216 protein-coding genes and 6 tRNA genes (2 of these 222 only partly in view) are annotated in these 223,356 nt (G+C 71.2%); 97 read left to right on the top strand and 125 right to left on the bottom strand.

Annotated features, from left to right (window positions below; genetic code table 11):
• Positions 1–447 carry the final stretch of a sensor histidine kinase gene (locus ACZBH1_RS16725; protein ID WP_463646975.1) on the top strand. Its footprint begins 1,224 nt before the window's first position, so the window shows 447 of its 1,671 coding nt (coding positions 1,225–1,671); its start codon lies off the left edge, out of view; it ends in the stop codon at positions 445–447.
• The gene (locus tag ACZBH1_RS16720; RefSeq protein ID WP_463646974.1) at positions 444–1,610 is read left to right on the top strand and encodes a hypothetical protein; all 1,167 of its coding nucleotides are present in this window, start codon (positions 444–446) and stop codon (positions 1,608–1,610) included. Before ACZBH1_RS16725 ends, ACZBH1_RS16720 begins: the two co-directional genes overlap by 4 nt.
• Positions 1,611–1,631: 21 nt before the next feature.
• Here the strand turns inward: ACZBH1_RS16720 and ACZBH1_RS16715 are convergent, their stop codons facing one another.
• Positions 1,632–2,375 (bottom strand): response regulator transcription factor, encoded by a 744-nt coding sequence (locus ACZBH1_RS16715; RefSeq protein WP_463646973.1) that lies wholly within the window; start codon positions 2,373–2,375, stop codon positions 1,632–1,634.
• Positions 2,376–2,900: 525 nt separating this feature from the next.
• Here ACZBH1_RS16715 and coaE point away from each other — a divergent pair.
• Positions 2,901–3,524, top strand: coding sequence for a dephospho-CoA kinase (gene coaE, locus ACZBH1_RS16710; RefSeq protein ID WP_463646972.1), 624 nt, complete (start codon positions 2,901–2,903; stop codon positions 3,522–3,524).
• On the opposite strand, the gene ACZBH1_RS16705 is transcribed toward coaE, so the two are convergent.
• On the bottom strand, positions 3,521–4,156 hold the full coding sequence (locus tag ACZBH1_RS16705) for a DUF4126 domain-containing protein (RefSeq protein ID WP_463646971.1): 636 nt from the start codon (positions 4,154–4,156) through the stop codon (positions 3,521–3,523). The genes coaE and ACZBH1_RS16705 overlap by 4 nt on opposite strands.
• 102 nt (positions 4,157–4,258) lie before the next feature.
• On the opposite strand from ACZBH1_RS16705, the gene ACZBH1_RS16700 reads away from it, so the two are divergent.
• Both ACZBH1_RS16700 and uvrB read left to right on the top strand, forming a co-directional pair.
• Positions 4,259–4,930 carry a hypothetical protein gene (locus ACZBH1_RS16700; protein ID WP_452324304.1) on the top strand — a complete coding sequence of 224 codons (672 nt, stop codon included), beginning with the start codon at positions 4,259–4,261 and terminating at the stop codon, positions 4,928–4,930.
• Between the two features lie 89 nt (positions 4,931–5,019).
• Entirely contained in the window at positions 5,020–7,101 is a 2,082-nt protein-coding gene (gene uvrB, locus ACZBH1_RS16695) for an excinuclease ABC subunit UvrB (protein ID WP_336397846.1), read from the top strand.
• A 66-nt stretch (positions 7,102–7,167) separates the two neighbouring features.
• Here the strand turns inward: uvrB and ACZBH1_RS16690 are convergent, their stop codons facing one another.
• The gene (locus tag ACZBH1_RS16690; protein WP_452324305.1) at positions 7,168–7,428 is read right to left on the bottom strand and encodes a hypothetical protein; all 261 of its coding nucleotides are present in this window, start codon (positions 7,426–7,428) and stop codon (positions 7,168–7,170) included.
• 38 nt (positions 7,429–7,466) lie between these two features.
• On the opposite strand from ACZBH1_RS16690, the gene ACZBH1_RS16685 reads away from it, so the two are divergent.
• The 12 genes from ACZBH1_RS16685 (at position 7,467) to ACZBH1_RS16630 (ending at position 22,084) form a co-directional block, all read left to right on the top strand.
• Positions 7,467–7,940 carry a MarR family winged helix-turn-helix transcriptional regulator gene (locus ACZBH1_RS16685; RefSeq protein ID WP_452324306.1) on the top strand — a complete coding sequence of 158 codons (474 nt, stop codon included), beginning with the start codon at positions 7,467–7,469 and terminating at the stop codon, positions 7,938–7,940.
• A gap of 129 nt (positions 7,941–8,069) precedes the next feature.
• Entirely contained in the window at positions 8,070–10,448 is a 2,379-nt protein-coding gene (locus ACZBH1_RS16680; RefSeq protein ID WP_463646970.1) for a 5'-nucleotidase C-terminal domain-containing protein, read from the top strand.
• Positions 10,449–10,564: 116 nt separating this feature from the next.
• Entirely contained in the window at positions 10,565–13,528 is a 2,964-nt protein-coding gene (uvrA, locus tag ACZBH1_RS16675) for an excinuclease ABC subunit UvrA (protein WP_378880594.1), read from the top strand.
• A 20-nt stretch (positions 13,529–13,548) separates the two neighbouring features.
• A complete protein-coding gene (gene uvrC / locus ACZBH1_RS16670; RefSeq protein WP_463646969.1) occupies positions 13,549–15,531 on the top strand; it encodes an excinuclease ABC subunit UvrC in 1,983 nt (660 codons plus the stop codon).
• A 22-nt stretch (positions 15,532–15,553) separates the two neighbouring features.
• Entirely contained in the window at positions 15,554–16,435 is an 882-nt protein-coding gene (gene rapZ, locus ACZBH1_RS16665; protein ID WP_336398054.1) for an RNase adapter RapZ, read from the top strand.
• A gap of 73 nt (positions 16,436–16,508) precedes the next feature.
• Positions 16,509–17,486: a DNA-binding protein WhiA gene (gene whiA / locus ACZBH1_RS16660; protein WP_336397851.1), complete on the top strand. Its 978-nt coding sequence runs from the start codon at positions 16,509–16,511 to the stop codon at positions 17,484–17,486.
• Positions 17,487–17,626: 140 nt separating this feature from the next.
• Complete coding sequence (locus ACZBH1_RS16655; RefSeq protein WP_336397852.1) at positions 17,627–18,253, top strand: superoxide dismutase; 627 nt, start codon at positions 17,627–17,629, stop codon at positions 18,251–18,253.
• A 104-nt stretch (positions 18,254–18,357) separates the two neighbouring features.
• Positions 18,358–19,368: a type I glyceraldehyde-3-phosphate dehydrogenase gene (gap, locus tag ACZBH1_RS16650; protein ID WP_378880601.1), complete on the top strand. Its 1,011-nt coding sequence runs from the start codon at positions 18,358–18,360 to the stop codon at positions 19,366–19,368.
• Between the two features lie 9 nt (positions 19,369–19,377).
• Positions 19,378–20,592 carry a phosphoglycerate kinase gene (locus tag ACZBH1_RS16645; RefSeq protein WP_463646968.1) on the top strand — a complete coding sequence of 405 codons (1,215 nt, stop codon included), beginning with the start codon at positions 19,378–19,380 and terminating at the stop codon, positions 20,590–20,592.
• Entirely contained in the window at positions 20,583–21,374 is a 792-nt protein-coding gene (gene tpiA, locus ACZBH1_RS16640) for a triose-phosphate isomerase (RefSeq protein ID WP_463646967.1), read from the top strand. Before ACZBH1_RS16645 ends, tpiA begins: the two co-directional genes overlap by 10 nt.
• A 105-nt stretch (positions 21,375–21,479) precedes the next feature.
• Positions 21,480–21,728 carry a preprotein translocase subunit SecG gene (gene secG, locus ACZBH1_RS16635; protein ID WP_336397856.1) on the top strand — a complete coding sequence of 83 codons (249 nt, stop codon included), beginning with the start codon at positions 21,480–21,482 and terminating at the stop codon, positions 21,726–21,728.
• Positions 21,728–22,084, top strand: coding sequence for an RNA polymerase-binding protein RbpA (locus ACZBH1_RS16630; protein ID WP_378880608.1), 357 nt, complete (start codon positions 21,728–21,730; stop codon positions 22,082–22,084). The genes secG and ACZBH1_RS16630 overlap by 1 nt, the downstream gene beginning before the upstream one ends.
• 80 nt (positions 22,085–22,164) lie before the next feature.
• Here ACZBH1_RS16630 and pgl read toward each other — a convergent pair whose 3' ends face one another.
• The 6 genes from pgl to tkt are packed head-to-tail and all read right to left on the bottom strand — an operon-like array spanning position 22,165 to position 30,357.
• Positions 22,165–22,944 carry a 6-phosphogluconolactonase gene (gene pgl, locus ACZBH1_RS16625; RefSeq protein ID WP_463646966.1) on the bottom strand — a complete coding sequence of 260 codons (780 nt, stop codon included), beginning with the start codon at positions 22,942–22,944 and terminating at the stop codon, positions 22,165–22,167.
• 30 nt (positions 22,945–22,974) lie between these two features.
• Positions 22,975–23,934: a glucose-6-phosphate dehydrogenase assembly protein OpcA gene (locus tag ACZBH1_RS16620; protein WP_463646965.1), complete on the bottom strand. Its 960-nt coding sequence runs from the start codon at positions 23,932–23,934 to the stop codon at positions 22,975–22,977.
• Positions 23,931–25,481, bottom strand: a complete 1,551-nt coding sequence (zwf, locus tag ACZBH1_RS16615; RefSeq protein WP_336397860.1) for a glucose-6-phosphate dehydrogenase — start codon at positions 25,479–25,481, stop codon at positions 23,931–23,933. The genes ACZBH1_RS16620 and zwf overlap by 4 nt, the downstream gene beginning before the upstream one ends.
• A 14-nt stretch (positions 25,482–25,495) precedes the next feature.
• Entirely contained in the window at positions 25,496–27,118 is a 1,623-nt protein-coding gene (locus ACZBH1_RS16610) for a phosphoglucose isomerase-related protein (protein ID WP_463646964.1), read from the bottom strand.
• On the bottom strand, positions 27,115–28,236 hold the full coding sequence (gene tal, locus ACZBH1_RS16605; protein ID WP_463646963.1) for a transaldolase: 1,122 nt from the start codon (positions 28,234–28,236) through the stop codon (positions 27,115–27,117). The genes ACZBH1_RS16610 and tal overlap by 4 nt, the downstream gene beginning before the upstream one ends.
• 18 nt (positions 28,237–28,254) lie before the next feature.
• Positions 28,255–30,357: a transketolase gene (gene tkt, locus ACZBH1_RS16600; protein ID WP_463646962.1), complete on the bottom strand. Its 2,103-nt coding sequence runs from the start codon at positions 30,355–30,357 to the stop codon at positions 28,255–28,257.
• A 336-nt stretch (positions 30,358–30,693) separates the two neighbouring features.
• Here tkt and ACZBH1_RS16595 point away from each other — a divergent pair, with 336 nt between their 5' ends.
• Positions 30,694–31,635 (top strand): heme o synthase, encoded by a 942-nt coding sequence (locus ACZBH1_RS16595; RefSeq protein ID WP_336397864.1) that lies wholly within the window; start codon positions 30,694–30,696, stop codon positions 31,633–31,635.
• Positions 31,636–31,690: 55 nt separating this feature from the next.
• Here the strand turns inward: ACZBH1_RS16595 and ACZBH1_RS16590 are convergent, their stop codons facing one another.
• Together ACZBH1_RS16590 and ACZBH1_RS16585 are read right to left on the bottom strand one after the other, a co-directional pair.
• Positions 31,691–32,062 carry a dinucleotide-utilizing enzyme gene (locus ACZBH1_RS16590; RefSeq protein WP_463646961.1) on the bottom strand — a complete coding sequence of 124 codons (372 nt, stop codon included), beginning with the start codon at positions 32,060–32,062 and terminating at the stop codon, positions 31,691–31,693.
• Between the two features lie 94 nt (positions 32,063–32,156).
• Positions 32,157–33,131 carry a COX15/CtaA family protein gene (locus tag ACZBH1_RS16585; RefSeq protein ID WP_336397866.1) on the bottom strand — a complete coding sequence of 325 codons (975 nt, stop codon included), beginning with the start codon at positions 33,129–33,131 and terminating at the stop codon, positions 32,157–32,159.
• Between the two features lie 255 nt (positions 33,132–33,386).
• Between ACZBH1_RS16585 and sufB the strand changes: the two genes are divergently transcribed.
• The 12 genes from sufB (at position 33,387) to ACZBH1_RS16525 (ending at position 44,978) form a co-directional block, all read left to right on the top strand.
• The gene (gene sufB, locus ACZBH1_RS16580) at positions 33,387–34,805 is read left to right on the top strand and encodes a Fe-S cluster assembly protein SufB (protein ID WP_336397867.1); all 1,419 of its coding nucleotides are present in this window, start codon (positions 33,387–33,389) and stop codon (positions 34,803–34,805) included.
• The gene (sufD, locus tag ACZBH1_RS16575) at positions 34,806–35,993 is read left to right on the top strand and encodes a Fe-S cluster assembly protein SufD (RefSeq protein ID WP_336397868.1); all 1,188 of its coding nucleotides are present in this window, start codon (positions 34,806–34,808) and stop codon (positions 35,991–35,993) included.
• Positions 35,990–36,319 carry a non-heme iron oxygenase ferredoxin subunit gene (locus tag ACZBH1_RS16570; RefSeq protein ID WP_336397869.1) on the top strand — a complete coding sequence of 110 codons (330 nt, stop codon included), beginning with the start codon at positions 35,990–35,992 and terminating at the stop codon, positions 36,317–36,319. The genes sufD and ACZBH1_RS16570 overlap by 4 nt, the downstream gene beginning before the upstream one ends.
• 15 nt (positions 36,320–36,334) lie before the next feature.
• Positions 36,335–37,135 carry a Fe-S cluster assembly ATPase SufC gene (sufC, locus tag ACZBH1_RS16565; RefSeq protein WP_336397870.1) on the top strand — a complete coding sequence of 267 codons (801 nt, stop codon included), beginning with the start codon at positions 36,335–36,337 and terminating at the stop codon, positions 37,133–37,135.
• A gap of 9 nt (positions 37,136–37,144) precedes the next feature.
• Entirely contained in the window at positions 37,145–37,474 is a 330-nt protein-coding gene (locus tag ACZBH1_RS16560) for a metal-sulfur cluster assembly factor (RefSeq protein WP_318352910.1), read from the top strand.
• 86 nt (positions 37,475–37,560) lie between these two features.
• On the top strand, positions 37,561–38,724 hold the full coding sequence (locus tag ACZBH1_RS16555) for a MalY/PatB family protein (protein WP_442928186.1): 1,164 nt from the start codon (positions 37,561–37,563) through the stop codon (positions 38,722–38,724).
• A complete protein-coding gene (locus tag ACZBH1_RS16550) occupies positions 38,721–40,082 on the top strand; it encodes an MFS transporter (RefSeq protein ID WP_463646960.1) in 1,362 nt (453 codons plus the stop codon). Before ACZBH1_RS16555 ends, ACZBH1_RS16550 begins: the two co-directional genes overlap by 4 nt.
• A gap of 57 nt (positions 40,083–40,139) precedes the next feature.
• Positions 40,140–41,084 carry a siderophore-interacting protein gene (locus ACZBH1_RS16545; RefSeq protein ID WP_463646959.1) on the top strand — a complete coding sequence of 315 codons (945 nt, stop codon included), beginning with the start codon at positions 40,140–40,142 and terminating at the stop codon, positions 41,082–41,084.
• Entirely contained in the window at positions 41,081–42,091 is a 1,011-nt protein-coding gene (locus ACZBH1_RS16540; protein ID WP_463646958.1) for a FecCD family ABC transporter permease, read from the top strand. The genes ACZBH1_RS16545 and ACZBH1_RS16540 overlap by 4 nt, the downstream gene beginning before the upstream one ends.
• The gene (locus ACZBH1_RS16535; RefSeq protein ID WP_463646957.1) at positions 42,088–43,104 is read left to right on the top strand and encodes a FecCD family ABC transporter permease; all 1,017 of its coding nucleotides are present in this window, start codon (positions 42,088–42,090) and stop codon (positions 43,102–43,104) included. Before ACZBH1_RS16540 ends, ACZBH1_RS16535 begins: the two co-directional genes overlap by 4 nt.
• Complete coding sequence (locus ACZBH1_RS16530) at positions 43,101–43,925, top strand: ABC transporter ATP-binding protein (protein WP_336397875.1); 825 nt, start codon at positions 43,101–43,103, stop codon at positions 43,923–43,925. Before ACZBH1_RS16535 ends, ACZBH1_RS16530 begins: the two co-directional genes overlap by 4 nt.
• Positions 43,926–43,946: 21 nt before the next feature.
• Positions 43,947–44,978, top strand: a complete 1,032-nt coding sequence (locus tag ACZBH1_RS16525) for an ABC transporter substrate-binding protein (protein WP_463646956.1) — start codon at positions 43,947–43,949, stop codon at positions 44,976–44,978.
• A gap of 62 nt (positions 44,979–45,040) precedes the next feature.
• On the opposite strand, the gene ACZBH1_RS16520 is transcribed toward ACZBH1_RS16525, so the two are convergent.
• A complete protein-coding gene (locus ACZBH1_RS16520; RefSeq protein WP_336397877.1) occupies positions 45,041–45,688 on the bottom strand; it encodes a biotin transporter BioY in 648 nt (215 codons plus the stop codon).
• Positions 45,689–45,890: 202 nt separating this feature from the next.
• On the opposite strand from ACZBH1_RS16520, the gene ACZBH1_RS16515 reads away from it, so the two are divergent.
• The gene (locus tag ACZBH1_RS16515) at positions 45,891–47,489 is read left to right on the top strand and encodes an ABC-F family ATP-binding cassette domain-containing protein (RefSeq protein ID WP_378880642.1); all 1,599 of its coding nucleotides are present in this window, start codon (positions 45,891–45,893) and stop codon (positions 47,487–47,489) included.
• Positions 47,490–47,516: 27 nt separating this feature from the next.
• Here the strand turns inward: ACZBH1_RS16515 and ACZBH1_RS16510 are convergent, their stop codons facing one another.
• The 4 genes from ACZBH1_RS16510 to ACZBH1_RS16495 form a co-directional block, all read right to left on the bottom strand.
• On the bottom strand, positions 47,517–48,395 hold the full coding sequence (locus tag ACZBH1_RS16510; RefSeq protein WP_463647069.1) for an SURF1 family cytochrome oxidase biogenesis protein: 879 nt from the start codon (positions 48,393–48,395) through the stop codon (positions 47,517–47,519).
• Positions 48,396–48,412: 17 nt separating this feature from the next.
• Positions 48,413–48,643, bottom strand: a complete 231-nt coding sequence (locus ACZBH1_RS16505; RefSeq protein WP_463646955.1) for a hypothetical protein — start codon at positions 48,641–48,643, stop codon at positions 48,413–48,415.
• Positions 48,640–49,008, bottom strand: coding sequence for a DUF3099 domain-containing protein (locus ACZBH1_RS16500; RefSeq protein ID WP_336397881.1), 369 nt, complete (start codon positions 49,006–49,008; stop codon positions 48,640–48,642). The genes ACZBH1_RS16505 and ACZBH1_RS16500 overlap by 4 nt, the downstream gene beginning before the upstream one ends.
• A 66-nt stretch (positions 49,009–49,074) precedes the next feature.
• Positions 49,075–49,578: a DUF4190 domain-containing protein gene (locus ACZBH1_RS16495; RefSeq protein ID WP_336397882.1), complete on the bottom strand. Its 504-nt coding sequence runs from the start codon at positions 49,576–49,578 to the stop codon at positions 49,075–49,077.
• A 130-nt stretch (positions 49,579–49,708) separates the two neighbouring features.
• Between ACZBH1_RS16495 and fabG the strand changes: the two genes are divergently transcribed.
• Positions 49,709–50,419, top strand: a complete 711-nt coding sequence (gene fabG, locus ACZBH1_RS16490; protein ID WP_336397883.1) for a 3-oxoacyl-ACP reductase FabG — start codon at positions 49,709–49,711, stop codon at positions 50,417–50,419.
• Between the two features lie 22 nt (positions 50,420–50,441).
• Here fabG and ACZBH1_RS16485 read toward each other — a convergent pair whose 3' ends face one another.
• Genes ACZBH1_RS16485 through ACZBH1_RS16475 form a run of 3 tightly spaced genes read right to left on the bottom strand, consistent with a single transcriptional unit; the run spans position 50,442 to position 53,122 of the window.
• A complete protein-coding gene (locus ACZBH1_RS16485) occupies positions 50,442–51,149 on the bottom strand; it encodes an alpha/beta fold hydrolase (protein WP_463646954.1) in 708 nt (235 codons plus the stop codon).
• 43 nt (positions 51,150–51,192) lie between these two features.
• Complete coding sequence (gene serB, locus ACZBH1_RS16480; RefSeq protein ID WP_463646953.1) at positions 51,193–51,834, bottom strand: phosphoserine phosphatase SerB; 642 nt, start codon at positions 51,832–51,834, stop codon at positions 51,193–51,195.
• A 43-nt stretch (positions 51,835–51,877) separates the two neighbouring features.
• Positions 51,878–53,122 carry a glucose-1-phosphate adenylyltransferase gene (locus ACZBH1_RS16475; protein WP_336397886.1) on the bottom strand — a complete coding sequence of 415 codons (1,245 nt, stop codon included), beginning with the start codon at positions 53,120–53,122 and terminating at the stop codon, positions 51,878–51,880.
• A 77-nt stretch (positions 53,123–53,199) separates the two neighbouring features.
• Here ACZBH1_RS16475 and glgA point away from each other — a divergent pair, with 77 nt between their 5' ends.
• The 3 genes from glgA (at position 53,200) to ACZBH1_RS16460 (ending at position 55,576) form a co-directional block, all read left to right on the top strand.
• On the top strand, positions 53,200–54,393 hold the full coding sequence (glgA, locus tag ACZBH1_RS16470; RefSeq protein WP_336397887.1) for a glycogen synthase: 1,194 nt from the start codon (positions 53,200–53,202) through the stop codon (positions 54,391–54,393).
• A gap of 9 nt (positions 54,394–54,402) precedes the next feature.
• Positions 54,403–55,188, top strand: coding sequence for an ABC transporter ATP-binding protein (locus ACZBH1_RS16465; protein ID WP_336397888.1), 786 nt, complete (start codon positions 54,403–54,405; stop codon positions 55,186–55,188).
• 136 nt (positions 55,189–55,324) lie between these two features.
• Positions 55,325–55,576, top strand: coding sequence for a type B 50S ribosomal protein L31 (locus ACZBH1_RS16460; RefSeq protein WP_336397889.1), 252 nt, complete (start codon positions 55,325–55,327; stop codon positions 55,574–55,576).
• A 78-nt stretch (positions 55,577–55,654) separates the two neighbouring features.
• Here ACZBH1_RS16460 and ACZBH1_RS16455 read toward each other — a convergent pair whose 3' ends face one another.
• Positions 55,655–56,386, bottom strand: a complete 732-nt coding sequence (locus ACZBH1_RS16455; RefSeq protein ID WP_463646952.1) for a 3'-5' exonuclease — start codon at positions 56,384–56,386, stop codon at positions 55,655–55,657.
• A gap of 86 nt (positions 56,387–56,472) precedes the next feature.
• Between ACZBH1_RS16455 and ACZBH1_RS16450 the strand changes: the two genes are divergently transcribed.
• The gene (locus ACZBH1_RS16450; RefSeq protein WP_463646951.1) at positions 56,473–57,372 is read left to right on the top strand and encodes an alpha/beta fold hydrolase; all 900 of its coding nucleotides are present in this window, start codon (positions 56,473–56,475) and stop codon (positions 57,370–57,372) included.
• Here the strand turns inward: ACZBH1_RS16450 and ACZBH1_RS16445 are convergent.
• The gene (locus ACZBH1_RS16445; RefSeq protein ID WP_463646950.1) at positions 57,332–57,886 is read right to left on the bottom strand and encodes a CGNR zinc finger domain-containing protein; all 555 of its coding nucleotides are present in this window, start codon (positions 57,884–57,886) and stop codon (positions 57,332–57,334) included. The two genes, ACZBH1_RS16450 and ACZBH1_RS16445, sit on opposite strands and share 41 nt — an antisense overlap.
• A gap of 75 nt (positions 57,887–57,961) precedes the next feature.
• On the opposite strand from ACZBH1_RS16445, the gene ACZBH1_RS16440 reads away from it, so the two are divergent.
• On the top strand, positions 57,962–58,957 hold the full coding sequence (locus ACZBH1_RS16440; RefSeq protein ID WP_463646949.1) for an EamA family transporter: 996 nt from the start codon (positions 57,962–57,964) through the stop codon (positions 58,955–58,957).
• Positions 58,958–58,975: 18 nt separating this feature from the next.
• Here ACZBH1_RS16440 and ACZBH1_RS16435 read toward each other — a convergent pair whose 3' ends face one another.
• A complete protein-coding gene (locus ACZBH1_RS16435) occupies positions 58,976–59,446 on the bottom strand; it encodes an Lrp/AsnC family transcriptional regulator (protein WP_463646948.1) in 471 nt (156 codons plus the stop codon).
• 165 nt (positions 59,447–59,611) lie between these two features.
• Here ACZBH1_RS16435 and pdhA point away from each other — a divergent pair, with 165 nt between their 5' ends.
• The 3 genes from pdhA to ACZBH1_RS16420 are packed head-to-tail and all read left to right on the top strand — an operon-like array spanning position 59,612 to position 63,179.
• Positions 59,612–60,742 carry a pyruvate dehydrogenase (acetyl-transferring) E1 component subunit alpha gene (pdhA, locus tag ACZBH1_RS16430; protein WP_378880661.1) on the top strand — a complete coding sequence of 377 codons (1,131 nt, stop codon included), beginning with the start codon at positions 59,612–59,614 and terminating at the stop codon, positions 60,740–60,742.
• 2 nt (positions 60,743–60,744) lie between these two features.
• Positions 60,745–61,758: an alpha-ketoacid dehydrogenase subunit beta gene (locus tag ACZBH1_RS16425; protein WP_336397896.1), complete on the top strand. Its 1,014-nt coding sequence runs from the start codon at positions 60,745–60,747 to the stop codon at positions 61,756–61,758.
• Positions 61,755–63,179 carry a dihydrolipoamide acetyltransferase family protein gene (locus ACZBH1_RS16420; protein ID WP_463646947.1) on the top strand — a complete coding sequence of 475 codons (1,425 nt, stop codon included), beginning with the start codon at positions 61,755–61,757 and terminating at the stop codon, positions 63,177–63,179. Before ACZBH1_RS16425 ends, ACZBH1_RS16420 begins: the two co-directional genes overlap by 4 nt.
• A gap of 58 nt (positions 63,180–63,237) precedes the next feature.
• Here the strand turns inward: ACZBH1_RS16420 and ACZBH1_RS16415 are convergent, their stop codons facing one another.
• Complete coding sequence (locus ACZBH1_RS16415) at positions 63,238–65,055, bottom strand: alkaline phosphatase family protein (protein WP_463646946.1); 1,818 nt, start codon at positions 65,053–65,055, stop codon at positions 63,238–63,240.
• Positions 65,056–65,084: 29 nt separating this feature from the next.
• The gene (locus tag ACZBH1_RS16410; RefSeq protein WP_452324328.1) at positions 65,085–65,681 is read right to left on the bottom strand and encodes an SACE_7040 family transcriptional regulator; all 597 of its coding nucleotides are present in this window, start codon (positions 65,679–65,681) and stop codon (positions 65,085–65,087) included.
• Between the two features lie 136 nt (positions 65,682–65,817).
• Here ACZBH1_RS16410 and ACZBH1_RS16405 point away from each other — a divergent pair, with 136 nt between their 5' ends.
• The 5 genes from ACZBH1_RS16405 to ACZBH1_RS16385 are packed head-to-tail and all read left to right on the top strand — an operon-like array spanning position 65,818 to position 72,070.
• Entirely contained in the window at positions 65,818–67,422 is a 1,605-nt protein-coding gene (locus ACZBH1_RS16405) for a carboxyl transferase domain-containing protein (RefSeq protein ID WP_463646945.1), read from the top strand.
• A 5-nt stretch (positions 67,423–67,427) separates the two neighbouring features.
• Positions 67,428–69,524 (top strand): acetyl/propionyl/methylcrotonyl-CoA carboxylase subunit alpha, encoded by a 2,097-nt coding sequence (locus tag ACZBH1_RS16400; protein ID WP_463646944.1) that lies wholly within the window; start codon positions 67,428–67,430, stop codon positions 69,522–69,524.
• A gap of 17 nt (positions 69,525–69,541) precedes the next feature.
• The gene (locus tag ACZBH1_RS16395) at positions 69,542–70,702 is read left to right on the top strand and encodes an acyl-CoA dehydrogenase family protein (RefSeq protein ID WP_463646943.1); all 1,161 of its coding nucleotides are present in this window, start codon (positions 69,542–69,544) and stop codon (positions 70,700–70,702) included.
• A 16-nt stretch (positions 70,703–70,718) separates the two neighbouring features.
• Positions 70,719–71,264, top strand: coding sequence for a MaoC family dehydratase (locus ACZBH1_RS16390; protein ID WP_336397903.1), 546 nt, complete (start codon positions 70,719–70,721; stop codon positions 71,262–71,264).
• On the top strand, positions 71,261–72,070 hold the full coding sequence (locus ACZBH1_RS16385; RefSeq protein ID WP_378880681.1) for an HpcH/HpaI aldolase/citrate lyase family protein: 810 nt from the start codon (positions 71,261–71,263) through the stop codon (positions 72,068–72,070). Before ACZBH1_RS16390 ends, ACZBH1_RS16385 begins: the two co-directional genes overlap by 4 nt.
• Positions 72,071–72,084: 14 nt before the next feature.
• Here ACZBH1_RS16385 and ACZBH1_RS16380 read toward each other — a convergent pair whose 3' ends face one another.
• Together ACZBH1_RS16380 and ACZBH1_RS16375 are read right to left on the bottom strand one after the other, a co-directional pair.
• The gene (locus tag ACZBH1_RS16380) at positions 72,085–72,690 is read right to left on the bottom strand and encodes a histidine phosphatase family protein (protein WP_378880683.1); all 606 of its coding nucleotides are present in this window, start codon (positions 72,688–72,690) and stop codon (positions 72,085–72,087) included.
• A 23-nt stretch (positions 72,691–72,713) separates the two neighbouring features.
• Positions 72,714–73,559, bottom strand: coding sequence for a Sir2 family NAD-dependent protein deacetylase (locus ACZBH1_RS16375; RefSeq protein ID WP_378881292.1), 846 nt, complete (start codon positions 73,557–73,559; stop codon positions 72,714–72,716).
• 91 nt (positions 73,560–73,650) lie between these two features.
• On the opposite strand from ACZBH1_RS16375, the gene ACZBH1_RS16370 reads away from it, so the two are divergent.
• Both ACZBH1_RS16370 and ACZBH1_RS16365 read left to right on the top strand, forming a co-directional pair.
• A complete protein-coding gene (locus ACZBH1_RS16370) occupies positions 73,651–74,424 on the top strand; it encodes a class I SAM-dependent methyltransferase (protein WP_463646942.1) in 774 nt (257 codons plus the stop codon).
• 30 nt (positions 74,425–74,454) lie between these two features.
• Positions 74,455–75,258: a TrmH family RNA methyltransferase gene (locus ACZBH1_RS16365; RefSeq protein WP_452324334.1), complete on the top strand. Its 804-nt coding sequence runs from the start codon at positions 74,455–74,457 to the stop codon at positions 75,256–75,258.
• 27 nt (positions 75,259–75,285) lie between these two features.
• Here ACZBH1_RS16365 and ACZBH1_RS16360 read toward each other — a convergent pair whose 3' ends face one another.
• Together ACZBH1_RS16360 and ACZBH1_RS16355 are read right to left on the bottom strand one after the other, a co-directional pair.
• Positions 75,286–75,975 carry an SDR family oxidoreductase gene (locus tag ACZBH1_RS16360; protein WP_463646941.1) on the bottom strand — a complete coding sequence of 230 codons (690 nt, stop codon included), beginning with the start codon at positions 75,973–75,975 and terminating at the stop codon, positions 75,286–75,288.
• 1 nt (position 75,976) lies between these two features.
• Positions 75,977–76,867: an SGNH/GDSL hydrolase family protein gene (locus ACZBH1_RS16355; protein ID WP_336397910.1), complete on the bottom strand. Its 891-nt coding sequence runs from the start codon at positions 76,865–76,867 to the stop codon at positions 75,977–75,979.
• Positions 76,868–77,104: 237 nt separating this feature from the next.
• Here ACZBH1_RS16355 and ACZBH1_RS16350 point away from each other — a divergent pair, with 237 nt between their 5' ends.
• The 5 genes from ACZBH1_RS16350 (at position 77,105) to ACZBH1_RS16330 (ending at position 82,694) form a co-directional block, all read left to right on the top strand.
• On the top strand, positions 77,105–78,922 hold the full coding sequence (locus tag ACZBH1_RS16350; RefSeq protein WP_336398056.1) for a DEAD/DEAH box helicase: 1,818 nt from the start codon (positions 77,105–77,107) through the stop codon (positions 78,920–78,922).
• 196 nt (positions 78,923–79,118) lie between these two features.
• Complete coding sequence (locus tag ACZBH1_RS16345; RefSeq protein WP_336397911.1) at positions 79,119–80,207, top strand: VIT1/CCC1 transporter family protein; 1,089 nt, start codon at positions 79,119–79,121, stop codon at positions 80,205–80,207.
• Between the two features lie 83 nt (positions 80,208–80,290).
• A tRNA-Leu gene (locus tag ACZBH1_RS16340) sits at positions 80,291–80,375 on the top strand.
• 139 nt (positions 80,376–80,514) lie between these two features.
• Positions 80,515–81,816 (top strand): M20/M25/M40 family metallo-hydrolase, encoded by a 1,302-nt coding sequence (locus ACZBH1_RS16335; protein ID WP_336397912.1) that lies wholly within the window; start codon positions 80,515–80,517, stop codon positions 81,814–81,816.
• A gap of 56 nt (positions 81,817–81,872) precedes the next feature.
• A complete protein-coding gene (locus tag ACZBH1_RS16330) occupies positions 81,873–82,694 on the top strand; it encodes an undecaprenyl-diphosphate phosphatase (RefSeq protein ID WP_336397913.1) in 822 nt (273 codons plus the stop codon).
• Positions 82,695–82,731: 37 nt separating this feature from the next.
• Here ACZBH1_RS16330 and ACZBH1_RS16325 read toward each other — a convergent pair whose 3' ends face one another.
• Complete coding sequence (locus ACZBH1_RS16325) at positions 82,732–83,607, bottom strand: PAC2 family protein (protein ID WP_336397914.1); 876 nt, start codon at positions 83,605–83,607, stop codon at positions 82,732–82,734.
• 130 nt (positions 83,608–83,737) lie between these two features.
• Between ACZBH1_RS16325 and ACZBH1_RS16320 the strand changes: the two genes are divergently transcribed.
• The 9 genes from ACZBH1_RS16320 to lnt all read left to right on the top strand — a co-directional run bounded on the left by ACZBH1_RS16320 (position 83,738) and on the right by lnt (position 93,699).
• A complete protein-coding gene (locus ACZBH1_RS16320) occupies positions 83,738–84,415 on the top strand; it encodes an HAD family hydrolase (RefSeq protein WP_463647068.1) in 678 nt (225 codons plus the stop codon).
• Positions 84,412–85,425 carry a tRNA (adenine-N1)-methyltransferase gene (locus tag ACZBH1_RS16315; RefSeq protein WP_463646940.1) on the top strand — a complete coding sequence of 338 codons (1,014 nt, stop codon included), beginning with the start codon at positions 84,412–84,414 and terminating at the stop codon, positions 85,423–85,425. The genes ACZBH1_RS16320 and ACZBH1_RS16315 overlap by 4 nt, the downstream gene beginning before the upstream one ends.
• Positions 85,426–85,469: 44 nt before the next feature.
• Positions 85,470–86,435, top strand: a complete 966-nt coding sequence (locus ACZBH1_RS16310; protein WP_336397916.1) for an FKBP-type peptidyl-prolyl cis-trans isomerase — start codon at positions 85,470–85,472, stop codon at positions 86,433–86,435.
• Positions 86,436–86,479: 44 nt separating this feature from the next.
• Complete coding sequence (locus tag ACZBH1_RS16305) at positions 86,480–87,472, top strand: helix-turn-helix transcriptional regulator (protein WP_336397917.1); 993 nt, start codon at positions 86,480–86,482, stop codon at positions 87,470–87,472.
• Entirely contained in the window at positions 87,469–88,431 is a 963-nt protein-coding gene (locus tag ACZBH1_RS16300; protein WP_452324339.1) for a helix-turn-helix transcriptional regulator, read from the top strand. The genes ACZBH1_RS16305 and ACZBH1_RS16300 overlap by 4 nt, the downstream gene beginning before the upstream one ends.
• Before the next feature lie 72 nt (positions 88,432–88,503).
• A complete protein-coding gene (tatA, locus tag ACZBH1_RS16295; RefSeq protein ID WP_336397919.1) occupies positions 88,504–88,764 on the top strand; it encodes a Sec-independent protein translocase subunit TatA in 261 nt (86 codons plus the stop codon).
• Between the two features lie 66 nt (positions 88,765–88,830).
• Positions 88,831–89,589 carry a twin-arginine translocase subunit TatC gene (tatC, locus tag ACZBH1_RS16290; protein WP_336398058.1) on the top strand — a complete coding sequence of 253 codons (759 nt, stop codon included), beginning with the start codon at positions 88,831–88,833 and terminating at the stop codon, positions 89,587–89,589.
• Positions 89,586–92,084 carry a DEAD/DEAH box helicase gene (locus tag ACZBH1_RS16285; RefSeq protein WP_336397920.1) on the top strand — a complete coding sequence of 833 codons (2,499 nt, stop codon included), beginning with the start codon at positions 89,586–89,588 and terminating at the stop codon, positions 92,082–92,084. The genes tatC and ACZBH1_RS16285 overlap by 4 nt, the downstream gene beginning before the upstream one ends.
• A gap of 58 nt (positions 92,085–92,142) precedes the next feature.
• Positions 92,143–93,699, top strand: a complete 1,557-nt coding sequence (gene lnt / locus ACZBH1_RS16280; RefSeq protein WP_452324340.1) for an apolipoprotein N-acyltransferase — start codon at positions 92,143–92,145, stop codon at positions 93,697–93,699.
• Positions 93,700–93,722: 23 nt separating this feature from the next.
• Here lnt and ACZBH1_RS16275 read toward each other — a convergent pair whose 3' ends face one another.
• The 4 genes from ACZBH1_RS16275 to ACZBH1_RS16260 all read right to left on the bottom strand — a co-directional run bounded on the left by ACZBH1_RS16275 (position 93,723) and on the right by ACZBH1_RS16260 (position 96,477).
• Positions 93,723–94,103: an RNA polymerase-binding protein RbpA gene (locus ACZBH1_RS16275; RefSeq protein WP_336397922.1), complete on the bottom strand. Its 381-nt coding sequence runs from the start codon at positions 94,101–94,103 to the stop codon at positions 93,723–93,725.
• Positions 94,104–94,229: 126 nt separating this feature from the next.
• Positions 94,230–95,006 carry a glycerophosphodiester phosphodiesterase family protein gene (locus tag ACZBH1_RS16270; protein ID WP_463646939.1) on the bottom strand — a complete coding sequence of 259 codons (777 nt, stop codon included), beginning with the start codon at positions 95,004–95,006 and terminating at the stop codon, positions 94,230–94,232.
• On the bottom strand, positions 95,003–95,986 hold the full coding sequence (locus ACZBH1_RS16265) for an SPFH domain-containing protein (protein ID WP_463646938.1): 984 nt from the start codon (positions 95,984–95,986) through the stop codon (positions 95,003–95,005). The genes ACZBH1_RS16270 and ACZBH1_RS16265 overlap by 4 nt, the downstream gene beginning before the upstream one ends.
• The gene (locus ACZBH1_RS16260) at positions 95,983–96,477 is read right to left on the bottom strand and encodes an NfeD family protein (RefSeq protein WP_378880713.1); all 495 of its coding nucleotides are present in this window, start codon (positions 96,475–96,477) and stop codon (positions 95,983–95,985) included. The genes ACZBH1_RS16265 and ACZBH1_RS16260 overlap by 4 nt, the downstream gene beginning before the upstream one ends.
• Before the next feature lie 44 nt (positions 96,478–96,521).
• On the opposite strand from ACZBH1_RS16260, the gene ACZBH1_RS16255 reads away from it, so the two are divergent.
• The gene (locus ACZBH1_RS16255) at positions 96,522–97,295 is read left to right on the top strand and encodes an SDR family oxidoreductase (protein ID WP_336397926.1); all 774 of its coding nucleotides are present in this window, start codon (positions 96,522–96,524) and stop codon (positions 97,293–97,295) included.
• A 3-nt stretch (positions 97,296–97,298) separates the two neighbouring features.
• Entirely contained in the window at positions 97,299–99,275 is a 1,977-nt protein-coding gene (locus ACZBH1_RS16250; protein WP_463646937.1) for a prolyl oligopeptidase family serine peptidase, read from the top strand.
• A 57-nt stretch (positions 99,276–99,332) separates the two neighbouring features.
• Here the strand turns inward: ACZBH1_RS16250 and ACZBH1_RS16245 are convergent, their stop codons facing one another.
• Entirely contained in the window at positions 99,333–99,890 is a 558-nt protein-coding gene (locus ACZBH1_RS16245) for an HdeD family acid-resistance protein (RefSeq protein ID WP_336397928.1), read from the bottom strand.
• 184 nt (positions 99,891–100,074) lie between these two features.
• Between ACZBH1_RS16245 and ACZBH1_RS16240 the strand changes: the two genes are divergently transcribed.
• The 3 genes from ACZBH1_RS16240 to ACZBH1_RS16230 are packed head-to-tail and all read left to right on the top strand — an operon-like array spanning position 100,075 to position 101,659.
• Positions 100,075–100,668, top strand: coding sequence for a sulfite oxidase-like oxidoreductase (locus tag ACZBH1_RS16240; protein ID WP_336397929.1), 594 nt, complete (start codon positions 100,075–100,077; stop codon positions 100,666–100,668).
• On the top strand, positions 100,665–101,390 hold the full coding sequence (locus ACZBH1_RS16235; protein ID WP_463647067.1) for a ferredoxin reductase: 726 nt from the start codon (positions 100,665–100,667) through the stop codon (positions 101,388–101,390). Before ACZBH1_RS16240 ends, ACZBH1_RS16235 begins: the two co-directional genes overlap by 4 nt.
• A complete protein-coding gene (locus ACZBH1_RS16230; protein ID WP_336397930.1) occupies positions 101,387–101,659 on the top strand; it encodes a DUF6510 family protein in 273 nt (90 codons plus the stop codon). Before ACZBH1_RS16235 ends, ACZBH1_RS16230 begins: the two co-directional genes overlap by 4 nt.
• Positions 101,660–101,670: 11 nt before the next feature.
• Here the strand turns inward: ACZBH1_RS16230 and ACZBH1_RS16225 are convergent, their stop codons facing one another.
• On the bottom strand, positions 101,671–102,591 hold the full coding sequence (locus tag ACZBH1_RS16225; protein ID WP_336397931.1) for an AEC family transporter: 921 nt from the start codon (positions 102,589–102,591) through the stop codon (positions 101,671–101,673).
• An 88-nt stretch (positions 102,592–102,679) separates the two neighbouring features.
• On the opposite strand from ACZBH1_RS16225, the gene ACZBH1_RS16220 reads away from it, so the two are divergent.
• The gene (locus tag ACZBH1_RS16220; protein WP_378880721.1) at positions 102,680–103,129 is read left to right on the top strand and encodes a pyridoxamine 5'-phosphate oxidase family protein; all 450 of its coding nucleotides are present in this window, start codon (positions 102,680–102,682) and stop codon (positions 103,127–103,129) included.
• 285 nt (positions 103,130–103,414) lie between these two features.
• On the opposite strand, the gene ACZBH1_RS16215 is transcribed toward ACZBH1_RS16220, so the two are convergent.
• The 3 genes from ACZBH1_RS16215 to ACZBH1_RS16205 form a co-directional block, all read right to left on the bottom strand.
• Positions 103,415–103,825 carry a nitroreductase family deazaflavin-dependent oxidoreductase gene (locus ACZBH1_RS16215; RefSeq protein ID WP_336397933.1) on the bottom strand — a complete coding sequence of 137 codons (411 nt, stop codon included), beginning with the start codon at positions 103,823–103,825 and terminating at the stop codon, positions 103,415–103,417.
• A gap of 85 nt (positions 103,826–103,910) precedes the next feature.
• Complete coding sequence (locus ACZBH1_RS16210) at positions 103,911–104,240, bottom strand: hypothetical protein (protein ID WP_336397934.1); 330 nt, start codon at positions 104,238–104,240, stop codon at positions 103,911–103,913.
• Between the two features lie 623 nt (positions 104,241–104,863).
• A complete protein-coding gene (locus tag ACZBH1_RS16205; RefSeq protein WP_463646936.1) occupies positions 104,864–105,091 on the bottom strand; it encodes a hypothetical protein in 228 nt (75 codons plus the stop codon).
• Between the two features lie 207 nt (positions 105,092–105,298).
• On the opposite strand from ACZBH1_RS16205, the gene ACZBH1_RS16200 reads away from it, so the two are divergent.
• Positions 105,299–105,817, top strand: coding sequence for a hypothetical protein (locus ACZBH1_RS16200; RefSeq protein WP_463646935.1), 519 nt, complete (start codon positions 105,299–105,301; stop codon positions 105,815–105,817).
• Between the two features lie 108 nt (positions 105,818–105,925).
• Here the strand turns inward: ACZBH1_RS16200 and ACZBH1_RS16195 are convergent, their stop codons facing one another.
• Positions 105,926–106,189 (bottom strand): DUF6458 family protein, encoded by a 264-nt coding sequence (locus ACZBH1_RS16195; RefSeq protein ID WP_336397938.1) that lies wholly within the window; start codon positions 106,187–106,189, stop codon positions 105,926–105,928.
• A 211-nt stretch (positions 106,190–106,400) separates the two neighbouring features.
• On the opposite strand from ACZBH1_RS16195, the gene ACZBH1_RS16190 reads away from it, so the two are divergent.
• Positions 106,401–107,690 (top strand): MFS transporter, encoded by a 1,290-nt coding sequence (locus tag ACZBH1_RS16190; RefSeq protein ID WP_463647066.1) that lies wholly within the window; start codon positions 106,401–106,403, stop codon positions 107,688–107,690.
• Between the two features lie 30 nt (positions 107,691–107,720).
• Here the strand turns inward: ACZBH1_RS16190 and ACZBH1_RS16185 are convergent, their stop codons facing one another.
• Together ACZBH1_RS16185 and ACZBH1_RS16180 are read right to left on the bottom strand one after the other, a co-directional pair.
• On the bottom strand, positions 107,721–108,167 hold the full coding sequence (locus ACZBH1_RS16185; RefSeq protein ID WP_336397939.1) for an SRPBCC family protein: 447 nt from the start codon (positions 108,165–108,167) through the stop codon (positions 107,721–107,723).
• Positions 108,160–108,537: an ArsR/SmtB family transcription factor gene (locus ACZBH1_RS16180; protein WP_336397940.1), complete on the bottom strand. Its 378-nt coding sequence runs from the start codon at positions 108,535–108,537 to the stop codon at positions 108,160–108,162. Before ACZBH1_RS16180 ends, ACZBH1_RS16185 begins: the two co-directional genes overlap by 8 nt.
• A gap of 93 nt (positions 108,538–108,630) precedes the next feature.
• Here ACZBH1_RS16180 and ACZBH1_RS16175 point away from each other — a divergent pair, with 93 nt between their 5' ends.
• Positions 108,631–109,200, top strand: a complete 570-nt coding sequence (locus ACZBH1_RS16175) for a dihydrofolate reductase family protein (protein ID WP_336397941.1) — start codon at positions 108,631–108,633, stop codon at positions 109,198–109,200.
• A 30-nt stretch (positions 109,201–109,230) separates the two neighbouring features.
• On the opposite strand, the gene ACZBH1_RS16170 is transcribed toward ACZBH1_RS16175, so the two are convergent.
• From ACZBH1_RS16170 to ACZBH1_RS16160, 3 genes are read right to left on the bottom strand one after another with little or no spacing between them, the layout of a single operon-like run.
• Positions 109,231–109,992: an SGNH/GDSL hydrolase family protein gene (locus tag ACZBH1_RS16170; protein WP_336397942.1), complete on the bottom strand. Its 762-nt coding sequence runs from the start codon at positions 109,990–109,992 to the stop codon at positions 109,231–109,233.
• Between the two features lie 25 nt (positions 109,993–110,017).
• On the bottom strand, positions 110,018–111,370 hold the full coding sequence (locus ACZBH1_RS16165; RefSeq protein WP_463646934.1) for an MFS transporter: 1,353 nt from the start codon (positions 111,368–111,370) through the stop codon (positions 110,018–110,020).
• A gap of 36 nt (positions 111,371–111,406) precedes the next feature.
• Positions 111,407–112,450 carry an LLM class flavin-dependent oxidoreductase gene (locus ACZBH1_RS16160; protein WP_463646933.1) on the bottom strand — a complete coding sequence of 348 codons (1,044 nt, stop codon included), beginning with the start codon at positions 112,448–112,450 and terminating at the stop codon, positions 111,407–111,409.
• Positions 112,451–112,539: 89 nt separating this feature from the next.
• Here ACZBH1_RS16160 and ACZBH1_RS16155 point away from each other — a divergent pair, with 89 nt between their 5' ends.
• The gene (locus ACZBH1_RS16155; protein ID WP_463646932.1) at positions 112,540–113,196 is read left to right on the top strand and encodes a phosphoribosyltransferase; all 657 of its coding nucleotides are present in this window, start codon (positions 112,540–112,542) and stop codon (positions 113,194–113,196) included.
• Positions 113,197–113,209: 13 nt separating this feature from the next.
• Here ACZBH1_RS16155 and ACZBH1_RS16150 read toward each other — a convergent pair whose 3' ends face one another.
• Together ACZBH1_RS16150 and polA are read right to left on the bottom strand one after the other, a co-directional pair.
• On the bottom strand, positions 113,210–114,883 hold the full coding sequence (locus ACZBH1_RS16150) for a DUF885 domain-containing protein (RefSeq protein WP_463646931.1): 1,674 nt from the start codon (positions 114,881–114,883) through the stop codon (positions 113,210–113,212).
• A 74-nt stretch (positions 114,884–114,957) separates the two neighbouring features.
• Entirely contained in the window at positions 114,958–117,615 is a 2,658-nt protein-coding gene (gene polA, locus ACZBH1_RS16145) for a DNA polymerase I (RefSeq protein ID WP_463646930.1), read from the bottom strand.
• 79 nt (positions 117,616–117,694) lie between these two features.
• Here polA and ACZBH1_RS16140 point away from each other — a divergent pair, with 79 nt between their 5' ends.
• Positions 117,695–118,126: a hotdog fold thioesterase gene (locus tag ACZBH1_RS16140; RefSeq protein WP_452324355.1), complete on the top strand. Its 432-nt coding sequence runs from the start codon at positions 117,695–117,697 to the stop codon at positions 118,124–118,126.
• Between the two features lie 59 nt (positions 118,127–118,185).
• Here ACZBH1_RS16140 and ACZBH1_RS16135 read toward each other — a convergent pair whose 3' ends face one another.
• Positions 118,186–118,809 carry an ANTAR domain-containing response regulator gene (locus ACZBH1_RS16135; RefSeq protein ID WP_336397949.1) on the bottom strand — a complete coding sequence of 208 codons (624 nt, stop codon included), beginning with the start codon at positions 118,807–118,809 and terminating at the stop codon, positions 118,186–118,188.
• A gap of 46 nt (positions 118,810–118,855) precedes the next feature.
• Here ACZBH1_RS16135 and ACZBH1_RS16130 point away from each other — a divergent pair.
• The 5 genes from ACZBH1_RS16130 to ACZBH1_RS16110 all read left to right on the top strand — a co-directional run bounded on the left by ACZBH1_RS16130 (position 118,856) and on the right by ACZBH1_RS16110 (position 121,400).
• Positions 118,856–118,938: transfer RNA gene (locus tag ACZBH1_RS16130), tRNA-Leu, on the top strand.
• 161 nt (positions 118,939–119,099) lie between these two features.
• Positions 119,100–119,453, top strand: a complete 354-nt coding sequence (locus tag ACZBH1_RS16125) for a PadR family transcriptional regulator (protein WP_336397950.1) — start codon at positions 119,100–119,102, stop codon at positions 119,451–119,453.
• A gap of 2 nt (positions 119,454–119,455) precedes the next feature.
• Entirely contained in the window at positions 119,456–119,824 is a 369-nt protein-coding gene (locus ACZBH1_RS16120) for a DUF1048 domain-containing protein (RefSeq protein WP_336397951.1), read from the top strand.
• On the top strand, positions 119,821–120,636 hold the full coding sequence (locus ACZBH1_RS16115; protein ID WP_452324357.1) for an ABC transporter ATP-binding protein: 816 nt from the start codon (positions 119,821–119,823) through the stop codon (positions 120,634–120,636). The genes ACZBH1_RS16120 and ACZBH1_RS16115 overlap by 4 nt, the downstream gene beginning before the upstream one ends.
• On the top strand, positions 120,633–121,400 hold the full coding sequence (locus ACZBH1_RS16110; RefSeq protein WP_463646929.1) for an ABC transporter permease: 768 nt from the start codon (positions 120,633–120,635) through the stop codon (positions 121,398–121,400). Before ACZBH1_RS16115 ends, ACZBH1_RS16110 begins: the two co-directional genes overlap by 4 nt.
• A 73-nt stretch (positions 121,401–121,473) precedes the next feature.
• Here the strand turns inward: ACZBH1_RS16110 and ACZBH1_RS16105 are convergent, their stop codons facing one another.
• A complete protein-coding gene (locus ACZBH1_RS16105) occupies positions 121,474–121,863 on the bottom strand; it encodes an SHOCT domain-containing protein (protein ID WP_336397954.1) in 390 nt (129 codons plus the stop codon).
• A gap of 146 nt (positions 121,864–122,009) precedes the next feature.
• Here ACZBH1_RS16105 and ACZBH1_RS16100 point away from each other — a divergent pair, with 146 nt between their 5' ends.
• Entirely contained in the window at positions 122,010–123,635 is a 1,626-nt protein-coding gene (locus tag ACZBH1_RS16100; protein ID WP_463646928.1) for a RecQ family ATP-dependent DNA helicase, read from the top strand.
• Positions 123,636–123,641: 6 nt separating this feature from the next.
• On the opposite strand, the gene pyk is transcribed toward ACZBH1_RS16100, so the two are convergent.
• From pyk to rpe, 15 genes are all read right to left on the bottom strand, one after another.
• Positions 123,642–125,090 (bottom strand): pyruvate kinase, encoded by a 1,449-nt coding sequence (gene pyk / locus ACZBH1_RS16095; RefSeq protein WP_336397956.1) that lies wholly within the window; start codon positions 125,088–125,090, stop codon positions 123,642–123,644.
• A 47-nt stretch (positions 125,091–125,137) separates the two neighbouring features.
• Positions 125,138–126,604: a glutamate synthase subunit beta gene (locus ACZBH1_RS16090; RefSeq protein WP_336397957.1), complete on the bottom strand. Its 1,467-nt coding sequence runs from the start codon at positions 126,602–126,604 to the stop codon at positions 125,138–125,140.
• The gene (gltB, locus tag ACZBH1_RS16085) at positions 126,597–131,204 is read right to left on the bottom strand and encodes a glutamate synthase large subunit (protein WP_378880759.1); all 4,608 of its coding nucleotides are present in this window, start codon (positions 131,202–131,204) and stop codon (positions 126,597–126,599) included. The genes ACZBH1_RS16090 and gltB overlap by 8 nt, the downstream gene beginning before the upstream one ends.
• Positions 131,205–131,281: 77 nt before the next feature.
• Entirely contained in the window at positions 131,282–132,253 is a 972-nt protein-coding gene (gene lgt, locus ACZBH1_RS16080) for a prolipoprotein diacylglyceryl transferase (protein ID WP_336397958.1), read from the bottom strand.
• Positions 132,254–132,307: 54 nt separating this feature from the next.
• Complete coding sequence (gene trpA, locus ACZBH1_RS16075) at positions 132,308–133,102, bottom strand: tryptophan synthase subunit alpha (protein ID WP_463646927.1); 795 nt, start codon at positions 133,100–133,102, stop codon at positions 132,308–132,310.
• Positions 133,099–134,364, bottom strand: coding sequence for a tryptophan synthase subunit beta (gene trpB, locus ACZBH1_RS16070; protein WP_336397960.1), 1,266 nt, complete (start codon positions 134,362–134,364; stop codon positions 133,099–133,101). The genes trpA and trpB overlap by 4 nt, the downstream gene beginning before the upstream one ends.
• A complete protein-coding gene (trpC, locus tag ACZBH1_RS16065; protein WP_463646926.1) occupies positions 134,361–135,137 on the bottom strand; it encodes an indole-3-glycerol phosphate synthase TrpC in 777 nt (258 codons plus the stop codon). The genes trpB and trpC overlap by 4 nt, the downstream gene beginning before the upstream one ends.
• Positions 135,138–135,139: 2 nt before the next feature.
• Entirely contained in the window at positions 135,140–135,370 is a 231-nt protein-coding gene (locus ACZBH1_RS16060; RefSeq protein WP_336397962.1) for a DUF6704 family protein, read from the bottom strand.
• A 55-nt stretch (positions 135,371–135,425) separates the two neighbouring features.
• Positions 135,426–136,037, bottom strand: a complete 612-nt coding sequence (locus ACZBH1_RS16055) for a Trp biosynthesis-associated membrane protein (protein WP_378880771.1) — start codon at positions 136,035–136,037, stop codon at positions 135,426–135,428.
• A 13-nt stretch (positions 136,038–136,050) separates the two neighbouring features.
• Complete coding sequence (locus ACZBH1_RS16050) at positions 136,051–136,269, bottom strand: hypothetical protein (protein ID WP_463646925.1); 219 nt, start codon at positions 136,267–136,269, stop codon at positions 136,051–136,053.
• A 1-nt stretch (position 136,270) separates the two neighbouring features.
• Positions 136,271–136,624 (bottom strand): phosphoribosyl-AMP cyclohydrolase, encoded by a 354-nt coding sequence (gene hisI, locus ACZBH1_RS16045; protein ID WP_336397965.1) that lies wholly within the window; start codon positions 136,622–136,624, stop codon positions 136,271–136,273.
• Complete coding sequence (hisF, locus tag ACZBH1_RS16040; protein ID WP_336398062.1) at positions 136,621–137,397, bottom strand: imidazole glycerol phosphate synthase subunit HisF; 777 nt, start codon at positions 137,395–137,397, stop codon at positions 136,621–136,623. Before hisF ends, hisI begins: the two co-directional genes overlap by 4 nt.
• Positions 137,397–138,239 (bottom strand): ATP phosphoribosyltransferase, encoded by an 843-nt coding sequence (gene hisG, locus ACZBH1_RS16035; RefSeq protein ID WP_336397966.1) that lies wholly within the window; start codon positions 138,237–138,239, stop codon positions 137,397–137,399. The genes hisF and hisG overlap by 1 nt, the downstream gene beginning before the upstream one ends.
• Positions 138,240–138,282: 43 nt before the next feature.
• Positions 138,283–138,546, bottom strand: coding sequence for a phosphoribosyl-ATP diphosphatase (locus ACZBH1_RS16030; protein ID WP_045302883.1), 264 nt, complete (start codon positions 138,544–138,546; stop codon positions 138,283–138,285).
• A gap of 53 nt (positions 138,547–138,599) precedes the next feature.
• Positions 138,600–139,298 carry a ribulose-phosphate 3-epimerase gene (gene rpe, locus ACZBH1_RS16025; protein ID WP_336397967.1) on the bottom strand — a complete coding sequence of 233 codons (699 nt, stop codon included), beginning with the start codon at positions 139,296–139,298 and terminating at the stop codon, positions 138,600–138,602.
• Positions 139,299–139,318: 20 nt separating this feature from the next.
• On the opposite strand from rpe, the gene glsA reads away from it, so the two are divergent.
• Positions 139,319–140,491 carry a glutaminase A gene (glsA, locus tag ACZBH1_RS16020; protein WP_463646924.1) on the top strand — a complete coding sequence of 391 codons (1,173 nt, stop codon included), beginning with the start codon at positions 139,319–139,321 and terminating at the stop codon, positions 140,489–140,491.
• 48 nt (positions 140,492–140,539) lie between these two features.
• Here the strand turns inward: glsA and ACZBH1_RS16015 are convergent, their stop codons facing one another.
• The 33 genes from ACZBH1_RS16015 to ACZBH1_RS15855 all read right to left on the bottom strand — a co-directional run bounded on the left by ACZBH1_RS16015 (position 140,540) and on the right by ACZBH1_RS15855 (position 176,421).
• A complete protein-coding gene (locus ACZBH1_RS16015) occupies positions 140,540–141,910 on the bottom strand; it encodes an RsmB/NOP family class I SAM-dependent RNA methyltransferase (RefSeq protein ID WP_463646923.1) in 1,371 nt (456 codons plus the stop codon).
• Positions 141,907–142,830, bottom strand: a complete 924-nt coding sequence (gene fmt, locus ACZBH1_RS16010) for a methionyl-tRNA formyltransferase (RefSeq protein ID WP_336397970.1) — start codon at positions 142,828–142,830, stop codon at positions 141,907–141,909. The genes ACZBH1_RS16015 and fmt overlap by 4 nt, the downstream gene beginning before the upstream one ends.
• 16 nt (positions 142,831–142,846) lie before the next feature.
• Positions 142,847–144,868 (bottom strand): primosomal protein N' family DNA-binding protein, encoded by a 2,022-nt coding sequence (locus ACZBH1_RS16005; RefSeq protein WP_463646922.1) that lies wholly within the window; start codon positions 144,866–144,868, stop codon positions 142,847–142,849.
• Between the two features lie 10 nt (positions 144,869–144,878).
• The gene (metK, locus tag ACZBH1_RS16000) at positions 144,879–146,072 is read right to left on the bottom strand and encodes a methionine adenosyltransferase (RefSeq protein WP_336397972.1); all 1,194 of its coding nucleotides are present in this window, start codon (positions 146,070–146,072) and stop codon (positions 144,879–144,881) included.
• A gap of 112 nt (positions 146,073–146,184) precedes the next feature.
• The gene (gene rpoZ / locus ACZBH1_RS15995; RefSeq protein WP_194398411.1) at positions 146,185–146,439 is read right to left on the bottom strand and encodes a DNA-directed RNA polymerase subunit omega; all 255 of its coding nucleotides are present in this window, start codon (positions 146,437–146,439) and stop codon (positions 146,185–146,187) included.
• 89 nt (positions 146,440–146,528) lie between these two features.
• Entirely contained in the window at positions 146,529–147,470 is a 942-nt protein-coding gene (gene gmk, locus ACZBH1_RS15990; protein ID WP_452324363.1) for a guanylate kinase, read from the bottom strand.
• 1 nt (position 147,471) lies between these two features.
• Positions 147,472–148,305 (bottom strand): orotidine-5'-phosphate decarboxylase, encoded by an 834-nt coding sequence (gene pyrF / locus ACZBH1_RS15985; RefSeq protein ID WP_336397974.1) that lies wholly within the window; start codon positions 148,303–148,305, stop codon positions 147,472–147,474.
• Entirely contained in the window at positions 148,302–151,589 is a 3,288-nt protein-coding gene (carB, locus tag ACZBH1_RS15980) for a carbamoyl-phosphate synthase large subunit (RefSeq protein WP_378880799.1), read from the bottom strand. Before carB ends, pyrF begins: the two co-directional genes overlap by 4 nt.
• Positions 151,582–152,739, bottom strand: a complete 1,158-nt coding sequence (gene carA / locus ACZBH1_RS15975) for a glutamine-hydrolyzing carbamoyl-phosphate synthase small subunit (RefSeq protein ID WP_336397976.1) — start codon at positions 152,737–152,739, stop codon at positions 151,582–151,584. The genes carB and carA overlap by 8 nt, the downstream gene beginning before the upstream one ends.
• The gene (locus ACZBH1_RS15970) at positions 152,736–153,245 is read right to left on the bottom strand and encodes a PH-like domain-containing protein (RefSeq protein WP_463646921.1); all 510 of its coding nucleotides are present in this window, start codon (positions 153,243–153,245) and stop codon (positions 152,736–152,738) included. Before ACZBH1_RS15970 ends, carA begins: the two co-directional genes overlap by 4 nt.
• Complete coding sequence (locus ACZBH1_RS15965; RefSeq protein WP_463646920.1) at positions 153,242–154,552, bottom strand: dihydroorotase; 1,311 nt, start codon at positions 154,550–154,552, stop codon at positions 153,242–153,244. The genes ACZBH1_RS15970 and ACZBH1_RS15965 overlap by 4 nt, the downstream gene beginning before the upstream one ends.
• Positions 154,549–155,562, bottom strand: a complete 1,014-nt coding sequence (locus ACZBH1_RS15960; RefSeq protein ID WP_378880806.1) for an aspartate carbamoyltransferase catalytic subunit — start codon at positions 155,560–155,562, stop codon at positions 154,549–154,551. Before ACZBH1_RS15960 ends, ACZBH1_RS15965 begins: the two co-directional genes overlap by 4 nt.
• Entirely contained in the window at positions 155,559–156,089 is a 531-nt protein-coding gene (pyrR, locus tag ACZBH1_RS15955) for a bifunctional pyr operon transcriptional regulator/uracil phosphoribosyltransferase PyrR (protein WP_336397980.1), read from the bottom strand. Before pyrR ends, ACZBH1_RS15960 begins: the two co-directional genes overlap by 4 nt.
• Positions 156,090–156,207: 118 nt before the next feature.
• Positions 156,208–156,744 carry a DoxX family protein gene (locus tag ACZBH1_RS15950; RefSeq protein ID WP_336397981.1) on the bottom strand — a complete coding sequence of 179 codons (537 nt, stop codon included), beginning with the start codon at positions 156,742–156,744 and terminating at the stop codon, positions 156,208–156,210.
• Between the two features lie 171 nt (positions 156,745–156,915).
• Positions 156,916–158,484 carry a Rieske 2Fe-2S domain-containing protein gene (locus ACZBH1_RS15945; protein WP_378880809.1) on the bottom strand — a complete coding sequence of 523 codons (1,569 nt, stop codon included), beginning with the start codon at positions 158,482–158,484 and terminating at the stop codon, positions 156,916–156,918.
• 101 nt (positions 158,485–158,585) lie between these two features.
• Positions 158,586–161,837 carry a DEAD/DEAH box helicase gene (locus ACZBH1_RS15940; RefSeq protein ID WP_463646919.1) on the bottom strand — a complete coding sequence of 1,084 codons (3,252 nt, stop codon included), beginning with the start codon at positions 161,835–161,837 and terminating at the stop codon, positions 158,586–158,588.
• A gap of 58 nt (positions 161,838–161,895) precedes the next feature.
• Positions 161,896–162,306, bottom strand: a complete 411-nt coding sequence (gene nusB, locus ACZBH1_RS15935) for a transcription antitermination factor NusB (protein WP_378880815.1) — start codon at positions 162,304–162,306, stop codon at positions 161,896–161,898.
• Between the two features lie 18 nt (positions 162,307–162,324).
• Positions 162,325–162,885, bottom strand: coding sequence for an elongation factor P (gene efp, locus ACZBH1_RS15930; RefSeq protein ID WP_336397984.1), 561 nt, complete (start codon positions 162,883–162,885; stop codon positions 162,325–162,327).
• 115 nt (positions 162,886–163,000) lie between these two features.
• Positions 163,001–163,459 (bottom strand): type II 3-dehydroquinate dehydratase, encoded by a 459-nt coding sequence (locus tag ACZBH1_RS15925; RefSeq protein ID WP_378880819.1) that lies wholly within the window; start codon positions 163,457–163,459, stop codon positions 163,001–163,003.
• A 53-nt stretch (positions 163,460–163,512) separates the two neighbouring features.
• A complete protein-coding gene (locus tag ACZBH1_RS15920) occupies positions 163,513–164,043 on the bottom strand; it encodes a GNAT family N-acetyltransferase (RefSeq protein ID WP_378880821.1) in 531 nt (176 codons plus the stop codon).
• A complete protein-coding gene (gene aroB / locus ACZBH1_RS15915; RefSeq protein WP_463646918.1) occupies positions 164,040–165,116 on the bottom strand; it encodes a 3-dehydroquinate synthase in 1,077 nt (358 codons plus the stop codon). Before aroB ends, ACZBH1_RS15920 begins: the two co-directional genes overlap by 4 nt.
• Positions 165,113–165,700, bottom strand: a complete 588-nt coding sequence (locus tag ACZBH1_RS15910) for a shikimate kinase (RefSeq protein ID WP_378880826.1) — start codon at positions 165,698–165,700, stop codon at positions 165,113–165,115. The genes aroB and ACZBH1_RS15910 overlap by 4 nt, the downstream gene beginning before the upstream one ends.
• Positions 165,684–166,913, bottom strand: a complete 1,230-nt coding sequence (gene aroC, locus ACZBH1_RS15905) for a chorismate synthase (RefSeq protein ID WP_463646917.1) — start codon at positions 166,911–166,913, stop codon at positions 165,684–165,686. The genes ACZBH1_RS15910 and aroC overlap by 17 nt, the downstream gene beginning before the upstream one ends.
• A gap of 30 nt (positions 166,914–166,943) precedes the next feature.
• Positions 166,944–167,831, bottom strand: a complete 888-nt coding sequence (locus tag ACZBH1_RS15900; protein WP_463646916.1) for a shikimate dehydrogenase family protein — start codon at positions 167,829–167,831, stop codon at positions 166,944–166,946.
• The gene (gene mltG / locus ACZBH1_RS15895; protein WP_463646915.1) at positions 167,798–169,414 is read right to left on the bottom strand and encodes an endolytic transglycosylase MltG; all 1,617 of its coding nucleotides are present in this window, start codon (positions 169,412–169,414) and stop codon (positions 167,798–167,800) included. The genes ACZBH1_RS15900 and mltG overlap by 34 nt, the downstream gene beginning before the upstream one ends.
• Positions 169,414–169,881: a Holliday junction resolvase RuvX gene (ruvX, locus tag ACZBH1_RS15890; protein WP_378880838.1), complete on the bottom strand. Its 468-nt coding sequence runs from the start codon at positions 169,879–169,881 to the stop codon at positions 169,414–169,416. The genes mltG and ruvX overlap by 1 nt, the downstream gene beginning before the upstream one ends.
• Before the next feature lie 13 nt (positions 169,882–169,894).
• Entirely contained in the window at positions 169,895–172,552 is a 2,658-nt protein-coding gene (alaS, locus tag ACZBH1_RS15885; protein ID WP_378880840.1) for an alanine--tRNA ligase, read from the bottom strand.
• A 92-nt stretch (positions 172,553–172,644) separates the two neighbouring features.
• Positions 172,645–172,926, bottom strand: coding sequence for an ATPase (locus ACZBH1_RS15880; protein ID WP_336397994.1), 282 nt, complete (start codon positions 172,924–172,926; stop codon positions 172,645–172,647).
• Positions 172,927–173,028: 102 nt separating this feature from the next.
• Complete coding sequence (gene rpsD, locus ACZBH1_RS15875; protein ID WP_336397995.1) at positions 173,029–173,658, bottom strand: 30S ribosomal protein S4; 630 nt, start codon at positions 173,656–173,658, stop codon at positions 173,029–173,031.
• Between the two features lie 176 nt (positions 173,659–173,834).
• Positions 173,835–174,224, bottom strand: coding sequence for a hypothetical protein (locus ACZBH1_RS15870; RefSeq protein ID WP_463646914.1), 390 nt, complete (start codon positions 174,222–174,224; stop codon positions 173,835–173,837).
• 2 nt (positions 174,225–174,226) lie between these two features.
• Complete coding sequence (locus ACZBH1_RS15865; protein ID WP_463646913.1) at positions 174,227–174,520, bottom strand: hypothetical protein; 294 nt, start codon at positions 174,518–174,520, stop codon at positions 174,227–174,229.
• The gene (locus ACZBH1_RS15860; RefSeq protein WP_378880845.1) at positions 174,517–175,056 is read right to left on the bottom strand and encodes a PadR family transcriptional regulator; all 540 of its coding nucleotides are present in this window, start codon (positions 175,054–175,056) and stop codon (positions 174,517–174,519) included. Before ACZBH1_RS15860 ends, ACZBH1_RS15865 begins: the two co-directional genes overlap by 4 nt.
• Positions 175,057–175,125: 69 nt before the next feature.
• Positions 175,126–176,421, bottom strand: coding sequence for a replication-associated recombination protein A (locus ACZBH1_RS15855; RefSeq protein ID WP_463647065.1), 1,296 nt, complete (start codon positions 176,419–176,421; stop codon positions 175,126–175,128).
• 238 nt (positions 176,422–176,659) lie between these two features.
• Here ACZBH1_RS15855 and ACZBH1_RS15850 point away from each other — a divergent pair, with 238 nt between their 5' ends.
• The 3 genes from ACZBH1_RS15850 (at position 176,660) to ACZBH1_RS15840 (ending at position 179,260) form a co-directional block, all read left to right on the top strand.
• Positions 176,660–176,980 (top strand): dioxygenase, encoded by a 321-nt coding sequence (locus ACZBH1_RS15850; protein ID WP_336398000.1) that lies wholly within the window; start codon positions 176,660–176,662, stop codon positions 176,978–176,980.
• A 109-nt stretch (positions 176,981–177,089) separates the two neighbouring features.
• Positions 177,090–178,592 (top strand): DUF349 domain-containing protein, encoded by a 1,503-nt coding sequence (locus ACZBH1_RS15845; RefSeq protein WP_463646912.1) that lies wholly within the window; start codon positions 177,090–177,092, stop codon positions 178,590–178,592.
• A 101-nt stretch (positions 178,593–178,693) separates the two neighbouring features.
• The gene (locus ACZBH1_RS15840) at positions 178,694–179,260 is read left to right on the top strand and encodes a type IV toxin-antitoxin system AbiEi family antitoxin (RefSeq protein ID WP_378880850.1); all 567 of its coding nucleotides are present in this window, start codon (positions 178,694–178,696) and stop codon (positions 179,258–179,260) included.
• Here ACZBH1_RS15840 and ACZBH1_RS15835 read toward each other — a convergent pair.
• The 11 genes from ACZBH1_RS15835 to pdxS form a co-directional block, all read right to left on the bottom strand.
• Positions 179,230–181,479 carry a RelA/SpoT family protein gene (locus ACZBH1_RS15835; RefSeq protein WP_336398003.1) on the bottom strand — a complete coding sequence of 750 codons (2,250 nt, stop codon included), beginning with the start codon at positions 181,477–181,479 and terminating at the stop codon, positions 179,230–179,232. The genes ACZBH1_RS15840 and ACZBH1_RS15835 overlap by 31 nt on opposite strands.
• A gap of 53 nt (positions 181,480–181,532) precedes the next feature.
• A complete protein-coding gene (gene secF, locus ACZBH1_RS15830; protein ID WP_336398004.1) occupies positions 181,533–182,525 on the bottom strand; it encodes a protein translocase subunit SecF in 993 nt (330 codons plus the stop codon).
• On the bottom strand, positions 182,525–184,246 hold the full coding sequence (gene secD, locus ACZBH1_RS15825; RefSeq protein ID WP_336398005.1) for a protein translocase subunit SecD: 1,722 nt from the start codon (positions 184,244–184,246) through the stop codon (positions 182,525–182,527). The genes secF and secD overlap by 1 nt, the downstream gene beginning before the upstream one ends.
• Before the next feature lie 43 nt (positions 184,247–184,289).
• Positions 184,290–184,748, bottom strand: a complete 459-nt coding sequence (locus ACZBH1_RS15820) for a preprotein translocase subunit YajC (RefSeq protein WP_336398006.1) — start codon at positions 184,746–184,748, stop codon at positions 184,290–184,292.
• Positions 184,749–184,833: 85 nt separating this feature from the next.
• Positions 184,834–185,862 (bottom strand): Holliday junction branch migration DNA helicase RuvB, encoded by a 1,029-nt coding sequence (gene ruvB / locus ACZBH1_RS15815; RefSeq protein WP_336398007.1) that lies wholly within the window; start codon positions 185,860–185,862, stop codon positions 184,834–184,836.
• On the bottom strand, positions 185,855–186,478 hold the full coding sequence (gene ruvA / locus ACZBH1_RS15810) for a Holliday junction branch migration protein RuvA (RefSeq protein ID WP_378880855.1): 624 nt from the start codon (positions 186,476–186,478) through the stop codon (positions 185,855–185,857). The genes ruvB and ruvA overlap by 8 nt, the downstream gene beginning before the upstream one ends.
• Positions 186,479–186,539: 61 nt before the next feature.
• The gene (gene ruvC / locus ACZBH1_RS15805) at positions 186,540–187,112 is read right to left on the bottom strand and encodes a crossover junction endodeoxyribonuclease RuvC (protein ID WP_336398009.1); all 573 of its coding nucleotides are present in this window, start codon (positions 187,110–187,112) and stop codon (positions 186,540–186,542) included.
• 70 nt (positions 187,113–187,182) lie between these two features.
• Positions 187,183–187,944 carry a YebC/PmpR family DNA-binding transcriptional regulator gene (locus ACZBH1_RS15800; RefSeq protein WP_463646911.1) on the bottom strand — a complete coding sequence of 254 codons (762 nt, stop codon included), beginning with the start codon at positions 187,942–187,944 and terminating at the stop codon, positions 187,183–187,185.
• A gap of 74 nt (positions 187,945–188,018) precedes the next feature.
• A complete protein-coding gene (locus ACZBH1_RS15795; protein WP_336398011.1) occupies positions 188,019–188,540 on the bottom strand; it encodes a hypothetical protein in 522 nt (173 codons plus the stop codon).
• A 36-nt stretch (positions 188,541–188,576) separates the two neighbouring features.
• Entirely contained in the window at positions 188,577–189,182 is a 606-nt protein-coding gene (gene pdxT / locus ACZBH1_RS15790) for a pyridoxal 5'-phosphate synthase glutaminase subunit PdxT (protein ID WP_336398063.1), read from the bottom strand.
• Positions 189,176–190,066 (bottom strand): pyridoxal 5'-phosphate synthase lyase subunit PdxS, encoded by an 891-nt coding sequence (gene pdxS, locus ACZBH1_RS15785; protein WP_336398012.1) that lies wholly within the window; start codon positions 190,064–190,066, stop codon positions 189,176–189,178. Before pdxS ends, pdxT begins: the two co-directional genes overlap by 7 nt.
• A gap of 128 nt (positions 190,067–190,194) precedes the next feature.
• Here pdxS and ACZBH1_RS15780 point away from each other — a divergent pair, with 128 nt between their 5' ends.
• Both ACZBH1_RS15780 and pdxY read left to right on the top strand, forming a co-directional pair.
• Entirely contained in the window at positions 190,195–191,538 is a 1,344-nt protein-coding gene (locus tag ACZBH1_RS15780) for an aminotransferase class I/II-fold pyridoxal phosphate-dependent enzyme (protein WP_463646910.1), read from the top strand.
• Positions 191,539–191,545: 7 nt separating this feature from the next.
• Complete coding sequence (gene pdxY / locus ACZBH1_RS15775; protein ID WP_336398014.1) at positions 191,546–192,397, top strand: pyridoxal kinase PdxY; 852 nt, start codon at positions 191,546–191,548, stop codon at positions 192,395–192,397.
• Between the two features lie 49 nt (positions 192,398–192,446).
• Here pdxY and ACZBH1_RS15770 read toward each other — a convergent pair whose 3' ends face one another.
• Together ACZBH1_RS15770 and thrS are read right to left on the bottom strand one after the other, a co-directional pair.
• Positions 192,447–192,974: an HIT family protein gene (locus ACZBH1_RS15770; protein WP_336398064.1), complete on the bottom strand. Its 528-nt coding sequence runs from the start codon at positions 192,972–192,974 to the stop codon at positions 192,447–192,449.
• Positions 192,975–193,027: 53 nt separating this feature from the next.
• Positions 193,028–195,025, bottom strand: a complete 1,998-nt coding sequence (gene thrS, locus ACZBH1_RS15765) for a threonine--tRNA ligase (RefSeq protein WP_452324378.1) — start codon at positions 195,023–195,025, stop codon at positions 193,028–193,030.
• A gap of 306 nt (positions 195,026–195,331) precedes the next feature.
• Here thrS and ACZBH1_RS15760 point away from each other — a divergent pair, with 306 nt between their 5' ends.
• Together ACZBH1_RS15760 and ACZBH1_RS15755 are read left to right on the top strand one after the other, a co-directional pair.
• Entirely contained in the window at positions 195,332–196,405 is a 1,074-nt protein-coding gene (locus ACZBH1_RS15760; RefSeq protein ID WP_463646909.1) for an alpha/beta hydrolase, read from the top strand.
• Positions 196,406–196,598: 193 nt separating this feature from the next.
• Positions 196,599–196,739: a KTSC domain-containing protein gene (locus ACZBH1_RS15755; RefSeq protein ID WP_463646908.1), complete on the top strand. Its 141-nt coding sequence runs from the start codon at positions 196,599–196,601 to the stop codon at positions 196,737–196,739.
• 203 nt (positions 196,740–196,942) lie between these two features.
• Here the strand turns inward: ACZBH1_RS15755 and ACZBH1_RS15750 are convergent, their stop codons facing one another.
• The 5 genes from ACZBH1_RS15750 to ACZBH1_RS15730 all read right to left on the bottom strand — a co-directional run bounded on the left by ACZBH1_RS15750 (position 196,943) and on the right by ACZBH1_RS15730 (position 198,828).
• Complete coding sequence (locus ACZBH1_RS15750; protein WP_463646907.1) at positions 196,943–198,019, bottom strand: peptidoglycan DD-metalloendopeptidase family protein; 1,077 nt, start codon at positions 198,017–198,019, stop codon at positions 196,943–196,945.
• A gap of 83 nt (positions 198,020–198,102) precedes the next feature.
• Positions 198,103–198,411 (bottom strand): hypothetical protein, encoded by a 309-nt coding sequence (locus ACZBH1_RS15745; protein WP_463646906.1) that lies wholly within the window; start codon positions 198,409–198,411, stop codon positions 198,103–198,105.
• Between the two features lie 115 nt (positions 198,412–198,526).
• Positions 198,527–198,601, bottom strand: a tRNA-Val gene (locus tag ACZBH1_RS15740).
• 27 nt (positions 198,602–198,628) lie between these two features.
• A tRNA-Cys gene (locus ACZBH1_RS15735) sits at positions 198,629–198,702 on the bottom strand.
• 53 nt (positions 198,703–198,755) lie between these two features.
• Positions 198,756–198,828, bottom strand: a tRNA-Gly gene (locus ACZBH1_RS15730).
• Positions 198,829–198,984: 156 nt separating this feature from the next.
• Here ACZBH1_RS15730 and ACZBH1_RS15725 point away from each other — a divergent pair.
• Positions 198,985–199,060: transfer RNA gene (locus ACZBH1_RS15725), tRNA-Val, on the top strand.
• A gap of 48 nt (positions 199,061–199,108) precedes the next feature.
• Here ACZBH1_RS15725 and ACZBH1_RS15720 read toward each other — a convergent pair.
• From ACZBH1_RS15720 to zapE, 3 genes are all read right to left on the bottom strand, one after another.
• The gene (locus ACZBH1_RS15720) at positions 199,109–199,579 is read right to left on the bottom strand and encodes a type II toxin-antitoxin system PemK/MazF family toxin (protein ID WP_463647064.1); all 471 of its coding nucleotides are present in this window, start codon (positions 199,577–199,579) and stop codon (positions 199,109–199,111) included.
• A gap of 140 nt (positions 199,580–199,719) precedes the next feature.
• Positions 199,720–200,988 (bottom strand): ammonium transporter, encoded by a 1,269-nt coding sequence (locus ACZBH1_RS15715; RefSeq protein ID WP_336398018.1) that lies wholly within the window; start codon positions 200,986–200,988, stop codon positions 199,720–199,722.
• Positions 200,989–201,151: 163 nt separating this feature from the next.
• Complete coding sequence (zapE, locus tag ACZBH1_RS15710; protein ID WP_336398019.1) at positions 201,152–202,180, bottom strand: cell division protein ZapE; 1,029 nt, start codon at positions 202,178–202,180, stop codon at positions 201,152–201,154.
• Between the two features lie 147 nt (positions 202,181–202,327).
• Here zapE and ACZBH1_RS15705 point away from each other — a divergent pair, with 147 nt between their 5' ends.
• Both ACZBH1_RS15705 and ACZBH1_RS15700 read left to right on the top strand, forming a co-directional pair.
• A complete protein-coding gene (locus tag ACZBH1_RS15705) occupies positions 202,328–203,233 on the top strand; it encodes a sulfurtransferase (protein ID WP_452324379.1) in 906 nt (301 codons plus the stop codon).
• 43 nt (positions 203,234–203,276) lie between these two features.
• Positions 203,277–203,717, top strand: coding sequence for a SufE family protein (locus tag ACZBH1_RS15700; RefSeq protein WP_336398021.1), 441 nt, complete (start codon positions 203,277–203,279; stop codon positions 203,715–203,717).
• 14 nt (positions 203,718–203,731) lie between these two features.
• Here the strand turns inward: ACZBH1_RS15700 and ACZBH1_RS15695 are convergent, their stop codons facing one another.
• Positions 203,732–204,961, bottom strand: a complete 1,230-nt coding sequence (locus ACZBH1_RS15695) for an alpha/beta hydrolase (RefSeq protein WP_336398022.1) — start codon at positions 204,959–204,961, stop codon at positions 203,732–203,734.
• Between the two features lie 25 nt (positions 204,962–204,986).
• Between ACZBH1_RS15695 and ACZBH1_RS15690 the strand changes: the two genes are divergently transcribed.
• The 5 genes from ACZBH1_RS15690 to ACZBH1_RS15670 all read left to right on the top strand — a co-directional run bounded on the left by ACZBH1_RS15690 (position 204,987) and on the right by ACZBH1_RS15670 (position 211,133).
• Entirely contained in the window at positions 204,987–205,577 is a 591-nt protein-coding gene (locus ACZBH1_RS15690; protein WP_336398023.1) for a DUF3000 domain-containing protein, read from the top strand.
• Positions 205,570–206,769, top strand: a complete 1,200-nt coding sequence (locus ACZBH1_RS15685; RefSeq protein WP_336398024.1) for a ribonuclease D — start codon at positions 205,570–205,572, stop codon at positions 206,767–206,769. Before ACZBH1_RS15690 ends, ACZBH1_RS15685 begins: the two co-directional genes overlap by 8 nt.
• Positions 206,770–206,841: 72 nt before the next feature.
• Positions 206,842–208,047 carry a thiolase family protein gene (locus ACZBH1_RS15680; protein ID WP_336398025.1) on the top strand — a complete coding sequence of 402 codons (1,206 nt, stop codon included), beginning with the start codon at positions 206,842–206,844 and terminating at the stop codon, positions 208,045–208,047.
• Positions 208,048–208,054: 7 nt separating this feature from the next.
• Positions 208,055–210,199 (top strand): 3-hydroxyacyl-CoA dehydrogenase NAD-binding domain-containing protein, encoded by a 2,145-nt coding sequence (locus tag ACZBH1_RS15675; RefSeq protein WP_463646905.1) that lies wholly within the window; start codon positions 208,055–208,057, stop codon positions 210,197–210,199.
• A 223-nt stretch (positions 210,200–210,422) separates the two neighbouring features.
• A complete protein-coding gene (locus ACZBH1_RS15670; protein ID WP_463646904.1) occupies positions 210,423–211,133 on the top strand; it encodes an SPFH domain-containing protein in 711 nt (236 codons plus the stop codon).
• On the opposite strand, the gene dxs is transcribed toward ACZBH1_RS15670, so the two are convergent.
• The 5 genes from dxs to dut form a co-directional block, all read right to left on the bottom strand.
• Positions 211,130–213,088, bottom strand: a complete 1,959-nt coding sequence (gene dxs, locus ACZBH1_RS15665; protein WP_336398028.1) for a 1-deoxy-D-xylulose-5-phosphate synthase — start codon at positions 213,086–213,088, stop codon at positions 211,130–211,132. The two genes, ACZBH1_RS15670 and dxs, sit on opposite strands and share 4 nt — an antisense overlap.
• Positions 213,089–213,185: 97 nt before the next feature.
• Positions 213,186–216,020: an aconitate hydratase AcnA gene (acnA, locus tag ACZBH1_RS15660; protein ID WP_336398029.1), complete on the bottom strand. Its 2,835-nt coding sequence runs from the start codon at positions 216,018–216,020 to the stop codon at positions 213,186–213,188.
• 133 nt (positions 216,021–216,153) lie between these two features.
• Positions 216,154–216,948, bottom strand: a complete 795-nt coding sequence (locus ACZBH1_RS15655) for a DUF3159 domain-containing protein (protein ID WP_463646903.1) — start codon at positions 216,946–216,948, stop codon at positions 216,154–216,156.
• Positions 216,945–217,544: a DUF3710 domain-containing protein gene (locus ACZBH1_RS15650; protein WP_336398030.1), complete on the bottom strand. Its 600-nt coding sequence runs from the start codon at positions 217,542–217,544 to the stop codon at positions 216,945–216,947. The genes ACZBH1_RS15655 and ACZBH1_RS15650 overlap by 4 nt, the downstream gene beginning before the upstream one ends.
• Positions 217,541–217,993 (bottom strand): dUTP diphosphatase, encoded by a 453-nt coding sequence (dut, locus tag ACZBH1_RS15645; protein WP_336398031.1) that lies wholly within the window; start codon positions 217,991–217,993, stop codon positions 217,541–217,543. Before dut ends, ACZBH1_RS15650 begins: the two co-directional genes overlap by 4 nt.
• A gap of 12 nt (positions 217,994–218,005) precedes the next feature.
• Here dut and ACZBH1_RS15640 point away from each other — a divergent pair, with 12 nt between their 5' ends.
• The gene (locus tag ACZBH1_RS15640) at positions 218,006–218,509 is read left to right on the top strand and encodes a DUF3093 domain-containing protein (RefSeq protein ID WP_463647063.1); all 504 of its coding nucleotides are present in this window, start codon (positions 218,006–218,008) and stop codon (positions 218,507–218,509) included.
• On the opposite strand, the gene ACZBH1_RS15635 is transcribed toward ACZBH1_RS15640, so the two are convergent.
• Positions 218,484–218,777: a DUF4193 domain-containing protein gene (locus tag ACZBH1_RS15635; RefSeq protein ID WP_336398032.1), complete on the bottom strand. Its 294-nt coding sequence runs from the start codon at positions 218,775–218,777 to the stop codon at positions 218,484–218,486. The two genes, ACZBH1_RS15640 and ACZBH1_RS15635, sit on opposite strands and share 26 nt — an antisense overlap.
• Positions 218,778–218,989: 212 nt before the next feature.
• On the opposite strand from ACZBH1_RS15635, the gene sepH reads away from it, so the two are divergent.
• Positions 218,990–220,030, top strand: coding sequence for a septation protein SepH (gene sepH, locus ACZBH1_RS15630; RefSeq protein WP_463646902.1), 1,041 nt, complete (start codon positions 218,990–218,992; stop codon positions 220,028–220,030).
• Positions 220,031–220,066: 36 nt separating this feature from the next.
• Here the strand turns inward: sepH and ACZBH1_RS15625 are convergent, their stop codons facing one another.
• Positions 220,067–221,179 carry an alkaline phosphatase family protein gene (locus ACZBH1_RS15625; protein ID WP_463646901.1) on the bottom strand — a complete coding sequence of 371 codons (1,113 nt, stop codon included), beginning with the start codon at positions 221,177–221,179 and terminating at the stop codon, positions 220,067–220,069.
• A gap of 68 nt (positions 221,180–221,247) precedes the next feature.
• On the opposite strand from ACZBH1_RS15625, the gene ACZBH1_RS15620 reads away from it, so the two are divergent.
• Positions 221,248–223,356, top strand: the 5' portion of a protein-coding gene (locus ACZBH1_RS15620; RefSeq protein WP_463646900.1) for a DNA gyrase/topoisomerase IV subunit A. It continues 351 nt past the right edge of the window; 2,109 of the gene's 2,460 nt are visible here — the first part of the coding sequence; the start codon lies at positions 221,248–221,250; the stop codon falls past the right edge of the window.

Below are 223,356 nucleotides of genomic sequence, written 5' to 3'. Positions count from 1 at the left end.
GAGCTCGTGGGCGCCGCCGCAGCCGATGCGGCGCCTCGTGCCGCGGCACGCGCCATCACGATCGACCAGACGGGGCTGGAGCCGGCGGCGGCGTGGGCGGACCCGCTGCGGCTCCGGCAGGTCGTCGACAACCTGGTCTCCAACGCCATCGCGTACAACAAGGACGGCGGCACCGTGTTCGTCGGGACCACCAGCGACGGGACGTCGAGCTGGATCCTGGTGCGCGACACCGGCGTCGGCATCTCGGACGCCGATCGCTCGCGCCTGTTCCAGCGGTACTACAAGGCGGGAGGGGAGCGCCGCGCCGGGACCGGGCTGGGCCTGGCGATCACCCGCGACATCGTGCGGGCCCACGGGGGCGAGCTCGCCCTGCACACCGCTCCCGGCGTGGGCTCGACGTTCATCGTCAAGCTGCCCGCGGTCGCCCCGGAAGGAGACGGATCATGACGCTCGACCTCGCCAGCGTCCACCTCATCACCGCGCTCGTGGTCAATGTCAGCGGCGTGCTGTTCATCATCGAGACGATCCTCCGCCGCGACGAGGGCGCCGGCCGGATCTGGTCGCTCGCATTCCTCGCCGGCATGCTCACGACGCTCGCCTACACCGTCTGGGTGCTGTCGGAGGGCGCCTGGTGGGCCATCGCCGTCGGGAACGCCTCCTTCGTCGCCGGCACGGGGTGCATGTGGCTCGGATGCCGCCGCTTCAACGGCCGCCGGATGCAGTGGGCGTCGCTCGTGGTCGCGGCCGGGGTGATCGGGGCCGCTGCGGCGGTCGCGGTGGAGGGCGCGCAGGGCGGGGACTGGGCGGGCGCGCTGTGGATGTTCGTGCCGCTGCTGGCCTTCGCCGCGGCCGGCGCGGTGGAGTGCTTCCGTGGCGACATGCGGGAGTCGCGCACCGCGTGGGTGCTGGGCGCGGTCCTCGGCTTCCAATCGCTGTACTACGTGTCGCGCACGACGGCATTCGTGACGTCGGGACCCGACAGCGCGCTGTTCCGGACCGCGTTCGGCACCATCAGCACGAGCTTCCTCACCGTCACCCTCACCATCGTCGCGGTCGTCGTGACCTCGGTGCTGCGGGCGAGCCGCGCGCCGATGCGGGGCTACCTCATGCGCGCTCCGTCCGACGACGCCGAATCGGGCATCGTCGACGGGTCCTCCTTCCCCGCCCTCCTCGAGGTGCTGTGCGACCGGGCGTCGCGGCGCGGAGAGCTCGTGGCCGTGACGTCCGTGCGACTGGACGACCTCGACGAGATCTCCACGGCCTTCGGAAGCGATGTGGCCGGCGCGGTCTCGGAGACGTGGCGTGCAGGGGTCCGGCGGCACGCGCCCACCAACGCGGTCGTCGCCGAGGACGGCCCCACCGGGTTCGTCGTGGCCCTCGCGGTCGCCTCCGGGCCGGAGGCGCGCCGCCAGGCCGGCGCGATCTACCGCGCGCTGTTCGACGACCTCGCCAAGGTCGGCGAAGGCGTGATCCCCGTTGTCGGCGTCGGGGTCGCCCTGAGCGACTCCGCCGGCTACGAGCCCGCCCGCCTCGTCGGCGCGGCGCGCGACGCCGCCAGCCGGGCGGCTGCGAACGTCGAGACCTCGGTGCTGGTCGACGAGGGCGAGTGACCGGCGTGGACGGCGGGGTGGTCAGGCGGTGAGCCGGTAGCCGACGCCCCGCACCGTCTCGATCCACCGCGGCTGAGACGGCGACTCGCCGAGCTTGCGCCGCAGATTGGCCATGTGCACCTCGATGGCGCGGGCGTCGCTGTCGCTGACGAAGTCATTCGCCACGTACTGGTCGCCGCGCAGCATGATCGCGAGGTCCGCCTTCGCGCGCACGCGCCGGCCGGCGACCAGCAGGTCGGCGAGGATGTCGAACTCGCTGCGCGTGAGGTCGATGTCGTGGCCGTCGACGGTGACGATGTGCGTCTCGGCGTTGAGCCGGAGGCCGCGGTGCTCGAGCCACGAACCGTCGTCGTCGGCGGGCGGCGCGGCATCCGCTGACTCGGCCGGCGCGACGTGGCGGGGCCTGCGCAGCATGGCGTCGATCCGCGCGCGCAGCTCGCGGGGCCGGAACGGCTTCGCGACGTAGTCGTCGGCCCCCGCTTCGAGGCCCTGCAGGGCGTCGATCTCCTCCGTGCGCGCGCTCAGCATGACGATGTAGGTCGAGCTGATGGCGCGGATGCGCTTGGCCGTCTCGAAGCCGTCCATGCCGGGCATGTTGACATCGAGGGTCGTCACCAGCGGTCGGCGCTCGCGCACGAGCTGGACCCCGTCGGCACCGTTGGCCGCGCCGTGAACCTCGAACCCGGCCTGTCCGAGGACGGTGGACAGCAGCGACCGGATGTCTGCCTCGTCTTCGATGACGACGGCGATGCGGGATTCCTCCACCGTTGCACCTTCCCCGAACGGTGTCGCGGACGACCGGTCCTGGACGTCCGAAATGATATCCCAGAACACGGTCTGGAATCCGCGGGGCCGATCGTCCATCAGCGGACGCGGCGAGGAAGGAAGCCGGCAGCGGCGAGAGCTCGGCGGCTCGTCCCGGCTGGAAGACAGGGCGCGCGGAGGGCGGGAGATGCCCCCATTCCCCGCCCCACGCGCGTCCTCGACGTGCGGGGCCCGGCCGCCTTCGTCCCCACGCGAGCGGCCGGCCCGCACTCCCGGACGATCCCACCGCGCCTGCCATCGAGCTGACGGGCGGCGCGGCGTGTGCGGAGGGGCGGATCGGCGTCGTGCGCAACGTGGTCGCGTCCGGCGCTCATCCTCCGCCCTCCCCAGCTCCGCACCTGCGGATCTGTCCTTCGGGTGCCCCCGACGCTACTCCCGGCCCCTCAACTCCCGCTCAGCGCAGCCTCAAGAAGTCCGCAGGCTTGCCGGCGTCGCGGACGGTGGCGGACGTGGCATCCTCGACTCATGCCGCTCGTCGCCCTCACCGGAGGCATCGCCTCGGGAAAGTCCACGATCGCCCGCCGCCTGGCCGAGCACGGCGCCGTCGTGATCGACGCCGACCAGCTCGTGCGCGAAGTGCAGGCACCCGGCTCGCCGGTGCTCGACGCGATCGCCGACGCCTTCGGCGACGAGATGCTGCGACCCGACGGATCCCTCGACCGTGCGGCGCTGGGCAGCCGTGTCTTCGGCGATGAGGCGGCGATCCGCCGGCTCAACGCCATCGTGCATCCCGCCGTCCGGGCGGAGTCGGCGCGCCGTTTCGCCGAGGCCTTCGCGGCCGACCCTGCCGCGATCGTCGTCTACGACGTGCCGCTCCTGGTGGAGGCCCGCGCGGAGGACCCGTGGGAGCTCGTCGTCGTGGCGCACGCTCCCGCAGACATCCGGGCCGCGCGGCTCGTCGAGCTGCGCGGGCTCAGCGAGGTGGAGGCCGCCGCGCGGATCGCGTCGCAGGCTCCCGACGAGGCGCGCCTTCGCATCGCCGACGTGGTGATCGACACCGCGGGGACCCTCGACGAGACGCTGCGCCAGACCGACGAGCTGTGGAACCGCCTGCCGGAGCACGTCGGCGGACGCACGGGCCGGGGTTAGCCTCGGGAGCTCTCTGTGTCCGGAGGGGGCGGGGGAGCGGCATCCGTCGTCGTACCGAGCCGCCGCCGGCGCCGTGCCCGCAGGGCGAGCGCGACCGCGACGACGAGCGCGATCATGATGACGAGCGCGACGAGGGGCAGCAGGATGGCGAACACCGACAGGCCGAGCGCTGTCGCGTCCTCGGCGGTGCTGACGGCGGGCGCAGCCATGCCCGCCGTGGCCAGGTTGGCCGCCGGACGGATGGCCGTCTTCGCGACGTGGACGGCCAGTGCGATGACGACGCCGACGACGATCGGGATCCAGGCCGTCCCCGCGAACAGGTCCGGGTCGTCCACCCGGACCGTCTCGGCGCTCGAGCCCGCGCCGAACGCGATGCCTCCCGCCACCGGCCGCACCGCGGTCTGGATCACGTCGTTGACGGAGTCGACGGCGGGGATCTTGTCGGCGACGATCTCCACGACGAGGAGCACGCCGACGATCCACAGTGCGGCATCCGACGACAGCCACGCCCAGCCGGCGGGCAGCTCGACGGCCGGAACGAAGCGATCGGCGATCCCCAGCACGAACAGCGGCATCCACGCGTTCAGGCCCGCCGCGGTGGCCAGCCCCGATCCGACGATGAACTCCAGCACGCGTCCACTCTAGATTCCCGCCGCCCGGACCGACCCGCGCACGCGCGCGTACCGCGGCGCGGCTGCGCGGCGTACCCTGGGAACGGATCCTGGGGGTGTCACATGGGCGTGTTCTCGAGACTCAGACGGCGTCGCGACCCGTACCGGTCGGTGACGGAGGAGGAGCGCATCTCGCGCTACGTCTATCTGCTCAACACGCTGCCCGCGTCGGTGATCGAGAGTGCGCACGCGTCGGCGTTCAAGGACGTGCCGCCCGAGCGACGCCGTGAGATGTTCGAGCAGCTCCGGCCCTTCCTGTCCGATTCCGAGCGGGACGCCGCCGCCGAGGACCCGACCGTCATCGCACGGCTCGTCCGCAGGGCCGAGGAGCACCGGGCGCGCCGCGCGCAGGCCGCCGAGACGGATGCCGCGACCCGCGCTGCGCCCGAGACGGCGCGCACGGCGGTCGGCGTCGAGGACGGTGATCCTCGGGACGGGGTCGACGCGCGGGCGATGCTGATGAACGTGGGCGTGATGGCCTTCGTCGCGAATCAGTTCCTGCTGTCGAGCTCGGTGGCCGCGTACTACACGGTCGGCGCGGGATCGCTCCAGATCGGGTCCGAGCCCGGCTGGGTGGGCGAGACCTTCGACCCGGCTTCGGCGGGGCTCGACGGCGGCTTCGGCGGAGGCTTCGACGGCGGCGGATCCGGGGGAGCGGACGGCGGCGGGTTCGCAGGCTTCGACGCCGGCGGCTTCAGCGGAGGCTTCGACGGCGGGGGCGGCTTCGGCGGATAGCCGGTGAGACCGTGGGCCCTCCCCGGGCGAGGCATCCGCTCGCGGCGAACGCCGCCCCGGTGTCGGTGGTGACGCCTACGCTGGATCGAGTGCAGACCACACGATCCGTGCGACCGTTCGAGGTCGTGAGCGAATTCGCCCCGTCGGGCGATCAGCCACAGGCGATCGCCGAGCTGGCGGCGCGCATCAATGCCGGCGAGACGGACGTCGTGCTGCTCGGGGCGACGGGTACCGGCAAGTCCGCCACCACGGCGTGGCTCGTCGAGGCGGTCCAGCGCCCGACGCTCGTGCTCGCCCACAACAAGACGCTGGCGGCGCAGCTCGCGAACGAGTTCCGCGAGCTCATGCCCCACAACGCCGTCGAGTACTTCGTCAGCTACTACGACTACTACCAGCCCGAGGCGTACGTCCCCCAGACCGACACCTTCATCGAGAAGGACTCCTCGATCAACGCCGAGGTCGAGCGCCTGCGGCACTCCACCACCAACTCGCTGCTGAGCCGCCGCGACGTCGTCGTGGTCAGCACCGTCTCGTGCATCTACGGCCTCGGCTCCCCCGAGGAGTACCTGCGCGCGATGGTGGCGCTCCAGGTCGGCGAGCGGTACGACCGCGACGCGCTGATCCGCAAGTTCATCGCGATGCAGTACAACCGCAACGACGTCGACTTCTCGCGCGGCAACTTCCGCGTCCGCGGCGACACGATCGAGATCATCCCGGTCTACGAGGAGTACGCCATCCGCGTCGAGATGTTCGGCGACGAGATCGAGGCCCTCTTCATGCTCCACCCGCTCACCGGCGACGTCGTGCAGCGCCTGGACTCCGTGCCGATCTTCCCCGCGACGCACTACGCGGCCGGCACCGAGACGGTGCAGCGCGCGATCGGCACCATCGAGCACGAGCTCGAGCAGCGTCTGAAAGAGCTCGAGTCGCAGAACAAGCTCCTCGAGGCGCAGCGCCTGCGGATGCGCACGACGTTCGACCTCGAGATGCTCCAGCAGCTCGGCTTCTGCTCGGGCATCGAGAACTACTCCCGCCACCTCGACGGTCGCATGGCGGGGGAGCCGCCCCATACGCTGCTGGACTTCTTCCCCGACGACTTCCTCATGGTGATCGACGAGTCGCACGTGACCGTGCCGCAGATCGGTGCGATGTACGAGGGGGATGCCTCCCGCAAGCGCACGCTCGTCGAGCACGGCTTCCGGCTGCCGAGCGCGATGGACAACCGGCCGCTGCGGTGGGACGAGTTCAAGGAGCGCGTGGGGCAGACGGTCTACCTGTCGGCCACACCGGGGCGCTACGAGATGGGGATCGCCGACGGCGTGGTGGAGCAGATCATCCGGCCGACGGGCCTGGTCGACCCCGAGATCATCGTCAAGCCGTCCAAGGGCCAGATCGACGATCTGCTCGAAGAGATCCGCCTGCGCGTCGAGCGCGACGAGCGCGTGCTGGTGACGACGCTCACCAAGAAGATGGCCGAGGAGCTCACCGACTTCCTCGGCGAGCACGGCGTGCGCGTGCGCTACCTCCACTCCGACGTCGACACGCTGCGCCGTGTCGAACTGCTCAGCGAGCTGCGGGCCGGCGTGTACGACGTGCTGGTCGGCATCAACCTCCTCCGCGAGGGCCTGGACCTGCCCGAGGTGTCGCTGGTGTCGATCCTCGACGCCGACAAAGAGGGCTTCCTCCGCAGCGGCACGTCCCTCATCCAGACGATCGGCCGTGCGGCCCGGAACGTGTCGGGCCAGGTGCACATGTACGCCGACACCGTCACCGACTCGATGCGCAACGCGATCGAAGAGACCGACCGTCGCCGCGAGAAGCAGGTCGCGTACAACACGGCCCACGGCATCGATCCGCAGCCGCTGCGCAAGCGCATCGCCGACATCACCGAGGTCCTCGCACGGGAGGCTTCCGACACCGATCGGATGCTCCGGGGCAAGGCTGCCGCCAAGACGAAGTCGGGCGTCGGCAAGAGCCCGACCCCGCAGCTGCGCCGGGAGGGGATCGCCGCCGAGGGTGCGGAGCAGCTCGAGGCGACGATCGCCGACCTCAGCCAGCAGATGCTCGCGGCGGCGGGGGAGCTGAAGTTCGAGCTCGCAGCCCGGCTGCGCGACGAGGTGCAGGACCTCAAGAAGGAGCTGCGCGCGATGGAGCGGGCCGGCCACGCCTAGCGCCCGCGCAAGCGGTCGACGCGACGACGTCGATGCCGCGACGGCTGCCGCGGGGCTGTGCGGATGCTACGGGCAGTGCATGAGCGGCTTCGGGCCGGACCGGTCGAAGGTGTGCTGCGTGATCGGCGCACCGCACAGGGGGCACGCCCGCTCCGCACGCTCCGCGGGACTCGGCGGCGGAGCCGTCTCGTACGGTCCCACCGCGGCGGGTCCCGCGAGGCGGATCAGGTTCGCGTTGAGGAAGGCGTACCAGCCGCCGGCCTCGCGGACGCGCTCGCGGAGCGGTCGGCGGTCAGGGGCTGCGGCATCCGGTGTCGGCATACTCATTAGTGTACTAACGATTCGTGCGCGATAGACTCATCCGCGTGACGACCGCCCCGCCGACGCCCGACGATCTGCTCAAGCTCGACAACCAGCTGTGCTTCGCCCTCGTGACCGCAGCGCGCAACGTCGTCGGGCTCTACCGCCCGATCCTCGAGCCGCTGGGGCTCACGCATCCGCAGTACCTGGTCATGCTGGCGCTGTGGGAGCGGTCGCCGCGCTCCCTGCGCGAGCTGGCGGGGGAGCTGGCGCTCGAGCCGGCCACGCTGTCGCCCCTGGTGAAGCGGCTCGAGGCGCAGGGGCTCGTCACCCGCGCGCGTCGCGAAGGGGACGAACGCGTCCTGGACGTCGCGCTCACCGACGACGGAAGGGCGCTCCGCCGCCGCGCGCTGGCGGTGCCGGAGCAGGTCATGGCGCGTACCGGCATGACGGTCGACGACCTGGCGACGCTGCGCGATACGCTCAAGGACTTCGCCGGCGCGGAGCCGAAATGGGGGGCCGCGCTGCGCGACGACTGACCAATGTGTGAACTCCTGCTGATGACTCTTCCCGAATTCCCAGGAAGTTCTTAGGCTCGACATCGGTGCGAAGGTGTCCCGAGGATTCGCCCGCGCCCGTCCCCGTCCTTCACAGAGGAGATCCCGCCCATGCACGTCAGGTCACACCCAGACCGCTCACCCGCCATCCGGCGAGCCGCGACCGCGGCCGCCGCTGCCGCGGCACTCGGAGCGGGCCTGCTCGCCGCGCCCCCCGCCTACGCCGCCGACACCGAGATCCAGATCGTCGCCACCAACGACTTCCACGGCCGGATCCTCGACGAGGGTGCGCAGGCCGGAGCGGCGAAGCTCGCCGGCGCGCTGGACGCGCTGCGCGCCGCCAACCCCAACACGGTCTTCGCCGCGGCGGGCGACCTGATCGGCGCCTCGACGTTCGAGTCGTTCATCCAGAACGACAAGCCGACGATCGACTCGCTGAACGCCGCGGGCCTCGAGGTCTCGGCTGTCGGAAACCACGAGCTCGACCAGGGCTACGACGACCTGATGAACCGCGTGCTCGCCCCGTACGATCCCGAGACGAACCCGTACGGCGGGGCCGAGTGGGAGTACATCGCGGCGAACCTGAAGATGCGCGCGACGGGTGAGCCGGCGGTGCCCGCCACGTGGATCAAGGAGTTCGGCGACGTCGAGGTCGGCTTCGTGGGCGCGGTGACCGAAGACCTTCCCACGCTCGTCAGCCCTGACGGCATCGCCGACATCCAGGTCGACGGCATCGTGGAGTCGGTCAACACCGAGGCGGCCGCCCTGGTGGCAGAGGGTGCCGACCTGGTCGTCATGCTCGTGCACGAGGGCGCCCCGTCGACCTCGTGCGAGACGATGGACGACTCCGGGCGGTGGGCGGACATCATCAACACCGTGTCGCCGGACGTCGACGCCATCGTGTCGGGCCACACCCACCTCGCGTACAACTGCGCCTTCCCCGTCGCCCAGTGGGCGACCGAGGGGCGGGCCGTGACGGAGCGGCCCGTGGTCTCGGCGGGGCAGTACGGCACGAGCCTGAACCGGCTCATCTTCACGGTGGACGGCGCGACCGGCGAGGTGAAGGCGAAGGCACACGACATCCTGGCCGTCGCCGGCTACCCGGCCGACTCCGAGGTGGCGGCGCTCGTCGCCGACGCCGAGGCTGTCGCCGAGGACCTGGGCTCGGTCCCGATCGGCGAGATCGCCGGTGCGTTCAACCGTGCCCAGCTCTCGACCATCAACCCGACGACGGGTCTGCCGAACGAGAACCGCGGCGGCGAGTCGACGTTGGGCAACCTGGTCGCCGAGGTCCAGCAGACCGCGACGGAGAGCGCGGAGTCCGGGGCGGCCCAGATCGCCTTCATGAACCCTGGGGGACTTCGGGCCGACATGGTCGGGACGCCTGCCGGCGACCCGTACCCGCGAGAGCTCACCTACCGGGAGGCCGCAGAGGTGCAGCCGTTCGCGAACACGCTGGTCAACATGTCGCTCACGGGCGCTCAGATCGAGACGCTCCTCGAGCAGCAGTGGCAGCGTGACAGCCTCAACCGGGTCGGCACGCGTCCGTTCCTGCGGCTGGGCGTCTCGGAGGGCTTCGAGTACACGTACACGCAGCGCATGGTGACGGAGTACCCGCTCGACAACCCGGCGACCGCCGACGTCGACGAGTCGCTCACGCCGTACACGGCGCCGCGCGGGTTCATCACCGGCATGTGGCTGAACGGCCAGCCGATCGACCCGGCCGCGACGTACTCGGTGACCGCGAACGCGTTCCTCGCAGCCGGCGGCGACAACTTCCGCGAGTTCGGCAACGCGACGGGCAAGCGCGACACCGGCAAGATCGACCTCGCCGGGATGGTCGACTACATGGAGGACGCGGCGGCGACCGGCGCGGTGCCGGTGGACTACTCGCAGCGCGCCGTCGAGGTCACCTTCGGCGAAGGCGCCGCCACGGAGTACGCGGGCGGGTCGACCGTCGCCTTCGACGTGAAGTCGTGGTCGATGTCCACCGCCGCCGATCTCACGGACAGCGAGATCGTCGTGACCCTCGGCGACCAGACGCTGGGCACCTTCCCGGTGGCCACCGTGCTGGGAACCGACCCGTACGACAACCTGGGCACCGCGCGCGTGTCGGTCCAGCTTCCCGCCGGCCTGCCGGCCGGTCAGGCGACGCTGGTGCTCTCCGGAGCGACGACGGGCACCGAGGTCCTCGTCCCGCTCACGGTCGTGGAGGGCGTCAAGACGACCGTCTCGGGCAAGCTCACGGGCGGCAAGAAGGGCGAGCCGTACGTCCTGGACGTCACGGTGAAGGCGCGGGGGATGTTCGCCCCGGGCTCGGTCACCATCACCGTCCCGGGCCTGGACCCCATCGTCGCGCCGCTCACCGACGGCACCGCGTCGGTGGAGCTGCCCGCGCTGCCTGCCGGTAAGACGGAGATCACCGTCTCCTACCCCGGAAACGGCGTCTTCATCGCAGCGGAGACCACGGTCAAGGCGAACGTGAAGTGACCCGGATGTGATCGACGGCGGATGCCGCGGGGCCCGGGCCCCGCGGCATCCGTCGTCTTCGCCCGCGGCGAACGGCTCACAGGCCCTATGTCGGAGGCCCCGCCTAGACTTGTCTGGTGCCCATCGTCCCTGTCGCCCTGCCCGGAAACATGCCTGGCAACACGCCCGGAACCGCCCTCGGCGGCACCAGCGGAAAGCTCAGCGTCCGCGGTGCCCGAGTGCACAACCTGAAGGACGTCGACCTCGACATCCCGCGGGATTCGCTCGTGGTGTTCACCGGCCTGTCCGGCTCGGGCAAGTCGAGCCTCGCGTTCGACACGATCTTCGCCGAGGGCCAGCGCCGCTACGTCGAGTCGCTCAGCGCGTACGCGCGCCAGTTCCTCGGCCAGGTCGACCGTCCCGACGTCGACTTCATCGAGGGACTGAGCCCCGCCGTCTCGATCGACCAGAAGTCCACGAACCGCAACCCGCGCTCGACGGTGGGCACGATCACCGAGATCCACGACTACATGCGCCTGCTGTGGGCGCGCATCGGCGTGCCGCACTGCCCGGAGTGCGGCGAGGTCATCCAGCGCCAGACCGTGCAGCAGATCGCCGACCAGCTCATGGAGCTGCCCGAGCGCACGCGGTACCAGATCGTCGCGCCCGTCGTCACGCAGAAGAAGGGCGAGTTCGTCGACCTCTTCAAGGAGCTCGGCGCCAAGGGCTACGCCCGCGCCATCGTCGACGGCGAGCTGATCCAGCTGGCCGAGCCGCCGACGCTCAAGAAGAGCTACAAGCACGACATCGCCGTGGTCGTCGACCGCCTCGTGGCGGCGCCCGGCATCCTCGACCGCGTCACCGACTCGGTCGAGACGGCGCTGTCGCTCGCCGGCGGCGTGCTCCAGATCAACTTCGTCGACGAGGAGGGCGATGCCGCATGGCAGTCCTTCTCCGAGAAGCTCGCGTGCCCGAACGGGCACCCGCTGCAGCTGACCGAGATCGAGCCGCGCACCTTCTCGTTCAACGCGCCCTTCGGCGCCTGTCCCGCCTGCTCCGGCCTCGGCACCCGCATGTCGGTCGACGTCGAGCTGATGCTCGGCGATGAGGACCTCTCGATCCGCGAGGGCGTGCTCATCCCGTGGACGACGCAGGGCAAGGGGCTCTTCCAGTACTACGAGCGACTGCTCGAGGGTCTGGCGAACGACCTCGGCTTCTCGCTGGACACCCCGTGGAAGCGCCTCCCGTCGGCGGTGCGCGAGGCCGTGCTGCGCGGCGAGAACTACAAGGTCACGGTGAAGTGGAAGAACCGCTACGGCCGTGAGATGCGGTACTCGTCGGGCTTCGAGGGGGTCGTGCCCTACATCGAACGGCAGTACACCCAGGCAGAGTCCGACACGCAGCGCCAGCGCTGGTCGGAGTACCTGCGCGAGGTGCCGTGCCCGGTCTGCAACGGCGACCGCCTGAAGCCCGAGGTGCTCGCGGTGCTCGTCCACGGGCATTCGATCGCGGATGCCTCGCACCTCAGCCTCGGCGAGGCGCGCGAGTACTTCGCCAAGCTGACCCTGACCGAGCGCGAGGCGACGATCGCCGCGCAGGTGCTTCGTGAGATCCGCGTCCGCCTGGACTTCCTGATCCGCGTGGGGCTGGACTATCTCAGCCTCAGCCGCGCGGCAGGCACCCTGTCCGGCGGTGAGGCGCAGCGGATCCGGCTGGCCACGCAGATCGGCTCGGGCCTGACCGGAGTGCTGTACGTGCTCGACGAGCCGTCGATCGGCCTGCACCAGCGCGACAACCGGCGGCTCATCGAGACGCTCGTCGCGCTGCGCGACCTCGGCAACACGCTCATCGTCGTCGAGCACGACGAGGAGACCATCCACGCCGCCGACTGGGTCGTCGACATCGGGCCCGGTGCCGGCGTCAACGGCGGCGAGGTCGTCCACTCCGGGCCGATCGAAGAGCTGCTCACGGACCCCGACTCGATCACCGGCGACTACCTCGCGGGGCGCCGCGAGATCCCGACGCCGAAGAAGCGCCGCAAGATCGACAAGAGCCGTCAGGTGAGCGTCGTCGGCGCGCGCGAGAACAACCTCAAGAACGTGACGGTGGACTTCCCGCTCGGCGTGCTCACCTCGGTCACCGGGGTGAGCGGGTCGGGCAAGTCGTCGCTCGTCAACGGCATCCTGTACCAGGTGCTCGCGACGCGGCTCAACGGCGCCCGCCGGGTCGCCGGCAAGCACACCCGCGTGACCGGTCTGGACAACCTCGACAAGGTCGTGCACGTCGACCAGGCGCCGATCGGCCGCACGCCCCGATCGAACCCCGCCACCTACACCGGCGTCTTCGACCGGATCCGGACGCTGTTCAGCGAGACGCCCGAGGCGAAGGTGCGCGGCTACCAGCCGGGGCGGTTCAGCTTCAACGTCAAGGGCGGCCGCTGCGAGGCGTGCTCGGGCGACGGCACGATCAAGATCGAGATGAACTTCCTGCCCGACGTGTACGTCGACTGCGAGGTGTGCCACGGCAAGCGGTACAACCGCGACACGCTGGCCGTGCACTATAAGGGCAAGAACATCGCCGAGGTGCTCGAGATGCCGATCGCCGAGGCGGCGGAGTTCTTCGAGCCGATCCAGGCGATCCACCGGTACCTCAAGACGCTCGTCGACGTCGGGCTCGGCTACGTGCGGCTCGGGCAGTCGGCCACGACGCTCTCGGGCGGCGAGGCGCAGCGCGTCAAACTCGCCACGGAGCTCCAGCGGCGCACGAACGGCCGGTCGATCTACGTGCTCGACGAGCCGACGACGGGTCTGCACTTCGAAGACGTGCGCAAGCTCCTCGAGGTGCTGAACGGCCTCGTCGAGAAGGGCAACACGGTCATCGTCATCGAGCACAACCTGGACGTCATCAAGTCGTCCGACTGGGTGATCGACCTCGGGCCCGAGGGCGGCGCCGGCGGCGGTCAGGTCATCGCCACCGGCACGCCGGAGCAGGTCGCGCGTGCCGAGGGCAGCCACACCGGCGCCTTCCTCGCGGAGGTGCTCGGCGTCCGTGCGCCGGCAGGCCCGGTCGCCGAGCTCGTCGGGGCCCGCAAGGCCGGCTGAGCCCGGCGAGGCCTGACACCATGGCGCGATCCGCTCCCACGGTCCCGTACAAGCCGAAGCCCGGCGAGATCCCGACCAATCCCGGGGTCTACCGCTTCCGCGACCGCGACGGCCGCGTGCTGTACGTCGGCAAGGCGAAGAACCTGCGTGCCCGCCTGTCGAACTACTTCGCGCCGCTGCACACGCTGCACGAGCGCACGCGGCGCATGGTGACGACCGCGGCCTCCGTGGAGTGGACGGTCGTCGCGACCGACGTCGACTCGCTGCAGCTGGAGTACCAGTGGATCAAGGAGTTCGATCCGCCCTTCAACGTGCGGTACCGCGACGACAAGTCGTATCCGTTCATGGCGATCACCCTCGCCGACGAGGCGCCGCGCGTGATCGTCACCCGCAACCGCCGCATCGCCGGGGCGAAGTACTTCGGGCCCTACCCGAAGGTGTGGGCGGTCCACGACACCATCGACCTGATGATCAGGGTGTTCCCGATCCGCACCTGCAGCGACTCGTCGTACAAGAAGGCGATGTCGACCGGACGCCCCTGCTTCCCCGGCCAGATCGGGCGGTGCGGAGGCCCCTGCTCGATGAAGGTCACGATCGAGGAGCACCGCGCGATCGTCGAGGACTTCATCGCGTTCATGTCCGGCGGCGATCAGCGGTTCACCAAGGAGCTGACGGCCCGCATGCGCGAGGCGTCCGCCGCGATGGACTACGAGGCGGCCGCCGTCTACCGCGACCGGCTGCAGGCCATCGACGCCGTGCTGAACAAGAGCGCGCTCGTGCTCGCCGCCGACACCGACGCCGACCTGTTCGGCATCGCCGAGGACGAGCTGGCCGCCACCGTGCAGCACTTCGTCGTCCGCGGCGGCCGCGTGCGGGGCGTCCGGGCGACCACGATCGAGAAGGAGATCGACATCTCGGGCGGGGACCTCGTCGACCAGGTGCTGCAGCGCACGTACGGCAACGCCGCCGGCGCCGACATCCCGCGCCAGGTGCTCGTGCCCGCGATGCCCGAGGACGCCGCGGACCTGGAGGAATGGCTCCGCGGCCGCCGGGGCAAGGCCGTGACCATCCAGGTGGCCCAGCGAGGCCGCAAGGCCGATCTGATGCGCACCGCCAGCCTCAACGCGCAGCAGGCGCTGATGCTGCACAAGACCCGTCGCACCAGCGACTACGTCGCCCGCACGCAGGCGCTCACCGATCTCCAGGAGGCGCTGGACCTCGCCGAGGCGCCCCTGCGCATCGAGTGCTTCGACGTGTCGCACCTCAGCGGCACCAACGTCGTCGCGTCGATGGTGGTCTTCGAGGACGGACTGCCGAGGAAGGACCAGTACCGCTCCTTCGGCGTCGGCGAGACGACGGACGACACCGATTCGCTCTACCAGGTGCTCACCCGCCGGCTCGCCTACCTCGACCGCCCGGACGAGCAGGACGAGACGACGGATGCCGCATCCCGCGCCATCCCGGACGGCGAAGAGCCGGTCGTCACCACGCGCAAGCGTCCCCGTTTCGCCTATCGGCCGCAGCTCCTCGTCGTGGACGGCGGCAGACCGCAGGTCGAGGCGGCCGCCCGCGCCCTCCGCGACGCCGGCCACGAGGAGATCGCGCTGTGCGGGATCGCGAAGCGCCTGGAGGAGGTGTGGCTGCCGGGGGAGGACTTCCCGGTGATCCTGCCGCGCACCTCCGAGGCCCTCTACCTCCTGCAGCGCCTCCGCGACGAGGCGCACCGGTTCGCCATCACGCATCAGCGCAGGCGGCGGCGGCGCGACATCCAGAGCGTGCTCGCCGAGGTGCCGGGTCTCGGCGATGCCCGGATCAAGGCGCTGCTGCGGCATTTCGGCTCGGTGACGGCCCTGAAGAATGCGACGGCGGACGAGATCACCGAGCTTCCGGGAGTCGGGCCGAAGCTCGCCGCGGCGATCCATGCGCACCTCGCGCAGTCGCCGGCCCTGCCGGACGGTCAGGAGGCACCCGCGCGCGAGCATGCCGCCGCCACCAGTGACTAGGCTGGTGAGGACGGGGGTGGTCATGGTCGAGGCGACGCGTCACGACGTCGGAGAAGTGCTGATCGTCACGGGCATGTCGGGCGCCGGTCGGTCGACCGCGGCGAACGCGCTCGAGGATCTCGACTGGTACGTCGTCGACAACCTCCCCCCGCAGATGCTCAAGCCGCTGCTGGAGCTCACCGAGCTCGCCGGGGGAGTGCTGCCCCGCGTGGCGGTCGTGGTCGACGTGCGCGGCCGGGACCTGTTCTTCGATCTGCCCGACGCGATGCGGGCGCTCCGCGAGCGCCGGCAGATCCGCCTGATGTTCCTCGACGCGTCCGACGAGGTGCTGGTGCGTCGGTTCGAGGCTGTGCGCCGCCCGCACCCGCTGCAGGCGGACGGGACGCTGCTGGACGGCATCCGTCGCGAGCGTGCCCGGCTGGCAGCCGTCCGCGAGAGCGCCGACGTGATCATCGACACGTCCTCGTTCAACATCCACCAGCTCGCCACGAAGGTCGCCGATCTCTTCACCGAAGAGGGCGCCGCGCGCCACACCGTGACGCTGCAGAGCTTCGGCTTCAAGTACGGGCTGCCGGCCGACGCGGACATCGTCGCCGACATGCGGTTCCTGCCGAACCCGTTCTGGGACGAGCGGCTGCGGCCGTTCACCGGCGAGGACGCCGAGGTGCGCGAGTACGTGCTCGCGCAAGAGGGCGCGAAGGAGTTCCTCGACGCCTACAGCGCGGCGCTGCGGCCCGTCCTGGAGGGGTACCAGCGAGAGAACAAGAGCCACTCCGTGATCGCCGTCGGGTGCACGGGCGGCAAGCACCGCTCGGTCGTGATGGTGCGCGAGCTCGCCGGTCGCCTGGCCGCCGTGCCGGGCGTGGCCGTGCGAATGACCGACCGAGACCTCGGTCGCGAGTGATGCCCGCCGACCCGGCCGACCCGGCCGGGTAGGCTTGACGGTCGTTCCCGGAAGACCCTTGAGAAGGAGAGTCGTGTCGCTGACCGCTGACGTGAAGGCCGAGCTGATCACCGTGCGAGACCCGCGCCCCACCGCGCGGGTGGCCGAGCTCACGTCGCTGCTGCGGTTCTCGGGAGGCCTGCACTCGATCGCGAACCGCGTGGCGGTCGAGGCGGAGCTGGACTCCGACATCCTCGCGCGCCGCACCGCGCGCGATCTCGTCGAGCTCTACGGCGTGCGCCCCGAGCTCGTGCACGTGCAGGGCTCCGGGGCCCGCAGCGGCAGCCACTACGCCGTGCGCGTCATCGAGGGCGGCGAGACGCTCGCCCGTCAGACCGGACTGCTCGACCAGCGCCGCCGCCCCGTCCGCGGCCTGCCCAACAAGCTCACGACCGGCTCCCGCGGCGACCTCGCCGCCATCTGGCGGGGCGCGTTCCTCGCCGCCGGCAGCCTCAGCGACCCCGGCCGCTCGGCGGCGCTGGAGATCACGTGCCCGTCCTCGGAGGCCGCCATGGCGCTCGTCGGCGCCGCCCACCGCCTCGGCATCGCGGGGAAGGCCCGCGAGGTGCGCGGCATCCCCCGGGTGGTCGTGCGCGAGGGCGAGGCCATCCGCGCCGCCCTGGCAGCCATGGGCGCCGTCCGCGCGGCGGCCGAATGGGATCAGATGCGCCAGCGCCGCGAGGTGCGGGCGGGGGTCAACCGCCTCGTGAACTTCGACGACGCCAATCTGCGGCGCTCCGCCCAGGCCGCGGTCGCCGCGTGCGCCCGCGTGGAGCGCGCGCTGGAGATCCTCGGCGACGAGGTGCCCGAGCACCTCCGCCAGGCAGGCGACCTGCGTCTGGCCCACCGGGATGCGAGCCTCGACGAGCTCGGCCACCACGCCGACCCGCCCCTGACGAAGGATGCCGTGGCCGGTCGCATCCGCCGGCTGCTGGCCATGGCCGACAAGAAGGCCGAGGCCGAGGGCCTCCCCGGCACGGAGTCCGCCGTCCCCGCCGGTATGGAGGACTGATCCGCCGCCGGCGAGGCATCCGTCTTCCACACGTCATGGAGGGAAGCAACCCCGGCGCGCGCGCGTTGCCGCTCAGTAGGATGAGTCCGTCACCCTCGCTGCGCCGGGGAATCGGCGCGCGCCGACAGGAAGAAGAGAACATGGCGAAGTACACCTTGCCCGACCTCCCCTACGACTACGCGGCGCTCGAGCCGCACATCAGCGGCAAGATCATGGAGCTGCACCACAGCAAGCACCACCAGGCGTACGTCACCGGTGCCAACACCGCGCTCGAGCAGCTCGCGGAGGCCCGCGAGACCGGCAGCCTGGCGAACGTGAACAAGCTCGAGAAGGACCTCGCGTTCAACCTCGGCGGCCACGTGAACCACTCCATCTTCTGGACCAACCTCTCTCCGGAGGGCGGCGGCGAGCCCGAGGGCGAGCTGCGCGCTGCCATCGACGAGTTCTTCGGCGGCTTCGACAAGTTCCAGGCGCACTTCACCGCCGCTGCGACCGGCATCCAGGGCTCGGGCTGGGCCGTGCTCAGCTGGGACCCGATCGGCGAGCAGCTGATCATCCAGCAGCTCTTCGACCAGCAGAGCAACACCGCGCAGGGCACCGTGCCGATCTTCCAGCTCGACATGTGGGAGCACGCGTTCTACCTCGACTACCTCAACGTCAAGGCCGACTACGTCAAGGCGGTCTGGAACATCGCGAACTGGCAGAACGTCGCGCAGCGCCTCGACGCCGCCCGTCAGAAGACCTCTGGCCTGCTGGTACTGTCCTAGTAGGCGCGGCCGTCCCGGCGGGATGATGCCCGCCGGGACGCCGTTGTCCTCGTTCGAATCGCAACAACCGCGCACTCGCGCACGACACACTCAGGAGAAACTCCGTGGCTGTCAAGATCGGCATCAACGGCTTCGGCCGAATCGGACGCAATTACCTCCGCGCGGCCCTCGCGCAGGGCGCGGACCTCGACATCGTGGCGGTGAACGACCTCACCGACAACAAGACCCTGGCCCACCTGCTCAAGTACGACTCGGTGGGCGGCGTGCTCGACGCCGACGTCTCGTACGACGCGGACTCGATCACCGTCGGCGACAAGAAGATCAAGGTCTTCGAAGAGCGCGACCCCGCCAACCTGCCCTGGGGCGAGCTGGGCGTCGACATCGTCATCGAGTCCACCGGCCGCTTCACCAAGGCCGACGACGCCAAGAAGCATGTCGCGGGCGGCGCGAAGAAGGTCCTCATCTCGGCACCCGCGACCGGTGACGACGTGACCGTCGTGATGGGCGTCAACGAGGGCGACTACGACCCCGCGAACCACGTCATCATCTCCAACGCGTCGTGCACGACGAACTGCCTCGCGCCCCTGGCGAAGGTCTTCAACGACGCCTTCGGCATCGAGCGCGGCTTCATGATGACGGCGCACGCCTACACCGCCGACCAGAACCTGCAGGACGGCCCGCACAGCGACCTCCGCCGTGCGCGCGGCGCCGCGATCAACATCGTGCCCGCCTCGACGGGCGCCGCCAAGGCCATCGGCCACGTGCTCCCCGAGCTGAACGGCAAGCTCAGCGGCTCGTCCTATCGCGTGCCGGTGCCCACCGGCTCGATCGTCGACCTCACGATCGTCACCCCGGCCGAGGGCCTCACGGTCGACCAGGTCAACGCCGCCTACCAGGCCGCCGCGGCCGACGGTCGCCTCGCGGGCTACCTCCAGTACACCGAGGACCCGATCGTCTCCAGCGACATCCAGGGCAACCCGCACTCGTCGATCTTCGACTCGGAGCTGACCAACGTCAGCGGCAACCTGGTCAAGGTCTCGGCCTGGTACGACAACGAGTGGGGCTACTCCAACCGTCTCGTCGACCTCACCGAGTACGTGGCCGAGCGCCTCTAAGCGATCACCATGGCTCTGCGCACCCTCGACTCGCTGGGTTCGCTGGCCGGCAAGCGCGTCATCGTCCGTGCTGACCTCAACGTCCCCCTCAAGGACGCGGTCATCACGGACGATGGCCGTGTGCGGGCCACGCTCCCCACGCTGAACGCCCTCATCAACCAGGGCGCCCGCGTCATCGTCTGCTCGCACCTCGGCCGCCCCGACGGCGCGCCCGACCCGAAGTACAGCCTCGCGCCGGTGGCGCAGCGCCTGTCGGAGCTCCTCGGCAAGCCCGTCGCCTTCGCGCGGGACACCGTGGGGGAGTCGGCTCATGAGGCCGTCGCCGCGCTCGAGGACGGCGACGTCGCGATCATCGAGAACCTGCGGTTCAACGCCGGCGAGACCGCGAAGGACGACGCCACACGCCGTGCCTTCGCGGAGGAGCTGGCCGCCCTGGGCGACGTCCTCGTGTCCGACGGCTTCGGCGTCGTGCACCGCAAGCAGGCGTCCGTCTACGATCTCGCCGAGATCCTCCCTTCGGCCGCCGGCTTCCTCATCGAGAAGGAGGTCGACGTCCTCGACCGCCTCACCGAGAACCCCGAGCGCCCCTACACGGTCGTGCTCGGCGGCTCGAAGGTCAGCGACAAGCTCGGCGTCATCGACCACCTGCTGCCGCGGGTGGACCGGCTGCTCATCGGCGGGGGGATGCTGTTCACCTTCCTCGCGGCGCAGGGGCACAAGGTCGGGTCGAGCCTCCTCGAGGCCGACCAGCTCGACACCGTGCGCGAGTACATGACGCGTGCCGAGGAGTCCGGGGTCGAGCTCGTGCTGCCCACCGATGTCGTCGTCGCCTCGAAGTTCGGCGCCGACGCGGAGCACGTGGTGACCGGGGCCGACGCGATCGAGGAGACGCCGTTCGCGGCATCCGGCCTGGGACTGGACATCGGACCCGAGACGGGCGAGCGCTTCGCCGCGCTGGTCCGCGACTCCAAGACGGTGTTCTGGAACGGTCCGATGGGCGTGTTCGAACTCGCCCCCTTCGCCGCGGGCACCAAGGCTGTCGCTCAGGCGCTCACCGCGGTCGACGGACTGTCGGTCGTCGGCGGCGGCGATTCCGCCGCGGCGGTCCGCCAGCTCGGATTCGCCGACGACGCGTTCGGTCACATCTCGACCGGCGGCGGCGCCAGCCTCGAGTTCCTCGAGGGCAAGAAGCTCCCCGGACTGGAGGTCCTCGGATGGCAGTGAGCACGCGAACCCCGCTCATCGCGGGCAACTGGAAGATGAACCTCGACCACCTGCAGGCGGTCGCATTCGTGCAGAAGCTGCACTGGACGCTCAAGGACGCCAAGCACGACGACGCGTCGGTCGAGGTCGCGGTCTTCCCGCCCTTCACCGACCTGCGCACCGTGCAGACGCTCCTCGACGCCGACAAGATCCCGTTCGCGCTCGGCGCGCAGGACGTGTCGACGCACGACTCCGGCGCCTACACCGGCGAGGTCTCGGGCGCGTTCCTGGCGAAGCTCGACGCGCGCTACGTCATCATCGGCCACTCCGAGCGGCGCCAGTACCACGCCGAGACCGACGAGGTCGTGGCCTCGAAGGTGAAGGCGGCGATCAAGCACGGGCTCGTCCCGGTGATCTGCGTCGGCGAGACCAGCGAGGATCTCGAGAAGTTCGGTGCGAGCGCCGTTCCGGTCAGCCAGCTGTCCGTCGCGCTGGAGGGCCTGAAGCCCGCCGCCGACATCGTCGTGGCCTACGAGCCGGTGTGGGCCATCGGCTCGGGTCAGGCCGCGACGCCGGAGCAGGCGCAGGACGTCTGCGCCAAGCTGCGCGACGTCATCGCGGACAAGCTCGGGGCGGATGCCGCGGCCCGCACCCGTGTGCTCTACGGCGGGTCCGTCAAGGCGGCCAACATCGCCAGCTTCATGCGCGAGCCCGATGTCGACGGCGCCCTCGTCGGCGGTGCGAGCCTCGTCGTCGACGAGTTCGCCGCCATCATCCGCTACCAGAAGCACGTCGGCGTCTGACGCCGTGGCCGGCGGGCCGCGGGGCTCCTCGCGGTCCGTCGGCCGACACGTATACTTGACCCTTGTGCGATCGGCGACCGATCGCAGCGAAAGGCTTCAACGACTGTGCAGATCCTCGAGTTCGTCCTGCAGGTGCTTCTCGGCATCACGAGTCTCCTGCTGACCCTCCTCATCCTGCTCCACAAGGGACGCGGTGGCGGCCTGTCCGACATGTTCGGCGGCGGCATGACCTCGGCCCTCGGCTCGTCCGGGCTCGCTGAGCGCAACCTCAACCGGTTCACGGTGGTCCTCGCCCTGGCGTGGTTCGCCTCGATCGTCGCGCTCGGCCTGATCACGAAGTTCCAGGCCCTCTGATGGCGACCGGAGGCAACGCGATCCGCGGCACCCGCGTCGGCGCGGGCCCGATGGGCGAACAGGACCACGGCTTCCACGCGGAGCGCATCGCGATCTCGTACTGGGACGCCCTGGGCAACGAGACGGTGCGCCACTTCGCCGCGGGCATCCCCGAGGAGGAGATCCCCGAGATCATCGACTCGCCGCACTCGGGTCTTCCCGCCGGTCGAGACAAGGACAACCCGCCCGCAGTCGCCAAGACCGAGCCGTACAAGACGCACCTGGCCTATGTGAAGGAGCGTCGTACCGAGGAGGAGGCCGAGAGCCTCCTCGAGGACGCCCTCAAGCAGCTGCGCGAGCGTCGCGGCCAGGAGTGACCTCCTGAACAGACAAGAAGAGCGGATGCCGACGGCATCCGCTCTTCTCGCCTATGCGCTCGCATGTGATCCGAGCCGCGTCAGTACTCCCGGTCGATGAGCTCGGGCGGAACCTGCGAGGCAGCGGCCTCGTCGACGAAGAAGGTCGTGCGCTTGCGGCCCTTCGCGCCGGCGGCGGGCACGCTGGCGTAGCTCGCCCCGGCGAGCGCGAGGCCCAGTGCGGCGGCCTTGTCGGCGCCGGCGAGGACGAGCCACACGCGCTTGGAGCTGTTGATGACCGGGCGGGTCATCGAGATGCGCTCCGGCGGCGGCTTGGGGGAGTCGCGCACGGGGACCACCGCGCGATCGGTGATCTGGATCTCGGCTCGATCGGGGAACAGCGAGGCGATGTGCCCGTCCGGGCCGACGCCGAGGAAGCAGACGTCGAACGACGGCCAGGCACCCTCGCGGCCGGGGAACGCGGCGAGCTCCTCGGCGTACGCGGCGGCAGCGGCGTCGAGATCGGCGCCGTCGTCGCTGCCCAAGGGCGAGTGGATGTTGCCGGCCGGGATGTCGAGGGCGTCGAGGAACGCCGCGCGCGCCGGTGCGTCGTTGCGGTCGGCGTGCCCGCGCGGCACGAACCGCTCATCGCTCCACCAGAAGTGCACGCGCGACCAGTCGATGTCGGCCACGCGAGGGCTGCGGGCGGCGACGGCGAGGACCGCGGCCCCCATCGATCCGCCGGTGAGGGAGACGTGGGCGAGCTTGCCCTCGTCGACCCGCTTGGCCACGCGGCTCAGGAAGCGCGGAGCGACCGACTCGGCGAGTGCCGCGGGATCAGGACTGATGATGACGCGCTTCTCGGCCCAGCCTTCAGGCATTCGCAATCCCGTCCGTCACCCGCACGTCGCTCATCTGGCCAGCGTCTCCTTCGTCGCCGGAGAGTCGAGCAGGTCCCAGCCCTCCGTGATGACTCGACCATACAGGAGGTCCGGGTCCAGGCGACGGAGCTCCTCGGCGAGGCACTCGCGCAGCGTGCGGCGCGGGAAAGCCAGCTCGTGGCTCGGCTGCCCCGGCTGCGTGAGGATCGCGACACCGGGCGTCGGACGCTCCAGGAGCACCTCGCCGCTGGGGCGGACGAGTGCCACCGACTTGATGCCGTGCGGCCACTCCTCGGGGTCGAGGTACGCCCAGTCGACCGGCACGTCGAGGGTGAGCCGCAGCCAGGCCGCGAGCAGCGCGGTGGACGGCGAGTCCGATGCGCCGCGCACCCGCACGGTGAGCACGGGCTCGTACGGCGGCTGGTCGAGGATCGCGGCGAGCTGCTCGCGCCACCGCGTCAGACGCGTCCACGCGAGGTCGGTGTCACCGGGCGCGTACTGCTCGCCGAGGTCCGCGACCCACGCCGACGGGTCGGCCTGCGCGGCGGCATCCGTGATCCGTCGCTGTGCGATGCGGCCGATCGAGGTCTTCGAGATGTGGGCGGGCGTGCGGTTCGGCCACCAGACCACCACGGGCGCGTCCGGCAGCAGCAGTCCCGTGACGAGGCTCTCGAGGTTCGAGCGCCCGGCGTCGCCGAACGCGCGGAGCGTGACGACCTCGCTCGCCCCCGCGTCGCCGCCCACGCGGATCTGCGCGTCCAGGCGCGGATCCTCGTCGTAGCCGTCGGCGATCATCAGCACGATCACGCGCATGGGGTGCTCGCGGGAGGCGTCGTTGGCGGCCTCGATGACCTCTTCGACGGCACCCTCGCGGGTCAGGATGATGAGGGTCAGCACACGGCCGAGCGCGACCGCGCCGCCCTCCTCGCGCACGTTGACCAGTGCGCGGGAGATCTTGCTGACGGTGGTGTCGGGAAGATCGACGATCACGGGCGCCTCCAGCTCCGTCCGTCGCGGGCGAGCATCTCGTCCGCGGATGCCGGGCCCCACGACCCGGGCGAGTATTGTTCGAGCGGACCGCCCTGAGCGTCCCAGAAGCGCTCGATGGGGTCGAGGATCTTCCACGACAGCTCGACCTCTTCGTGCCGCGGGAACAGCGGCGGGTCGCCGAGCAGCACGTCGAGGATGAGTCGCTCATAGGCCTCGGGGCTCGCCTCGGTGAAGGCGTGGCCGTAGCCGAAGTCCATCGTGACGTCGCGCACCTGGGCGCCGGCACCCGGCACCTTCGAGCCGAAGCGGATCGTGACGCCCTCGTCGGGCTGCACGCGGATGACCAGGGCGTTCTGCCCCTGTCCCGAGGTCTGGCTGCGCGGGAACAGGAGCTCGGGCGCGCGCTTGAACACGACGGCGATCTCGGTCACCCGCCGCCCGAGGCGCTTGCCGGTGCGGAGGTAGAACGGCACGCCCGCCCAGCGGCGGGTGTTCACCTCGAGGGTCACCGCGGCGTACGTCTCGGTGGTGGAGTGCGGGTTCATGCCGTCCTCCTCGAGGAAGCCCAGCACCTTCTCGCCGCCCTGCCAGCCGCCCGCGTACTGCCCGCGCGCGGTCGAGCGCGCGAGGTCCGCGGGGAGCGTGACGGCCGCGAGGACCTTCTCCTTCTCGGCGCGGAGGTCCTTGGCCTCGAACGAGATGGGCTCCTCCATCGCCGTCAGCGCCATGAGCTGCAGCAGGTGGTTCTGGATGACGTCGCGTGCCGCGCCGACGCCGTCGTAGTAGCCCGCGCGTCCGCCCACCCCGATGTCCTCGGCCATGGTGATCTGCACGTGGTCGACGTAGTTGCGGTTCCAGATCGGCTCGTACAGCTCGTTGGCGAAGCGCAGCGCCAGGATGTTCTGGACCGTCTCCTTGCCGAGGTAGTGGTCGATGCGGAAGATCGAGTCCGTCGGGAACGCCGAGCGCAGCACGTCGTTGAGTGCGCGCGCGGACTCCTGGTCATGGCCGAACGGCTTCTCGATGACCACGCGGCGCCAGCGGTCCGGCCGGTCGGCGGTGTCGTCGACGAGGCCGGATGCCTTCAGCTGCTCGGCGACGAGCGGGAACGCCTTGGGCGGGATCGACAGGTAGAACGCGTGGTTGCCCATCGTGCCGCGCTCGGTGTCGAGCTTGTCGACGGTCTCGCGCAGGCGCCGGAACGCGTCGGGGTCGTCGAACTCGCCGGACACGAACCGGATGCCCTGCAGCAGCTGCTGCCAGGTCTCCTCGCGGAACTCGGTGCGCGCGTGCTGGCGCACCGCGTCGTAGACGACCTTGGCGAAGTCCTGGTCCTCCCAGTCGCGGCGGGCGAAGCCCACCAGGGCGAACCCGGGGGGCAGCAGACCGCGGTTGGCGAGGTCGTAGACGGCGGGCATGAGCTTCTTGCGGGAGAGGTCTCCCGTGACGCCGAAGATGACGAGCGCGCTCGGGCCGGCGATGCGGTTGAGGCGACGGTCTTCGGGGTCGCGCAGCGGGTTGTGCCCGCGCGCAATCTCGACGGTCATGGGGCGGTGAGCTCCTACTGGGCCGCTTCGAAGAGCGAGAGCACTTCGATCTGGGGATCGGTCAGGGTGAGGGTGACGACCGGGCGGTCATGGCCTTCGGCGAGCACGCTCGCATCGCCGGCGGCCTGCGCCTGGATGAGCTGGCCGAAGGTGAACGGCCGGCCGGGGATCTCGAGGTCGACGTCGGTCTGCTCGAGGATCTGGAGGAAGACGCCGTTCGCCGGCCCGCCCTTGTGGTACTGGCCGGTCGAATGCAGGAACCGGGGTCCCCATCCGAAGGTGGTGGGCCGGCCGGAGTCCGCGGCGACGAGCTCGCGCAGTCCCGAGAGCTGCGGCAGCTCGAGACGGTTGACGTAGGCGTGGATGGCGACGTAGCCGCCCGCCGGGATCCGCGCCCAGAGCGCGTCCAGGACGCCGGCGACGGTCCCGGATGCCGCCAGAGCGGGGTCGGACACGCGGACCTCGACGCCCTCCGCCGAGAACGCGGGGGCGGTGGGCTCGGGCCGTGCGTCGAGCAGACCTCGCGCGGCGACCTTGGCGGACTCGACGTCGGGCTGGTCGAAGGGGTTGATCCCCAGCATCCGGCCGACGATCGCCGTGGCGTACTCCCACACGACGAACTGCGCGCCGAGCGAGCCGCTCACGAGGACCTCGCCCTCGTGGTGCTCGAAGAGGTGGAACTGCTTGGCCTCGTCGACGAAGCGCACGATCTGCACATCGTCCGGCCGGGTCTCGACCTCGGGGGAGACCGGCAGCATGACGACCGGCAGCACACCGGTCCCGTCCTTGCCGGTGGACTCGGCGACGAGCTGCTCGATCCAGTCAGGCAGCCCCTCGATGTGGGTGCCGTCGGTGACGAGACCGAGCTTGTCGCGGCGCGGCTCGTCGCCGGCGATCGCGGCGGCCAGGACCAGCGCCGGGTTGTCGGGGCTGTCGATCGCCACCTCGAGGAGCGACGCCTCGGCCTCGTCGAGCAGCTCGGCGATGTCGGCGCCGGCGAGACCGGCCGGCACCAGGCCGAACGCGGTGAGTGCGGAGTAGCGCCCGCCGACCGTCGGGTCGGCGTTGAACACCGTGTAGCCGTCGGCGCGCGCGGACTCGTCCAGGGGGGAGCCCGGGTCGGTGACCACGACGATCCGCTCGGCCGGGTCGATGCCCAGGTCGCGGAACGCCGCCTCGAAGGCCCGCTTGGCCGAGTCCGTCTCGACGGTCGATCCCGACTTGGACGACACCACGAGCGCCGTCCGCGTGAGGTCGCCGCTCTCGGCGTCGCCATCGATGGCGGCGAGCACCTGGCCCGGCGCCGTCGAGTCCAGGATCACCAGCGGCACGCCCGCGGTCTGCGCGATCACCTCGGGAGCCAGCGACGAGCCGCCCATGCCCGCGAGCACGACACGCGTGACCCCGCGCGAGCGGAGGCGCTCGCGCAGCGCGAGGATCTCCGGCACCAGGGGGCGCGAGACGCTGACCGCCTCCACCCAGCCCAGACGCCGGGACGCCTCGTCCTCGGCGGCCGGCCCCCACAGGGACGCGTCGCCGGCCGTGATGCCCGACGCGACGAGGCTCGAGACCAGGCCGGGGAGCGTCGCCTCGACGACCGACTTGACGCGTCCCGACAGGTGGATGTCGAAGCTCATCGGGTGCCCTGGAGGGCGTCCTCGAGGGCGGTCTTCACGGTGCCCTGGAGGTCGTGCCAGGAGGCGATGAACTTGTCGACGCCCTCGTCCTCGAGCACCTGAGTGACGTCGGCGAAGTCGACGCCGGCCGTCGCGAGGTCCGCGAACACCTTGTGGGCGGCCTCGTAGGTGCCGGTGACGGCGTCGCCGGCGATCTGACCGTGGTCGAACGTGGCCTCGAGCGTCTTCTCGGGCATCGTGTTGACGGTTCCCGGGGCGACGAGCTCGGTGACGTACAGCGTGTCGGGCAGCGACGGGTCCTTGACGCCGGTCGAGGCCCACAGCGGGCGCTGGACGTGGGCGCCGGCATCCGTCAGCGCCTTCGCGCGGTCGGTGGCGAACTCCTTCTCGAACAGCTCGTACGCCAGTCGCGCGTTGGCGACGCCGGCGAGCGACTTCAGCTCCGCAGCCTCGTCGGTGCCGATCGCCGTGAGACGCTTGTCGACCTCGGTGTCCACGCGCGAGACGAAGAACGACGCGACGGAGTGGATCTTCGAGATGTCCTTGCCGTTCGCCTGCGCCTGCTCGAGGCCCGCGAGGAAGGCCTCGATGACCTCGGCGTACCGCTCGAGGCTGAAAATCAGCGTCACGTTGACCGAGATGCCCTCGGCGAGCACCGCGGTGATGGCGGGCAGGCCCGCCTTCGTCGCGGGGATCTTGATGTGCACGTTCGGGCGGTCGACCTTCGCCCACAGCTCCTTGGCCTGGGCGACGGTGGCGTCGGTGTCGTGGGCGAGGTCGGGGGAGACCTCGATCGAGACCCGGCCGTCCACCCCGTCGGTCGCGTCGTAGACCGGACGGAAGATGTCGGCGGCGTCGCGGACGTCGTCGGTCGTCGCCGCGAAGATCGCGTCGTCGACCGAGGCGCCGGCGCGAGCCAGCTCGCCGATCTGGTCGGCGTAGGCGTGCCCGCCGCCGCCGATCGCGCCCTGGAAGATCGTCGGGTTCGTCGTGACGCCGGAGACGTTGCGCGTCGAGATGAGCTCGGTCAGGTTGCCCGACGTGATCCGCTCGCGCGACAGGTCGTCGAGCCAGATGCTCACGCCCTCGGCGACCAGCTTCTCGGTGGGGGTGCTCATGCTGCCTTCTCCTCGTGCTTACTCTGCCGCGGCGGCCGCGATGGTCTCGCGGGCAGCCTCGACGACGGCGTCGGCGGTGATGCCGAACTTCTGGAACAGGGTCTTGTAGTCGGCCGACGCGCCGAAGTGGTCGATCGCGACCGAGCGGCCGGCGTCGCCCACGATGCCGCGCCAGGTGAGCGCGGAGCCGGCCTCGACCGACACGCGCGCCTTGACCGCGGCGGGGAGGACCTTCTCGCGGTACGCCTCGTCCTGCTCGTCGAACCACTCCAGCGAGGGTGCCGACACCACGCGGGCGTTCACGCCCTCCGCGGCGAGGGTCTCGCGTGCGGCGACGGCGAGCTGGACCTCGGAGCCCGTCGCGATGAGGATCACGTCGGGGGTGCCGTTCGGCGCCTCGGCGAGGATGTACGCGCCCTTGGCGACGCCCGCGGTCGAGGCGAACTCGTCACCGGATGCCTCGCCCTCGCCGCGCGGGAACACGGGGATGTTCTGGCGGGTCAGTGCGATGCCCGACGGCCCGCCCTGGCGGCGCAGGATCTCGAGCCACGCCGTGGACGTCTCGTTCGCGTCGGCCGGGCGCACCACGGTGAAGTTCGGGATCGCGCGCAGCGTCGCGAGCTGCTCGACCGGCTGGTGCGTGGGCCCGTCCTCGCCGAGCGCGACGGAGTCGTGCGTCCACACGAAGATCGACGGGATGTCCATCAGCGCGGCCAGACGCACCGAGGGGCGCATGTAGTCGCTGAAGATGAGGAAGGTGCCGCCGAACGGACGCGTCGGGCCGTGCAGCTTGATGCCGTTGACGATCGCGCCCATGGCGTGCTCGCGGATGCCGAAGTGCAGCACGCGGCCGTACCGGTCGCCCGACCACTCGTGCGTCGACCATTCGGACGGGATGAAGGACTTGGCGTCCTTGATCGTCGTCAGGTTGGACTCGGCGAGGTCGGCCGAGCCGCCCCACAGCTCCGGGAGCTCCGCCGCGAGGGCGTTGATCACGACACCCGACGCGGCACGGGTCGAAACGTCCTTGCCCGCCTCGAACGAGGGGAGAGCGGATGCCACGTCCGCGGGCAGCTCGCCCGCCTCGAGGCGGTCCAGCAGCGCCTTGCGCTCGGGGTTGGCCTTCGCCCACGCGTCGAAGGACTCCTGCCAGGCGGCGCGCGCCTCGGCGGCGCGGTCCTTCAGCGTACGGGTGCGGGTCAGCACGTCGTCGGCGACGACGAACGACTGCTCGGGGTCGAAGCCGAGGACCTTCTTGGTCGCGGCCAGCTCGTCCGCGCCGAGGGCGGAGCCGTGGATCTTGCCGGTGTTCTGCTTGCCGGGCGACGGCCAGCCGATGATGGTCCGCAGGACGATGAGCGACGGCTTGTCGGTCTCGCCCTGCGCGGCCTCGATCGCGGCGTGCAGCTCGGCGACGTCCTCGACGTACTCGCCGGTCTTCTTCCAGTCGACGGTCTGGACGTGCCAGCCGTATGCCTCGTAGCGCGCTGCGACGTCCTCGGTGAAGGCGACATCGGTGTCGTCCTCGATCGAGATCTGGTTGGAGTCGTAGATCGCGATGAGGTTGCCCAGCTGCTGGTGGCCCGCCAGCGAGGACGCCTCGCTGGTGACGCCCTCCTGCAGGTCGCCGTCACCGGCCACCACGTAGACGAAGTGGTCGAACGGAGACTCGCCCGCGGGCGCCTCCGGGTCGAACAGGCCGCGCTCGTAGCGGGCCGCGTACGCGAACCCCACCGCCGACGCGAGCCCCTGGCCGAGCGGGCCGGTGGTGATCTCGACGCCCTTGGTGTGGCCGTACTCGGGGTGGCCCGGGGTCTTCGAGCCCCACGTGCGCAGCGCCTTCAGGTCGTCGAGCTCCAGCCCGAAACCGCCCAGATAGAGCTGCACGTACTGCGTCAGCGACGAGTGCCCGGCCGAGAGGATGAACCGGTCACGGCCCAGCCAGTCGGTGTCGGCGGGGTCGTGGCGGAGCACGCGCTGGTAGAGCAGGTACGCCGCCGGCGCCAGGCTCATCGCGGTGCCGGGGTGGCCGTTGCCCACCTTCTCGACCGCGTCCGCTGCCAGCACGCGTGCGGTGTCCACCGCGCGCCGATCGATCTCATCCCACCGCAGTTCCGACACCCGGCCGCCTTTCTCGAGGAGGTTGCGCCCAGAAGCCGGCCGGCTCGCGGCCCTTGTCCGGACGGAGAAGGGGGAATCGGCGACGGGCGCGCGTGGTCTCAGCATAGCGAAGCGGTATACCACCGAGGCCATGCGAGAGGTCTATGTGACGCAGTCTTGCGAAGGCCCTGTCGCCGCCTGTGACATGGCGGTGTCCTGGACGTCACGTTCTGCTCACGCTCGCGGCAGGCGTCATGTGATCCGCGGGCCGCGACCGGGAAGGGGGCGGGCGGGCAGGGCGCGACACGCCGATGACATAGACTTGGGAGGATTCTGCAGGCGGCGATTGCGGGGGCCATGGACATCACGAAGACGGCCGGCGCCGGGGCGCTCGTCGACGGTTCGCACCGGCCGCGTCAGAGCTTCGGCCGCACCGTCCGGGCCTACATCGCCCTGATGAAGCCGCGCGTCCTCGAGCTTCTGCTGGTGACCACCGTCCCGGTCATGATCCTCGCCGAGGGCGGGCTCCCCGACATCTGGCTGGTCATCGCCACCGTCATCGGCGGAACCGCGAGCGCGGGCTCGGCCGCCGCGTTCAACATGTATCTCGACCGCGACATCGACGCGCACATGCAGCGCACGGTGAACCGGCCGCTCGTGACGGGCGAGGTGTCGCCCCGCGGCGCGCTGATCTTCGCGTGGACGCTCGCGGTGTTCTCGACGGTGTGGCTGTGGGTGACCACCAACTGGCTCGCCGCGACCCTGTCCGCCGCGGCGATCTTCTTCTACGTCGTGATCTACACGATGATCCTCAAGCGCCGCACCGAGCAGAACATCGTGTGGGGCGGCATCGCAGGCTGCTTCCCGGTGGTGATCGGCTGGACCGCAGTGACCGGCTCGCTGGCCTGGCCGCCGATCATCCTCTTCGCGCTGGTGTTCCTGTGGACGCCGCCGCACTACTGGCCGCTGTCGATGAAGTACAAGGACCAGTACGAAGAGGTCGACGTTCCGATGCTGGGGGCCACGCGCGCCGGCTCGCAGGTCGGGCTCCAGGTGATCCTGTACGCGTGGGCGACCGTGGTGTGCTCGCTCCTGCTCATCCCCGTCGCCGGGATGGGCGTGGTGTACACGGTCTCGGCGCTGGTGTTCGGCGGCTGGTTCATCTACGAGTCGCACGTTCTGTACAACCGCGCGGTGCGCGGGACCGAGCCGCGACCGATGCGCGTCTTCCACGCGTCGATCACGTACCTCACGCTGCTCTTCGTCGCCATCGCGGTCGACCCGCTGCTCCCGTTCTGACAGGAACGCGAAGAGGCCGCCCGGCTTACCGGGCGGCCTCTTCGTGGACGTGCGATCAGCGCGAGAGCGCGGACTCCTCGGCGGCCGGCTCCGCCTCGGCGGGCGACTCGTCAGCGATCTCGGACTCGGTCCGGTCGGTGAGCTCCACGACCTCGACGGGCGGGTGGGGACGCAGCGTCGAGAGGGCGGCGACGGCCAGCGTGAGCAGCACGCCGATGACTCCCGCGCCGATGAGGGTCCCGCCGAGCTGGGCGATCGACTGGCCGACGTAGACGTCGACACCGGTCGCGGTGCCGTCGGTCAGCGTCGTCGTCATCGAGGCGAGCTCGCCGGTCGTGAGGAACCAGCCGGCGGCGATCGTCGCCAGCGAGACGACGAGAAGGGCCCAGAACGGGATGCTGCGGATGAGACGGGGACGGGTGGGCATAGGGTCGATCACTCCTCGGGATGTGCGACCCGGGTGGCCGCGGCATCCCACCCTCCCAAACGCGCCCGTGCGGCGCCAATCCTCGCGCTATGAATCAGCTGTGGGCGGCGTCGGCCGCGGCGGCCCGCTCCGGCGCCTTCAGGTGCAGCACCACGACGGTCATCGTGGCCGCGGCGAGGGCCGCCAGCACCATGTGCGCGCCGACGGCGAGTTCGGGAAGGCCGTTCCTGGCCTGGTACAGGCCGACGCCGATCTGGACGAACTCGACCGCGAGCAGGACGACCGTCCAGCGCAGCAGCCGGGGCGCCGCGGTCCGCGAGCGCCGGCCCGCGACCAGCAGAGCGACGGTGAGGGCGAACAGCGCATAGCCCGGCCACGCGTGGACGTGCTCGAGGATCGAGGCGTCGAAGCCGTTGCGGCCGGCGTCGGCGTCGCCGGAGTGCGGCCCGGCGCCGGTCGTCAGCACGCCGAAGGCGATGGTCAGCGCCATCGCGAGGGAGGTCGCGTGGGCGAGCACCTCGTGCCAGCGCGGCACGAGCAGTACGCGCGGTCCGGCGGGCTGCGACATCCGCACCAGGAAGGCCGCCGTCACGCACACCAGGGCGAGCGACGCGACGTAGTGGAAGCCGACGATGAACGGGTTGAGCCCGGTGAGCACCGTGATGCCGCCGACGATGGCCTGCGCGGCGACACCGCCCACCACGACCACGGCGAGCACGTACAGGTCGCGCCGCCGCGTGCGCAGCTTGAGCAGGAGGATCAGAACCGCCAGGGCGATCAGCCCGACGACGCCCGTCATCAGCCGATTGCCGAACTCGATGATCGAGTGGATGCCCTCGTCGATCCCCGGCGTGGGGACGAGCGAGTCGGCCGTGCACAGCGGCCAGGTGGGGCAGCCGAGGCCCGACCCGGTGAGGCGCACGGCGCCGCCGGTGCCGATGATGATCACCTCGGCGAGGAACGAGAGCCACGCGAACACGCGGATCCGCCGGTCGACCCGATCGGGCAGCCAGCGCCAGAAGCGCTGCCACAGGCCGGGGTCGGTCTGGGTGGTCTGCTGCGCGGACATGCCGGTCTTGCCTCCAGGGAGAGGCTCCGCGCTCCCCGTGTGACGGACGTCGCGCGTCCGCGGCGGGGTGGAACCTGTAGAATCGAGGGGTCGGTCGCGCGCGCCCTCGGCGCCGCGCACCACCGACAGTCTAGGCGCGATGGTCGGCGCCACTTGAGAGGGCCCGAGAAGCGGCATCCCCCCTCCGGTATCTCCACCGGAGATCACGGATGCCGGGACGGATGACACCGCCAGGGCCCGGAGGAGAACGTGACGATGACTGATGTGCTGATCGATCGCCCGGAGCTGGAAGGCCTGGGTGTCTACGAGTTCGGATGGCACGATGCCGACGCCGCGGGCGCCGTGGCGAAGCGCGGCATCGACGAGGGCGTGGTGCGCGGCATCTCCGCTCTCAAGAACGAACCGGAGTGGATGCTGAAGACCCGTCTGAAGGGCTATCAGCTCTTCGGCCGCAAGCCGATGCCCACGTGGGGGGCTGATCTCAGCGAGATCGACTTCGACAACATCAAGTACTTCGTGCGCTCCACCGAGAAGCAGGCGCAGTCGTGGGAGGACCTCCCCGAGGACATCCGCAACACCTACGAGAAGCTGGGCATCCCGGAGGCGGAGCGTCAGCGCCTCGTCGCCGGCGTCGCCGCGCAGTACGAGTCCGAGGTGGTGTACCACCAGATCCGCGAAGACCTCGAGGCGCAGGGCGTCATCTTCATGGACACCGACACGGCGCTGCGCGAGCACCCGGAGTTCTTCGAGGAGTACTTCGGCACCGTGATCCCCGCCGGGGACAACAAGTTCGCCGCCCTGAACACCGCGGTGTGGTCGGGCGGGTCGTTCGTGTACGTCCCGCCGGGCGTCCACGTCGAGATCCCGCTGCAGGCCTACTTCCGCATCAACACCGAGAACATGGGCCAGTTCGAGCGGACGCTCATCATCGCCGACGAGGGCTCGTACGTGCACTACATCGAGGGCTGCACCGCCCCGATCTACAAGAGCGACTCGCTGCACTCGGCCGTGGTCGAGATCATCGTGAAGAAGAACGCCCGTGTGCGCTACACGACGATCCAGAACTGGTCGAACAACGTCTACAACCTCGTCACCAAGCGGGCCGTGGCCCACGAGGGCGCGACGATGGAGTGGATCGACGGCAACATCGGCTCCAAGGTGACGATGAAGTACCCGTCGATCTTCCTGATGGGCGAGCACGCCAAGGGCGAGACCCTGTCGGTCGCCTTCGCGGGACCCGGCCAGCACCAGGACGCCGGCGCGAAGATGATCCACATGGCGCCCTACACGCAGTCCTCGATCGTCTCGAAGTCGATCGCCCGCGGGGGCGGCCGTGCCGGCTACCGCGGCGAGGTGCGCGTCGACGCCAACGCCCACCACTCGGCCAACACCGTCCGCTGCGATGCGCTGCTGGTCGACACGATCTCCCGCTCCGACACGTACCCCGCGATCGACATCCGGGTCGACGACGTGCAGCTCGGCCACGAGGCGACCGTCTCGAAGGTCAGCGAGGAGCAGCTGTTCTACCTCATGAGCCGGGGACTGCCCGAGGACGAGGCCATGGCCATGATCGTGCGCGGCTTCATCGAGCCGATCGCGCGCGAGCTGCCCATGGAGTACGCGCTCGAACTCAACAAGCTCATCGAGATGGGCATGGAAGGATCCGTCGGCTAGATGAGCCCCACCACCGAGGCCCCCACCATTCCCGGCGCGAAGGGCCACTCCGATGGCGCCGGTGCGTTCGTGCCGGTGCAGACGCGCTCCGAGCGTCCCCGTTCCTACGACCCGGCCGCCTTCGAGGCACCGACCGGGCGTGAGGTGAACTGGAAGCACACCCCCACGAGCCGCCTGGCGCCGCTGTTCGCCGACCAGCCCGCGCCCCACGGCGTGATCCAGGTCGACGTCCAGGCGCCCTCCGAGCTGGTCCAGGAGCGGCTCGGCCACGGCACCCGGCCGCGCGGAGAGGTCTTCCAGCCCGAGGACCTGCCCGCCGCGATCGCCTGGAAGCAGGAGGCCGAGGCGCCGCTGCTGCGCATCCCCGCCGGCGTGGAGCTCTCCGAGCCGGTCGTCGTGAACCTGCGGGGGACCGGCGGGCTGGCGCACGCCCACGTCGTGGTCGAGGCGCTGCCGAACTCCCACGCCACCGTGGTGTTCCGCCACACCGGCACGGCGCAGCACGCCCAGAACGTCGAGATCATCGTCCGCGACGGCGCCCATCTCACCCTGGTGTCGGTGCAGGAGTGGGACGACGACGCCGTGCACGCGGCATCCCACCAGGCCCGCGTCGAGCGCGACGCGACCCTCCGCCACGTGGTCGTCAGCTTCGGCGGCGGCGTCGTGCGCGTCAACCCGAGCGTCGAGCTCGCCGGAACCGGCTCGCGCGGCGAGCTGTACGGCCTCAGCTATTCCGACGCCGGCCAGCACCTCGAGAGCCAGGTGTACCTGCACCACAAGGGCGCCGAGACCAGCGGCGACGTCCTGTACAAGGGCGCGCTGCAGGGGGAGGGCGCGCGCAGCGTCTGGATCGGCGACGTGCTCATCGGACCGGATGCCGTCGGCACGGACTCGTACGAGGCCAACCGCAACCTGGTGCTCACCGACGGCGCGCGCGCCGAGTCGATCCCGAACCTCGAGATCGAGACGGGCGACATCCGCGGTGCCGGACACGCCAGCGCCACCGGACGCTTCGACGACGAGCAGCTGTTCTACCTGCAGTCCCGCGGCATCGGCGAGGACGAGGCACGGCGCCTGGTCGTGCTCGGCTTCCTCGCGGAGATCGTGCAGAAGATCGGCGTCGCCGAGCTCGAGACCGAGCTGTTCGCCGCGATCGAGGCTGAACTCGCCAAGGAGGTCGTGCGATGACAGCGCAGCGCGTGTGCGCCCTCAGCGACCTCGTCCAGGACGAAGCCCGCCGCGTCGAGGTGGACGGCGTCGCCATCGCCGTCGTGCTCGACTCCAACGGCGAGGTGCACGCCATCGGCGACGTCTGCACCCACGGCGACATCTCGCTGTCCGAGGGCTTCGTCGACGGCGAGACGCTCGAATGCTGGGCCCACGGCTCGGCGTTCTCGCTGCGCACCGGAAAGCCCCTCAACCTCCCCGCGTACGAGCCGGTCCCGGTCTTCGCGGTCACCGTCGACGGCGATGACGTGCTCATCGACCCGACCGTCAAGCTCGAAGTGAACTGAAGAAGGTACTGAACAATGTCTGTCCTCGAGATCCGCGACCTGCATGTGACGGTCGAGACGGATGCCGGCACCACCCCGATCCTCAACGGCGTGACGCTCACGATCCGCACGGGTGAGACCCACGCGATCATGGGCCCCAACGGCTCCGGCAAGTCCACGCTCGCCTACACGATCGCCGGTCACCCGAAGTACACCGTGACGAGCGGTTCGATCACGCTCGACGGCGAGGACGTCCTGGAGATGTCCGTCGACGAGCGCGCACGCGCGGGCCTGTTCCTGGCCATGCAGTACCCGGTCGAGATCCCCGGCGTCACCGTCACCAACTTCCTGCGCACCGCGAAGACGGCGGTCGACGGCGAGGCGCCGTCGATCCGCACGTGGACCAAGGACGTCAAGGCGTCGATGAAGAACCTGCGCATGGACCCGAAGTTCGCGCAGCGCAACGTCAACGAGGGCTTCTCCGGCGGAGAGAAGAAGCGCCACGAGATCCTCCAGCTCGAGCTGCTGAAGCCGCAGATCGCCGTCCTCGACGAGACCGACTCGGGGCTCGACGTCGACGCGCTGAAGGTCGTCTCGGAGGGCGTCAACCGCGCCAAGGCCGAGACCGACCTCGGCGTGCTGCTCATCACGCACTACACGCGCATCCTCCGCTACATCCACCCCGACTTCGTGCACGTCATGGTGGGCGGCCGTATCGTCGAGGAGGGCGGACCCGAGCTCGCCGACCGCCTCGAGGACGAGGGCTACGACCGCTTCCTGCCCGCGGGCGAAGAAGAGCCGGCCGCGGCCGAGGCCCCCGTCGGCAGCGAAGCGTAGGATCGTCTCATGACGGCGACGCTCACGCCCGAGAAGTACGACGAGGTCACCGAGGCCCTGAAGGACGTCATGGACCCGGAGCTCGGGATCAACGTCGTCGATCTCGGTCTCATCTACGATCTCGCCTGGGATGACGAGAACGATGCTCTGGTCATCCACATGACCCTGACATCGGCCGGCTGCCCGCTGACCGACGTGCTCGAGGAGCAGACGGCGCAGGCGCTCGACGAGGTCGTCGAGCGGTTCCGCATCAACTGGGTGTGGATGCCGCCGTGGGGTCCCGAGCGGATCACCGACGACGGCCGCGACATGATGCGCGCGCTCGGCTTCGCCATCTGACCGAGCCTGGTCGCCACGACGGCGGTGACGTTTCGCACGGTGACGCCTCGGCGATGCGGCGGCGCACCCGTCGCTAGGCTCGAACGGTGAGCGTCATCACCCCCCTGCAGGCACTTCCCGTCGATCAGCTGCGCCGGCGCTCGAGCACGAAGTGGCGCCGGTATCCGGAGGACGTGCTGCCGATGTTCGTCGCCGAGACGGACTTCGTGCCGGCCCCTGCCGTCACGGCGGTGCTCGCGCGGGCGGTGGAGCTGGGCGACACCGGCTACACGCCCCCCGACCCCGGCATCCGCGACGCCTACGCGGGCTTCGCGGACCGACGCTTCGGATGGACCGTCGACCCGGCGCGCATCCGCACCACGTGCGATGTGATGATGGGCGTCGTCGAGATCCTGCGGCGGGTCGTCGAGCCCGGGAGCCGCGTCGTCGTGACGCCGCCGGTCTACCCGCCGTTCTACGACTGCGTGCCCGAGGCGGGCGCGGTCGTGGAACGGGTGCCGCTCCGTGACACCGGCGACGCGTGGGAGCTCGACCTGGCCGGCATCGAGGCGGCGTTCGCGGACGGGGCGCGCGCGATCCTGCTCTGCAACCCGCACAACCCGACCGGCACCGTCCACTCCCGCGCGACGCTCGCGGCTCTCGCCGAGATCGCGTCGAAGCACGGCGCCGTCGTCGTCAGCGACGAGATCCACGCCCCCCTCACCGGACGCGGCGCCACCTTCACGCCGTTCCTCGACGCGTCCCCGACGGCCGCGCGGGTCGGGTACGCCGTCGTGAGCGCGAGCAAGGCGTTCAACCTCGCGGGCCTGAAGTGCGCGCTGATGGTCACCGCCGACGACGCGACCGCGGCGGTCGTGCGCTCCCTGCCCGACGAGGTCGAATGGCGCACAGGCCTCTTCGGAGCACTCGCGGCCGTCGCCGCCTTCTCTCCGGAGAGCGACGGCTGGCTCGACGCGCAGCTGGCGGCCCTCGACGAGAACCGGCTCCTGCTGGCCGACCTCCTCGCCGAGCATGTGCCGGCGGCGCGGTACCGGATCCCGGATGCCGGATTCCTCGCGTGGATCGACCTCTCCGCGTTGGGCTGGGGCGAGAACCCCGCAGTGAAGGTGCTCCGGGATGCGAAGGTCGCGCTGCACTTCGGCCCGCTCTTCGGCGAGGAGGGCAGGGGCCACGTCCGTCTGAACTTCGGCTGCTCACCCGACGTGCTGCGCGAGGCGGTGCAGCGCCTGGGCGCCCTGGCGCGGTCGTGACCGGCCCGCCGCAGACGAGCATCTGGCAGGCGCGCTACGTCTGGGTGACCGTCGGCGCCGTCGCGCTGATCTTCCTCGCGGCCATGCAGTCGCTGGCGATCACGACGGTCATGCCCGTCGTCAGCGCAGACCTCGACGGCGATCGGCTCTACGCCGTGGCGTTCGCGGGCACGCTCGCCACGAGCGTCATCGGCATGGTGGCGGTCGGCGCCTGGTGCGACCGCGGCGGCGTGCTGGCCCCGCTCACCACCGCTGTGGGACTCTTCGTCGTCGGGCTGGTGCTGTCAGGGCTCGCCCCGAGCATGCCCGTGCTCGTCGCGGGCCGTCTCGTGCAGGGGCTCGGCACCGGCGGGCAGACGGTGGCGCTGTACGTCGTGGTGGCGCGGGTGTACCCGGGCGCCGTGCACGGGCGCGTGTTCGCCGCGTTCTCGGCGGCGTGGGTCGTGCCCTCGCTCATCGGTCCGTTCCTGGCCGGCGCGGTCACCGAGTTCCTCCACTGGCGCTGGGTGTTCCTCGGTGTCGCCGCGCTCACGGTCGTCGCGTTCGTCATGGTCGTGGCGCGCCTGTATGGGCTGCCTCTGCACACCGATCAGCCTGCGACGGGGCGCGTCGGGCCACGGCTCGCGTGCGCCGTCGCCGTGGCGATCGGCGCGCTCGGGCTCAGTCTCGCCGGAGAGCTGGGAGTCTGGGCGGGAGCTGCGGTCGCGGCATCCGTCGCCGTCATCGCCCTCGCCTCGCGACCTCTGCTGCCGCGCGGGACCCTGCGCGCGGCGCGCGGTCTTCCCAGCGTGGTGCTCATGCGCGGGCTGATCGCGGGGGCGCTGTTCGGAGCAGAGATCTACGTGCCGTACCTGCTCATCGACGACTACGGGTTCTCGCCGACGTGGGCCGGTCTGGGCCTGACCGCCGCGGCACTCGCGTGGGCGGCCGCCGCCGACGTGCAGGGCCGGTTCGGCGACCGGATCGGGAACGCGCGGATCACGCTCGTCGGCACCGGGCTGCTCGTCGCCTCGCTCACCGTCGCCGCGGTCACAGCGCTCCTCGGGCTGCACCCGGCGATCCTCATCGCCGGGTGGGGGCTCGCCGGCGGCGGCATGGGACTGATGTATCCGCGACTGACCGTGCTGACGCTCGCGTACTCGACGGCGCAGAACCAGGGGTTCAACTCATCGGCGCTGTCGATCTCCGACGCGGTCGGCTCGGCGTCGTCGATCGCCGTGATGGGACTCGTCTTCACGATGCTGGCGGCGACGGATGCCGGATTCCCCGCCGTGTTCGCGATCGGCATCGTGCTCGCGCTCGCGGCCCTCATCCCCGGGCTCCGTCTCGGCCACGCCCATGAGGCTGCGCGCGCGTGACGGCGGATGACGACGCGCGATTTGGGGGAGCGAGGCAGGTAAGGCTAGCCTAACCGGGTGAGCACTTCGACCGAGACCCGCACACGTCCCGCCTATCGTCCCTACCGGACCAGCGTCGTCGCGGTCGAGCGGCTCGCGCCGCACTTCGTGCGCGTGACCTTCACCGGCCCCGACCTCGACGTCTTCGGAACCGCCGGTCTCGACCAGCGGATCAAGCTCATCCTCCCGCTGCCCGACGGCTCCCTCAGCGACATCGGGCAGGACGACCCCGCCGCGGTCGACGACGGGAGCTGGTACCTCCGCTGGCGCTCGGTGCCGGGCGCGTCCCGCAGCCCCCTCCGCACGTACACCGTCCGGCGCATCGACCCCGTCGCGCGCCGGCTGGTGGTGGACTTCGTCGTCCACCACGACGCCGGGCCGGCCGGTTCGTGGGCGGAATCCGCCGCCGCCGGGCAGGAGCTCGTCATCGTCGGACCCGACGAGCGCAGCGAGGACCGCCGCTCCGGTCTGGACTGGCATCCCGGTACCGCACAGCGCGTGCTGCTCGCCGGCGACGAGACGGCGACGCCGGCGATCTGCGCCATCCTCGAGTCGCTGGACGACTCCTACGACGTGGACGCCTTCCTCGAGGTCCCCACGGCGGCGGATCGCCTGGACCTCGACGTGCCCGGCCACTTCCGTGTCACGTGGCTCGCCCGCGACGCCCGGCCGCACGGCGAGAGCCTGATGTCCGCGGTGTCGGCCTGGACGGATGCCTCGCCGGACGTCCTCGCCAAGGCCGCGGCGCCGCGGACGCAGGACCTCGTCGACGTCGACGTGGACATCGACCTGCTGTGGGACAGCCCTGCCGACGCCGACGGCGACTTCTACGCATGGATCGCGGGCGAGGCGGCGATGGTCAAGGGACTGCGCCGTCACCTCGTCCAGGGGTGCGGCGTCGACCGCAAGCGCGTCGCGTTCATGGGGTACTGGCGCCTGGGCCAGGCCGAGCGGCAGGAATGACCGGCGCCCGCACGCGGCGCGCGCGGGCCATCTTCGCGGCGGCCCTCGTCGTGCTCGCGATCGCCGTGCTCCTGAGCCTGGCAGTCGGCGCGCGGCCGATACCGCCGTGGGTGGTCTGGGACGCGCTGACCGCGCCCGACCTGACGAGGGCGGACCACTCCGTCGTGCTGACGCAGCGCATCCCTCGCACCGTGATCGGGATCCTCGCCGGAGCGGCGCTCGCCGCGGCCGGGGCGGTGATGCAGGGGCTCACGCGCAACCCGCTCGCCGATCCCGGACTGCTGGGCATCAACGCGGGGGCTTCGGTCGCCGTCCTCGCGGCCATCACCCTCCTCGGCATCACCACCCCCGCCGGGTTCGTGTGGTTCGCCTTCGCCGGAGCGGCCGCCGCCGCCGTCCTCGTCGCCGCGATCGGCTCACGCGGGGCGGACGGCTCGAACCCGGCCAAGCTCGCGCTCACGGGCGCCGCCGTCACCGCCGGTCTGACCTCGGTGTCGATCCTCATCCTGACGACCGACATCGTCGCGCTGGAGGTCTACCGCTACTGGTCGGTCGGAGCCCTCACCGCTCGCGGCCTCGACGCCGTCGCCGCGGTGGCCGGGCCGGTCGTCGTCGGGCTCGCGCTGGCGGTCGTCTCGATCCGCGGACTGGACCTGATGGCGCTCGGTGAGGACACGGCGCGCGGCCTCGGCCATGATGTGACGCGCACCCGGGTGGTGGGGATCCTCGCGACGGTGCTGCTCTGCGGCGGGGCGACCGCGATCGCCGGGCCGATCGTGTTCCTCGGCCTGCTGGTCCCGCACGCGCTGCGCGCATTCGTCGGAGACAGCTACCGCGACCTCGTGCTGATCGGCATCCCGCTCGGGGCCGCGGTGCTGGTGCTGGCGGACGTCATCGGACGCGTCATCGCGCCACCGGGGGAGGTCCAGGCGGGCATCGTGGTCGCCTTCCTCGGGGCGCCGATGCTCATCGCCCTCGTCCTGCGGCGGAAGCAGGTCACGCTGTGAGCGTCGTCGAGGCCGTCCGCACGAGGACGCGATCCCGTCGCCGCTGGGTCGTGCTGGCGCTGAGCGCGGTGCTCGTCCTCATCGCCGCGCTCTCGCTCTCGCTCGGGGACTACCCGCTCTCGCCCGATCAGGTGTGGCGGACGCTGTGGGGCGGTGGCGAGCGCGTCGAGGCCTACGTGGTGTTCCAGGTGCGGGCTCCGCGCCTGGCGATGGCCCTCACCGCCGGCGCCGCGCTCGGCACCGCGGGTGCGCTGCTCCAGGCGCTGCTGCGCAATCCGCTGGCCAGCCCCGATCTCCTCGGGATCTCGGGCGGCAGCGGCGTGGCGGCGGTGTTCGCCCTGCTGGTGCTGGGGACGACCGGGCCCGTCCTGACGGTCTTCGCCTTCGCGGGCGGCCTCACCGTCGCGGTCCTCCTGCTGTTCGCGGGGCGGGGCCAGCGCGCCGGCGGCTACCGGCTGATCCTCGCCGGCATCGGGGTGGCGTTCCTGTGCACGGCGATCACGAACTTCCTCATGGTGCGCGCGCAGGTCGAGCAGACGCAGACCGCGCTGCTGTGGCTCACGGGAAGCCTGTCCTCCACCCCGTGGTGGCAGGTCGTGACGCTCGTGCTGGTCGGGGTCGCCGCCGTCCCCGCCGTCATCGCGTCCGCCCGCTGGCTCCCGATCAACCAGATGGGACCCGCGACGGCGGCGGGACTCGGCATCCATCCCTCCCGGGTGCAGCTGGTGGCGGTCGGGGCGGCCGTGCTCCTGACCGCTGCGACCTGCGCGTTCATCGGCCCCGTCGGCTTCATCGCGCTGTGCGCGCCGGCGATCGCACGACCGCTGCTCGGGCACGGGGCCATCGGCGTCGGCTCGAGCGCGGTCGTCGGTGCGACGCTGCTCGCCGCCGCCGACCTCGTCGCGCAGTTCGCCATCCCCGGCCTGCAGCTGCCGGTCGGGGTCGTGACGGGTGCGCTCGGCGCCGTCTTCCTCCTGTGGCTTCTCGGCACGTCGAAAGGACGCAACCTGTGAGCACCGACACTCTTTCTCCGCGGCTGGTGGCGCGCGGACTGTCGGCCGGCTACCCGGGTCGACGGGTGATCGAGGATCTCGACCTCACGATCGCCCCGGGTCGCGTCACGATGATCATCGGCGCGAACGCCTGCGGGAAGTCGACGCTGCTGGGCGTGCTCGCCCGTCTCCGCCCCCCGATGGCGGGCACCGTCGAGCTGGACGGCGTCGACGCGACGACCCTGTCGCGGCGGCGGTTCGCGCGAGCGGTCGGCCTGCTGCCTCAGCAGCCGTCGGCGCCCGAGGGGCTCACCGTGGCAGAGCTCGTCTCGCGCGGTCGGCATCCGCACCGAGGCGTGTTCCAACGGTGGAGCCCGGAGGACTCCGCGATCGTGGACTCGGCGCTGGCGAGCACGGGGATGACCGAGCTCGCCGACCGCCCCGTCGGCGACCTCTCCGGCGGCCAGCGGCAGCGCGCGTGGATCGCGATGGCGCTCGCGCAGGACCCGCGGATCCTGCTGCTGGACGAGCCGACCACGTTCCTCGACCTCAGCCACCAGATCGAGGTGCTCGATCTGCTCCGAGAGCTCAACCGCACGCAGGGCACGACGATCGTGGTGGTGCTGCACGAGCTCAACCTGGCGGCGCGATACGCCGACGAGCTCGTCGTCATGTCGCACGGCCGTGTTGTGGCGCATGGCGCGCCCGCCGATGTGCTGACGGCGGAGGTGGTCGCCGAGGCCTTCTCGCTCGACGCCCTGGTCATGCCGGACCCGCTCACCGGCACCCCGCTGATCGTCCCCGTCCCCGGCGGCGCCCACAGCGCCGCCGACCACGCCTGACACCATCGAAAGGAACACCACATGTCACGCAAGCTCACCCGTGGCGCCGCCGGCGCGGCTGCGGTCACGGCGCTGGCCCTGACCCTCGCCGCGTGCGCGGGCGCGCCCGCCGCCGAGACGTCGGCCGACGAGGGGTCCGAGACCGGCGCCTACCCGCTGACGATCCCGAGCGCGCTCGGCGACGCCGTGATCGAATCCGCGCCGACCCGCGTCGCGACGTGGGGATGGGGCGCGACCGACGCGGTCCTGGCGCTGGGAGTCGTCCCTGTCGCGATCCCGTCCGACGACTACTCCGGCGGCGACGACCGCATGGCTCCGTGGGTGGCGGACGGGCTGGAGGAGCTCGGCGGGGAGGCGCCGGCGATCCTCGACAACTCGACCTACGAGCTCTCGGTCGAGGAGCTGCTCGCCACCGACCCGGACGTGCTCCTGGCGCCCTACTCGGGTCTCACGCAGGACGAGTTCGACGCCGTGACCGAGGCGGGCGTGCCGGTCGTCGCGTACCCCGACGGTCCGTGGACCACCCCGTGGCGCGATGTCGTCACGATCGTCGGTGAGGCGCTGGGCAAGGAGGACGAGGCCGAGCAGGTGCTCGAGGACCTCGACGCGATGGTCGCCGAGGCGGCTGCGGCGCATCCCGAGTTCGCCGAGTCGACGATCGCCGTTCCCACGGAGTCGGCGGGCACCTACTACCTGTACCTGGCCTCCGACCCGCGCGTCGAGATCCTCGAGGACCTCGGATTCCAGACGCCCGCGAGCGTCGCCGACCTCGACACGGGGGAGAGCACGTTCTACACCACGGTCAGCCCGGAGAACCTCGACCGGATCGATGCCGACGTCATCCTGACGTTCGCGGAGACGCAGGACGCGCTCGACGCGTTCCTGGGCTCAGATGCGGGCAAGCTCATCCCCGCCGTGCAGAGCGGCGCGGTCGCCTCGCTCGTGGGCGCCGAAGACGTCTCGGCGCTGTCGCCCACGCCGCTGACGCTGCCGTGGGGGCTGGACGCCCTCGTGGAGAAGCTCGCCACGGCGACCGCCGTCGCGCAGGGCTGACGCCTGGAACAAGGGGAGCCCCGGCCGATCGGCCGGGGCTCCCTCGTCGTCCGAGCGCGGGATCACTCCTTGGAGGCGTCGGCCTTGCGCACCAGCGCCCACGCGCCGGGGATGATCGCGGCGGCGAGGGCCGCCTTGATCAGGCCGCCGAGGATGAAGGGCAGCAGCCCCACCTCGAGCAGGCCGGCGAAGGAGTAGTCCAGCCCCATCACGACGTTGAGGATGAACGCCATGTAGGGGATGCCGAAGAGGAAGGGCACGATACTCGCGGCGGCGAAGCCGATGAAGGCGAGGGCGGGTCGCCGATCCCATGCGCGCTCGGCGAACCAGCCGGCGACGAACGCCGAGACGATGAACCCGATGACGAAGCCGAAGCTGGGCTTGCCGACGGCGGCAAGGGTCCCGGTGAAGCCGGCGAACACGGGGAGGCCCGCGAGGCCCACGAGCATGTAGGTCGTGAGGGCCGCCGCGCCGCGCCAGGCGCCGAGTGCGGCGCCGACGACGATGACGCCCAGCGTCTGTCCGGTGATGGGGACGGGCCAGAGGGGGATCTCGACCTGGGCGAGGAGGGCGACGACGGCGGCGCCGGCGATGACGAGCCCGGCGTCGAGGGCGAAGGCGCGGGCGCGGGAGGACGGGCGGGCGATGACGTCTGCGAGCACGCGGCGCGCGCCTGCGGCGGCGGTCGGGACGGCGGCGATGGATGACATGGGACTCAGCCTAGGGGGCGACGGATGCCGCTAGTTGGACGCAGTCCACCAATGATCGGCCGATCCGCTGTCCGGCTTCCACACCCGCCGAGGTGAGGGCTGCGGTGCGAGGGCGGGACGATCGCCGGCCGACGAAGGCCCGTATACTGGATGGCTGGCCACTCGGCCGCCCCACCACCCACCGACGGAACGGACATCCGCTGTGCTCGCCGTGCACGACCTCGAGATCCGCGTGGGCGCGCGCGTGCTCATGTCGGACGTCTCCTTCCGCGTCTCCGATGGCGACAAGATCGGCCTCGTCGGGCGCAACGGCGCCGGCAAGACGACGCTCACGAAGGTGCTCGCGGGCGACCTCATCCCCGCGGACGGCAAGGTCGAGCGCTCCGGCGAGCTGGGCTACCTGCCGCAGGACCCGCGCTCCGGCGACCCCGAGATGCTCGCGCGAACGCGCATCCTCGACGCCCGCGGCCTCGGCACGCTCGCGATCGGCATGCACGAGGCATCCCTCGCCATGGGCGACGGCGACGAGGCCGTCGCCGCGAAGGCGATGCGCCGGTACGCGAACCTCACCGAGCGCTTCGAGGCGCTGGGCGGCTATGCGGCCGAGGCGGAGGCGGCCTCGATCGCGCACAACCTGTCGCTGCCCGACCGCATCCTCGACCAGCCGCTGAAGACCCTCTCGGGCGGTCAGCGGCGGCGCATCGAGCTCGCGCGCATCCTCTTCTCGGACGCGCAGACGATGATCCTCGACGAGCCCACCAACCACCTCGACGCCGACAGCGTCGTCTGGCTGCGCGAGTTCCTCAAGGGCTACAAGGGCGGGCTCATCGTCATCAGCCACGACGTCGAGCTGGTCGGCGAGACGGTCAACCGCGTGTTCTACCTCGACGCGAACCGCCAGGTCATCGACGTCTACAACATGAACTGGAAGAACTACCTGCGCCAACGGGTGGCCGACGAGGAGCGCCGCAAGAAGGAGCGCGCCAACGTCGAGAAGAAGGCCACCGTGCTCCAGCAGCAGGCGGCGCGGTTCGGAGCGAAGGCGTCCAAGGCCGCGGCGGCCCACCAGATGGTGGCCCGCGCCGAGAAGATGCTCGCCGGGCTCGACGAGGTGCGTCAGGAGGAGCGCGTGGCCAAGCTGCGCTTCCCGAAGCCTGCGCCCTGCGGCAAGACGCCGCTCATGGCGTCGGGCCTGTCGAAGTCGTACGGCTCGCTCGAGATCTTCACCGACGTCGACCTCGCGATCGACCGCGGCTCGAAGGTCGTCATCCTCGGTCTCAACGGCGCCGGCAAGACGACGCTGCTGCGCATCCTCGCCGGTGTCGACCAGCCCGACACGGGGCAGCTCGAGCCGGGCCACGGGCTCAAGATCGGCTACTACGCGCAGGAGCACGAGAACCTGGACGTCTCGCGGTCGGTGCTCGAGAACATGATGTCCGCCGCGCCCGACATCACCGCCACCGACGCGCGCAAGGTGCTCGGATCGTTCCTGTTCACCGGCGACGACGTGCTCAAGCCGGCCGGCGTGCTGTCCGGCGGCGAGAAGACGCGCCTCTCGCTCGCGACGCTCGTGGTGTCGTCCGCGAACATGCTGCTGCTCGACGAGCCCACGAACAACCTCGATCCCGCCTCGCGCGAAGAGATCCTCGGTGCGCTCGCGCACTACGAGGGCGCCGTGGTGCTGGTGTCGCACGACGAGGGCGCTGTCGAGGCGCTCAACCCCGAGCGCGTGCTCATCCTGCCCGACGGCGTCGAGGACATCTGGGGCCGCGACTACGCCGACCTGGTCACCCTCGCGTAGCGTCCGCGCCGCCGCATGCCGGCGACGTCAGCGCCCGGCGGCGTCCAGCAGGGCGTCCTCGTCCTCCGCATCGCGATCACGCCGGCGGCGCGATGGCGCCGCGGCCGCGGCATCCGTCGCCTCCGCCCTCTCAGCGGCTGCGTCCAACGCGTCCTCCGCGTCCTCGCGGCGGTGGCGGCGTTCCGTGCGGATGACGTAGCCGATGAAGACGAAGCCCATGATCGCGAACAGGATCCACTGGATGGCGTACGACAGGTGCGGACCGGGGTCGTCCGACGGCGCCTCCAGTGCGTTGGGCGTACTCGCCGGCGCGGGCTCCTCCGAGACCATCACGCCGTAGGCACTGCGCTCGAGGGCGTCACCGGCCGCGGGGGAGAGGCTCTCGGCGACGAGGCCGAGGTTGATCGTCGGCACCTGTCCGTCGGGCGCGCCGCGGCCCGACGCCGGGAGAGGCTCGCCCGGCCGGAGCCGGACGACGACCGTCGCAGGACCGTCGGGTGGAGCGGGCACGGCGTCCGGCACGGGCTGATCCTGCCCGGGCGGCACCCACCCGCGATCCACCAGGAGCACGCGGCCGTCATCGAGCCGGAACGGCACGAGCACCTCGAACGCCGACGTGCCGCCGTGCGGACGGTTGCGCACCAGCAGCGCGTCGTCGGCGAGGTACGTCCCGCGAAGGACGACCGGACGCCACTCGTCCGCCGGGTCGAGCCCGTCGCCGTCGGCGATGAGCTCTGCCAGCGGGACCGCGTCGGCGTCGTAGTTGCGCTCCACCAGCTGGAGCTGGGCGGATCGCTCCTGGTTGCGCGAGAACTGCCAGTTGGACAGGAACGCGCACGCGATCGCGAAGACGACGGCCAGGGTGATGTAGATCGCCCACCGCCCCGCGCGCGGGAGATTCTGCATGCTCACCGAGCGCCCGCTCATCGCGCGGCCTCCGTGGGAAGAAGGGGGTCCACCGAGAGCGGGAAATCCCGTGCGGCGAGGAACTCCCGGAGGTAGCCGACGTGCTCGTCGCACGCGACCCACGTCTTGCGGCGATCGGCGGCGTGGATGCGCGGGTTGCGCCAGTCGATCCGCCAGCGCGCAGCGGCGCGGCATCCTGTCCGCGAGCACATCGCGTCGGCGACCTGATCGGGCTCGGGGAGGGTCATGCGCTCCGGTCCGTCGTGTCGTCGGCCGCCGGACGCGACTCCTCGATGCGGATGACCCGCGGCGGCGAGGGCTCCGCGGGCGGCGCGGAGGACGGCGCCGGCAGCGCGGGCTCGGGGTCCTCTCGGCGGTTGCGACGGCTCTCCTGTCCGACGTTGGCCGAGACGACGGCGATATAGGGCAGGAAGATCGCGCCGGCGGCGAACACCCACGTGTACCAGCCGTACGGCGTGATGACGACCATCAGGATGAAGCACGCGACGCGGATGCCCATCATCACGAGATACCGCGCCGACCGCGCGCCGACCTCGTCGCGCGGTGCGCGCGGCAGGGATGTCGCAGACGGGGCGTTGCCTGAGCTCTTCACGGTACTTCCAGCGTACGCCGGTTGCACCGTGCGGGCGCCCGGGGAGCGGCTCCCCGGGCGCCTCCGTCAGACGCTTCCGCCGGACTGCTGGTAGATCGCCGCGAAGAACGAGAAGAACACGATGGCGGCGATGATGCCGAGGATGGTGAGGCCCAGGCCGACCCACCCGACGATGGTGCCCGCCAGCGCCATGCCGCGGCCCTGCTCGCCGCTCGTCTTGAGCTGGTTGAGCGACATGTGGCCCGTGATCACTCCGACGATCGACCCGATGAAGGGGAGGATGACGAAGCTCGCGATCGACGAGATGAGGGAGACGATCGCCAGCGTGTTGGTCTTCGCCGGCGCGCCGTAGCCGTAGCCGTACGACGGAGCCGATCCGTAGGCCTGCGTCGAGCCGTACGCGGCTCCGGGGGCGGCGGCCGGGTCCGAGCCGTAGGCCGGCGGGTACGCACCCTGCGAGGCGGGAGGGTACGCGCCGGGCGACGCCTGCGCCGGGGACGGCGGGGGCGGGACCGGCGGGTAGGAACCGGGCTCGGGGTTCTGGGGGCTCTGCGGGGTGCTGTCGCTCACGGCGAGGCCTTTCTCGATGTCTGGCTCCAGCGTCCCAGCGGCGGTCGGGGGTGTCAAACGCGACCGGGCGGGGCCCTCGCGCGCCGATAGGCTGGTGCGGATCCGCCCGCTCACCCCTGGGAGTACCACCATGTCCAGCGATCGCGTCGTCCTCGTCACCGGCGGCAACCGCGGCATCGGCCGCGCCATCGCCGAGCGCTTCGTCGCGGAGGGCTACCGCGTCGCCGTCACGGCGCGGTCAGGTGAGGGCCCCGAAGGCACCCTCACGGTGCGCGCGGATGTGACGGATGCCGCAGCCGTCGACGCCGCCTTCACCGAGGTCGAGAAAGCGCTCGGACCGGTGGAGATCGTCGTCGCCAACGCCGGCATCACCAAGGACACGCTGCTGCTTCGCATGACCGAGGACGACTTCGACAGCGTCATCGCCACCAACCTCGGCGGCACCTTCCGTGTGGTCAAGCGGGCCTCCAAGGGGATGCTCCGCGCCCGCTGGGGCCGCGTCGTGCTGATCTCGAGCGTCGTCGGCCTCTACGGCTCCGCCGGGCAGATCAACTACGCCGCCTCCAAGAGCGCCCTCGTCGGCTTCGCCCGGTCGCTCACGCGCGAGCTCGGGGGCCGCGGCATCACCGCGAACGTCGTGGCGCCGGGCTTCATCGAGACGGACATGACGGCCGAGCTCTCCGACGAGACGCAGGCCGAGTACAAGAAGAACATCCCCGCCGGCCGCTTCGCGTCGGCCGAGGAGGTGGCGGGCGTCGTGGCGTGGATCGCGTCGGATGACGCCGCGTACATCTCCGGCGCCGTCATCCCGGTCGACGGCGGCCTCGGCATGGGGCACTGACCTCCGCGAGCCGGTCGACGGGTCAGCCGATGGCCCGCAGGATCGCCTCTGCCACCGCGCCGGGACGTGAGAACTGCGGCCAGTGACCGGTCGGGTCGCCGTCTGCTCCGAGCTGGATGATGTCGAGCTGCCGCAGCGCCGCGAGTTCTGCCGCCCACTGCGGGGCGGCCGCGATGATCTCGCGGATCTGCGCCTCGCTCACTGTTCCGGTGATGATCGTCGCGGGCACGGAGCGCCGGCGCTCGTCGGACAGGTGGATCGGGTCGGTGGGCACGCGCGCGGGAACCGAGCGGGTGCGGGCCGCGGCATCCGCCCTCGTCTGCGGGTCGAGGTCGGCGACGTCGAGCTCGTCGAAGAAGTCCCACCCGGGGAACGGGACCACCCCGTCGACGACGGGGAACTCCGACACGGACCCGCCGTCGGAGGGAGGGAAGGTGTCGAGGAAGACCACGCGCGCGACACGCTCGGGGCGGGCATCCACTGCGCCGTAGGCGACATTGCCCCCGCCGGAATGCCCGACCAGCACGATCTCGCCGTCGAGCCGGCCGACCGCCGCGACCGCCGCCTCGACCCAGTCGGCGATGCCGATCCCGGCGGACTCGTCGGCCGGCGCGCCGACTCCGGGCATGGTGAGCGGGTGCGTGCGATGGCCTGCCGACTCGAGCGCCGGGGCGACGTCGCCCCACGACGCCGCGTCGAGCCACAGTCCGGGTATGAGGATGATGTGCATGGCGCCGACGCTACGCCTCGCCGCCGACATCGCGCGAGGACCGTCAGGGCAGCAGCGGGATGACCTCGGCGAGGTCCACCGGTCCGACGACGACATCGGCGCGGGCGCGCACCGCCGGCTTCGCGTTGAACGCGACGCCCAGGCCCGCGACCGCCATCATCTCGAGGTCGTTCGCGCCGTCGCCGATCGCGATGGTGCGTGCCAGCGGGACGGTGCGCTCGGCCGCCCACTCCCGCAGGGCGGCGGCCTTGCCCGGGGCATCCACGATCTCCCCGTCGACGACGCCGCTGAGAACCCCGTCGCGCGTGGCGAGACGATTCGCGCGCCACACGTCGACGCCGAGCTGCGGCGCCACGGTGTCGAGGATCTCGTGGAAGCCTCCCGACACCACCCCGACGGCCCCGCCCCGGTCGTGCACCGCCTCGATCAGCTCGACGACGCCCGGCGTCGGCTCGATGCGGGCCCGCACCCGGGCGAACGCCGCGAGCGGCACGCCCTCCAGCGCCCGCACGCGCGAGCGCAGGCTGGTCGCGAAGTCGACCTCGCCGCGCATCGCGGCCTCGGTCGCCGCGGCGACCTCCGGTCCGCGGCCCGCCTCGTCGGCGATCAGCTCGATGACCTCGTTGCGGATGAGCGTCGAGTCGGCGTCGAGGACGACCAGGAAGCGGGCGGGCACTGCGGGCATGACTCCACGCTAGCGGGACGCGGATGCCGCTCCCGACCGCCCGTCATCGTTCGACGCGCACGCCCTTGCCGACCACCGTGATGCCGCTGTCGGTCACCGTGAAGCCGCGGGCCAGGTCCTTCTCCCGGTCGACCCCGACGGTCGCGCCGTCCTCGAGCCAGACGTTCTTGTCGAGGATCGCGCGGTGCACGCGCGCCCCGGCGCCGACGTGCACGTAGTCGAACAGGACGGAGTCGGTGATCGTGGAACCGCCGCCGGCGAGCGTCCACGGCCCCACCACGCTGCGCTCGAGGTGCGTGCCCGACAGCACCGATCCGAGCGAGACGATCGAGTCGATCGCGTTGCCGATGCGGCCCACCGAGTCGCGCACGAACTTCGCCGGCGGGGAGTTGACCGCCTGCGAGTGGATCGGCCAGTCGGTGTTGTAGAGGTTGAAGATCGGCAGCGTCGAGATGAGGTCGCGGTGCGCGTCGAAGAACGAGTCGATCGTTCCCACGTCCCGCCAGTAGTACCGGTCGCGGTCGGTGGACCCCGGCACCTCGTTGCGGTTCATGTCGTAGACGCCCGCCTCGCCGCGCTGCACGAAGTAGGGGACGATGTCTCCGCCCATGTCGTGGTTGGAGGTCGCCAGCTCGCCGTCGTGCTCGACCGCCTCGATGAGCGCGTCGGTGTTGAAGATGTAGTTGCCCATCGACGCGAGCACCTCGTGAGGCGCGTCGGCCAGCCCCACGGGACTCTGCGGCTTCTCGAGGAAGTCGCGGATCCGGCCCGGGTCCTCCGGGTCGACGTCGATGACGCCGAACTGGTTCGCCAGTGCGATCGGCTGCCGGATGCCGGCGACCGTGGCGCGCGCGCCGGACTCGATGTGGGCCGCGAGCATCTGCCGGAAGTCCATGCGGTAGACGTGGTCGGCGCCGATCACGACGACGATGTCGGGCTGCTCGTCGTTGATCAGGTTGAGGCTCTGCAGGATCGCGTCGGCCGAGCCGGAGAACCAGCGCTTGCCGAGGCGCTGCTGGGCAGGCACCGACGCGACGTACGAGTCCAGGAGCGCCGACATCCGCCAGGTCTGGGAGATGTGGCGGTCGAGACTGTGGGACTTGTACTGGGTGAGCACCACGACCTGGCGCAGCCCCGAGTTGATCAGGTTCGAGATCGCGAAGTCGATGAGCCGGTACTGCCCACCGAACGGCACCGCCGGCTTGGCGCGATCCGCGGTCAACGGCATCAGCCGCTTCCCTTCGCCGCCGGCGAGGATGATTCCGAAGACCTTGGGCGCTGCTGGCATGGCACCACCCTAGGCCCGGCGGGTGATTCGGGGGTACCCGTTACACCCGGGCACGCCGGTGTAATAGGTTTCGTGCCATGCGCGTCGACATCGTGACCAAGGAGTACCCGCCGGAGATCTACGGGGGAGCCGGCGTCCACGCCACCGAGCTCGTCAAAGCGCTGCGCGACATGATCGACGTCCGGGTGCGCGCCTTCGGCGCCGACCGCGACGAGGAGGGGACGACGTCCTACGGGGTGCCGTCCGAGCTGGCGGCCGCCAACGCCGCCGTGCAGACGCTCGGCACCGACCTCGAGATCGTGTCGGACGTCGCCGGCGCCGACGTCGTCCACAGCCACACCTGGTACGCGAACTTCGCGGGGCACCTCGCCTCGCTGCTGCACGGCATCCCGCACATCGTCACCGCCCACAGCCTCGAGCCGCTGCGCCCCTGGAAGGCCGAGCAGCTGGGCGGCGGGTACGCGGTCTCCAGCTGGATCGAGAAGACGTCCTACGAGGGCGCGGCCGCGATCGTCGCCGTGAGCGGCGGCATGCGCGCCGACATCCTGCGCAGCTACCCGGCGCTGGACCCCGACCGCGTGCACGTCATCTACAACGGCATCGACGTCGAGGCGTGGCATCCGGTCGAGGACCCGGCTCTGCTGGAGGAGCTCGGGATCGATCCGGCGAGGCCGTCGGTGGTCTTCGTCGGGCGCATCACGCGCCAGAAGGGCCTGCCGTACTTCCTCCGTGCGGCCGAGCGCCTTCCCGCCGACGTGCAGGTGATCCTCGCGGCCGGCGCCCCCGACACCCCGCAGATCATGGCCGAGGTCGAGGGTCTCGTGCGCGGCCTGCAGCAGAGCCGCGACGGCGTCGTGTGGCTGGACCGCATGCTGTCACGCCACGAGCTGTGCACGATCCTGAGCGCCGCGACGACATTCGTCTGCCCGTCGGTGTACGAGCCGCTCGGCATCGTCAACCTCGAGGCGATGGCGTGCGGCGCCGCGGTGGTCGGCACGGCGACCGGCGGCATCCCGGAGGTCGTGGTCGACGGCGTGACGGGGCGCCTCGTGCCCATCGAGCAGGTGCAGGACGGCACCGGCACCCCCACCGATCCCGAGCGCTTCGTCGCGGATCTCGCTCGCGTGCTGACCGAGGTCGTCAGCGATCCCGAGCGTGCCCGCGAGTACGGCGCGGCAGGGCGCCGGAGGGCGACCGAGGAGTTCAGCTGGCGGCGCATCGCCGAGCAGACGGCGGCGCTGTACGCGGAGGTGGCCGCCGGCGGCCGATAGGCTGTCGGCATGCCTGAGGTGCTCGAGTTCTCCGACGTCGTCGTCCGCCGAAACGCTCGGAACATCGTCGATCACCTGAACTGGACGGTCTCCGACGACGAGCGCTGGGTGATCCTCGGGCCGAACGGCGCCGGCAAGACGACGCTGCTGCAGATGGCCGACACGCTGCTGCACCCGACGTCCGGCACCGTGACGATCCTGGGGGAGCGGCTCGGCCGCACCGACGTCTTCGACCTGCGCCCCCGCATCGGCTTCGCCTCTTCCGCGATGGCCCGTCGGGTGCCCCCGGAGGAGACGGTGCTGAACGTCGTGCTCACCGCGGCGTACTCGGTGCTCGGACGCTGGCGCGAGGACTACGAGGACATCGACGAGCGGCGCGCCCTGCGCGTGCTCGCCGAGTGGAAGCTCGACCATCTCGCCGATCGCACGTTCGGAACGCTCAGCGACGGCGAGCAGAAGCGCGTGCAGATCGCGCGGGCCGTCATGACCGACCCCGAGCTGCTGCTCCTCGACGAGCCCACGGCGAGCCTCGACCTCGGCGCCCGCGAGGAGCTGCTCATCCTGCTGGGCGGGTACGCGCAGGCGCCGACGACGCCGGCGATGATCATGGTCACGCACCACGTCGAGGAGATCCCGGTCGGGTTCACGCACGTCCTGCTGCTGCGCGACGGCCAGGCGGTGGCATCCGGCCCCGTCGGCGAGACCCTCACCGCGGACGCGCTCACCGAGACCTTCGGCGTGCCCATCCGGCTGAGCGAGGACGGCGGCCGCTACGCCGCCCGTGCCGCACACTGACCCGTCCGGCTCGCGCGCCGTGGAACGGCGGTTCGGCGAGCGGGCCCGGGGCTGGTAGACTCGCTCTTTGGTGCGCAAGCACCGCAGACTTTGACCGCCCTGGCAAAATCCAGGGCACCATCCTCAAAGGACCATCATGAAGACTGACATCCACCCGGACTACCAGGCCGTCGTGTTCCGTGACCTCGGCTCGGGCGAGACCTTCCTCACCCGCTCGACGGTGTCGAGCGACAAGACGATCGAGCTCGACGGCGTCGAGTACCCCGTCATCGACGTCGAGATCTCGTCGGCCTCGCACCCGTTCTACACGGGCAAGCAGCGCATCATGGACTCGGCCGGCCGCGTCGAGAAGTTCAACCAGCGCTTCAAGAACTTCGGCACCAAGTAAGCCGCCGCGCATCGGACCGTCGACGGTCCGCCGCCCCGGAAGACCCCGCCCCGCGCGGGGTCTTCTGCGTGTGCGGCGTCAGCGGATCGGCCAGCGGCCATCGAGCCGGTCGTCGGGGTCGATACGCCCGACGCGGATGAAGTACTCCGTCAGGCTCTCGGCCTGCGCGCGGGCCCACCCGATCTGCCGGGTGTGGAGCTCGTGCACGGTCGTGGGGAGCCAGGGCGCGAAGCGCTCGGCGAGGGCCTGCGCGACGCGGCCCGCCGCCACGGCGTCCGCCGAGGCCTCGTGGGCGGCGTCGAGGCGCACCGCGTAGTGGGCGGCGACGACCTCGAGCGTGCGCTTGCCCCGGCGCCAGCGGTCGTACGCCTTGTCGACGACGAGCGGGTCGATCACCGGCGACGGGCTCTCGATGGGCGGGACGCCGTGGCGCAGCGCCTCGTACTTCAGCATCGAGAAATCGAAGGGCGCGTTGTAGGCGACCACCGGGATGCCGGCGTCGAGCAGGGCGCGCAGCGCCGTGACGACCTCGTCGATGACCTCGCGCGCGCCGCGCCCGTGGCGGCGGGCGTGCGCCGTGGAGATGCCGTGGATGGCGCTGGCCCCGTCGGGGATCTCGACCCCCGGATCGGCGAGCCAGTCGCGGGCGCGGATCACCCCGCCCTCGGCGTCGAGGAGCCCGACGTGCGCGGTGACGATGCGGTCGGCCGTGACGTCGACCCCCGTGGTCTCGAGGTCGAAGACCCCGACCACCTGGAGCCACTCCGGGACATCCCACAACGCCAGCTGATCGGGATGCCGGTGGCTCATGCCGCTCACGGTATGCGCCGGCTCCGACATCCCGGGTCAGGCGCTCCGCGCGATGCGGGCACGCGGCGGGCTCGTAGACTCGACGGGTGACCTCCGTCAACCCGTACGCGCGTCTGCTCGATGAGATCCCCGTCGAGCGGCACGAGGCGAGCGTGCTGGGAGGGACCACCGCGTACTGGGTCTACGGGCCGGCCGACGCGCCGACCACGATCGTCGCGGTTCACGGGTTCCGCGGCGAGCACCACGGTCTCGAGCCGGTGGTGGCGCACCTTCCCGGTATCCGCGTCATCTCACCCGATCTGCCCGGGTTCGGCGAGACGCCGCCCGTCCCCGGCCGCACGCACGACCTCGCGCTGTATGCGCAGTGGCTGGAGGAGTTCGCGCGTGCCGTCGCCCCCGGCGCCGTGATCCTCGGTCACTCGTTCGGGTCGATCGTGGTGGCGGCCGCCGTGGCGGGCGGGCTGGACACCCCGCGGGTGATCCTCGTCAACCCCATCGGCGCCCCCGCGCTGGAGGGGCCGCGGGGCATCCTCACGCGGCTCGCGGTGTTCTACTACTGGGCAGGAGCGCGGCTTCCCCGGCGGCTGGGCGAGGCGCTGCTGCGCAACGGCCTGATCGTGCGCGTGATGAGCGAGTCGATGGCCAAGACCAGGGATCGCGGCATCCGTCGCTTCGTGCACGATCAGCACGACACCTACTTCTCGCGCTTCGCCGATCGCGACGTGCTGCGCGACGCGTTCGTCGCGTCCGTCTCGCACGACGTGCGCGCGTTCGCTCCGCGCATCGCGCAGCCGACGCTGCTGGTCGCGGCGCAGCGCGACGACATCACCCCCATCGAGGCGGAGCGGCGCCTGGCGACCATGTTCCCGGCGGCCGAGCTCGTCGAGATCGCCGACGTGGGGCACCTCATCCACTACGAGACGCCGGCGACCGCGGCCGGCGCCATCACGCGGTTTGTCGCGCCTTCCGACGCCGGTACGCGTTGACGTTCATCCGGTTGCCGCAGTTGCCGGTGTCGCAGTAGCGCTTCGAGCCGTTCTTCGAGTAGTCCACGTAGACGCCGTCGCAGTCGTCGGCCGCGCAGATCCGCACGCGGTCGTACTCGTCGGCACGGATGACGTCGACGAAGGCCATCGCCGCCTCGACGAGGACCCGCGTGGCCAGCGGTGCGTCGTCGCTCGTGGCGTGGACATGCCAGTCGAACCCGTCGTGGATGACGAGGCGGGGGAGGGCGTGCCCGTCGCGGAGCATCCCGTTCACGAGCGGCACCGCGCCGTCGCGGTCGACCTCCCAGAGCCGGCGCAGCCGCGGCCGGATGGCGCGCAGGGCCGACAGCTCGGTCTCGTCGCGCCGGATCGCTCCCGTGTAGGGGTTCACCCGCAGGTACTCCTCGAAGTCGTCGGCGGTGGTGAGGGTGTCGTCGCCGTCGCGTCCGGGCATCGTGTTGACCAGATACGCGGCGGCGCGCAGGCTCTGCTGCGTGTCATGGATGAAAACCATGTTGACTCCTGACGTCCGACGCGAGTACCGTCACCAGTGTAAGCACGTTTCACTCCTGACAGTCGGATGCCGCCCATGACCGCCTCGACCGCGCCCCTCCCCGTCATCGCCCCCGGCGCGGCCGTCGCCTCCGGCGCTCGGCTGCGCACGACCGGGCTGCTGCTCGGCATCGCGTCCGCACTCGCGTTCTCGTCGAGCGGTCCGTTCGTCAAACCCCTGCTCGAGGTGGGCTGGTCGCTCGGGGCGGCGCTGCTCGTGCGCATGGGGGTCGCAGGGCTCGTCCTGTCGCCGGCGCTGCTGCTCGCGATGAGGCGGCAGCCGGGATTCCTGCGGCGGCACTGGCGGCTCATCGTGGGATTCGGCCTGATGCCGGTGCTCGGCTGCCAGCTGTTCTTCTTCTCCGCCATGCAGCGGATGCCCGTGGCCGTCGCGCTGCTGATCCAGTACCTCGCGCCGGTCATGCTCGTCGCCGCCGTCTGGCTGCGCACCCGCCGGCGCCCGTCCGGCCTCGTGCTGTGGGGGTCCGTCGTCGCGATCGCCGGCCTGGTGCTCGTCGTCGACATCTCCGGGGCGTCGTTCGACCTGCTGGGCACGTTGTTCGCGCTCGCGGCGGCCGTGTGCGTGTGCGCATACTTCGTGATCTCGGAGCGGACCGGCGACGACCTTCCGCCCCTCGCGCTGGCGGCGAGCGGTCTGCTGACGGGCGCGCTGGTGATGGGCCTGCTGTGCCTCACCGGCCTCATGCCGTTCCGGGCGCCCGCCGTCGACGTCGTCCTCGCCGGCGTGGAAGTGCCGTGGTGGATGCCGATCCTCTGGGTCGCCGGCGTCGCCACGACGCTCGGCTACGCGTTCGGCGTCATGGCTGTCCCGCGCATCGGCTCGCGGGTGGCGTCCTTCGTCGGGCTGTCGGAGGTGCTGTTCGCGCTCGCGTTCGCCTGGATCTTCCTCGCGGAGGTGCCCGCGCCCATCCAGTTCGTGGGCGGTGCGCTTCTCCTCGCGGGCGTGGTGCTCGTGCGCGCCGATGCGTCCTCGAGCGGGAATCCGAGGGGCGAGGCCGCGGTCATCTCCTGACCGCGTATTCGCCGGCGATCACTCGCGTCGCGCGAGCTCCATCAGCGGCGTGACGCGGTGGGGGATGACCTCGCCCATGACGAGCGAGGTCTCGGTGCGCTCGACGCCCTCGATCGCGAGGATGCGGGCGTCGGTGTCGAAGAGGTGCTGCGTGTCGCGGCACGCGACCCGCACCAGCAGGTCGACCTGACCCGACAGGCCGTGCGCCTGGACGACCTCCGGCACGCGCGCGAGCTCCACCGCGATGCGGGGCAGATCCGCCTGGCGCACGATGACGCTGATGAACGCCTCGATGGGGAAGCCGAGCGAGGCGGAGGAGATGGCGCGCTCGTACGAGAGGAAGACGCCCGCGCGCTCGAGCCGGCCCATCCTCGCCTGCACGGTGTTGCGCGACAGTCCGAGCCGCTCCGCGAGGGCGACGACGGTCGCGCGGGGGTCCGCGGAGAGCGCGGCGAGAAGCTCCAGGTCGACGTGATCGAGGGCACCCATAGTGCGAAACGTTAGCACGCCTCCGGGGGGTGATAGTTGTCAACATGCTCAAGTCGAACGCAGATGCTTGAGCGAGGTGCCTGGCGGACGTAGCCTCGAATCAGTCGGCGACGAAGCCGGCGCACGCGAAGCGGCTCCTCACGAGGGGGCCCGCAACGAGGAGTGATGACGATGACGCACACCCTGACCCCGACAGCGGATCTCGCCACCGACATCGACGATGTCGCGCGGCTGCTCACCCCCGACGGCGAGCGCATCGCCGACCCCGAACTGGACCGCTGGGTGGCCGACGTCGACGCGGCCGCGCTGCGCGGCCTGTACCGGGACATGGTCCTGCTCCGGCGCATCGACACGGAGGGCGTGGCCCTGCAGCGCCAGGGCCAGCTGGCTCTCTGGCCGCCGTGCCAGGGCCAGGAGGCCACGCAGATCGGCACCGCCAGAGCGCTCCGCGCCGACGACTTCGCCTTCCCGAGCTACCGCGAGACGGGCGTGGTGTACGCGCGCGGCGGAAAGCCCTCCGACTTCGTCCTCGCCTGGCGCGGCGAGGAGCACTCCACCTACAACCCGTACGAGCTCAACACGGCGACCCAGCAGATCATCATCGGCGCGCAGGCGCTCCACGCCGTCGGGTACGCGATGGGCATCCAGCGCGACGGCACCGACCAGGTCTCCGTCGCGTACTTCGGCGACGGCGCGTCCAGCCAGGGCGACGTCAACGAGGCGATGGTCTTCGCGTCGTCCTTCGGCGCACCGGTCGTCTTCGTCTGCACCAACAACCAGTGGGCGATCTCCGAGCCCGTCACCGTGCAGGCGAAGTTCCCGATCGCCGGCCGCGCGCCGGGCTTCGGCATCCCGAGCATGCGCATCGACGGCAATGACGTCCTCGCGTGCCTCGCCGCCATGCGCTGGGCGATCGACAACGCGCGCCGCGGGAACGGACCGGCCTTCATCGAGGCCGTCACATATCGCATGGGACCGCACACCACGTCGGACGACCCCACGCGCTACCGCGACAAGGAGGAGGTCGAGAAGTGGCGCCGCCGCGACCCGATCTCCCGCGTCGAGGCGCTGCTTCGGACGCAGGGCGAGTTCGACGAGGCCTTCGTCGCGAGCGTCGAGGCCGACGCCGACGCCCTGGCCGCCTCGGTGCGCGAGGCCGCCATGACCGCCACGACGCGCGCGCCGATCACCGTCCTGGACGACGTCTACGCCGAGCCCCATTCGGGCATCGACGAGCAGCGCGAGTGGTTCGGCGCCTACCTCGACGGGTTCGCCCCGGCGGCAGAGGGGGCGTGACGATGGTGCAGCTGACGATGGCCAAGGCCATCAACGAAGGGCTCCGCCGTGCGATGGCCGACGACCCGAAGGTGCTCGTGATGGGCGAGGACATCGGGAAGCTCGGCGGCGTGTTCCGCATCACCGACGGTCTGCAGGCCGAGTTCGGCGCGCAGCGCGTGGTCGACACGCCGCTGGCCGAGGCGGGCATCATGGGCACCGCCGTCGGCCTCGCGTTCCGTGGCTACCGTCCGGTCGTCGAGATCCAGTTCGACGGGTTCGTGTATCCGGCGTTCGACCAGATCGTGTGCCAGGTGGCCAAGCTCCACTACCGCACCCGCGGCAACGTGACGATGCCGATCACGATCCGCATCCCCTGGGCGGGGGGCGTCGGCGCAGCCGAGCATCACTCCGAGTCCCCCGAGGCCTACTTCGTCCACACCTCCGGCCTCCGGGTGATCGCCGTGTCCAATCCGCAGGACGCGTACGTCATGCTGCGCCAGGCGATCGCCTCCGACGACCCCGTGGTCTACTTCGAGCCGAAGCGCCTGTACCACTCCAAGGGCGAGGTCGATCTGGACGTGCAGCTCGCCGATGCGCCGCCGATGGGCCTCGCGCGCGTCGCGCGGGAGGGGAGCGATGTGACGCTGCTGACGTACGGCTCGCAGGTCGGGACCGCCCTCGACGCCGCCACCGCGGCCGAGGACGACGGCGTCTCGATCGAGGTGATCGACCTGCGATCGATCTCGCCGGTGGACTACCGCACCGTGACGGCATCCGTCCGCAAGACCGGCCGGGTCGTCGTCACGCACGAGGCCGCGCGCGAGGCGGGCGTGGGCGCCGAGCTGATCGCGAGCGTGACCGAGCGCTGCTTCAACTACCTCGAGGCAGCGCCGCAGCGCGTCACCGGGCACGACATCCCCTACCCGCCCGCGAAGCTGGAGAAGCACCACCTTCCCGACCTCGACCGCATCCTCGACGCCGTCGATCGCGTGATGGACCGCCCGAACAGCCTCTCGGGGGTGCTGGACTCATGACCCAGGACTTCCGACTCCCCGATCTGGGCGAAGGCCTGCCCGAGGCCGAGCTGGTGCAGTGGATGGTCGCGGTGGGTGACACCGTGACGCTCAACCAGACGATCGCCGAGGTCGAGACCGCGAAGGCGGTCGTCGAGCTGCCGTCGCCGCACGCCGGCACCGTCACGGCGCTCCACGCCGAGCCCGGCGACGTCATCGCCGTCGGATCGGTGCTCATCTCCTTCGACACCGCGGCGACGGATGCCTCGCCCTCGGCGCCCGCCCAGGAGGCCGGCGTCGTGCACGCCGACACCTCGGCCCCCGCGGTCGAGGCGTCACGGCGGCCGGAGCCGGTTGAGGCGGCCGAGCAGGGCCAGCCGAACCTCGTCGGGTACGGCGCGGCCCCGCGAGGCTCCGCCCGCCCGCAGCGCCGTGCGCGCGTCGCCGCCTCGGCCGCCGCGGCGTCCGACACGGCGGTGCTCGAGGCGGCGCCGCACGACGCCATCCAGCTCGGCGACGTCGAGCGCCCGATCGAGCGGCCGCGCTCGACGCCGCCGGTGCGCAAGTACGCCAAGCAGCTGGGCATCGACCTGGCCCTCGTGGAGGCCACGGGGGCGTCGGGCGTGATCACGCGGGCCGACGTCGAGGCGTATGCGACGCGGGTCGGGGCGGTCGCCACGGAGCCGGCCGCCGCCGAGCCGGTCGAGGCGTTCGAGCCGCCGCGGCCCGTCGCCGCCGGCGAACGGACCACGCGCACCCCGATCCGCGGGGTGCGCCGGCTCACCGCCGACGCCATGGTGCGCAGCGCCTTCACCGCGCCGCACGTCACGACGTTCCTCACCGCCGACGTGACCGCGACGAGCGAGCTCATCGCCTCGCTGAAGGCGGACCGGGCACTGCAGGAGCACCGGATCGGCATCATGGCCGTCGCCGCCAAGGCCGTATGCCTGGCACTCGCGCGGCACCCGGGACTGAACTCCCGCTGGGACGAGCAGGCCGGCGAGATCGTCGAGCACCACTACGTCAACCTCGGCATCGCGGCCGCCACCGGCCGCGGCCTGGTGGTGCCGAACATCCGCGACGCGCAGCAGCTGAATCTGGCCGAGCTCGCCGACGCGATCCGGGCTCTCGCCGAGACCGCGCGCGCCGGCAAGACGGCACCCGCCGACATGATGGGCGGCACCTTCTCGATCACGAACGTCGGCGTGTTCGGGGTGGATGCGGGCACTCCGATCATCAACCCGGGCGAGGCCGGAATCCTCGCGCTGGGTGCGGTGAGGCGCCAGCCGTGGGAGCACCGCGGTGAGATCGCGCTGCGCGACGTGATGACGCTGGCGCTGTCGTTCGACCACCGTCTCGTCGACGGGGAGCAGGGATCCCGGTTCCTCGTGGAGGTCGCCGACATCCTCCGTGAGCCGGGGAGGGCGATGCTCCTGCAGTGAGCGGTCTGCCGCCGCCGGAGGCCTGCCGCGCAGCGGCGTCGCCGGTGGCGGCATCCGTTCACGACGTCTTGGGATAGAACAGCCCGAGGCCGTGCTTCTGCAGCACGTCGAACGCCTCCGCGTAGCTCTGCGGCTCCGGGGCGCCGGGCGGTCCGTACTTCGCGAGCAGCAGGCCGAGGAGGCCGCGGCCCGGCGGGCTGAGCGGCTTGTGCTTGTGGGGGCCGTCCTTCAGGTCGGATGCCTCGTCCTCGTGCGGGTTCGGCGGCACGTACATCGCGTGCACGACGGGCCAGGTCGCCGGGTCGCGCGGCGCGTCGAGGTTGACGATCGAGAAGAGGTCGTTCGCCTCGGCGTCGCGGCGCGTGAGCGGGCGGAGCCCGTGCAGGCGTGCGAGCGTCGCGATCACGGCGGCGTGGTGCATCTCGTCGTGGACGACGGTCCCCGCGCGCGTGTAGGCCGACACGGCGATCGCCGGGACGCGCACCCCGAGCCGGTCGAAGGCGAAGCCCATCTCGCCCGGAGCGTCGTCGGCGACCGGCGGCGTGGCGGGAGGAGGAGGGACGTGGTCGTACGTGCCGCCGTGCTCGTCGAAGGTGATGAGCAGGAGCGTGTTGATCGCGTTCGATCCGTCCGGCGCTGCGGACGTCTTCACGGCGTTGTAGACGTCGGCGACGAGCTTCTCGCCGTTGCGCACGTCGGACACGGCGGAGTCGATGACGTCCTCGCCCTCGACGTCGCTCTCGCGAAGCGTCCCGAACGGCGGGTGGAAGTCGTTGTGGTTGTAGACCAGCCGGGGCTCGATGAAGGAGTACGCCGGGAGGCGGCCGGCGGCGGCATCGTCGTAGAACTCCGACATGTGCCCGAACCGCCCGGTCCGCCAGTACTCCTCCAGCACCGGAGCGTGGAGGATGCCGGTGAGCGAGACGAGCTGCATCTCGTCGAAGTACACCTTCCAGGACACCCCGGCGTCCTCGAGCCGGTTGAAGATCGTCGGCGCCGCATCGGCGTCGAGCCACTTGTCGTAGCCGCCGCCGTGCTTGTTGGTGACGTACCCGTGCGAGGTGGAGGCGTGGAAGAACGACCGGTTGCAGTACGTCTGCGACGGCACGGCGGCGAACCACGCATCGAAGACGGCGAAGCCCCTGGCCAGCGTCGACAGCACCGGGAGCTGCTCGGGCGAGAAGCCGCCCATGATGTGCGACGCCTCGTCGAGGGTCGGCGCCTTGCCGTGCCGCAGCCGCATCAGGTTGTTCCAGTAGTCGCGGAGGAAGCCCTCCATGGTCGCGGCCGTGCCCGAGGACGGCGCGTTGAACGGCGCCACCATGTCGCCGACCTGGCTGGCGGCGTTGCCCGCGGGGTGCACCGTGCCGAACAGCTGCGTGTTGACGTGCGGGAACTCCTCGCCGGGGTCCGGGTCGGGGCGCGCCATGACGTCGTCGGTCGGGCCCGAGTACGCGTGCACGCTCACGCGCTCGCCGGAGGGTGCGATGTTGGCGTAGTCGCCGAACGCCAGCCCGTCGAACGTCTCTCCGTCCGGCAGCGTATCGGGCGTGTAGAGCCACCCGAGGAGATTGTCGAAAGACCGGTTCTCGCCCATCAGGACGACGATGTGGTCGAAGCCCGGCTCGGATCGCGGCGCGACGGCGGCGAGGTCGAGCGAGCCCTCGCGGTAGCCGACCGCGTGTCCGATCGCGGCGCCGGCGGCCGCTCCGACGCCGCCGCCGACGACGAGTCCCGCGGCGGCGATGCCGCCGAGCTTCAGGAAGTCGCGGCGGGAGCTCTGATCGAGCGCCTCGGGTGCAGGCCGAGTCACGGGCGTCTCGGTGGCCTCGACGCGGCCCGCCCCGCCGTCGTCGTCGTGCCCATGCCCCGCCATGGTGGGTCCAGACTAGGGCCTTCCGCGGCTCAGGCCGTGAGGGAGGCCTGCGCCATCGTGCGGAGGATGCCGCGCACGTCCCCGGCGCCGGGCCGTGAGCGGGTCGCGCGCACGGTGTGCGGCGTCGAGTTGATGAGGCCGAAGCAGGCGTGGGCGCGGACGCGGAGGTCGTCCTCGTCGCGATCGGGATGCACGGCGGCGAGGATGCCGATCCACACCTCGACGTACTCGCGCTGCAGTCGCCGCACGGTGTGGCGATCGGCGTCGCTGAGGCTCGCCAGATCGCGGTCCTGCACGCGGATGACGTCGGCGTCGCGGAGGGCGAACTCGACGTGGAAGTCGATGATCGCGTCGAGCTGGGCGACGGGGTCGTCGTGCGCGGCGAGGACCTCCCGCCCGCCGGCGAGCAGGCGCTCGCTCACCTCGACGAGGATGGCGCCCAGCAGCGCCTGCTTGTTGGCGAAGTGCCGGTACAGCGCGGGGCCGCTCACGCCGACGGCGCCGCCGATGTCCTCGAGGCTCACGCCGCTGAACCCGCGCTCGGCGAAGAGGGCGGCGGCCTCGTGGAGGATCGCCGCGTGCCGGTCTGCCTTCGCGCGTTCGCGGTCGGTGGCGCCGCTCGTCATCTCCGCACTCCGCTTGTCGTTCGAGTTAACAACCGCTAACCTAAAGCTCAGTTAGTGAACACTAACCAATCCGATCGCGTCCGGACAACCGGCGTGATCCGATCGTGACGTCGACGGGGATGACACGGAGGGCGAGATGAGCGTGCTGACCACCGCCGCGGTGCACGACGAGGGGTTCACGCGCACGCGAGACGCCCAGCGGGAGCTGGCGGAGCAGCTGCGCGAGCGGCTGGCGGCGGCGTCCCTCGGCGGACCTCCCGCCTCGCGGGAGCGGCACGTCGCCCGCGGCAAGCTGCTGCCGCGCGACCGGGTCGCGCGCCTGCTCGACGAGGGGAGTCCCTTCGTCGAGGTCGCGCCCCTCGCCGCCGAGGGCCTCTACGACGGCGACGCCCCCGCCGCCGGGGTGATCGCCGGCATCGGGCTGGTGCAGGGGCGCCACGTCATGGTGGTGTGCAACGACGCGACGGTGAAGGGCGGGACCTACTACCCGCTCACGGTCAAGAAGCACCTGCGCGCGCAGGAGATCGCGCTCGAGAACCGGCTCCCGTGCATCTACCTCGTCGACTCCGGCGGAGCGTATCTGCCGATGCAGGACGAGGTGTTCCCCGACCGCGATCACTTCGGGCGCATCTTCTTCAACCAGGCGCGGCTGTCGGCCGCCGGCATCCCGCAGATCGCCGCCGTGCTCGGCTCGTGCACGGCCGGGGGCGCCTACGTGCCCGCGATGAGCGACGAGACGGTGATCGTCCGGGATCAGGGCACGATCTTCCTCGGCGGACCGCCGCTGGTGAAGGCGGCCATCGGCGAGGTCGTCACGGCGGAGGAGCTCGGCGGGGGAGAGCTGCACGCCCGCCGCTCGGGCGTCGTGGACCACCTCGCCGAAGGCGACGAGCACGCGCTGGAGATCGTGCGCGACATCGTCGCCACGCTGCCCGGGCCCGCCGAGCCGGCGTGGGACGTCGCGCCGTCGCGGGAGCCGGCGGTGGCGGCATCCGATCTGTACGGCGTCGTCCCGGTCGACGTGAATCAGCCCTACGACGTGCGCGAGGTCATCGCGCGCCTCGTCGATGCCAGCGAGTTCCACGAGTTCAAGCGCGAGTACGGCGACACGCTGGTCACCGGGTTCGCCCGCGTCCACGGGCATCCCGTCGGCGTCGTCGCGAACAACGGCGTCCTGTTCAGCGAGTCGGCCCAGAAGGGCGCCCACTTCATCGAGCTGTGCGACCAGCGCGGGGTGCCGCTGCTGTTCCTGCAGAACATCTCGGGCTTCATGGTGGGCCGGGATGCCGAGGCCGGGGGCATCGCGAAGGACGGCGCGAAGATGGTCACCGCGGTGGCGACCACCCGCGTTCCCAAGCTCACCGTCGTCATCGGCGGGTCCTTCGGCGCGGGCAACTACTCGATGTGCGGTCGCGCGTACTCGCCGCGGTTCCTGTGGACCTGGCCGGCGAGCCGCATCTCGGTGATGGGCGGCAACCAGGCCGCGTCCGTGCTCTCGACCGTCAAGCGCGACCAGATCGAGGCGCGCGGCGAGGAGTGGCCGGTCGAGGACCAGGCCGCGTTCGAGGCTCCCATCCGCGCGCAGTACGAGCAGCAGGGCGATCCCTACTATGCGACGGCCCGCCTGTGGGACGACGGCGTCGTCGACCCGCTGGACACCCGCGACCTCCTCGGCCTCGCCCTGGACGTCGTGTCGCGCACGCCGCTTCCCGAACCGCGCTTCGGCGTCTTCCGGATGTGAGACCCATGTTCGAAACAGTCCTGGTCGCCAACCGCGGCGAGATCGCGCGCCGGGTGATCCGCACGCTCCACCGCCTCGGCATCCGCTCCGTGGCCGTCTTCAGTGACGCCGATGCCGGGGCGCCGCACGTGCGCGAGGCCGATGCCGCCGTGCGCATCGGGCCCGCGGCGGCGGCGCGCTCGTACCTCGACGTCGACGCCGTCGTGCAGGCGGCGATCGCCGCCGGCGCACAGGCCGTGCATCCGGGCTACGGGTTCCTGTCGGAGAACGTCGCGTTCGCACGGGCCTGCGCCGCGGCCGGCATCGTCTTCATCGGCCCGGGCGAGCGAGCCCTCGAGGTCATGGGCGACAAGATCCGCGCGAAGGAGCATGTCGCGGCCCACGGCGTGCCGACCGTGCCCGGGTTCAGCGCGGGGGAGATGACGGATGCCGGGATCGCCGTCGCCGCCGAACGGTCCGGCTACCCGCTGCTGGTCAAGCCGTCCGCGGGCGGCGGCGGCAAGGGCATGCAGGTCGTGCGCTCTCCCGGAGAGCTGCCCGACGCCCTCGCGACCGCGAGACGGGTGGCGCTCGCCGCATTCGGCGACGACACGCTGCTGCTCGAACGCCTGATCGAGCGGCCCCGGCACATCGAGGTGCAGGTGCTCGCCGATGGGCACGGCGGTGTGGTCCACCTCGGCGAGCGCGAATGCACGCTGCAGCGCCGACACCAGAAGGTGATCGAGGAAGCGCCGTCGCCCGCCGTCGACGCGGCGACGCGCGCACGCCTCGGCGCCGCGGCCTGCGCCGCCGCGGCATCCGTCGACTATGTCGGCGCCGGGACGGTGGAGTTCCTCGTCGCCGCCGACCGGCCGGACGAGTTCTTCTTCATCGAGATGAACACCCGGCTGCAGGTCGAGCACCCGGTGACCGAGCTCGTGACCGGCTTCGACCTCGTCGAGCAGCAGTTGCGGATCGCGGCGGGGGAGCCCCTGTCGTTCGCGCAGGACGACGTGCGCCTCGACGGCCACGCGATCGAAGCGCGGGTGTACGCCGAGTCGCCGGAGCGTGGCTTCCTGCCCGCGACCGGCGAGGTGCTCGCGTGGCGGCCCGCCGCCGGGGTGAGGACGGATGCCGCCGTCGAGACGGGCAGCGTCGTCACCGCCGACTACGACCCGATGATCGCGAAGGTCATCTCGCACGGCGAGGATCGTGCGACCGCCCTCGCGCGCCTGGACGCCGCGCTCGCCGACACCGTCGTGCTCGGGCTCGACACGAACGTCGCGTTCCTCCGCACGCTGCTCGCCGACGACGGGGTGCGCACCGGCGACATGGACACCGGGCTCATCGACCGCATGCCCGCCTTCGTCGCTCCGCAGCCTGGCCCGACCGCGCTCCGCGCCGCCGCGTCGTTCGTCCGGGCTCATGCCGAGATCGCACCATCTCGTCGAGACAGCACGTCCTCGGCGCCGAGGACGTGGTCGTTCGGCGAGAACGCGCGATCTCGACGCAGCGGGGCGGTGTGGCACGAGCTGTCGGGGTGGCGGATGGGCGCTCCGCCGGCGCCGGCGACGGCCGCGTTCGAGACCTCCGACGGTGGGGTCGTCGTCACCGAGGCCGACGCGCCCGGACCGGTCGTGGGCGCGGGAACGGACCCGCGCGGCGCCCTCCGCAACGGCCACGCGGCTGCGCCGGGTGTCGAGCTCGCGACAGCCGCCGACGGACTGCTGTGGGTCCACGTCGACGGGGTCACCACGGCGCTCCGCCCGCTCACCCGGCGCGCCGCGATGGAGCGCCGCCTGGCGGCCCGCCGACGCGAGGCCGCGGCATCCGATCCCGAACTGCGCGCACCGATGCCGGGCGCCGTCGTCGCGGTCCACGTCGCCGACGGCGCTCATGTCGCCACCGGGGACCGCATCGTCACCATCGAGGCCATGAAGATGGAGCACCCTGTCCTCGCGCCCCACGACGGCGTGGTGCGCGTCGACGTGGGCGTCGGCGACCAGGTGCGCCGCGACCAGGTGCTCGCGCACGTGACAGCCGCTGACGCGGCGGGCGCGGCATCCGACCATCCCGCACAGCCCGACGCGGACGCCCACGAGGCGCCTGCGACCGCGCCCTGACACCCCCGAGGAGCACCATGGACGGCTACGACACCTACGACATCTCCGACGACGAGCGCGAGCTCGCCGCGATGGCCCGGCAGTTCGCCGAGGAGGTGGTCGCGCCCCGCTCGTACGAGGCCGACCGCACGCACACGCTGCCGATGGACGTCGTCGCCCAGATGGGCGAGCTGGGGCTGTTCGGCCTGCCGTTCCCCGAGGAGTACGGCGGACAGGGCGGCGACTACTTCGCGCTGTGCCTCGCGATCGAGGCGCTGGGCAGGGTCGACCAGTCCCTCGCGATCACGCTCGAGGCCGGGGTGAGCCTCGGCGCGATGCCGGTGTTCCGGTTCGGCACCGAGGAGCAGAAGCAGCAGCTGCTTCCGGACCTCCTCGCCGGCCGTGCGCTGGCGGGCTTCGGCCTCACCGAGCCGGAGGCGGGATCGGACGCCGGCGCCACCCGCACGACCGCGCGGCTGGAGGGCGGCGAGTGGGTGATCAACGGGTCGAAGCAGTTCATCACGAACTCCGGCACCGACATCACCCGATTCGTCACCGTCACCGCGGTCACCGGCGAGACGGACGGGCGCAAGGAGATCTCGACCATCATCGTGCCGAACGGCACGCCGGGCTTCACGGTGGAGCCGGGCTACGACAAGGTGGGCTGGCGGGCCTCCGACACCCATCCGCTCACCTTCCAGGACGCGCGGGTGCCCGAGGGGAACCTCCTCGGCGAGCGCGGGCGCGGCTTCGCGAACTTCCTGCACATCCTCGACGAGGGCCGCATCGCGATCGCCGCGCTCTCCACGGGAGCGGCAGAGGGATGCCTCGAGGCCGCCGTCGACTACGCCCGCAAGCGCACGGTGTTCGGCGAGGCCCTCGCCACGCGGCAGGGCATCCAGTTCCTCCTCGCCCGGATGCAGCAGCGAGTGCACCTCGCCCGGCTCGCGTGGCACCACGCGGCGCGGCTGCGCGACGCCGGCAGGCCGTTCAAGACCCAGGCGGCGATCGCGAAGCTCACCGCGAGCGATGCGGCCATGGACAACGCGCGCGACGCCACCCAGGTCTTCGGAGGCAACGGGTTCATGAACGAGTACCCGGTGGCCCGGCACTACCGCGACTCGAAGATCCTCGAGATCGGCGAGGGCACCAACGAGGTGCAGCTCCTCGTGATCGCCCGGGCGCTCGGCATCGCGTGAGGGTAGCGTGGCACAGGTGACCCCCGACCCCCACGACGCCGGCGCCGCCCGGGCGATCGTGCAGCGCGGGCTGTACTACGACGAGCTCGAGGTCGGCGCGCGGTACCTGCATCGTCCCGGCCGCACCGCGACGGAGGCCGACAACGTGCTGTTCTCGTCGCTGACGATGAACACGCAGGCGCTGCACCTGGATGCCGCGTACGCGGACGCGCAGCCGTTCGGGCAGCGTCTCATGAACTCGATGTGGACGCTGGCGACGATGGTGGGCGCATCGGTGACCCAGATCACGCAGGGCACCCTGGTGGCGCAGCTCGGACTGACCGACATCCGCTTCCCGGCCCCGCTGTTCCACGGCGACACGCTGTACACCGAGTCGGAGGTCGTCGACAAGCGGCTCTCGGCCTCGCGGCCCGGGCAGGGCATCGTGACGCTCCGCCACACCGGCCGCAACCAGCGCGGCGAGATCGTGGCGGAGGCGACCCGGACCGCGCTGATGTGGTGCGCTCCGCCATCCGCAGCCGAGCCGCCCGGCGCCGTGCCGGCGGAGGGGGAGACGTCATGACCTTCGAGCTGGGCCCCGCGCTGCTGTTCTGTCCCGCCGACCGGCCCGAGCGGTACGCCAAGGCGATGCAGCGCGCGGACGGGGTCATCCTCGACCTCGAGGACGCGGTCGCGCCGGCCGACAAGACCGCTGCGCGCGGACACCTCATCGAGTCGGAGCTGGACCCGGCGCGCGTCATCGTGCGGGTGAACCCGCCCGAGACGGGCGACTTCGCCGCCGATCTCGCGACGCTGTCGCAGACGGACTACCGGCGGATCATGGTCGCCAAGGCCGAGTCCCCCAAGCGGATCGCCAAGATCGACGCCCGGTTCGAGGTCGTCGCGCTGTGCGAGACGGCCAAGGGGGTCGCGCAGGCCGATCGCATCGCGGCGCTCGGCAACGTCGCCGCGCTCATGTGGGGGGCGGAAGACCTCGTCGCGAGCATCGGCGGCACGTCCAGCCGCAAGCCGAACGGTCGCTACCGCGACATCGCGCGCCACGCGCGGGCCCAGGTGCTGCTCGCGGCGGGCGCGCGCGGCAAGGCGGCGATCGACGCCGTGCACCTCGACATCGCCGACGTGAAGCGCCTGGCGATCGAGGCGGCGGATGCCGCGGCATCCGGCTTCCGCGCCACGGCCTGCATCCACCCGAGCCAGGTGGCGATCATCCGCGATGCGTACCGCCCCGACGACAAGACCGTGGCGTGGGCGCGCGGCGTGCTGGAGGCGGCGCGCGGCGAGCGTGGGGTGTTCTCGTACGAGGGCCGCATGGTGGACGAGCCGGTCCTGCGGCACGCGCGCGGGATCCTGGTGCGCGCAGACGGCTGAGCGGTGGATCGAGGCTAGGCCACGAGGCCTGCGTATGCGATGAGCCGCAGGTGGTCGCGCTCGTAGACGAAGTCGTGCGCCGAACCGTTGAGCAGGCGCTCGCCTTCCGGAGGCAGCTCGCCCGCCGTCGCGTGGCGGATGATCTCGCGGATGAGCGCGCCGTGGCTCACGACGATGAGGGATGCCGCGACGGGGGCCGTCGCGCGGCGATGGTCGCGCACCGCACGGCCGAGGGCGGCGATGCCCCGCTCGCGCAGGTCCGGCCACGGTTCGGCGCCGGGCACCTCGGCGGTGTACCAGTCGCCCCACCGGGCACGGAACTCGTCGACGCCGAGGCCCTCCGCCTCCCCGTACGCGCGCTCGCGAAGACCGCGGTAGGTCCGCGGCGCGGCGAGACCCAGCTCGCCGGCGATGATCTCGGCCGTCTCGCGGGCGCGGGCGAGGTCGCTCGACACGATCGTCGGCTGGTCGGCTCCGGACAGGCGCTCGCGGAGGAGGGCGGCGGTCGCGCGCGCCTGCGCACGTCCGTTGTCGTTGAGGGGGATGTCCGTCGACCCCTGGATGCGCCGGTCGCGGTTCCAATCGGTCTCGCCGTGGCGGATGAGGATCAGCGCGGTCACGCTTCGAGCCTACCCGCGCGGCATCAGGCGAGCGCCGGCAGCCCGTCCGCGAGGAGACGCAGCACCTCGCTGGTGCCGGCGTCGATCTTCACCGTGGCGCGGCTGTCGGCCCTGGTCTGCCCCCGGTTCACGATCACCACGGGCAGGCGGCGCCGCCGCGCGCGCTCGAGGAGCCGGATGCCGGAGTTCACGACGAGCGAGGAGCCGGCGATGACGAGCGCCTCACTGGCGTGCACGAGCTGCTCGGCCTCGCGGAACTTCCCGGCCGGTATGAACTCGCCGAAGAACACCACGTCGGGCTTGAGCATGCCGCCGCACACGCTGCAATCGGGCACGCGGAAGCCGTCCGTGCTCTCGGGGAGCACGTCTCCGTCCGGCCCGAGCGGGACGTTCTCGGGCACGCGGATCCACGGGTTGTCGTCCTCGACGCGAGCCGCGAGGTCCCGCCGGTCGAAGACCTGGCCGCAGTGGGTGCAGAAGACCCGCCGCATCGTGCCGTGAAGCTCGACGACCCGCCGGCTGCCCGCCCGCACGTGCAGGCCGTCGACGTTCTGCGTGACGACGCCGGTGGCGAGCCCCCGCGCTTCGAGGTCGGCGATCGCGCGGTGGCCCGGGTTGGGCTCGGCCGCCGCGAACGCCTTCCATCCGAGGTGGCTGCCCACCCAGTAGCGGCGGCGGGACGCGTCGCTGGCGAGGAACTGGTCCGCGGTCATGGGCGTGCGCACGGGCGCGCCCGCACCGCGATAGTCCGGGATGCCGGAGTCTGTCGACACGCCCGCACCGGTGAGCACCGCGATGCGGCGCCCGGCGAGCGTCGCGATCGCCTGCGCCACGGCATCCGTCGCGCGGGCGTCCAGTCCGGTCGCCATCGAGGTCACGGTGCACCCCCTTCGCGGTCGAGTGTACGGTCCGGGCTTTACCGGGATGTTACGGCGTCGGCCGCCGTGCCAGGATGAGCGCGTGGGCAGCTTCGGAGGTGTCAGCGCGGAGGCCTACGCGCGCTTCATGGGCCGGTTCTCGACCCCGCTCGCAGTCTCCTTCGCCGACGCCGGGCTCGTGGGCGTCTCGCCCGATGCGCGGGTGCTCGACGTCGGCTGCGGTCCAGGCATGCTCACGGCGGAGCTCGTGCGGCGCCGCGGCGCGGACGCCGTCGTCGCGGTCGACCCGGAGCCGGCGTTCGTGGCGGCCACGGCCGAGGCGTGCCGCGGCGTGGACGCCCGGGTCGCCCGCGCCGAGGAGCTGCCGTTCGACGACGGCGAGTTCGGGGCGGCCCTCGCCCAGCTGGTCGTGCACTTCATGACGGATCCTGTGCGCGGGGTCGCGGAGATGGCGCGGGTGACGACCACGGGCGGACTGGTCTCGGCGTGCGTGTGGGACCACGGCGGGGGAGGGGGCCCCCTCTCGGACTTCTGGCGGGTCGCGCAGCGGCTCGACCCCGACACCCGCGGCGAAGGCGGGCTCAGCGGCGCCTCCGAGGGGCAGCTCCTCGAGATCTTCGAGCGTGCCGGGCTCGCCGACATCACCCAGCAGGTCGTCGAGAGCACCCTCTCGTTCGACGGCTTCGACGACTGGTGGCAGCCGTTCCTCCTCGGCGTCGGACCGGCGGGCCGCTACATCGCCGGTCTCGACGAGGCGGCGATCACGCGGCTCGAGCGGTCGCTGCGGGACGAGCTCGGCGAGGGGGCCTTCACGATCACCGCGCGCGCCTGGGCGGCGGTCGGCGTCGCCCGGTGAAGCGCCGGGCCCGTGCGACGATGAGACGCGATGGGTGCGACCTGGATCTCCGACGCCGCCGACGAGCGGCTCGCCGACTACCGCGACCTCACGGACGTCGCGCTGCGCCGCGTCATCGAGCCCGAGGGCGGTCTGTACATCGCCGAGTCGGCCAAGGTGATCTCGCGCGCGCTCGCGGCCGGACACCGGCCGCGCTCCGTGCTCGTGCAGGACAAGTGGTTGTCCGACGCCGAGGCCCTGGTGGGCGACGCCGATGTGCCGATCCACGTCGTCACCGCGGAGGTCGCGCAGTCGCTGACCGGGTATGCCGTGCACCGCGGGGTGCTCGCGTCGATGCATCGACCCGCGCTGCCGCCGGTCGCCGACGTGATCTCGGGGGCGCGTCTGATCGTCGTGCTGGAGGACATCGTCGATCACACCAACGTGGGCGCGATCTTCCGGGCGGCCGCGGGACTCGGAGCCGACGCCGTGCTGATCAGCCCGCGCTGCGCTGATCCGCTCTACCGGCGGAGCGTCCGGGTGAGCATGGGCACGGTGTTCCAGGTCCCCTGGACGCGGCTACCCGAGTGGAGCGAGGCGCGCGCCGCGCTGCACGACGTCGGCTTCGAGCTGGCCGCGCTCGCGCTGGCCGACGACGCGGTGCCGCTGGACGCCTACAGCGCACGGCGCCCCGAGCGGGTGGCGCTGATGCTGGGCGCCGAGGGCGACGGCCTGTCGCGCGCCGCGCTGCAGGCCGCCGACACGGTGGTGACCATCCCCATGGCCGGCGGCGTGGACTCGCTCAACGTCGCGGCGGCCAGCGCGGTGGCGCTATGGGAGCTGCGCCGGCCCTGACCGGAGCACCCGCGCGGCAGACCGGGCTCAGCCGCCGGGGCGGACGGTGAGCTCGGTGAGGTCGGCGTCGCGCGGCAGGTCGAGCGCCGCCAGGATCGTCGTCGCGACCGAGGCGGGGTCGATCCACTTCGTCGCGTCGTAGTCGGCGCCCTCCTGCTGATGCACCTTCTCCTGCATGGGCGTCGCCGTCCGTCCGGGATACACCGTCGTGACCCGCAGGCCGTGGGCGCGCTCCTCCTCGCGAAGGGCGTCGGCGACCGCGCGGACCGCGAACTTGCTCGCCGCGTACGAGCCCCACTCGGGGCTCACCCGCAGTCCGGCGCCGGAGTTGACGAAGACCACGTGCCCCCGCGCGATGCGCAGACCCGGAAGCAGGAGGCGCGTCAGCTCGGCCGGCGCGACGGCGTTCACGTTGAGCTGGTGCTGCCAGGTCGTCACCGGGGTGTCGGCCACCGCGCCGAGCTCGACGACGCCCGCGACGTGCAGCAGCGAGTCCAGACGTGCCGGCACGCTCTGGTGGCTGAAGGCCCACGACAGGCGCCCCGGATCGGCGAGGTCGCCGACCAGCGTCCGCGCCCCGGGGAAGCGCTCACGCAGCTGCGCGGCCCGGCCCGCGTCGCGTGCGAGCAGCCAGAGCTCGTCGCCCCGCTCGGCGAGCCGCTCGGCCAGGGCGGCCCCGATTCCCGATCCCGCGCCGGTGATGAGGTGCGTCGCCACGTCAGGCCTCCTCTTCGCGCGCGGCGGCGGCATCCGGACTCAGCGCCGGCAGCGCCGACGTCTCGCCCGGGGGCGCCGACGCGATCATCGGCAGCGGGTCAGGGCGCTTGGCCGTGACGGTGTCGCCCGAGGACTGGTGGCGGACCCGCCGGAGCACCCACGGCACGAGGTACTCCCGCGCCCACACGAAGTCGACCGCGCGGGCCTCGCGCCACGTGCGCACGGGCAGGGGGTCGGGCTGCATCGGCTGGAGGTCGTTCGGCACGGCGAGGGCGCGCAGCACCATGCGGGCGACCTCGTGATGCCCCAGCGCGTTGTAGTGCAGGCGGTCATCGTCGAAGAAGCGCATGTCCTGCACCTCCTTCAGCGCCCACTGATCGGCGACGACGCAGTCGTACCTGTCGGCGATCGCGCGGATGTTCTCGTTGTAGATGGCGACCTTCCCGCGGATGCCGCGGAACACAGGCGTGAAGGCGGTGTCGATGCCCGTGAACACGACCACCGTCGCGCCGTCGCGTGAGAGGCGCACGACGGCGTCCTCGAAGAGCTGCGCGATCGCATCGGGATCGCCGTTCGGCCGGATGACGTCGTTGCCGCCGGCCGAGAACGTCACGAGGTCGGGCTTCAGCGCGATCGCCGGCTCCACCTGCTCCGCGACGATCTGGCCGATGAGGCGCCCGCGGATCGCGAGGTTCGCGTACGCGAAGTCCTCCACCTGCTCGGACAGCACCTCGGCGACGCGGTCGGCCCACCCGCGGAACCCGTTGGGCGCGGTCGGCTCCGGGTCGCCCACGCCCTCGGTGAACGAGTCCCCGATCGCGACATAGCGACGCCAGGGGTGGGGCCCGGCGTTCGCGACGTGGGGAGTGCGGGGGTCTTCTGTCGTGGACATCCCTGTTCCGTTCCTCGGCTCGTGACCGACACACAGGCTACCGCGCACCGCGGACGCGGACGGATGCCTCGGATCCGGTGAGGTGGCACCCACGATGTCGGCCCGGTCGTCTATCGTGGTGACTCGTTGTCTACGGGGGAGGTGCATTCGGTGACGGACGAAACGACGATCGAATCGCCGCCCGAACTCACCGAACCGCACCACGACCCGCGCCCCGCGCGCGACGGCGAGCCGCACATCGGCAGCTTCGCCGCCGAGCACCTGTCGCCGACCTATCCGCAGCGCGCGCCATGGGGAACGGCCCAGCGGCTGCGCGCGTGGCAGGCCGAGGCCCTCGACCTGTACTTCGGGCTGGACGGCCCCGACGGCCCCGGGGGCGGACCGCGCGATTTCCTCGCCGCGGCGACCCCCGGCGCCGGCAAGACGACGTTCGCCCTCCGCCTTGCCAGCGAGCTGCTGCGCCGGCGCATCGTGAACCGCGTCGTCGTCGTCGCGCCGACCGAGCACCTGAAGACGCAGTGGGCGGATGCCGCGGCCCGCGTGGGCATCCGGCTCGACCCGGCGTTCAGCAACCGCCACGTGGCTCCGGCCCGCCAGTACCACGGCGTCGCCGTGACCTACGCGCAGGTCGCGGTGAAGGCATCCGTCCATCAGCGGCTCACGATGGACGCGCAGACGCTCGTGATCCTCGACGAGGTGCATCACGGCGGCGACGCGCTGAGCTGGGGCGACGCCCTGCGCGAGGCGTACGGCCGCGCCACGCGACGCCTGCTGCTGTCGGGCACGCCGTTCCGCAGCGACACCGCGCCCATCCCGTTCGTGGAGTACCACCCCGACGCCAAGGGCATCCGTGTCTCGCGGACCGACTACGCGTACGGCTATGGCCGCGCGCTCGAGGACGGGGTCGTCCGCCCCGTGATGTTCATGGTCTACGCCGGGCACATGCGGTGGCGCACGAAGACCGGCGACGAGATGGAGGCGCATCTCGGCCAGGACAACACCAAGGACATCACCGCGCAGGCGTGGCGCACGGCGCTGGACCCGGAGGGCGACTGGATCCCCGCGGTCCTGCGCTCGGCCGACCGCAGGCTCACCGAGGTGCGCGAGCACGTGCCCGACGCCGGCGGACTGGTCATCGCGACCGACCAGACGGCCGCGCGCGCCTACGCCGCGATCCTGCACCAGCTGACCGGCGAGCCGCCGACGGTGGTCCTGTCGGACGAGGCGGAGGCGTCGGGCCGCATCGAGGCGTTCTCCCAGAGCACCAGCCGCTGGATGGTGGCGGTGCGCATGGTGTCGGAGGGCGTCGACGTGCCGCGCCTGGCCGTCGGCGTGTACGCCACCAGCGCCTCCACACCGCTGTTCTTCGCCCAGGCGATCGGACGCTTCGTGCGCGCGCGCCGCCGCGGCGAGACGGCGAGCGTGTTCCTGCCCAACGTGCCGCAGCTGCTGGCCCTCGCGGGCGAGATGGAGCGACAGCGCGACCACGCGCTCGACCGCGACTCCGACGGCGACGACGAGTGGAACGCCGAAGAAGACCTCATGGACGCGGCGGAGCGCGAGGACAAGGCGTCCGACGCGCTCACCGAGGAGTTCGCGTATCAGGCGCTCGGCTCGCTCGCGCACTTCGACCGCGTGCTGTTCGACGGCAAGGAGTTCGGCCAGCTCGCCGTTCCGGGCACCCCCGAGGAGGAGGAGTTCCTCGGCATCCCCGGTCTTCTGGAGCCCGACCAGGTGCACGAGGTGCTGATGTCCCGTGTCTCGCGGCAGTCCCGCCACCGCGCCGCCCGCGAGGCCCGCGCCGCCCGGGCCGAACCCGGCTCGGAGACCGCCGACGAGGAGCCCGCGCTCCCGCAGGCGCTGCACCGCACGCTCAAGGAGCAGCGGCAGCTGCTCAACAGCCTCGTCGGCCTCTACGCCCGGCAGTCCGGCGAGGCCCACGGGCTCGTGCACGCCGAGCTGCGGCGCATCTGCGGCGGACCGGCGGTCTCGCACGCGACGGTGGCGCAGCTGCAGGCGCGCATCGACGTGCTCCGCAAGCGCGTCCACTCCTGACGCGCCCGCCCACCCGCACGTCAGACGCTGCGCGCCACGCGCACGTCACGCGCTGCGCGGAGAGGAGGCGGCGCCGGCCGCTGAAGGCCCATGCCGTTCGGATCCCCGAAATGCTGGCAATCCTCGGTTTCCGCCGGTTCGCGGCCGGACCGCTGGCTACCGTTGACGAGTCCCGAACCGCCGACTGGAGGCACGAGTGAGCGCGCCCGCCGCACCGACCGACCGCGATCGACGCCGCTGGGCGCGGTACCTCGTCAACGAGCGCGCCGAGGCGCGCGTGTACCGCGAGCTCGCCGGGCGGCGCAGCGGCGAGGAGCGAGAGATCCTCCTCGCGCTCGCCGAGGCCGAGGGCAGGCACGAGGCGCACTGGCTGGAGCTGCTGGGCGCCGAGCCCCAACGGCTGCCGCAGCCGGACGTCCGCACCCGCCTGCTGGGGTGGATGGCCCGCAGTTTCGGATCGATCTTCGTCCTCGCGCTCGCGCAGAGCGCCGAGGCGCGATCGCCGTACGACGACGAGCCGTTCGCGACGTCGCGGATGGCCGCCGACGAGAAGGTGCACCACGAGGTCGTCCGCGGTCTCGCGGCACGCGGCCGCCGGCGCCTGTCGGGCACGTTCCGCGCGGCCGTCTTCGGTGCGAACGACGGCCTGGTGTCCAACCTGGCACTCGTGATGGGCATCGGCGCGACGGGCGTCGCGGGACAGTTCGTGCTGTTCAGCGGAATCGCCGGCCTCCTCGCCGGAGCGCTGTCGATGGGGGCCGGGGAGTTCGTCTCGGTGCGCTCCCAGCGGGAGCTGCTCGCCGCCACCGAGCCCAGCGACTACGCCGACGGTGCCATCCCTCACCTGGACATCGACGCCAACGAGCTCGCGCTGGTGTACCGCACGCGCGGGATGCCGGAGGCCGAGGCGTCCGCACGTGCCCGCCGCGCCGTCGAGGCGGCTCGCGCCCTCGGGCAGGGGAGGGCCGAGACCGGCCCCATCGCCCTCGCCGACGACGGCGAAGTGGTGGGCACCGCGTGGGGGGCCGCGCTGTCGAGCTTCCTGTTCTTCGCGTCGGGGGCGATCATCCCGGTGCTGCCGTGGATCCTCGGGCTCACGGGCACCCCGGCGATCGTCGTCGCACTGGTGCTCGTCGGCATCGCGCTGATGTCGACGGGGGCCGCGGTCGGGCTCCTGTCGGGGGCCCCGCCGCTGCGCCGCGCACTGCGCCAGCTCGCCATCGGATTCGGCGCCGCCGGCATCACCTACCTCCTTGGACTGCTGTTCGGAGTGTCGCTCGGATGACGCGCCCGGCAGCTCTCGGCGATTCGTTGAACGGTCGGTGACGTGGTAATGTCATTCCTCGGTTGCGAAACCGGAAACCACCTGCGCGGGTGGCGGAATAGGTAGACGCGCTAGCTTGAGGTGCTAGTGCCCGTATAGGGCGTGGGGGTTCAAGTCCCCCCTCGCGCACAGTGAAGAAGGCCCCCGGAAGGGGGCCTTCTTTCGTGCGCCGGCAGGCGCCTCGCCGGCTCGTCCGCGATCGCGGACGAGGGGTCCGGCGGCGGGCTTGGAAACGGAGGGGAAACGAGTGACAGGTAGGTTGGAGCGCATGCCCTCACCCGATCTCGGACTCCCCGAAGTCGCCGCCGTGGCGCGAGACCTCATCCGCTTCGACACCACCAATCACGGCGGGGGCCGGGCGGCGGGCGAACGGGAGGCGGCGGAGTACGTCGGCGCGTACCTCGAGGGCCTGGGCCTGCAGGCGGAGTACTACGAGCCCGTCCCGCGGCGCACCAACGTGATGGCGCGGGTTCCCGGACGCGACCGCGACAAGCCGGCGCTCGTGCTGCACGGTCACCTCGACGTCGTCCCCGCGATCGCGGAGGACTGGAGCGTCGACCCGTTCGAGGGCGTCGTCAAGGACGGGCTGCTGTGGGGCCGCGGCGCCGTAGACATGAAGGACATGGACGCCATGATCCTCACGTCCGTCGCCGAGCTCCTCCGCACGGGGGAGCAGCCCGAGCGCGACCTGGTGCTGGCGTTCTTCGCCGACGAGGAGAACGGCGGCATCGAAGGCTCGGCGCTGGTGGTGCAGGACCATCCGGAGTGGTTCGCCGGCGCGACGGAGGCGATCAGCGAGGTCGGCGGGTACTCGATCCCGGTCGGCGACCGGCACGCCTACCTCCTCCAGGTGGGGGAGAAGGCGCTGGTGTGGATCCGCCTCGTCGCCCGCGGCCGCGCGGCGCACGGATCGAGCGTGCACGCCGACAACGCCGTCACGCGCCTGGCCGAGGCCGTCGCGGCGCTGGGACGCACCGCGTGGCCGGTGACCCTCACCGACACTACGCGCGAGATGACCGACCGGCTCGCCGAGATCATGGGACGCTCCGCCGGCGACCCCGACGCGGTCGCCGCCGCGACGGGCGCAGCATCCGGATTCCTCCGCTCGACGCTCCGCACGACGACGAATCCGACCGGCCTGGTCGCCGGGTACAAGCACAATGTGATCCCCGATCGCGCCGAGGCGCTCGTGGACGTGCGGGTGCTCCCCGGCACCGAGGACGCCGCTCTCGCCGACATCCGCCGGATCGTCGGCGACGACGTCGCGGTCGAGGTCGTGCATCAGGACATCGGCCTCGAGGTGCCGTTCTCCGGCGACCTCGTCGATGCGATGGTGGCGGCCCTCGGCCGTCACGACCCGGGGGCGCCTGTCGTGCCGTACCTGATGGGCGGCGGCACCGACAACAAGGCGCTGGCGGCCCTCGGCATCGCCGGCTACGGCTTCGCGCCGCTGCGGCTGCCGGCGGACCTCGACTTCACGGGCATGTTCCACGGCGTCGACGAGCGCGTGCCGATCGACGCGCTCGTGTTCGGCCAGGCCGTGCTCACCGACCTGCTCCGCACCTACTGAGACCCGAGCGGATGCCGCGACCGGCGGCATCCGCCCTGCACGGCTGAAAGGCGCCCATGCTTCTCGAAGCGATCATCCTCGGCTTCGTCCAGGGATTGACCGAGTTCCTGCCGATCTCCTCGAGCGCGCATCTGCGGATCCTCGGGGAGTTCCTGCCCTCCGCGCAGGATCCGGGGGCCGCATTCACCGCCATCACCCAGATCGGCACGGAGACGGCGGTCGTCGTGTTCTTCTGGCGCGACATCGTGCGCATCATCGGGCAGTGGTTCCGGTCGCTCGGCGGACGCGTTCCGCGCAACGACCCCGACGCGCGGCTCGGCTGGCTCATCATCATCGGCTCGATCCCGATCGTCGTGCTCGGACTGCTCTTCCAGGACCAGATCGAGACGGTGCTGCGGTCGCTGTGGATCACCGCCGGCATGCTCATCTTCTTCGGCGTGCTGCTCGGCATCGCCGACCATGTCGGCGCGAAGAAGCGCAAGCTCCAGGACATGACGGTCGGACACGGCGTCATCTACGGCTTCGCGCAGTCGCTCGCGCTCATCCCGGGCGTGTCGCGGTCAGGCGGGACGATCACCGCCGGCCTCTTCATGGGGTACGAGCGCGCCGCGGCGGCCCGCTACGCGTTCCTGCTGGCGATCCCGGCGGTCTTCGGCAGCGGGTTCTTCCAGCTGTTCAAGAACCTCGGCGAGCCGGGCGTGTTCACGCTCGGCGAGACCGCGGTCGCGACGGGCGTCGCGTTCATCGTCGCGCTCGGAGTTATCGCGTTCTTCATGAGCTGGATCTCCAAGCACAGCTTCCTGCCGTTCGTGGTCTACCGCGTCGCGCTCGGATCGCTCCTGCTCGTGCTCCTGAGCATGGGCGTCATCCAGCCGTAGCGGCGCACGCGCCGCAGCATCGGCAGACGGATGCCGCTCAGCGGCGCGGATCGTCGCGGCCGGGCTTGTTCGGCCCGTCGCCCGGCTTGCCGTCCGTGCGGCGCAGGTAGCGCTCGAACTCCTGCGCGATCGCGTCTCCGGAGGCCTCGGGGGAGTCCCATGTGTCGCGGGTGCGCTCGAGCTGGCGGATGTACTCCGTCATCTCCTCGTCGTCGGCCGCGGCCGCGTCGATCGAGGCCTCCCATGCGGCCGCCTCGGTGGCGAGCTCGCCGCGCGACACCGACGCGCCGGTGAGGTCCTCGAGGCGGTCGAGCAGGGCCAGCGTGGCCTTGGGCGACGGCGTGTGGCCGGCGACGTAGTGGGGGACGCTCGCCCACAGGCTCGCCGACGGGATCCCGGCGCGCTCGGCGGCATCGCCCAGCACGCTGAGGATGCCGACCGGGCCCTCGTAGGTGGAGCGCTCGAGGCTCAGCGCGCCGCGGAGCGCCTCGTTCTCGCTGCCGGCGAAGACCGAGATGGGGCGCGTGTGCGGGACGTCCGACATCATCGAGCCGATGGACACGAACCCGGTGATGTCCTCGCGGAGGGCGACGTCGATAAACTCCGACGAGAACGCCTGCCAGGCGCGCGCCGGCTCCACGCCGGTCAGCAGCCACAGCTGCGTGCCGCGCGTCGCGTGGGCCGGGCGGAGCAGCGTCGCCTCGGGCCAGCGCAGCGACCGGCCGCCGTCGCCGTCGGCGGAGATATGGGGCCGGGTGTACTGGTAGTCGAAGTACAGCTCGGGATCGACGGAGAACACGGTCTCGTACGAGCCGCCCTCGCGCAGCTGCGTGAGCGCGGACGACGCGGCTTCGCCCGCGTCGTTCCACCCGTCGAACGCGGCGACGAGAACCCGGCGACCCAGTCCGTCCACGAAACCTCCTCCGCCCGCATCCGGCGGTGCGAGCTCCTTCCAGGATAGGCCCCCTCCCAGCGGGGGGCCCGAGGCCCGTCGGTAGGATTGGACGGTGAACCAGCCCCGACTCGCCGCCGTCCTGTGGGACATGGACGGAACACTCGTCGACACCGAGCCCTATTGGATGGCAGCCGAGACGCCGCTGGTCGAGAGCTTCGGAGGCTCGTGGTCGCATGAGCAGGCGCTCGGCCTCGTCGGGCTCGGGCTCGAGGACTCGGCCCGGATCCTGCAGGAGACCGGCGTGCGGATGAGCACCGACGCCATCGTCGACCACCTCACCACGGAGGTCATGAGCAGCCTGTCCCGGACCGGTGTGCCGTTCCGCCCCGGTGCGCGCGAGCTCCTCGCGGGCCTGCGGGCGGCGGGCATCAAGACGGCCCTGGTGACGATGTCGATGCGGCGCATGGCCGAGACGGTGGTCGACCTGATCGACTTCGAGGCCTTCGACGTCGTCATCGCCGGCGACGACGCCACCCGCCCCAAGCCCTTCCCCGACCCGTACCTGCAGGCGTGCGAGGCGCTCGGGGTCGCGCCCGAAGAGACCGTGGCCATCGAGGACTCGCCCAACGGACTGCGATCCGCGGTCGCGTCCGGGGCATCCGTCATCGGCGTTCCGCTGATGGTGTCGCTCACCGGGGCGGGCGCCCACGCGCTGTGGGACTCCCTGGACGGCCGGACGGCCGACGACGTCGCGGCGTTCCACGCCGCCCATCGCGCGCGGATCGCCGCCGGCGCGGTCCACCACGCCGAGGAGGTCGCGCGATGACCGGGGCGATCGAGCGACCGAGCGGGCCGTTCCGGCTCGGCGATCGCGTTCAGCTCACCGGGCCGAAGGGCCGTCTGCACACGATCACCCTGCGGGAGGGGGGCGAGCTGCACACCCACCACGGCGTGCTCCGCCACGCCGACCTGGTCGGTCAGCCCGATGGCTCGGTCGTCGCCAACAGCGGCGGGCACGAGTACCTCGCGCTGCGCCCGCTGCTGCGGGACTTCGTCATGTCGATGCCACGGGGCGCCGCGATCGTCTATCCGAAGGACGCCGCGCAGATCCTCGCCGAGGCCGACATCTTCCCGGGGGCGACCGTCGTGGAGGCGGGAGTCGGATCGGGCGCGCTGTCGCTGTGGCTCCTGCGGGCCATCGGCGCCGAGGGCCGTCTGGTGTCGTTCGAGCGCCGCGACGACTTCGCTGCCGTCGCCCGTGCGAACGTCGAGACCTTCATCGGCGCCGTGCCCGAGAACTGGGACGTGGTCGTGGGGGACCTCGCCGAGCAGCTGGGGGAGGCCGTGGCACCGGCATCCGTCGATCGCGTCGTCCTGGACATGCTCGCGCCCTGGGACTGCATCGACGCCGTCGCCGACGCGCTCACCCCCGGCGGCGTCGTGGTCTGCTACGTGGCCACCGCGACGCAGCTCAGCCGCGTCGCGGAGTACATCCGCGTGACCGGCCTGTTCACCGAGCCGGACGCGAACGAGACCATGGTCCGCGGCTGGCACGTGGAGGGGCTCGCCGTGCGGCCGGATCACCGGATGGTCGCGCACACCGGCTTCCTGGTGTGGGCGCGGCGACTCGCGCCGGGGGCGATCCCGCCCGAGGTGAAGCGCCGCGCGTCGAAGACCAGCTACGGCGACGAGGACGTGGAGCTGTGGACCCCCGGTGCCGTCGGAGACCGCCAGATCACCGACAAGAACCTGCGCAAGCGCGTGCGGGAGGCGGAGCGGGCGGCCGAGGGCGCGCGGCAGGCCGCGGCACGCGCGAGCGAGCCGGACGCCCCCTGACCCTCGTGCACGGCATCCGCCCCGCACGCATCTAAACTGTTCCGGTGCGCAAGATCCCCGCTGCCCTCGCCGTCCTCGGTCTGACGACGCTCGGCCTCGCCGGCTGCTCACTGCTGCCCGGCGCCTCCGACTGCTCACGGCCGGCGGTGTCCGACCCCGACGTGATGGAGCTCATCACGGTCACCGGCGACGTCGCGGACGAGCCTGACGTGGAGGTCTACACGCCGCTGAGTGTGCAGCAGCTCGCCTTCGAGGACGTCGTCACCGGCGAGGGCACCGCGATCACGACGGACAACCAGCTGATGGTCGTCGACGTCGCGGTCGTCAACGGCGCGACCGGCCAGCCGATCGTCTCGACCGCCTACGACGGCGACCTCTCGCGGGTGTCGTCGCCGGCGCAGTGGGCGACCACCTTCCCGGGCTTCCAGGAGGCGCTCGACTGCGCCACCGAGGGGTCCCGCATCGCCATCGCGATGTCGCCGGACGACCTCGGCGACGGCGTCGCGAGCAGCTTCGAGCTGGAGGAGGGCGACAGCATCGTCACCGTCGTCGACGTGCGCAAGGTCTACCTCGCCGCCGCGAACGGGCAGAACCAGTTCAACAGCGGCTTCGGGCTTCCCAGCGTCGTCCGTGCGCCCGACGGCCGTCCGGGCCTCATCATCCCCGAGGGCGCCCCTCCCGCGGACGTCGTCGTCCAGACCCTGAAGAAGGGCTCCGGCGAGGAGGTCACCGGCGAACAGCCCGTGCGCGTGCACTACACCGGCGTGGTCTGGGGCGAGGACGAGCCGTTCGACACCACGTGGGACTCCGAGGCCGCGTCGCTCACGCTCGACGCCGTCGTGCCCGGGTTCGCCCAGGCGCTCGAGGGGCAGACCGTCGGCTCCCAAGTCATGGTCGTCATCCCGCCGGAGCAGGGCTACGGCGACGAGGGCCAGGGGGCGATCCCCGGCGGATCGACCCTCGTCTTCGTCATCGACATCCTCGGCGTGGACGCGCCGGCCCCGGAGTGATCGAGGATCGGCTGCGGCGGCGCGGCCGGCTCTAAGATGGGCGGGTGCCTGCCGTCGCCGCCAAGATCCCGCCCGAGGAGCGCCTGGTCAACCTCGTGGTGGCCCTCATCGCGACCGATCAGGGGCTGACCAAGGACACCATCCTCAGCTCGGTCGCCGGCTACCGCGAGCAGAGCGAGGCGGGGGCGTCGAAGGACGCGCTCGAGAAGATGTTCGAGCGCGACAAGGAGTCGTTGCGCGGCCTCGGGGTTCCGATCGAGACGATCGGGGACTGGGCCGACCCGGACGACCTGCGCGAGGCGCGGTACCGTGTGCCGACGGCGGAGTACGAGCTGCCCGAGGACATCGAGTTCACACCCGCGGAGCTGGCGCTGCTGACGCTCGCCGGCGGCGTGTGGAGCGAGAGCTCGATATCGGACGACGCCCGCAGCGGCCTGCGCAAGATCCGCGCGCTCGGCGACCTCGTCGACGAGCCCATCATCGGCTTCTCGCCGCGGCTCAGCATGCACGACCCGGCGTTCCTCCCGTTGCAGCAGGCGATCGAGCAGAGCCGCGTGGTCGGCTTCCCGTACCTGAAGCCGGGCGAGGGCGCGCCGCGTATGCGCCGCGTGCAGCCCCTGGCGCTCGTCGAGTACGAGGGGCGATGGCACGTGTTCGGCATCGACCTCGACGTCAGCGCCGACCGCACCTTCCTCCTCTCCCGCATCGTGGGGCCTGTCTCGGTCACCCGCGTCCCGTTCGATCCCGCGCTGCGCGAGGGCGCGGGGGAGCGGGCGCTGGCCGGGCTCGAGGAGGTCGCCGCCCGCAGCTCCGCCCTGCTGGAGGTGAACCCCGGCACCGAGGCGGCCCTCCGCCTCGCGCGCCGCGCACGGCCTGCGGAGCAGGGCATCCGCGTGCCGTACGTGGACGTGCACATCTTCGCCGACGAACTGGCCTCCTACGGCCCGGAAGTGCGGGTGGTGGAGCCCGCCGACCTGCGCGACCGGGTGATCGACCGCCTTGCGGCCACCCGCGACCTGCACGGAGGCGCCTCATGACCGCCCGTCGGCCCCTCGTCGCGACGGACCGCGCGGCCCTCATGCTCCAGCTCGTGCCCTACCTCATGGGCAAGGGCGAGGTCTCGCTCGCCGAAGCGGCGGACGAGTTCGACGTCTCGCCCGAGCAGATGCGCTCGATGGTCGAGAAGCTCACCGTCATCGGTCTCCCCGGCGATCGGGGCTACTGGCAGATGGCCAACGACCTGTTCGACATCGACTGGGATCTTCTCGACGAGCGGGACCTCATCGTCATCACGAACTCCGTCGGACTCGAGCGGGCGCCCAAGCTCACCGCACGCGAGGCGGCGGCGCTGCTGGCCGGCCTCCAGCTCGCGCGCTCGATTCCGGGTATCGGCGACACCGAGCTCTACGCGGGCCTGCTCGCCAAGCTCGCCCGCGGCGCGTCGGGGACACCCGCCGAGGTCATCCTCGCCCCCGAGCCCGTCGACACGGCGCGCGACCTCGTCGCCGATGCGCTGCGCCGCGGGGTGGCCGTCTCGTTCACCTACAAGGCGCCGGATGCCGCGCCCACCACGCGCACGGTGGATCCGGTGAAGGTCCACATCGCGAGCGGACAGTGGTACCTGCAGGGCTGGTGCCACCTGCGGGAGGCGATGCGCACCTTCCACCTGGATCGGGTGAGCGATCTCGAGCTGACGGACATCGCCAGCACGCACGCGGGCGACCAGGCCCCCGACTGGTTCGACACGGATGCCGGCGACGTGGTCGCCCGCGTCCGCTTCGCCGACGGCGTCGCACCGCTCCTGGGCGACTACCTCGATCGGGCGACGGTGGAGACGAGGGACGGCATGACGATCGCGACCATGCGCGTCGCCGACGAGCTGAGCCTGCGCAGGCTCGCGGCGCGGCGCGGCGGGCTCGTGGAGGTTCTGGAGCCCGCCGGAGCGCGCCGGGCGGTAGCCGAGTGGGCGGAGGCCGGTCTCGCGCAGTATCGCTGATCGGCCGCATCCTCCCGCCCCGGCATACTAGACTTAGGCCGATCCCCGCTGACGCGAACGACGGAGCAACTCATGTTGGGCAATCTGAACGGCTGGCACCTGCTGATCCTGCTCGTCGTCATCCTGCTGCTGTTCGGCGCGGCGAAGCTGCCGGCGCTCGCCAAGAGCATGGGGCAGTCCGCCCGCGTGTTCAAGGGCGAGATGAAGGCCATGAAGGAAGAGGACAAGACCGCCGACGCGTCGACGACGTCGACCGTCGCGGACTCCACGGTCGCGGATGCCACGACCCCCGCCACTCCCGCCACCGACAGCGCGCCCGACAAAAAGCCGTAGCGGATGGTGGCCGCAACCGGCTCCGCGCCGATCGACGGCCCGGAGCTGCCGAAGCGCGACAAGAGGATGTCGCTCGGCCAGCACCTGCTGGAGCTGCGCCGGCGCCTCGTCTTCGCGGCCATCGGCCTGCTCGTCGGCATGGTCGTGGCGTTCATCATCACCGACCCGATCATCCACTGGATCACCGAGCCGATCCGCATCATCTCCGAGAGACGCGGCGACGACTTCTCGGCTCTGAACTTCGGCACCGTCACGTCGTCCTTCGACCTGCGGATGCGGATCGCGTTCACGATCGGGCTCTTCCTGTCTGCGCCGATCTGGCTGTGGCAGATCTGGGCGTTCATCATGCCGGGTCTCACCCGCAAAGAGATCAAGTACACGATCGGCTTCGTCGCCGCGGCCGTGCCGCTGTTCTTCATCGGCTGCTGGGTGGGCCTGCTCATCGTGCCGCACGTCATCGAGCTCATGTGGAGCTTCACGCCCGAGGGCGCCGTGAACTTCTACGCCGCCGCGGAGTACTACGACTTCGTGTTCAAGCTGATGATCGTCATCGGCGTCTCGTTCGTGCTGCCCGTCTTCCTCGTCGCCCTCAACATGGCGGGGATCATGTCCGGCCGGGCGATCGTGAAGGGATGGCGCGTCGCCGTCCTCATCGCCACCGCCTTCGCGGCGCTGGCCACGCCGGCCGCCGACGTGGTGAGCATGCTGATGCTGGCCGGCATCCTGGTCGTGCTGTTCTTCGCGGCCGCCGGCCTGTCGATGCTGTTCGACAGGCGCAAGGCCAAGCGCAACGCCGCCCTGCTCCCGCCGGAGCCGACTCCGTGACCGATCCGGGCCCCGCCGAGCGGTACGCGAGAGCACGCGAGTCCGCCCAGCTCGACCGGTCACATCCCCTCACGGCTGCCTTCGCCGCGGCACAGCGCTTCACCCTGGATCCGTTCCAGCTCGAGGGATGCCGCGCCCTCGAGGACGGCCGCAGCGTCCTCGTCGCGGCGCCCACCGGAGCGGGCAAGACGATCGTCGGCGAGTTCGCCGTGCACCTGGCGATGCGCGAGCCCGGGGACAAGGCCTTCTACACCACGCCGATGAAGGCGCTGTCGAACCAGAAGTTCCGCGAGCTGCAGGACGTCTACGGTCCGGACGAGGTGGGCCTGCTCACCGGCGACACGAACATCAACGGCAACGCACGGGTGGTCGTCATGACCACCGAGGTGCTGCGCAACATGCTGTACGCCGACTCACCCGCCCTCCGCGGCCTGCGTTACGTCGTCATGGACGAAGTGCACTACCTCGCCGACCGGTTCCGCGGCGCGGTGTGGGAGGAGGTCATCATCCACCTCGCGCCCAGCGTCCGGCTCGTGTCGCTGTCGGCGACCGTGTCCAACGCCGAGGAGTTCGGCGACTGGCTCGACACGGTCCGCGGCGACACCGAGGTGATCGTCTCCGAGACCCGCCCGGTGCCGCTGGAGCAGCACGTCCTGGTGCGCGGTGACCTGCTGCCGCTGTTCGACGACCGTGCCGGCATCGCGACGGCGCAGGTGAACCAGGAGCTCATGCGCATCCGGTCCTTCAAGGGCTCGAACTACGAGAACAACCGTCGCGCACAGGCGTCGAGCAGTGCCCGCCACGCCGGCTACGAGGCATCCCGCCGTCGTCCCCAGCGGGGCGGCAGACGGCCGGTGCGGTCGGCCAACGTGCAGCGCATCGAGCGGCTCGACCGGCCCGAGGTCGTCGAGCTGCTCTCGCGCTCCAACCTGCTGCCGGCGATCTTCTTCATCTTCAGCCGTGCAGGGTGCGACGGCGCCGTCCAGCAGGTGCGTCGTTCGGGGCTTCGGCTGACATCCCAGGAGGAGCGGCGCGAGATCCGCGCGGTCGTCGAGGAGCGCACGCGCACGCTCCTCGAGGAGGACCTGGCCGTCCTGGGCTACTGGGAGTGGCGCGACAACCTCGAACGCGGGGTCGCCGCCCATCATGCGGGCCTGTTGCCCGCGTTCAAGGAAGTGGTCGAGGAGCTCTTCCAGCGCAAGCTGGTGAAGGCCGTGTTCGCGACCGAGACGCTCGCCCTCGGCATCAACATGCCCGCACGGACCGTGGTGCTCGAGAAGCTCGAGAAGTTCAACGGCGAGGCGCGCGTGGCCATCACGTCGGGGGAGTACACGCAGCTCACCGGCCGCGCCGGCCGCCGCGGCATCGACGTCGAGGGCCATGCCGTCATCCAGTGGACGGAGGGCCTCGATCCCCAGGCGGTCGCGGCCCTCGCCTCTCGGCGCACCTACCCGCTCAACTCCAGCTTCCGGCCGACGTACAACATGGCCGTCAACCTCATCGACCAGTTCGGGCGCGCCAGGGCGCGCGAGATCCTCGAGTCGTCGTTCGCGCAGTTCCAGGCCGATCGCGCCGTGGTGGGCATCGCACGCGAGGTGCGCGAGCAGGAGGAATCTCTCGCCGGCTACCGCAGCGCCATGACGTGCGACCGGGGGGACTTCGCCGAGTACTCCGGCATCCGCCGCGAGCTCAGCGACTTGGAGAAGATCAACCGCAAGGACGCCGGCGCCTCGCGGCGAACCCGCGACGAGCGGCAGCGGCAGATCGCGAGCCTGCGCAGGCGTATGCAGCGGCATCCGTGCCATCAGTGCCCCGACCGCGAGCATCACGCGCGCTGGGCGGAGCGGTACTGGAAGCTCAAGCGCCAGATCGACAAGCTGCGCCGCCAGATCGATACCCGCACCGGCACGGTCGCGCGCATCTTCGACCGCGTCGTGGACGTCCTGGCCGCCCTGGAGTACGTCTCGCTGGACGAGGACGGCCGTACGACGCTGACCCCGTCGGGGCGGACGATGCGGCGCATCTACGGCGAGCGGGACCTCCTCGTGGCGGAGTCGCTGCGGCGCGACATCTGGAAGGACCTGGATGCCCCCTCGCTCGCCGCGCTCGCCTGCTCGCTGGTGTACGAGCCACGGCGCGACGATGCCGGGCCGGGCGAGCGCGGGCTTCCCCGGGGCGCCTTCCGCCCGGCATTCGAGGCGACGCTGACGCTGTGGCAAGAGCTCGACGATCTCGAGCAGGAGAACCGGCTGCCGGGCACGGAGCCGATCTCGGCCGGCCTCGCGCAGGCCATGCACACGTGGGCGCGCGGCGGGATGCTGGATCGGGTGCTGCTCGAGGCGGACATGGCCGCCGGCGACTTCGTGCGGTGGGCGAAGCAGACGATCGACCTTCTCGACCAGCTGTCCCTCGTGGCCGATCAGCCCGTCGCGGGCACCGCCCGCAAGGCGCTGGATGCGGTGCGCCGCGGCATCGTCGCGTACTCCGGCGTCTGACGTCGGGGATGACGGATGCCGCGCCTGTGGCGTCCGCGCGCTCGCTTAGGCTGATGGCGTGCCACCTGCCCCCGCGACACGCCCGTTGCTGCCGCTGTGGGCCGCGATCCCGGCCTCGGTGCTCGGCGGCGTGCTGCTGGACGTGTCGTTCCCGTCCGTCGGGTGGTGGCCCATGGCCTTCGCCGCGGTCGCGCTGGCGCTGGTCAGCCTCATCGGCAGGCGGGTCGGCAGTGCGCTCGTCGTCGGGATGGCGTTCGGGCTCGCGTTCTACCTGCTGAACGTGGACTTCACCGCCGAGTGGGTGGGACCCCTGCCGTGGATCGCGCTCTCGGTGCTCGAGGCCGCCTTCGTCGCCGGGGGTGCCGCGCTCATCGCGCTGGCGTACCGGTGGGTGCCGCGTGCGACGTCCCGGAGGGGGCGCGTGATGCTCACATCGGCGCTCGTGGCGGGCCTGTGGACGGCGCGCGAGGCCGTCAACGGCGGGTTCCCGTACGGCGGCTTCCCGTGGGGTCGCGTGGGGACGTCCCAGGTGAGCGGCCCCTTCGCAGAGCTGGTCTCGTGGATCGGCACCGCGGGCGTGACCTTCATCGTGGTGGGACTGGTCGCGGTCGGCATCGAACTGGTGCGCGCCCCGCGCCGCGATCGCGGAAACGGCGTTCGCGGTCTCCTCCCCGTCGCCGTCCTCGCCGTCGTCGCGACGGCGCTCCTGCTGGTGCCGGCGTGGGCGACGACGCCCGCCGGCTCCCTCCGCGTCGCCGGCGTGCAGGGCAACGGGCCGGCGGGGTACTTCGACGACCGGCAGGCCGGGGATGTGCTCGAGTCGCAGTACGAGGCCACCCTCCCGCTCTTCGGCGCCGAGGACGTCGATGTCGTGCTGTGGCCCGAGGGCAGTGTGGACGTCGACCCGGACGGCTCACCGGCCGCGGCGGCGGCGTTGGACCGCGTCGTCCGCGAGGTCGGGGCGCCGCTCGTCGCGAACCGGATCGATCAGCGGGGCGACGAGTACTTCAACATGTCATTCCTGTGGCGGGACGGCATCGAGCAGACATACGACAAGCGCAACCCGGTCCCGTTCGGCGAGTACGTGCCGGATCGGGCGTTCTACGCGGCGATCGCTCCCGACCTCATCGGCATGATCGGCCGGGACTACACCCCCGGCACGACTCCGCCGGTGTTCGACATCGACGGGACCCTGGCGGGGCTCGCGATCTGCTTCGACGTCATCTACGACGCGCTGGTGTGGGAGGGTGCGCGCGAAGGGGCGCGCGTGTACCTCTTCCAGACGAACAACGCCGACTTCCGGGGGACCGACGAGAACCTGCAGCAGCTGGCGGTCGCGCGGCTGCGCGCGATCGAGACCGGCCGCTCCGTGGTGAACCTCTCGACCGTCGGAACCAGCCAGGTGATCGCGCCGGACGGGTCGACGATCGAGGGTCTGCCCGCAGACGAGCCCGGCCACATGCTCACCGACGTCCCGCTGCGCACCGGCCTGACGCCGGCGGTGATCGCGGGCGGCTGGGTGAACGCGCTGCTGTCATGGGGCAGCGTGGCGCTGCTGGCGGGCATCGGAGTCGTCGCGCGTCGGCGCCGGAACGCGAAAACGCCGGCCCCGTAGGGCCGGCGTCGCGCGGACGTGCGTCAGGCGCTGAGCTTGTCGGAGTTCGCCTGGTCTCCGCCGCGGCGGGCGCGGAGGTAGGCGAGGCGCTCCTCGAGGAGCTCTTCGAGCTCCGGGATGGTGCGACGCTCCAGCAGCATGTCCCAGTGGCTCCGCGGCGTCTTGTCGCCCGAGTGGTCGACGGTCGCGGTGCCCTCTCCGACGCGGAGGAGAGCCTCGGCGCCGCACGTGCGGCACTCCCAGGCCGGGGGGACCTCGGCGTCGGCCGCGAAGGTCAGGGTGGTGTCACGCCCGCAGGCGGTGCAGGTGTAGATGTGCTGTGCGCGCTCATGGAACACGACGCCCTCTTCGCTCTGTAGGCTCTGGGCGCCGAGTCGGATGCCGCGCAGACTGCGGTCTGCCATTGTGTGGTCCTCTCGTCGCTGTACAGGTATAACGAAACGACCTGTGCGGATCATCCGAAGGGGGGCTGTTCATCGACCTTTCACAGTGGATGCACAGGGGCGTCTGCCTGCCTTCGTCGGGGCGTGCTATCCGAGAACCTCGAGCGCGACGTCGGCGCGGTCGGTGACGATGCCGTCGACGCCCATCGCGACCAGCCGGCGCATCTCCTCAGGGTCGTTCACCGTCCACACGTGCACTTCGACCCCGTGCCGGTGGGCGGCGGCGATCAGGCGCGGCGTGACGACGCGCAGGCGTCCCTGCCGCTCGGGCACCTGCAGTGCGTCGACGCCGGCGAGGGCCCTGGCCAGCAGGCGATCCGAGCGGGCCGAGGCGGCCGCGAGCACTTTCGCGATCGTGCTCCTGCCGGCGGAGGTGGCAGGACGGATGCCGCGTCTCGCGGTCGCCGCGGCCTCCAGCGCCGCGGTCCGGCGCTGATCCGAGAAGCTCGTCACGAGCACCCGCCCGCCATGCGCCGCCACCGTCGCGCCGACGTCGGCCGCGGCATCCGCCGCCTTCACGTCGAGGTTGAACCGGAGGGTGGGGAAGGCGTCGAGCGCCTGTGCGAGCGTGACGAGGCCGCCGCGCCCGGTCATGAGCTGCTCCAGCTCGTGAACCGTGACGTCGGCGATCTTCCGCGGATCGCCGGTCACGCGCGACAGGTCGTCGTCGTGGAACAGCACGACGACACCGTCGGCGGTGCGATGGCAGTCCGATTCGACGTACCGGATCCCGGCGGAGTGGGCGTGGGCGACGGCGGCGAACGAGTTCTCGACGATGCCGTCGCGGGCATCGGACGGCGTCACCAGTCCGCGGTGGGCGAGCACCCGGGGTCGGGCGACGCCCTGGAACCACGGGTGGGTCACGGAGCCGGAGGGGCGCCCGGCGTGGTGTGGCCGCCGGGGGCGGGACCCGAGGACTGCGCACGGCCGCGGGCCGAGGCATCCGTCACCGCACCGGCGAAGGAGCCGCTCAGCCCCTTGAGGGCATCGGTGAACTCGCTCGGGATGATCCACAGCTTGCTCGAGGCGCTGTCGGCGATCTTCGGCAGCGTCTGCAGGTACTGGTAGGCCAGCAGCTTGTCGTCGGGGTTGCCGGAATGGATGGCGTCGAAGACCGTCTGGATCGCCTCGGCCTCGCCCTGCGCGCGCAGGACCGCCGCCTGCTTGTCGCCCTCGGCCTTGAGGATCTCGGCCTGCCGGCGGCCCTCGGCCTCGAGGATCTGGGACTGCTTCGAGCCCTCGGCGGTGAGGATCGTCGCGCGGCGCTCCCGCTCGGCGCGCATCTGCTTCTCCATCGAGTCCTGGATCGAGTGCGGCGGGTCGATGGCCTTCAGCTCGACACGGGAGACGCGGATGCCCCACTTGCCGGTCGCCTCGTCGAGCACCACGCGCAGCTGTCCGTTGATGTTGTCGCGGCTGGTGAGCGCTTCTTCGAGGTTGAGCCCGCCGACGACGTTGCGCAGGGTGGTCGTCGTCAGCTGCTCGACGGCGCCGAGATAGTTCGCGATCTCGTACGTCGCGGCGCGGGCGTCGGTGACCTGGAAGTAGACCACGGTGTCGATGGACACCACCAGGTTGTCCTCGGTGATCACGGGCTGCGGCGGGAACGACACGACCTGCTCGCGCATGTCGATGAGCGGACGCAGCCGGTCGATGAACGGCACCAGGAGGTTCAGGCCGGGCATGAGGGTCTTGTGGTACCGGCCCAGGCGCTCGACGATCCCGGCGTTGGCCTGCGGGATGATCCGGATCGACCGGACGATCACGACCAGCACGAAGATGAAGACCGCGATCGCGAGGAGCCAGCCGATCGCGGCGGGGACGGCCGCGGCGAAGTCGTTCATGCGTAGGGGTCTTCCTGAGCGGGGGCGAGAGGTTCGGGGGAGTCGGAGCGGACGACCGCGGTGGCGCCGTCGATGCGGCTGACGCGGACCCGCGTGCCCGGGTCGAGATCGCCCGCCTCGGTGCGCGCGGTCCAGACGTCGCCGTTCGCGAGCTTCACCTGGCCGCCGTGGGCGCCGACCGACGAGACGACGGTGCCGCCGATGCCGATGAGGGCGTCGACGTTGGACGGCGTGGGGTCCTCGCCGCGTCGCAGGCGCCGCAGCAGCGGAGGCCGCAGGAGCAGCACGAGGACGGCGGCGACGCCGGCGGCGATGATGACCTGGAGCCAGATCGGTGCTCCGAGGATGTCGGCCACCAGCCCTGCCAGGCCGCCGATGCCGAGCATCAGGAAGGTGAAATCGAGCGTGAGCATCTCGATGACGAGGAAGACGAGGATCAAGACGAGCCAGCCGATCCACGCCCACTGCTCGACGGTCTGGATGAGCTCCACGGTGCGCCTCCTCTTGCCTCGAACCTAGCAGGTAGGGTCGCTGTGTGACTGAGACACCCACCCCGATTCCCGCCGGTGCCCTGAGCGGCAGGACTGCGCTCGTGACCGGCTCGTCGCGCGGCATCGGCGCCGACACCGCGCGGTACCTCGCGCAGGGCGGCGCGAACGTCGTCATCAACTACCGCAACAAGGCCCCGCGGGCCGAGAAGCTCGCGACGGAGCTGCGCGAGCTCGGCGTCGAGGTGCTCGTCGTGGGCGCCGACCTGACCGACGCGGAGTCGGTGCAGGCGATGTTCGATGAGGTCGCCGCCGCGTTCGGAGGCCTCGACATCCTCGTGCTCAACGCATCGGGCGGCATGGAGTCCGGCATGGCAGAGGACTACGCCCTGCAACTCAACCGGGACGCGCAGGTGCGCGTGCTCGAGACCGCGCTGCCGGTGCTGCGCGAAGGCTCGCGGGTGGTCTTCGTCACCAGCCACCAGGCGCACTTCATCCGCACCACGCCGACGATGCCCGAGTACGAGCCCGTCGCGCTGTCCAAGCGGGCCGGCGAGGATGCCCTGCGCGAGCGCATCCCTGCCCTCACGGAACGCGGGGTGGAGTTCGTCGTCGTCTCCGGCGACATGATCGAGGGCACCATCACGGCCACGCTGCTCGAACGGGCCAACCCCGGCGCCATCGCGGCGCGCCGCGAGGACGCGGGCAAGCTCTACAACGTGTCGGAGTTCGCCGCCGAGGTCGCCGCCGCGGCCGTCGAGCCGGTGCCGTCAGGCAACACGCGTCTCATCGGCGACACGTCGTCGTTCGCGGGGGAGTGATCGGTGAAGGCTCGCGACATCGAGACACTCATCTCGGTCGGGCGTCCGGATGTCGCCGCTGACGGCTCCTTCGCCGTCTTCGCGACCTCGCGGCCCGACCTCGACGCCAACCGGACCGTCGGCCAGGTGTGGCGCGTCGAGCTGCCGGGCGGCACACCGCGTCGGCTGACCCGGGGCACCGCCGACACCGCGCCCCGGCTCTCGCCGGACGGCTCTCAGCTGGCGTTCCTGCGCGCGGACGGCGCGCGCAAGCCGCAGGTGCACGTCGTCGCGGCGAGCGGCGGGGAGCCCGTGCAGGCGACCGACGCCCCTCTCGGGGTGGAGCAGTTCGCGTGGTCGCCGGACGGCGCCACGATCGCGTTCCTCGCGCGCGTGCCCGAGAAGGGGCGGTACGGGAGCGTCGAGGGTCTGGAGCCCCACGCCGAGGCGCCGCGCCGGATCACCGGCGTCCGCTGGCACGCGAACGGCCTGGGCTACGCCGCCGACCGCCCCGCGCACCTGTTCGTGGTCGCGGCGCCGCAGCCCGACAGTGAGCCGTTCTACGAGCCTGCGGCGGCGGTGCGCGCCGACGACGCCGAGCCTGTCCGCAAGCGGGTCCTCGCGGCCGAGGCGCGGGCGCTCACCTCGGGGCCGACGTCGCACAGCAGGATCGTGTTCACGGCGGACGGCCGCGAGCTGCTCACGGTGCCCGATGAGATCGAGGCGGAGCGCCGCGATCTGCGCAGCCGTCTCGTCGCCGTCGCGCTCGACGGATCGGGCGTCCGCGAGGTGCTCGGCGCAGACGCGGGACTCTCGGTGCTCGACGTCGCGGTCGCCGGCGACGGCGCCATCGGCATCCTCGCCCACGAGGTCGGCGATGGTCTCGACTTCGTCGCCCCCGGCGTCGGGGTCTTCCTCCTCGAGGACACCGGCCCGCGGCGCCTCACCGACGCGGAGACGATCCACCTCGGCGAGGGGCATCTCACCGCCGTCGACGCCGACTTCCTCGCCCAGGACACCACGCGCGGCCGCGTCCGGCTGCTGCGCATCTCCCGCGAAGGGGTCATCGCCGAGGTGCTCGGCGGCGACGTCGAGGTCGGCGGGCACGCCGCCGGCGGCGGCCGGGTGGCCGCCGCGGTGTCGCGGCCCGATTCCTTCGGCGAGCTGGTGCTCGTCGGCGACGAGCCGCGGACGCTCACGGCGTTCGGTGCAGCGGCCGCGGCATCCGGCATCGTCCTGCCCCGGGAGCTCACCGTGACCGGCCGCGACGGCTACCCCGTGCACGGCTGGGTGGCGACACCCGTGGGCGAGGGTCCGTTCCCGGTGATCCTCCAGATCCACGGCGGGCCGTTCGCGGCGTACGGGGTGCACCTGTTCGACGAGACGCAGGTGCTCGTCGACGCCGGCTACGCGGTGGTCTACTGCAACCCCCGCGGCTCGGCGGGCTACGGGCGCGCGCACGGGCGAAGCATCCGTCAGCAGATGGGGACGGTGGACTTCGCCGACGTGATCGACTTCCTCGAGGGAGCGATCGCCGATGACGATCGCCTGGACGGCGGCCGCGTCGGCGTGCAGGGCGGCTCGTACGGCGGCTATCTCACGGCGTGGGTGATCGCGCACGACCACCGGTTCGCCGGGGCCATCGTCGAGCGCGGGTTCCTCGACCCGGTCTCCTTCCAGGGCACGAGCGACATCGGGTCGTTCTTCGGCGACGAGTACGTCGGCGTCTCGCCCGGCGACATCGCCCGGCAGAGCCCGATGGCGGTGGTCGGCCAGGTCACCACCCCGACGCTGGTGATGCATTCGGAGCTGGACTTCCGCTGCCCGCTCGAGCAGGCCACACGCTACTACTCCGCGCTCAAGCGCCAGGGCACCGAGGCTGAGCTGCTGGTCTTCCCCGGTGAGGATCACGAGCTCACCCGCTCGGGTCAGCCGCGCCACCGGGTCGAGCGCTTCGACGCCGTGCTGGACTGGTGGCGGCGTCACCTGCCGGTGACCTGATCGCCGCGGACGGCCCCGGGAGCGATCGCTCCCGGGGCCGTCGTCGTCAGTGCCTGATCAGAGGTCACCCTTGAAGGTGAAGGCGCGGACGATGTTGATGATGCCGAGCACGATCAGCGCGATCCCGAGCAGCCACCACAGCACGGCGGCGCCCCAGATGGGCGAGAAGAGCAGGATGATGCCCGCGATGATGCTCAGGATGGCGAAGATGACCGACCACACCTTGGATGCGGCGTCGCCGAGGGTGGACAGTGCGACGATGCCCTCGACGATCCACATGATGCCGACGAGGATGCCGAGGAACAGGGCGAGCCAGGCGGTGGCCTGTCCGAGGTTCAGCAGCGCGACGATGCCCGCGATGATGAACAGGATGCCGAGCACGATGTGCCCGACGCGCGCCCAACCGCCCTTGGTCTTGGAGAAGATCCCCAGACCGGCGTAGACGAGGCCGGCGGCGATCGCGTAGATCGCGATGATCGCGGTGACGACGGCGGCGGTCTTGCCCGGCCAGACCAGGACCAGGATGCCGACGATGACGGCGAGGACACCGCCGATCCCGAGCGCCGTGCGGATCCCGTTGACGGCCGACTTCTCGGCCTCGGATGCAGTGGACATGTGCGGCCTTTCTGAAAGTTTCCTGTACGTGGTGCGGCTAAAGCTTAGACCTCATGTCGAACTCCGGCGCAACATCGTTCGTGTGTCGTGACAGTGCTCGCCCCGCGGCAGCTCTCCGCGCTACCGTGAGCGTGCGTCGCCCCGCGATGGCGATGCGCCGGGCGAGCCGTCGGAGGGAGCTGGAATGGCCGTCATCTCGAGGGGCTTCGGCGCACGCCGTCGCGAGAGCGATCCGCGCCTTCCGCCGGGGCAGTATCTGACGGAGGACTTCCCGGTGCTGTCGGCCGGGCCGACACCGCGCGTCGACACGGGGGAGTGGCGCTTCGGCATCCGCGACGAGGCCGGCGGCGTGGTCTCCTGGACGTGGGAGGAGTTCCTGGCCCTCCCGATCGAGGATGTGCACACCGACATCCACTGCGTCACCCGCTGGTCCAAGCTCGGCACCTCGTGGCGGGGCGTCTCGCTCGACACGCTGCTCGAGGGCGTCGACACGGATGCCGGCTACGCGATGGCGCACTCGTATGGCGGGTACACCACGAACATCCCGCTCGACGAGCTGCGCGACGGCCGGGCGTGGGTCGCGTTCGAGTTCGAGGGTGAGCCGCTCGATCCGGAGCATGGGGGTCCGGCGCGTCTGCTGGTGCCCCATCTGTACTTCTGGAAGAGCGCGAAGTGGGTGCGCGGGCTGACGCTCATGGACGACGACGCGCCCGGCTTCTGGGAGCAGAACGGCTACAACATGCACGGCGACCCCTGGACCGAGGAGCGGTATTGGTGACGGTCGGGGACTGGCGTCCGGCCCGGGTCATCGACGCCGTTCCGGTGACACGCTCGGCGCGGATCCTCCGGCTCGCGGTGCCCGGCTGGCCGGGGAGCGTGGCCGGCCAGCACGTCGACGTCCGCCTGACCGCCGAGGACGGCTATCAGGCCGAGCGCTCGTACTCGCTGGGGTCGTACGGCGCCTCGGACACCATCGAGCTGGCGGTCGACGAGATCCCCGACGGCGAGGTGTCGCCCTATCTGGTGCGCGATGTGCTCCCCGGCGACGAGCTCGAGGTGAAGGGACCGCTGGGCGGCTATTTCGTCTGGCGGCCCGGGGCAGAGGGGCTCGTGCAGCTGATCGCCGGCGGCTCGGGCATCGTGCCGCTGATGGCGATCGCGAGGGCGGCGACGGATGCCGGAGCCGCGGCATCCGTTCGCCTGCTGTACTCCGTGCGCCGTGCCGAGGACGCGATATATCGCGATGAGCTGGAGCGCGGCGCGGCGGACGGGGGAGTGGCGGTCGCCTGGCGCTACACCCGCTCCGCGCCGCCCGGATGGGGCGCGGCGGTGGGACGGGTCGACCTCGATGCGCTGCGCGAGTCGACGTGGGACCCTGGACGGGAGCCGATCGTGTACGTCTGCGGTCCGACGGGTTTCGTCGAGCACGTCGCCGACGCGCTGGTCGAGCTGGGCCATCCGCCGGCGCGGATCAGGACCGAGCGCTTCGGAGGTGCATGATGCGGGCGGATATCGCCACGAGCACCGTGGACGGCAATGCCGCCGCGGGGATGCTGTGGGACGTGTTCGGTGCTGACGTCACCGCGCTCATCGGAGTCTGCGGAGGGTGCGGCGCGGCCGCGCCGATGGCCGAGGCGATCGTGGAGCTCGACGAGACGGCCGCGATCGTGCGGTGCCGCGGATGCACGCACACCCTCATCACGGTGCTGCGCGACGAGCACGGCGCCAGAGTCGTGATCGGTGCGCTGCGCGAACTCGTGCGGGCGTAGCCGGCGACCGTTCACCCGAGCAGCAGCGTCACCAGGATCAGGACGGGGACGCACCCGATCGTGGTGAGGAACACCGTGTCGCGCGAGATGGTCTCGCCGACGTCGTATCGCTGCGAGTAGTTGAACACGTTCTGCGCGGTCGGGAGAGCGGCCAGCACCGTCACCACGAGCACGTCGTGGGCGCTGAGGCCGAACACGAACTCCGCCACGGCCCACGCGACGATCGGCATCGCCACGAGCTTGAGCACGGTCGCCAGCACGATGTCCTGGCGGCGTCCGGACGGACCGAGGACGCGCTGGCCGTGCAGCGAGATGCCGTACGCGATCAGGAGGATCGGGACGCAGGCGTTCGCGATGAGCACCGCCGGTTCCATGACGATCGGCGGCAGGTCGACCCCCAGCACCGACACGAGCGTGCCGAGCACCGATCCCACGACGATGGGGTTGGTGACCACGCGGGCGACGGCCCGCCAGAGCGAGGCGCGGGCGGTGGTGACGGCATCCAGGATCGCCATCGTGATGGGCGTGAACACCAGCAGCTGCATGAGGATCACGGGGGCGGGATACGCGGCGCTGCCCAGCAGGTACAGCGACAGCGGGATGCCGATGTTGTTGGAGTTCACCTGCCCGGCGCTCAGGGCGCCGATGACCGTCTCGCCGACCGAGCGCCTCCAGGCGAGGCGGGCGACCACGGCGTACACCAGGATCACGGCGACCGCGGCGATCGCGGACACCGGCAGCAGCGCCGAGAACAGCGTTCGCACGTCCGCCTGGGCGAGCACGACGAACAGCAGGAAGGGCGACAGCACGAAGAACGTCAGGCGCGCCAGCACCGGCCGGGCGTGCTCGCCGAGGAGGTCGATGCGTCCAAGGATCCACCCGACGAGGATCGCGACGCCCACCACGACGAACCCGGTGAGCGATTCCAGCACGCTCCGAGCTTAGGGACAACGTTCTGTCGCTCCGAATCGCTCGTCACGGTCTGTCAGACTGGCACCCGCCGAGACGAAGGAGCGATGGATGCCGCAGCCCCGCGACCGTGCCGCGCGCAAGGCCGACCTGCTCGCCGCGCTGACCGCTCCGGCCGCCGACGTCTGGGTGGCCACTGCGTCCGCGGACGCGACGCCGTATCTGGTGCCGCTGTCGCTCGCGTGGATCGACGAGCGCGCCGTCATCGCCCTCGAGGGCGCATCCGTGACGGCGCGGAACCTCGCCGCGTCGAACGTCGCACGGCTCGCCCTGGGGCCGACGCGTGACGTCGCGATCATCGACGTCGCGCTCGAGCGGTCGCTCGGCGTCGACGACGACGCGCGCATCGGCGCGGCGTACGCCGCGCAGGCCGACTGGGATCCGCGCGGACTGGCCGCCTACGTCTTCCTCGTGCTGCGTCCTGTCCGCATCCAGGCCTGGCGCGAGTCGAATGAGCTCGCAGGCCGCCTGCTGATGCGGAATGGCGAGTGGCTCGTCTGAGGCCGGCGCGCTGGTCGGCTGAGCGCCGATAATGCACATTATGTCAGATCGAAGATCGACCTCTTCGCGTCTGGTTCGAATTGGCCTCTCCCCTCGACCTGCTTTGGTTGGCGCCGGACGAGCCCACTCGTCGGTGCGTCGGCGATGGTCGCGGAGTGCGTCCATGTCGCTGTCAGGCGTGACGGCGATGTCACTGGCCATCTCGGCTCCGGCAGTTTCGAGCGTCACGGTGATCGCCGCATCTCCCCTTCGCGCCGTGGCCGCGGCCGGTGCCTCGGGATGCGGTCAGACGGCGGGCGCGGCAGCCGGAGTCAGCACGATGAGCGGACTGTGCGCGATCATCTCGTCGACATCGTCTCTGCGCCATCGGCGTGCGGCGGCCTCGATGAGCGGCCGTGCTTCGCGGGGATCGGTGATCACCCGCGCCGTGGCAGGAACGTCGGCCTCGATGTCTGTCTTCAGATGCACGATGACGTTGGGGTCTGCGGTGATGTTGTGTATCCAGTCCCTTGTGCGGTCTCGACGCGGCATCCCGGTGATGAACAGCACGCCGTCCTCGTCGTGCAGGAAGATCTCGATGCGGCGCGGTAGCCCGCTACGGCGACCGGTCGTCGTCAAGTCGATGAGCTGACTTCGGTGCAGAGCGGTGCTGACGTCGTTGTCCACACCTGGTGAAGCAATCTCGCTGCTGCACACATTCCACACGACCGGTGAGATATTCCGCGCGCAACGCTGATGGCCAACGTTCCCTGCAGCAAAGCCACGTGAGTCGGCACGGGCATTACAGGTCGTAACTGTGGGCGGAAATCTGCCATTCATCAGCGGGGCTCGCGCGTTCAGCCATATGTCCGGGCGGAAGCGTGGCCAGGGCGGCCAACGTGGGATCGAGTGTCAGCACGTGCGCGATGTGTGTGGCAACGCAAGCGTCAGGGAGGTTGGGGTCGTTCACGCCATCGCCGATCGCCCAGTCCCCGTCGATGTCATGTACGACAAGCCGCGCGGGTTCAACCTGATGCAACACCGTAAGTTGAACGACGGCACCCAACGTTGCCGGGAACGCGCCTCCGGGGAATGGAAACGGAATGTGCCGGTCCATCTCCGCCCAATTCATGAGACCATCCAACACTCTGGGATGAAGAGGATTAAATCACGACGGGCGTTAGACGGTCCTCGCCTGCCTTCAGTCGCGCGGTACGCAGCGGATCGCCCTGCGGGCGGCGCTGTGCGGGACGTGGGTGTCAGCGGGGGCGCCGCACGAACGCCAGCGTGAGAAACGGAACGTGATCTCGCGGAACGACGGCGGTAAGGGTGCCGCCGCCGGGGAGCTTTGCACCCACTGCATAGACCAAGCCCGAGTTGTTCACGGAACTGGTTCATGAGGATGTGATTCGTGTGCTGCACCAGCAACGAATCGAGGGTGCTGCGCTCGGTCTCCTCACGATGCCAGGTCGTCTGCACCGCCTCCCAGAGCATCGGATACCGCATCCGCTCGACGGACTCGACCAACCAGGCCGGGCGCGCCAGGGCAGCACCTCGTCGAGCGCACGGCGCGTGGCGTCGTCGAGGTCCGCGAGGTTCACCGGGTCGGACTTGTTCACCGGGTTCCGCCACAGCGTCGCTGACATGCTGACGGTCATCGCGTCGACGCCCACGCAATCCGCCAGCGTGCAATCGCTGCCCGTTCTCGAAGCTCGCTCTCGTGCGTTCGCGCGCCGGTCCTCCGCCGCGCGGGATTCAGCCGGACTCGTCGTTCGCTGCTGCTTCGATCCAGTCGACGGCTTCATCCGAGAGAAAGAAGCCGTCAGGTCCTGACTCGCCGACCCACCATGCGCTCGAGGTGTCGGCGCCGCCTGCCGCCGCTATCTTGCTCAGCACTTCGGACGATACCGCTTCGCCGTTATGGGCAATGAGCCACGCCTTGGCGTCGGAGTCCACCTTCGCCCACCACTCGATGGTTTCCATGCGGCCACCATTGCACCGGATGAACCCGACCGAAAGCCGGTCCCTCCCCCGCGTCGGACGCCGACGCTGCAGCCGCTCCTCAGTCCTGCGACCCGCTGGCTTTGGAACACCTCGTCCCATTACGTTCGTCGTTATGAGTCTCGCCGCGGTCACGTTCAACGTCGCGAAATTCTGCAGATCAACCCTTAGCTGAACAGAGGAGTGGCATTGCCTGGTACGCGACCGCGGTTGACGACGGCCGGGTCGTTCGCGGTCGGCATCGTCGTGGCCGGCCTTCTGGCCGGTTGCTCCCAGACGAGCTCGGGCAGCCGGCACACGCTGTACGACAGCGTCGAATCGCTCGCGGCTGACAGTTCGTCGATCGTCGTGGGCACAGTGTCGACGCAGACGACGGAAGGCGGTGCGACCATCTCCTCCGTCGAGGTCACCAACGCGCCCAGCAACCCGCAGCTGGGCGCCGCTCTCGTTGACCGCCCGGAGCCCGCCGCGGTGGGCGACACCGTCGAGGTTCGACAGGATCTTCCGCCGGCGCTCGGCCTGGGCGAGGAGTACTTGCTGTTCCTGACTCCGACGATGCTGCCAGGAGAGGCCGGCGGTCAGTACTTCGTCACCGGAGCAGTCGCAGGTCTCTATATCCGGCAGGACGACGAGTTCCGGCGGGTCGTTCCGGACAGCGGCGATACCCTTCCCGACACCATCACAGCCGTCGGCATGCCGGGCGGATAGCCGTTCTCGAGCGTCGCGGGCCTCCGGGCACTACGAGAGGTCGTCCTCGCGGAGGGCGGAGAGCACTGACCGCGGGCGCGCCGTAGCGCCCGCGGTCAGGTGTGTTCGTCAGAGTCCGGCGGCGTCGTCGGTGGAAGCCGTGCTCTGGCGCGTCACGCGCTCGTTCGCGACGGGGTCCACCGCGGTGCGCGTCACGGTGTCCGAGCGGCGGCGGCGCGCCATGAGGACGAGGCCGATGATGAAGATGACGGCTCCTGCGGCCATCAGGATGTAGCCGATCATGTCGAGGTTCACCCATTCGACCTCCACGTTCACCGCGAACGCGAGGATCGCTCCGATGGCGAAGAGGGCGATGCCAGCTCCGATACTCATGCGAGGTGTCCTTTCCGGGGCGCGGCGATGGGCCCTCCCCTGCTGTGGGACGAGTTGTCCCTCGACAACCGTGACGCAGTCGCCACCGCGCGAGGAGGGTCTTGACAAACGACGCGTGAGCACTCAAAGAGCCGCGGGTGCCGGCGGCTACTGTGGAATCGTGCCCAGCCTCTCGCGTCCTCCCGCGGCGGGGCCCGGGCTGCGCGCGTGGGTGATCTGGACCGTCGGGGTGGCCGCCTATGTGCTCGCGATCACGAACCGGTCCTCCCTCAGCGCCGTCGGCGTCGATGCGGCCGCCCGGTTCGATGCCGACGCGGCGACCCTGTCGATGTTCGCGGTCGTCCAGCTGGCGGTGTACGGCGGGATGCAGATCCCCATCGGGGTGCTGCTGGACCGATACGGCGCTCGGCCCATCATGACGGTCGGCATGATCCTGATGGCGGTGGGGCAGCTCACCATGGCCCTCTCCCCCAGCGTCGGCGTCGCGATCCTCGCGCGGATGCTGCTGGGGGCGGGCGACGCGGCGATCTTCCCCGGGGTGCTGCGTCTCATCGCCACCTGGTTCCCCGCTCAGCGGGGACCGCTCATGGTGCAGTTCACCGGTATCGTCGGCCAGTCCGGGCAGCTCGTGTCGCTGGTGCCGCTGGCGGCTCTCCTCCACGCGACGAGCTGGACCATCACGTTCGGCAGCATCGCCGGGCTCGGCATCCTGTTCGCGGTGCTGGTGTTCCTGCTCATCCGCAACCATCCGCCCGACCGCGACGACGACGTGTCGGTGGACACCGACACGGGAGCGATCCGGGTCGTGACCTCCGCCGTCGACACCGGCGTCGGGATCCGCGCGGCGTGGGCGCACCCCGGCACGCGGCTGGCGTTCTGGTCCCACTTCACCACCCCGTTCGCCGGGACGGCTTTCGTCCTGCTGTGGGGTATGCCCTTCTTCACCGCCGGCGAGGGCCTCACCACCGCCCAGGCGGCCTCGGTCATGTCGCTCTACGTCGTGGTCGGCATGCTGCTCGGGCCGGTGATGGGCGAACTGTCCCGCCGCGTCCCGCATCTGCGGTCGCAGGCCCTCGTTCTGCCCACGGTCGCCGTGCAGGAGCTCGCGTGGCTCGCGGTCATCGCCTACCCCGGGCCGGCGCCGCTGTGGCTGCTCCTGGTGCTCGCGGTCGCGCTCGCGACCGGCGGCCCCGCCTCGATGATCGCGTTCGACCACGCCCGCACCCACAACCCGTCGCACCGGCTCAGCACCGCGACGGGCGTGACGAACGCCGGCGGGTTCCTGGCGGCACTGATCGCCATCCTCCTCATCGGTCTCGCCCTCGACCTGCAGGGTGCCGGAACGCCCGACACCTACAGCTTGGACGCCTTCCGCGTCGCGTTCCTGATGCAGGTGCCGCTGTGGCTGCTCGGAGCCGTGTTCATCGTGATCGAGCGCAAGCGCACCCGCATCCGGCTCGGCCTGGATCCGCCCCGCCGGCCACGCGGGCCGCGCCGCTGACGCGGCATCCGGATCGACACCGCGGCGTGGTCACGCGGTCTGCAGGCGCTCCAGCACCCGCTCGATGTCGTCGACGAACGCGTTGTAGCCGGCGATCGTCGCCGCGACCTGCTCGTCGGTGAAGTCCGACCGGTCCTGGCGGATCGTGAGGACCGTGGCGCCGTCGCTCTCCTCCAGGTCGAACAGCACGGGCAGGCCTGCGTCGTCGCCGGGCTGATCGGTGAGCGTCATGGCCAGGTGCGACGGCGGCTCGACCACCCGGTACTCGCCCGCCCAATGGATGAGACCACCGTCCGGCAGATGCATGACGGCGCGGAAGGCCCCACCCGGTCGCACGTCCATGGTCAGCGTCTCCTGCGGGACCTCCACCGCCGCGGTGCCGAACCACACGGCGAAGTGCTCGGGCCTGGTGAGGGCCTCGAAGACGAGGTCGCGCGGCGCCTGCAGGGTGCGGGTCACGGTGAAGTACTCAGTCATGGTCGTTCTCCTTCTCGGTGGATGCGACGGCCCTGCCGTCTGCGGCGCCTAGCTGCTGCAGGGCGTTGAGGTAGTGGTCGAGTGCGCCCAGACTGTCCTCCCAGAACCGCGCGTAACCGCCGATCCAGTCGGATGCCGCGGCCAGGGGTCGTGCATCGAGCCGCGCGGGCCGGTACTGGGCGTTACGGCCCCGCGTGACGAGGCCCGCCCCCTCGAGCACCCGGAGGTGCTTCGAGATCGCGGCGAACGTCATGTCGAACGGCTCTGCGAGCTCGCCCACCGTCGCCTCCCCGTCGGCGAGCCGCGCCAGGATGGCACGACGCGTGGGGTCGGCGAGAGCCGCGAACGTGCGGCTCAGGGTGTCGGCCACGGGACTCCTCCTTTGTTCAACCGGTAGGTACAATACCGATCGGTTGAACAAACGTCAATACCCGGTGTCGTATCCCCGCGATACCGTCACGACATGCCTCGCGTCATCTTCTACACTGCGACCACCCTCAACGGGTTCCTGGCCGACGACGACGACTCGCTCGAGTGGCTGTTCGCCGCCCCGGGCGGCGAGGGCGGCGACGCCGACTTCCAGCGGTTCCTCGCGGGCATCGGCGTACTCGTGCAGGGGTCGTCGACCTACCGGTGGGTGCTCGAGCACGAGGACCTCGTCGCGCATCCGGAGAAATGGCCGGCGTACTACGGCGAGCGGCCCACGTGGGTCTTCACCACGCGGGAGCTGCCGGTGGTCCCTGGGGCAGACGTCCGCTTCGCGGCCGGAGACGTGCGTGACGCCTGGCCGCAGATCCGCGACGCCGCCGGCGACCGCGATGTGTGGGTCGTGGGAGGGGGCGATCTCGCCGGACAGTTCGCCGATGCCGGGCTCCTCGACGAGATCCGCGTGTCCGTCGCGCCGGCCACGCTCCCATCGGGCAAGCCGCTCCTCCCCCGCCGCCTCGGCGCCGATCGGCTCGAGCTGCTCTCCGCGCGCCAGGCCGGCGCCTTCGCCGAGCTCACCTACCGGCTGAAGGGCGAACCGGGCTGAGGGCTGCAGTCGGCCCGGTCGGGGGCCGCGTCAGGCGGCTGAGGGGGCGAACGCGGTCCACTGAGCGAATTTGGCGGTCCGGCCGTCGCCCGACGAGGTTCCGGTGAGCCGGCGCCGCACCCAAGGCCCGACGTGGTCACGGTAGTAGGCCGCTCCGCGCGCGCCGGCGCCCGGCAGCGGATCGAGCGACCACCATGAGGCGGGCACCTCGAGTCCGAGGGCGTCGAGCACGCGTGCCGCGACGCGGTGATGGCCGCGCGAGTTCATGTGGAGGCGGTCCTCCGACCAGTACGGCGGGCTCGCGAGCTCCTCGTCGAACCAGTTGTAGGCGCGGACGATGTCGGAGCGAGCCGACAGCCGGGCCTCGACCGCGTGCGAGAGCAGGTCCCCCCGGCGCTGGATGACGCGTCGCAGCGGCAGCTGGCGCGTCGGGTTCGCGCCCGACAGGACGATGAGCTGCACGCCCTCCTCGTCGCAGCGACGCAGGACGGTGTCGAACGCCTCCACGACCCGCGCCACGCTCGTGCGCGGGCGCAGCATGTCGTTGCCGCCCCCGTTGAACGACAGGTGCGTCGGCTTGAGAGCCAGAGCGGGCTCGAGCTGCTCCTCGACGATCGGCCACACGAGCTTGCCCCGGATGGCCAGATTGGCGTAGTCGATCGCCTCGCCGGCGGCATCCGCCCACCCCTGCGCCACGAGGTCCGCCCAGCCGCGCACGCGTCCGTCGGGAAGCTCGTCGCCCACGCCCTCGGTGAAGGAGTCGCCGATGGCGACGTATCGAACGGATGCCACGACCCCAGCCTACGACCGCCACCGGTCACCGGTCGTCGAGCGCCGCCCCCCGCCGGTCGACGAGGCCCCACGCCGCGGCGGCCGCGACGGCGAAGAACACCGCGAACACCACGAACAGCGTCGGCGCCCCGCCCGCCATCAGCAGCGGCGGCACGACGAGCGGCGCGACGATGGACGCGATGCGGCCGGCGCCGGCCGCCCAGCCCGTGCCGGTGGCGCGCAGCGACGTGGGGTACATCTCCGGGCTCACCGCGTAGAGCGCGCCCCACGCCCCGAGATTGAAGAACGACAGCGCCATGCCGGCCGCGATGATCACGCCCGGCGATCCGGCCGTGCCGAAGAAGACCGCCGATGCTGCGGAGCCGATGAGGAACACCGAGAGCGTCGCCCGCCGGCCCCAGACCTCGATCAGCCAGGCCGCGACGGCGTAGCCGGGCAGCTGCGCCAGCGTGATGATGAGCGTGAAGCCGAACGAGCGCACCAGGTCGTATCCCTGCGCGACAAGGATCGACGGGATCCAGATGAACGCGCCGTAGTACGAGAAGTTGACGCAGAACCACACCAGCCACAGGCACGCCGTGCGCACGCGGAACTCGGCCGACCACAGCGCACCGAGCCGCTCCCCGAGGGAGGTCGCCTTCGCCGGTGACGCGACAGGCCTGCCGGCGGCCGGAGCCGCCGTGACGCCCGCCGCCTCCTCGAAGGTGCGCACGACCGACTCCGCCTGCGTGAACCTCCCGCGCCGCTCCAGCCACCGCGCCGATTCCGGCAGCCCCCAGCGCACGACGAGCGCGTAGACGGCCGGGATGGCGCCCAGTGCGAACGCCCAGCGCCAGCCGTTCTCGGAGGACGGGATCACGAAGTAGCCGATCAGCGCAGCGAGCGTCCACCCGACGGCCCAGAACGCCTCCAGGATGACGATCAGGCGCCCGCGGATGCGCGCGGGAGCGAACTCGCTCACGTAGGTGCTGGCCACCGGGAGCTCGGCGCCGAGGCCGAGGCCGACGAGGAACCTCAGCACGAGCAGTGCCGCCAGCCCGCCGACGAGGGCGCTCGCGCCGGTCGCCACGCCGTAGACGAGCAGAGTCAGGGCGAACACCTGCCGCCGGCCGAAGCGGTCGGCCAGCAGGCCGCCGACGCTCGCGCCGATGGCCATGCCCACGAACCCGATCGACGCGATCCACGCGGTCTCGCTCGGCTGGAGGCTCCACTGCGAGGCGAGGGCCGCGATCACGAACGAGATGAGACCGACGTCCATCGCGTCCAGTGCCCAGCCGACCCCCGAGCCGGTGAGCACGCGCAGGTGCGCGCGGGTGAACGGCAGGCGGTCGAGACGCTGCGAGAGCGTCGACGACATACGGGTTCCGGCATCCGTCATAGCGTCATGCTACGGATGCCGCGGACCCGGCGGGGCTCACGACAGCATGTCGCGCACGAGCGGGGCCACCTCGGTGCCGAAGAGCTCGATCGAGCGCATCATCTTCTCGTGCGACAGCGTGCCGGTGGAGAACTTCATGTCGAACCGCGACGCGCCGAGCGTTCGCACCGTGTTGGCGATCTTGCGGGCCACCGTCTCGGGCGAGCCGACGTACAGTGCGCCGTCGGGCCCGACATCGTGCTGGAAGCGGAGCCGGTTGTACGTGGGCCAGCCGCGCTCCCGTCCGATCGAGTTGTTCATCGCCTCGAAGCCCTCGTAGGCCTCGTCCCAGGCCTGCTGGTCGGTCTCGGCGATGTGGCCGGGCGAGTGCACGCCCACGGGCAGCTGCGGCTGATCGAACGTCTCGAGCGACCGGCGGTACAGGTCGGCGAACGGCCGGAAGCGGGCGGCGGGGCCGCCGATGATCGCAAGCATGAGCCCGTAGCCGTACCGCGCGGCGCGGACCGCCGACTCGGGTGTGCCGCCGACGCCCACCCACGCCCGGAGCCCGTTCTCGGTCTTCGGGAACACGTCGGCGCCCTCCAGTGGAGCGCGCATCGTGCCGCTCCAGGTGACCGGCTTCTCCGTCAGCAGCTGCGAGAAGAGGTCGAGCTTCTCGTCGAAGAGGGCCTCGTAGTCGCGCAGGTCGAACCCGAACAGCGGGAACGACTCGATGAACGACCCGCGGCCGAGGATCACCTCGGCGCGGCCGTGGGAGACGGCATCGAGCGTGGCGAAGCGCTCGAAGACCCGCACGGGGTCGTCGCTGGAGAGCACGGTGACGGCGGTGCCGAGGTGGATCCGCTCCGTGCGCGCGGCGGCTGCCGCCAGGACGATCTCGGGGCTCGAGATGGCGAACTCCCGGCGGTGGTGCTCCCCCACCCCGAAGAACGACAGTCCGACGCGGTCGGCGAGCACGGCCTGCTCCACGACGTTGCGGATGGTCTGCGCGTCGCTGAGCAGCTCGCCCGACGCATCGCGGGTCACGTCGCCGAACGTGTCCAGTCCGAGCTCGATGGTGGCAGGGTCGACAGAGGTCATTGCGTCTCCTTCTATGCGATTGCATGAACCTTGCCGGTCGGCGCGGCATTCCCGAGACGTGCAGACCGCATGGGCGTAGCGTGTGGGGCATGGCCCTCTTCGCGGATCGACGGGCAGCCGGGCGGGAGCTGGCGGGCGCGCTCAGCCGGTGGCGGGGAACGGATGCCGTCGTGCTCGGCATCGCCCGCGGCGGTGTCGTGGTCGCCGCCGCCGTGGCACAGGAGCTCGGCCTCCCCCTCGATGCCGTCGTGGTGCGCAAGCTCGGGGCGGCCGGCCATGAGGAGTTCGCCGTCGGGGCCATCGCCGAGGGCGTCAGGATCGTCACCCCCGGGGCGGTCCGATGGGCGGGGATGTCCGAGGGCGACGTCGAGCGCGTCGAGGAGGCCGAACGCGAGGAGCTGCAACGGCGGACGGATGCCTACGGCTCGCGTCCGGCTGATCTGACCGGCCGCACGGCTCTTGTCGTGGACGACGGCGTGGCGACGGGCGCGAGCGCGGTCGCCGCCTGCCGTGCGGTCAGGGCGCGCGGCGCGACGCGCGTGGTCCTCGCGGTGCCCGTCGCGCCGCACCGGTGGCGGGCGCCCGCGGATGCCGTCGACGAGTTCGTGTGCCCGCACCGCGAGGCGGACTTCTGGGCCGTGGGTCAGTACTACGACGACTTCGGCCAGACGACCGACGCCGAGGTCGTCGCCCTGCTCGCCGGCGACGGAGGAGGCTCAGCGACCGGCGCTGAGGACGATCGCTGAGCCTCGTCGCACGTCAGCGGGACAACGCGGCGCGAAGCGTGTCGAGTCCGACGCCTCCGATGTCGAGCGCCCGCTTGTGGAACTGCTTGATCGAGAACGCGTCGCCCTCGCGCTCGGCCACGTCGTCGCGCAGCTGCTCCCAGATGCGCTGGCCGACCTTGTAGGACGGCGCCTGGCCGGGCCAGCCGAGGTAGCGGTTGACCTCGAACTTCACGAACTCCTCGGGCATGTTGACGTTGCGCAGCATGAAGTCCAGCGCGAAGTCCGCGTCCCACGGTCCCTGCTCGTCGGGGCGCTGCTTCTCGAGGTGCACGCCGATGTCGAGCACCACGCGCGCGGCGCGCATGCGCTGGCCGTCGAGCATGCCCAGCCGGTCCGCCGGGTCGGAGAGGTAGCCCAGCTGCTCCATGAGGCGCTCGGCGTACAGCGCCCATCCCTCGGCGTGGCCCGACGTCCCCGCCAGGAGCCGGCGATACGTGTTGAGCTGCGCGCGGTTGTAGACCGCTTGGGCGATCTGCAGGTGGTGACCGGGGACGCCCTCGTGATAGACCGTCGTGAGCTCGCGCCAGGTGTCGAACTCCTCCACGCCCTCCGGCACCGACCACCACATACGGCCGGGCCGCGAGAAGTCGTCGGTCGGGCCGGTGTAGTAGATCCCGCCTTCCTTCGTCGGCGCGATCATGCACTCCAGCGTGCGGATCGGCTCGGGGATGTCGAAGTGGGTCCTGCCCAGCTCGGCGACGGCGCGGTCGCTGGTCTCCTGCATCCACTTCTGGAGCGCATCGGTGCCGTGGAGCTTGCGGCTGGCATCCTGCTCGAGGAAGGCCACCGCCTCCTCGACGGATGCACCGGGCTTGATCTCGTTCGCGATCGACTCCTGCTCCGCGACCATGCGGGCCAGCTCCTCGATGCCCCACTCGTACGTCTCGTCGAGATCGACGGTCGCTCCCAGGAACCGGCGGGAGTGCAGCGCGTACAGCTCGCGGCCGACGGCGTCCTTCTCCGTCGCCGCGGGCGCCAGCTCGGCGGTGAGGAACGACGCGAGCTCGTCGTAGGCGACGCGGGCGGCGTTGGCGTTGTCGGCGACCTCGCGCGCGAGCGACGCGGGCAGCTGGCCCTCCGCCGGGGCCGCTTCGGCCGCGAATGTGGCGAAGAAGCCGCCGTCGGCGGTGTAGCGGGCGATCTGCGTCGCGACCTCCACCACCTGGCGGCGGGCCGGCACGACGCCCTGGGCGATGCCCTCGCGCAGCGATGCGACGTAGCCGTCGATGGCGCCGGGCACCGCGCCGAGGCGCGTGGCGACGACGGACCAGTCGTCGGCCGTCGCCGTGGGCATGAGGTCGAACGCCGAGCGGATGTTCTGCGCGTGCGATGCGATGACGTTGAGGTCGCGCAGGTGCCACTTCGCGTCGTGGAGGTCCAGTCCGAGCTGGATCTCGCGCGCGAGGTCGTCCTGGGTGACGGCGTCCACATCATCGGCCGGTGTGGCGGCCTGCAGCGCGGTCAGGGTCTTGCGGCCCTCTTCGACCAGGCGCTCGTGCCCCTGCGGGCTGTAGTCGCCGAACCGGTCGTTGTACTCCGAGCGGCCGATGTACGTCGCGAGCGTCGGTTCGAGCTCGGCGAGGGTGTCGACCCACGCATCTGCGATCTTGTCGATCTGCGTGGGTGTGCGGGATTCGTCAGTCATGGCTCCGAGCCTAGGGACGAGACGTGGTGCCGCCAAACGGGACTTCGAGTCTCTCCGCCGCGCCCGGCGCAGGCTCAGTGGCCGGCGGCGTTCCAGTCGTCTCCGCGGCCGATCTGCACGTCGAGCGGCACCGAGAGCTGCGCGGCGTCGCCCATGCGCGAGCGGACGATGCGCTCCGCCGCCTCCCACTCCCCCGGCGCCACCTCGATCACGAGCTCGTCGTGGATCTGGAGCAGCACCCGTGAGGTGAGACCCTCGGCGGCGAAGTCGTCGTGGATGTGGAACAGCGCGATCTTCATGATGTCGGCGGCGCTGCCCTGGATGGGCGCGTTGAGCGCCGCCCGTTCGGCGTTCTCGCGCAGCACGCGGTTGGGGCTGGCGAGATCGGGGAACGGGCGACGGCGGCCGAAGATCGTCTCGGTGTACCCGTCGATCCGGGCCTGCTCGACCGACGAGCGCAGGTAGTCGCGCACCGCGCCGAAACGGGCGAAGTACTCCATCATCAGCTGCTTCGCCTCGGCCTGTTCGATGCGCAGCTGCTTGGAGAGCCCGAAGGCGGACAGGCCGTAGACGAGACCGTACGACATCGCCTTGACCTTGGTGCGCATGGCGGGGGTGACGTCCTCGGGCGCGACGCCGAACACCCGGGAGCCCACGAAGCGGTGAGTGTCCTCCCCCGAGTTGAAGGCCTCGATCAGACCGGGGTCCTCCGACAGGTGCGCCATGATGCGCATCTCGATCTGCGAGTAGTCGGCGGTCAGCAGCGTCTCGTATCCCTCGCCCACCGTGAAGGCGGAGCGGATGCGCCTGCTCTCTTCGGTGCGGATCGGGATGTTCTGCAGGTTGGGGTCGGTGCTCGACAGCCGGCCGGTCTGGCTGCCGGTCTGCACGTACGTGGTGTGGATGCGTCCGTCGGCGCCCGCCGAGCGGTCTGCGCCGATCGCCGTGTCGAGCGACTCGATGATCTGGCGCAGCTTCGTCGCCTCGCGGTGCTGGAGCAGCAGGTCCAGGAACGGGTGCGGGTTGGTCTCCTGCAGGTCGGCGAGGACCGCGGCGTCCGTGGAGTATCCGGTCTTCGTCTTGCGGGTCTTCGGCAGCTGCAGCTCTTCGAAGAGCACCTCCTGCAGCTGCTTCGGCGAGCCGAGGTTCACCTCGCGGCCGATCGCCGCATACGCCTGCGCAGCCAAGGCGTCGGCGCGCGCGCCGAGCTCTCCGGAGAAGGCCGAGAGGCGCTCGTGCGAGACCGCGACGCCTGCCAGCTCCATGTCGGCGAGCGTGTGCAGGGTCGGAAGCTCGATGTCGGTGAGCACCTTCGTGACGCTCGGGGGCATCTCGGACTGCAGGGCGCGGGCCACGCGCAGCGTGTACCACGACAGCTGCCCGGTGGTCGCGCCCTCCGTCTCGGGTACGAGCTGTGCGGGATCGGACTCGGGCAGTCGCTCGTCGAGGTAGCGGTCGACGAGGTCGGCGAGGTTCTTGTCGGGGAGGCTGGGCCGCTGCAGCCAGCCGCCGAGGATGACGTCGAAGACGAGCCCGCCCAGCCGCAGTCCGGCGCGGCGGAGCGCCTTGACCTGCGGCTTGGCGTCGGCGAGGACCTTCGGCTCGTCGGACGTCAGCCAGGGGGTCAGCGCCTCCTGCAGCTCGGGCGTCCATGCCGCTTCGGCGGCGGCATCGCCGATCGCCGCACCGATGCGCGCCGGCTGCCCGCCCTCGACGACGACCGTCACGCCGACCTCGCTCGTGGTGGCCGCGAGCCAGGCGGCGAAGTCCGTCGGCGAGAGCTCCTGTGCGACGGGGGCGAGCTCGGCCGCTGCCGACGTGACCGCGGCCATCTGCTGCTCGATGCCGGCCAGCTCGGCGACACGCGGGATGAGCGTCTTGAACTCGAGCCGGGAGAAGATGTCGCGCACCGCCTGGGCGTCCATCGGCTGCACCTCGAGGTCGTCGGGACCGAACGGCAGCTCGACGTCTGTCAGCAGGCGATTGAGGCGCCGGTTGCGGCGCACGTCGTCGAGGTGCTCGCGCAGGTTGCCGCCGACGACGCCCTTGATGGAATCCGCGCCCTCGAGCAGGGCGTCGAGCGAGCCGAACTGGGTCAGCCACTTCACCGCGGTCTTCTCGCCCACCTTCGGAACGCCGGGGAGGTTGTCGCTGGTCTCGCCGACCAGGGCGGCGATGTCGGGATACTGCTCGGGCGGCACGCCGTAGCGCTCGATGACGGCCTCCCGGTCGTAGCGCTTGAGTTGGGAGACGCCCTGCACGTTCGGGTACAGCAGTGTGATGTCGTCGTTCACCAACTGGATGGTGTCGCGGTCGCCGGAGCAGACGAGGACCTGGAAGCCCTGCGCCGCACCCTGGGTGGCGAGAGTCGCCAGGATGTCGTCGGCTTCGATGTCCTCCTGCGAGAGCGTGCGGATGCTCATCGCCGCCAGGCAGTCCTGCAGGAGCGGGATCTGGCCCTTGAACTCGCTGGGCGTCTCGGAGCGGTTGGCCTTGTACTCGCTGTACTCCCGCGTGCGGAAGGATTGCCGGGACGTGTCGAACGCGACGGCGAGGTGGGTGGGCTTCTCCGCCTTGATGAGATTGATCAGCATCGCCAGGAATCCGTAGATCCCGTTGGTGTGCTGGCCGTCCTTCGTCGAGAAGTTGTCGACCGGGAGGGCGTAGAAGGCCCGGTACGCCAGCGAATGGCCGTCGACGACGAGAAGGGTAGGCTTTGCGGTGTCCGTCACCCTGCAAGCCTAGCCAGGGGCGGCGACAGTCCCTCCCGCGCGGAACGCCCCTCCCGCCGCCCGAACCGAGAGTCCTGCCATGCCCGAGCACTCCCCCTCCGCCGTCGACGGACTCGCGTGGGCGGCGAATCGCGGCATGGGCGCGCTGGCCGAGAAGATGGGGATCGTCTTCACGGAGTTCTCGGTGGAGCGCGCGGTGGCGACCATGCCCGTCGAGGGCAACACGCAGCCCGTCGGGCTCCTGCACGGCGGTGCGTATGTGGTGCTGGGCGAGTCCCTCGGCTCGATGGCGGCGAACCTCTATGCCGGGCCCGGACGTCTGGCCGTCGGCGTGGACATCAACGCCACGCACACGCGCTCGGCCACGTCCGGGGTCGTCACGGGAGTGTGCACGCCCGTACACCTCGGGCGCGGCATCACCGTCCACGAGATCGTGGTCACGGACGAGCAGGGGCGCCGCTGCTCGACGGTGCGCATCACGAACCACATCACGCAGCGGCCGCAGCGCTGATCCTCACGCCAAGAGCGGATGCCCCGATCGAGGCATCCGCTCCTGCAAAGCGTGCGCGGTCAGCCCTTCTTCGGCGCGAGCTGCTCGATGATCGCCTTGGCGACGTCCTGCATCGTGAGGCGGCGGTCCATCGACGCCTTCTGGATCCACCGGAAGGCCTCGGGCTCGCTCAGGCCCATCTTCTCGTTGAGGAGGCCCTTGGCGCGATCGACGAGCTTGCGGGTCTCGAAGCGCTCGACCATGTCGGCGACCTCGGCCTCGAGCGTGATGATCTGCTCGTAGCGGGCGAGGGCGATCTCGATGGCGGGAAGCAGGTCGTTCGGCGTGAACGGCTTCACCACGTACGCCAGCGCGCCGGCCTCGCTGGCGCGCTCGACCAGCTCCTTCTGGCTGAAGGCCGTCAGCAGCACCACGGGGGCGATGTGGTTCTTGCTGAGCTTCTCGGCGGCGGAGATGCCGTCGAGCTGCGGCATCTTGACGTCCATGATCACCAGGTCCGGCCGCAGCTCGGTCGCCAGCTGGACGGCCGTCTCGCCGTCGCCTGCCTCGCCGACGACGTCGAACCCGTTGTCGCGGAGGATCTCGACGATGTCGAGGCGGATGAGCGACTCATCCTCCGCGACGACGACACGACGGGGTGTGGAGGCCGTGGGGGCGGCGTTCTGCTCCTGCTCAGTCACCATTGAATCCTACGGTATGGTCAATCGCGGACGCGCGGCATGCCCGCGGGCCGGTGTGGCGGAATGGCAGACGCGACCGACTCAAACTCGGTTGCCCGCAAGGGCGTGTGGGTTCGACTCCCACCACCGGCACCCCATCTGTCGCGGAGAGCGGATGCCTCGGATTCGAGGCGTCCGCTCTTCGGCGTTTCCGGCACCCGAGACTTCTCGGTATCCGGTGTTGCTAGGTACTGGTACCTAGTGTTACTTTGTACTGGTAGTCAGCAACACTGAGTAGTCAGAGGAGGCGCGTGATGGGCAAGCAGGAGACCGAGATGCTCAAGGGCACGCTGGAGGGCATCGTGCTCGCGATCCTCTCGGGCCGCCCGGCCTACGGATACGAGATCACCACGTGGCTGCGCGACCAGGGCTTCAGCGACATCGCCGAGGGCACGGTCTACGCCCTGCTCGTGCGGGTCGAGCAGCGCGGTCTCGTCGACGTCGAGAAGGTGCCGTCCGAGAAGGGGCCGCCGCGCAAGGTGTACTCCCTCAACGCGCAGGGGCGCGAACAGCTCACGGAGTTCTGGCGGACGTGGAGCTTCCTCGCAGAGCGCATCGAACAGCTCCACCGCCAGCACGAAGACAACAACAGGAAGGAAGAGGTCTGATCATGGCCGCCAAGTGGTACGAGGTCGTCACCGGCTCGCTCGAGCAGAAGAAGCAGTACAAGCAGTACAAGGCGCGCATCGAGGCCCTGCCGGAGCCCTACCGTGCCGCGGCGAAGGCCGTGGAGCGGTACTTCATGACCGTCGGCGGCATGACCGACGGCGAGTCCATGGTCCAGATGCTCAGCGACTCTGCCGACATGTGGGAGCGCGCCGCCGCCGACCACACCCCCGTGCGCGACATCGTGGGCGAGGACCCGTCGGCGTTCGCGCAGGAGTTCACCGCCGCCTATTCGGGCAGGCAGTGGATCGACAAGGAGCGCGAGCGCCTCAACAAGGCGATCGACGACGCAGAGCGAGGAGAGAACCGATGACCGCCGCCACCGTCATCCAGGTCGCCGGCCTGGAGAAGTCGTACAAGGACCTGCACGTGCTGCGGGGCGTCGACTTCGATGTGAAGAAGGGCAGCATCTTCGCCCTTCTCGGCTCCAACGGAGCAGGCAAGACCACCGTCGTGCGAATCCTGTCGACGCTGCTGAAGGCCGACGCCGGCAAGGCCGCGGTCGCCGGCTTCGATGTGGTCGCGCAGTCGCAGAAGGTCCGGGAGACGATCAGCCTCACGGGGCAGTTCGCGGCGGTCGACGAGGTCCTCAGCGGGCGCGAGAACCTGATGCTCATCGCGCAGCTGCGCCACCTGCCCGATCCGGGCGCCGTGGCCGACGACCTCCTCGCGCGCTTCTCGCTCACCGACGCGGGTTCGCGCAAGGTCGCGACCTACTCCGGCGGCATGCGCCGGCGGCTCGACATCGCCATGAGCCTCATCGGCGACCCGCCGGTGATCTTCCTGGACGAGCCCACCACGGGCCTCGACCCGGCGGCCCGCCTGGAGGTGTGGGATGCCGTCAGAGAGCTCGCGCGGGGCGGCACGACCGTCCTGCTCACCACCCAGTACCTCGAAGAGGCCGAGCAGCTCGCGGATCGGATCGCGATCCTCCACAAGGGCCGGATCATCGTCAACGGCTCCCTGAGCGAGCTCAAGCAGCTGCTCCCCGCGGCGAAGGTCGAGTACGTCGAGAAGCAGCCGAGCCTCGAGGACGTCTTCTTCGCCCTGACGGGCGAGGACGGCGCCGCGGAAGCCGGCGAGGCCGGGACCGGCACCGCCACGACACGGAAGGAAGGGCGATGACCTCTCACGCCATCGGCGACACCGCCGTACTCACCGGTCGGTCGCTGCGCCACATCCTGCGCAGCCCCGACACCATCATCACCACGGCGGTCACACCGATCGCCCTGATGCTGCTGTTCGTCTACGTCTTCGGCGGCGCGATCGACACCGGTGCCGACCGCGGGTCGTACATCGACTACATGCTGCCCGGCATCCTGCTCATCACCATCGCCTCGGGCATCGCATACACCGCCTATCGGCTGTTCCTCGACATGAAGAGCGGCATCTTCGAGCGGTTCCAGTCGCTGCCGATCTCGCAGTCGGGGGTGCTGTGGGCGCACGTGCTGACGTCGCTCGTGTCGATCGTCGTCTCGCTCGCGATCGTCATCGGCGTCGCGCTGCTCATGGGCTTCCGCACCGGGGCGAGCCTCGGCGCCTGGCTCGGCGTGGCGGGCATGCTCGTGCTGTTCACCCTGGCGCTCACGTGGCTCGCGGTGATCCCCGGACTGACCGCGAAGACCGTCGACGGCGCGAGCGCGTTCTCGTACCCGCTGATCTTCCTGCCGTTCATCAGCTCGGCCTTCGTGCCGACCGAGAGCATGCCGGCCCCGGTGCAGTGGTTCGCCGAGAACCAACCGGTGACGTCGATCGTCGACTCGATGCGGGCACTGTTCGCCGGCGAGCCCGTGGGCAGCGAGATCTGGGTCGCGATGGCGTGGCTCGTGGGCATCCTCGTCGTCGCCTACGTCGCGTCGATGGCGATCTACCGTCGCAAGATCAGCTGACGCGCGCTCCGGCCCAAGAGCAGATGAGCGGATGCCTCGACCCCGAGGCATCCGCTCTTCTGCTGCGCCGGCGCTAGGCGCCGAAGTACTGGTTGCCCAGGGCCTTGCTCTTGAGGGCGTCGAACTCGCCCTGCGTGATGATGCCGGCATCGAGGAGCTCCTTCGCCTTGGCGATGTCCTCGGCGGGGCTGGTGGAGGCGGCCGGACGGTAGTCGTCCGCTTCGGCCACCACTCCCCCGCGCGCGGCCTGGGCGCGCTCCGCCATGCCCTTCCCGCGGGCGATCACGTAGATCAGCGCGGTGAGGAAAGGCACGAACACCAGGAGGATGATCCACAGCGCCTTCATCCAGCCGTTGAGCTTGTCGTCACGGAACAGGTCCGTGATGATCACGATCACCACGTAGAGATAGGCGATGAAGTAGAAGCTCCAGAGCAGGAACCAGATGAAGTCGTTGAAGAACATGGCGTCCCCTGTCGGCGAGATGTGGTGGCGATAGCGTAGCGTCCGGCCGTGCCGGGACCTATGGGCGCGCCGGGCGTGTCAACCCCGCGGGGCGGATTCACGCGGGATGCGAGGATGGCCACTCCGTCACGAGGGAGAGGACCCGGATGCCCGACACGGCCATCGCCCGGGCGGCGCGCGAGATCTTCGGCTGGACGACGCTGCGCGCCGGGCAGTCCGAGGCGATCGACGCGCTGGTCGCCGGGCGCGACGCCATCGTGGTCCTGCCCACGGGCGCCGGGAAGTCCGCCGTATACCAGCTCGCGGGCGCACTGCGCGACGGTCTCACCGTCGTGGTGTCCCCGCTCATCGCCCTGCAGGACGACCAGGTCGCGCAGCTGTCGTCCGCACCGCGCGCCGCGCGCGGGGCGGTCCTCAACTCGACGCTCGGCGAGCGTGCGACCGCCGAGCTGTGGGACGAGCTCCGGTCGGGCGCCGTGGGATACCTGTTCCTCACGCCGGAGCAGCTGTCGAAGGACGACGTCGTGGCCGCGCTCCGCGACGTCGGAGTGGCGCTGCTGGCCGTCGACGAAGCGCACTGCGTGGCCAGCTGGGGCCACGACTTCCGGCCTGACTACCTGCGGCTGGGCGCGGTGCGCGAGAGGCTCGGCGCTCCCCCGGTGGTCGCGCTCACCGCCACGGGTGCCGAGCCGGTGCGGGTCGAGGTCGCCGAGCGGCTGCGGCTCGTCGACCCCGCCGTCGTCGTGCACGGGGTGGACCGCCCGAACATCGACCTGACCGTGCGCCGAGCCGTCACCGCCGACGAGAAGCGCGCCGCCGTCATCGCACACGTGTCGGCGATGACGGGATCGGGACTCCTCTACACCGCGACGAGGCGCGAGGCCGAGGAGTACGCGGCGACGATCGCCGAGGCGGGCTCTCGCGTCCGCGTCTACCACGCCGGCCTGTCGCGGTCCGAGCGCGAGGAGACCCACCGGGCCTTCCTCGCGGACGAGGTCGACCTGGTCGTCGCCACCAACGCGTTCGGGATGGGCATCGACAAGCCCGACGTGCGCTTCGTGACGCACGCATCGGTGCCCGAGTCGCTCGACGCGTACTACCAGGAGATCGGCCGTGCGGGCAGGGACGGCGACGCGGCGGACGCCACGCTCTTCTACCGCCAGGAGGACCTCGGCATCCGCACCTACTTCGTCTCGCGCAGCGTCGACCTCGACGAGCTCGCCGCGGCGTACTCCGCCGTGGCAAAGGCCGACGGACCGCTCCCGACGAAGGCGCTGGCGGCGGCCGTCGATGCGCCGCCCCGCAGGGTCACGCACCTGATCAACCTGCTCGTCGAAGGCGGGGTGGTTCGCGTCGGCCGCCGCGGGGCGGTGGCGGCGGCATCCGTCAGCCCGTCCGAAGCAGCGGCCCGCGCCGCGGAGGCGTCGGAGCGTCGCGAGCGGATCGAGCAGTCGCGGCTGGACGTGATGCGGCGCTATGCGGAGACGCGCGACTGCCGCCGACGCGCCCTCCTGCGCTACTTCGGCGAGGATCTCGACGCGCCCTGCGGCAGCTGCGACACGTGCCGTGCCGGCACCGCGGCGGACGCGGCGACGGACGAGGCCGGGGCGCCGTTCCCCTCCGGCGCGGAGGTCGAGCACACCGAGTGGGGCCGGGGAGCCGTCTCGGCGGTGGAGGGCGACCGTCTCACCGTGTTCTTCGAGGGACACGGCTACAAGACGCTCGCCCTCGACACCGTCATCGAGAACGACCTGCTCAGCCGCGTGGGCTGAGTCCGGTCAGTCGCGCGTCTTGTAGATCGGCGCCTTGCCGTGCACCGCGTCGCCCACCTTGTGGATGCGGATGTCGTTCGTCGAGCCGATGATCCCGGGAGGCGATCCCGAGATCACGACGACCTTGTCGCCGACCTTCGCCAGGTCGTTCGACAGCAGGTAGTCGTCGACCTGGATGAACATCAGGTCGGTGTGCGCGACGTGCTCGACGAGTGTCGACTGCACGCCCCACGTGATGGCCATGCGGCGGCGGATCGCCGGCTCGGGGGCGAACCCGATCATGGGGATGCGCGGGCGCAGGCGCGACATGCGCCGGGCCGTGTCGCCGGACTCCGTGAAGATGCACAGGAACTTGGCCTCGACGAACTCGGCCACCTCGTTGGCGGCGAGCGTGATGGCTCCGCCCTGGGTGCGCGGCTTCGTCGTGAGCGGCAGGATGCGCTCGAGGCCGTGCTCCTCGGTCGAGCCGATGATGCGCGCCATGGTCTCGACGGTCACCACCGGGTAGTCGCCGACGCTGGTCTCGCCCGACAGCATCACGGCGTCGGCGCCGTCGAGGACGGCGTTGGCGACGTCGGAGGCCTCGGCGCGGGTGGGCACCGGGGAGTGCGTCATCGACTCGAGCATCTGCGTCGCGACGATGACGGGCTTGGCCATGCGGCGGCAGAGCTCCACCGCGCGCTTCTGCACGATCGGCACCGCCTCCAGCGGCAGCTCGACGGCCAGGTCGCCGCGGGCCACCATGATGCCGTCGAACGCGTCGATGATCTCTTCGAGGTTGTCGACCGCCTGCGGCTTCTCGATCTTGGCGATGACCGGGACGTGCCGGCTCTCCTCGGCCATGATCACGTGCACGCGCTGCACGTCCTTGGCGTCGCGGACGAACGACAGCGCGATGAGGTCGGCGCCGGCGCGGAGGCCCCAGCGCAGATCCGCCTCGTCCTTCTCGGACAAGGCCGGGACGTTGACGGCGACACCGGGGAGGTTGATGCCCTTGTTGTTGGACACCGCGCCGCCCACGACGACCTCGGTGGTCACGACCGTGCCGTCGGTCTCGAGGACCTTCACGCGCACCTTGCCGTCGTCGATGAGGAGGAAGTCGCCGGCCTTGACGTCGTTCGGGAGGCCCTTGAACGTCGTCCCGACGATCTCCTTCGTGCCGAGGATGTCCTCGGTGGTGATCTTGAAGATGTCGCCGACGGCGAGCTCGTGGGGACCGTTCTCGAACTTGCCGAGTCGGATCTTCGGGCCCTGCAGGTCGACGAGGATCGCGACGGCGCGGCCGGCGTCCTCCGCGGCCTTGCGCACGTTGGCGAAATTGTTGTCGTGGACCGAGTAGTCCCCGTGGCTCAGGTTGAAGCGGGCGACGTCCACACCGGCATCGATGATCGCACGGACCATCTCATACGTGGATGTGGCCGGACCCAGGGTGGCGACGATCTTCGCGCGTCTCATCCGTGGTATCTCCGGGTTGGGGTGGATTGGCGAATGCCTCGGCCAGCCTACGCGGGCTGCAGGCCGATGGCGACATCCGTGGGGCGCACCGGAGCGGGCAGCTCGGTGTCGCCCATGAGGTACCGGTCGACGCTCGCCGCGGCGGCACGGCCCTCGGCGATGGCCCACACGATCAGCGACTGGCCGCGACCGGCGTCGCCGGCCACGAAGACGCCCGGGGCGGTCGTCTGGTAGTCGTCCTCGCGACGCACGTTCCCGCGCTCGGTGAAGCGCGCGCCCAGCTGCTCCTCGAGCAGGCTGCGCTCGGGGCCGGTGAAGCCCATCGCGATGAGCACGAGGTCGGCCGGGATCTCCCGTTCGGTGCCGCTCTTGGGGACGCGGCGGCCGTCGACGAACTCGGTCTCGGCGACGCGCAGCGCGCGCACCTCTCCCGCGCCGTTGGCGAGGAACTCGACGGTGGAGGCCAGGTAGGAGCGCTCCCCGCCCTCTTCGTGGGCGGACTGCACCTCGAACACCGTCGGCGTCATCGGCCAGGGCTGGTGCTCGGGGCGCTCGCCCGGGGGCTGGCGGCCGATCGCGAGGTTCGTCACGCTCAGCGCACCGTGACGGTGGGCCGTGCCGATGCAGTCGGCGCCGGTGTCGCCGCCGCCGATGACGACGACGTGCTTGCCCTGCGCGGTGATCTGATGGGGAACCGCGTCGCCCGCGACAGCCTTGTTGGACTCCACGAGGTACTCCATCGCGAAGTGCACGCCGGCGAGGTCCCGTCCGGGGATCGGCAGTTCGCGCGGCACGGTCGAGCCCGTCGCGACGACGACCGCGTCGTACCGGGCGCGCAGATCGGCCCACGAGATGTCCTTGCCGATCTCGACGCCGGCGCGGAAGCGCGTGCCCTCGTCCTGCATCTGGCGGAGCCGGACCTCGAGGTGCTTCTTCTCCATCTTGAAGTCCGGGATGCCGTAGCGCAGGAGACCGCCGATGCGGTCGTCGCGCTCGAACACCGCCACCGTGTGGCCGGCGCGCGTGAGCTGCTGGGCCGCCGCGAGCCCGGCGGGACCCGAGCCGACGACGGCGACGGTCTTGCCGGTCAGGCGACCGGGGGGCTCCGGCTCGATCCAGCCGTTCGCGAACGCCTCGTCGGCGATCGAGACCTCGACCTGCTTGATGGTCACGGCAGGCTGGTTGATGCCGAGCACGCACGAGCTCTCGCACGGCGCCGGGCAGAGCCTGCCGGTGAACTCCGGGAAGTTGTTCGTGGCGTGCAGGCGCTCACTGGCGGCACGGCCCTCGCCGCGCCACGTCAGGTCGTTCCATTCCGGGATGAGGTTTCCCAGCGGGCAGCCCTTGTGGCAGAACGGGACGCCGCAGTCCATGCAGCGGCCGGCCTGCCGGCGCAGCACGGCGGAGTCGCCCGGCTCGTAGACCTCTTTCCAGTCCATGATGCGCACCGGCACCGGCCGCCGCGGGGGCAGCTCGCGCTCGGTGACCTTGAGAAAGCCTTTCGGGTCAGCCACCTGTCACCTCCAGGATGCGGTTCCAGACGACGTCTCCGTCGGGGTCGAGCCCCTCCGCGACGGCCGCCTGCCGGGTCTGCAGCACTGCGGCGTAGTCGCGCGGCAGCACCCGGACGAAGTTCGCCAGCTCCGCCTCGAAGTCGTCGAGGAGCGCTTGGGCGAGAGTCGATTCGGTCTCCGCGACGTGCTGCTCGAGCAGGTCGCGGAGGATCTCGGCGTCGCCGGAGCCGAGTTCGCCCAGGACGAGCTCGCCGCTGGCGAGGGCCTCCCGGTTGACAAGCTTGGTGTCGAGCCGGTACACGTACGCGGTGCCGCCCGACATGCCGGCGCCGAGGTTGCGGCCCGTCGCGCCGAGGATGACGGCGAGGCCGCCGGTCATGTACTCCAGCGCGTGGTCGCCGACACCCTCGACGACCGCCGTCGCGCCCGAGTTGCGCACGAAGAAGCGCTCGCCCACGACACCGCGCAGGAACATCGTGCCCTGGGTCGCGCCGTAGCCGATGACGTTGCCGGCGATGACGTTCTTCGACGCGTCGAAGGAGGCACCCCGCGGCGGCCGGACCACGATCTGTCCGCCGGACAGGCCCTTGCCGACGTAGTCGTTGGAGTCGCCCTCCAGTCGCAGCGTGATGCCGGCGGGCATGAACGCGCCGAACGACTGCCCGGCCGAGCCGGTCAGGTTCACCACGATGCTGCCCGACGGCAGGCCGTTCTCGCCGTGGGCGCGCGTGACGTGGTGGCCCAGCAGGGTCCCGACCGCGCGCTCGGTGTTGCGGATGGGCAGATCGATGGTGATCTGGCCGCCGTGGGCGACGACATCCTGGGCGCGCTCGAGCAGGGCGACGTCGAAGTGCTCCTCGAGCTCGTGCTTCTGGCCCGTCGTGTTGCGGCGGGGCTCGTCGTCGGCGAAGACGGGGCCGGCGAGCACCGGTGCGAGGTCGAGTCCGCTCGCCTTCCAGTGCCGGACCGCGCCGTCGACGTCGAGCAGGTCGCTGCGGCCGATCGCCTCGTCGAGCGAGCGGAAGCCCAGCTCGGCGAGGTACTCGCGCACCTCCTCGGCGATGAACTCCATGAAGTTCACCACGAACTCGGGCTTGCCGTTGAAGCGTGCGCGCAGCGTCGGGTTCTGCGTGGCGACACCCACGGGGCAGGTGTCGAGGTGGCACACGCGCATCATGATGCAGCCCGAGACCACGAGCGGAGCCGTGGCGAAGCCGAACTCCTCCGCGCCGAGCAGCGCGCCGATGATCACGTCGCGGCCGGTCTTCAGCTGGCCGTCGACCTGCACGACCACCCGGTCGCGCATGCCGTTGAGCATGAGCGTCTGCTGCGTCTCGGCCAGGCCCAGCTCCCACGGCGTACCGGCGTGCTTCAGCGAGTTCAGCGGGCTCGCGCCCGTCCCGCCGTCGTGGCCGGAGACCAGGATGACGTCCGCCAGCGCCTTCGCCGTGCCCGCGGCGACGGCCCCGATGCCCGACTGGCTCACGAGCTTCACGTGGACCCGGGCGCCGGGATTCGCGCGCTTGAGGTCGAAGATCAGCTGCTTGAGGTCCTCGATCGAGTAGATGTCGTGGTGCGGCGGCGGCGAGATGAGGCCGACGCCCGCGGTCGCATGGCGCGTGCGCGCCACCCACGGGTACACCTTCGTCGGGGGCAGCTGCCCGCCCTCGCCCGGCTTGGCGCCCTGGGCCAGCTTGATCTGGATGTCGTCGGACTCCGTGAGGTACAGGCTCGTGACGCCGAAGCGACCCGAGGCCACCTGCTTGATCGAGCTGCGGCGCTCGGGGTCGAGCAGGCGATCGACGTCCTCGCCGCCCTCGCCGGTGTTCGACTTGCCGCCGAGGCGGTTCATCGCGATCGCCAGCGTCTCGTGCGCTTCCTTCGAGATCGACCCGTAGCTCATCGCACCCGTCGAGAACCGCTTGACGATGGACGAGACCGGCTCGACCTCGTCGATCGGCACCGGCGTGCGTCCCTCGGTCTTCAGCGCGAACAGTCCGCGCAGCGTCTTCAGCTCGCCCGCCTGGTCGTCGACCAGCTTGGTGTACTCGCGGAAGATGTCGTACCGCCGCGTGCGCGTCGAGTGCTGCAGGCGGAACACCGTGTCGGGGTTGAACAGGTGCGGCGAGCCGTCGCGGCGCCACTGGTACTCGCCGCCCGTCCAGAGCCGCTCGTGCGCGCGCACGGCGGCGTCCTCGGGGTACGCGTAGGCGTGCCGGGCGGCGTTCTCGGCGGCGATGACGTCGAGCCCGACGCCGCCGAGCTTGGACTCCGTACCCGTGAAGTAGGTGTCGACGAAGTCCTGCGACAGGCCGACGGCCTCGAACACCTGGGCGCCCGCGTACGACGAGACGGTCGAGATGCCCATCTTCGACATGATCTTCAGCACGCCCTTGCCGAGCGCGTAGATCAGGTTCTTGACGGCCTTCTGCGGCGAGATGCCGGTGATCATGCCGGCGCGCACCAGGTACTCGACGGTCTCCATCGCCAGGTACGGGTTCACCGCGGACGCGCCGTAGCCGATGAGCGTGGCGATGTGGTGCACCTCGCGCACGTCGCCCGCCTCGACCACCAGACCGCACTTCATGCGGGTCTGCTTGCGGATGAGGTGGTGGTGCACCGCGGCGAGCATGAGCAGCGACGGGATGGGCGCGAGGTCCTTGTTGGAGTCGCGGTCGGACAGCACGATGAACTCGGCGCCGTCCTCGATGGCCTGGTCGACCTCCTGGCACATCTGCTCCAGGCGCTTGCGCATGCCCTTGTGGCCGGCCTCGACGCGGTACAGGCCGCGGATGGTGACCGAGGTGCGGCCCGGCAGCGCCGTGTCGATGTGCTGGATCTTGGCGAGCTCGTCGTTGTCGATCACCGGGAAGTCGAGGGTGACCACGCGCGTGTGGTCGGGTCCCCACTCCAGGAGGTTGCGCTCCGGTCCGAGGCCCAGCGACAGGGACGTGACGACCTCTTCGCGGATCGAGTCCAGCGGCGGGTTGGTGACCTGGGCGAACTGCTGCGTGAAGTAGTCGAACAGGAGTCGCGGACGCTCGCTGAGCACGGCGACCGGAGTGTCGGAACCCATCGCGCCGAGCGGCTCCGCGCCGTTCTGACCCATCGGCGCGAGGAGGATCTTGACCTCCTCCTCGGTGTACCCGAACGTGCGCTGACGGCGGGTGATGGAGGCGATCGGGTGCACGATGTGCTCGCGCTCGGGAAGCTCGGCCAGACGCACGCGGCCCGCGTCCAGCCACTCCTGCCAGGGCTCGAGATCGGCCAGGCCGGCCTTGATCTCGTCGTCCTCGATGATGCGGCGCTGCTCGGTGTCGACGAGGAACATGCGTCCGGGGCGGAGCCGTCCGCGGCGCTTGATGCGCTCCGGCGCGATGTCGAGCACGCCGGTCTCGCTGCCGATCACGATCAGGCCGTCGGTGGTCTCGGTCCAGCGCCCGGGGCGGAGGCCGTTGCGGTCAAGAGTGGCGCCGACGAGCGTGCCGTCGGTGAAGATGAGCGCGGCCGGGCCATCCCAAGGCTCCATCTGCATGGAGTGGAACTCGTAGAAGGCGCGCAGCTTCGGGTCGATGTCGGCCTGCTTCTCGTACGCCTCCGGCACCATCATCATGATGGCGTGCGGCAGGCTGCGGCCGGTCAGGGTGAGGAGCTCGAGCACCTCGTCGAAGGACGCGGAGTCGCTGGCGCCCTCGGTGCAGATCGGCAGCAGCGGACGGATGTCGCCCAGCAGCTCGGACTCGAGCTGGGACTGGCGTGCGCGCATCCAGTTGCGGTTGCCGTTGACCGTGTTGATCTCGCCGTTGTGCGCGAGCATGCGCAGCGGCTGCGCGAGCGGCCACGACGGGAAGGTGTTGGTGGAGTAGCGCGAGTGGACGACGGCCAGCTCCGACGCGAAGCGCTCGTCCTGCAGGTCCGGGTAGAAGGGCTCGAGCTGCAGCGTCGTCACCATGCCCTTGTAGCCGAGCGTCCGCGCGGACAGCGACACGAAGTACGCGTCGAGCTCGGTGCGGGCGCGCTTGCGCAGGCGGAAGGTGCGCCGGTCCAGGGCGATCCCCGACAGCGCAGGGGCGTCGCCGGTCGCCGGGCGCGACACGAAGAGCTGCTCGAACACCGGCCGCGCCTGGAAGGCGAGCTTGCCGAGGTTCTCCTCCGCGGTGGGCACGTCGCGCCATCCGAGGACGGTCAGGTTCTCGGATGCCGCGATCCGCTCGATCCCCGCCTTCTGGGCCTTGCGTGCCTCGTCGTCGCGCGGGAGGAACACCATGCCGGCGGCGTACTCGCCGACGGGCGGCAGCTCGAAGTCGACCACGGCGCGCAGGAAGGCATCCGGCATCTGCGTGAGGATGCCCGCACCGTCACCGGTGCCGGCGTCAGAGCCGATGGCTCCGCGGTGCTCGAGGTTGCGCAGCGCGGTGAGCGCCAGGTCGATGATGTCGTGTCCGGCCTCGCCGCGCAGCGTCGCGACCATCGCCAGGCCGCACGCGTCCTTCTCGAACGCAGGGTTGTACATGCCCTGCTTCGCGGGGAAGCCGGCCTGTCCCGACGATGCGGGGGTCCTCACCTCGGTGGAGGTGACATGACGGGGGCTCGAAGCCATACCTACCGTCCTCACGTTGATACTCAAGATGGGACGACGTCGGCCCGGGCGCGCTCTCTCTCGGGGCGAGGAGCGCGTTATTTCGTGGCAGGGGTGCTTGTGGCGCTGACCCCGTCGGCCTCGGACGTCGGGGGTTCGCTGACGTCGACGAAGTCGTCGGTGTCCTGCGATTGTACAGCCTGTCCGGCATTCCACTCGCGGCCGGACACGTAGGGCGACGGCTCCAGGCCGGGGTGGCGGCGCTTCTGGACGAAGAAGATCACGAGCCCGAGGATCACGCCGAAGATCGCGGCCCACACGTTCGTGCGCAGGCCCAGGATGATCTCGCTCGGGTCGACGCGGATCGTCTCCCACACGATGCGCCCGGCGCTGTACCAGACGAGGTAGAGGGCGAAGAGGCGACCCCACTGCAGACGGAAGGCCCGACCGACCACCACCAGGAAGACGACGCCGAGCACGTTCCAGATCACCTCGTAGAGGAAGGTGGGGTGGAACAGCGTGCCCTCGGGCAGCCCGATGGGCCACGCGGGGTTCGGGTAGTCGATCTCGAGACCCCACGGCACGTCGGTGGGAAGACCGTACAGCTCCTGGTTGAACCAGTTGCCGAAGCGGCCGATGGCCTGGGCCAGGAGGAGGCCGGGCGCCAGCGCGTCGGCGAAGGTCCAGAAGCGGATCCCGGTCCAGCGGCAGCCGAGCCAGGCGCCGATGGCACCGCCGATGAGGGCGCCGTAGATCGCGATGCCGCCCTCCCAGATGTACAGCGCCGACATGGGGTTCGCGCCCTCGCCGAAGTAGAAGCCCCAGTGCGTGAGCACGTGGTAGATGCGGGCGACGATGATCGCCAGCGGCACCGCCAGCAGCGAGATGTCGATGACCACCCAGGGCTCGGCGCCCCGCTTCGTCAAGCGCGCGTTGGTCCACAGGACCGCGGCGATGATGCCCGTGATGATGCACAGCGCGTAGATGTGGATGCGCAGGGGACCGAGGTCGAAGTAGCTGATCTCCGGGCTCGGGATGCTGGCGACGACGCTCGCGGCGGCGTTGATCATGGGAGAACCGTGTCCTTGCTGGGGTGGGTGGCGGCGACCGCCGACCTTGAGATTCTAGTTCGCGCTCCGCGCGGTGCCTGCGGCGAGGGCGCGCGCGGTGCGATCGAGGGCCTCCAGGCCCCCCTCCCGCAGCGCCCGCACGAGCGCCGTCCCGACGATCGCGCCGTCGGCGTACTCCAGCACTCCCGCGACCTGCTCGGCGTTGGAGATGCCGATGCCGACGCAGGCGTGCTCGGCGCCGTGCGCGCGCAGGCGGGCGACGAGCGTGCGGGCCGCGGCATCCAGCTCGGCGCGCTCCCCGGTGATGCCCATCGTCGAGACGGTGTAGACGAAGCCGGTCGACTCCCGCACGATGAGCTCGAGGCGCTCGTCGGTGGACGTGGGCGCGGCGAGGAACACACGGTCGAGGCCCGTGCGCTCGCTGGCGGCGATCCACTCCGGTGCCGCGTCCGGCGTGATGTCGGGCGTGATGAGCCCTGCTCCCCCGGCATCGCGCAGGTCGTCCGCGTACCGGTCGACGCCGTACTGCAGGACGGGGTTCCAGTACGTCATCACGAGCACGGGCACGTCGACGCGCCGGGTGATCTCGCGCACGGCGGTGAAGGTGTCGCGCATGCGGAAGCCGCGCGCGAGCGCCTCCTGGGTCGCCTCCTGGATCACGGTGCCGTCCATGACCGGGTCGGAGTACGGCGGCCCGAGCTCGAGCACGTCCGCGCCGCTCTCGGCGAGCGTGACGGCCGCCTCGATGCTCGTACGCAGATCCGGGTATCCGAGGGGAAGGTAGCCGACGAAGGCGCCCCGGCCCTGGGCGCGGGCGGCGTCGATCGCCGCGGCGGCGCGCGAGGTCACAGCTTCTCCCCCTCGCCCTTGGCGGCGTCGTCGTGCGGCGCGGCCGCGGCGGCTGCGGCATCCGTTCCCTCGTCGTAGAGGTGGAAGTAGCGCGCAGCGGTGTCCATGTCCTTGTCGCCGCGGCCGGACAGGCAGATCGCGAGGATCGCGTCCGGGCCGAGCTCGCGGCCGATGCGCAGCGCGCCGGCGAGCGCGTGGGCGGACTCGATGGCGGGGATGATCCCCTCGGTCTCGGACAGCAGGCGCAGCGCCTGCATCGCCTCGTCATCCGTCGCCGGGATGTAGTCGGCGCGGCCGATCGAGGCGAGCCAGGCGTGCTCGGGACCGACGCCCGGGTAGTCCAGGCCCGCCGAGATCGAGTGGGACTCGATGGTCTGGCCGTCCTCGTCCTGGAGCACGAACGTCTTGGCGCCGTGCAGGACGCCCGGCCGGCCGCGTTCGATCGACGCGGCGTGGCGCGCCGTGTCGACCCCGTCGCCGGCCGCTTCGACGCCGTAGAGCTTGACGCCCTCGTCGTCCAGGAACGCGTCGAACATGCCGATCGCGTTGGAGCCGCCACCGACGCACGCGAGGACCGCGTCGGGCAGTCGCCCGGCCTCTTCGAGCAGCTGCGCGCGCGCCTCCTCGGAGATCACCTTCTGGAAGTCGCGCACCATGGCGGGGAAGGGATGGGGCCCCGCGGCCGTGCCGAAGATGTAGTTCGTCGTCTCGACGCTCGCGACCCAGTCCCGGTAGGCGTCGTTGATGGCGTCCTTCAGCGTGCGCGAGCCGGTCTTCACCGGCACCACCTCTGCGCCGAGAAGACGCATGCGGGCGACGTTGAGCGCCTGCCGCTCGGTGTCGACCTCGCCCATGTAGATGGTGCAGTCGAACCCGAACAGCGCCGCGGCCGTGGCCGTGGCCACCCCGTGCTGGCCCGCGCCGGTCTCGGCGATCACGCGCGTCTTGCCCAGGCGCTTGGTCAGCAGCGCCTGGCCGAGCACGTTGTTGATCTTGTGCGAGCCGGTGTGGTTGAGGTCCTCGCGCTTGAGGAACACCCGGGCTCCCCCGGCGTGCTCGGCGAACCGGGGCACCTCGGTGATCGGCGACGGGCGGCCGGCGTACGAGTGCAGCAGGCGCACGAACTCCGCCTGGAAGTCGGGGTCGATCTTCGCCGCCTCGTATTCGGCGGTCAGCTCGTCGATCGCGGCGATCAGGGATTCGGGCATGTACCGCCCGCCGAACTCGCCGAACAGTGGCCCGGGAGCCTCACGTAGACTCATGCGCCGGCCTCCAGGAATGCACGCAGTGTGGACACGGGATCGTTGGTGACGAGGGCCTCGCCGACCAGCACGACGTCGGCGCCGGCCGCGCGGTAGTGGGCGACGTCCGCGGGCACGAGCACAGCCGACTCCGCGATCTTCACCGCCCCCGCGGGGATGCGCTCCGCGAGCCGCCCGAACAGGTCGCGGTCGAGCTCGAACGTCGACAGGTCCCGCGCGTTGACACCGATGAGCTCGGCGCCGAGGTCGACGGCCCGGTCGACCTCGTCGGCGCTGTGCGTCTCGACGAGCGCGGCCATGCCCAGCTCGCGGGTCAGCGCGTACAGCCGTGCCAGGTCGTCCTGCTCCAGGGCCGCCACGATGAGCAGCACGAGGTCGGCGCCCGACGCCCGGGCCTCCAGCACCTGATACTCGGTGGCGATGAAGTCCTTACGCAGGACCGGAAGCGACACGGCGGCCTTGACCGCTTCGAGGTCGGCGAGGCTGCCCTTGAAGCGCCGGCCCTCGGTCAGCACGGAGATCGCGGACGCGCCGCCCTCCTCGTACCGGCGAGCCTGCAGCGCGGGGTCGGGGATGGCGGCGAGGTCGCCGCGCGAAGGGCTCGCGCGCTTGACCTCGGCGATGATCTTCACGCGGTCGGCGGGTGCCAGCGCAGCGAGCACGTCGAGTGCGGGACGCTGTGCGAGGGCCGCCGCCTCGACCGCCGCCAGGGGACGCCCCGAGGCGCGTGCCTCGGCGTCCTCAACAGCGCCGGCCGTCAGGTCGGCGAGCATGCTCAGTGCTCTTTCGCGGTGTACTTCGAACCGCCGACGCCGTAGCCCGCCTTGGCCATCGCCCAGCCCACGATGAGGCCGACGATCAGCAGGGCCGCCGATGCCCACACGAGGGCGGGGATGTCGAGGAAGAAGAAGAGTGTGCCCAGGCAGACCGCGACGAGCATGATCACGACGGCCGTCCAGGCGGCGGGCGAGTGTCCGTGGCCGGGGTCGCCGATGTTGTTGCTCATGGTGGATGTCTCCTCGGTGAAGCCTGGGAAGCGCGGAATGTCGCCAGTCTAGCGGTCAGGCGGTGGGGTCCTGGCCACGCGACAGGTCGTCCCAGTCGTCGATGGCCCGCGATCCTGCGGCGTCGTGGGGGCGGGATCCGGCCGGAGCGGAAGACGCCGCCGCATCGTCGGTGCGGTACCGGCGTCCGCTGCGCGGCCACGTGTGCGCGGTGGCGAGCACGAAGACGCCCGTGACGAACAGGACCACCCACACGACCAGGGTCACCGCCGGCCACGGCGTCGTGTCGATGCCGGCGACGAGCGCTGCGACGGATGCCTCACCGGCGATGCCCGTCGATCCCGTCACCACGGCGGCGACCGCCGCCACCGGCGGCGCGAACACCACCGGGACGGTCAGCCACGCGAGGACGCCGGCGATGAGGATGGCCAGCGTGCCGAAGACGTAGCGCAGGACGAGCCCGACGATCGACAGCGCCGCCCCCAGAGCGAGGGCGGCGAGGCTGAGCGGGGCCAGGACGGGGATCGCGGATGCGCCGGGCACCTCGAGCGCCTCCTGGGCGCCGTCTCGCAGGACGACGGTCAGCCACGTCTGCGTCGACGAGATGACCCCGACCGCCCCGCACAGGGCGGCGACGACGACGGCGAGCATGCGGGAGCGGCGGATCACCCGTTCACTGTAGTCACTCCGCAGGGAGGCAGCAGCGCGCACCTCCGGGGGCCGTGAGCACCCGGTTGCCCCACGCGTCGGTCCAGAAGCCCCAGTAGTCCCGCCCGTCGCTGCGCGCGGTGTAGGCGCCGAACCTCATGCCCTCGACCGAGACCGGGACGCCGCCGCGCCGGATGACGAGGTGGACGTGGTCGAAGGTCGCGCCGCCGCCGCAGGGCACCGTCCGCCCCACGTCAGACGCCGCGGGTGGGCTCGAGATCGTCGGCGTCGAAGCACGTGCGCGTGCCGGTGTGGCACGCGGGCCCGACCTGCTCCACCTCGACCAGCACCGCGTCGCCGTCGCAGTCCAGGCGGGCGCCGCGCACGATCTGGATGTGGCCCGAGGTGTCTCCCTTGCGCCAGTACTCCTGCCGGGAGCGCGACCAGAACGTGACGCGCCCCTCGGTGAGCGTGCGGCGCAGGGCTTCGGCATCCATCCATCCGAGCATCAGCACCTCGCGGGAGTCCCACTGCTGGATGATCGCGGCGACGAGCCCGTCGCCGTTGAACGTCACGCGCGCGATGCGCTCGTCGACCGTCTCGCTCATGCCGCGGCCACCTCCCGCACCGCGATGCCCTCGGCCATCATCGCCGCCTTCACGTCGCCGATGGTGAGCTGACCCGAGTGGAAGACGGATGCCGCGAGCACCGCGTCCGCGCCCGCGGCGATGGCGGGCCCGAAGTCCGACGCCTTGCCCGCGCCGCCCGAGGCGATCACGGGGACGCTGGAGAGCTCGCGCATGAGGGCGACGAGTTCGAGGTCGAAGCCCTGTTTGGTGCCGTCGGCGTCGATGGAGTTCACCAGGAGCTCGCCCGCGCCGCGCTCGATCGCCTCGCGCGCCCAGTCCAGCGCGTCGAGGGTGGTCTCGGTGCGTCCGCCGTGCGTCGTCACGACGAAGCCGGACGCGGTCGCCGGCGAGCGCTTGACGTCCAGCGACAGCACCAGCACCTGCGCGCCGAAGCGGTCGGCGATCTCGTCCAGGAGCGGGGGGCGGGCGATCGCCGCCGAGTTGACGCCGATCTTGTCCGCACCGACGGAGAGCAGCCGCGCCACGTCGTCGGCCGAGCGCACGCCACCGCCGACGGTGAGCGGGATGAAGACCTCTTCGGCGGTGCGCCGGACGACGTCGTACGTCGTGGAGCGCTCGTCGACGGTGGCGGTGACGTCGAGGAAGGTGATCTCGTCGGCGCCCTGGCGGAAGTACTCCCGCGCGAGTTCGACGGGATCGCCCATGTCGCGCAGGTTCTGGAAGTTGACGCCCTTGACGACGCGTCCGGCGGCGACGTCGAGGCAGGGGATGACGCGGCAGACGAGGCCCATCACAGCCTCGCGTTGTGGATCGCCGTGACCAGGATCGCGCGGGCGCCGATCGCGTACAGCGCGTCCATGACCTGGTTGACCCCCTTGCGGGCCACCATCACGCGCACCGCCACCCACGCCGGGTCGCGCAGCGGCGAGATCGTGGGCGACTCGATGCCCGGAGCGATCTTGACGGCGTCGTCGACGAGCTCGGCCGGGAGGTCGTAGTCGACCATCACGTACCGCCGGGCTACCATGACGCCGCGCAGGCGGCGCAGCAGCGTGTCGGTCCCCTCCGCCTCGGTGGGCGAGGTGATGAGCACCGCCTCGGACTGCAGCAGCACGGGGCCGAAGATCTCCAGGCCCGCCTGACGGAGCGTGGTGCCCGTCGAGACGACGTCGGCGACGGCATCCGCCACTCCCAGACGGACCGCCGACTCGACGGCGCCGTCCAGCGGCACCAGGTCCACGGCGACGCCGTGGTCGTCCAGGAACGCGTCGACGAGACCCGGGTACGCCGTGGCGACGCGGAAGCCCTGGAGGTCCTTCACGTCGGCGAAGCGTCCGGGCGGGCCCGCGAAGCGGAACGTCGAGTCGCCGAAGCCGAGGGCCTCGATCTCGCGCGCGCCCGGCATGCGGGCGTCCAGGAGCAGGTCGCGGCCGGTGATGCCCACGTCGAGTGCACCCGAGCCGACGTAGGTCGCGATGTCCTTGGGGCGCAGATAGAAGAACTCGACCTCGTTCTGAGGGTCGATGACGTGGAGGTCCTTCGGGTCGCGGCGGCCGATGTAGCCGGCCTCGTGGAGCATCTCGGAGGCGGTCTCGGCGAGCGAGCCCTTGTTCGGCACGGCGATTCGCAGCATGGCAGCGGGGCTTTCGGGTTCGAGGGCGGACGGGGACGCGCGCTCAGAGATGTCGGTAGACGTCTTCGAGGCTCAGCCCCTTCGCGAGCATCAGCACCTGAAGGTGGTACAGCAGCTGCGAGATCTCCTCGGCTGCGGCATCCGTCGACTCGTACTCGGCCGCCATCCAGACTTCGGCGGCCTCCTCCACGATCTTCTTGCCGATCGCGTGGACGCCCGCGTCCAGCTGCGCGACGGTGCCCGATCCCTCGGGGCGCTCGGCCGCCTTCGCGGCCAGCTCGGCGTACAGCGTGTCGAACGTCTTCACCATGACAGGTTACCGTCCGGCCGGGATGCCCCGGTGCCGCGTGACGCCGCGGCTCAGTGCACGTGGTGGTGGGCGGCGACCGTCGCGCGCAGCCCCGCGATGGCGTTCGCGGGGTCGTCGGCGCCGAACACCGCGGATCCGGCGACGAACGTGTCGGCGCCCGCCTCGGCGGCCTGCGCGATCGTGCTCTCGCCGATCCCGCCGTCGACCTGCAGCCACACGGAGGATCCGCGACGGCGTGCCTCGTCGGCGAGCCGGCGCAGCTTCGGCATGGTCTCGGGCATGAAGGACTGACCGCCGAAGCCGGGCTCGACCGTCATGACGAGGATCTGATCGAAGTCGTCGAGCAGGTCGAACAGACCCTCCACCGGCGTCGCGGGCTTCACCGCGACCCCCGCGCGAGCGCCGATCGCGCGCAGCCGCCGGGCGAGGGCCACGGGCTCCTTCGCCGCCTCCAGGTGGAACGTGACGGACGCGGCTCCGAGCTCGGCGTAGCCGGGCGCCCACCGGTCGGGATTCGTGATCATGAGGTGGACGTCCAGCGGCACGGGGCTGGTCGCCTGGACGCGCTCGACCATCTGCGGCCCGAACGTGAGGTTGGGCACGAAGTGGTTGTCCATGACGTCGACGTGCACGAAGTCCGCGGTGGCGATGCGCGCGAGCTCTGCCTGCATGTTCACGAAGTCGGCGGCGAGGATGCTGGGGTTGATGCGGATGCCGCCCGCGCGGCCGGTCTCGTCGTTCGGGAGCACCCGTCCATTATGGTCGAGCCGTGGATCCGATCACCGTACTCCTGCACGAGGTCCTCGAGGATGTGCGGCCCCTCGGCGGCGGCGCGCCCGCCGGGTACATCCCCGAGCTCGCGTCGGCGGATCCCGACCGGCTCGCGCTCGCGGTGGTGGGCCCCCACGGCAGGGTGCGCGCGGTCGGAGACGCCGACCACGAGTTCACCATCCAGTCGATCTCGAAGCCGTTCGTCCTGGCGCTGGCGCTCGCCGACCGCGGGCGGGATGCCGTGCTGCGCAAGGTGGGTGCCGAGCCCAGCGGCGAGCCGTTCAATGCGATCAGTCTCGAGCCGGTGACCGGACGCCCCGCCAACCCGATGGTCAACGCCGGCGCGATCGCGACGTCGGCGCTCATCCCCGGCGACGGCGTGGACGAGAGGACGGCGCACATCGTCGCCGGACTGTCCGCGTTCGCGGGACGCTCGCTGTGGGTCGATGAGCGGGTGTACGCCTCCGAGTCCGCCACCGGCGATCGCAACCGCGCGCTCGCCCACCTCCTGCGGTCCCACGGCATCATCGACGGCCCGGTCGACGCAGCGGTCGAGACCTACTTCCGGCAGTGCTCGCTGCTCGTGACCGCGCGCGACCTGGCGGTGATGTCCGCGACGCTCGCGTTCGGCGGGGTGAACCCGGTGACGGGCGAGCGTGTCGTCGCCGAGGCGGTCGCGCGCGACGTGCTGTCGATCATGACGAGCTGCGGCATGTACGACTACTCCGGCGAGTGGCTGCTGCGGGTGGGCCTTCCCGCCAAGAGCGGCGTCAGCGGCGGGCTCCTCGCCGTCGCCCCCTCGCAGTTCGGCGTCGCCGCGTTCAGCCCCCGCCTCGATGTGCACGGCAACTCCGTGCGCGCCATCGCTCTGCTCGAGACGCTGGCCGAGCGCTTCGGCATGCACATGCTCGAGGGTCACGACAGCATCGCCGTTCCGGCGTTCACCGTCGAGGACACCGACCACGGGCGCACGCTGCGCCTCTCCGGCGAGCTGGGCCTGGCCGGGATGGAGCGCGTCGTCGCGGTGCTGCGCGAGATCGCGGAGGCTCTGCCCGAGGGCGCCGAGGTGACCGTCGACGCGCGCGCCCTCGGCCGCGCGCACAGCGCGGCGCTGATCGCGCTGCGCGCCGAGTTCGAGCAGATGCCCCGGTCGATGCGACTCGCCGAGTGACTCCGGTGTTGCGGCTCGTCGCCCCGACGCGGCGCTGCGGGGGTGTGCTCAGACGCGGCGCAGGAGTGACACCGACATCGCGTCGGTGTTGTGACGGTGCGGCCACAACTGCGCGCGTCCGCTGCCGTCCGTCTGCGGAGGCAGGCCGGGGTCGGCGGCGGACAGGGCCGTGATGACCTCGCGCGCCGACAGCTCTTCGAGCGCGCCGTCCCACTCCCGGCGGATGTCGGACACCACGCCCGAGGTCTCGGCGAGGTGCGGCGAGCACGTGACGTACGCGACCACGCCGCCCGGCCGGAGCGCGCTCACAGCGGCGTTCAGCAGCTCACGCTGCAGTTCGGTGAGTCCGGGGACGTCGCTGGGCGCCTTGCGCCACCGCGCCTCGGGACGGCGCCGCAGCGCGCCGAGGCCGGTGCACGGGGCATCCACCAGGATCCGGTCGTAGGTGTCGGGAGAACCGCCGGCGCGCGCGCGACCGTCCTCCTCCGACACCGAAACCTCCAGCGGCACCCCGGCCAGCGCCTGGCGGACGAGCCCCGCCCGCGCGGGCGAGATCTCGTTAGCCTCGAGCGACGCCCCGTGCGCGAGCGCCTCGGCCGCGAGCACGGCGGTCTTGCCGCCGGGGCCGGCGCACAGGTCGAGCCAGCGCTCCCCCGCCGAGACCGGCATCGCCCGCGTCAGGGCGAGTGCGGCCAGCTGCGAGCCTTCGTCCTGCACGCGCACGCGCCCCTCGGATCCCCGCACCAGTGCGTCGGGGTCGCCGCCGCCCAGACGGAAGCCGATCGGCGAGAACGGCGTGCGGCGGGCGTCGTCGGGCACCTCGGCGAGATCCGGGAGCGCGGCCATCGTGACGCGCGGCGATGCGTTGTCGGCGGTGAGGAGCGCTTCCAGCTCGTCGGCGCGCCCTTCCGCGGCGAGGGCGCGCCGGAATGCGCGCACGACCCACACCGGGTGCGAGAACAGCAGGCCGAGCTGCTCGTCATCGGACCGGGCGCTGGCGGCCACATGGGTCATCCAGTCGCCGGGGGTGTCGCGCGAGACGCGCCGCAGCACCGCGTTGGCGAACCCGCCCGCACCGCGGCCGCCCGCCGCGCGGGCGAGCTCGACCGACTCGTTGACGGCGGCATGCGAGGCCACCCGGGTCGACAGCAGCTGGTGGACGCCCAGGCGCAGCGCATCCAGCACCGCGGGGTCGATGTCGGCGACGGGACGGTCGGCGGCGATGGAGATGACGGCGTCGTAGGTACCCTGCCGCCGCAGCGTCCCGTAGGTGAGCTCCGTCGCGAGGGCGGCGTCGGCGGTCGAGAGCCCCGCACGCGTGATCGCGGTGGGCAGCAGGAGATTGGCGTAGGCGTCGGACTCGTGGACCGCTCGCAGCGTGTCGTAGGCGACCCGGCGCGCGGCGACCGTGCGGCTCACGATCCCGCCACCGGGGTCGCGTCGCGCAGGCCCCGCCACCAGTCCGCGGCGCGCATGGCGCCCTTGCCCGCCGGCTGCACGGTGTCGAGCACGATCGGCGTCGAGCCCGTGCCGGCGAGGACCTCCTTGCCGTGGAAGGCGAGCATCCCGGGCGCGAGGGCGGGTGCGTCCGCGGGCGCCTCGGCGACCGCCAGGACCTTGAAGCGTGCGCCCTCGATCGTCGTGTGCGCCCCCGGCTCGGGGGTGACGCCGCGGATGCGGCCGAGCACCGCCGGCGCCGGCTCGTCCCACCGGATGCGACCGTCCTCGTCGCCGAGCTTGCCGGCGTAGGTGACCTCGCCGGCCTGCGGGCGAGCGACGGTGGCCCCGCTGCCGATGGCGTCCACGACCTCGGCGAGGAGCCCGGCGCCGTCCTCCGCGAGCGACGCGAGGAGGTCGCCCGCGGTCGCATCGCCCGGGATGTCGACGGCGAGCTCGCCGAACACATCGCCGGCGTCGAGCTCGGGCACCAGCTGGAACACGCTCGCCCCGGTCTGCGCGTCACCGGCGATCAGCGCGTGCTGGACTGGCGCGGCGCCCCGCCAGCGCGGAAGCAGCGAGAAGTGGAGGTTGATCCACCCGTGCGCCGGCGTCGACAGGAGCGGCTCGCGCACGAGGCCGCCGTAGGCGACGATGACGCCGAGGTCGGGCGCGAGCGCCGCGATCCGCCCGGTGGCGTCCTCGTCCAGCCGATCGGCGCGGATCACCGGGAGCCCCAGCTCCTCTGCGGCCGCCGCGACGGGCGACGGCGTGAGCACCCGCTTGCGCCCGACGGGCGCGTCACGGCGGGTGACGACCGCGGCGATGTCGTGGGCGGATGCCGCGAGCCGGCGCAGCGACGGCACAGCCGGCGCCGGTGTGCCGGCGAAGACGAGGCGCATGAAGCTCCTGAACGGATCAGAGGTCGGGGTCGGGCACGTCGACCCGGACCTTCAGTGTATTGGCGGCCGCAGGGGCACGACCCTTCGCCGGACGCCTGCCCTTCACGGCCTGGCTCACGACCGAGGCGCGCAGGCTCTCGGCGACCCGCGCGCCGAGCGCGTACTCGAAGCGCACCAGAGCCCGCACCGCCTCGCCGCGCGGGAGCGGCCCCAGCACGGCCTCCGCGTCGAGCTCCGGAACCGCCCGGCGCAGCTCCGCCAGAGCCGTGTCCACGGCGGTGCGCGGCCCGTCCACGGCGGCCACCCGCACGGTGGGCGGCATGCGCAGCGGCGCACGGTCGGCCAGTTCGCCGCGGGCGTACGACGCCTGCGTCCACGTGGCCAGCGCGCGCGCGATCTCGCCCGCCACGCCGACGAGGTGGACCGGCGCCCCGGGCGCGGCCAGGGCGGCGGCGTTCGACCACCAGCGCAGGCACGACTCGCCGATGCGGAGGTCGTCGGCCATCAGCATCCGGTCGCCGTCCAGCAGGATCACCGCCCGGTAGCCGCCGAGAGCGAGAGGCTCTGCGCCGCGGGTCGCCACCACGAGGGCCGGACGCTCGTCGACCTGCATCACGGGGTGGTCCCCGTCGGCGAGGATGACCCGGATGCCGGGGAACGCGCGGCCCAGTTCGTCTGCGGTGCGCTCGCTCCCGGCCGAAGCCATCCGCAGCATCGTGGAGGAGCACTCGGGACAGGCCCACGCGTGGGCGGCGCGCCCGCACCAGGAGCACGTCGGCACCGCGCCGTGGCGGGCGGCGTGCAGGGGGCCGCCGCAGTGCGGACAGCGCGCCGGGTGCCGGCACGCCGCGCAGACCAGGACCGGGGCGTAGCCGGGGCGCGCGACCTGGACGAGGACCGGTCCCCCCGAGAGCGCCTCGCGCGCCGCGGCGAACGCCGAGGAGGGCACGCGCGCGGCGCGCGACTCCCCTTCACGGGTGGCGCTGAGGACCACCCGGGGGCTCATCCGCCGCGCGGCCGGGAGGTCCCTGACCCAGCCGATCGCCACGAGGCGCTCCACGTCGGCGGTGCGGGTGTGCCCCGCGAACACGAGCGCGCCGCCGTCGAGCTCGTGGCGCAGCAGGGCGGCATCGCGCGCGTGGACGCCGGGACTGAGCGGCTCGCCGAGCAGCGGGTCGCCGTCGTCCCAGATCGCGACGAGCCCGGGGTCGGAGACAGGCGCGTACACGGTGGACCGGTTGCCGATGACGACGCACGGCGCGGCGTCCAGCGTGCGCAGGAACGCGGCGTAGCGGGCCGGCCCGCTCTGCTTGGCGTCGTCGCGGACGAGCGCATCGGCGGGGATCCGCGCCTCCAGCACGGCCTCCAGCTGGGCGCGGTCACGATGGTCGGGCACCGCCACCACGGCGCTGCGCCCTGCGGCCAGCGTGTGCGTCGCCGCAGCGGCGAGCAGCACCGCCCACGAGCCGACCGCGCGCCCGTCGTCGAGCACCGCCGGAACGGGGGGTGCGTCGACAGCGAGGCGCTCGCCGCGGTCCAGCGCCTCCGCCAGCCCCGGATACGCGCCCAGCACGTCGTCCGCCCATGCGACGTGGGCGGGATCCACCTCGGGACGGGCCGGCGGGTCTGCGGCCAGCCAGGCCTTCTCGGCCCTCACCATGCGCTTGGGGATCGCGAGGCGCAGGATGTCGCCCGCCGAACCCGCGGCCCGGTCGGCGGCCCTGCGGGCCAGGGCGTACAGCGAGGGGGTCAGCACCGGCACCGGCGACACCACGGCCTCGAGCTGAGAGAGGGGCCGCCCATCGGCATCGGGCTCCCCCACCTCGACGAGCAGCCCGTCGACCATCCGGCCTGCGCTGCGCAGCGGGACCCGCACGCGCACGCCGGGGACCGCATCGGCGGTGAGCGCGGCGGGGATCTCGTAGTCGAAGAGGCGATCCAGCTGTGGCAGTGGGGAGTCGATGAGCACGCGGGCGATGCGACGCCCACGCCGTGCGTCGCCCTCGTCGGGCTGAGGCTCGTCGTGCACCGCGGTCACGCGGCCGCAGTCAGAGCCCGGCGGCCGCGCGCAGCGCGTCTGCGCGGTCGGTGCGCTCCCACGTGAAGTCGGGCAGCTCCCGCCCGAAATGGCCGTACGCCGCCGTCTGCGCGTAGATCGGGCGCAGCAGATCGAGCTGGTCGATGATGGCCTTCGGACGCAGGTCGAAGACCTCGAGGATGGCCCGCGTAATCACCTCGTCGGCCACCGTGCCGGTGCCGAACGTCTCGACGTACAGTCCCACGGGCTTGGCCTTGCCGATGGCGTACGCCACCTGCACCTCCAGCCGCTCGGCGAGACCGGCGGCGACCGCGTTCTTCGCGACCCAGCGCATCGCGTACGCGCCGGAGCGGTCGACCTTCGACGGGTCCTTGCCGCTGAACGCACCGCCGCCGTGACGGGCGGCGCCGCCGTAGGTGTCGATGATGATCTTGCGCCCGGTGAGGCCGGCGTCGCCCTTGGGCCCGCCGATCACGAAGGGCCCCGCGGGGTTGATGTAGAACTTCACGTCGGCGAGGTCGAGCCCCGTCGCCTCGAGCACGGGGTCGATCACCTCGGCCCGCACGGCGGCGCGCAGCGCCTTCTGCGAGATGTCGGGGTGGTGCTGCGTGGACAGCACGACCGAGTCGACCGTTCTGGGGGTGTGGCCCTCGTAGCCGAGCGTGACCTGCGTCTTGCCGTCGGGCCGCAGGAACGGCAGCTCGCCGGAGCGGCGCACCTCGGCGAGGCGCTCGGCCATGCGGTGAGCGGTCCAAGCGGCCATCGGCATGAGCTGCGGCGTCTCGGTCGTGGCGTAGCCGAACATGATGCCCTGGTCGCCCGCGCCCTGCAGGTCGTGAGGATCCTCCGAGCCGTCCTCGCGCCGCTCGAACGCCTTGTCGACGCCGGCGGCGATGTCGGAGGACTGCGCGCCGATCGACACGCTCACGCCGCACGAGTCGCCGTCGAAGCCGGTCTCGCTCGAGGTGTACCCGATCCGGTTGACGACGTCGCGCACGATGGCCGGGATCTCGACGTACGCCGAGGTGGACACCTCGCCCGCGACGTGGACCAGCCCGGTGGTCACCAGCGTCTCGACCGCGACGCGTCCGTCGGCGTCGTCGGTGAGGATCGCGTCGAGGATCGAGTCCGAGATCTGGTCGCAGATCTTGTCGGGGTGCCCCTCGGTGACGGACTCGGACGTGAACAGACGCAGTTCGGTCATCGATGCTCCAGTTGTCGGGCCTCGGACGCGGACGTGGGCGCCGAGGGGGCGGACACCAGTATGCCCCCGTGGACGGACATCTCCGTCGACGGGGGCATCAGGGTGTCACAGGTCACTCGAGGTGGCGAAGGCGCAGCTTGTCCTCGTGGATCTCGTGCAGCGCGATCGTCAGCGGCTTGTCCTCGACCGTCGAGTCCACGAGCGGACCGACGTTGTCGAAGAGGTTGCCCTCGTGCAGGTCGGAGTAGTAGTCGTTGATCTGGCGCGCGCGCTTGGCCGCGTAGATCACGAGCTGGTACTTCGAGTCGACCTTCTCGAGCAGGCTGTCGATGGGGGGCTCGATGATGCCCTGGTTCGTTCCGGCCATGGCGAAACCTCCTGGATCGGATGGAAGGAGTGGGAGTCTGCGGGCCTCGGGTGCCGAGGCATCCCACTAGTCTACGGGACGGGCCGCTGTCAGTGCGCGAGGGCGGCGACCTCGGCGGCGGCGCGGGCCACGTCGTCGTTCACGACGCGGTAGTCGAACTCGCTCTGCGACGCCAGCTCGGTCTTGGCGGTCCGCAGACGCCGTGCGCGTTCGGCGGCGTCCTCCGTGCCGCGACCCACGAGGCGCTGGACGAGCTCGTCCCAGCTCGGCGGCAGCAGGAACACCAGGGTCGCCGACGGGTCGGCCTCGCGCACCTGCCGCGCGCCCTGGAGGTCTATCTCGAGCAGGACGGTGCGTCCGGCGGCGAGAGCCTTCTCGATCGGGCCGCGCGGCGTGCCGTAGCGGTACGCGTTGTGGACCGTCGCGTGCTCGAGCAGCTCGCCGCCTTCGACCATGCGATCGAACTCGGCGTCGTCGACGAAGAAGTAGTGCTCGCCGTCGACCTCGCCCGGGCGCGGCGCGCGCGTGGTCGCCGAGACCGAGAGGTGGATGTCGGGGTGGTGCTCCTTGATGTAGGCGGCGACCGTCCCCTTGCCGACGGCCGTCGGACCGGCCAGCACCACGAGGCGGCTGCGGCCGCCGCGGGGCTCCAGCTCCGGCCAGCGGGTGTCGAGGAATCGCCGCAGATCCTCGCGCTGGCGCGAGCCGAGGCCGCCCAGACGCTTGACCGGCGAGATCTCGAGGTCGTGGAGGATGCGGTCGCGCTTGCCCTCGCCGATCGCGGGGATCGCGGTGAGGAACTCGGGCACGCGCATCGCGCCCGCCGGTGATGAGGGGTCGGCGAGGGCGCGCCGCAGGAGCTCCTGCGGCGTGATCACCCGCATCGCGACGTCCTTCTTCAGTGCGGCGCGCTCGCGGCGGGCGGCGACGGCACGGCGGGATGCCGCCGCACGGTCGACCTCGGGCGGCCGCCCAGGTGCGCCGGAGGCATGGGGCGAAGCCCCATTGGGTACAGTGCGCGAATCGGGCATGTCACTCACCACGGTAGAGAAGGGCGCGCTCGGAGATGCGCGCGGCGAGCCGGTCGGGTCCGGCAGCCAGGATGCTGCGGCTCTCCGACGCTATCACCGCTTGCGACAGCGCGCCGAAGCGCGCGCGGAGCTGGTGCGGCTCGGCGCCCTGGTGCCCGAAGCCGGGACCCAGGATCGGCGCCACCGGGGAGAACGGCCGGAGCCCGGCATCCGCCCAGTCCACGGTGCCCCCGACGACGAAGCCGAGGCTCCCCCACCGGCCGTCCGGCGTCACGGCGGCGTTGCGCGCGGAGACCTCCCGCACGATGGCGGCGGAGACGGTCTCGCCGCCCGCGTGATGCGCGCGCTGCAGGGTCAGCGCCTCGGGATTGCTGGTCGCGGCGAGCACGAAGACGCCCTTGCCGTGGCGCTGCGCGAGCTCGAACGTGCCCTCCAGCGCCCCGACGCCGAGGAACGGGCTCACCGTGACCGCGTCCGCCTCCAGAGGCGACCCGGGTTCGAGCCACGCCTCGGCGTACGCGTCCATCGTCGAGCCGATGTCGCCGCGCTTGGCGTCGGCGATGACCACGAGCCCGGCCTCGCGGCCGGCGGCGAGCACGTCCTCCAGCGCGGCGATCCCCGCCGATCCGAAGCGCTCGAAGAACGACACCTGCGGCTTGACCACGGCCACGCGTCCCGCGGCGGCCTCCACCACGCGGAGGCCGAACTCGCGCACGCCCGCGGGCGAGGCATCCAGCCCCCACTCGGCGAGCAGGTGCGCGTGCGGGTCGATGCCGACGCACAGCTGCCCGTGCGCCGCCATCTCGGCGCGGATGCGCTCGCCGAATGAGGTCATGCGTCCGCCCGCCGGTCGGCGGCGTACTCCTGCAGGCTCTTCACGTCGAAGCCGTCGCGCAGCACCGGCAGCGCGCTGACCGCCGCTCCGAGGACGGCCATCGTGGTGAACAGCGCCTTGTCGCCGGCGACGGCCGCGGCGCGGATCTCGTAGCCGTCGGCGCGCGCCGCTCCTCCCGAGGGGGTGTTCACGACGATGTCGATCTCGCCGGCGTTGATGAGGTCGACGATGTTCGTGTCGCCGGAGCCGTGCGTCTCGGAGTACTTGCGGACGACGTCGACCGCGATGCCGTTGCGGGCGAGGATCTCGGCGGTGCCCTCCGTGGCGACGAGGTCGAAGCCCAGCTCCTGCAGCCGGTGGGCGGGCAGGATCACGGCGCGCTTGTCGCTGTCGGCCACCGAGATGAACACGGTGCCCGACTGCGGCATGCCGCCGTAGGCCGCCTCCTGGGACTTCGCGAACGCGGTCGGGAAGTCGCGGTCGATCCCCATCACCTCGCCCGTGGAGCGCATCTCGGGGCCGAGGACCGAGTCCACCGTCTGGCCGTCCGCCGTGCGGAACCGCTTGAACGGCAGCACGGCCTCCTTGACGGCGACCGGGGCGTCCAGGGGCACGCGCGAGCCGTCCTGCTCGGGCAGCATGCCCTCGCCCCGCAGCTCGGCGATCGTCGCGCCGGCCATGACGCGTGCGGCGGCCTTGGCCAGCGGGATGCCCAGCGCCTTCGACACGAACGGCACCGTGCGGCTGGCGCGCGGGTTCGCCTCGATGACGTAGAGGACGCCGGCCGAGATGGCGAACTGCACGTTGAGCAGGCCCCGCACGCCCACGCCCTCGGCGATGGCGCGCGTCGCCTCGCGCACGCGGTCGATGTCGGTGCGTCCGAGGCTCACCGGCGGCAGCGTGCACGACGAGTCGCCGGAGTGGATGCCGGCCTCCTCGAGGTGCTCCATCACGCCGCCGATGTAGAGCTCCTCACCGTCGAACAGCGCGTCGACGTCGATCTCGATGGCGTCGTCGAGGAACCGGTCCACGAGCAGCGGAAGGCCGGGGCCGATGATGGCCTGGTCGGCGATGCGCACGAAGTAGTCGCGCAGCGCCTCGGTCGAGTACACGATCTCCATGCCGCGGCCGCCCAGCACGAAGCTCGGGCGCACGAGGACCGGGTAGCCGATCTCCTCGGCCACGGCGACAGCGCCCTCGACGTCGATCGCGGTGCCGTTGCGCGGCGCGACGAGCCCGGCGTCGTCGAGCAGGCGCGAGAACTGCTCGCGCTCCTCCGCCAGGTCGATCGCTGCGGGCTTCGTGCCGAGGATCGTGTAGCCGGCCTCCTCGATGCCCTTGGCCAGGCCCAGCGGCGTCTGGCCGCCGAGCTGGCAGATGACGCCGAGGATCCTCCCCGACCGGGACTCCGCGTGCAGCACCTCCAGCACGTCCTCGAGCGTCAGCGGCTCGAAGTAGAGGCGGTCGGAGGTGTCGTAGTCGGTCGAGACCGTCTCGGGGTTGCAGTTGACCATGATGGTCTCGTAGCCGGCGTCGGCGAGCGCGAACGACGCGTGCACGCACGAGTAGTCGAACTCGACGCCCTGCCCGATGCGGTTGGGGCCCGAGCCGATGATGACGACCTTGGTGCGCTCGGAGGCGGACACCTCGGTCTCGGCGTCGTAGCTGGAGTAGTGGTAGGGCGTGAGCGCCGGGAACTCCCCCGCGCAGGTGTCGACGGTCTTGTAGACCGGGCGGATGCCCAGCCCGTGGCGGACGCCCCGCACCTCGGCCTCCGTGTCGCCGCGCAGCTGCGCGATCTGGGCGTCGCTGAAGCCGTGCTCCTTCGCGATGCGGAGGGTGGCGGCATCCAACTCCCCCGCCCGGCGCACGAACTCGGCGACCTCGTTGATGAGCACGATCTGGTCGAGGAACCACGGGTCGATCTTGGTGGCGTCGAAGGCCTGCTCGACGGTGGCCCCCTTGCGAAGCGCCTGCTGCAGGACGACGATGCGGCCGTCGGTGGGCGTCTTCGCGATCTCCAGGAGCTCGGCCACCGACCGGTCCTCGTCGCCCCAGTGGAAGCTCGAGCCGCGCTTCTCGAGCGAGCGGAGCGCCTTCTGCAGGGCCGTGGCGTAGTTGCGACCGATCGCCATGGCCTCGCCGACCGACTTCATGGTGGTCGTGAGCGTGGTGTCGGCGGCCGGGAACTTCTCGAAGTTGAAGCGCGGGACCTTTACCACGATGTAGTCCAGCGTCGGTTCGAAGCTCGCCGGCGTCACCTTCGTGATGTCGTTGGGAATCTCGTCGAGGCGGTAGCCGATCGCCAGCTTCGCGGCGATCTTCGCGATGGGGAATCCCGTCGCCTTCGAGGCCAGCGCCGACGAGCGCGACACGCGCGGGTTCATCTCGATGACGATGATGCGCCCGGTCGCGGGGTCGACGGCGAACTGGATGTTGCACCCGCCGGTGTCGACGCCGACGGCCCGGATGATGTCGATGCCGATGTCGCGGAGCTTCTGGTACTCGCGGTCGGTGAGGGTGAGAGCGGGGGCGACGGTGATCGAGTCGCCGGTGTGGACGCCGACCGGGTCGACGTTCTCGATGGAGCAGACGACGACCGTGTTGTCGGCGGTGTCGCGCATGAGCTCGAGCTCGTACTCCTTCCACCCGAGGATGGACTCCTCCAGGAGCACCTCGTTCGTGGGCGAGTCGTGCAGGCCGGCACCGCCGATGCGGCGGAGGTCGGCCTCGTCGTACGCGAAGCCCGAGCCGAGGCCGCCCATCGTGAAGGACGGACGCACCACCAGCGGGTATCCGAGCTTCTCCGCGCCCTCGATCAGGTCGTCCATCGAGTGGCAGATGACGGACTGGGCCACGTCGGCGCCCGCCTCGAGGACGAGCTCCTTGAAGATCTGGCGGTCCTCGCCCTTGCGGATGGCGTCGACCTTCGCGCCGATGAGCTCGACGCCGTACTTGTCCAGGATGCCGCGATCGTGGAGAGCCATCGCCGCGTTGAGGGCGGTCTGCCCGCCGAGCGTCGGCAGGATGGCGTCCGGCTTCTCCTTGGCGAGGATCGTCTCGATCACCTCGGGGGTGATCGGCTCGATGTAGGTGGCATCGGCGAAGTCGGGGTCGGTCATGATCGTGGCCGGGTTGGGGTTGACCAGGATGACCCGGATGCCCTCTTCGCGCAGCACGCGGCAGGCCTGCGTGCCGGAGTAGTCGAACTCGGCCGCCTGGCCGATGACGATCGGACCGGATCCGATGACGAGGACGGAGTGGATGTCGTCGCGCTTAGGCATTCTTCTTGGTCTCCAGGGTCGCGACGACCAGGTCGCGGAAGCGGTCGAACAGGTAATTGGCGTCGTGCGGGCCGGCCGCCGCCTCGGGGTGGTACTGGACCGAGAACGCCGGGATGTCCAGCGCGCGCAGTCCCTCGACGACCTGGTCGTTCAGGCCGACATGGCTCACCTCGATGCGGCCGTAGCCGTTCGGGCTGTCGAACGCGCCCTCGACCGGGGCGTCGACGGCGAAACCGTGGTTGTGCGCGGTGATCTCGACGCGGCCGGTGGCCTTGTCGAGGACCGGCTGGTTGATCCCGCGGTGGCCGAACGGCAGCTTGTACGTGCCGAGTCCGAGGGCGCGCCCCAGCAGCTGATTGCCGAAGCAGATGCCGAAGAACGGCAGGCCGTCGTCGAGGACGCCGCGGAGGAGGTCGACGTGATCCCCCGAGGCGGCGGGGTCGCCGGGGCCGTTCGAGTAGAACACCGCGACCGGGTCGATCGCGCGGATGTCGTCGATGGAGACGTCCTGCGGCAGCACGTGGACGTCGAAGCCCCGTGCCGCGAGGTTGTCGACCGTGGCCCGCTTGACGCCGAGGTCGAGCACCGCGAGGTTGCCGATCCGCTCCCCCGTCGCCTTCGTGACCTCGGCGGCCGCGACCGACACCTCGGCCGAGAGGTTCCGGCCCGCCATCTCGGGCGCCTCGCGGACGAGGCGCAGCTGCTCCTCCGGGTCGATTCCCGCGGCCTCGCCGGAGAAGACGCCGCCGCGCATGCTTCCGGCCGACCGGATGTGGCGCGTGACGGCGCGCGTGTCGATGCCGCTGATGCCGACCACGCCGTCGTTCACGAGCGCGTCGTCGAGCGACTCGTCGGCCCGCCAGTTCGACACCACGCGCGAGGGGTCGCGCACGATGTACCCGGACACCCAGATGCGCCGTGACTCGGGGTCCTCGCGGTTCATGCCGGTGTTGCCGATGTGGGGAGCGGTCTGCAGCACGATCTGGCCCGCGTACGAGGGGTCGGTGAGGGTCTCCTGGTAGCCGGTCATCCCGGTGGAGAAGACGACCTCGCCGAGTGTCGTGCCGATGGCACCGTAGGCGCGCCCGACGTGGCGGGTGCCGTCCTCGAGCACCAGGACGGCGGGGTCGGTCTGGAAGAGGGAGTTCATGCGCGTGTTCCCGTCTGGGTCGGGGGAAGGATGGTGGCCATGGCGTCGGCGAGGGCGCGGGCGGAGGCATCCTGAGGTCGGAAGTAGGAGTCGACGACGGTGCCGTCGTCGAGGCGCCAGGCGAGGCGGACGAGGCCGTCGCGCTCGACCACGCGGTCGATCGCCACCGTCGCCTGCGCGACGTCCTGGATCCGGTCGGCGGCGAGGAAGACCCGCGGCCTGCCGGTCACGTCGAGGGCGATGCCGGCGTCGGTCACCGTGACGTCGGACCGCGAGCGGAAGCCCAGGCCGCCGATGGCGAGGCGCTCCAGCGGCTGGCCGTGCCGGGTGGTCGCCACGTAGAGCGCGGGCCACGACGAACGGGTGGTGGCGCCCGGGGGGATCTCGCCCACGGGAGCGGCGAGATGCGCGTCACGACGGGTGCGTCGTCGCCATGCCCAGACGAGCAGGGCGAGGAGCACGACCGTGACGGCGACGATGATGCCCAGTGCGCCTTCACGGGTCATCCGCGGACCCCCGGTGCGTCCAGGAGGACGCCGTCGGCGACCGTGGCCGTGCCGCCGTGGAGGGTCCACCGCACGTCGCCCGGGAGTTCCCGCCCGAGGTAGGGCGAGTTGACGCTGCGGCCGCGGAGGTCACCGGCGGTGAAGGTGCGCCGCGGCGAGGGGTCGTAGAACGTCAGGGAGGCGGGCTGGCCCTCGGTGAGCGGAGTGCCGTGGCCCGAGAGCCGGCCGATGCGCGCGGGCTCCCGCGACATGACCCGTGCGACGTCTCCCCAGGTGATGAGACCCGTGTCGACCATCGACTGCTGCACGACCCGCAGCGCGCTCTCCAGCCCCACCATGCCGTTCGCGGCCGCGTGCCACTCGCAGGCCTTCGCCTCCGCCGGATGCGGCGCGTGATCGGTGGCGACGATGTCGATCGTGCCGTCGGCCAGGCCCTCGCGCACCGCGATCACGTCCTCCTCGCGGCGCAGCGGCGGGTTCACCTTGAAGCGCGCGTCGTAGTCGCGCACCAGTTCGTCGGTGAGGAGGAGGTGGTGGGGGGTGACCTCGGCGGTGACGTCGACGCCCCGCTTCTTGGCCCAGCGGATGATCTCGACCGAACCGGCCGTCGACAGGTGGCACACGTGCAGGCGCGAGCCGACGTGCTCGGCGAGGAGGACGTCGCGCGCGATGATCGACTCCTCGGCGACGGCGGGCCAGCCGGCGAGGCCGAGCTCGGCCGACACGGCGCCCTCGTTCATCTGGGCGCCCTCGGTCAGCCGGGGGTCCTGGGCGTGCTGCGCGATGACGCCGTCGAACGCCTTCACGTACTCGAGGGCGCGCCGCATGATGAGCGGGTCCCACACGCAGAAGCCGTCGTCGCTGAAGACGCGCACGCGGGCGCGGGAGTCCGCCATCGCGCCGAGCTCGGCCAGGCGCTCGCCCTTCTGCCCGACGGTGACGGCACCGATCGGCTGCACGGTGACGTACCCGGCGGCCTCGCCGAGGGCGAGCTCCTGTTCGACGACGCCGGCGGTGTCGGCGACCGGTGAGGTGTTCGGCATCGCGAAGACGGCCGTGTAGCCGCCGGCGGCGGCGGCGCGGGACCCGGTGAGGATCGTCTCGGATGCCTCGTACCCGGGCTCGCGGAGATGCGTGTGCAGGTCGACCAGGCCGGGGAGAAGGACGAGCCCGCCGACGTCGACCGTCGTCGCGCCGATGCGGCTCAGGCCGGCGCCGATCTCGGCGATCACACCGTCCGAGACGATCACGTCGGCGGCGCCGCTGCCCTCGATCAGCGCTCCGCGGAAGAGGAAGGTCTCGCTCATCGGGTGTTCTCCTTCGCTGTGCGATCCGCCGCGGGGATGTCCGTCGCAGGGATGTCGTCGGCCGTGGTGCGCTCCGCTCCCGCCAGCAGCAGGTAGAGCGCGGCCATGCGCACCGAGACGCCGTTCGCCACCTGCTCGAGCACAGTCGAGCGCGGCGAATCGGCGGCTTCGGCGGAGATCTCCAGGCCCCGGTTCATGGGTCCGGGGTGCATGACAATGCTATCGGCTCCGAGCGCGGCCAGGCGGCGTGCGTCCAGGCCCCAGCGGCGCGAATACTCCCGTTCAGTAGGGAAATACGCCGCGTTCATGCGCTCCAGCTGGATGCGGAGCATCATGAGGGCGTCCGGAGCGCCGGAGATCGCCTCGTCGAGGTCGTACACGACCGACACGGGCCACCCGGACATGTCCTGCGGGACGAGCGTGGGCGGGGCGACGAGCGTGACCGCGGCGCCCAGCGTGTTCAGCAGCCAGACGTTCGAACGCGCGACGCGGGAGTGCAGGATGTCGCCGACGATGGCGACCTTGACCCCGGCGAGGTCGCGTCCGCGGCTCTCCCGGCCGAAGCGGCGCCTGCGGATCGTGAACGCGTCGAGCAGGGCCTGCGTGGGATGCTCGTGGGTGCCGTCGCCGGCGTTGACCACGCCGGCGCTGATCCACCCGCTCGTGGCCAGCGTGCGCGGGGCGCCGGAGGCACCGTGACGGATGACGACGGCATCCGCCCCCATCGCCTGCAGCGTCTGCGCCGTGTCCTGCAGCGACTCCCCCTTGGAGACGCTCGAGCCCTTCGCGGAGAAGTTGATGACGTCGGCGGACAGGCGCTTGGCGGCCGCCTCGAACGAGATGCGCGTCCGCGTCGAGTCCTCGAAGAAGAGGTTGACGACGGTCTTGCCGCGCAGCGTCGGCAGCTTCTTCACCTCGCGCTGCTGGGTGTCGGCCATGTCCTCGGCGACGTCGAGCACGCGCAGGGCGTCCTCGCGGCCGAGCGTCTGGGTGTCCAGGAGGTGCCTCATGACTCGATCGTCACCTCCTCGCGGCCGTCGGTCTCGGTGAGACGGACGTTCACCCGCTCGTCGCGCGCACTCGGGAGGTTCTTCCCGACGAAGTCGGGGCGGATGGGCAGCTCGCGGTGGCCCCGGTCGACGAGGGTCGCCAGGCGCACGGCCGCCGGTCGTCCGATGTCCTGCAGGGCATCCAGCGCCGCCCGGATGCTCCGGCCCGAGAACAGCACGTCGTCGACGAGCACGACCACCTTGCCGTCGATGCCGCCCGCGGGGATCTGGGTGGGCTGGGGTGCGCGCGTGGGGTTGCGGTGCAGATCGTCGCGGTACATCGTCACGTCCAGCGCGCCGACGGCGACCGAAGCTCCGCCGAACTGCTCGACGAGCGCGCCGATGCGGTGGGCGAGCGTGACGCCGCGGGTGGGGATGCCGAGGAGGACGAGGCCGTCGGGGCCTCTGTTGGACTCGAGGATCTCGTGCGAGATCCGAGTCAGTGCCCGGGCGATGTCGGCCTCGTGCAGCACGGTGCGCGTGCTCATCCGGCTCCCTTCTCCGCCTCACAGGACGGTGTTAAAGGTTGCTGCGATCGTCGTCCATCCTACGGCACGGCGAAGGCCGGCCCCGTACGGGACCGGCCTTCACGCGGTGGAGGCGACGTCAGTGCCTGGCAGCAGGACCGCGCAGGACGCGGGATGCCACCACGAGGGCGGCGGCGATCAGCACGACGTTCTTGAAGATGTACTGGCCGGTCAGCGTCGGACCGACCGGGCCGAAGACCTCCGCGGGCAGCAGGACGATCGGCGACAGGATGCCGACGAACGCCAGCGCCAGCACCACGAGGCCGATTCGGGCGAAAGCGCCGCCGGCGATGAGCAGGGCTCCGGCGAGCACCTCGATGACGGCGGTCGCGATCAACGCGGCCTGGCCGCTGACCATGCCGAACGTGAGCTTCTCCCACGTGGCGCTCACCAGCGCCTCGACGGGGCTCACGCCGGGGATCAGCTTCAGCGCGCCGAAGACGACGAAGACGGCTCCCAGCGCGACGCGCAGCGCCGGGATGCTCCAGCGCTGCAGCGACACCTTGAGCGCGGACTCCGCGCGTGCCTCGAGGGCGATCAGGGCGCGGAGCGGGTTCTGGCGGCCGGCGGACGCGGGAACGACGCCGGCGGCGCCGTGGACGGGGACGGTGGTCATGGCGTGACTCCTTCGGGTGTGATCGCCCGCGATGGCGGGCACGGTGATCAGGACCCGATCGGAGCCGCAGTGATACGCGCGCCCCGAGATTGACGCTCCTGCTACAGCCGCACCGACAGCAGACCGCCGTCTGGTTGTAGATGAGCTACAACCAGACGGCGGCGCGGTGGTTCAGGCGGCGGGCGTTGTCGCCGCGCGATCGTCCTCCACCTGCGACGCGCGGATCGGGTGTCCCTGGCTGGTGAGGCACTTGCCGCTGGCGAGGTCCCACTTCCAGTCGTGGAGCGAGCAGGTGAGCACGCCGTCCTCGATCTTCCCGGTCTTGGTGAGGTCCGCGCGCAGATGCGGGCACCGCCGCTGCACCAGCCAGTCGCCGAGCTGGGCGTCCTCGGTCTGGTCGGTCTGCTCGGCGTACCAGTTCTCGACGTACTCGATGCGGTCGCGCGAGAGGCACTTGAGGAAGGTCGTGAGGAACTCGTTGAACTTGCCGCTGCGGCCCACCTCGAACTGCATCGACAGGAAGATCGAGTTCGACCAGTCGATCTCGTGGTCGGCGATGTTGGTGGAGACGAGGTCGGCGGGGATCGTGTACCAGTAGATGCACTCCTCACCGGCATACTCCCGGACCTTCGCCTTCGGGAAATCGACGACCATGTCCAGCTCGCCGATGCGGAAGCGCACCACGCCGCCCACGCCGTTGCGGATCGTGCGGGCGCGGCGCAGCAGCGGCTCCCACCACTCCTTGATCGCCGCGAGCATCTCATCCGGCGCGAGCACCGGGGCCCGCGACGCCTCCTCCGCGCGGATCTCGTCCTGGCGGGAGTCGCGCTGCTCGGCGAGGTAGGCCCACTTGTCGTCGAAGATGCGGTCGATCTCGGCATCCGTGTACAGCGTCTGGGTGACCGTGAGCTCGCCGTCGTTCAGCTCGACGACCGTGCCGGGCACGAACTCGTAGCCCTTCTGATCGGGCCGGAGCTCTTTCATGTGCGCAAGGAACTCGCGCTGGTCGGTGAAGATCGAGTCGTTCTCGAGCCCCGTCCCGTTGTAGCGGAAGAGCTCCTCGCGCAGGAACATCGGGGGGCCGGCCATCGGGAAGACGTGCTCGGCGTCGACCTTCTCGATGTAGTACATCGCGCGCTTGTTCTGCGCGTCGCGCTTGAGCTTGGCGAAGTTCTGCTTGGCGTCCTGCGGCAGGTCGTAGACCATCGGCCACCAGATGGCGCCCGACACCTGGGTGAAGTACGCCTCCGGCTTGGAGAACGCCATCAGCTTCTCGAGATCCAGAGGGTGCGAGTCGTTCTGGTTCAGGATGCTGGCGGTCCCATCGTCGACGCTCAGCGACGAGTCGCCGATCGGGCCGTCACTCGGCGCGCGCAGCGGCGTCACCATCAGCTTGAGCGGTCCGAACTCCAGCGGCACGCCGGCCTGGGTGTAGATGATGTCGTCGTAGCCGAGCCTGCGGAGATCCTGCTCGAGGTCGTCCGTCGGGTACTCAGGCAGCAGCACCTTGATGGTCTTGGGCACGTACCGGTCCATGAGCGCCGGGTCGAAGTGGTCGCGGTGCCGGTGCGAGACGTAGAGGAAGTCGGCGTTGCCGAACCGCTCCCAGTCGAGTCCCCGGTTGTCGGGGAACGGGAACCACGACCCGAAGAAGGTCGGGCCGATCACAGGGTCGCAGAGGATGCTTCCCCCCGCCGTCTCGATGAACATTCCGGCGTGGCCGAGGCCCGTGATGCGCATGGGTGTCCTCCCGTGTCGAACCAGATGATTCTAGGCGAGGCTCGCGCGGGCACCTGTCGCACCGGCCGTGCAAAACCCGATCCACCCGCGTGTGCTCGTCCTCAGGCGTCGAACAGCCCGCGGATGTCGTCGGCGGTGAGCGCCTGCCCGAAGAGGGCGTCGTCGTCCATGACCGAGCGGAACAGCCGCGCCTTGCGCCGCTGCAGTGCCATCACCTTCTCCTCGATCGTGCCCGAGGCGATGAGGCGGTAGACCATGACGCTGCGGTGCTGGCCGATGCGGTGGGCGCGGTCCACGGCCTGCGCCTCGGCGGCCGGGTTCCACCACGGGTCGAGCAGGAAGACGTAATCGGCCTCGGTCAGCGTCAGGCCGAAGCCGCCGGCCTTCAGGCTGATGAGGAACACCGGGGCCTCTCCCCCGCGGAACGCGGCCACGGCGGCATCCCGATCCCGCGTGGACCCGTCGAGGTACGCGTAGGCCACCCCGCGCTTCTCCAGCTCGGCGGCGACGAGGCCGAGGAACGACGTGAACTGGCTGAACACGAGGGCCCGGTGACCCTCCGCGAGGGCCTCGTCCAGCTGCTCGAAGAGGGCGCCGAGCTTGCTCGGCGGGATGTTCGCGTGCGCGGGATCCACGAGCTCGGGTGCAAGGCTCAGCATCCGCAGCAGCGTGAGGGACCGGAACACGATGAAGCGGTTGCGATCCAGGTCCTCCAGGAGCCCGAGCACCTTCTGACGCTCGCGCTGCAGCACGGTGTCGTAGAGGGCGCGGTGGGCGGCGCCCAGCTCGATGCGGACCTCCTGCTCCTGCTTGGCAGGCAGGTCCGCGGCGACGAGCTCCTTCGTGCGCCGCAGCACGAGCGGCCGGATGCGTCGCCGCAGCCGGTCCAGCCGAGCGGCACGGTAGGCCCCGCCCTCCTGGTTCTCGGGCACCTTGCCCTTCTCGATGGGGCCCACGTACTCCTCGCGGAACCGCCGGGACGAGGCGAACAGGCCGGGTGCCGTGAGCGAGAGCAGCGCCCACAGCTCGGTCAGGCTGTTCTCCAGCGGGGTGCCGGTCACGGCGAAGACGACGTCGGTGCGGAGATCCCGTGCCGCGCGGTACGCCTGGGTGCGGCTGTTCTTGACGAACTGCGCCTCGTCGAGGATGAGACCGGCCCACTCCAGGCCGGCGAACTCGCGCTCGTCCAGCCGGAGCAGCGTGTACGACGTCACGACGACGTCGGCCGTGCCGGCGGCGTCGGCCGGCGACCGCCGCCGCTTGGCTCGCGTGGCGTCGACGACCTCGACCCGCAGGTCCGGCGTGAACCGCTCGCTCTCACTGCGCCACGTCGACAGCACCGAGGTGGGCGCAACGACCAGGAACGGGCGGGTCTCGCCGCTCTCGCGCGCGTGGGCGATGAGCGCCAGCAGCTGCAGCGTCTTGCCCAGGCCCATGTCGTCGGCGAGGATGCCGCCCAGCCGGTGCCGCCAGAGGAAGGCGAGCCAGTCGTACCCCGCCCGCTGATACGGCCGAAGCTCGGCGTGCAGAGCGGACGGGAGCGGCGCGGCCGGTACGCCGTCGGCATCGCGCAGCGCGTCGACCGTCTCACGCCAGGCCACCGCGGGTTCCGCTTCGTCGGCCAGATCCTCGAAGTCCGCCCACAGGGCCGTCTGATACCTGCTGATCCGGGGGCCGGCCTCCCACTCCTCGAGCTCGCCCGCCTCTTCGATGAGATCGCGCAGGCGTCGCAGCGAGGGGTGCGAGAGCGAGAAGTAGGCGCCGTCGCTGAGCAGGATCCGCCGGCGGCCGCGTGCGAGCGCGGTGAACAGCGTGCCGAAGGGGATCCGCCGGCCGTCGATCGTGACGACCACCCCCAGGTCGAACCAGTCGGAGTCGGTCGTCTCGACCGTGCGCACGCCGATGCGCGGGTCGCCGGTGAGCTCGCGGTACCGCGGGCGCTCGCCGGAGACCTCCACGCGGACGTCGGCGTCGGCCTCGAGCAGCGGCAGCAGCCGCGAGGAGAACTCGGCGGCGTCCAGGCCCGAGAGCGAGCCCGAGGAGGCGAAGTCCACCGGCGCGTGCTCGCTCCACAGCCCGTGGACCCGGGCGCGGATCTCCGACTCGGTCTCGGCGTCCCCGTCGTCGCCGGTGGCGTCGAAGCCGAGTTCCTTCCCGTCGTAGCGCCACGCCAGGGCGTACACGAGCCGGTGGTTCGGCTCGAAGTGGACGCGCAGCACGAGCTGCGGACGCGACGGTGCCGCCAGATCGATCCCGGGCGCCTCGACGCTCACGCGGCGCGCGATCCTCGGGAGATGGTCGCGGAGGAACTCGTCGGCCTCCTCGACGGGCACTCTGACGACCTCGCGCGCGCCGAGCAGCCGAGGCACCGGCTCGGGGAGCGCGACGGGCGCCAGCACGAGCTCGATCCGCTCTCGGGCGACGGCGAAGCGGTAGACGCCCGTGCGTCCCACCGGACGCACGGTGGCGGCATCCGCCCGCTCGCCGTCGATGGTGACCACCGGGGCGACGTCGAGGCCGCGCGCCGAGCGCCGGGCGTGGACGGCGACCGTCGCGGTGCTCGCGAGCGTCACCACGGTGCCCCGCTTCGTCGGGACGAGGGGGATGCCGCGGTCCGCCCCCGCGGCCAGATGCGGCCAGAGCAGGCTCGACTCGATGTCGTCGAGGGTGAGCCACTCCGAGACGTCGGAGAACGCACCGAAGGAGCGGACGTCCCGCCCGATGCTGTGGAGCTCGGCGAACCACCGCGCCTGCGCGGGGTCGAACGCGGTGCCGGGTCGGCGCAGCGCGTCCCACGAGACGGCGCCCTTGATCCACGCGTCGGACCGGTCCGATCTCTGGAGGGGGCGCAGCCCGACGAGCACGTCGGCGCCGAACTGGTGCAGGCCGCGCGGCGTCGCCGTCTCGACCCGTGCCGGCGCCCACGTGGAGGCGCCGCGGCGGACGCGCTGGCGCAGCTCGACACCCAGTGCGAGCGGCGCGTGCTCCGTCGGCGTGGGCGCCGAGGGGGCGAAGACCGCGCGCCACGACGTCCCCTCCCCAGCGGCAGGGGCGGACCCGGCGAGACGGTTGCTCGCCAGCAGCGTGGCGACGGTGTGCTTGCAGTCGAACTGCACGGGGCAGGTGCACGACGTCGCCGCGATCGGGCGGTCGGGACGCTGGGCGTCCAGGCGCACGCGGCAGCGGTAGGTGCGGCCGCCGCTTCCGGCGACCGCGGACTCGATGACGGACGTCGCCGGGTCCCACGACAGCTGCTGCACGGCGCCCTCGGCCAGATAGGCCCGGCCCCGCTCGAACGAGCCGGCGTCGGTGAGGCCGCGGATGTGCGACGGGTCGACGAACGGCGGGGTCACGGCATCCATCCTGGCAAGTGCTCCGGACAGTCGGGGCAGCCGGGCCGGCCGGGGTCGGTCAGGACGCGCGGGCGATGCGTGCGAGCACGCCGTGCACGAAGGCGCCCGAGTCGTCGGTGGAGAACTCCTTCGCCAGTTCCACGGCCTCGTCGATCGCGACGGCGGCAGGCACCTCGTCGTTGTACAGCAGCTCCCACGTGGCGATGCGCAGCACGGCGCGGTCGACGGCGGGCATGCGGGCGAGGGACCAGTCCTTCGCGAACGTCGTGATCTGCTCGTCGATCGCGTCCTGGTTGTCGATCACCCCGTCGACGATCTCACGGGCGTACAGCCACGAGGCCTGGCGTGCGGGCTCGCCGGCGGCGCGGCGCGCCTCGGCGGCGAGGATCGTCGCCGGCTGGTCGCCGCGGACGTCCGCCTGGAACAGGATGTCGAGCGCGCGTTTGCGCGCCTTCGAACGAGCGCTCATCGTCAGCAGCCGCCGACGTCAGTTGACGCGGCCGAGGTAGTCGCCCGTGCGGGTGTCGACCTTGACCTTCGTTCCGGTCTCGAGGAACAGCGGCACCTGGATCTCGTAACCGGTCTCGACGGTGGCAGGCTTGGTGCCGGCCGACGAGCGGTCGCCCTGCAGGCCCGGCTCGGTGTAGGTGATCTCCAGGACGACGGATGCCGGGAGCTCGACGTACAGCGGGTTGCCGTTGTTGAGCGCGATCTGCACCTGCTGGTTCTCGAGCAGGAAGTTCGCGGCGTCGCCGACGGTCGCCGCGCCGACCGTGATCTGGTCGTAGTCGGCGACGTCCATGAAGACGAAGCCCTCGCCGTCGTTGTAGAGGTAGGTGAAGTCGCGGCGGTCGACGTTCTCGAGCTCGACCTTGGCGCCGGCGTTGAACGTCTTGTCGACGACCTTGCCGGTCATGACGTTCTTGAGCTTGGTGCGCACGAACGCGCCGCCCTTGCCGGGCTTGACGTGCTGGAACTCCACGACGCTCCAGAGCTGACCGTCGATGTTGAGGACGACGCCGTTCTTGATGTCTGCGGTGGATGCCATGAGGGTGCGGGTCCGTTTCGTTCGAGAGGAGAGGGCGTCACGCCCGGCGAAGAGGCCGGGGGCCGGAGAGCGCCGACGGTCGATTCTACGGGATGCCCGGTCCCCCGCCGGTCCGTCAGCCCTCGGCCTGGCCTGTGACGGCGTCGATGAGAAGCTCCACCGCCCGGGCGTACCCGGGAACGCCCTCGCCGATCACGTGGACGATGGCGACGTCCGCGACGTACGAACGGTGACGGAACTCCTCGCGGGAGAGGATGTCGGAGATGTGCACCTCGGCGACGGGGAGCCCGACGCCGGACAGGGCGTCGCGCAGCACCACCGAGGTGTGCGTGAGCCCGCCCGGGTTGATGACGATGCCGGCGCAGTCCTCGCGGGCGGCGTGGATGGCATCCAGCAGCACGCCCTCGTGGTTGCTCTGCACGGCACGGACCTCGAAGCCGCGGCGGGCCGCGGCATCCGTCGTCACTCGCTCGACGTCGGCGAGCGTCGCCGTCCCGTACACGGCGGGCTCCCGGGTGCCCAGGAGGTTCAGGTTGGGGCCGTTGACGAGGAGCAGGCGGCGCGGAACGGTCACGCGCCCACCCTACCGGGGTGACGCCGCCGCGCCGGTGGGTCCGGCTCGCCGGTTCAGAGCGCGCGCGCCATCACGATCTCGGGCCCGATGGTGCTCGTGAAGGTCTCGCCGGTGGGGACGAATCCGTTGCGCCGGTAGGCGGCCTGCGCACGGGCGTTGTCGGCGTGGACGTCCAGGGTGAGACGACGGATGCCGAGCCCGGCGACCCACGCGGCGGCGGCGTCGAACAGCGCGTCGATCGTGCCGGCGCCGCGGTGCTCCGGGCTCACGTAGACGCCGACGACGTCGGCACGGGCGGTGTACACGGTGCGACCGGTGTGGTCGACGGTGCCGACGGCGCGCACGAGGACGGTGGCCGATCCGACCCACCGGCCGTCGGCCTCGGCGACGAACTGCGCCGCCTCGTCGCCGATCGCCGCGTCCAGGGTCCGTCGGCGCCAGAACTCGTCGTCGTGCGCGAGCTCCTGCTCGGGGGTGGAGAGGAAGGCGATGCCGGCGTCCGGATCGCCCACGGCACGGATCCGGAGGTCGCGCACGCGCGCCCACTCGTCCTCGCGGACGCGTCGCGCGACCGCCGCCGTCACCCTGCGACCTCCTGGTAGGCCGCGAACAGCAGGGATTCGTCCGGCGCCTGCAGCACGGTGGGCTTGGCGATGTCGTCCAGCACGATGAAGCGCAGCATGCCGCCCCTGCTTTTCTTGTCGCGCTGCATCGTGGCCAGGAGCTGCGGCCACGCACCGGGGCGGTAGCTCGTCGGAAGCCCGAGGGTCTCGAGGATCTCGCGGTGACGCTGCGCCGCGGCATCCGGCAGGCGTCCCGCCAGCCGCGAGAGCTCGGCGGCGAACACCATGCCGACCGAGATCGCCGCGCCGTGGCGCCAGCGGTACCGTTCGGCGTGCTCGATCGCGTGGCCGAGCGTGTGGCCGTAGTTGAGGATCTCGCGCAGTCCGGCCTCGCGGAGATCCTCCCCCACGACCCGCGCCTTCATGTCGATGGCGAGTTCGATCGTGCGCCGGAACGCGTCGCTGCGGGGATCGACCGCGGCCTCGGCGTCGGCCTCGACGAGGTCGAGGATCTCGGGAGCCCAGATGAAGCCCGCCTTGACCACCTCGGCGTACCCGGCGACGAGTTCGTTGCGCGAGAGCGAATCGAGCAGATCGAGGTCGCAGATGACCGCGCGCGGCGCCCAGAACGCGCCGACGAGGTTCTTGCCCTCGGCGGTGTTGACGCCGGTCTTGCCGCCCACCGCCGCGTCGACCATGCCCAGCACCGTCGTCGGCACCTGCACGACCTCGACGCCGCGGAGCCAGGTCGCCGCGACGAAGCCGGCGAGGTCGGTCACCGCTCCGCCGCCGAATCCGACGACGGCGTCGGTGCGGGTGAAGTCCGCCTTGCCCATCACCTGCCAGCAGAACGCGGCGACCTCGATGCGCTTGCCGGCCTCGGCGTCGGGGATCTCGGCGAGGAGCACCTCGCGGTCGTCGATCAGCTGCGCGCGCAGGCTCTCGGCCTGCGCCGCGAGCGTCGGGGGGTGGACCACCAGCACTTTGCGGGCGGCGGGCGGCAGCGCCTCGCCGAGCGTCGACAGGATGCTCCGCCCCACGGTGATGTCGTAGCGCGCGTCGCCGCTCACGCCGATGGTCGTGGCATCCGTCATCTCGACTCGCTCCGCTCGCTGGGCACGTCCGTCTCCTCCTGCTCGGCCCCGGCGGGCCCGAGCGCCTCGTGCGCCGCGTCGCCGCGCACCCAGTCCACGAGGGCGTCCACGACATCCTGCACCGGTCCGCTCGACGTGTCGAAGGTCACGTCGGCGAGCTCCTCGTACACCGGACGCCGCTGCTCGTAGATGGCGGTCCAGCGCTGGACGGCGTCCTCGCCCTGCAGCAGCGGGCGGGCCGAGTCGCGGACGCGGCCGGCCACCACGCGCGCCGTGACGGTCAGCAGCACGACCCGATGGCCGGCGAGGTCGGCGCGCGTCTGCGGGTGCATGACCGCGCCGCCGCCGAGCGACACGATGCCGCCGCCGCGGAGCCCGGCGACGACCGCCTCGCGCTCGAGCGCGCGGAAGTGCTCCTCGCCGTGCTCGGCGAACAGCCGCTCGATCGGTCCGTGCTCTCGCACCACGGCGGCGTCGGTGTCGAAGAACGGGACGCCCAGTGCCCGCGCCGCCTTCTTGCCGATGCTGGTCTTGCCCGAGCCCATCGGGCCGATCAGCACGACCGGGTCAGAGTGCGGCGTCATGCGAGAGCAGGCCGGCGTCGCTCCGGGCAGCCGTGCGCAGCTCCTCGGGGATCGCCGCGAGGAAGCCCTCGATGTTGCGACGCGTCTCGGCGACGCTGTCGCCGCCGAACTTCTCGAGGACCACGTCCGCCAGGACGACGGCGACCATCGCCTCGGCGACGACGCCGGCGGCCGGGACCGCGCACACGTCGGAGCGCTGGTGGTGTGCGGAGGCGGCGTCTCCGGTGGAGACGTCGACGGTGCGCAGGGCGCGGGGCACCGTCGCGATCGGCTTCATGCCGGCGCGCACGCGCAGCACTGTGCCGGTGGACATGCCGCCCTCGGTGCCGCCCGCCTTGTCGCTGGAGCGCGTGATGCCGTCCTCGGCCGTGAACAGCTCGTCGTGCGCCGCCGATCCGCGCCGGCGCGTGGTCTCGAAGCCGTCGCCGACTTCGACGCCCTTGATCGCCTGGATGCTCATGAGCGCCTGTGCGAGCTTGGCGTCCAGGCGCCGGTCCCAGTGGACGTGCGAGCCGAGGCCGGGCGGCAGGCCGTAGGCGAGCACCTCGACGATCCCACCGAGCGTGTCGCCGTCCTTGCGGGCGGCGTCGACCTCTGCGACCATCGCCTGGCTCGTTGCCGGGTCGAAGCAGCGCAGCGGATCGGCGTCGAGGACCTCGACGTCGTCGGGTGCGGGCAGCGCTGCGCCCTCTGGGACGCGGACCGGGCCGATCGACAGGGTGTGGCTGACCAGGCGGATGCCGAGCTCCGCCAGGAAGGCGCGGGCGATGGCGCCGAGCGCCACGCGAGCGGCCGTCTCGCGGGCGCTCGCGCGCTCGAGGATCGGCCGGGCCTCGTCGAAGCCGTATTTCTGCATGCCGACGAGGTCGGCGTGTCCGGGGCGCGGGCGGGTGAGCGCGGCACCGCGACCGCGCGACTTCTCCGTCAGCTCGACCGGCTCGGCGCTCATGACCTCGACCCACTTCGGCCACTCGGTGTTGCCGATGCGCAGCGCGATGGGGCTGCCGAGCGAGGATCCGTGGACCACGCCGGACGAGATGGTCAGCTCGTCCTCCTCGAACTTCATGCGCGACCCTCGACCGTAGCCGAGCTTGCGGCGCGCGAGGTCCGCCTGGATTGCAGCGCGGGAGATCGGGACGCCGGCGGGAAGTCCCTCCATGATGGCGACGAGTTCTGGGCCGTGCGATTCGCCGGCCGTGAGCACGCGGAGCATTGCTCCAGTCTCCCACGCGGGGCGGGCGGGTTACGCCGTGTGAGGATCGACGAGCACGCGGCGCATGGCTGCGAGGGCCTCGTCCTCCCGGTCCATCGGCATGTCGGGGTCGCCGTGGCGGAAGATGCGGATCTGCAGCAGGGCCTGGTGCAGCAGCATGCCCAGGCCCGACCGTGCCGGAGCGCCCGCGCGCTCCCACGCGTCGGAGAGAGCGGTCGGCCAGTGCCCGTACACGACGTCCAGGAGCAGCCCGCCCGAGCGCGCGAGCGCATCGGCGACGGCGGCGGGCAGCTGCGCCTCGCCCGGGAGCGTCGCGATCGTCACGGGGACGGCGGGATGATCGGATGCCGCCAGCGGCGCCGGGGAGATCGCGATGCCGAGCCGCTCCCCGAGCTGCACCAGAGCGTGGACGGCCTCGGGCCGACGGGCGGCCACCTCCACCTCGCTGGCTCCCAGCTCGGACAGCGCCACGAGGGCGGACGTCGCCGTGGCGCCCGCTCCCACGATCCGCGCACGGGGGACGACGGTGATCCGGTCGTCCGAGAGCGCGCGCACGATGCCGCCGACGTCGGTGTTGAAGCCGCGGGGCATGCCCGAGTCCGTGCCCCGCAGCAGGAGCGTGTTGACGGCGCCGGTGAGCTCGGCCCGGCGGTCGCGGGTCGCCGCGGCGGCGAAGGCGACCGCCTTCAGGGGCATCGTGAGCGACAGACCGCGCCACTCACGGTCGAGCCCGGCGAGCTCCTGCCCGAACGACGTTGCGTCGACGCGGCGGCGGCCGTACGACCAGTCCAGGCCCAGCACCGCGTAGGCGGCGGCGTGCAGCTGCGGCGAGCGGCTGTGCGCGATGGGATCGCCCCATACCTCCAGACGCGTCGCGCCGGGCGTCAGCACCCCGAGTCCGGGTTGTCGGCGCACCACTGCTGCCACTGCTCGACGTATCGCAGGTGCTCGCGGTAGGTCTCGGTGAAGACGGTCTCGCCGGTGTTCATGTTGACCGTGACGAAGTAGAGCCACGGACCTTCGGCGGGATGCATGGCCGCGTCGATCGCGACGTCGCCGGGGTTGGCGATCGGTCCGACCGGCAGCCCCGTGTGGACGTAGGTGTTCCACGGGTTGGGGTCGTTCAGCGCCTCTTCGGAGGAGCTCACCGTCCCGTCGTGCATCTCGCCGTAGCCGTACTGCGCGGTGGAGTCCATCTGCAGCTTGCCGAACGTCTCCTGGTTGCTCGGATCGAGCCGGTTCTGGATGACGGTCGACACCTTCTGCATGTCCTGCTCGAACCGCGCCTCGCGCTGGATGATCGACGCGATCGTCAGGATGCGCTGACGATCCTCGGGCGGCACCCCTGCCTCGTCCAGCGACTGCACCGTGCGGTCGACGAGCGTCTGGATCGCCGACTGGGGGGTGACGCTCGGATCGAACGTGTAGGTCGCGGGGAAGAGCCAGCCCTCGAGGCTGTCGGCCTGCACGCCGTACGCGGCGGGGTCCGCCGCGGCGGCCTGCAGCTGATCCAGCGGCAGCCCGGTGCCCTCGGCGAGCCGCTCGAGCGTGCCGTCCACCGTGAAGCCCTCGGGGATCTGCGCCGTGAACTCCTGCTTGTTGGCCGGATCGAGCAGCGCCGCCAGCGCGGCCTTGCTCGTCATCTGCTTCTGCAGCTTGAACACGCCCGGCTGGAAGTTCGGGTTCTGCCCGCTCTCGATGAGGTAGTCGTAGAACGCGTCGGGCGTCTTGGTCACCCCGGCGTCGTACAGCGACTGCGAGATGGGCGAGCCGGTGTCGCCCGAGGCGATCGTCACGAACGCCTCGCCGTTGGCCAGGCCCGCCTCGTAGTCCTTGGGCTCCTCCCACCCCATGACCTCGCGGATGTTGTCCTCATAGGTGTTCCACACCCAGAGGCCGCCGGCGGTGACGCCGCCGAGGATGGCGAGGACCACGCCGAGCGCGATCCACCCCGCGGCGCGCCGGCGCCTCCGGTTCTTGGCGGGTGGCACGTCTCCGATGTCCTCCGTCGAGGTGGAACCGCTGAACAGCTCCTCGAGCGTCCCGCTCGCGAAGTCCGCCGCCGGCTCGTCGCCGCGGGGCGCCGCCGACCGCGCTGCGGAGGGCGCGGCCCCGGCGGCGGTGCCGTTCGCGGCGCGGCTGTAGGGCATCGCGGGGCCGACGCCGGCGCCGGCGAAGATCCATGGGTCGTCGTCGGAGGACGAGCCCTCGGCGCCGACCGGGTCCGCCGGTCGCGGGGTCCGAATCGGCACGGGCTGGAATCCCTCGCCGGAGCCGTCGCCCGCCGGCGCGGCGTGAGCCGGCGACGGCGCGGAATCGCTCCGGCTCACCGGCGACGGCCCGGAGACGAGCGTCTCCCACGACGCCGGCGGAGCGGCCGCCGGCGACGAGGCCGGGGCCTGCGCAGGTGTGGCGCCGGTCGAGGACCGGCGGGCTGCGGCTTCGCGGGCGGCGCGACGCGACTGGGGGATCGCTTCGCCGTCAGGCGATGAGTCGGGCATCAGGCTGGCTCCTGGGGGACGGTGATTCCGGGCGGACGGCCGGTGCTCTTCTCGACATCGAGCGCTTGCTGGAGCAGGACGACCGCGGCGACCTGGTCAATGATGGTACGCGACGAACGCTGGGATCTGCCCGAACTGCGCAGGGCCGCGTGTGCGGAGACCGTCGAGAGGCGCTCGTCCACGAGCCTCACCGGGAGAGCGGATGCCGCGGCCAGCGCCGCCGCGAACTCCCGTGCGTCCCGGGTCGAGGCGGTGTCCTCGCCCCTCATGTTCAGCGGCAGACCGACCAGCACCTCGAAGGCCCCGTGCTCGTCGGCGAGGGCGATGATGCGCGCGACGGAGCCGTCGTCGCGCGGCACGGTCTCGACCGGCGTCGCGAGCAGCCCGTCGGGGTCGCACTTCGCGACCCCGACGCGGGCTTTGCCGACGTCGACACCGAGCCGCGTCCCCCTGCGGAACCCGCTCATGAGCGTGCGCCGCTCACGCGGCGAGGGCGTCCTTCACGGCGGCCAGCGCGGCCGGCAGGGAGGCGGCATCCGCTCCCCCGCCCTGCGCGACGTCGTCTCGGCCGCCTCCGCCGCCGCCGAGCACGCCCGCGGCGCCCTTGGCGAGAGCGCCCGCCTTGGCGCCCGCGGCGCGCGCGGCGTCGTTGGTCGCGACGATGACGACGGGGCGGTCGTTCACGACGGCGCCCAGTGCGACGACGGCGGCGTCCGATCCGAGGCGCTCGCGCACCTGGAGGGCGAGCGAACGGACGTCGTCGGCCGACGCGGCGGTGCCGAGCGACTCGGCGACCACCAGGGTCTCACCGACGCGGGTCGCGGTGCCGGCGAGGGCGGGCAGGCGGTCCCCGAGCGCCTTGGCCTCGAAAGCTGCGATCTTCTTCTCGGCGGCCTTGAGGCTGGCCTGGAGCTCGGCGATGCGGGCGGGGAGCTGCTCGCGCGGCGCCTTGAGCGAGGAGGTGAGCTGCGAGACGAGCGCGCGCTCCGCGGCCAGCGACCGGAAGGCGTCGAGGCCGACCAGCGCCTCGACACGGCGGTTGGAGGCGCCGACAGACGATTCGCCCACGAGGCTGATGAGCCCGACCTCGGCGCTCGCCGACACGTGCGTGCCGGCGCACAGCTCGCGCGACCACGGGCCGCCGATGTCGACCATGCGCACCGTGTCGCCGTACTTCTCGCCGAACAGCGCCATCGCGCCCAGGGCCTTGGCCTCATCCAGCGGGAGCACGCGCGTGGTCACCTCGAGGTTGTCCCGCACCGCGTTGTTGGCGATCTCCTCGATCTCGGACTTCGTCTGGTCGGACAGCGACTGGCCCCACGAGAAGTCGAAGCGCATGTAGCCGGCGCGGTTCAGCGAGCCGGCCTGCGTCGCCGTCTTGCCGAGCGTGTCGCGCAGGGCGGCGTGCACGAGGTGGGTCGCGGAGTGCGCCTGGCGGGCGGCGCGGCGGTTCGCGGCATCCACCACCGACGTGGCCGGCTGGCCGACGCCGACCTCTCCGGTGGAGACCTCGACGGTGTGGCTCACCAGGCCCGGTACGGGCTTCTGCACGTCGAGGACCTCGAGCTCGTAGCCCGGACCCACGATCACGCCCTTGTCGGCGACCTGTCCGCCCGACTCGGCGTACAGCGCCGTCTCGGCGAGGATGACCTCCGCGATCTGCCCGACGCTCGCGCGATCGACCGACGTGCCGTCGACGAGGATGCCGAGCACGCGCGACTCGGTCTCGAGGTCGGTGTACCCCGTGAAGACCGTCTCGCCCTGCGCGCGCAGATCGCGGTACACGCTGGTGTCGGCGAGCTGACGCTTGCGGGCGCGCGCATCGGCCTTGGCCCGCGCGCGCTGCTCCTGCATGAGGGTGTCGAACGCGGCCCGGTCGACGCTCAGGCCCGCCTCCTCGGCGATCTCGAGGGTGAGATCGATCGGGAAGCCGTAGGTGTCGTGCAGCAGGAACGCCTCATCGCCGGGGATGGAGGTCCCGCCGGCGGCCTTCGTCCCGGTCAGGGACTCCTCGAGGATCGCCTCACCCGCGGCGAGGGTGCGCAGGAAGGTGGCCTCCTCGGCGAGGGCGTACTGCGAGATGCGCGCCCAGTCCGTCTCGACGACGGGGTAGGCATCTTTCATGGCGTCGCGCGAGGCCGCGAACAGCTCTGCGAACGTCGGCCCGTCGACGCCGAGCAGGCGCATCGAGCGGATGACCCGTCGCATCAGGCGGCGCAGGATGTAGCCGCGGCCGTCGTTGGACGGCGTGACGCCGTCCGACATGAGCATGAGGGACGAGCGGACGTGGTCGGCGACCACACGGAAGCGCACGTCGTCGTCGTGGTTCGCGCCGTACGTGCGGCCCGACAGCGCCACCGCGCGGTCCAGGACCGGACGCACCTGGTCGGTCTCGTACATGTTGTCGACGCCCTGCTTGATGAACGCGATGCGCTCCAGGCCCATGCCGGTGTCGATGTTCTTGTTCGGCAGCTCCCCCACGACGTCGAAGTCGTACTTCGAGCGCACGTTGGTGATCTCGTACTGCATGAACACGAGGTTCCAGATCTCGACGTACCGGTCGTCATCGGTGGCGGGGCCGCCGTCGACGCCGTACGCGGGGCCGCGGTCGAAGAAGATCTCCGAGCAGGGGCCGGCGGGGCCGGGCAGCCCGGTGCTCCAGTAGTTGGTGTCCTTGCCCAGACGCTGGATCCGCTCCTCGGGCAGGCCGGTGAGCCGCAGCCACAGGTCGTGGGCCTCGTCGTCCTCCTCGTAGACGGTCACCCACAGGTCCTTCGGGTCGAAGCCCAGGCCGCCCTCCGCCTCGGCGCTCGTGAGGAGCTCCCACGCGTAGCGGATCGCGCCTTCCTTGAAGTAGTCGCCGAACGACCAGTTGCCCAGCATCTGGAAGAACGTGCCGTGCCGAGGGGTCTTGCCGACCTCCTCGATGTCGTTCGTGCGGATGCACTTCTGGTTGTCGGCGGCCCGCGGATAGGGCGCGGGCACGTCGCCCGACAGATACGGGATGAAGGGCACCATGCCGGCCACGGTGAACAGCAGCGCAGGGTCGTCGGTCACGAGCGAAGCCGACGGGACGATGGTGTGGCCGTTCTTCTCGAAGTAATCGAGGAAGCGCTGGGCGATCTCGGCGGTCTTCATGCGGGTCCTTGCTGATGCGTGCGGGGGCGTGCGTGAGGGAGAGGGTGTTTCGAGGGTGTTCGGAGCCGGTGGCCGCGCAGCGGCCGGCGTCGTCAGTCCGCGATCTTGCGGGCGGCGGTCTGAGCCGAGTCGAGGACCTCGGATGCCGCGGCGGCGGCCGTGCCCGCGGCGTCGGCGGCGGCATCGCGCACGTCGTCGACGATCCCCGCGAACCGGGACTCCTGCTCGCGGTACGCGTCGCCGATGCGGTCGGTGAACTCCGTGATGCGGGCGTCGACCTCGGCGAGGATCTCGTGGCCGCGCGGGTCCTTGTTGACCAGGTGCGCGAGGACGAATCCGCCGGCGATGCCGAACAGGAACCACAGGAGCTTCATGTCACCACTTCCTCGCGGGGCCGCCGGAGCGCGGCATCCTCCCATCGTATGCGGAAACGACGAAGGGCGCCGGGTTGCCCCGGCGCCCTTCGTGCGACCGTGTTACCGGGCCGCGTAGTACTCGACGACGAGCTGGACGTCGCAGACCACGGGGACCTCGGCACGCTTCGGGCGGCGCACCAGGCGGGCCTGGAGCTTGTCGAGCTCGACCTCGAGGTAGCCCGGGACCGGGGGCAGGACGTCGGCGTGACCGCCGGCGGCCGCCACCTGGAAGGGCTCGAGGCCCTCGCTCTTGCCCTTGACATGGATGAGCTGACCCGGCTTCACGCGGAACGACGGGCGGTCGACGAGCTGGCCGTCCACGAGGATGTGGCGGTGCACGACGAGCTGACGCGCCTGCGCGGTGGTGCGGGCGAAGCCGGCGCGGAGCACGAGGGCGTCCAGGCGCATCTCGAGCTGCTCGACCAGGTTCTCACCGGTCAGGCCCTGGGTGCGGCGGGCCTCGTTGAACTGGATGCGCAGCTGCTTCTCGCGGATGCCGTACTGCTCGCGCAGACGCTGCTTCTCGCGGAGACGGACGGCGTAGTCGCTGTCGGCCTTGCGCTTGGTGCGGCCGTGCTCGCCCGGAGCGTAGGGACGCTTCTCGAGGTAGCGGGCGGCCTTCGGGGTGAGCGCGACGCCGAGCGCGCGCGACAGACGGACCTTGCGGCGGTCCTGGGACTTCGTAGCCACGAAGTGTTCCTTTCGATGACGCTGCCGTGTCTTTCACGGCTCGCGGGCGTATCGCCCTGTCTTCGCCCTGTCCGGACTGCACGCCGGGGCATGCCGGCAGGTCGGTGAAGAAGAGAGGGGATGCCCGAAAACGGTGTTTCGAGCCGCTCAAGCCTACCAGAGGTCCGTCGGGCCCTTCATGAGAGGGCGACGACCAGCGTGGCGGCTGCGAGAGCGGCGCAGGCGGGGGTCATCGTGAGGCGCTCGGCCCGGCTGCGCGAGACCGCGTTCATGGCGATGCCGACGACGAAGTAACCGAGGAGCACCCAGGTGATCACCGCGACGGCGGGGCTGTCGCCGCCGGGAAGCGCGCCCGCCCGGCTGAGCAGCACGACAGCGAAGGCCGCGTACAGCACCACCGAGACGGCGCTGCCGATGCGCAGGCGACGCGGCAGCACACGATGGGCGCCGCCCCACACGAACCTTCCCCACGGTGCGCCTGCGGCCACGCAGGCCTGCAGCACCGCGAGCGCGCACAGGATCAGCGTGGCAACGGTGGCCGCGACGAGGGCGGGGGTCGGCGGCATCCCTATCTCCAGACGAAGACGGCGATGAGGAAGAGGGCGTACGCGATGCCCGCTGCGACGGCGAGCCCGTTCGACAGGCGGCCCCAGCGCGCGCGGACGGCCGCGATCGCGAAGGCGGCGGTCAGGAGGGCCCACACCAGCGTGTGGCCGCCGTCGACGACGGCCAGGCGCAGCCCCGTGGCCTCGGGAACCTCCACGCCGTCGCCGACGGTGGCGAAGACCACGGTCACCACCAGGGCGGCCGCGGACGCGAGTCCGAAGAGGGTGCGCGCGCGGGCGTGGGGCTTCGCGGTCATGGCAGCTTCTCCCCCATCTCGTCGATCCAGGCGCGCATCAGCGCGTGCGAGCGCAGGCCGTAGTCCAGCGTCGCGCGCTGGTACGCGAACAGCCGCTGGGTGGCGGGGTCGAGATCCCCCGTCCGCGCGTCCACCTCGACGGCGAGGGCTTCCAGCGCCCGCCGCGAGTCGTCCACGTGCTCGCGGATGGTGCGGAGGACGCCGGCGCGGTCCGACGCCGGCTCGAGCCTGCCGAGGAGGAACACCTTGGCGAGCACGGTCGTCTCGGCCTCCGTCCCCTGCGGGATGGGCGCCAGCATCCAGGCCCGCCACCGTCGGGTGCCCTCGTCGGTGATCCGGTGGACCTTTCGGCCGCGCCTGGTGCCGTCGGCCTCTTCGACCACCACCGCGCCGGCGGCGGTCAGGTGCTGCAGGGCGCGTTGGATGCTGCCGGAGCTCGCGCTGTAGAACAGCGAGATCCCCGCGGCGAACCGCTTCTGGAGGTCGTAGAGCGACAGCGGCCCGCCGAGCAGCAGGCCGAGGATGACGAATTGCATGGGCGCCTCCGGGGTCGAACGCCACGATATCCCTTTGAGGGATATATATCTACCTCTGAGGGATATCGATCAGCTGCCGTCGAGGATGCGCCGGATCTTCTCGAGGCGCGCCTGCACGTCGCGCTCCGCGCCGAACGCCTTGGGCTCGTAGTACCGGCGTCCGCGCAGCTCGTCCGGAAGGTACTGCTGCGGCGAGATGCCGATCTCGGCGTCGTGCGGGTAGACGTAGCCCTTGCCGTGACCGAGGCGCTTGGCGCCCGGATAGTGCGCGTCGCGCAGATGGACCGGGACCCGCCCGAAGCCGCCGGCGCGCACGTCGGCGATCGCCTTGTCGATCGCGAGGTAGGCGGCGTTGGACTTCGCCGTGGTCGCGAGGTACGCCGTCGCCTCTGCCAGCGGGATGCGGCCCTCGGGCATGCCGATGAACTGCACGGCATCCGCGGCTGCCACCGCGATCGGCAGCGCCTGCGGATCGGCCAGTCCGATGTCTTCGGCAGCGGAGATGATGAGCCTGCGGGCGATGAACCGGGGGTCCTCCCCCGCCTCGATCATGCGGGCGAGGTAGTGCATGGCGGCATCGACGTCCGAGCCGCGGATCGACTTGATGAACGCGCTGATGACGTCGTAGTGCTCGTCCCCCTGGCGGTCGTAGCGCAGCAGTGCCCGGTCGACGGCCTGCGACACCTGCTCGGTCGTGATCTCGGGGACCCCGGCCGCCTCGGCGTCGTCGGGATCGTCGTCGGGAACCGCGAGGGATGCCGCGGCCTCGAGCGCCGTCAGGGCTCGCCGCGCGTCCCCCGACGCCAGGCGCACGATCGCGTCGCGAGCCTCGTCGCCCAGCGCGACCGCGCCGGACAGTCCGCGCGGATCGGCCACCGCCCGGTCGAGCAGCATGCGCAGGTCGTCGTCGGTGAGCGGCTTGAGGGTGAGCAGGAGCGAGCGCGACAGCAGCGGGGAGATGACCGAGAACGAGGGGTTCTCGGTGGTCGCCGCGATGAGGACGACCCAGCCGTTCTCGACGCCGGGCAGCAGGGCGTCCTGCTGCGCCTTGGTGAAGCGGTGGATCTCATCGAGGAAGAGGATGGTCGACTGCCCGTACAGATCGCGTTGCGTCAGCGCCTCCTGCATCACCTCGCGCACGTCGCGCACGCCCGCCGTCACGGCGGACAGCTCGACGAACCGCCGGCCGGAGGAGCGCGCGATCGCCTGGGCGAGGGTCGTCTTGCCGGTGCCGGGCGGCCCCCACAGGATGACCGAGGTCGCGGCGCGCGCGGCCGCCTCGGGGTTCGCGAGCGTCACGAGCGGGGATCCCGCGCGCAGCAGGTGCGACTGACCGGCCACCTCGTCGAGCGAGGTCGGACGCATGCGGACCGCGAGAGGCGTGAGCGCCTGGAAGAGCGCGGTCGGACTGGTCACGCCTCCAGGCTATCCCGGTGCGCGGACGGCGGATCCGGGGCGTTTTGGCCGCCGCCGGGCGTGCCCCGTAGGATCAACCCGCCCGGGCGCGCCCCGGGCGCACCGCGCGGCCCGATCCGGTCCGGAGCGGACGACCGGGCCCTCCCCCGCGCGGGACGGCCGGCGACGAGGCGAACGAGGAGGTCCCGTGGCGACCGGTGGCAAGGATCGCGGCGCACGTGCCGAGAAGGAGCGCTCGCGGCTCTATCAGGCGCGTCGGCAGTTCCACGAGGACCAGGCCCGTCGCCGTCGCCGCGACAATCTCATCGCCGGCATCGCGGGAGGCGTGCTGGTGCTGGGACTCATCGCCGCGCAGACGGTCTATTTCGTGGCGGGGCCAGGAGCACCTGCCCCGTCCCCGACGTCGGTGACCACGCCCACGCCCTCGCCGACGGAGCCCACCCCGTCGTCGACGCCCGCGCCCACCACGACGCCCGAGCCGACGCCGAGCCCCACCGCGACGTCCTGACGAGGTCGATCCCCGAGGCGGCGAAGCATCGGAGTCGGGGCATCCGCCGTACTAGGCTTTAGCCGTCCTACTCCCTACAGACGGCGCGAGCCGCGATGAGGTGCATCCCGTGACTGCCGCAGCAGACTTCCAGCCCGAGACCGACGCCCCCGAGAACACCGGGACCGGCGAGAACGAGAACCCCGCGACCGCGGAGGCGGCCGAGAGCACGGCGGACGGGACGGATGCCGCGGCCGCGGCCGACGGCTCGCCCGACGAGGCCCCCGCGGACGCCGAGCCCGAGCAGACCCCAGAGGCGACGGACGACGCCGAGCCCGCGGTCGCCGACGCTGAGCCCGCGGTCGCCGACGCTGAGCCCGCGGTCGCCGAGACGCCCGCTCCGGCGTCCGACGAGCCCTGGGGCCGCGTCGACGAGGACGGCACCGTCTCGGTTCGCGAGGCCGCCGGGTGGCGCGTCGTGGGCCAGTATCCCGACGGCTCCGCCGAGGAGGCCCTGGCGTACTTCGAGCGCAAGTACTCCGACCTCGCGAGCGAGGTGACGCTCCTCGAGGTGCGTCACCGCCGCGGCGGCGCGTCCGCATCCGACCTGCGCGCCACCGCCCGCACCATCAACGGCAAGCTCGACGGCGCCGCGGCGGTCGGCGACCTCGCGAGCCTCGCCGCCCGCGTGGCTGCTCTCACCGAGACCCTCGCCGCGGAGTCAGAGACCGAGGCCGTGGCGGCCCGCGCGGCCGTCGACGACGCCGTCAAGGCACGCACGGAGCTCGTCGAGAAGGCCGAGGCCCTCGCGGCGCGCGACCCCAAGACGGTGCAGTGGAAGCAGGCGAGCGCCGACCTCAACGCGCTGTTCGAGCAGTGGCAGTCGCAGCAGCAGAGCGGCCCCCGCCTGCCGAAGTCGACCGCTCAGCAGCTCTGGAAGCGATTCCGGGACGCCCGTGCGACGGTCGACAAGCACCGTCGTGCGTTCTACGCCGAGCTCGACGAGGCCCACAAGACCGTCCGCGACCGCAAGAGCCGTCTGGTCGAGAAGGCCGAGGCGCTGTCGTCCAAGGGCGAGGACGGCATCCCCGCCTACCGCGAGCTGCTGGACGAGTGGAAGTCTGCCGGCCGCGCCGGCAAGAAGGTCGACGACGCGCTGTGGGCCCGGTTCAAGGCCGCCGGCGACGCCCTCTACGGTGCACGCGTGGAGCGCGAGGCGGCGGACGCCGAGGCATCCCGCGAGAAGATCGAGCTCAAGCGCGGTCTGCTCGAGGAGGCGAAGGCGGTCGGCGACGAGCGCGACATCGCCAAGGCGAGGTCGATCCTCACGGGCATCCAGCGCCGCTGGGACGAGATCGGACGGGTCTTCCCGCGCGACACCGAGCGCTCCCTCGACGACGAGCTCCGGCGCGTCGAGAACGCGCTGCGCACCCGCGAGGACGCCGACTGGAAGCGGAACGACCCCGAGCAGAAGGCGCGCGCCAACGACATGGCGCGCCAGCTGACCGACGCGATCCAGAAGCTCGAGGACGAGGTGGAGGCGGCCAAAGCGACGGGCGACAAGCGCGCGATCGCGAAGGCGACCGAGGCGCTGGAGGCCCGCCGTTCGTGGCTGAAGGCACTGGGCGGCTGAGCCGACGCACGCACGGCCGGAGGGATTGACGCCGGTCGCGTTCTCCACAGCCCGGCCGATGCGGCGCCCGCGACGGCGGCGCGCTGCGGCACACTTCCCCCATGGGATCGCCGTTCCTCTACTTCACCGACGATCGCCTCTCGGAGGCCGAGCTCACGGCCGCCTGCCTCGACGGCGACCTCGTCGCACTCGGTGACGCGTACATCCCGGCCGACGCTGTCGAGACGGCGGCGCTGCGGGCGGGGTCGCTGACCCCGATACTCGGCGACACGCTCGCGGCCACCCACCTCACCGCCGCGTGGATCCACGGCGGGCTCCCGCTGCCGCCTGCCCGGCACACCGTCCAGCGGGCGGTGCCGCGGCGGCTGCACCTCGTCCCCGACCGCCGGCTGGTCTACCGCGACCTCGCCGTCGCGCCCGACGACCTCCAGCGCGTCGGCGGCGTCCTGGTGACGACGCCGGAGCGCACGCTCGCCGACCTCGCCCGGCTCGGCGACGGGCCTCACGTGCGGGCGGCGCGGCTGCTCGCCGCGGCCGCTCCGGCCCTCGTCCCCCTCGCGATCGCACGTCTGGAGGCCGGGACGCTCCCCCACAAGCGATCAGCCCTGGCGGTGCTCCAACGGATCCAGGCCGCGGATCAGGACGACGTGACGCGGTACACGTCGTAGACCGCGTCGATGCGCCGGACCGCGTTCAGCACGCGGTCGAGGTGGACGATGTCGCCCATCTCGAACACGAACCGGCTGAGGGCGAGCCGGTCGTTCGAGGTCGAGACGGTCGCCGAGAGGATGTTGACGTGGTGCTCGCTGAGCACGCGCGTGACATCGCTCAGCAGCCCGGAGCGGTCCAGCGCCTCGACCTGGATCTGCACCAGGAAGACGCTCTTTGTGGTCGGCGCCCACTCGACGTCGATCAGGCGCTCCTGGTCCGCCATCAGCGACTTCACGTTCGTGCAGTCGGTCCGGTGCACCGAGACGCCGCTGCCGCGGGTCACGAAGCCGACGACCTCGTCTCCGGGGACCGGCGTGCAGCACTTGGCCAGCTTCACGAGGATGTCGGGGGCTCCGCGGACGAGGACGCCGGAGTCCCCACCGCGCGGCGCGCGGGAGCGACCGACGACCGGCAGGTCGATCGGACCCGTCGTGGTGTCGTTGGCGGCGACGAGCGCGGTCACCTTCTCGATCACGGACTGCGTCGAGACGTGACCTTCGCCGACGGCGGCATACAGCGCGGAGACGTCCTCGTAGCGCAGCTGGTGGGCGACCTCGGTGAACGAGTCCTGACTCATCAGGCGCTGCAGCGGCAGGTTCTGCCGGCGCATCGCTCGGGCGATCGACTCCTTGCCCTGCTCGATCGCCTCCTCGCGGCGCTCCTTGGTGAACCAGCCGCGGATCTTGTTGCGCGCGCGGGTGCTCTTGACGAACCCGAGCCAGTCCTGGCTGGGGCCGGCGTCGGGGTTCTTGGAGGTGAACACCTCGACGACGTCACCGCTCTTGAGCTCGGACTCCAGCGGCACCAGGCGGCCGTTCACCTTCGCGCCCATCGTGCGGTGGCCCACCTCGGTGTGCACGGCGTAGGCGAAGTCCACCGGGGTCGCGCCGGCCGGGAGGCCGATCACGCGCCCCTTCGGCGTGAAGACGTAGACCTCCTTCGCGCCGATCTCGAACCGCAGCGAGTCGAGGAACTCGCCCGGGTCGGCGGTCTCGGCCTGCCAGTCGGAGATGTGCGCGAGCCACGCCATGTCGGTGTCGACGGACTTGGCGTCCGTCTTGCCGCCGTTCATCTGCTCCTTGTACTTCCAGTGGGCGGCCACGCCGTACTCCGCCTGCTGGTGCATCTCGTGCGTGCGGATCTGGATCTCGACGGTGCGCCCGCCCGGGCCGATCACCGTGGTGTGGAGCGACTGATACAGGTTGAACTTCGGCGTCGCGATGTAGTCCTTGAAGCGCCCGGACAGCGGCGTCCAGCGTGCGTGGATCGCACCGAGCACGGCGTAGCAGTCGCGGACGCTGCCCACGAGGACGCGGATGCCGATGAGGTCGTAGATGTCGTCGAACTCGCGACCGCGCACGACCATCTTCTGGTACACCGAGTACAGCTGCTTGGGGCGGCCCATCACGCGGCCGCGGATGCGCAGCTCGCGGAGGTCGCTGTCGACCGCGGCGATCACGTTCTGCACGTACTGCTCGCGCTGCGGCGTGCGCTGCTTGACGAGGCTGTCGATCTCGGCGTACAGCTTCGGGTGCAGCACGGCGAACGAGAGGTCCTCGAGCTCGGACTTGATCGCCTGGATGCCGAGCCGGTGGGCCAGCGGCGCGTAGATCTCGAGCGTCTCGGTGGCCTTCTTGCGAGCTTTCTCCGGCGGGACGAAGCCCCAGGTGCGCGCGTTGTGCAGCCGGTCGGCGAGTTTGATGAGGAGTACGCGGATGTCGCGGGACATCGCGACGATCATCTTGCGGACGGTCTCGGCCTGGGCGCTCTCTCCGTACTTGACCTTGTCGAGCTTCGTGACCCCGTCCACGAGCATCGCGACCTCGTCGCCGAACTCGCTCGTGAGCATCTCGAGCGAGTAGTGCGTGTCCTCCACTGTGTCGTGGAGCAGGGCCGCCGCGATCGCACGCGGGCCGAGACCGAGGTCGGCGAGGATCTGGGCCACCGCGAGCGGATGCGTGATGTACGGCTCGCCGCTCTGCCTCGCCTGGCCGGAGTGGGCGGACTCGGCGACCGAGTACGCGCGCTCGACGATCGACAGATCGCCCTTGGGGTGGTGCGTGCGCACCGTGCGCAGGAGCTGCTCGACGTCGTCGCGCCGTGCCGACCGCGAGAAGATGCGCGGCACGAGACGCCGAAGCGACGAGGACTGGGCGGGGGGAACGGTCTCGGTCATTCGAAACCTCCCCTCCGCCGGACCTCACAATCCTACGCCCGCGCGTCGTGCGCTCAGGCCGGGGTGCCGGCCAGCTCGCGCGCCGTCACGACGCGCGCGTCGCGCGTCTTGATCGCCGGCTCGTTCTCACGCAGCAGCGAGTACAGCGGCGCGGCGACGAAGATGGTCGAGTACGCGGCCACGATCGTTCCCACGAAGATCGACAGCGACAGGTCGGTGAGCGTCTGCGCGCCGGCCCAGATGAGGCCGATGAACAGGATCGCACCCGTCGGCAGGATCGCCACGACGGTCGTGTTGATGGAGCGCACGAGCGTCTGGTTCACCGCGAGGTTGACCGACTCGCCGAAGGTGCGCCCCGACACCTCCCCGTCCTCGCTGGTGTTCTCCCGGATCTTGTCGAACACGACCGTGGTGTCGTACAGGGCGTACGAGAGGATCGTCAGGAAGCCGATCACCGCGGCGGGCGAGATCTCGAAGCCGAACAGCGCGTAGACGCCGATGGTGATGATGAGGACGTCGACGAGGCCGATGATCGCCGACACCGACATCTTCCAGGTGCGGAAGTACAGCGCGAGGATGATGAAGGTCAGGGCCAGGAAGATCGCCAGTCCCCACAGCGACTGCCGCGTCACGTCGGCACCCCAGCTGGGGCCGATGAACGCGTAGCTCACCTCGCTCTCCGGAACGTCGTACGCCTCGGCGAGGGCGTCGGAGACCTCGCGGCTCTCGGCATCCGTCATCTGATCGGTCTGGACGCGGACGGCGTCCTCTCCGATCGTGACCACCTTCGTCGTCGCCTCGGGCACCACCGACAGCACGGCGTCGGTCGCCAGCGACTGGTCGACCGGCGACTGCACGCCGTTGACGGTGAACTGCGAGCCGCCGGTGAACTCGATCGAGAACTGGATCGGGCGGAACAGCGGCACGAGAACCGAGCCGAGGACGAGGAGCGCCGCGATGAGGAACCACAGGTTGCGGCGTCCGACGAAGGGGAACGACGTCTTGCCCGTGTAGAGGTCGTTGCCGAGCTGGCTCATGGAGCGCATCAGTCGTCTCCCTCCTTGACGGTCGTGCCCGGTCTGCTGTCGGCCGCGGCGAGCTCGGCCTGCTTGCGCTCGGCGATCGTCTGGCGGCGCACGGCCTCGCCGCGGGCCTTGACGGTGCGGCGTCCGGCGGCGCCGCCGGCGAGCACCGGCTCGCGGAACTGCGCGCGCCCGCGGTACACCGCGCCCAGCGCCGTCGGATCGAGCCCTGACAGCGGATGCCCCGACCCGAAGAACCTCGTGCGCACGAGCAGCTGCATCACGGGGTGCGTGAACAGGATGAAGATCAGGACGTCGATGGCCGTGGTGAGGCCGAGGGTGAAGGCGAAGCCCTTCACCGTCGAGTCCGCGAGGATGTAGAGGACCACTGCGGCGAGGATGTTGATCGACTTCGAGATGTAGATCGTGCGCTTCGCGCGTCCCCAGCCGTCCTCGACGGCCGCCGTGACCGACTTGCCGTCGCGCAGCTCGTCGCGGATGCGCTCGAAGTAGACGATGAAGGAGTCGGCCGTGAAGCCGATCGTCACGATGAGGCCCGCGACGCCGGCCAGCGAGAGGCGGAAGCCCATGCGCCACGCGAGGATGCACAGCGTGACGTAGGTGAGCACGGCCATGACCGCCAGCGAGGCGATGATGACGAACCCGAGCGCGCGGTAGACGATGAGCGAGTACAGCGCGACGAGCGCGAGACCGATGAGACCTGCGATGAGGCCGATCTGCAGCTGCTGCGAGCCGAGCGTCGCCGAGATGGAGTTGGAGCTCTCGACCGTGAAGCTCAGCGGCAGCGCGCCGTACTTGAGCTGGTCGGCGAGCACCTTGGCGGTCTCCTGGGTGAAGCTGCCGGTGATGCTCGGCTTGCCGTCGGTGATGACGCCGTTCATGGAGGGCGCCGAGAGCACGTACCCGTCCAGGACGAACGCGAACTGGTTCAGCGGCGCCTGGGCGCCGTACAGGCGCTGGCTGATCTCGCCGAAGATCTGGGTGCCCTCGCCGTCGAACTGCAGGTTGACCGCCCACAGCCCGTTCTGCTGCTGCAGGCCGAACGTCGCGTCGTCGATCGACGAGCCGTCGAGCTCGACCGGGCCCAGGATGTACTTGACCGTGCGGTCGGCGTCGCAGGTGATCAGCGGCTCGTCGGCCGGAGCGCTGGCCGGGTCGTTGGCCGGGTCGGAGCAGTCGTACGCGAGGAACTCGGCCTGCAGGGCCGGCGTGATCCACGCGGTGTCGCTGCCGTTGGTCGGCGAGGTCGTGGGCGTCGCCTGCAGCGTGGGATCGGGAGTCGGATACGGCGTGGCGTTGCCGTCCTCTCCGACGAACTCGGTGGCGGGGTCGCCTGCGTACAGCACGGCGCGCAGCTGGAGCTGCGCCGAGGCCTCGATCCGGTTGCGGGTCTCCTCGTCGGCCTGCCCGGGGATCTGCACGACGATCTGGTTGCCCGCCTGCGTGGTCACCTCGGCCTCGCCGACGCCGGAGGCGTCGACGCGCTGACGGATGATCGTGACGGCCTGCTCCATCTGCTCGGCCGACGGGTCGGCGCCGTCCTCGGTCTGGGCCTCGAGCACGATCTGGGTGCCGCCCTGGAGGTCCAGGGCGAGAGCGGGGGTCCACGAGCTCTGGCCGAACACGTACACGCCCAGGGCGTTGATGCCGAACAGGAGGGCCGTGATGGCGAGGAGGCCGGTCAGCGCGCGCCACGCATGCCGGACGGGAGTGGATGTCGCCACGTCTCTGCTTTCTTGGGATGCCCGAACGGGCGGAGGAGGGGCGTCAGCCCTGCGACTTGGTGCCGGGCTCGGTGTCGGGGTCGGCCTTCGTGTTGCCGGTGGCGGCCTGGTCGTCGCTGATCGAGCTGATGTCGCCGTTGGCGACGCCCTCGGCGTACTCGGCGTGGCTCTCCTCGGCCGCGAGGTACTCGTCCTCGCTGACGGCGCCGACGGTGGGGTTCACGATGCGCAGGATCGCCTGGCTGTGCACCTTGATCTGCACGCCCGGGGCCAGCTCGACGATGGCGGGCTGGTCGAGGTTGTCGGCGTCGTACGAGACGATCGTGCCGTACAGGCCGCCCTGCAGGAGCACCTCAGCGCCGGGGACGGTCTGGCGGGCCTTCTCCTCCTGCTCCAGCTTCTGCTTCTGCATCCGGCGGCGCGAGCTCCAGAACATGAAGACGAGGAGTCCGACCAGCAGGATGATGAGGCCGTAATTGCTCAGGAACGTAGCGAGGTCCATGGAGGCGGGAGCACCTTTCGGTTAAGGCGTGCGCGCCAGCGGCGGCACTGCCTTGCAGGAGGGGGTGGGCGAAAGCCTCCAGCGATTATAGGTCATCGAATCGGAGCGCCGAGTCTGCGAGGGGCACCCCCAGGTGGGCATACGCCTCCGGCATCGCGATGCGTCCGCGCGGTGTGCGGCCCATGAAGCCGATGCGGACCAGGTACGGCTCCACCACCGACTCGATCGTGTCGGGCTCCTCGCCCACCGCGACGGAGAGGGTGCCCAGGCCCACGGGACCGCCGCGGAACCGCCGCACGAGCGCGTCGAGGACGGCGCGGTCCAGGCGGTCCAGCCCGATGGCGTCGACGTCGTAGAGGTCCAGAGCGGCGTCGACGGTGGCGATGTCGGCGCCGCGACGGTTGCCGTGCACCACGAGGTAGTCGCGCACGCGACGCAGCAGGCGGTTGGCGATGCGCGGCGTCCCCCGGGACCGGCGGGCGATCTCGGCGCGGGCCGCCGGCGGCAGCGAGACGCCGAGCATGGCCGCCGAGCGCTCGATGACGCGCTCGAGCTCTTCCGGCTCGTAGTACTCCAGATGCGCGGTGAATCCGAAGCGGTCGCGCAGCGGATTGGGCAGCAGCCCCGACCGCGTCGTCGCGCCGACCAGCGTGAAGGGGGCGAGGTCGAGCGGGATGCTGGTCGCACCGGCGCCCTTGCCGACCATGATGTCGATGCGGAAGTCCTCCATCGCGAGGTACAGCATCTCCTCCGCCGAGCGCGCCATGCGGTGCACCTCGTCGATGAAGAGCACCTCTCCCGGCGTCAGGCTCGACAGCAGCGCCGCCAGGTCGCCGGCGTGCTGGATCGCCGGACCGCTGGACAGCCGCAGCGGCCGTTCGCTCTCGTGCGCGACGATCATCGCGAGCGTCGTCTTGCCGAGGCCCGGGGGTCCGGAGAGCAGGATGTGGTCGGCGGGGCGCTGCTGGATGCGCGCGGCGTCCAGCAGCAGCTGCATCTGACCGCGCACCTTCTGCTGTCCGACGAATTCGGCGAGCGAGCCGGGGCGCAGCGCGCCCTCGATCGCGAGCTCGGCCTCGTCGACCGGCTCGGTCGCCTCGCGCACCTCAGCCACCGACCGGCTCCTTCCGCGCGGGCCCGAGGGCCGCCAGGGTCAGTCGCAGCAGGGCGGGGACCGAGGAGCGGTCCCTGTCGGCGGCGTCGGCGGCGACGAGGTCCACCGCTTCTGCTGCCACGCGCTCCGACCACCCCAGCCCGACGAGCGCCTGCACCACCTGTGCCGGGATCGCCGCGGCGGCGCCTGCGCCGCCGGCGGGGCCGGCGGGCCTGGTGACGGCGATCTTCCCCGCCAGCTGCACCACGATGAGCTTCGCCGTCTTGGGGCCGATCCCCGACACGCGGCGGAACGGCGCGTCGTCGTCGGCGGCGACCGCGTCGGCGATCTGCGGGACGGTCAGGGTGGACAGCACCCCGAGCGCCGACTTCGGTCCGACGCCCGTGACGCCCAGCAGAAGCCCGAACACGCCCAGCTCTTCGCGGGACTCGAACCCGAACAGCGACAGCGCGTCCTCGCGGACGATCAGCGACGTGTGCAGCGTGAGGGTGTCGCCGACCTGCGTCATGCGCGCCACCTGCGGCGTCACGGCCACGTGGAGGCCGACTCCGCCGACCTCGACGACGACCGCGTCCGCGTCGACGTGCACGGCCGTGCCGCGGACTGAGGAGATCATGCTCCGAGCCTACGGTGCGGTTCGCACGTTTGTTCGAGCGACACGCTCGGCGGCGCACCGCTCACTTCCGGGCGAGGCGCTCGGCATCGGCCCATGCCCGCTGCGCCGGTGTGAGGGGCTCGGAGCGCGACCCGGTCGCGGGGGCTCCGCGCCACGCGTGGCAGAGCGCGAGGGCGAGCGCGTCGGCGGCGTCGGCGGGTCTCGGCAGCTCGTCGAGCCGCAGCACGCGCGCCACCATGGTCTGCACCTGCCGCTTGTCGGCGTTCCCGTACCCGGTGATCGCCGCCTTGACCTCCGACGGCGTGTGCGTCGCCGCGGCGAGTCCGCGTTCCCCGGCGACCAGGAGCGCGATGCCGCTCGCCTGCGCGGTGCCCATCACCGTGGCGCGGTTGTGCTGTGCGAACACGCGCTCCACCGCGACGACGTGGGGCTCGTGCGCGTCGAGCACCGCACGCAGACCCGTCGCGATCAGTGCGAGCCGCTCCTCGATCGGGGCGCCCGGGTCCGACCGCACGACGCCGACGTGCACGAGCGTCGCGGAGCGGTCGGGACGCACGTCGACGACGCCGACGCCGCAGCGCGTGAGGCCCGGGTCGATGCCGAGCACGCGCAGAGGACCACGGGAGGACGCCACTCCCCCACGTTAGGCCAGGCGGACGGATGCCCCGCCCAGGCGCGCCTGGGCGGGGCATCCGGAGCGATCGTCAGTCCTCGTCCTCCTCGAGCTCCGCCTGCACCTCGGGCGTGAGGTCGAAGTTGCTGTAGACGTTCTGCACGTCGTCGCTGTCCTCGAGGGCGTCGATGAGGCGGAAGACCTTGCGCGCCGTCTCGGCATCCACCTCGACCTTGAGGTTGGGGACGAACTCGACGTCGGCCGACTCGTAGTCGATGCCCGCCTCCTGCAGCGCGGTGCGCACCGTGACGAGGTCGGATGCCTCGGTGATGACCTCGAAGCCCTGGGCGTGGGGCTCGACCTCCTCCGCGCCGGCCTCCAGGACCGCCATCATGACGTCGTCCTCGGTGGTCGACTCGCCGCCGACGACGATCACGCCCTTGCGGGTGAAGTTGTACGCGACGCTGCCCGGGTCGGCGAGCGTGCCCCCGTTGCGGGTGAGCGCGGTGCGCACCTCGGCGGCCGCGCGGTTCTTGTTGTCGGTGAGGCACTCGATCAGGAGGGCGACGCCGGAGGGGCCGTACCCCTCGTACATGATCGAGGAGTACTCGACCGACTCCCCGCCGATGCCGGCGCCGCGCTTGATGGCGCGGTCGATGTTGTCCTTGGGGACCGACGTCTTCTTCGCCTTCAGCACGGCGTCGAACAGGGTCGGGTTGCCCGCCAGGTCAGGCCCGCCGAGCTTCGCGGCGACCTCGATGTTCTTGATGAGCTTGGCCCACGACTTCGCACGGCGCGCGTCGATGACCGCCTTCTTGTGCTTGGTCGTCGCCCACTTGGAATGCCCGGACATGGTCCTCCTGAATCACGCTCGTCGGCGGCCGGCGCTTCGATCGCGGCGCCACGACGGACTAGTTTATCCCCGCGTCACAGGGCGAACTCGAACCCGAAGCGCGACGACAGCAGCGCCACGAGGTCTCGCGGCACCTTCGTGAGATAGGCGGGGGCTGGGGCGAGCCTGTCCGCCGAGCCGATGAACGGGAAGTACACCGGACCCTCGGTCAGCTGCTCGACCCGATCGCGGACGGCGACGATCTCGGCGCCCACGCGCCGCAGGCGGGGAAGGGTGATCGGCGAGGCGAGGCGCAGCGTGTCGCTGATGGGCATGCGCCAGTGGCGCAGCTCGTCGCCGCGCCGGGAACGGGTCTCCTCGCCGAGCGGGCCGAGCACGCGACCCCACGCGGCGATGCCGGGAACCGGCAGCGTGCGATCCCACACGAAGAGCGTGTCACCGGGCTCGGTGAACCCGACGAGCTCATGGGACCACTCGAAGCGGCGGTCGTCGGCCGCCTTCGGAGCCGTCAGCGCGTCGCCGACGACACCGCGCGACGGGGCGATCATCCAGTAGCGCTCCTCCGGGTGCTCGCGCCACCAGTCGTTGATCGTCATGGATCAGAATCTACCCCGGGAGGCGGATCCGGCCGGTCAGCCGACGCGCTCGCGGACCATGTCGAGGAACAGCGCGTGGAACCGCTGCTCCCCGCCGACCTCCGGGTGGAAGGACGTGCCCAGGAGCGCTCCCTGGCGGACGGCCACCACGCGTCCGTCGGCGAGCGCGGCCAGGCGCTCCACGCCCTCCCCCGCCTGCTCCACGAGCGGCGCGCGGATGAACACCGCGTGCACCGGGGGGCGGCCGAGCACGGGGACGTCCAGATCCACCTCGAACGAGTCCACCTGGCTGCCGAAGGCGTTGCGGCGCACCGTCACGTCGAGGCCGCCGAAGGTCTGCTGACCCTCGATCCCGTCCGTGATCCGGTCGGCGAGGAGGATCAGGCCGGCGCAGGTCCCGTAGACGGGCATCCCCTCCGCGATCGCGGCGCGCACCGGGTCGCGCATCCCGAACGCGCGGGCGAGCTTGTCGATGACGCTCGACTCGCCGCCCGGGAGGACGAGGCCATCCACCTGGGCGAGCTCCTCGGGGCGTCGGACCGTCGCGACCTCGGCCCCGAGGTCCGAGAGCACGCGCACGTGCTCACGGACGTCGCCCTGCAGCGCGAGGACGCCGACCCGGGGTCGCGGCCTCGTCACCAGCCGCGCTCGGCGAGCCGATGCGGCGCGGCGAGGTCGGCGACGTTGATGCCCACCATCGCCTCGCCGAGTCCGCGGGACACGTCGGCGATCACCGTGGGGTCGTCGTAGAAGGTGGTGGCCTTCACGATCGCCGCCGCGCGCTCGGCGGGGTTCCCCGACTTGAAGATCCCCGAGCCGACGAAGACGCCGTCGGCGCCCAGCTGCATCATCATCGCCGCGTCGGCGGGCGTGGCGACGCCCCCGGCGACGAAGAGGACGACGGGGAGCTTGCCCGTCTCGGCGATCTCGGCGACCAGCTCGTACGGCGCCTGGAGCTCCTTGGCCGCGACGTACAGCTCGTCCTTGGTCATCGACCGCAGGACGTTGATCTCCGAGCTGATCTTGCGGATGTGCTTGGTCGCCTCCGACACGTCTCCGGTGCCGGCCTCGCCCTTGGAGCGGATCATCGCCGCACCCTCGTTGATGCGGCGCAGCGCCTCGCCGAGGTTGGTCGCGCCGCACACGAACGGGACGGTGAACTTCCACTTGTCGATGTGGTTGACGTAGTCGGCGGGCGAGAGCACCTCGGACTCGTCGATGTAGTCCACGCCGAGCTCCTGCAGCACCTGCGCCTCGACGAAGTGGCCGATGCGGGCCTTGGCCATCACCGGGATCGAGACCGACGCGATGATGTCGTCGATGAGGTCGGGGTCGCTCATGCGGGCGACGCCCCCCTGCGCGCGGATGTCGGCCGGCACGCGCTCGAGCGCCATGACCGCGACGGCGCCCGCGTCCTCGGCGATCTTCGCCTGTTCGGCAGTGACGACGTCCATGATGACGCCGCCCTTGAGCATCTCGGCGAGTCCGCGCTTGACGCGGTCGGTTCCCGTGTCGGCAGTGGTCACGAGCGTTCCCTTCGTTCGGCGCGGTGCGCGCAGCGGTGAGGACAAATGCGGGTATTGGCCTAGGCCAAAAGATAGCATGAGCTGGGCCCTACACTCATCCGGAGACGGCCGCTGAAGGGGGATGCGCAATGGACCTGGACATCCGCGGCAGGTCGGCGTCCGAGATCGCCGACAGCCTGCGTGCCCTGATCGAGCGCGGCGACCTTCGCCCCGGGCAGGCGATCCCGCCCGTCCGCGCCCTGGCAGACGGGCTGGGGGTCAACCGCAACACGGTCGTCGCTGCCTATCGCCAGCTCACGCAGGCCGGCGTCATCGTGACGCGCGGCCGCGGCGGCACGCGCGTGGCCGACCCCGCCGCCGTCGCCCAGGAGGGCTTCGCCGCCGGCAGCGTGCTGCGCGACGTCGGCACGGGCAACCCCGACCCCGACCTGATCCCCGACCCGTCGTCCGCATTGGCGAGCGTGGCCGGGCGGCCCGTCCTGTACGGCGAGCCGGTGATCGACCCCGCCCTGGAGGAATGGGCGCGGGAGTGGATGCGGCAGGACCTGCCACCTGCCGCGGACATGCGGCTGACGATCACCAGCGGTGCGGCCGACGCCGTCGAGCGCCTGCTCGCCCAGGCGCTCACGCGGGACGACGCCGTGGCGCTCGAGGACCCCTGCTTCCTCACCAGCATCCACACCGTCCGCATCGGCGGGTACCGCGCCGTTCCGGTCCCCGTCGACGACGAGGGCATGACGGTCGAGGGACTGCGGGCGGCGCTCGACCAGGGCGTCCGCGCCGTCGTCCACACGCCGCGGGCGCAGAACCCCACCGGGGCGAGTCTCTCGAAGCGTCGCGCCGAGCGGCTGCGGGCGGTGCTGCGCGACCACCCGTACGTCCTCGTCATCGAGGACGACCACTTCTCGCTGCTGTCGCGGCAGCCGTTCCACTCCCTCGTCGCGGCGGGCCACCGACGGTGGGCGCTGGTCAGGTCGGTGTCGAAGTTCCTGGGTCCCGACATGTGCCTGGCGGTGACGGCATCCGATCCCGAGACGGCCGAGCGGCTCGCGATGCGGCTCACTCCCGGCACGACCTGGGTCAGCCACCTGCTCCAGCGGCTCACGCTCGCTCTGGTGACGGATGCCGCGACCATGGCGGCCATCGAGCGCGCGGGCGCCCACTACGCGGCGCGCAACGCGGCGTTCGTGCAGCGCCTGTCGGCGCAGGGCGTGCCGGCGGGCGCCGGTGACGGGCTGAACCTGTGGATCGCGCTCCCCGTGCCCGCGCGGGCGGTCTCGGAGCAGCTGATGCGCCGCGGGTGGCTCGCCCGGCCCGGCGACGAGTTCGTGCTGGCCGAGGCGGGCCCGTCGCACCGCCTGCGGCTCACGGTGCACGATCTGGACGACCCCGACGCCGACCGGCTCGCCGCCGACGTCGCCGCCGCCGTGCGAGCGGCCGGTGGACGGCTCGTCACGCGCGAAGTGGCATGATCGAGCGGTGAAGATCCTCTCGATCCAGTCCGCGGTCGCCTACGGTCATGTCGGCAACTCCGCCGCCGTCTTCCCGCTCCAGCGCATCGGCGTCGAGGTCATGCCGGTCTACACGGTGAACTTCTCCAATCACACCGGCTACGGCGCATGGCGCGGCCCCCTCATCAGCCCGGACGACGTGCGCGAGGTCATCACGGGCATCGAGGAGCGCGGCGCGTTCCCGGAGATCGACGTCGTGCTCTCGGGGTACCAGGGCGGCGAGGGCATCGCCGACGTGATCCTCGACGCCGTCGCACGGGTCAAGCAGGCCAACCCCGAGGCCGTCTACGCGTGCGACCCGGTGATGGGCAACGCGAAGTCGGGCTGCTTCGTCGCGCCGGCCATCCCCGTGCTGCTGCGGGAGCGCGTGGTCCCCGCCGCCGACATCATCACCCCGAACCAGTTCGAGCTCGGCTTCCTGACCGGCACCGAGCCCGCCGACCTCGCATCGACGCTCGCCTCGGCAGACCTCGCCCGGGCGATGGGCCCCGGAACGGTGCTGGTCACGAGCGTCGAACGGCCCGATCGCCCGGAGGGGACGATCGAGATGCTCGCCGTGACCGACGACGGCGCCTGGATCGTGCAGACGCCCCACATCCCGATGAAGGCGAACGGATCGGGCGACGTCACGGCCGCCCTCTTCACCGCGCACTACCGCCGCACCGGCGACGCGGCCGATGCGCTCGCCCGCACCACGTCGAGCGTGTTCGACCTCCTCGAGCGCACGCACGCGTCGGGCGAGCGCGAGCTGCAGCTCGTCGAGTCGCAGGAGGCCTACGCCCACCCGCGTCTGCAGTTCGAGGTCACGCGGGTCCGCTGATCGCATCGGAGTGACGGATGCCGCGGGCCGCGGCATCCGTCGACTCCGGTCAGGCGCTCCAGGCGTCGGCCACCGCGCGGCGCACGTCGCCCAGCAGCTGGGGCAGCGCCTTGGTCTTCGCGATGATCGGGAAGAAGTTCGCGTCCGCGGCCCAGCGGGGCACGATGTGCTGGTGCAGGTGCTCGTCCACGCCCGCGCCGGCGACATGCCCCTGGTTCATGCCGATGTTGAAGCCGTCGCAGCGCGACACCTGACGGAGCACGCGCATGCCCTGCTGTGTCAGGAGGCCGATCTCGGCGACCTCCTCGTCCGTCGCCTGGTCGTAGGTCGCGATATGGCGATACGGGCAGATCAGCAGATGGCCCGAGTTGTACGGGAAGAGGTTCAGCAGCGCGTACGCCGTCCTCCCGCGGAAGACGATGAGGCCGTCCTCGTCGGACCTGCGGGGCGCCTCGCAGAACGGGCACTCCTGCCGCAGCACCTCGGGGCCCGCCTGGATGTACGCCATGCGGTGCGGGGTCCACAGCCGCTGGAACTGGTCGGGCACCCCCGGGAGTGTCGCGGCGTCGACGAGCACCGGGTCCGGGGCATCCGTTCCCGGAGTCCCCGGACCGGGCTCGCCGACGTCCGTCACGAAAAGTCCTCCGCCGTGTTCACCAGGGCATGCGAGGCGATCGCGTCGCGGACGCGGCGGACGGCGTCGGCGATCGGCACGCCGTTCTCCTGCGAGCCGTCGCGGAAGCGGAACGACACGGTGCCGGCGGACTGGTCCTGCGCGCCCGCGATCAGCTGCAGCGGCACCTTCTGGGTGGTGTGGGTGCGGATCTTCTTCTGCATGCGGTCGTCGGAGTGGTCGAGCTCGGCGCGCACTCCCGCTGCCCTCAGCTGCGCGATGACGTCGCCGAGGTAGTCGGCGAAGTCCTCGGCGACGGGGATGCCGACCACCTGCACGGGCGCGAGCCACACCGGGAACGCGCCGGCGTAGTGCTCGAGCAGGATCGCGAAGAACCGCTCGATCGAGCCGAAGAGCGCCCGGTGGATCATGATCGGCCGCTTCTTCTGGCCGTCGCGATCGGTGTACTCCAGCTCGAACCGCTCCGGCAGGTTTGGGTCGACCTGGACGGTGGACAGCTGCCAGGTGCGACCGATCGCGTCACGCGTCTTGAGGTCGATCTTCGGACCGTAGAAGGCCGCCTCGCCCGGGACCTCGGTGAGCTTCAGGCCGCTCGCGAGGGCGACGTTGCGAAGCGCGTCGGTCGAGTGCTCCCAGAACTCGTCCGAGCCGATCCACTTCTCCTTCTCGTCGTCGCGCATCGACAGCTCGAGCTCGAAGTCCTCGAGGCCGAAGTCGCGGAGCATCGAGATGACGAACTCCAGGACGCGGGTCGCCTCCTCCTCCAGCTGCTCCGGAGTGACGAACAGGTGCGAGTCGTCCTGGGTGAAGCCGCGCACCCGGGTGAGGCCGTGCAGCGCGCCCGAGAGCTCGTTGCGGTACACCGTGCCGTTCTCGGCCAGCCGCATCGGCAGGTCGCGATAGCTGCGCGCGCGCTCCTTGTAGATGAGGATGTGCATCGGGCAGTTCATCGGCTTCAGGTAGTAGTCCTGGCCGTGCTTGGTGATCTCGCCCTGCTCGTCGCGCTCCTCGTCGAGATGGATGGGCGGGAACATCCCCTCCTTGTAGGTGACGAGGTGGTTGGACTGCAGGAACAGGTCCTGCTTGGAGATATGGGGCGTGTAGACGTAGGTGTAGCCGCCCTCGATGTGGCGCCGGCGCGCGTGCTGCTCCATCTCGCCGCGCACCACGCCGCCGCGCGGGTGCCAGACCGACAGGCCCGATCCGATCTCGTCCGGGAACGAGAACAGGTCCAGCTCCTTGCCGAGCTTGCGGTGGTCGCGCTTCGCGGCCTCCTCGAGGCGCGTCTGGTAGGCGCGCAGCTCGTCCTTGGTCGGCCAGGCGGTGCCGTAGATGCGCTGCAGCTGGGGGTTCTTCTCGCTGCCGCGCCAGTATGCACCCGCGATCCGCTGGAGCGCCCACCCGTTGCCGATCATGCGGGTGTTGGGCAGATGCGGTCCGCGGCAGAGGTCCTTCCACACGGTCTGGCCGTCGCGGTCGACGTTGTCGTAGATCGTCAGCTCGCCCGCGCCGACCTCGACGGAGGCGCCCTCGGCCTTGTCGGCGGCGCCGCCGCCCTTCAGGTCGATGAGCTCGAGCTTGAACGGCTCGTCGACGAGCTCGACGCGCGCCTCCTCCTCGGTCACGACACGGCGCACGAAGCGCTGGCCCTCGCGGACGATGCGCTGCATCTCCTTGTCGATGGCCTTGATGTCCTCGGGGGTGAAGGGATGCTCGACGCCGAAGTCGTAGTAGAAGCCGTCGGTCACCGGCGGGCCGATGCCGAGGTTCGCCTGCGGGTGGATGCGCTGGACGGCCTGCGCGAGGACGTGGGCCGTCGAATGGCGCAGGATCGCCAGGCCGTCGGGGCTGTCGATGGTGACGGGCTCCACGGCATCCGCCTGCTCCACCACCGTCGCGAGGTCTTTCAGCTCACCGTTGACGCGGAGGGCGACCACGGAGCGATCGGGGAACAGGGCGAAGCCGTCGGCGGGATAGGACACAGCGTCAGTCACGGAAACTCTCCAGGGAATGGCTCGGATCAAGGCTACTCAGCTTCGGGCGCACGACACGCCCCGCCCGCTCAGGCGCCGAGCGTTCGCGTGTCGGTCTCGAGTGCCGCAGCGGCGGCCGACCAGACGAGTTCCACGCTCCGAGTCTAGTCAGCCGACGGCGGCGCCCGTGCCCTCCGGACGGCGGCCGATGTGGACGAGCTCGTGGCGGGGCCGCGCTGCGGGCAATAGGCTGACGGCGTCGTCGCATGCGGTGCGGAAGCCGCCCGGCGTGTGGCGACACGCGCACCGCGACCACTGGGGGTCGACATGAGCGAGGGCGATGTCCTGCCGGCGGCGACCGGCGATCGGATCAGGCGGAGGCTCCGCTGCGGTGAGCCGGTGGTCCACGGGTTCGACGCGGCCGACGGCGTGGCGCTGCGGCTCACGCGGTTCCGGGGCGGGCGCAGGGGACCTGTCGTGCTCTCCCCCGGCTTCGGGACGTCGGCGCTGGCCTACACGCTCGACACGACCGAGACCAACCTCCCCGAGCACCTCTACGAGCGCGGCTACGACGTGTGGGTGCTGGACTATCGCGCGAGCCCCGCCCTGGCGTCGGCGAGCTCGCAGTTCACGCTGGACGACATCGCGCGGTTCGACTACCCGGCCGCCGTGCAGAAGGTCCGAGACGTCAGCGGCGCCGAGTCCGTGCAGATCGTCGCGCACTGCGTCGGATCGCTCACCCTGCTGATGTCGCTCGGGCTGGGCCTGCGCGGCGTGCGGTCGGCGGTGGCCTCGCAGGTGACGCTCCACCCGCGCGCGGGCGCGCTCAACGAGTTCCGCGCCGGCATCTACACGGGCAACGTCCTCCAGGCGCTCGGCGTCGACACGCTGACCACCGAGCCCGCCGACGATCCGTCGTGGGCCGAGTCGCTCTACGACCGTGCCCTGGCGCTGTATCCCGCGGGCGAGGAGCCGTGCGACAGGCCGTTCTGCCGCCGGGTGATGTTCATCTACGGCGAGGTCTACGACCACGACCGCCTCAACGAGGCGACGCACGATCACCTGCATGAGGCGTTCGGGGTGGCCAACCTGACGGCGCTCACCCACATCACGAAGATCCTCCGGGAGGACCATGCCGTGAGCATGGACGGCGAGCACGACTACCTCGACGACGTGTCCGGCCTGCGCGTCCCGATCGCGTTCGTCCACGGCGAGGCCAATCGCCTCTTCCTGCCGGAGGGCAGCCGGATCACGTACGAGCACCTGCGGGAGGTCAACGGCGACGGGTACTACACGCGGCACGTGATCCCCGGCTACGCCCACATGGACTGCTTCATCGGGACGGATGCCGCGCGCGATGTCTACCCGGTCCTCACCGCTGAGCTGGACCGGTACAACTGAAGCCGGCGAGGAGGCGCCTCGACATCGATCGACCAGGCCACGCGATCGCAGCGCCGGCAACGCGAAGGCTGCGTACCTGTGCACGATAGCGGTCGCGACTGCCTCGCTCACCGTGGACATCCGTCGATCACGATCGAACGCACCGCCTCGGCGGTCCGCAAAGAGTGGCCGCTTAACGGCGTAGCCTGCCCGCGTGCGACGACAGGCTGTCGATCCCTCCGCCATCTCGTCGGAAGCCCACGATCCCGCAACGGCTGTGCTCGAGCTCGAGTTCTCATCCCGCGAGGTCTATTGCTACTTCGCTGTGCCGCCGTCGGTGCACCGGGGCTGCTAGCGGTCGAAAGCGCGGGCTGGTCCTCCCGCGATCGCATCCAACAGGTGTATCCGGGGCAGATGGACGCCGGCAGAGCGCGTCGGCGGGTGCGGTCTCGTATTGCACCAGCGTGCAGCCCGAGGTGTGTAGCACTACCAGCCGGGGCACTATCGTGCGGAACCCACGGCAGCGACGTTGCGCAGGCGGTCGGGGCGGCGGAGCGATTACGGTGGCGCTGCGCATGTGTCTGCGGTTACGGGGGCGGAGCCGCCGTTCGTCATGCGGTGAAGGAACGCGGCCATCTCGGAGCGGAGCACGTTCTGCCCGGGGCGATACTCGCGGCATCCGTATCCGACGTCCCAGCCCGTGGAGATGCCTTCTGAGGCGAGCCAGAGGATCTCGTTGTAGAAGACGATGCCTGGCTGCACGTCCTGGAATGGGCTCGCTCCGGTCGGGATGAACCCGGGGCTCCCCTCGAACCGGTGCAGGAACGCGGCCATGACTTCGCGGGTAGTGGGCCATTCAGGACGGAACTCGATGCCGTTGGGTGTCGCCCATCCCCTGGAGATTCCGGTCGAGGCCAGCCATGAGATCTCCTTATAGAAGACGTGCCAAGTCGGCACATCCACAAACGGCGAGACGGTAGAAGGCGTGTAAGTCGGCTGCCCCGCCAGGCGATACAGGAACGCTGCCATCTCCCCCCGCAGTATTTGGTTCTGAGGGCGGAACTCGTAGACGTTCGGGGCGACCTCCCAGCCTCGACTGATGCCGTTGTTCGCCAACCAAAGGATCTCGTTCTGGAAGACGTGTCCGTCGATGTCCGTGAAAGTGATGGGATTCTGGCCGGGAAGCGGAGCGCTGTGGATGTAAGGGTAGGGGTCCGTCGTGACATCCCACCTGCCGGGAGTAGTCCGCAGCTCGATGTGCAAGTGATCTCCCTGCGATGCCGCCCCGGTGTTACCCATCATGCCGACGAACTGCCCGCGGGCGACCCTCTGATTCGCCCCAAGGGGCGAGGCGCTACGCATGTGGGCATAGAAGGACGTCCATCCATTCGCATGCAGGATCTCCGCGAACCAGCCGAAGTTCGTGTGCCAGCCGACGCCATACACCGTGCCGTCGGCCACCGCACGGATCTCGGGGCGAGCGGTTCCACCCAGCGGATAGTCCACACCATGGTGCATGCGACCGTTCCGCACGCCGTAGCCGGAGCTGATGCGGCGATAATGCGTGAAGGGATGACCCCACTGCACCGCGGTGGCGTGGGCAGTCACGGGAGCCCCGAGCGCGGTGACCCCCATTGCCGTAGCGAAGCCCGCTCGCAGGAGAAAGCTCCTTCGGGGCATCCATCTCGATGCTCGATTGAGCGCCGTGTCACCTTCCATCAGATCTCCCCCGGGCGGACGCCAGTGACGAACTCCTGCCACTCAAGAGCGGTGAGCAACACGCAGTCGGCGTAGAACAGGAAGTCTTTGCCGCCCGGGCGCAGCCCGCAGACAATTGAACCGGACTCTTTACCCCGCCCGTACGGCACGCGCACGACGATCACACCGTCGGGACGGCGACCGAAGGTCGCGCCCTCATAATCGATGAGCTGCTCCGTCCGGTCGCTCGCCGGAAGCCATCGCTGCACCTGCTCGACGCAGCGCCGGGCGAGAGCCGGCGGTGGGCTCGGAGTATCTGTCATTGCCATCCCCAGAACCTACTGGAGCGTAGGGGGTACGGGGGGCAAATTGGCGCGCGCCGGGCATGCGGACCTGTGATTCATGCCCGCGCGACAAAACCCCCGCCGTGGCGGGGGTTTCAGGTGGTGGGCGATACTGGGATCGAACCAGTGACCTCTTCCGTGTCAGGGAAGCGCGCTACCGCTGCGCCAATCGCCCGAGTCGAACTCCGGTCGGGACCGGGAGTGGAGGTGGCGACGGGATTCGAACCCGTGTAAACGGCTTTGCAGGCCGGTGCCTAGCCGCTCGGCCACGCCACCGCGTGTGGTTTGACCCCACGTGCCGTGATCCCTGGAGGGGATCCCTGCACTCGAGCGGATGACGAGACTCGAACTCGCGACCCTCACCTTGGCAAGGTGATGCGCTACCAACTGCGCTACATCCGCATTTCGATTCCGGGATTCGCACCCCGGGCACTTGAACGACTTTAGCCGATCCTCGCCGTCATGCAAAACCGGACGGACCCCGCGCGTGTCACACGGATGTGGTTCGAGGCACGCTTCGCCATCCGGTAGGATCGTTACTCGTCCCCCTCGGGGTACGGGCGATTGGCGCAGTTGGTAGCGCGCTTCCTTCACACGGAAGAGGTCATCAGTTCGAGTCTGGTATCGCCCACCACGACGAATGAGGCCGGTCACGCCAGTGGCCGGCCTCTTCTGCATCCGGTCAGTCGCCGATCGCCCAGCCGTAGCGGCGGTGGAGCGCGTCGGCGACCCGCATGAAGCGCTCGAGATCGAGGGCGGATGCCTCACGCCGCAGTCCCTCGCGATGCACGCTGTAGACCTGGTCGATGTCGACCCACGACGGCCTGCCGCGCGCGTCCCACTCCCCCGCGCCCAGGGGGAGGAAGTCGCGGTCGCCGTCGTGGGCCTTGCTGGTGAGCTTGACGGCGTAGACGCGTTCGGGATCCTGCCTTCCGATGACGAGCACGGGACGGTCCTTGCCACGCCCGTCGTTCTCGACGTACGGCACCCAGGTCCAGACGACCTCTCCGGCGTCCGGCTCGCCGTCGCGGTCGGGGGCGTACGAGATCCGCAGCGCGCTCCGGCCCGGTGGCGGCACCTCGATCGTGGCGGTCGCGCCGGCGTGCGACGCGGCGGGGACCGCCGGCGCTGCGGACCGCCGCGGCCGCAGAATGCTGCTCAGGACGCCGAGCAGACCTCTTCGCTGTGTCACACGCGTCATCCTACGAGGCGCGTCGGGCCGCCCCGGCGCGCCGAAGGGGCGCCGCGGTCGGGGGGAGACCGCGGCGCCCCTTCGGCGCTGTGCGAAGAGCGTCAGGCGCGAGTGCCCTCCAGGACGTATCCCTCTTCGCCGTGCACGACGGTGTCGATGCCGGCGACCTCGTCCTCGTTCTTGACGCGGAAGCCGATCGTCTTCTCGATGACCAGGCCGATGCCGAAGGCCAGGGCGAACGAGTACACGAGGACGGCGATCGCGGCGATGGCCTGCACGAGCAGCTGCGTGAACGAGCCGCTGTAGATGAGGCCGGTGCCGTTGGCGAAGAAGCCGAGGTACAGCGTTCCGATGAGGCCGCCGACGAGGTGGATGCCCACGACGTCGAGCGAGTCGTCGAAGCCCCACTTGTACTTGAGCTCGATCGCGAGGGCGCAGACGGCGCCGGCGACGAGGCCGAGCACGATCGCCCAGATCGGGGTCACCGACGCGCACGCCGGGGTGATGGCGACCAGACCCGCGACGGCGCCGGAGGCGGCACCGACCGAGGTGGGCTTGCCGTCCTTCAGCTTCTCGACCACGAGCCAGGCCAGGAGGGCCGCGGCGGGGGCGGCGATCGTGTTGACGAACGCGAGGGCCGCGGTGCCGTCGGCGGCGAGCTCCGAGCCGGCGTTGAAGCCGAACCAGCCGAACCACAGCAGGCCGGCGCCCAGCAGCACGAACGGCGGGTTGTGCGGGACGTGGACGCCCTTCTGGAAGCCGACGCGCTTGCCGAGCACCAGGGCGAGCGCGAGAGCGGCCGCGCCGGCGTTGATGTGGACGGCCGTGCCGCCTGCGAAGTCGATCGCGCCGACTCCGAACCACTCCTGCATGCCGTAGGTGATCCAGCCGCCGTAGGCGAAGCTGCCGTCCTCGGCGAGGCCGAAGTTGAACACCCAGCTGGCGACCGGGAAGTAGACGATCGTGGCCCAGATGGCCGCGAAGATCATCCACGATCCGAACTTGGCGCGGTCGGCGATGGCGCCCGACACCAGAGCGACCGTGAGGATCGCGAAGGTGGCCTGGAACGCGACGAAGGCCAGCGGCGGGTATGCCGCGCCCTCCGGCACCTCGAGGAGGCTGGTCAGTCCGATGGCCGACCAGTCGATCGACCACGGGGCGACGAGGCCCTCAGCGCCGGGGAAGGCGATGGCGTAGCCGTAGACGACCCACAGCACGCCGATGAGGCCGAGTGCGCCGAAGCTGAGCATCATCATGCTGATGACGCTCTTGGCCTTCACCAGGCCGCCGTAGAAGAACGCGAGACCGGGCGTCATCAACAAGACGAGCGCGGCCGCTATGAGCATGAATGCGGTGTTGCCTTGATCCATCTCGGTGGAGAACCTCTCTGCGGGGGACGCAGCTGAAAGCGTCGGGTTCCCTCAGTGTGTCGACCGTCCGTTTCGGCAGCGGGACGACCCGTGTTTCTCCTTCGTTACGGAGCCGCCCCGCACGTAAACATCGTGTTTCGGGGCTCCGAGGACCCGCCGGGAATCAGGCGAGGGTCGACGCGACCAGGCGGGAGATCGCCCGGAGATACTTCTTGCGGTACCCCCCGGCGAGCATCTCCTCCGGGAAGACGAGGTCCAGCGACGTCCCCGTCGCCCGGATCGGCAGCTGCGCGTCGTACACGCGGTCGATGAAGGCGACGAAGCGCAGCGCCGCGGACTGGTCCGTGAAGGGTTCGACGTCGCGCAGTCCGACCATCGAGAGCCCCTCGATCAGGCGGATGTAGCGAGACGGGTGCACGCGGGCGAGGTGACTTACGAGGTCGTCGAACGCATCGTCGGAGACGAGGCTCGTGGCCGCGGCATCCGCGATCGCCGCGTCGTACTGCGGGCGCTCGAGCACCATCGCGTGGCCGTCGACGGCGCGGTGACGGTAGTCCGTCCCGTCGATGCGCACCGTATGGAAGCTCGCCGCCATGGCGTGGATCTCGCGCAGGAAGTCCTGCGCGGCGAACCGCCCCTCCCCGAGCGCGTTGGGAGGGGTGTTGGATGTCGCCGCCAGACGCGTCCCGGAGGCGACGAGCTCGCCCAGCAGCCGGGTCATCACCATCGTGTCACCGGGGTCGTCCAGCTCGAACTCGTCGATGCACAGCAGATCCGAGCCGCGGAACAGCTCGACGGTGTTCTGGTAGCCGAGCGCGCCCACGAGCGCCGTGTACTCGATGAACGACCCGAAGTACTTCCGCCGCGCGGGCAGCGCGTGGTACACCGCGGCCAGGAGGTGGGTCTTGCCCACGCCGAAGCCGCCGTCGAGGTACACGCCCGGCTTGACCTCCGGCCGCTTCGCGCGACGGAAGAGCCCGCCCTTGACGGGTGCCGCGGTTCCGGTGAACGCCAGGAGCAGGTCCTTCGCCTCCTGCTGCGAGGGATATGCGGGATCGGCCCGGTAGGTGTCGAAAGTCGCGTCGGCGAACTGCGGCGGCGGCACGAGGGCGGCGACCATCTCGGCACCGGCGAGCTGCGGGGTCCGCTCTGCGAGGTGGACGACGCCGGAGCGGGTGGCGGAGACGGTCATGCGGATCCTCGGTGGAAGTGGACGGCGCGTTACAGCAGGGCTGTGCTCGCCCGCCCGGGAATCTAGGGTCGAAGGCGACGGTTCAACCCTAACCGCCGCCCGCGGGCGCCGATGCGTGCCCGCACCCCGCCGACATCAGGAGACGCCATGCCCGTCGAGACCGACACCTCGTCCGAGAAGTTCGCCGAGTACGCCCAGCCCGGACGGCTCGTCACCGGCGAGTGGCTCGAGGCCCGGCTGGGCCGGCCGGGGCTCGTCGTCGTCGAATCCGACGAGGACGTGCTGCTGTACGAGACGGGGCACATCCCCGGTGCCGTCAAGGTGGACTGGCACACCGAGCTCAACGACCCCGTGGTGCGCGACTACGTCGACGGCGAGGGCTTCGCCGCGCTGCTCGGCCGCAAGGGGATCTCCCGCGATGACACGGTGGTGATCTACGGGGACAAGAACAACTGGTGGGCGGCCTACGCGCTGTGGGTCTTCTCCCTCTTCGGGCACGAGGACGTCCGGCTCCTCGACGGCGGCCGTGACAAGTGGATCGCCGAGGGCCGCCCGATGACGACCGAGGTGCCCAAGCCCGCGCCCACGCGCTACCCGGTCGTCGAGCGCGACGACTCGGTGCTGCGCGCATACAAGGAGGACGTCCTCGCACACCTCGGCAGCGGTCCGCTCATCGATGTGCGCTCCCCTGAGGAGTACGACGGCTCGCGCACCACTGCCCCGGCCTACCCCGAGGAGAGCGCCCTGCGCGCCGGGCACATCCCCACGGCGAGGAGCGTCCCGTGGGGACGCGCCGTCGCCGAGGACGGCGGCTTCAAGAGCCGCGCCGAGCTCGACGCGATCTACCGGGGCGAGGTCGGGCTGAAAGACGACGATGCGATCGTCGCCTACTGCCGGATCGGCGAGCGGTCCAGCCACACCTGGTTCGTGCTCAGGCATCTCCTGGGCTTCGACGACGTGCGCAACTACGACGGGTCCTGGACGGAGTGGGGCAGCGCGGTGCGTGTGCCGATCGTCGCGGGAGCCGAGCCCGGCGACGCCCCCCGCCGGTGACCGGCCGGGTCCCTCGCCATTCGGGCGTGGGATGATGGCGGGGATGACCGACACCGCCCTGCCCGAGCGCCTCGCCGAGATCCGCGACGAGTTCCTGGAGCTGCCCGAAGCCGACCGGCTGCAGCTGCTCCTGGAGTACTCGTACGAGCTGCCCGCCGTGCCGGCGGAGTACGAAGGCCACCCCGAGCTCTACGAGCGCGTCGTCGAGTGCCAGTCCCCCGTCTTCATCGTCGTGGACGTCGACGGCGACGGCACCGTGGCCATGCACGCGACGGCGCCGCCCGAGGCGCCGACGACGCGCGGGTTCGCCAGCATCCTGGCCCAGGGCCTCACCGGGCTGACAGCCGGCGAGGTCCTCGCGGTGCCGGGCGACTTTCCCCAGACGCTGGGGCTCACCCGCGTCGTGTCGCCGCTGCGGATCTCGGGCATGACGGGCATGCTGCTGCGCGCGCAGCGGCAGGTGCGCGCCAAAGCGGCCGCCTGACACGCGCGCACTCCTCAGTCGGGCAGGAGGCCCTGCGCTGCGAGCCACGAGCGGATGCTGTCGCTCCATCGCTCCTGGTCGTAGTTCCACAGCTTCGTGTGCCGCGCGACCTCGAACACCTGCATCTGGACGAGATCGGGGCGGGCGACGACGAGGTCGTGCGAGGCGTCCGAGGGGACGTAGCCGTCGTCGTCGCTGTGGAGGATGAGGATCGGATGCCGCAGCTCGCTCGCGCGCGACAGCACGTCGAGCTGGTCGAGGCGGATCGCCGCGCCGGTGCGGGTGAGCGGGGCCGCCCACTCCGTACGGAGCGCCTCCATCGCCAGACCCGTGATCGCGTCGGGCACGCGCTGCTCGCGCGCCTGGTACTTCAGCACGAGGCTCCAGTCCACGACGGGCGACTCGAGGATCAGGCCGGCGATCGCGTCGCGGTGTGCGGAGTTCAGGGCCAGCTGCAGCGCGATCGCTCCGCCCATCGACCAGCCCATGATCACGATCCGGCGGGCGCCGCGTCGCCGGGCGAACCCGACGGCGGCATCGACGTCGCGCCATTCCGTCGATCCCAGCCCGTAGGTGCCGCTGCGGCTGCGCGGCGCCTCACCGTCGTTGCGGTACGAGACCACGAGCGAGGTGATGCCGAGCCCGTGGAAGACGGGGACCGCGCGCAGGCACTCGGCGCGCGTCGTACCGCGCCCGTGCACCTGGATGACCCACGTCTCGCCGGAGCCCGCCGGGAAGAGCCACGCCGGGCACGGGCCGACGGTCGAGCCGATGAGCTCCGGGCTGAAGGGAAGGTGCAGCTGCTCGGGACGGTCGTAGTACCAGCCGCTGAAGGCCGCCTCGGGGGCGAGCTCGGCGTCGGAGCCGATATGGGTGAGCAGCTTGCGCTTGACGCTGGTGGCGTCCTCCGAGAGCACCGAGCCGAGCTTGATGTAGTCCGAGGTGCCCTTGGTGAACAGGCCGTAGCGCCCCGGAAGCGCGGTGTCGGGCGTCCGCGACAGCGTGATCGTCTGCGCGGCGGTGTCCAGGGCGAGGATGCGCGTGTCGGGCTCGCGCCGCGTCGGCGTGACGACGCGGCGGGCCATCAGGACGGACCCGGCGGCGAGGGCGCCGAGCGTCCCGGCCAGCGCGACGCTCAGCACCGTGAGCGCGGCTTTGACCCCGGCGACGTAGGCGGGTGTGCGGGGCCGGGTGGCGGAGCTGCGGGTTGCGCCGCCCATCGCGGCGCGCCTGAAGGCGACCATCGAGGCATCACTCTAGTCTGTCCGCGTGGCTGACCAGCGTCCCCCCGCGGCACCGAGCTCGTTCGAGCAGGCGGCCGAGGCGGTGCGCTCGATCTCGTTCCGCGACGACCTGACGGTGCGTGAGATCCCGGCACCGCAGGGGCTGGCGCCCCAGGCGCTCGCGATCGCGGGCGATGTGCGCTCCTCCCCCGACGACGTCGACTCGCCGTACGGCACGGGTCGGCTCGTGCTGCTGCACGATCCGGAGGAGCCGGCGCCGTGGAACGGCCCCTGGCGCATCGTGTGCTTCGCCCAGGCGCCGCTCGAGCCGGAGATCGGAGTCGATCCGCTCCTGGCCGATGTCGCGTGGACGTGGCTCACCGACGCGCTGGCGTCGCGTCGCGCCGGGTTCCATTCGGCCTCCGGGACGGCCACGAAGACGCTCTCCAAAGGTTTCGGCTCCCTTGCCGCGGAAGGAGACGGTGCGCAGATCGAGCTGCGGGCGTCCTGGTCACCGGAAGGCGCGATCGCTCCGCACGTGGAAGCATGGGCGGAGTTGGTATGCATGCTCGCCGGGCTCCCGCCCGGCTCGGAAGGGATCGCGATGCTGGGTTCGCGCAGGACGCCGCGTGGTTGATTATGAGGTGATCGACGAGGTGGGCCACCTCGCCGACGCCGCGCGCCGGCTGGCCGCCGGCCAGGGGCCTGTGGCCGTCGACGTCGAGCGCGCCTCCGGATTCCGCTACTCGCAACGCGCATACCTCGTGCAGGTGTTCCGTCGCGGCGTCGGCGTGTTCCTGTTCGACCCTCCGCCCATCGGGGACTTCCAGGCGCTGCAGGACGCGATCGGTCACGAGGAGTGGGTCCTCCACGCCGCCAGCCAGGACCTGCCGTCACTGCGCGAACTGGGCCTCGTGCCCGACTCGATCTTCGACACCGAGCTCGCCGCGCGACTTCTGGGTCATGACCGGGTTGGCCTCGGTGCGGTCGTGGAGGACACCCTCGGGATCACCCTCGCCAAGGCGCACTCCGCCTCGGACTGGTCCACCCGTCCGCTGCCGCAGTCGTGGCTGGAGTACGCGGCACTGGACGTCGAGCACCTCGTGGACGTGCGCGACAAGCTGCTCGAGGAGCTTCACGAGCAGGGCAAGGCCGACTTCGCGGCCGAGGAGTTCCGCGCCGTGCTCGAACGCGAGCCGAAGCCGCCGCGCGAAGAGCCGTGGCGTCGCCTGAGCGGCCTGCACACGGTACGTGGACGCAAGGCGCTGGCCGTCGCCCGTGAGCTGTGGACCGCGCGCGAGGAGTACGCGCGGGCGGAGGACGTCGCGCCCGGGCGACTCGTGCCCGACCGCGCGCTGGTGGCCGCGGTGCTCGCCGACCCCAAGTCGAAGAGCGCACTGGCCGCTGTGAAGGAGTTCACCGGGCGGGCCAGCCGCTCTCAGCTCGATCGCTGGTGGGCCGCCATCGAGGCGGGCCGTGCCACGAGCCACCTCCCGCTGGAGCGCGCGACGGGCGGGGACTCGCTCCCGCCGCCCCGCGCGTGGGCGGACCGCAACCCCGAGGCGGACGCGCGCCTGAAGGCGGCGCGCCCCGTCGTCGAGCGGCGGGCGGAGGAGCTGCGCATGCCGACCGAGAACCTGCTGACTCCCGAGCTGCTGCGGCGCATCGCGTGGACGCCGCCGGAGCCGGTGACCGAGGCATCCATCGGCGACGCGCTCGCCTCGCTCGGCGCGCGGTCGTGGCAGATTGCGCAGACTGCACAGCTGATCGCCGATGCCTTTGTGGGATCCGTGCAAGCCGTGTCGGAGCCCTCCGAAACGGCTTCGTAGGTTTCCGCCACCCGATTCAGACCGCTCCGACCGCCCTCCTAGGCTGGCGTCATCCCAACTTTTGGAGGCAGAGTGGCCGAGATTTCGGACGTCTACTTCGTCGATGGCATGCGCACCCCGTTCGGGCGCGCCGGCGAAAAGGGCATGTACTGGAACACCCGAGCGGACGACCTCGCCGTCAAGGCGACGATCGGACTCATGGAGCGCAATCCGGGCGTTCCGAGGGACCGCGTCGACGACGTCGCCATCGCCGCGACGTCGCAGACGGGCGATCAGGGCCTGACCCTCGGCCGCAGCGTCGCGATCCTCGCCGGGCTCCCCCAGACCGTCCCGGGCTTCGCGATCGACCGCATGTGCGCGGGCGCGATGACCAGCGTCACGACGATGGCCGCCTCGATCGGCGTGGGCATGTACGACGTCGCCCTGGCCGGCGGGGTGGAGCACATGGGCCACCACCCGATCGGCGGCAACGCCGACCCCAACCCCCGCTTCGTCGCGGAGAAGATGGTCGACCCCGGGGCGCTCAACATGGGCGTCACCGCCGAGCGCATCTTCGACCGGTTCCCCCACCTGACCAAGGAGCGCTCCGACCGCTTCGGCATGCTCAGCCAGCACAAGGTGCAGGCGGCGTACGACGCCGGCAAGATCCAGCCGGATCTCGTGCCGGTCGCGATCAAGGACGCCGACGGCTCGTGGGGTCTCGCGACCGAGGACGAGGGCCGGCGGCCGGGTACCACGATGGCGGACCTCGCCGGCCTCAAGACCCCGTTCCGCCCGCACGGCCGGGTGACCGCGGGCACCTCGTCGCCGCTCACCGACGGTGCGACGATGTCGCTCCTCGCCGGTGGCGGCGCGGTCAAGGAGCTCGGGCTCACGCCGAAGATGAAGCTCGTCTCGTTCGCGTTCGCCGGCGTCCAGCCCGAGATCATGGGCATCGGGCCGATCCCGTCGACGGAGAAGGCCTTGAAGAAGGCGGGCCTGACGATCGGCGACATCGGACTGTTCGAGCTCAACGAGGCGTTCGCCATCCAGGTGATCTCCCTGCTCGACCACTTCGGCATCGCCGACGACGACCCGCGCGTCAACCAGTGGGGCGGCGCCATCGCCTTCGGCCACCCGCTGGCGGCGTCCGGCGTCCGCCTGATGATCCAGCTCGCGGCGCAGTTCGCCGAACGACCCGACGTGCGCTACGGCCTCACCGCGATGTGCGTCGGTCTGGGCCAAGGCGGCTCGGTCATCTGGGAGAACCCGTTCTACGACGGAAAGAAGCGGAAGTAAGCGCGGAATGACGAACTACGACGACATCGACTTCTCCCCCATCCTCGCCGTCACGGAGGGCGAGGTGATCACGCACTCGCGGGTGCGCGACATCCGCCTCCCCTCCGGCAAGGTGCTCGCCCTCATCACGCTCGACAACGGTCGCGACCACACCCGCCCCAACACGCTGGGACCGGCGACGATGTTCCAGCTGGGCGAGACGCTCGAGGCGCTCGAGGGGCGTGCCGCGGCCGGTGAGATCCAGGCGGTCGGCATCACCGGCAAGCAGTACATCCTGGCGGCGGGCGCCGACCTCTCCGACATCAGCAAGGTCGGCTCGAAGGACAACGCACGCCTGGTGGCCCAGCTGGGTCACAAGGTCTTCGGCATGCTGTCCGAGCTGGGGGTGCCGACGTTCGCGTTCGTGAACGGGCTGGCGCTGGGCGGCGGCCTCGAGATCGCGCTGAACAGCACGTACCGGACGGTGGATGCCTCGGCCGCCGCGATCGCCCTCCCCGAGGTCTTCCTCGGCATCATCCCCGGCTGGGGCGGCGCCTACCTGCTGCCGAACCTCATCGGCATCGAGAACGCCCTCGAGGTCGTGATCTCCAACCCGCTGAAGCAGAACCGCATGCTCAAGCCGCAGCAGGCGTTCGACTACGGGATCGTGGACGCGATCTTCCCGGCGGCGAACTACCTCGAGGATTCGCTGAACTGGGCGGACCGCGTGCTCAGCGGCAAGACCAAGGTCGAGCGCAAGCACGAGCCCGGGAAGATCGAGCGCCTCACCAAGTGGCCCATCGCGATCAAGATGGCACGCGGCATGCTCGAGTCCAGGATCGGGACGGTCCCGAAGTCGCCGTACGTGGCGCTGGACCTCCTCGACAAGGCGAAGGGCGGCACCAAGGCCGAGGGCTTCGCCCGCGAGGACGAGGCGCTGGCCGAGCTCGTCACCGGCGACCAGTTCGCGGCATCCATGTACGCGTTCGATCTGGTGCAGAAGCGCGCCAAGCGGCCGGTCGGGGCTCCTGACAAGGCCCTGGCGAAGAAGGTCGCCAAGGTCGGCATCATCGGCGCCGGCCTCATGGCCAGCCAGTTCGCGCTGCTGTTCGTCCGCAAGCTGCAGGTGCCGGTGCTCATCACCGACCTCGATCAGGCGCGCGTCGACAAGGGTGTGGCCTACATCCACGACGAGATCGGCAAGCTCGAGGCGAAGGGGCGACTCGACGGCGACGCGGCCAACAGGCTGCGCGCCCTCGTGACCGGCACGACCGACAAGACGCTCTATGCCGACTGCGACTTCGTGATCGAGGCCGTATTCGAGGAGGTGGCGGTCAAGCAGCAGGTGTTCGGCGAGATCGAGAAGATCATCGCGGAGGACGCCATCCTCGCCACCAACACCTCGTCGCTGTCCGTGGCGGAGATCGGCGCGAAGCTGACGCATCCCGAGCGCCTGGTGGGCTTCCACTTCTTCAACCCGGTGGCGGTCATGCCGCTGATCGAGATCGTGAAGACGCCGCAGACGTCGGATGCCGCACTCTCGACGGCCTTCGTCGTGGCGAAGAGCCTCGGGAAGAACGGCGTGCTGACGGCGGATGCGCCGGGCTTCGTGGTGAACAGGCTGCTCGCCAAGGTCATGGGCGAGGCGGCGCGCGCGGTGTACGAGGGCACTCCCATCGCCGACGTCGAGAAGGCTTTCGCGCCGCTCGGACTGCCGATGGGACCGTTCCAGCTGATCGACCTGGTCGGATGGAAGGTCGCCGCACACGTGCAGGACACGATGGTGCGCGCCTTCCCCGACCGCTTCTACGCGAACGAGAACTTCCACGCCCTCGCGGAGTTGCCGCAGGTGGTCGAGAAGGACAAGGGCGGCCGCGTGACCGGCTGGACGAAGGCGGCGGAGAAGGTGCTCAAGCCCGCCGTCGGCTCCTCGCCCGCCTCGGCGGAGACCATTCTCGAGCGCGTCCAGGACGGACTCGCCCAGGAGATCAGGATCATGCTCGACGAGGGCGTGGTCCCGGAGGTGCAGGACATCGACCTGTGCCTCATCCTCGGAGCCGGCTGGCCGTTCATCGACGGTGGCGCATCGCCCTACCTCGACCGCGAGGGGGCTTCGCAGCGGGCATTCGGCGACACCTTCCACCACCCGGTGATCACGGGCATCGGCAGCTGAGCCGACCGACGACAGGCGGGCCGCGCAGGGCGCATCCTCCTCGGAGGGTGCGCCCCGTGCGTGCCGCGGGGGCGACAGCGGCCGGCGCGGCGAACGACCGCACCCCCGCCGTGGAACGCCGGCGGTCATGCCGGTGAACATCTCGCGAGCAGGGGCGTCTTCGGCGATGTCCCGGGATCGACGCAGGGCATCCTTTACTCAGGGACGATCGGGAGGAGTCCGGGTGCTGGATGCGATCTCGGGGCTGTTCAGCGGCAACGCGCTCAGCGTGCTCGTCAAGACGAGCGGCGCGGCGCTGACCCTCCTCGTGGTGGTCCCGGCGCTCATGAAGCTCTTCCTGGTCACGGTGGACGAGGGCTCGGCCGCGATCCGCACGCGCAACGGCAAGCCGATCATCCGACGGGTGCGCGGGTCGGACGACGGCCGCGGCGAGGTCGTGGTGCTGCGACCGGGCACCCACGGGGCGTTCCCGATCCTGTACTGGTACCGCATGGTCGACGTCCGGGCCCGATCGACGGATCTCCCGGCGCGCTGCCTCACGGCGGCGAGCGGGCATCAGCACCTCGTCCATGCGTCGTTCGACTGGCGGCCCATCGTCTCGGGCCACGACCTGCGGGTGCTCGAACTGGACGTGCTGAACGTGAAGGAGCGGGCGGGCAACATCGTCGGCGCCGCGCTGCGCGACCTCGTGCACGAGCTGGACGGCGCGGTCCTCCCGCCGAACGACGTGCTGTCGCCGCGCATCGTGGCTGCGTGCACCGAGCTCGTGCGCAGAGAATGCGGCGTGGAGCTGCTGCGCGTGATCGTGACCGGCGATGCGCTCACCGACGGATACCTGCTGTCGCAGGCGGTCGCGCCCCTCGCGCCCGGTCCCGCACGGTCCGAGTGGGGCGCGGCGGCCGCCATGCTGGCGGACCGGCTGAGCTCCGTCTAGCGGCGCTCGTCGCGCGTGCGGGCCAGGTCCGGCAGCGTGGGGATCTCGCTGGTCTGGGCTCCGCGGGCGACGGGGATGCGCGTGCCGAGCACCTGGGCGACGACGTCCTGCGCGATCTTCGCGGGCGTGAGACCGGCGTCCTCGAGGATCTGCTCGCGGCTCGCGTGGTCGATGAACTCGTCGGGCACGCCGAGCTCGTCGACGGCCGTGTCGATTCCCGCTTCGCGCAGCACCTGCCGCACGCGCGTGCCGATGCCGCCGACACGGATGCCGTCCTCGATGGTGATGACGAGGCGGTGGGATGCCGCCAGCTCCACGATCGACGGCTGCACCGGGACGACCCACCGCGGGTCGACGACGGTGGCGCCGATCCCCTGGGCGCGAAGCCGCTCGGCCACGTCGACGGCGATGTGCGCCATCGGGCCGATGCCCACGAGGAGGACGTCGTGGGCGTCGGAGCGCACCAGCACGTCGACACCGTCCTCGAGGCGCTCGATCGCCGGCAGCTCCGGGCTGACGGCGCCCTTCGGGAAGCGGACCACGGTCGGCGCGTCGTCGACGGCGACGGCCTCGCGGAGCTCCTCGCGCAGCCGCGGCTCGTCGCGGGGCACGGCGATGCGGATGTGCGGCACGATCTGCAGCATCGCGAGGTCCCAGATGCCGTGGTGGCTGGGACCGTCGGGTCCGGTCACCCCCGCGCGGTCGAGGACGAACGTGACGCCCGCGCGGTGGAGCGCGACGTCCATCAGCACCTGGTCGAACGCGCGATTCATGAATGTCGCGTAGATCGCGACGACGGGGTGCAGCCCGCCGAAGGCGAGGCCGGCCGCCGAGGCGACGGCGTGCTGCTCGGCGATGCCGACGTCGTAGACGCGGTCGGGGAAGCGCTGCGCGAACGAGAGGAGTCCCGTGGGCCGCAGCATGGCGGCGGTCATGGCGATGATGTCCTCGCGCTCGTCGCCGACCGCGACGAGCTCGTCGGCGAAGACGTCGGTCCATGCGAGGCCGCCGGAGGAGCCCAGGGCCGCTCCCGTGAGGGGGTCGATCTTGCCCACCGCGTGGAACTGGTCGGCCTCGTCCGACAGTGCGGGCGCGTAGCCGCGGCCCTTCTCGGTGATGGCGTGGACGATGACGGGCGCGCCGTACTCCTTGGCCAGCTCGAGCGTCTCGATGAGGGTCGGCAGGTCATGGCCGTCCACCGGACCCAGGTACTTGATGTCGAGGTTCGAGTAGAGGGCGGCGTTGTTGGTGAAGCGGGACAGGAATCCGTGGGTCCCGCCCCGCACGCCGCGATAGACCGCGCGCGCGGCCGGGCCGAGCTTGCGGAACAGGTTGTCGGAGCCGCGGTGCAGCGTGCGGTACGACTCGGCGGTGCGCACGCGGTTCAGATACCGCGCCATGCCGCCGATCGTGGGGGCGTACGACCGCCCGTTGTCGTTGACGACGATCACCAGGTTCCGGTCGTTGTCGTCGGAGATGTTGTTGAGCGCCTCCCACGTCATGCCGCCGGTGAGCGATCCGTCGCCGACGACGGCGATGACGTGGCGGTCCTTGCGCCCGGTGCGCGTGAGGGCCCGGGATACGCCGTCGGCCCAGCTCAGCGAGCTGGAGGCGTGCGAGGACTCGACGACGTCGTGGAGGCTCTCCGAGCGCTGGGGGTAGCCGGCCAGGCCCCCACGTGCGCGGAGCCGCGAGAAGTCCTGGCGGCCGGTCAGCAGCTTGTGCACGTACGACTGGTGACCGGTGTCGAAGATCATCGGGTCGTTCGGCGAGTCGAACACCCTGTGCAGAGCGATGGTGAGCTCCACGACGCCGAGATTCGGGCCGAGGTGACCCCCGGTGCGGGCGACGTTCTCGACGAGGAAGCCGCGGATCTCGTCCGCGAGCTGCTCCAGCTGGTCGGTGGTCAGCGCGTCGAGGTCACGGGGTCCGGCGATGGACGACAGCAGCGACATCCCCGCTCCTTTCCGGCCCGGAAGGGCCCTGTCAGTCTACCCGCGGCATGAACGAGGGACCGGATGCCTCGGCATCCGGTCCCCCGTGAATCGGCTGTCAGACCAGCGAGCGGAGCACGTACTGCAGGATGCCCCCGTTGCGGTAGTAGTCGGCCTCGCCGGGCGTGTCGATGCGGACGACCGCGTCGAACACGACAGTCTGCTTGCCCTCGGGCGAGAACTCGCTGGGCTCGGCGGTGACGCGCACCGTCTTGGGCGTGACGCCCTCGTTGAGCTGCTCGAGGCCCTCGATCGAGACGATCTCGGTGCCGTCCAGACCGAGCGAGCGCCAGCTCTCGCCGGCCGGGAACTGCAGCGGGACCACGCCCATGCCGATGAGGTTCGAGCGGTGGATGCGCTCGAAGCTCTCGGTGATCACGGCCTTCACGCCGAGCAGGCTCGTGCCCTTGGCCGCCCAGTCGCGCGACGAGCCGGAGCCGTACTCCTTGCCGCCGAAGACGACCAGGGGCGTTCCCTGCGCCTGGTAGTTCATGCTCGCGTCGTAGATGAACGACTGCGGGCCGCCCTCCTGGGTGAAGTCGCGCGTGAAGCCGCCTTCGACGATCTGACCGTCGTTGACCGCGGCGACGAGCTCGTTCTTCAGGCGGATGTTCGCGAACGTGCCGCGGATCATGACCTCGTGGTTGCCGCGACGGGAGCCGTAGGAGTTGAAGTCCTTCTGCGCGACGCCGTGCTCGGTGAGGTACTGCGCGGCCGGCGTGCCGGCCTTGATGTTGCCCGCCGGCGAGATGTGGTCGGTGGTCACCGAGTCGCCCAGCGTCGCCATGACCCGCGCGCCGGTGATGTCGCTGACCGGGGTCAGCTCCATCGTCATGCCCTCGAAGTACGGGGGCTTGCGCACGTAGGTCGACTCGTCGTTCCACTCGAAGATCGGACCGGTCGGCGTGGGCAGGTTCTTCCACCGCTCGTCGCCCTCGAACACCGTCGCGTACTGGGTGATGAACTGCTCGCGCGAGATCGACGTGTCGATGATCTGCTGGACCTCGTCGGGCGAGGGCCAGATGTCCCTCAGGAAGACGTCGTTGCCCTCGGTGTCCTTGCCCAGCGGGTCGGTCTCGAAGTCGAAGTTCATCGAGCCCGCCAGCGCGTACGCGACCACGAGGGGCGGCGAGGCGAGGTAGTTCATCTTCACGTCGGGGCTGATGCGGCCCTCGAAGTTGCGGTTGCCCGAGAGCACCGCGGTCACCGCGAGGTCATGGTCGTTGATCGCGGCGGAGACCTCCTCGATGAGGGGACCCGAGTTGCCGATGCAGATGGTGCAGCCGTAGCCGACGGTGAAGAAGTCCAGGCCCTCGAGCGCCTTGTCCAGGCCGGACTTCTCGTAGTAGTCGGTGACGACCTTGGAACCCGGGCCGAGCGTGGTCTTCACCCAGGGCTTGCGCTTGAGGCCCTTGTCGACCGCCTTCTTGGCCAGCAGACCGGCCGCGATCATGACCGACGGGTTGGAGGTGTTGGTGCACGACGTGATGGCGGCCAGCGTGACGGCGCCGTTGTCGAGGATGTACGCCTCGCCGTCGGGCGTGGTGACCTTGACCGGCTTGGACGCCGTCGCCGGGGCGCCGCTGTTGATGTGCACCGGACGCGTGGTGGGCTCCTCCTCGCCGGGGACCTGGCCCGGGTCGGAAGCGGGGAAGGAGTGCTTGGACTCGAGGTCGACGATGTCGTCGGAGGTGGAGGCCGTGGCGTAGCTGACGATGTCCTTCTCGAACTGCGCCTTCGCCTCGGACAGCAGGATGCGGTCCTGCGGGCGCTTGGGGCCTGCGATCGAGGGGACGACGGTCCCGAGGTCCAGCTCCATGTACTCGCTGAAGGCCGGCTCCCGCGTCGGGTCGTGCCAGAGCGACTGCTCCTTGGCATACGCCTCGACCAGCGCGACGGCGTCCTCGTCGCGCCCGGTGAGGCGGAGGTACTCGAGCGTGACGTCGTCGATGGGGAACATCGCGGCGGTCGAGCCGAACTCCGGGCTCATGTTGCCGATGGTGGCGCGGTTCGCCAGCGGCACCGAGGCGACCCCCTCGCCGTAGAACTCGACGAACTTGCCGACCACGCCGTGCTTGCGCAGCATGTCGGTGATGGTCAGCACGACGTCGGTCGCGGTGACGCCGGCGGGGATCTCGCCGGTCAGCTTGAAGCCGACGACGCGCGGTATCAGCATCGAGACGGGCTGGCCGAGCATGGCGGCCTCGGCCTCGATGCCGCCGACGCCCCAGCCCAGCACGCCCAGGCCGTTGACCATGGTGGTGTGCGAGTCGGTTCCGACGCAGGTGTCGGGGTAGGCGCGCAGGACCCCGTCGACCTGGCGGTCGTAGATCACCTTCGCGAGGTGCTCGATGTTCACCTGGTGCACGATGCCGGTGCCGGGCGGGACCACCTTGAAGTCGTCGAACGCCGTCTGCCCCCAGCGGAGGAACTGGTACCGCTCGCCGTTGCGCTCGTACTCGATCTCGACGTTGCGCTCGAGGGCGTTCTCGGTGCCGAACAGGTCGGCGATCACGGAGTGGTCGATGACCATCTCGGCGGGCGACAGCGGGTTGATGCGGTTCGGGTCGCCGCCGAGGGCGGTCACGGCCTCGCGCATCGTGGCGAGGTCGACGATGCAGGGCACGCCGGTGAAGTCCTGCATCACGACGCGGGCCGGCGTGAACTGGATCTCGGTGTCGGGCTCGGCGTCGGGGTTCCACGAGCCGAGGGCCTTGATCTGCTCCTTCGTCACGTTCGCGCCGTCCTCGGTGCGCAGCAGGTTCTCCAGCAGCACCTTGAGGCTGAACGGGAGCTTCTCGTAGCCGTCGACGGTGTCGATGCGGAAGATCTCGTAGTCGGTGCTGCCGACCGTCAGGGTGCTCTTCGCACCGAAGCTGTCAACCGTGGACACGTCTGTCTCCTTCGTCGGCGGCGGGATCGGGCCGGAGTCCGGCATCCCCATCTTCCCCCGCACCGGAGCCCTCGGCTAGTGAGGTCTCCCTTATCGTGCGGCGGGAAAGTATCTTGATGTCAAGATAAATGTATCACTTCGGCGAGGACGGGTAGAGCGCACGCACGGCGAGCCACGTCACGGCGACGAGAGGCGCGAACAGCGGCAGGCCCATGATGAGCTTGAGCGTGCCGAGGGCGGCCACGTCACCGGCGAGGTACAGCGGCACCTGGACGATGAGGCGCAGTGCGAACAGCGCGGCCCAGGCGATCGAGAGCCAGAAGAACACGCGCCGCTTGCGCCGGTCGGCGCGCCACGCGGTGCCCTCCCCCATCAGGAATCCGACGGCGAGGCCGATGAGCGGCCATCCGACGAACGCCGAGACGAGGAACGCGGTGCCGTACAGCGTGTTGGTGAGGAAGCCCGGGATGAAGCTGTCCTCTCCCCGTCCGGTCCACAGGGACAGTCCCGCTGCGGCGGCTGCGGCGATCAGACCGCCGATCGCCGCGCTCGCGGACTGGCGCTGGATCAGGCGCACGACGGTGAAGACCGCGGCGAGGCCGACCGACAGCCCGAGGCTCAGCGGAAGGTTCCCCGAGCGCACGTCCGGATCGGAGTCGTACGTCGCGGTCCAGGCGACGAGGAACACCACGCCGGGGAGCACGGACTCGAGGATGCCGCGCCAGCCGCCCATGGCGGCCCACACGACGTGGCCCGTGCTCTTCCCCTCGGCGGGATCGAGTCCGGCGCGGCGCGCGGCGCCGCCCAGGGCGGCGCCGAGCACGTCGGATGCCGAGGGCGCGGCATCGGTCTGCTCGCCGGCGTCGCCCGCCGTGCCGCCGGGAGCGGGACGGCCGGCGTCGTCGTCGAACCGCGGGGCGTCGCTCACGCCGTGCCCGGCGTCGCCGGCATCCGCAGCGGGATGAGGTCGCGCGGGGGCATCGGCGATCCGCCGCGCACCACCACGATGGAGCGGAAGAGGTCCTCGACGGCAGCGGCCGCCTCGACGTCGGCGGTGGCCGCCCCGCCGATCACGCCGCGCAGGAACCAGCGCGGTCCGTCGACGCCCACGAAGCGCGCGAGGCGCTTGCCGGCGGTGCCGTCCGGGCCTGCCACGACCGGCACCTCGGCCAGCAGCTCGGGCCCGAGCGGGCCCTCGCGCTCCTCGACGCGGCCGCCCTGCTGGCGGATCTGCTGGCGGATCTGCTCGCGCGTCTCCTCCCAGAGGCCCGCCGAGCGCGGGGCGGCGAAGGGCTGCACCTGGAGTGTCGAGCCGGCGTAGTCCAGCCCGACGGCGACGATGCGCTTGGTCTGCTCCTCGACCTCGAGGCGCAGGTTCAGGCCCTCGCGCGGGAGGATCTTGATCCCGCCGAGGTCGATGTACGGCCGCACGGGATTCGCCTCGGACTCGTCGAAGGGCCCCGTCTCGGCGCGGTCCTCGGGCGCGACCTTGCGCGGCCCGTCGGCGGATGAGGGATCGGTCATGCCAGGACTCCGTCCTTCTGATAGCCGGTGGAGCCGAAGCCGCCCTCGCCGCGCACGCTGTCGGGCAGGGTCTCCACGCGGATGAACACGGCGCGGGGCACCGGCATCACGATCAGCTGCGCGATGCGGTCGCCGACGGCGATGTCGTGGGCCTGCTCGCGGTCGGTGTTGAGCAGGATGACCTTGATCTCGCCGCGGTAGCCGGCGTCGATGGTGCCGGGGGCGTTGACGACCGTGATGCCGTGCTTCGCGGCCAGACCGCTGCGGGGCACCACGAACGCGACGTAGCCCTCCGGGAGCGCGATGCGCACGCCGGTCCCGACGAGGGCGCGCCCACCGGGCTCCAGGCGCACCGCCTCGGCCGCCACGAGGTCGGCGCCCGCGTCGCCCGGGTGGGCGTACGCCGGGACGTCGGGGGCGATAATGGGGACGTCCACCGTTTCAGTCACCCCATGAGGCTAATGCAGAACTCAACGCGTCATGCCGGAGCCGCGGGCCCTCGGACCGACGGCTATCGCGAGCGGCTGGGTCCCTCGCTGTGGATCCTGGTAGCGGCGGCGCTGGCCGCTCCGATGGTGGCGCTCGTGCTCACTCCCGTCGACACCACGGTCGCGCTCGTCATCGGGGTGGCGGTGGGGGTGCTCCTCGTCGGCGTGCTGATCGCGGCAGCGCCGGTCGTCGAGATCCGGGACGGCGAGCTGCGGGCGGGGCGCGCCCACATCGGAGTGGAGTTCCTCGGAGACCCGGCGATGCACACGGGCGACGATGCGCGTCACGCGCGCGGGGCGGGTCTGGATCCGCGGTCGTGGCATCTCATCCGCGGGGGCATCGACGGGGTCGTGGTGATCCCCGTGACCGATCCCGACGACCCGACGACCGCGTGGGTGATCTCCTCGCGGACGCCGGATCGGCTGGCCGCCGCGGTGCGGCGGGCTCAGATCAGGCCGCGCACTCCGAGCAGATAGGCCCGTGCGCGGTGTCGTGATCGAGCTGCGAGCGGTGCTTGACGAGGAAGCAGTTCGAACAGGTGAACTCGTCTTCCTGGGGCGGGAGAACGACGACGTCGAGCTCGAGGTCCGACAGGTCGGCACCGGGCAGCTCGAAGCCCGACGGGTTGTCGGCGTCCTCCACGTCGACCGAACCCGAGAGCTTGTCGGGAACGCGCTCCTTGAGCGCTTCGATCGACTCGCTGTCGTCCTCGGTCTTGCGGGGGGCGTCGTAATCGGTGGCCATGCGTGAAGGTCTCTACTTCCGGGGTATCGCGGGTTGCGCTGGCCCTTGCGGGCGGCGATAGTTTGCACGACCGGTCCTCATTTCGCAAATGCGATCCGGCCGCTCTCGGGGGTGCTGCCGCGTGAAACTCGCGGCGCGCGCCGGATATTCCCGGCGCGCGCAGTCCGCTGTGTCAGCATGGGCGGACAGGCAGGATCGGAGGGGCGTTTCGCATGGAACAGCTCAAGGTGATCGGAACCGAGGACGACAAGCTCGTTCTGGCGACCGAGTCCGGCGAGAGATTCTCGCTCGACGTCGACGACGTGCTGCGTGTGGAGCTGCGCAAGGCGCGCAAGGAGCGCGACACCGACGCGCAGACTCCTCGGCCGAGCCCGCGCGAGATACAGTCGCACATCCGCTCGGGGCTTTCCGCGCGCGAGGTGGCCGAACTGCTGGGCGCCCGCGTCGAGGACGTCGTCCGCTTCGAGGGTCCCGTGCTCGCCGAGCGCGAGCACGTCGTCGGCCAGGCGCTGGCCGTCCCGGTGCTGCTGGGCGGCGACCTCGAGGGCGACGGCCAGACCACCTTCGGGTCGGCGGTGCGCGGTAAGCTCGCGGAGGCCGGAGCCGTCGGAGAGCGGTGGACCAGCTGGAAGGAGCCGACCGGCTGGATCGTCAAGCTCGAGTTCACCTCGAACGACATCGGCCACGACGCCCGCTGGGGATTCGATCCGCGCCGCTCCACGCTGTCGCCGCTGAACTCCGACGCGATCCAGCTCTCGCGTCAGGGATCGCTGCCGGAAGGCCTGATCCCCCGTCTGCGGGCGCTCGAGACCGCCCCCGCCAAGGACGACTCCCGGTTCGACAGCGGCGCGTTCGGCCCGCGCCGGCTTCCCGACGCCGACCTCGAGTCGCCGGACCTGCCGGCGCCGGCAGCGGCGGCCGTGCAGCAGGCGGCGATCAAGCGCGCGAGCGAGCCTCCCGTGACGACCTCGGCCGAGACAGCCGACCTGCTCGAGGCGCTGCGTCGCAGGCGGGGCCAGCGCGAACCGCTGCCAGGGGTCGAGGAGGTCGCTGCGTCGCCCCGCAGCACCGCGCCGGTCGCCCTGTTCGACGCGCTCGAGCCGGGCTACGAGGAGACGGCCGGCGACGACGAGCCGCCGGCGTCCGACTACCAGCCTCCCTCCCCCGCCGTGGCCGAGGCGGGTCGCCGCAAGGGCCGCACGTCGATGCCCTCGTGGGACGAGATCGTCTTCGGCGCCCGCTCCGACGACTGACCGGGACCACGCGGACGCTGCCGTCAGGTCTGCGGATCAGGCGAACGCACCGAGCCGGATGAGCGGGACGACCCGTTCTTCGTCGGTCAACGATCCGTGCTGACCGACCATCTTCTGCGGCGCCTTGTCGGCCAGCCGGTCGTCGTAGTAGGCGATGCCCGAGCGGGCGGCGACCACGACGTCGCCGATCCTCTCGCGGACCTCCGGTGCCACGTCACCCATCAGGCCGGACGCCTCCAGCTCGGTGCGCGAGACGACCCACGAGCGGGATGCCTCGGCCTCGCGCCACCGGTCGAGCACGGCGTCCGCCTGCCCGGGCTCGGCGTACAGGTGGAGCATGCGCGGCTCGCCGCCGATCAGGCGCACCCCCTCCAGCAGCGGACCCTCCTCGAGCAGGACGTGCCGGTGGCGCGGCACGTCGATCATTCCGTGGTCGGAGGTCACCACGACGCCCGTGCCGCGGTCGACCGCGGCGGCGAGCGTGCGCGCGGCGGCATCCACGTGCTCCAGCACCGCGATCCACTCGTCGGACTCCCAGCCGCGCTTGTGTCCGACGGCGTCGAGATCCGGCGCGTACAGGTAGACGAGGGAGCCCGGATGCCCCGCCGCGAGGTCGGCGGCGATCCGCACGCGGTCTTCCAGGTCGTCGGCGGCGTGGAACTCGGCGTCGCCGAGCGTGGCGACGGTGAAACCGGTGCTCTGGTACTCCTCGCGCGAGACGGCGAAGAAGGGGCGGCCGAGCGTCGCCGAAAGCGGCGTCGCGCGCTGGAACGAGAGCGGCAGATCGTCGGTGTCCCAGCCGCGCAGTTGATTCACGACGTCATCGGTGCCGGGCACGCGGGCGCGGTAGCCGACGATGCCGTGCTCCCCCGGCTGCGCGCCGGTGAGCAGGCTCGTGAGGGCGGCGGCGGTCGTCGAGGGGAAGACCGTTCGTGCGACATCCCGCTTCGATCGGGCCTCGGCGAGGAAGCGGGCATGCCCCGCGCGGGCGGAGAGGCTGTGCGCGCCGAGCCCGTCGAGCACCCACACGATCGCGCTCCGGGCGGGCGCGAACCATTCGGAGTCGCCCGTCAGAGCCGCCGACATCTCGGGAACGACACGGGTGAGGCTCCGGGCGCGGGGCGGGTCCGCGGGTAGGCTGAAGGACATCGGGGCCAGTCTCGCACACTGCGATCTCCCCACCTCGCTCCCGCCGTCACCCGAGGCCTCATCGTCACATGCCCGCTTCCCGCACCGATCCCGCAGCCGCCGATCACGGACGCATCGAGGACGTCGACGTCTCGTCCGAGATGCAGACGTCGTTCCTCGAGTACGCGTACTCGGTCATCTATTCGCGCGCGCTGCCGGACGCCCGCGACGGGCTGAAGCCGGTGCAGCGGCGCATCCTCTTCCAGATGGCCGACATGGGCCTGCGTCCCGACCGCGGGCACGTCAAGAGCGCCCGTGTCGTGGGCGAGGTGATGGGAAAGCTGCACCCGCACGGCGATGCGCCCATCTACGACGCCCTCGTGCGTCTGGCCCAGCCGTTCTCGCTGCGCGTGCCGCTCGTGGACGGGCACGGCAACTTCGGCTCGCTCGATGACGGCCCCGCGGCCCCGCGCTACACCGAGGCGCGTCTCGCGCCACCCGCCCTGGCGCTCACCGAGAACCTCGACGAGGACGTCGTCGACTTCATCCCGAACTACGACGGGCAGTTCCAGCAGCCCGAGGTGCTGCCGGCGGCGTTCCCGAACCTGCTCGTCAACGGCACCACCGGCATCGCCGTCGGCATGGCGACCAACATGGCGCCGCACAACCTCATCGAGGTGGTCGGCGCCGCGACCCACCTGCTCGACAACCCCGACGCCACGGTGGACGAGCTCATGGAGTTCGTGCCCGGGCCCGACCTCCCCGGCGGCGGCATCATCGTCGGTCTCGACGGGATCAAGGACGCCTACACGAACGGCCGCGGCAGCTTCCGCACCCGCGCGAAGGTCTCCATCGAGTCGCTCGGGCCGCGCCGCACTGGCCTCGTCGTCACCGAGCTGCCGTATCTCGTGGGTCCCGAGCGCGTGATCGAGAAGATCAAGGACGCGGTCAACGCCAAGAAGCTCCAGGGCATCTCGGACGTCACCGACCTGACCGACCGCCACAAGGGCCTGCGCCTCGTCATCGGCATCAAGACCGGGTTCGACCCGCAGGCCGTCCTCGAGCACCTCTACCGGCTGACCCCGCTCGAGGACTCGTTCGGCATCAACAACGTCGCACTCGTCGAGGGCCAGCCGCAGACGCTCGGCCTCCGCGAGCTGCTGCGCGTGTACCTCGATCACCGCATCAGCGTGGTGACCCGGCGCAGCCGCTACCGCCTGGCCCGTCGCAACGAGCGCCTGCACCTGGTCGAGGGTCTGCTCATCGCCATCCTCGACATCGACGAGGTCATCCAGGTCATCCGCACCTCCGACGACGGCGAGCAGGCGCGCGGGCGCCTGATGAACGTCTTCGACCTCTCCGAGCCGCAGGCGGAGTACATCCTCGAGCTCCGGCTTCGGCGGCTGACGAAGTTCTCGCGCATCGAGCTGGAGACGGAGCGTGACAATCTCAAGCGCGAGATCGCCGAGCTCGAGGAGCTCCTCGGCAGCGACGTCCTGCTGCGCGCGCAGGTGGCCAAGGAGCTGGATGCCGCCGCCGAGGCGTTCGGCACCCCCCGCCGCACGCTCCTCCTCAACGGCGGCCCCGTGCAGCCCCGATCGCGTGCGGCCGCGGTCCCCGCCGATCTGCAGATCGCCGACGCGCCGTGCCGTGTGTTCCTGTCGGCGACCGGCCGCATGGTGCGCGCCGAGCTCGTCGCCGACGCCCCCGGCGGCGGCATCGTCCCGCCTGCCCGCCGGTCCAAGCACGACGCGGTCCGATCCGCGGTCGATACGACCACCCGCGGTGACCTCGGCGCGGTGACGAGCCTCGGCAGACTGATCCGCTTCTCCCCCGTCGATCTCCCCTCCGTGCCCGGCAACTCGGTGCAGCTCGCGGCGGGGACCCGCGGCGACCAGTACCTCGGCCTCAGCGGCGGCGAGCACGTCGTCGCCATCGTTCCGCTGGCAAGCACCCCGCCGATCGCGCTCGGCACCGCGCAGGGCGTCGTCAAGCGCGTCGCGGCCGGCGAGCTCGGCACCAAGCACGACATCGAGATCATCTCCCTCAAGGACGGCGACCGCGTGGTCGGCGCCGCACCGGCCTCCGACGGTGCCGAGCTCGTGTTCGTCGCCAGCGACGCCCAGCTGCTGCGCTTCGACGCCTCCTCGGTGCGCCCGCAGGGCCGGTCGGCCGGGGGCATGGCGGGCATGCGCCTC

The sequence above is a fragment of the Microbacterium sp. ZXT2-5 genome (genome assembly GCF_055329545.1).
Note: the sequence above shows the minus strand (reverse complement) of the source record. Positions and strands in the feature narration are given on the sequence as shown.

What these genes read in the sequence shown, in the direction of transcription:
- pyrR (WP_336397980.1), bottom strand. Translation starts at nt 156,089, where the DNA reads ATGAGCACGCGCACCGTGCTGCACGAGGCCGACATCGCCCGGGCACTG.
- ACZBH1_RS16220 (WP_378880721.1), top strand. Translation starts at nt 102,680, where the DNA reads ATGCCGCAGCCCCGCGACCGTGCCGCGCGCAAGGCCGACCTGCTCGCC.
- fabG (WP_336397883.1), top strand. Translation starts at nt 49,709, where the DNA reads ATGTCCAGCGATCGCGTCGTCCTCGTCACCGGCGGCAACCGCGGCATC.
- pyrF (WP_336397974.1), bottom strand. Translation starts at nt 148,305, where the DNA reads ATGACCTCATTCGGCGAGCGCATCCGCGCCGAGATGGCGGCGCACGGG.
- efp (WP_336397984.1), bottom strand. Translation starts at nt 162,885, where the DNA reads ATGGCATCCACCGCAGACATCAAGAACGGCGTCGTCCTCAACATCGAC.
- ACZBH1_RS16330 (WP_336397913.1), top strand. Translation starts at nt 81,873, where the DNA reads ATGCTTCTCGAAGCGATCATCCTCGGCTTCGTCCAGGGATTGACCGAG.
- hisI (WP_336397965.1), bottom strand. Translation starts at nt 136,624, where the DNA reads ATGAGCGAGACGGTCGACGAGCGCATCGCGCGCGTGACGTTCAACGGC.
- ACZBH1_RS16275 (WP_336397922.1), bottom strand. Translation starts at nt 94,103, where the DNA reads ATGGCAGACCGCAGTCTGCGCGGCATCCGACTCGGCGCCCAGAGCCTA.
- ACZBH1_RS15835 (WP_336398003.1), bottom strand. Translation starts at nt 181,479, where the DNA reads ATGACCGAGACCGTTCCCCCCGCCCAGTCCTCGTCGCTTCGGCGTCTC.
- ACZBH1_RS16510 (WP_463647069.1), bottom strand. Translation starts at nt 48,395, where the DNA reads ATGCAGAATCTCCCGCGCGCGGGGCGGTGGGCGATCTACATCACCCTG.
- ACZBH1_RS15820 (WP_336398006.1), bottom strand. Translation starts at nt 184,748, where the DNA reads ATGGACCTCGCTACGTTCCTGAGCAATTACGGCCTCATCATCCTGCTG.
- zapE (WP_336398019.1), bottom strand. Translation starts at nt 202,180, where the DNA reads ATGACCGTCTCCGCCACCCGCTCCGGCGTCGTCCACCTCGCAGAGCGG.
- ACZBH1_RS16320 (WP_463647068.1), top strand. Translation starts at nt 83,738, where the DNA reads ATGGACGGAACACTCGTCGACACCGAGCCCTATTGGATGGCAGCCGAG.
- ACZBH1_RS15855 (WP_463647065.1), bottom strand. Translation starts at nt 176,421, where the DNA reads ATGCGTCCGACCTCGCTCGACGAGGTGGCCGGTCAGTCGCACCTGCTG.
- ACZBH1_RS15640 (WP_463647063.1), top strand. Translation starts at nt 218,006, where the DNA reads ATGCAGAACTCAACGCGTCATGCCGGAGCCGCGGGCCCTCGGACCGAC.
- sufD (WP_336397868.1), top strand. Translation starts at nt 34,806, where the DNA reads ATGAGCCCCACCACCGAGGCCCCCACCATTCCCGGCGCGAAGGGCCAC.
- ACZBH1_RS16690 (WP_452324305.1), bottom strand. Translation starts at nt 7,428, where the DNA reads ATGAGTATGCCGACACCGGATGCCGCAGCCCCTGACCGCCGACCGCTC.
- ACZBH1_RS15795 (WP_336398011.1), bottom strand. Translation starts at nt 188,540, where the DNA reads ATGACGATCAACGACTGGTGGCGCGAGCACCCGGAGGAGCGCTACTGG.
- ACZBH1_RS16315 (WP_463646940.1), top strand. Translation starts at nt 84,412, where the DNA reads ATGACCGGGGCGATCGAGCGACCGAGCGGGCCGTTCCGGCTCGGCGAT.
- ACZBH1_RS16120 (WP_336397951.1), top strand. Translation starts at nt 119,456, where the DNA reads ATGGCCGCCAAGTGGTACGAGGTCGTCACCGGCTCGCTCGAGCAGAAG.
- ACZBH1_RS16540 (WP_463646958.1), top strand. Translation starts at nt 41,081, where the DNA reads ATGACCGGCGCCCGCACGCGGCGCGCGCGGGCCATCTTCGCGGCGGCC.
- ACZBH1_RS15965 (WP_463646920.1), bottom strand. Translation starts at nt 154,552, where the DNA reads ATGAGCGAGACCTTCCTCTTCCGCGGAGCGCTGATCGAGGGCAGCGGC.
- coaE (WP_463646972.1), top strand. Translation starts at nt 2,901, where the DNA reads ATGCCGCTCGTCGCCCTCACCGGAGGCATCGCCTCGGGAAAGTCCACG.
- sufB (WP_336397867.1), top strand. Translation starts at nt 33,387, where the DNA reads ATGACTGATGTGCTGATCGATCGCCCGGAGCTGGAAGGCCTGGGTGTC.
- ACZBH1_RS15860 (WP_378880845.1), bottom strand. Translation starts at nt 175,056, where the DNA reads ATGCAATTCGTCATCCTCGGCCTGCTGCTCGGCGGGCCGCTGTCGCTC.
- ACZBH1_RS16165 (WP_463646934.1), bottom strand. Translation starts at nt 111,370, where the DNA reads ATGACGGATGCCGGAACCCGTATGTCGTCGACGCTCTCGCAGCGTCTC.
- ACZBH1_RS16375 (WP_378881292.1), bottom strand. Translation starts at nt 73,559, where the DNA reads ATGGCGACCGGACTGGACGCCCGCGCGACGGATGCCGTGGCGCAGGCG.
- ACZBH1_RS16125 (WP_336397950.1), top strand. Translation starts at nt 119,100, where the DNA reads ATGGGCAAGCAGGAGACCGAGATGCTCAAGGGCACGCTGGAGGGCATC.
- ACZBH1_RS16355 (WP_336397910.1), bottom strand. Translation starts at nt 76,867, where the DNA reads ATGTCCACGACAGAAGACCCCCGCACTCCCCACGTCGCGAACGCCGGG.
- ACZBH1_RS16485 (WP_463646954.1), bottom strand. Translation starts at nt 51,149, where the DNA reads ATGCACATCATCCTCATACCCGGACTGTGGCTCGACGCGGCGTCGTGG.
- ACZBH1_RS16240 (WP_336397929.1), top strand. Translation starts at nt 100,075, where the DNA reads ATGGCCGTCATCTCGAGGGGCTTCGGCGCACGCCGTCGCGAGAGCGAT.
- pgl (WP_463646966.1), bottom strand. Translation starts at nt 22,944, where the DNA reads ATGCCTGAAGGCTGGGCCGAGAAGCGCGTCATCATCAGTCCTGATCCC.
- ACZBH1_RS15705 (WP_452324379.1), top strand. Translation starts at nt 202,328, where the DNA reads ATGCCCGTCGAGACCGACACCTCGTCCGAGAAGTTCGCCGAGTACGCC.
- ruvA (WP_378880855.1), bottom strand. Translation starts at nt 186,478, where the DNA reads ATGATCTCCTCAGTCCGCGGCACGGCCGTGCACGTCGACGCGGACGCG.
- ACZBH1_RS15840 (WP_378880850.1), top strand. Translation starts at nt 178,694, where the DNA reads ATGGGATCGCCGTTCCTCTACTTCACCGACGATCGCCTCTCGGAGGCC.
- ACZBH1_RS16410 (WP_452324328.1), bottom strand. Translation starts at nt 65,681, where the DNA reads ATGACGAGCGGCGCCACCGACCGCGAACGCGCGAAGGCAGACCGGCAC.
- ACZBH1_RS16560 (WP_318352910.1), top strand. Translation starts at nt 37,145, where the DNA reads ATGACGGCGACGCTCACGCCCGAGAAGTACGACGAGGTCACCGAGGCC.
- trpB (WP_336397960.1), bottom strand. Translation starts at nt 134,364, where the DNA reads ATGAGTCTACGTGAGGCTCCCGGGCCACTGTTCGGCGAGTTCGGCGGG.
- ACZBH1_RS15865 (WP_463646913.1), bottom strand. Translation starts at nt 174,520, where the DNA reads ATGACCGCGAAGCCCCACGCCCGCGCGCGCACCCTCTTCGGACTCGCG.
- ACZBH1_RS16400 (WP_463646944.1), top strand. Translation starts at nt 67,428, where the DNA reads ATGTTCGAAACAGTCCTGGTCGCCAACCGCGGCGAGATCGCGCGCCGG.
- ACZBH1_RS16425 (WP_336397896.1), top strand. Translation starts at nt 60,745, where the DNA reads ATGGTGCAGCTGACGATGGCCAAGGCCATCAACGAAGGGCTCCGCCGT.
- ACZBH1_RS16595 (WP_336397864.1), top strand. Translation starts at nt 30,694, where the DNA reads ATGGACATCACGAAGACGGCCGGCGCCGGGGCGCTCGTCGACGGTTCG.
- ACZBH1_RS15745 (WP_463646906.1), bottom strand. Translation starts at nt 198,411, where the DNA reads ATGGCAATGACAGATACTCCGAGCCCACCGCCGGCTCTCGCCCGGCGC.
- tatC (WP_336398058.1), top strand. Translation starts at nt 88,831, where the DNA reads ATGTCGCTCGGCCAGCACCTGCTGGAGCTGCGCCGGCGCCTCGTCTTC.
- rapZ (WP_336398054.1), top strand. Translation starts at nt 15,554, where the DNA reads ATGGTCGAGGCGACGCGTCACGACGTCGGAGAAGTGCTGATCGTCACG.
- trpC (WP_463646926.1), bottom strand. Translation starts at nt 135,137, where the DNA reads ATGCTCGCCGACCTGACGGCCGGCGCTGTTGAGGACGCCGAGGCACGC.
- rpoZ (WP_194398411.1), bottom strand. Translation starts at nt 146,439, where the DNA reads ATGGCCGGAACGAACCAGGGCATCATCGAGCCCCCCATCGACAGCCTG.
- ACZBH1_RS15800 (WP_463646911.1), bottom strand. Translation starts at nt 187,944, where the DNA reads ATGTCCGGGCATTCCAAGTGGGCGACGACCAAGCACAAGAAGGCGGTC.
- ACZBH1_RS16110 (WP_463646929.1), top strand. Translation starts at nt 120,633, where the DNA reads ATGACCTCTCACGCCATCGGCGACACCGCCGTACTCACCGGTCGGTCG.
- metK (WP_336397972.1), bottom strand. Translation starts at nt 146,072, where the DNA reads ATGACCGAACTGCGTCTGTTCACGTCCGAGTCCGTCACCGAGGGGCAC.
- lgt (WP_336397958.1), bottom strand. Translation starts at nt 132,253, where the DNA reads ATGATCAACGCCGCCGCGAGCGTCGTCGCCAGCATCCCGAGCCCGGAG.
- ACZBH1_RS16585 (WP_336397866.1), bottom strand. Translation starts at nt 33,131, where the DNA reads ATGTCCGCGCAGCAGACCACCCAGACCGACCCCGGCCTGTGGCAGCGC.
- ACZBH1_RS15880 (WP_336397994.1), bottom strand. Translation starts at nt 172,926, where the DNA reads ATGAAGCTCCTGTGGTTCCTGTTCGGCATCGCCGGCGGATTCGTCCTC.
- carB (WP_378880799.1), bottom strand. Translation starts at nt 151,589, where the DNA reads ATGCCTAAGCGCGACGACATCCACTCCGTCCTCGTCATCGGATCCGGT.
- sepH (WP_463646902.1), top strand. Translation starts at nt 218,990, where the DNA reads ATGGAACAGCTCAAGGTGATCGGAACCGAGGACGACAAGCTCGTTCTG.
- ACZBH1_RS15650 (WP_336398030.1), bottom strand. Translation starts at nt 217,544, where the DNA reads ATGACCGATCCCTCATCCGCCGACGGGCCGCGCAAGGTCGCGCCCGAG.
- ACZBH1_RS16655 (WP_336397852.1), top strand. Translation starts at nt 17,627, where the DNA reads ATGGCGAAGTACACCTTGCCCGACCTCCCCTACGACTACGCGGCGCTC.
- zwf (WP_336397860.1), bottom strand. Translation starts at nt 25,481, where the DNA reads ATGACCGTCGAGATTGCGCGCGGGCACAACCCGCTGCGCGACCCCGAA.
- ACZBH1_RS15700 (WP_336398021.1), top strand. Translation starts at nt 203,277, where the DNA reads ATGACCGACACCGCCCTGCCCGAGCGCCTCGCCGAGATCCGCGACGAG.
- ACZBH1_RS15960 (WP_378880806.1), bottom strand. Translation starts at nt 155,562, where the DNA reads ATGAGGCACCTCCTGGACACCCAGACGCTCGGCCGCGAGGACGCCCTG.
- ACZBH1_RS16195 (WP_336397938.1), bottom strand. Translation starts at nt 106,189, where the DNA reads ATGAGTATCGGAGCTGGCATCGCCCTCTTCGCCATCGGAGCGATCCTC.
- ACZBH1_RS16185 (WP_336397939.1), bottom strand. Translation starts at nt 108,167, where the DNA reads ATGACTGAGTACTTCACCGTGACCCGCACCCTGCAGGCGCCGCGCGAC.
- ACZBH1_RS16440 (WP_463646949.1), top strand. Translation starts at nt 57,962, where the DNA reads ATGACCGCCTCGACCGCGCCCCTCCCCGTCATCGCCCCCGGCGCGGCC.
- ACZBH1_RS15970 (WP_463646921.1), bottom strand. Translation starts at nt 153,245, where the DNA reads ATGACCCGTGAAGGCGCACTGGGCATCATCGTCGCCGTCACGGTCGTG.
- ACZBH1_RS16465 (WP_336397888.1), top strand. Translation starts at nt 54,403, where the DNA reads ATGCCTGAGGTGCTCGAGTTCTCCGACGTCGTCGTCCGCCGAAACGCT.
- ACZBH1_RS15870 (WP_463646914.1), bottom strand. Translation starts at nt 174,224, where the DNA reads ATGCCGCCGACCCCCGCCCTCGTCGCGGCCACCGTTGCCACGCTGATC.
- ACZBH1_RS16100 (WP_463646928.1), top strand. Translation starts at nt 122,010, where the DNA reads ATGCCCGACACGGCCATCGCCCGGGCGGCGCGCGAGATCTTCGGCTGG.
- ACZBH1_RS16720 (WP_463646974.1), top strand. Translation starts at nt 444, where the DNA reads ATGACGCTCGACCTCGCCAGCGTCCACCTCATCACCGCGCTCGTGGTC.
- ACZBH1_RS16160 (WP_463646933.1), bottom strand. Translation starts at nt 112,450, where the DNA reads ATGACCTCTGTCGACCCTGCCACCATCGAGCTCGGACTGGACACGTTC.
- ACZBH1_RS16205 (WP_463646936.1), bottom strand. Translation starts at nt 105,091, where the DNA reads ATGGAAACCATCGAGTGGTGGGCGAAGGTGGACTCCGACGCCAAGGCG.
- ACZBH1_RS15695 (WP_336398022.1), bottom strand. Translation starts at nt 204,961, where the DNA reads ATGGTCGCCTTCAGGCGCGCCGCGATGGGCGGCGCAACCCGCAGCTCC.
- tal (WP_463646963.1), bottom strand. Translation starts at nt 28,236, where the DNA reads ATGAGCACCCCCACCGAGAAGCTGGTCGCCGAGGGCGTGAGCATCTGG.
- ACZBH1_RS16570 (WP_336397869.1), top strand. Translation starts at nt 35,990, where the DNA reads ATGACAGCGCAGCGCGTGTGCGCCCTCAGCGACCTCGTCCAGGACGAA.
- ruvX (WP_378880838.1), bottom strand. Translation starts at nt 169,881, where the DNA reads ATGAGCGGGTTCCGCAGGGGGACGCGGCTCGGTGTCGACGTCGGCAAA.
- ACZBH1_RS16630 (WP_378880608.1), top strand. Translation starts at nt 21,728, where the DNA reads ATGGCGACCGGAGGCAACGCGATCCGCGGCACCCGCGTCGGCGCGGGC.
- uvrC (WP_463646969.1), top strand. Translation starts at nt 13,549, where the DNA reads ATGGCGCGATCCGCTCCCACGGTCCCGTACAAGCCGAAGCCCGGCGAG.
- ACZBH1_RS16455 (WP_463646952.1), bottom strand. Translation starts at nt 56,386, where the DNA reads ATGAGCCACCGGCATCCCGATCAGCTGGCGTTGTGGGATGTCCCGGAG.
- ACZBH1_RS15715 (WP_336398018.1), bottom strand. Translation starts at nt 200,988, where the DNA reads ATGGATCAAGGCAACACCGCATTCATGCTCATAGCGGCCGCGCTCGTC.
- ACZBH1_RS15780 (WP_463646910.1), top strand. Translation starts at nt 190,195, where the DNA reads ATGGACCTGGACATCCGCGGCAGGTCGGCGTCCGAGATCGCCGACAGC.
- ACZBH1_RS15950 (WP_336397981.1), bottom strand. Translation starts at nt 156,744, where the DNA reads ATGACCACCGTCCCCGTCCACGGCGCCGCCGGCGTCGTTCCCGCGTCC.
- ACZBH1_RS16150 (WP_463646931.1), bottom strand. Translation starts at nt 114,883, where the DNA reads ATGACTGACGAATCCCGCACACCCACGCAGATCGACAAGATCGCAGAT.
- ACZBH1_RS15750 (WP_463646907.1), bottom strand. Translation starts at nt 198,019, where the DNA reads ATGGGGGTCACCGCGCTCGGGGCTCCCGTGACTGCCCACGCCACCGCG.
- ACZBH1_RS16210 (WP_336397934.1), bottom strand. Translation starts at nt 104,240, where the DNA reads ATGAATTGGGCGGAGATGGACCGGCACATTCCGTTTCCATTCCCCGGA.
- ACZBH1_RS16245 (WP_336397928.1), bottom strand. Translation starts at nt 99,890, where the DNA reads ATGTCCACTGCATCCGAGGCCGAGAAGTCGGCCGTCAACGGGATCCGC.
- hisG (WP_336397966.1), bottom strand. Translation starts at nt 138,239, where the DNA reads ATGCTGCGAATCGCCGTGCCGAACAAGGGCTCGCTCGCCGAGACCGCC.
- ACZBH1_RS16435 (WP_463646948.1), bottom strand. Translation starts at nt 59,446, where the DNA reads ATGGGTGCCCTCGATCACGTCGACCTGGAGCTTCTCGCCGCGCTCTCC.
- ACZBH1_RS16525 (WP_463646956.1), top strand. Translation starts at nt 43,947, where the DNA reads ATGTCACGCAAGCTCACCCGTGGCGCCGCCGGCGCGGCTGCGGTCACG.
- ACZBH1_RS16475 (WP_336397886.1), bottom strand. Translation starts at nt 53,122, where the DNA reads ATGCCAGCAGCGCCCAAGGTCTTCGGAATCATCCTCGCCGGCGGCGAA.
- ACZBH1_RS15625 (WP_463646901.1), bottom strand. Translation starts at nt 221,179, where the DNA reads ATGTCCTTCAGCCTACCCGCGGACCCGCCCCGCGCCCGGAGCCTCACC.
- ACZBH1_RS16140 (WP_452324355.1), top strand. Translation starts at nt 117,695, where the DNA reads ATGCCCGAGCACTCCCCCTCCGCCGTCGACGGACTCGCGTGGGCGGCG.
- ACZBH1_RS16590 (WP_463646961.1), bottom strand. Translation starts at nt 32,062, where the DNA reads ATGCCCACCCGTCCCCGTCTCATCCGCAGCATCCCGTTCTGGGCCCTT.
- sufC (WP_336397870.1), top strand. Translation starts at nt 36,335, where the DNA reads ATGTCTGTCCTCGAGATCCGCGACCTGCATGTGACGGTCGAGACGGAT.
- ACZBH1_RS16365 (WP_452324334.1), top strand. Translation starts at nt 74,455, where the DNA reads ATGGGTGCGACCTGGATCTCCGACGCCGCCGACGAGCGGCTCGCCGAC.
- ACZBH1_RS16335 (WP_336397912.1), top strand. Translation starts at nt 80,515, where the DNA reads ATGCCCTCACCCGATCTCGGACTCCCCGAAGTCGCCGCCGTGGCGCGA.
- ACZBH1_RS16520 (WP_336397877.1), bottom strand. Translation starts at nt 45,688, where the DNA reads ATGTCATCCATCGCCGCCGTCCCGACCGCCGCCGCAGGCGCGCGCCGC.
- ACZBH1_RS16610 (WP_463646964.1), bottom strand. Translation starts at nt 27,118, where the DNA reads ATGAGCTTCGACATCCACCTGTCGGGACGCGTCAAGTCGGTCGTCGAG.
- pdhA (WP_378880661.1), top strand. Translation starts at nt 59,612, where the DNA reads ATGACGATGACGCACACCCTGACCCCGACAGCGGATCTCGCCACCGAC.
- ACZBH1_RS15910 (WP_378880826.1), bottom strand. Translation starts at nt 165,700, where the DNA reads ATGACGCCGCACTCTGACCCGGTCGTGCTGATCGGCCCGATGGGCTCG.
- ACZBH1_RS16415 (WP_463646946.1), bottom strand. Translation starts at nt 65,055, where the DNA reads ATGGCGGGGCATGGGCACGACGACGACGGCGGGGCGGGCCGCGTCGAG.
- gmk (WP_452324363.1), bottom strand. Translation starts at nt 147,470, where the DNA reads ATGCCCGATTCGCGCACTGTACCCAATGGGGCTTCGCCCCATGCCTCC.
- aroB (WP_463646918.1), bottom strand. Translation starts at nt 165,116, where the DNA reads ATGACGGATGCCACGACCATCGGCGTGAGCGGCGACGCGCGCTACGAC.
- serB (WP_463646953.1), bottom strand. Translation starts at nt 51,834, where the DNA reads ATGCCCGCAGTGCCCGCCCGCTTCCTGGTCGTCCTCGACGCCGACTCG.
- ACZBH1_RS16395 (WP_463646943.1), top strand. Translation starts at nt 69,542, where the DNA reads ATGGACGGCTACGACACCTACGACATCTCCGACGACGAGCGCGAGCTC.
- ACZBH1_RS16385 (WP_378880681.1), top strand. Translation starts at nt 71,261, where the DNA reads ATGACCTTCGAGCTGGGCCCCGCGCTGCTGTTCTGTCCCGCCGACCGG.
- alaS (WP_378880840.1), bottom strand. Translation starts at nt 172,552, where the DNA reads ATGAAGACCGCCGAGATCGCCCAGCGCTTCCTCGATTACTTCGAGAAG.
- aroC (WP_463646917.1), bottom strand. Translation starts at nt 166,913, where the DNA reads ATGCTCCGCGTGCTCACGGCCGGCGAATCGCACGGCCCAGAACTCGTC.
- ACZBH1_RS16405 (WP_463646945.1), top strand. Translation starts at nt 65,818, where the DNA reads ATGAGCGTGCTGACCACCGCCGCGGTGCACGACGAGGGGTTCACGCGC.
- ACZBH1_RS16700 (WP_452324304.1), top strand. Translation starts at nt 4,259, where the DNA reads ATGGGCGTGTTCTCGAGACTCAGACGGCGTCGCGACCCGTACCGGTCG.
- tpiA (WP_463646967.1), top strand. Translation starts at nt 20,583, where the DNA reads ATGGCAGTGAGCACGCGAACCCCGCTCATCGCGGGCAACTGGAAGATG.
- ACZBH1_RS16445 (WP_463646950.1), bottom strand. Translation starts at nt 57,886, where the DNA reads ATGGTTTTCATCCATGACACGCAGCAGAGCCTGCGCGCCGCCGCGTAT.
- ACZBH1_RS16265 (WP_463646938.1), bottom strand. Translation starts at nt 95,986, where the DNA reads ATGAACGACTTCGCCGCGGCCGTCCCCGCCGCGATCGGCTGGCTCCTC.
- hisF (WP_336398062.1), bottom strand. Translation starts at nt 137,397, where the DNA reads ATGGGCCTCGTCTGCCGCGTCATCCCCTGCCTCGACGTCGCCGCCGGA.
- ACZBH1_RS16230 (WP_336397930.1), top strand. Translation starts at nt 101,387, where the DNA reads ATGATGCGGGCGGATATCGCCACGAGCACCGTGGACGGCAATGCCGCC.
- carA (WP_336397976.1), bottom strand. Translation starts at nt 152,739, where the DNA reads ATGAACTCCCTCTTCCAGACCGACCCCGCCGTCCTGGTGCTCGAGGAC.
- ACZBH1_RS16105 (WP_336397954.1), bottom strand. Translation starts at nt 121,863, where the DNA reads ATGTTCTTCAACGACTTCATCTGGTTCCTGCTCTGGAGCTTCTACTTC.
- nusB (WP_378880815.1), bottom strand. Translation starts at nt 162,306, where the DNA reads ATGAGCGCTCGTTCGAAGGCGCGCAAACGCGCGCTCGACATCCTGTTC.
- glgA (WP_336397887.1), top strand. Translation starts at nt 53,200, where the DNA reads ATGCGCGTCGACATCGTGACCAAGGAGTACCCGCCGGAGATCTACGGG.
- fmt (WP_336397970.1), bottom strand. Translation starts at nt 142,830, where the DNA reads ATGCGCCTCGTCTTCGCCGGCACACCGGCGCCGGCTGTGCCGTCGCTG.
- ACZBH1_RS16115 (WP_452324357.1), top strand. Translation starts at nt 119,821, where the DNA reads ATGACCGCCGCCACCGTCATCCAGGTCGCCGGCCTGGAGAAGTCGTAC.
- ACZBH1_RS16420 (WP_463646947.1), top strand. Translation starts at nt 61,755, where the DNA reads ATGACCCAGGACTTCCGACTCCCCGATCTGGGCGAAGGCCTGCCCGAG.
- ACZBH1_RS16645 (WP_463646968.1), top strand. Translation starts at nt 19,378, where the DNA reads ATGGCTCTGCGCACCCTCGACTCGCTGGGTTCGCTGGCCGGCAAGCGC.
- dxs (WP_336398028.1), bottom strand. Translation starts at nt 213,088, where the DNA reads ATGTCGCTGCTGTCGTCCATCGCCGGACCCCGTGACCTCGACGCGCTG.
- ACZBH1_RS16300 (WP_452324339.1), top strand. Translation starts at nt 87,469, where the DNA reads ATGACCGCCCGTCGGCCCCTCGTCGCGACGGACCGCGCGGCCCTCATG.
- ACZBH1_RS15945 (WP_378880809.1), bottom strand. Translation starts at nt 158,484, where the DNA reads ATGCGCATCACGGGCCTCGGCCACGCCGGAATGTTCATCGAGACGGCG.
- gltB (WP_378880759.1), bottom strand. Translation starts at nt 131,204, where the DNA reads ATGGCTTCGAGCCCCCGTCATGTCACCTCCACCGAGGTGAGGACCCCC.
- secF (WP_336398004.1), bottom strand. Translation starts at nt 182,525, where the DNA reads ATGCGCTCCATGAGCCAGCTCGGCAACGACCTCTACACGGGCAAGACG.
- pyk (WP_336397956.1), bottom strand. Translation starts at nt 125,090, where the DNA reads ATGAGACGCGCGAAGATCGTCGCCACCCTGGGTCCGGCCACATCCACG.
- ACZBH1_RS16505 (WP_463646955.1), bottom strand. Translation starts at nt 48,643, where the DNA reads ATGACCCTCCCCGAGCCCGATCAGGTCGCCGACGCGATGTGCTCGCGG.
- ACZBH1_RS15760 (WP_463646909.1), top strand. Translation starts at nt 195,332, where the DNA reads ATGAGCGAGGGCGATGTCCTGCCGGCGGCGACCGGCGATCGGATCAGG.
- mltG (WP_463646915.1), bottom strand. Translation starts at nt 169,414, where the DNA reads ATGCCCGACTCATCGCCTGACGGCGAAGCGATCCCCCAGTCGCGTCGC.
- ACZBH1_RS16155 (WP_463646932.1), top strand. Translation starts at nt 112,540, where the DNA reads ATGGCCCTCTTCGCGGATCGACGGGCAGCCGGGCGGGAGCTGGCGGGC.
- ACZBH1_RS16060 (WP_336397962.1), bottom strand. Translation starts at nt 135,370, where the DNA reads ATGAGCAACAACATCGGCGACCCCGGCCACGGACACTCGCCCGCCGCC.
- ACZBH1_RS16175 (WP_336397941.1), top strand. Translation starts at nt 108,631, where the DNA reads ATGCCTCGCGTCATCTTCTACACTGCGACCACCCTCAACGGGTTCCTG.
- ACZBH1_RS16460 (WP_336397889.1), top strand. Translation starts at nt 55,325, where the DNA reads ATGAAGACTGACATCCACCCGGACTACCAGGCCGTCGTGTTCCGTGAC.
- tatA (WP_336397919.1), top strand. Translation starts at nt 88,504, where the DNA reads ATGTTGGGCAATCTGAACGGCTGGCACCTGCTGATCCTGCTCGTCGTC.
- ACZBH1_RS15635 (WP_336398032.1), bottom strand. Translation starts at nt 218,777, where the DNA reads ATGGCCACCGATTACGACGCCCCCCGCAAGACCGAGGACGACAGCGAG.
- ACZBH1_RS15675 (WP_463646905.1), top strand. Translation starts at nt 208,055, where the DNA reads ATGACGAACTACGACGACATCGACTTCTCCCCCATCCTCGCCGTCACG.
- ACZBH1_RS16135 (WP_336397949.1), bottom strand. Translation starts at nt 118,809, where the DNA reads ATGGTGACTGAGCAGGAGCAGAACGCCGCCCCCACGGCCTCCACACCC.
- ACZBH1_RS16680 (WP_463646970.1), top strand. Translation starts at nt 8,070, where the DNA reads ATGCACGTCAGGTCACACCCAGACCGCTCACCCGCCATCCGGCGAGCC.